We start from the raw sequence: 170178 nt of genomic DNA, 5'->3' as shown, positions 1-170178 counted from the left end.
CCCGCACTTTCCGCTTCCGCAAAGCTGATCTGCCGCTTCATCGTCGATCGTCCGTCCCGTGAATTTCTTCTACAACGCCCTCGACCACATCTGCGATGACGGTCGCACCAAATAAATCAGTGTTTCCCTAGCTCGTACATCGGCAATTGGCTCGATGAAAAGGGATGACTTTGTCACCTTTTCCTCCCTTGCCGCCGAAACTTTGGCTGATCCCAAAAATTATTCGAAGTTCAGCAGTCAGATTGAACAAATGCGGAACGACTACACACCGTTCAACCTGGAAACAATGGTGAAGTCGGTAACAGAGTAATTATATTTAAGGTATGGATAAATGAGACCTCTAACAGAAGCTGAAATTGAAATGGTGTCGGGCGCCGAGACCATTACTTATACCCTGCCCGCTGGATCTTCCGTCACCACGACCCTCCTGGGTGATTCTTCGACGTCAATCACCGTCAACATACCCGGAGTTCCCAGCTACACTTGGAACAGCGGCATTGCGGTAACGTGCTTTATTCTAGGAACGGGATTCGGGATGACAGCGGGAATTTTGTCTGGAAAGCCGACAGTTGGTGCTCTCACCGACTTTCTTGTTTCTAAAAGCTGCTCTGCTGTAATGAAAGACATACAGCAACAGACTCCCACCAACGACGGGGATGGCTAAATGCAATTATGGAGTTTAAATGAAAATAGCAATGATGCGAATTAGTTGGTATTTCGCGCTAGCCTTAATCGCGATCGGCTTTAGCAGGATTCACTTTGTGAATCTCTTCGGCGCATTCATGCCGGCGTTGGCCGCGTATGTTCCTGCGTCATTGTTTTGGCTCTTTTTTGGGGCCATCGTGACAGGCAAGCGGGGAGTACCGTCTACCACATTCGGCGTGCGCACCAAGAGTTTGGGCACGATCCTGCTTTTCGCAGGGATTGCCCTATCTGTTACTTTGGTGCTCACCAATCGAACGGTCGCAGCAAGCTTTGCCATCATGCTGGCTCTCGGCGGAGCGGAGTTGATTCTGATGTCTCGTGGCGCTGAAGCGCAAAACTCCTAGCGGACCAAGAACTTCATCACCTAACCCTGTTTCAGTTGCCACCTAGCCCTCCGTCACCGGAGGGGCTAGGTGATTTTTCATGACAAATCCATACGAACCAAGTAAAACGGGTCTTTTTCGTGAGCAGGCAATTAATGCACGTCGCGACAAATACACTGGTCAGATTTTGCTTAGCTATCCACTTCCCACCTGGATATGGTCAGCGTTTGGGATCATCGCAGCGTCGCTGATACTGTGTTACGTCGCATTCGGTAGTTATACCAAGAAAGTGCTCGTAAGCGGACAAGTAGCTTAGTCTCTAGTTCCAAGTGCAACACCTTGAATGAGGTAGGGTGTTGCGATGAAGAAGAACTACAAGCATTTGAGTGCGGAAGAACGCGCGGCGATCATGATCGAACATCGAAAGGGCGACAGCATAAGAACTATTGCGGGGCTGCTGCGGCGCAGCGCTTCGACGGTGTCGCGCGAACTGGCGCGTAATTGCAGCGTGGACGCGCCGCGCTACTGTGCGACGCAGGCGGCCTCGGCCTATCGGCTGCGTCGTCGGCGCTGCGTACGGCCGCGCAAGTTGATCGAAGGCAGCGCGCTTTATCGGCATGTGCATGATCACCTGGTCTACTGGCGCTGGTCGCCGCAGCAAATCGCTGCCAAACTGCGGGCCATGTATCCAGACGACCCAAGTCAGCACGTCAGCCACGAGACGGTCTACGCTGCCATTTACACCTATGCACGTGGCTCGCTGAAACCGGCCATGATCGCAGCCTTGCGCCAAGAAAAACCGGCGCGCGGAAATCGGCGCACGACGCTTGCTGGCGGCAGCTATGTTCCCGAGGATTTGCGCATCCAATATCGCCCCGAGCAGATCGAGCAACGGTTGTCCCGGGACGTCTTCAGCTACGTGTTCATGCATTATCGGGACTACGGCAGCATGCGTGAGACACACGGCGCGACGAGATTGCCTCCGATGCGCTGGCCCTTGCTGACGGGCTCGGATTTCACACCTTCAGCCTGATCGGTCATTCGATGGGCGGCATGGCGATCGAGCGCATCGCCACATTGGCGCCCGGCGCGTGTCAAGGTACTTGTCGCCTCAGTCATGCAGCCAAAGGCTGTTTAAGTGTGGCATGCGAAGCCATCGTGACGACTGACTCGCGCTCCGGATTGAGAGTGACGGCGCCGATCGGCGTCCAGTCTCGCGTGCAGCCTGACCAGCGTGCGGGGTTGCGTTCCCGCGCCTGGACATATACCTCGTGACGCGCCGCGAGGATCACGTGATCGTCGCCGTCATGGCGCTGCGCCGGGCTGACGTAGCGGATGCTGCTGTGGCGGTGGTCGAAGTTGTACCACTGCACGAACTCGCTCGCCCAGTCGCGTGCAGCATTGAGATCGGTGAAGCCCGTGTTGGGTTGAAGGTCTGGGCTACTTCCTGCGCCGCTGATACATGAGCTTCACGATATCGGTCGTCGGCCCGCTGGTCATGAGGCGACGGATCTCGTCCATGTGAACCCAGCGACACCTGGATATTTCGTTACTCGGGCGAGCTTTGGCCCGATTCGGGATTTCGCAGGAAAACACGTGATGGTGCTTCTGCTTGCCACGGAAGTCGAAGAGATGCTTGGCCGACTTGCCGGATAGTTGAGTTTCTTCCTTGAGTTCCCGAAGTGCGGCGTCCGTGCGATGTTCTCCACGCTTGAGGATCCCGCCCGGTAAAGCCCACTTTGCTTGACTACGTGCGACCAGAAGGATTCGCTTACCTCTGCGACAGATCACGGTGGCGCGTTTCTTCAAACCGAACTCCCACTTATGCCCCAGATGCTCTCAAGACGCGCACCACACGGCGGCGTATCGGGCGTTGCCAGACATAGTTGAGCATCCTAATACAGAACAGCAGAAGCCGGTAATGTTTCGAAGCGAGGACAGCGGACGCGCGGCAGCTTAAGGTATGTCATCAACGCGTCACAATCTCGGCGTTCGAGGGTCGCTATGGTAAGGTCTCGGCAAATGAATTTTCTATCCGACTCGAGGCTGCAATGGATATGGATGGTGACTGGTCCTTGCCACGGCCAAACACTCTCTTCAAAGTCAACCGCCGGACGGCCGGTTCATCACTTTCAAAAACGAGTTCCGTCGCCAGTACCTTCTCGTCGCTGGCGGCGCCAGTGGTGGCCGAAGCCGTGCAAAGGGCAAGAGAGCTATCCACGCAGAGCGATGCAGAAGGGTTTCATCAGCTTCGCGTCGCTTTCAGAAAGCTTCGGGCTTTGTACTGGGCGTACTCTCCATACCTCGGAGAGGAATCGACCGCGCAAGCCACCGAAGAATTCAAGCGTCTTGCGGCCTTGGCAGGCGGAACCCGTGACTGGGACATAGCAGGCGATCTGCTGAGAGCCGCCAAGGAGTCCGGCGCCTCGATCGAACTGCTGGTGGCCGCGGCGCGCGAGAAGCGCGCGCAGGCGGTGGTGCATAGCCGGACGATGATCAAAAGCGACGATGTCGAGGCGTTTCTGAACGATGTCATGCTTCGCGCGCAAACCACACTGCTGTCGCGTTGCGACAATCTACCCATTCAGGCGTTCGCCGAGAAGCGTGTCCGGCTAGCACAGCGTGCACTTCAAAAGCGAAGCAGACGCGCTGCACGCAGCGAGGACACCCACGAGGAGGATCTTCACGACGTTCGAAAGGCAGGCAAAAAACTGAGGTACCTGCTGGAGTTTTTTCAACCCGTTATCAAGGGCGGACACGGTCGCACCATCAAGGAATTGACATCCGTGCAGAACAAGCTGGGGCAGTTCAACGACATTGCCGCAAGCGAGGCGCTGATTCGCAGCGCGTCATTCAATGAGGTTCCTCCCGAGGTCGTGCAGGAATCGCTGCAATGGTTGGGAAAGCAGAAGTCCCAACGGATGCGGGAGGCATCGCGGCGGGTCCGAGGCATCTCTAACTGAGGCGGGCGCGATCTGACTGAGTGGATGCCGAAGTATCACCGGGTTGTCGCGCGGTTGGCAAACGGCTGCGCTCGGCCGCGAGCAGCCGCTCACCGGAAGCATCGCCGGGACAGTCAAACGTCAGTGACAATCTGGAAAGCGGAGATCCAATCGGGACACGACGATATGCTCAGGCGCTTTTCTCGGGTGGCGAGCCGATGGTAACTCGCATGACAGGAGGGCAATCGAAGCCTTCCAGGTTAATTCTTGACAAATCAATCTGCCTACCTACCCTTAGCAGAACTTGGCAACAACTCAATCGCGTGCGCACAACCAGTAAGGCAACGACTGTTCGGGGAGATGCTTTCCAAAGTCAACGTCGATGGGTCGGTCTCCCGAAGTCAAGCTCGCTTGACTTGGCAAACGTCCACCGGCAGGTAACGGAGGGTCGTCGTGGCGGCAAGAGCGATTCATCGCGCATCGTTAAGCACGTTGGCCGGCGGCGCGCGCGGTCGATTGACGATTCCGCTGACCACGCGGCACCAGCGACTCAACTCTTTCTGCATCCTCCATGCCATATGGCTCATGGGCCTGTCACCCGTGCCGGCATTGGCGCAGCAGACGGTGACTGAACGGCCCAATCTCTCCGGGAGCGAAACGATCGACACCCCCGCCAACAACGTCCTGTTTGTTGGCACCGATAACACGAGCACCAGCTTCTCCGGCACGATCAACAATGCTGGCGTTGCGAGCGATCCAACGTCGCAACAAGGCCAGTTTGTCAAAACGGGCGGCGGAACACTGACGATCGACGGCGCAAGGATCCGGGGGGGCTCCGCATTCGTGATTGGCGGTGGACTGGCGGCGACGAGCAGCGACGCCGCCATCGACTATCTTTCGCTGGGCCTGGGCAACGCCCCAACTCTTCCCGGATCGACGTCGTCTGGCACGTTGAACGTGAGCGGCGGCACGCTAACGTTCAACTCCGCGCTCCAGGTCGGCGACTTCGGCGGCACGGGCACGGTTACGCAGACTGCGGGCAACGTCGTCTTCGGTATGCCGGGCACGCCGGTGTCGCTGAACATCGGCAACCAGGGCGGTACGGGCACCTACAACCTGGCGGGCGGAACGGTCACATTCGGCAACAGCACCACCGACTTCATGACGCTCGGCCGCAATACGCAAGGCAACCCGAGCAGCGGCACGCTCAATCTGAGCGGCGGCACCTTCAACGTGGCTGATGGGACGCTGTTCATCGGCTCGAACGTCACGTCCACGGGTAGCCAGGGCACCGGTACGATCAACCAGACCGGCGGTACCCTTGCAATCGGCAGCGCGTCGAGACTGTTCCTCGCGGCGGCCGGCAACGGCACGTATAACCTGTCGGGCGGCACACTGCAGATTGGCGGAAGTTCGCTGTTCGGCGACTTCAACAATCTGGGTGGCACCTACGCATTCAATCTCGGTGGAGGAACGATACAGGTGGTGGGTTCGGCGCTAAGCGCAGGCGTCAACGCAACGCTGGTCGGAGGCACGACGTCGACCATCGATACCAACGGCATGGGCGCGACATGGTCCGGCGTGCTCTCCGGAAGCGGGGCACTGGCCAAGGCCGGCAACGGCGTGCTCGCGCTGACCAATGCGAATACCTATACCGGCATGACGACCATCTCCGCCGGCACGCTGGCGCTAACGGGAAGCGGCAGCATCAGTTTGACCAGCGGGATGTTAAACAACGGCACCTTCGATATTTCTGGCGTCACAACCACTCCGATTCCGGGGGTCGCGACGGGCGTCGTGCCGCTGCCGAACCTGTCGGGCAGCGGCACCGTGATCGACGGCACGAACATACTGGTGGTTGGCACCGATAACACGAGCACCAGCTTCTCCGGCACGATCATCAATGCCGGCACGGCGAGCGACGCGCTGCACGGCATCTTCGTCAAGACTGGCGCAGGGACGTTCACGATCAACGGTGCGCGGATTCAGGGCGGCTCGGCTTTCGTGGTGGGCGGTGGACTAGCGGTCTCCAGCGGCAGCACCGCGATCGACTATCTTTCGCTGGGCCTCGGCAATTCCCTCGCGACGCAGGTCCCCGGATCGACGTCGTCTGGCACGTTGAACGTGAGCGGCGGCACGCTCACGTTCAACTCCGCGCTCCAGGTCGGCGACTTCGGCGGCACGGGCACGGTTACGCAGACCGCGGGCAACGTCGTCTTCGGTATGCCAGGCACGCCGGTGTCGCTGAACATCGGCAACCAAAGCGGTACGGGCACCTACAACCTGGCGGGCGGAACGGTCACATTCGGCAACAGCACCACCGACTTCATGACGCTCGGCCGCAATACGCAAGGCAACCCGAGCAGCGGCACGCTCAATCTGAGCGGCGGCACCTTCAACGTGGCTGATGGGACGCTGTTCATCGGCTCGAACGTCACGTCCACGGGTAGCCAGGGCACCGGTACGATCAACCAGACCGGCGGTACCCTTGCAATCGGCAGCGCGTCGAGACTGTTCCTCGCGGCGGCCGGCAACGGCACGTATAACCTGTCGGGCGGCACACTGCAGATTGGCGGAAGTTCGCTGTTCGGCGACTTCAACAATCTGGGTGGCACCTACGCATTCAATCTCGGTGGAGGAACGATACAGGTGGTGGGTTCGGCGCTAAGCGCAGGCGTCAACGCAACGCTGGTCGGAGGCACGACGTCGACCATCGATACCAACGGCATGGGCGCGACATGGTCCGGCGTGCTCTCCGGAAGCGGGGCACTGGCCAAGGCCGGCAACGGCGTGCTCACGTTATCCGGCCAGAACACCTTTACTGGTCCGACCAACGTTCGCAATGGCGTGCTCAATCTGACCGGCTCGTTGCAGTCGCCGGTCAATGTGGAGGCGAACGGAACCCTGGGCGGTACAGGAACGGACTTGAACACCGTCACCAATGCCGGAACGGTTGAGCCGGGCTTCGGGCTCCCGGCAGGGCAATTCGGTGCGATGACTGTCAAAAATTTCGTGGGTGCCGGCGGCACGCTCGCGCTGCGCACGTTCCTCGGTCTGGATGGCTCGCCGTCGGACAGACTCATCATCAACGGCGGCAGCGCCGACCCTTCAGCCGTACGTATCACGAACGCAGGCGGCTCCGGTGGATTGACGACGGGGAACGGCATTCTCGTCGTCGAGACAACCAACGGTGGCACCACGGCGTCGGACGCCTTTGCGCTCGTCGGCGAGGCGCGCGGTGGCGCCGAAGACTATCGTTTGTTTCGCGGTGGCGTCAACAGCAGCAATCCCGAGGACTGGTTTCTGCGCTCGTCGTTCGTCGTGCCGCCCCCACCGGGGGGAGGCGAAGAGGAACCGGAAACTGGACCTGGCACCGAGCCCCCACCGGATCCGCTGCCGCCTGGCGTCTACCCGATCATCGGGCCGGAACTGGCCACCTATGGCGTAGTTCAACCGGTCGCCCGGCAGATGGGTGTCGAGATGCTCGGGACGCTCCATGAGCGCATCGGCGACACGCTCACGACGGAGAGCGGCGGCGCTGGCGGCTCGGGCTGGGCAAGCTCCGCCTGGGGACGCGTGTTCGGCGGCCAGATCGACAACCGCTACGAGGCTTACACCGATCCGCGCGTGAGCGGCGGAGTCGGAGGCGTGCAGACCGGTCTCGACCTATGGCGTGGAAGCGTCTGGCCCGGTCATCGCGACGCTGCAGGCGTCTACTTTGCATACGGCTACGGCAGTGCAGATGTCGATGGCCTGGTCACCAATGCAGCGGCAACCGGATACACGCTGGAGCACACCGGCTCAATGCATCTGAATGCATATACAGGCGGAGGCTACTGGACGGACTACGGCCCCAGTGGCTGGTATGTCGATGCGGTTGTGCAGGGTACGCACTACGACGGCGCCGCGACCACTCAGTTTGCGAATCTGCCGGTCCGGGGTACGGGCTTCGCGACATCACTCGAGGGGGGCTATCCGATCCCGCTGCCGCTCGGCCCGGGTTTCGAGCTGGAGCCGCAGGCGCAGATCATCTGGCAGCACGTGTCGTTTTCCGACGCGAACGATGGTCTGGGTGAAGTCTCCCTCGGCTCCACTTCGGGCGCGAGTGGCCGCGTCGGCGTGCGCGGGAAGTGGACCATCGAAGGCAGCCAGGGAGCGGTGTGGCAGCCGTATGTGCGTGCCAACCTGTGGCGGGATTTCAATGCCGAGGCCACCACGACCTTCGCCAATGACCGGGTGCCGCTGAATGTGCAGGCCACGCGACTGGAACTCGCCGGCGGTGTCACCGCCAGGCTCAAGGAGCGGCTGAACCTTTACGGACAGTTCGGCTACCAGTTCGCCGTGAGTGGAGACAGCAATGTCCGCCGTAGTGGCGTCGCGGGCGATCTCGGCGTGCGCTACCAATGGTAGGGCCTCTAAAGTGCAAGGTGTCCTGCATCCCGACCTTCCAGGTCGTGGATGCACAAATGTAGGCAGGCAAAGGAGACTTATAACTGCCTTGCCAGTCCTGATATCAAGAGTCGACTACGGTCGAGAAGTCGTCAGCGATCGCCCCGGCGACTGGCCGAAGTGCATCAAAAACAGCCTCAGGATGCGGAAGCCGTCGACCGGCAGCAGCGGATCGAGCCTGTATGAAAACGCGTTGATCGCCTGAACTGGATCAACTCATTCAGCATGGGTGACCGGATGAAGCTTTAGTGCAGCGTGTAGAGAGTCTGCGGCCCCTCGGCATAGAGGGTCATGGCGACCTTCAGGATCTCATTGCGATTCCGGTCGAAGGAGGCCAGCACCTCGGCTTCGTCAGTACCGAGGGCGGAGTCGAAATGCTTCAGTACGCGGTCTTCCACAAAGAAGGTAATCTCGCGTGCTTTGTCGTATCCCCAGAACCACACGCCATGCCTGATCCCATCATAGCTGCGGCTGGGGTTGGAAAAACTGAGTGCCATGTGTCGTCCTTCGTTCTACGCCTCAGATGGACCGGGTTGCACGCTCACTACCCGCGCGGAGCGCTCCCGCTAGTGCGGATCGCCTTTCATGCTTTCGGCTTCCATCGCGGCATGCAATTCCTCATATGCCTCGATTGGTTCCATGTCCTGATCGACGAACGCGGCTGCGCGCTCAGCGGCGCTCGATGCGTCGCCCGGGATATCGCTCTCGCTGTCGTCTTCGGTACTTGGCGGCAGCAGCATGTCCTCAAGCATCCCGCGCAGCTCGGGAGTATTCCATGGCTTGCCCAGCTTGGCCTTCCTGTTCAGGTAATGACGAATTTCCGAGTCTTGCTCGGCCGTGAGCGGAAGCCCACGAAAAGTGGGGTCCGAGTGGTGATGGATCATGATGCACCTCCCGAAGCGGTTTGCGCCTTCAATGTGGAGATATCAATTTACTGCGATGAACGTTACAAGTTGCATGTGATCGTTGTGCCGCGTGTCCGCGGCCAACCGATTTACGTCTTCTTCTTGGCGACACCTTCGTTCGCAACCCGCGAACGAACCGTGCTGAACGGCTTCGTCGGCACTGACGGCTTCGCGGGTTGCTTGGGCTTTTTCGCTTCGCGAGTGCTGCGTAATTGACTCTTGGCCATGGTGTTGCTCCTGATGCGTTGCGTGACAAGGTGGTATTCCCAGCATACGCGCTTAGTCTGGTTGCGGCGTCAAAATGAACTGATGTGGAGTGTCGCTACGCGGAAAACTGACAGGGTTGGCCCATTTTAGCGAAGTGCAGCCGACACCGCCTCGTCAATCTGCAGCGCAAAGCGCGCTTCAACATCGGGCACCGTGTAGCCAATTGACAGTTCCAGATACGCGTCGCCTAGCACCAACTGAACGAATGTCGCTGCCCGCAATACAGCAGTCGATTCGTCAAATCGCTTTCGCAGAATTTTTGCCGCGAAGGCACGCACGACCTTTGCGCCATTTTCGTAAAACACCTGGCCGAGTTCCGGAAGACGCTCGGCCTCAGCGACGATGGCCCGGTAAAGCCGCAGGTAATCCGGCACGATAAGGCTTCGTGCCACCAACCACCCCAACTCGTGCAACTCGACTTCGGGTGATCCATCGGATTGCTCGTCCTGAGCCCCGGCAAGAAGTCCACCCACCTGAGCGCACATCGAGCTCACCAGACCAACGAAGAGTGCCTCCTTCGACTTGAAGTGGCGGTAGACCGTCTGTTTGCCGACACCAGCGGCCGCGGCGACATCGTCCATTGTTGCCAGGCCGAAACCTTGGCTTAAAAAAACGGTTCTCGCGCCTTCGAGGATGGCGGATCGCTTACGGCGTTGCAGCGGGCTCAGGTCGGGGAGAGAGGGTGTGTTCATCCCAGATAAATAACAGATCGCCGAGTAGTTGACAAGACTGGTCAGTCTCGTTTAGATTTGTCAAAACGAGACCGGAAAGTCTCGTTCGTGTGACTTTATCAACTTCGCAGGCAATCATCGAGGAGAACGCTATGGAACTGTTCATGACAGGTGGTACTGGCTACATCGGGCAAGCGGTCGCGCGCAAGGCAATCAGCCGCGGCCATCGGGTGACGGCGCTGGTGCGCCAGGACAGGTCGGCTGCTGCCAGCGCGCTGGCATATCTCGGCGTGACACTGCATTCCGGCGACCTGCGTGAGCCACAGGCTTTCGCTGCGACTGCCGGTGCCGCCGAGGGCGTGGTGCACATGGCGTCGACCAATGATGCTTCCGCCGGTGCCGTTGATGAGGCTGCGGCTGTAGCGATGCTTTCGCATTTGCAGCCGGGCGCGGCGTTTGTCTATACGTCGGGCACCTGGGTCTACGGCAATACGGAGGGGGAGCCCGCGACTGAAGCTTCGGCGCTGAACCCGACACCACTCATCGCCTGGCGGCCCGCAGTGGAGCAACATGTGCGGGCGCTAGCGGCGAGCCGCGCGATTGCCGCAGTGATTCTCAGGCCGGCGATGGTGCACGGCTACGGCGGTGGCGTCTTCGGCATGCTTGCCGGGATGGTCCGTCAGACCGGCAGTGTGAGGGTCGTCGGCGATGGTCGCGATCACTGGCCTGCCGTTCACGTCGACGATCTCGCCACGGCTTACCTGAGCGCGGTGGAGCAGGCGGCGAGCGGGGACGGTCGGGTCACGGGACAGATCTTCAACGTGGTCGCGGAAGATGCCGTTGCCGTTGCCGAAATGGGTGAAGCGATTCGGGCCTCGGTCGGCGCCGATCGCGTCGAACTCTGGTCGCTCGACGATGCTCGCAAATCGCTTGGACTGTTCGCTGACGCACTGGCGCTCGACCAGACAGTAAGCGGCCAGCATGCCCGCCGAGTTCTTGCGTGGGAGCCCCATGGCCCCGGCCTGATTGCGGACCTCTCTGCACAAAAACACTTTCAGCAAATCAACGGAGCATGACGATGGTGTGGAACAGTGCGTCTTTAGAATCGATCCTCGCGACGATCGTAGCGGTTCTGTTCGCGGTTGCTGGGATGGTCAATCTCGCAAGACCCGGCGCGGTGAAGCGCGACTTCGCACGCTGGGGTTATCCGGCATGGTTTCAGTGGCTCTGTGGCACTCTCGAGTTGTTGAGTGCGGCACTTCTTCCTGGACGACAAACCAGAGTCTTAGGCCTAACGCTGGCCGGTGCGATCATGATCGGTGCGCTCTTCACGTTGCTACGAAATCGGGAACCGTTCCGGCATCTCGCCCCGGCGCTGATCTTCTCGGCTCTCATTGTGGTTACTGCGGCGGTCCGCGGTTGAGGCTTCCTTGCCACCAGGCGAGTGAGCCCGGGACGCTAACAGGCCGTGCGGGCAATCCGTGCTGCAGGTACTTGAATACGCGCACGGATAGCTGCATTGGAGCAACTCCAGTTTGATCGCGTGCGTCATGCGTCCGCTTTTTGTAGCGATGGCTGGGCGCTCCGGGTCGCCTGCCGCAGATCGCCGCTTTACGTGCCACGGGAAACGGTCCCTCATGCATGGGGCAGCGCGCGGCCACTACCGGCCATTCGTGGCGCATATCGCCGGCGTGGAAGATGGGATCGGAGAGTCGCCCGACGTGCCAGAGCTGGGAGACGATCAGACCGCCGGCTGCGTGAACCGCAGAGGTCACCTCCTTCCAGCCCGCGACCTGCTTTTCCGTCCAGATTGCCCGCGCGCGACGAGCGGGCGCTCCGGCGCCTTCAGTGCGGCGCCGGAGCGTCGAGATAGACGCCTGCCGACAACCCGGCCTTCACCTGCCGCGTGAACTCGTCGGTGGACACTTCCTCCGCCCCTGCCTCGATCGCGTCGTATGCCTGACGCACAACGTCGGCCGGCGTCGCCTTCGGCACTTCCAGCCCGCGCGTCAGATCCGTATCGATAAAACCGGCATGCAGCCCGACCACCTGCGTGTGCTGCTCGCGCAGCGAGTGACGCAGGCCGTTGGTCACCGCCCACGCGGCCGACTTCGACACGCCATAAGCCGCGAGGATCGGCCGGTTTATCCAGCTCTCAACCGACAGTACGTTCAGGATCGCGCCGCCGCCGTTGCCGGCAAGGTTGCCCGCGAACGCCTGCGACATCGACAGCATCCCGAACACGTTGGTGTCGAAGTGATCGCGTAACGCGTCGAGCGCGCCGTCGTCCGTCAGACTGCCGAGCCGCGCGATGCCCGCGTTGTTGATCAGAAGCGTGACGTCGCCCGCCGCGTCGGCGGCAGCGGCCACGGCCGCCGGATCGGTCACGTCAAGCTTCACGGGCACGACGCCCGGCAGCGTTACGCTGGCCGGATCGCGCGCGCCCGCATAGACCTTGCGCGCTCCTCTTTCGAGCGCCTGCTTCGCGAACTCAAGGCCAAGCCCGCGGTTCGCACCCGTCACGAAAACAACAGCACCTTCGATCTTCATATCTCATCCTTTCGCATGATGAATCGCATGTGCGCCGGTTCGCAGCGCGCGTGAAATCCGGAGAAAACAAACCTGCCCTTGCGTACCGAACCGTTGCGCCGCCGAACGGCGCCAACGTCGGTCGCCCGCCGCCCGCCGCCCGCCGGCATCAAAGAACCGCGATGAACCTGGACTGCCATCCGTGCCACGCCGGCGTTGCTTCGCGTTGTGCGCGAAAGTCGGCTACACTCATCTCAATGTCGATCACCATCGTCTTACGGCGCATTGTGTCGACGTAATTACGGCATGTCAATGGTGATCGACATTGTGTTTTTCAATCGACGCGATCGCTTGTATAAGGGAGAGATCGATGGGGGTGTCACGACAGCAGGCCGCCGAGAACCGCAGCGCGATCGTCGCGGCCGCCGAGCGGCTTTTCCGGGTACGCGGAGTCGATGCCGTGGGGCTGACGGAGTTGATGAAGGAAGCCGGTTTTAGCCAGGGCGGCTTCTACAACCACTTCAAGTCGAAGGATGCGCTGGTCACCGCGGTCATGGAAAAGGCGATGCAAGACTACGCGGATTCGCCAAACGGCGGCAGCCTGGGGAAGCAGGCGGCACGCTACCTGTCCGCCTCGCACCGCGACAACGTCGCAGCAGGGTGCCCGCTGTCCGGCTTCGCTGGCGACGCTCCGCGGATGACCGACGCGGCGCGTGCGTCCTACACGCGCGGCCTCGCCACGTATCTCGACCGGCTTGCAGCCATGATCGCCACGGAAGGCGCGACGACGGAACAAACCCGTCGCGATGCGATTGCAGCGTTCAGTCAGATGGTCGGGGCGCTCGTGCTGTCGCGTGCGATCGCAGGCGCCGATCCAGCCTTCGCCGACGAAATCCTCGACGCGGGGCGGCGCACGCTCGTCGACGCGCTCGACGACCCGGTCACGCCGGACAGCGGGCGCCGCAGCAGGTCGGATGGCTGATACGCCGCCTGCGGCCCCGGGGCCCTGCGTGGGAATGCGTAGGTCGGCGGGGGGCGTCCAACGTGAAGTTGCCTTCAACATTGACAATCCGGCGGACGTATCCTGGATATGCGTGTGCAAACAGCATCGCGATCGATCCGCCTATCGAGTGACCAACGACATCAACACGTCTTGCTCCGAAGCGTGCGTCAACGAACCCGCGGATATGCTCGACTTGCGCGAGTAAGGAAATCTGCTCGAACGGGACCGACCGATGCTTTCCATAGCCGCGCAAATCGGGGGAGGCGTGCTTGGGTTCGTATTGCCATACGTCCAAGGTTCCGATGAAGCCGTGAATGAAAATGACGGGCGGGTCGTTCTTCATATCGGTCGTCCTCTCTTTGGACGTGTTTCGGTTTTCTTCAGTTCGTCATCAAGTTCTTCGAGTTCAAGCAAATGAGTCCGATCGTGGTCAAGTAACTCACGCACGAGTTCTTCGAGAGTCATGCGCCGCACACCATCGCGGAGCCCGCAACGCATAAGCTACTCCGCTTGCAACCCGGATTGAATGGCACATGAACCGGATTCTGGACGGCGTCCACGCTTCGTCAGCCTATGACACGACGACTGTAAATTCGACCCCTGATTCAAAGTCCAGCGTCGTGGTCGAAAAGCGCGGATCGTCGTCGAGGTAGTGCTTGTATGGCCGAACGGCGTCCTCGGCGATGTACATGTTGTCGGCGAGAACGATAGATCCCGGGCGTAGCAGGCGCTCAATCTGCTTGAACAGATTCAGATAGGTGTCGGCCCAGACGTCGATAAACACCATGTCGAAAGTGCCGTCCAGTTCGGAAACGGTCTGGAAGACATCGCCCTCCCGCAGCTCAACATAAGCGTCTACGCCCGCCGTTCTGACGTGGGCCCGAAGTTGTGCGCACTTAACAGCATCGAGTTCAGTCGCTACAACCGTGCCACTGCCTAACGTGCGAAGGGCCTCGGCGAAATACAGCGTGGACACGCCGCAGGAACTGCCGAGCTCGAGGATTCGAGCCGGCTTGTGCGAAAGCACCATGTTGCGTAAGAACCGTCCCGTTTCCGCTGACACGGCTAACGATAGAGGAGTGCCTTGCGAGGATTCGAAATCTTCGCTCGATAGCCCGAGCGTTTCGAGAAACCTTCCACGGAGTCGAGGTACGAGCGTTTCGTATTCCTCCGCGAGACTCAGAAACTCTTCGCTCGATCCCTGAAATTGCGCCTGTGCGCGGGCTATCACTTCTGTCTGGCTCTGTTCGTGAAGCTGTCGCAGAAGATCCGTGGTTGATGAAGCCATGCGCGCTCCTTGAGGAGATCGATAATACTGACCACTGCGCCAGGCGGCCTGCGCTTTTCTTAAAACGCGTAACGCTATGCCGTTCTGACGAGCTTGATCGCGCGTTCAGGGCACGCCGTCACACAAAGACCGCACGACCGGCAGGCGTACGCGTTCGGTGTGTAGGCGACTTTCATTCCATGCACGCGTAGCTTGAGGCGGTGCATCAAATCGAGGCAGAGATAATCGACGTCATCGATGCGCCGGATCTCAAACACATTCTCAGGGCAGACCTCCAGGCAATCGCCCTTGCCTTCGCAACGTTTCAGGTCGACGACTGGCGCAATCACGCCCGGCTTCTGTTTGCAGTCGCCCGTTGATTTCTCGCGCATGGTCAATCTCCCGCGCGCCGGTCGCGGCCCGATCGCCATGCCGTCTGGAAATGCTCCCGTTCTTCGGGCGTCATCGCTTCCCATTTGCGCCAGTGACGCCGTGCGCGCCAGCCGCCGTGTCCGCGGAATCCGCCAAACAGGATGCGGCTCAAAACCAGCAAGCCCAACGCATGCGCGAAGTCGATCGCACGGGCGCCAACGAATAGCGCCGGAATCACCCAATTCCATAGCGTCATGACCACCCATCCGAGCACGGCTATGGCGACCACCACCAGCAGCGCTTTGCCCACACATCTGATTCGAAACTTCATCCCTCGACTCCTCTATATATCCAGTTCGTCATAAATGGCCTGCAGTCGGGCGCGCAGATGCAAGACCGCGTAGCGTTTGCGCGCGAGCAGCGTATTGAGCGTGACACCGCTTTCCGCCACCATGTCTTTGAAGGACCGCCCCTCCAGCTCGTGCGCGATAAATACTTCACGTTGATTCGGCGGCAACTCGTCGAGCGCATCCTGCAAGGCCTTGAGCAACACAGCGCGAGCGTAGAGGGCTTCGGGGCCAGCATCGTGCGCCGGTAACGTGAGGTCGAGGCGATACTCACCGCTGGCGTCGTCCTCGGCCTCCGACAGATCGGTCAGCGGTTGCTCCTTCTTCTTGCGAAAACGATCGATGATGCGATTGCGCGCGGCACGGAAAAGCCACGCGCTCGCCTGTTCGATCGGAGCGGGAAGCCGGTAAGCCTGCACGAATTCGTGGAACACATCCTGCAGGATGTCTTCGGCGTCGTCCGGGTCGCGTATTCGACGCCGGATAAAATTGACGAGCCTCGTGCGCTCACGCACCACGGTCGCGGTGATGTCGCTGTCTCGGTCGGTCATCGGGTGCGAGGTGGGTGGCGGTTCCATGCGCCTGAAGACGTTTCAGGAGCGCGAATATTGTGGTGAGCGCGAAAAATCTTTCCTTGAGCAACTGCCGGTTCGCTTGAGGCAGTGCGTGACAGGGTTGTGACCATGGATTGACCGGAAGACGTGGGTGCGTTTCCGTAGCGATGCCGCGCAATCCAACCAACGTCCATTGGACCGACACCCGATCCAGGCATAACCGCGTTCGTTTCAGAAAGAGCCGCCGCAACGACAACCGCGCATGTAAGTAGAATCGTCAACATTCGGCCCGGCATTTGATGGCCGTTCCCGATTGGCGAGACACAGCGATGAAGGTAACGATTGCGTACATCGAAGAACCCCCGTTCGGTTGGACGGAACCAGATAGTACCCCCACGGGCGCTGACATCGATCTGGCCGACGCGGTTCTTCGGGCGATCGGCGTAACCCGGATCGAGCATAATCCGACGTCGTTTAGTGAACTCCTGCCCGGCGTTGAAGCAGGCAGGTGGGATATGAACGTTCCGCTGTTCGTCACACGCGAACGCGCCAATATGGTCGCGTTCAGCGTCCCGGTATGGGGGATCGCAGACGGTTTTCTGGTTCGGACTGGAAACCCGAAAGCGCTCGACAGCTACGTGTCGCTTGCCAAACGCGCTGATGCGCGCCTTGGCATCATAGCCGGACAGGTACAGCACGACTCAGCGAAAGCGTCTGGCGTAAGCGAGGACCAAATAGTCGTCTTCGAGCATCAGGCCGACGCTGTCGAAGCGGTTCTCTCCGGCGCCGTCGATGCGTATGCGAGCACGGCCTTGGGGAATCGGATCATTGCGAACCGGATCGGAGGCTCAATGCTCGAGGCTATCGAGCACGAACCGGGAACGAAGGGCAAGCAGCAGAAGCCTCCGCTCGGGGCATTCTCGTTCAATAGGAGTAACAGCGATCTGATCCAGGCGGTAAACAAAGCCCTTCGTTCATATCTGGGCTCGCCAGATCATCGTGCTCGCATGGCGGAATTCGGCCTGACAAACAACGAGATCGATCCCGCTCTCGCGGGTCGAGTATAAGACGGGCGTCGGCCAGGTGCTGCACCGAACCGCAAAATGCTACGATTGCCCACCGTTATATCCCTTGAGGGTCTCGCCCACGTTCATGATCAAACCCGCCTCTCTGCTTATGTCGACCGCACTCGCCACGCCGCTTTCGGCTATGGCGCTCGGCACCGATAATCCAGACTACGATCAATGCATTCTGGGTTCGCTAGGAAATAGCCAGAGCACTTTCGCGGCACGCGTGATTAGCGATTCGTGCAACGCGCTTTACAGAAATGGCGCACTGCTTCTGCCGCGGGAAAAGTCGTATCACGTGTGTGTGCTGCAGAATGTGCAAACCGTGCGAGGGGCATTTGCGGTTCAGCAGATATTGCGGGCATGCCGGCGTCAGAATCAGATGTGAGTCAGGGCAGTCAGGACCTGACATCGCTGGTGCTCAACCACGCGTGGATGTGACGATCATCACACGCACTGCTCAGGCGCACATCGCCCCGCATAAGCAATACCGCCGCTCTCGCATCAAGAGCGGCGCTTCTCAATTGCGCGCTTAGCGCTACATTCCAATGGTCATTTCGCCGCCCGCGCTTGTGCCGGTGTTCGTGCCCGTGTTCGTACCTGAGCTCGACGTCGTATTCAGATCGATTCTTCCGTAGACGCCATCGGCTTCGTCATTCGGCCCCGCCGCGAAGAAGAGCGTGCTGGAAGGCTGATTGCTGAGATCGTTGCCGAACGCGATGCCCCACGCGCCCAGCTCGACGATCGGACTGCCGTTCGGTCCATTGATCTGTCCCATCGACTGACCGCTCGACGCGTTGAACGCATTGGTCGGCCCTACGGCGGTGCCCAGGCGGTGATGGTGCCGCCTTCGCCCGTGAAGATGAACGCAGCGACTCCAGACTTGCCGTTTTCCGTGACGCGGAAGCTTTGTGTTCCATTGAAAACGATGCCCGTGGGCGATGCGGAGCCGTTCTTGCCGTCGGGTATCGTGACGACCAGCGATTGCGGCACGCCATCGCCGTCATAGAGCGTCGCGACGTTGGTGCCGTTGTCCGCGACCCAGACGAAACCTTTGGGATTGAAGGCCACGCCCCAAGGGTTTTTCAGATTAGCGTCGGTGTGTGCAGCGGGCACCGCGCCATCGGATACGAGGGCCGTCGCTGCGAATGACGACTGGACGGATGGGCTCGCGCTGCTCGAACTCGAGCCACTGCCGCCACATGACATCAGAGTCGCGACGGCCGCGCCGCATGCAACGACGCCGAATAGAGCGAGTAGAGACTTCATGACCGCACTCCTTGTTCTGCGCAAAGGACCTAACGGTCAATGAACGAGAACGGCGCGGGATTTATTCCGGCGGAGAGCGGCTTATTTCGCGGCAGATCTCGTGCGATCCATCCAATGGCTGGAGTCGCCCCACGACCGCCACTCGGTGCGCCGCCGATCGCTTCGCTACCTACAAAAGCACGCGGCACGCTGTTTGCGACATTGCTGTAGCGCAGGCGGCAACTGTCTGCGTCTATCTTCGAGTCCAATTAAGGAGGGGCGGATCATGAGCAAGGCAACCATCACACTAGTCGCGGCCGTCGCCGCACTCTCGCTGTCGGGCGGCGCTTTTGCGCAGGCGGCCGGAGGCCAGAGCGGCAGCGGTTCGACCGGTACAGGCGGCAGCACGGCTAGTCCGTCGAACCAGATGAACGGCGCAACGACGGGCGGCTACGGCATGCCAGGCACCACCAACTCGGACAGCGGCATGGGCGCCAAGGCACCGAACTCGGGCCTGCCGAGCAGCAATAGCAGCTCGACGTCTGACACCACCGCCGCTCCGAAGAGCAACAACACGCTGGCGACCCCGAGCGTGGTGTCGCCAGCCGCTACCGGCCATTGACAGCTGGTAGAAATGACCGTCAGCCGCGAATCAGCGCAAGCACAAAGGGCTGCGATCGCAGCGACATAGGTGCAATTGCGACCGGCGCGCAGTTTCCCGGATAGCAGGCGCTAGCTAATACGACCGATCTACGCGGTTCCATGCTGTCGCTATTCGACATTTCTCCACCGGGAATTACGCGCCGGGTTTCCAGGCAACGCATGAACTCCAGGATTTACGGCTCGCATCGGAAGCCGCGGAGCCGGGTAGGCCGCGCGTTGCCGGTCACTCGATGCCGTGCAGGAGCGTATGGCCGTCACACGCGAACCCATTTTTCACAATATCGATGCCAGTTTGGGCAATCGAAGCTCGGTCAATGGGTTGCATGTGACGCGTAGTGGCTGGAGAGAGGCGCCTGGCATGAGCATGCGGCCCACCGCCTCCCTATTGAAGCCTCATGGAGAGGCTCAAAGCCACGTGCCCCCTTGCCGCGCGCTCGGCTCTTGCGCAAGCGCATCGAAATCGTGAATCCAGTCGAGGTGATGCAGCATGCTGTCGCGCGCCCCTAGCCGCGCGTTGCGTTCCTGCGCGGCGGGGCCGTCCGGCAGATGCAGCACGTCCGCGGTGCTGATCGACGCGTACTGCACCTTGCGCGTGCGGCCCCGGCGCAGACGCTCGTAGGCTTCCTGCGCTTCCCGCCACTTACCCGGGCCCGCCTTGGCGAGTTGCGCGGCCAGCACCACGGCATCCTCGATCGACTGGTTGGCGCCCTGGCCGTGATGCGGCACGAGCGCATGCGCGGCATCGCCGATCAGCGTCACGCGGCCCTTGCTCCAGCGGCCAAGCGGCGGACGGTGAAACAGGCCCCAGCGCTGACTGATCGGCACGGCCGTGATCATCTGCACGACGGCCGGATGCCAGTCCTTGAACAGGCGCAGCTGCTCGCCTTCGGTCGACGGCATGACCCAGTCGCGCGACGGCCACGGCGACGGATGACGCTCGACCAGCAGGAAGTTCTGATCGCCCTTGTCGCCGATCGGATAATGCAGCAGATGGCCGCCGGGCCCGACCCAGAACTGGATCGTCTCCGGATCGGGCAACAGGTCCATGCGCTCGGCCGGCACGATGCCACGAAAGCCCGAGCAACCGGAATACAGCAGGTCGTCGTAGCCGAGCATCCAGCGTCGCGTAATCGAGCGTGCGCCGTCGGCGCCGATCACGAGATCGGCATCGATGCGCCGACCGTTGTCGAACGCGAGACTCACGCGATCGGGATGCTGCACGAGATCGACCAGGCGATGGCTGAGCTCGATGTGGTCGAGACCAACTGCCTTCGACAGCACCGCCTGCAGATCGGCGCGATGAACGCCCCAGTACGAGCCACCGAACTGCTCGCGATAGCTGGGCATGCCGCGATGATGTCCAATGACGCTGCCGCTGCGGCCATCACGATAAATGAGCCCGGGGACTTCGGCGCACACGTTTTCGAACGCGGAGCGTAGCCCCATGCGCTCATAAAAGCGCGTCGCGTTGGCCGACAGTGCGACGGCCGCGCCCACTTCGCGCAACTCATCGGTCTGCTCGTAGAGTTGCGCATCGATGCCATGTTCGCGTAGTGCGAGCGCCAGCGTAAGGCCGCCGATGCCGGCGCCGACGATCGCGATGCTTAGATCCATCCGGTTCATGATTGTGTCTCCAATATGCGGGTTTATCGATTCGGGCCACTCTGGAACGCGCGCCCGGCGCGTCGCATGCGGATACCGTGTTGGTATTTTCAGCACTAGACGATCATTGCTCAATAAGATGAAATGAATCTACTTCATCACTGAAATGAATGACCTTAGGTCATGCCGAGACCATGGAACTGAGCGATCTCGATCTCAACCTGCTGCTGCTGTTCCAGCGGCTGATGCAGGAGCGGCGCGTGGCGAGCGTCGCCGAGCAAATGAACATGAGCCAGCCGGGCGTCAGCAATGCGCTCGCGAAGCTGCGCCGCCTGCTCGGTGATCCGCTGTTCGTGCGGGCGCCGGGCGGCGTGGTGCCTACCCCGTTCGCGCTGCGTCTCGCGGAACCGGTCTCGCAGGCGCTCGCCACCTTGCACGCCGCGCTCAATCCGGTGACGGGCTTCGATCCGCTGCGCGAGATCCGTACGATGACGATCGGTATGACCGACATCGGCGAAGTCGTGTTTTTGCCCGCATTGCTGGAACGATTGTCGCGCGTCGCGCCAGGCATCGCGATGAATACGGTGCGCAATACGAGCGTCAATCTGAGCAACGAAATGGCCGACGGCCGGGTCGACCTGGCGATCGGTCTATTGCCGCAGTTGAAGGGGGGTTTCTATCAGCGGCGTCTGTTCGATCAGCGCTACGTCTGTCTGTTCAGGCGCGCTCACCCACTCGAGGACGCGCCGCTCACGCTTTCCGCGTGGCGCGAAGCCGAGCATCTGGTGGTGGTGTCGGCCGGCACCGGCCACGGTCAAGTGGACGAGTGGCTGAAACGGCGCGGCGTGCGGCGTCAGGTGCGACTGACGGTGCCGCACTTCATGAGCGTCGGCTACATCCTGCAACGTACCGACCTGATCGCCACGGTGCCCGAGCGCCTCGCTCTGGAGTTGGCCACGCCGTTCTCGCTCAGCCTGCGCGCGCTGCCGATGACGCTGCCCGCCGCGCCGATCCATTTGTTGTGGCACGAGCGCGTCCATCAGGATGAAGGCAATCGCTGGCTGCGCGAGGTCGTGATTGACCTGTTCGCCGATACCGTGGCGCGTGGCAGGCGAGCGCGGGACGTGAGGAAGAAATAGGCCTCCGTTTGTAAGCGTCGAGCGGAAGCTTCGCGCTTACTCGAACGTTCCGGTTCGGACTTCGCCGTTGCGGGTGTAGCGCGTGATCAGCACGCCGCCGGGGGTGCTCGTCGCGTGTGCCAGCGTGAAGGCGGACGCTTGCGCATCGTTGCCGAACAGGCGTTTGCCGTGCCCGAGCATGACGGGATAAATCAGGAGTTGGAGTTCATCCACGAGGCCCGCCGCCAGCAGTTGGCGCACCATGTCGCCGCTGCCGAACGTCAATAGATCGGCACCGTCCTGAAGTTTCAGCGCGCGTATCGCGTCGGCAAGGTCGCCCTTCAGTGCATGACTGTTGTGCCAACCGAGCGTATCGGATCGATGCGTGGCCACGTGCTTGGGGACCTGATTGAACTGGTCGGCCATGTCGCGGTTGCGTGAATCGGCCGGTACATATGGCCAATAAGACGCGAATATGTCGTACGTGCAACGCCCTAGCAGCAACTCGAACGGCTGCGCGAGCAGATGATGCACACTTGCGCCGACCGCTTCGTCGGCGTAAGGGACGATCCACCCACCCAAACGAAAATCACCACTGGCATCCTCCTCGAGCGCGCCGGGGGATTGAGCGACGCCATCCAGACTGAGGAACATGGAAACGATGTGCTTGCGCATGATGTGCTCCTGGGCGATGAACCTGATCGGTTCCATCTATACGACGAACGAGTCGCGTGCGGATCGACAATCGACGTCCGCACCGGGTGAAGCCGCGCGAGCGAGCATCGCGCGGTCGGCGCACAATGACTGGACCCACGGGTGCCTGCGCCGCAGGTGTGAAGGTGCGCACCACTCGCCAGCGCATGGTCGGAAGATCGCCCGACACAGTGATGCGGACATAGCAGCCGGCGTAACGTCCGGTCGCCCGTGGCATTTCGTTCGATGGCCGATGGGTCTCAGCGGCCGTATTTGGCGTGCCCGTGCTACGCGTGGCAAGACGCGAAGCAGCCGCATCTGCCAGACATTACAAAAAAAGCACTGCTGTGGCCTGCCCACACAGTGCACAAAGACAACATCACCAGAAACATGTCCGTACCTTCAGCAACAACCGGATCGCGCGATTCCGCGCGGTTATTCACCCAACCGAAAGTGCTCGTCATTGTGGCGACCGTATGCTGCCTGCTGTGGGGCAGTTCGTACCCGGCAATTAAAATTGGCTATGCGTTGCTCGCAATCACGCAAAACGATATTCCTTCAAAGCTGATCTTCGCAGGCTACCGGTTCGTGCGGTCTCGCCTACACGACCGGCGTTCGCGGTTCGATCCTGAATTCGACAACGACCTTCTTCAGTGCGCTGCTTGCCCATTTCATCTACCAAAACGACAAGGTCTCGCCACGCAAGGCACTTGGATGCCTGCTGGGATTCGTCGGCGTGATGGTCGTCAATTTTGGCGGCGGTCTGTTTGAATTTGCGTTCACCTTTTGCTATCCGCGATATGTCTGAACGAGAACATCATGGAATTGAAGAATCTCGTCGCGCTGGTGCTCGTATGCGGGGGGATCTGGCTGGTCACGCGGCCGGCGCAACGGAGCGCTAGCTATTCGAAGGCTGGCGCGGCTTTGGGGCAAGGTCGAGGCTGAGCTTGTGGGGGTTCCGAAGCGCCGACTCCCCCTCAAACACTATCCGACGCAACCGGCAACCCCTCCGTCCTCCACCGCAGCATCCCACCGGCAAGATTCGCCACCTTGCCGAACCCCGCCTTCGTCAGCAACACGCTTGCCTGCGCCGAGCGCACGCCGGACCGGCACACCGCGACCACCGGCCGCTCGCGCTCCAGTTCATCGAGCCGCCCTGTCAATTGCGACAGCGGCACCAGCTTCGCGCCCGGCAGATGACCCAAACGATCGATGAACTCGGGCGCCTCGCGCACATCGACGATCTGAAACGCGGCGCCATGCTCGAGCAGCGCCATCGGCTCGATTTCCCACACGCCGCTAAAGCGCAGCGTCAACGGTGCCCAATCCGGCGTTTCGGTCGCAACTTCGGCGCCGCCTTCCGGCTGCCCGCAACGCATGTTTGCGGGCACCGCGACCGCCATCTGCTTCGGATGCGGCAAATTCAGGTTGTTCATGTAACCGGCGAAATCGCCGACGTCGACGTCGCCGCCCAGACGCGGATTGAAGCGCCGCTCCTCGGTCACGCTCGTCACCGTGATGCCGCGATAATCGTGCGCGGGATAGAGGAGGCAGTCGTCCGGCAGTGACAGGATCTGCTCGCGCACGGACGCGAACAACTGCTGCGGACTGCCCTGCTGGAAATCGGTGCGGCCACAGCCGCGAATCAGCAGGCTGTCGCCGGTAAAGGCCATGCTCAGATCGTCGAGCACGTAGGTCAGGCAGCCGTTCGTATGGCCAGGCGTCGCGCGCACGCTCAGATGACGCGTGCCGAAGTCGATCCGATCGCCATGCGCGAGCGCTCGCGTGACGCCTTTCGCCTCGACGACCCCGGCAAGCCCGATCTCGCTGCCGCAACGCAAACGCATGCGCCATGCGCCGGTTACGTGATCAGCGTGCACGTGGGTATCGAGCGTCGTGAGCAGCCATAGGCCCAGCTCGCGCAGCAGCGCCTGATCGCGCGGCACCTGCTCGTAGACGGGGTCGATGAGCACCGCCTCGCCGCTGTCGCCGAGTAAGTACGTGTAGGTCGACGAAGCAGGATCGAACAGCTGACGAAAAATCATCTGTATCCCTTAGGAAGGTCGGCGAGCGGCCGCAAGCGGCCGCCGTGCCACATCTGTCAGCCCGGTTGTTTGGTGGTGCGCAGATACGGTTTGATAGTCTTGAAACCAGGGAAAATCTGCTGCGCCTCGTCGTTGCTGACCGCGGACGTGATGATCACGTCTTCGCCCTGCTTCCAGTTGACCGGCGTCGCGACCTTGTGTTTGGCGGTCAGTTGGATCGAATCGAGCACGCGCAGGATTTCGTCGAAGTTGCGGCCGGTGCTCATCGGGTAGGTCAGTGTCAGCTTGATCTTCTTGTCGGGACCGATGATGAAAACCGAGCGCACGGTCGCGTTGGTCGCGGCGGTGCGGCCCTCGCTGGTATCGCCCGCGTCGGCCGGCAGCATGTTGTACAGCTTGGCGATCGCGAGGTCGGTGTCGCCGATCATCGGGTATTTGACGGCGGCGCCCTGCGTTTCCTCGATGTCCGCGGCCCATTTTTCGTGGTCTTCGACCGGATCGACCGACAACCCGATCAGCTTCGCGTTGCGCCTGGTGAACTCCGGCTCGATCTTCGCCATGTAGCCCAGTTCAGTCGTGCAAACCGGCGTGAAGTCTTTCGGATGAGAGAACAGGACCGCCCATTGGTCGCCGATCCAGTCGTGGAAATCGATGGTGCCCTGCGTGGTCCGCGCGGTGAAGTTGGGCGCGGTGTCATTGATACGAAGTGACATATTGCCGTCCTGTGAAGTCGTGGTTAAGCGGAAGACCCGAGCCAGGCCTGTCTGCAACGGTCCAACACGAGCCCGGTTAATCTCGGGGATTGAAAATCACCAACGCTCACAACGATAGACGAAGCTTTCGCGGCGCATACACGCGCGGCAAGTAGGGCGTCGCCGTGCAGAAGAAGCTCGAGATCGCCGCCTGTCGGGCGAATACGAGCATTGCCGCATCGCAGTGAGATTTCAAATATAGCGCGTTACGCACAAGCCATGCTGACACCCATCGAAGTCAGTCCGGCTGGCCACTTCGAAACGGCTTAGGGGAATGACGTTTACCGGTAAATCATGGACATTCGACTCACCGGCGTGTGTTCGATAGCGCACAGATTTACCGACCCCGATTTGATCAGACCGTTCGGTCGTCCACGCCATGCGAGCAAGCGCGAGGCGCGTCGGAGCGTGCGGTACTGAAGCGCTTGCAACAAACGCAGCCTCCGTCCGCTCGAAAAACATCTGCTGAATGCTCGCCATGATGGCCCGGTTTGGCGGCGCAGTGCGGATATTCGCGGTTGCGGCGGGTCAGTCCGCAGTGCCTGGCGAGTCAGGCGAACCCGGTTCGTCAAAGAACTGCCAGATCGCCTTAATCGATAAACGGTCGGAACATGGCTCGCGGACGCCGCGCATTTTTCGGAGACGGGATAAGCGGCTTTTAAGGTTGCAGGGCGTACCGTCATATCCACGCACTGAATACCGGGCACCCCGTCGATCGCTATCTGTTCGCGGTCCACCTCAGCGTGAAGATCGACTCGCTTTCAATGCAGTTAGCGTGGTCCATTCGATCCATCGAAATTTGCCTATTCACCAGGGAGCCAATTTATGAAAGTACTTATCGCTCATGCGATCCTTGCAACCACAATCGCCATTCCAGCGCTCTCGTCGGCGCAGCCGCTCACTCGCTCCGAGGTGGAAGCGAACGTCATACAGGCGGAACAGAACGGCACGCTCCATCAGTCGAAAGTGCACTATCCGGACGAGAGCAGCCCGCGGCAGGCACACGCGAATAACGACTACGGTTCAGGGCCGGTAGTGAATTCGCAATCCGGACATCGCCTTTCCTTCGCAACGCCCTCAGATAACGCGCTTTTCTCGCATCACTGAAGTGCTGGTGAGCGTTCGACATTCCATACGAGCGCGTTTCGGTACTTCCACACGCCTAACTTCCGGTTCTCATGCGAACGTCGCGCGTCCGATCCAACGTCGATATGAAAAAGCTAGTGCGCTCGATTGACTTCATTCTGTTGACCGCCGCGTCGGTGGGCCTCGTCATGTTTGTCGTCTGGCGAGTGGCGACGGTAAAGGGGTGGTTTTAGGCTCACGCGAAACGGTTGTCCGTTAAAGGATCGCCCTGTGGTTGGCGTTCCGAATCGACATTGCACCAATACCTCGCGGAATGAAACCTTTCGCATGCTTCGCGAATGTGGATGAGCCGCAATCAAATACTAAGGAGTTCTGCGTTCACACGTCTGCGACGCATGTGCAGCTTCCACCACCAGGTCTTCCGGGATACCTGCGAATCGCGCCACGATATCCGATACCGCGTAATCAGTCGAAACAATGCCGTCATAATTCATCCGCACAATCCGACGCCACCAACAACCACAAGAAAGTCTCGTGATGCCTCATTTTCGCGTCCCTCTCCCGCTGCGCCTCACGGTGCTCGCAAGCGTGGCGGTACTAGCCGCGTGCGGTGGTAGCAATGATTCTTCTACGCCGAGCGCCTCGAACACTTCGACGACGACGGCGACGGCCACGATCCCGGCGCCCCCTGCCGACCCCGGTTTTGTCGACAACGCCGCAATCCCCGACGTGCCCGCGTTCGTCGACACGATTGCGACTAACCAGCGCGGCGATGCGCGATATGCGACGCTCGCCACGAATGCGGGCGTGCGTGTCGTCTCGCGATTCCTCGACATCTGGCAACCGTTGACCGAGATCGTCGATGCGGGCGTCTCCGCGCCCGCCAATGGTTCCTTTCCGGCTGTCGTGCAGTCCACGTGGACAGGACTACCCAATGACGGTACGCCGGGTGGGGCTGTCGTGAACAATGCCGTCCATGCCGCAAACATTCAATTCGTGGTCACCGAGACGACCAACCGAACTCAGGCACAGGCCGACGCAGCCTACTACGACGACCGGCGCGGCAAAGGTTATAGCGTGACCGATGGCATGGGACCGCTCACCAATGCGTGGCGCGCGGCGGCGCAGCAGGTAACGACCATCACGTCGATTCCGGCGGATGCGACGACCGTTCTGTACAACGACAACGGCAACAACATCGGCGTCGGCAGCAGTGGCGGCAACACCAGTTTCGGCCAGGTTGTCGACCTGCTCAACATCATGGGCAACAACGCGTCCACCGAGCCGGCCAAGCGCTTCTACAAATACGCCCGGCCATACCGCTGGAGCACGAGTGTCGTGGTAGATCCGACTCTGGTGCCTGCCGAGAGCACCACGCCTTCGACCGATGGCGGATTTATCAGCGGTCACGAGGCGGAGGCTATGCGCGACGCGATGACGATGGCCTACGTGCTGCCGGAGCGGTTCCAGGAGATGGCGAGCCGCGGCCTCGAACTTGGCGAAAACCGCATTTTCGCCGGTATGCACTCGCCGCTCGACGTCATTGCTGGTCGAATGTTTGCACTTGCGGCGACTGCTGCGAATCTTTCCGATCCGAGCAACGCCACCTTGAAGAGCGCCGCATTTAGCCAGGCGCACGCGGCCCTGATGCAGTCGACGAATACCAGCTCGACGAGCTTCGCCGTTTTCGCCCACTCCGGCACGGCAGCGACGGACCGCTTCGCCGACTACGCGACGAACAAAGCGGACTTCACTCGCCGTATGACGTTCGGCTTTGCTCCGATCGAATCGACCAATGCGCCTCCCGTTGTGCCGAAGGGTGCGGAGGTGTTACTGGAGACGCGCTTTCCGTATCTGAGCGCTGAGCAGCGCCGCGTGGTGCTCAAAACGACCGAGCTTCCTTCCGGCTATCCGGTCATGGACGATGCGGAAGGGTGGGGCCGCCTCAACATGTTTGCAGCCGGGGACGGATATGGTGCGTTCCATGGCAGCGTCATCGTTTCGATGGATGCGTCCCAGGGCGGATTCAACGCGTCGGATTTGTGGCGCAACGACATTGCCGGCGCAGGGAAGTTGACGCTGCAGGGTAGCGGAACCTTGAAGCTCGGCGGCAACAACACCTGGTCGGGCGGCTCCCAGGTAAGCGGCGGCGTGCTCGAGGCCGATTCTCCAAATGCGTTCGGCACGGGCGACGTGTATGTGGGTGCCGGTGGCATCACCATCGCGGCGGCGTCGCCCGTGTCCATCGTCGGCAAGTACACGCAGCTCGCCGGCACGACACTCGAACTCGACATTGACGGTAAAGGCGCCGGCCAACTGCACGTTGGTAATCAGTTGACCATCGCCGGCGGCACGCTACACGTGAAGTTCGTGAGCGGCTATGCGCCCAAGGTCGGCGACACCATCGATCTGATCGATGGCAACGGGGCGACGAAGCAGTTCACGACGATCACGGTCGACGGCCACAAGGCGACGCCGGTCTACTCGTCGACCGGCGTGTCGGTGCACATCGATTCGTAATCCGGCCATATTGGCGTGGCTATGCGTCGCCCGGATAACCCGCTGTCTGTAATGCGGAGCGTCCGGCTATGCCCGTCTGTCGTTGATCGTCTAAAGCGGCGATTCCTTCGTCAAAAACCGCCTGATGGCAACGGAGACGATTTCTGGAAACTCTTCGTGAATCGCGAGCTTGCCCTTCATGACCCATTCGACCTGAACATTTGGCAATTGTCCTAACGCCTCCATTTCGACACGCGATTTCGGCGGCGTCTGATCGCCGTAGATCACGAGGATCGGAATGTTGGCTCGGCGCGCAAGATCAAGGAACGCCGCACGGTTGGCGACCCGGTCTAGCGCACCGGTCACAAAGCGTACCGAACTGTGCCGGGCTCCGGGTGCACGGGTGACGGCGAGTTTGGCCGCGAGACGATCGCCGCCAAGCCAGTCAGGATCGCTGTAAACGTGTTCTCTCGCCATCATGGTGATGACATGGCGGCTGACGTTGAGCCGGTAGAGAAGCGGACCAGCGAGGGGGTGATCAATGGCAGAGCGCACACGGGAGAACCAGGCCCGCTGGCCACCCATCATCGTCGGCAACGGGCCGCGCCACGTCGGTGCGATGAGGACCAGGCGATCAACCGTATCCGAGCGCAAGACGGCCTGGTAAAGCGCATAGGTGGCTGCATGTCCGGCCGCCACAATGGCGTGCGGTGGTGCCACGATGTCGCTTAGAAACCAGTTAAGAAACTCCGAGAGAAGCTCCGGCGACCATTCTTCCTTTGGCCGCGCCTGATCGCCGAACCCCGGCCAATCAACCGTCGTCACGTGAAACTGAGGCGCGAGCAAGTCGAGCAGCGGGCGCATCTCCAGGCGCGTAGAAATCGTACTCAGGGCCGGCAGGAGGACGACCGAAGCGCCGCTACCGGCCTCATCCACGTCCAGCGCGAACTCTCCACTGTCCCACTGGCAGCGTATCGTCTTCGTCATTGCCTTTCCAATTTGACCTTCATACGAATCACGCGGTAGATATTGACGACCAGTTTAGTTAGAGGCCGGTCTCCGGCCATGTATGGATGCGTTTTTCGTGCTGTGGAGTTGACCCGCTTTCGTGGACACCTATCCTTTGGAACAGGAGGCGTCCATCATGGGAAACTTACCGCAGTGGCAGAAACGGGTCCGGGCGCGGCCGATCGCGTCGGACGGATGTCGGCTGGTTTCGCCAATCAGATCTAGCAGGTACGTCACTGCGTCACCTGCGCTGCCCGTTCTAACACTACGGCTGCCTTGTGCCTCCGGTGATCGCGCCTGAACACCAGGGAAAGGAAGTCGAAGCGTCGGGCTGCCAGCCGCGAGGGCGCTGCTCTGTAGCTCCAGACGCCCGACGTTTGCGTCGCGGGACTGCCTGGAAATCAAATGCGCCACGCCTGTCTTTGACGTTTAGCCTTCGGAGACGCGTCGTAGCAGGTACACGACAATCACTGCGGAACCGCTGACAAAGATTGCCAGCCCAATCGCTTTACGCGCGAGCGTGCGAACGCGCGCGCGGAGCGTGTAACGCACAAACCAGGAACTGGTTCTGCGCAACATCATTCACTCCATGGGCGCCTTGACGGGCGCGTCGCGTCGGGGAGAGACAGCCCCCTATGTTGCCGGAGCGCAGGCCGTATCGCGACGTGTATTTGCCCTGATCTTTGCTTGACGGTCTTTACCACTTCGATCTCTTTGAACTGAGGATAGCGGGATAGAGCGGGTAGATGCCGGTATGCGGGCATTCTGAAACCGGCAACTGCAATTATCGCACCTCAGGTTCAAAGGCACAGAGCAGATGTTTTACGGTCTGCTGACAGGTTCTTTGCACCAGCCGGTCCAGACCAAATCCAGGCGCACATGAACCGGCCCGTTTGGGCATTGGCGCAATGCAGGGATGTTCTCAGGAGGGACTGCGGCGAGCCTTTGCCGGTTGCCGCCACTGTTCAAGGAAAAACTGCAAGCCGCCCAGTTGCTGTGCGATGTAGCCGCCCGTGGCCATCGATTCCGGTGCGCGCCGGTCGCCTGTAGGCGGGTACTCGGCGGAGAAGTCCGCTGTACCAAACATGACGTCCCAGATCGGGAAGACGGCGCCGTAGTTACAGGAATTGCGGCCGGCCGCGCGCAGGCCATGATGCAACCGGTGAAAGCGTGGTGAGACGATCAACCGGTCCCCGAGCCAGCCGAACGAAAGCTTGATATTGGCGTGGCTCAGGCTTTCGATGAAGCGCATGAACAGGAACAGCAGTGGAAACTGCAGCGGCGGAATACCGATCGCGAGGCCGACCATGCCGAACCAGATTGCGGCGACCAGGTCGTCAAGCAGATGGTTGCGGTCGTCCGACCAGAAACTCATCTGCCGCTGCGCATGATGCAACGCATGCAGTGCGTACCAGCTACGGTATGAGTGCGACAGGCGGTGACGCCAGTAATCGGCACAGTCCAGAATCAGCGCGTACGCGATGAAGGTAATGACCGGATGACCGAGAAGCGGCGGTATCAACGTCTCAAGCGTTGGCGGTATGTAGCCGTGATCGACCACGAAGCCGTTCACCCACACCTGCACCTGGTAGAACAGCAGGAAACTGACGACAGGCAACACCCCGACGCGGTTGAGGATCGTATAGAACGCGTCGGTTACGACGGCTTTGCGGTCATCCCAGCGTTCGATCGGAAAGAGTGCTTCGAGCGGCCAGCAAACCGCATACGTGACGATAACCGCGAAGAGGCCATAGACGCAGATCAGCGCCCAGTCGAAGGAAAGCTCTTCCCATTGCATCCAGCCGAAGTGATACAGCAACGGCAGAACGAGATACTGGTCGATTTCACCGGCCAGCATATTGAAGAATCTGTCGAGAAATATCAGCATGATGGACGTTAGAGCGTTTCGGCGGTAACGAGACCGGGGCGGCTCATTTCGGTGGTGAGGAAGATGCCGTGCGGCGAGCGTCCGACATTGATGGTCTCGTAGTTGCCGCTGGCTGGATCGAGTACGGCGACCTGCTCCCGGAAACGCAGCGTCACCCATAGCTTGCCGTCGGGGCCAACAGCAATATCATCTGGCCCCGCAGCGTGGAACGGATAGGTACGACGAAGCTCGAGGGTGGTTGGATCGAGCGCCACCAGCGAGCCGCCGATCCGGTTGCTCACGTAGAGCGTCGCGCCGTCGGGCGTAAGAAAGACATTGTGCGGGCCGACGCCGGTTTTCACCCGCCGCAGCACGTTACCCGTCACTGGATCGACTTCCGCCACATGGTCGCTGCCCATCACGCAGACCAGTACCTTGCCGTTGTGCCAGAGCACGCCGGCGGGGGTCGATCCGACGTTCGACTTCCAGCGGATCGTCAGGTTCGTCAGGTCGAATGAAACGAGCGTGCCGGACTGCTGCATCGAATTGAAGCTCCAGCGCGAGTCCGGCGAGAAGTCGAGGTGGCTCGGCATGCCGCCGGGCGAGAAGCGCTTGACGAGCGTCAGGTCGTCGGGGCGGTAGATGTCGACATAGTTGAGCCGCAGTGCATTGACGACGAGGTAGCGGAAATCCGGCGTGAAGCCAAGCTGGTACGGATCGGCGATCACCTTATGGCCAAGCGCCAAACCGGTGTGCGGGTCGACAATGAACAGCGCATTGCCGCTGGCGTCGGCAATATAGAGCTTGCTTCTGTCGCGCGAAAGCGCCCAGTGACTGGGTTCGCGCAACGTCGGCAATGTCCGGACGATCTTGTGCGACGCCATGTCGATGACCGAAACGCTGGCTTCGCCGGAATTCATTACGATAGCGAGATTGGGGGGCGCCGCGCTGGCGATACCTGAACGAAGGGCGAGGAAAGGCGACAGGCCGAGACTCAGGGGAATGGCCAGGCTACGGCCAAGTACTTCGCGACGTGAAAGCTTCATGGAGGGCATGCATGAGAGAATTAACCACTCATTTTGCTGGATGGATTCACCGTCACGCAAGGACGAATTGCGAATGGCGCTGATATGGAGCGATGCTCAACCGCTTCCTGTCAGTAGCCTAACAAATTTCGGGCGAAGCTGACGATGCGCATGCGATTTCGCCGTATTTGACCGAGCTTCCCGCGGCCCCGGGCGCGCTTTGCGCAGCACCCGCCCCGATCATCCGCGGAATTTGGCCGTTGTATATTGCCATCACGCGCTAAAGAACCTGGAGTAATAGCAGTGCCACGTACGTCCAGAGAAGTCGGGAAGTGTCCATGAACAGCACTGCCGGCAAAAATACGCTCACAGATCGCACGACTGTTGCGATTCGCGATGTGCTGGCCGGCAAACGAACCGGCTTGCGCTCTGCGCTGCTGTTCGCCGGACCCGCAGTGATTGCCTCGATCGCCTACATGGACCCAGGCAATTTCGCGACCAACATCCAGGCCGGTTCCCAGTTTGGGTACACGCTGCTGTGGGTGGTACTGATGGCCAACGTGATCGCCATGCTGTTCCAGGCGCTCTCTGCCAAACTCGGCATCGTGACGGGCCGTAATCTGGCGGAAATGTGTCGCGAGCAACTGCCGCGCAAGGCCGTCTTCGTCATGTGGTGTGTCAGCGAAGTGGCCGCGATGGCAACCGACCTGGCCGAATTCCTCGGTGGCGCAATCGGCCTCGCGTTGCTGTTCAAAATGCCGTTGATGGCCGGCATGGCGGTGACCGCGGTGGTGACATACGGCATCCTCGTGTTTGAAAAAGGCGGCTACCGGCCAATGGAGATCATCATCGGCGCGCTCGTTGCTGTGATCGGTCTGTGTTACCTGATCGAATTGTTCATTGCGCCCGTCGCATGGGGACAGGCCGGATTGCACTCGATCTTGCCCTCAATGCCGAACCGGGAAGCGCTGACCGTTTCGGTCGGTATCGTGGGCGCCACCGTGATGCCACATGCGATCTATCTCCATTCCGGGCTGACTCAGGGCCGGACTCCGGCGAGCGACGCGAGCGAGCATCGCGCACTGCTGCGTTTTTCGAACCGGGAAGTCATCGTTGCGCTTTTCTTCGCAGGTCTCGTCAACATGGCCATGGTAATCATGGCCAGCGCGGCATTCCATGCCGGCCACCGCGACGTCGCGGAAATCGAAACTGCTTACCATACGCTCACGCCGTTGCTCGGTGCGGGCGCGGCGGCGGTTTTCCTGATTTCGCTCATCTGCTCGGGTATCTCCAGCTCCGTTGTCGGCACCATGGCTGGCCAGATGATCATGCAGGGCTTCGTGGGTTTCCGGATTCCCGTCTGGGTGCGACGTCTGGTGACCATGGTGCCGGCGTTCGTGGTGGTCGGCCTCGGCGTGAATGCCACCCAGGCGCTGGTGATCAGTCAGGTCGTTCTTTCGTTTGCGTTGCCGATCCCGATGGTGGCGCTGGTGCTCTTCACCCGCCGCAAAGACATCATGGGCGAGTTCGTCAATAGACGGCTAACGGACATTGCAGCGATTGCCGCGACGGTCGTCATCCTCGCGCTGAATGCGGTGCTATTGCTTCAGTCGTTCGGCGTCAGCATTCCGGGCATGCCTGCAAGCTGATGCAGCCCACCCGGACTCTTTGGGGATGGGCCGCACTCCCGGTGCGATGGACGGCGAAGTTTGTTCGCTAGCCATCGACTGACCGCTGGGGGACCAGAGGTCCTGCTCCAAAAACGGCTTGTCGATTCGTTCGCTTTCGTCTGTGATGCCGGTGCATGCATAGGGACGATCGCTGCTTCCATGTTCGCCTTGAGTTGTGAAACATACGGTAAGAACGGCGTTGACCCATGGGCACCTGGCTGGCTATGCGGATGAGGACCGAGGCGGCATCTCCTGGTGCAAGCGTACGTCGGACCTGGCGGGCTTCTCCGTTGTCCGGGCTGATCGTCCCAAAGAAAGCCTCGCCGGTGCGAGGCCCGGGGGTGGCTATTTGTACGGTCAGGCAAGCGCTGGGTAATCCGTATACCCTTCTGCCCCTGGGTGATAGAACATCTCGGGCCGCGGCTCATTGAGCGATGCGTCCAATCTAAGTCGGCGCGGCAGGTCCGGCTTGGCGATGAACATCTGCCCGAAAGCAACCGCGTCGGCGTCGCCGACCGCAAGCAAACGTTCGGCGGTGTGCTTGGTCATCTTTTCGTTGGCGATATAGATGCCACCGAATGCTGCCTTCAGTGCGGGTCCGAGCCGGTCGTCTCCCTGCGCTTCACGCGCGCAGATGAAGGCAATGCGGCGTTTGCCGAGTTCGCCTGCGACATAGCCGAAGGTGGCCGCAGGGTCCGAATCGCCCATCGACTTCACGTCACCGCGCGCAGACAGATGCACGCCGACCCGGTTGGCGCCCCATATGGCGACGCACGCGTCCGTGACTTCGAGCAGCAGTCTCGCACGGTTCTCGATCGACCCACCATATGCGTCAGTGCGCTGATTGGTGGAGTCCTGCAGGAACTGGTCAAGCAGATAACCGTTGGCGCAGTGGACTTCCACGCCGTCGAACCCCGCCTTTCCGGCGTTTTCAGCGCCGTGCCGGTAGGCCGCGCAACCACGCCGGCGATCTCGTCGGTTTCCAGCGCGCGCGGGACCTCCCTATGTGTCCGGGCGATCTTTCACGATAACCGGGACCGCGCATGACCAAACCCACCAGGAAGCAGCAATCTCCCTCCCGTCCCTCTGTAGACGCTCTCCAGCATGAACGGCTCGCGCTGGCCGCCTTCCATCTTTGCGACCGGCAGGGGCAGCAACTCCGACATCTGATTACACTTGCGACCTCGATGTTCAGGAGTCCTGCTGTGACTGCCGAGGAAAGGCACGAACGCCGGAACCTGCTGGAGGTGATGATCCAGCTCGGCGAGGACTACCACGCCGCCAATCGCTGCGATCAGGAACTGTTCACGGTGCTTGCGCTCGACGCCAAGGGGCTTCTTAACCGCCAACTGACACCGCAGGACGCCGCAGCGATTCTCGCTGACGCTGCGCACGGCGCGAACGGGAAACTGGCGGCTATGGACGCTTCGTGGACAAAGCACTAACCGGCGTCGATCACTTACGGAAAAAGCGGCTCAATGCCGCTTTTTTTTGTTGGACGGTGAGATTGGAAAACTACACCTGAAAATGAGATAGACAGAGCAATTGTGAAGATCTGTCAAAGCGGTTTTATCTCGAATTAAAGTCATTGACCGTGTCGCGTTTTGGATGGTTAATTCCTCGGGTGTGTTCTGGAAAATCAGCAGAGGTCAGATGGAACAACAGAAACAGGATGAAACCGGGGGCAAGGAAGAATGCCAGCTTTGCCGTATCACCTATTCAATCTACTCAAACTTCCCGCCAATGCCGTCCGCAATGGCGCTGAACGCAGAAACCGGCGAATGGTTTCCGTTCGATAGGCTGAAGTCGTATTCAAATGGTTACGAGATGGCTGAAGCCCTCGGTTACGCATGGGCGTGCGATTGCCGGAAACGCTCCCGGAATCGTTTCGATGAACAGTTCGTACTGAGAGATCGTAAAGGCCGACCATTCGCGAACGCGCGCTATCGAGCGCGTGTTGGCCTGAACGTAGTAGCAAGTGGCGTCACGGACGCCGCAGGCCGCACACAGCGAATCAGCACCAAAGACGCGCGGCGGCTAACACTCGAAATCAGCGGGGGCGTCTGATGGGGATTCCTGTAGTGAGGGATCGAGACGCATGGGAAGACCGAACGCATCAAGACGAATGCAGTATCAAGCTTGATACTTTACATTACAGGAGAAATCCGGAATGAACGAATCTGGTGAACGCAATAAGTACGGTTTCAAGGCGAACGAAAATGAAGAATGGTTCGAGGTTCATTCAGGCGCAGTGACGAACACGAATCCGGGCTCAATGGTTTATGTGACAATTGACACTACACCAATATGCCCAAACATGACGGACGCCGAATTTCGCGCCAAGATCATGAAGTTGCGCGACGATGCGGTTGTTTTGGTTGACAAGCGAATAGCTGCATTGAAGACATGGAGTCCTTCAGAGCAAGCGCGCGTCGCCAATTGGTTTGGCACGAAGGACGATGCAACGCGCGATCTTCTGATTCAAGGATTTACCGCAGTCAATAGAGTTATGCGTGGTCTCCAACCCAAGAATTTTGTTCGGCAGTCTCCTGAGCTTGACCGTGTTCTTGGGTGTTTGCCCCATCCGGTCAGCAGTGGTTCTGCTGCGCACGTTTGCGCCCCTGATACAGCCACGCATACCATTAGTATTCACGAGGTCTTTTGCGAAACCCGTGATTTCACGTCAGGAGGGGATTCGAAGCTGTCAACGATCATTCATGAGTGCACGCACTTTACGGACACTTTTGGGAGCAAAGATTGGAAATATACGATCACAAGATTCTTGGCAACCTGGGGGCAAGAAAATCCGCAGCAAGCAATTAATAATGCAGATAGCCTGGCGGGATACGTCGTATATGAATATTAAATTGGGTGCCTTGGCATTTGGGCTGCTGTCTATCAGCGCACAAGCATGCAATACATCTCAGAACCTTCCGGGTCAAAATATCGATTTGTATTTTGAAATAAACTCGACGCAGGTATCGGCGGATCAAATTTTAAAATTGGCAAATTGGGCCATCGACATGCGCCTTAAGTATCCTATTCAAGAGGTACTGTCCATTGGTGGAGTGGCTGTGGCAAGCGAAAAAGAGCCTAAGCAATTGGCAATGCAACGTGCGGACACAGCAAAGGCAATGCTGATGCAGTTTGGTCTTACTCAAGTTCCATACGACGTTCGCGCTGGAATATACAAGCCCCTTGAGCATTTCGTCGAGCCGCCTGAAAAGGTCCGACGTGTGGAGATTGAACTGTCCCCCGGTTGTCCTAATAATTGCTGCGACGGAAAGTGAAGCGAGCACGTCCCTAAGCGCGGTTTTCCGGCATGGCTGTCGTGATGGTAGTAGACATCGGTGTATCAACGTCGGCAAACATTGCCAACATGCCCGTCGAATAAGTCCCGCTTCAATGCGACTTTTTCTGCGAAAAGGCCCGCTACTGCGCGGGCCTTTTGCCGTTACGCCTGATTCCAGCGATTGGGCCTCAGGGGCGATCCACCACGATGCCACTTGCGCCGTTCTGTTGCGATTTTCTCCAGCAACTGCAACACCTCTTCGCGGTTGCCGGCTTTATCCGCCTGTTCCATAGCGGCCCGGTATTCATCAGGCGTCGGCTCGACACCATCACAGCACCGGTTCACCACCACCGTAAGCGCATCCATCGGCGGGCCGACATACCGGGCACGCAACGATGACATCGCATCATGCGTGAGTTGGGTCAGATCGTCGGTCTGCAACACGGCGGCGCTGATTCTCAGCACGGGTTCCATCCACGCAAGCAATTCTGACGAATGCTGCTTTCGCACTTCGAGCGAACGAAGATTGTCGTAGCAGCGCTTCCTGTTGTTATGGTCGAACGTGGCGGGCGCGAAACGATACGTGAACTCGGTTCGTGTCCATCCGAAGTACTCGACGCTTTACAACGCGATGCTATCCATCCAGGGTGGCTGCGGACGTGCGCGGGCGCTGCGCACCAGTCAGCACATTTCTCCCTTCCGTTTTGCACCGGTTTGTGCAGGAACGAAGCGGTCTTATGCTTGTGCTGGCAACTCGAAAGCGACGCATTCCATGTCGAGGGTCGTTTCGTGCGATGTCGTCGGGAAAGGGTATGTCGCGGCGTGTTCTACGATTGCATCGCAACAGAAAGTACGTCGTAGTGAGACGACAGGTCCTGGCCGGACAATCCTGGTGGACAGACCGCGCCCTCGCGCTTGCCGGTCAGTAGGTCTGTTCGGTAATAACCCGGGCCACTGTTTCCAGCGACCGGCGCAGCGTGGCCAGATCGACGGACCCAATCGCGAGGCGGATGGCGTGAGGTACATGCGTCGATGTCGCGAACGGCAGGGCCGTCGACACTGAAATGCGCTCACGCATCAGCGCCATCGCAATCGCGTCGGCGCGGACTTCCTGCGTCAGGGGGATCCAGATGAAGTACGACGCTGGATGGCTCATCGTCTTAAGCTTGCCGAGCGCTTCGGCGGCAAGGATTTGGCGCGTCTTCGCATCCCGCCGCTTCTCGTCTTCGAGCCGGGCCACCGTGCCGTCGTTTATCCAGTTGCAGGCGATTGCCGTCATGGTTGCGGGAGTGTTCCACGTCGTGGCCCGGATTACCCGTTCAAGCCTGGGAATCCATTCGCGTGGTGCGCAGACGAAACCGACGCGCAGACCTGTCGCGACACTCTTCGACAAGCTCGAGACATAGATCGTCGTCTCCGGAGCAATCGATGCCAACGGCGGCGGAGCATCTTCTGCGAGGTATGCGTAGGCCCCGTCCTCGATGAGGATCAGTCCATGCTGTCGAGCGATACTGACAAGCTCGCGGCGCCGCCGCGCGCTCATTACCCAGCCAAGAGGGTTGTGCAGCGTCGGCATTGCGTAGACGGCGCGTACGCGTCGTCGCTTGCATAGGGCCGTCAACGCGTCCAGATCGGGGCCGCGCCCCGCGGCTGGGATCGGCACGAGTTCCAGTCGAGCGGCCTCGGCGGCCAGCTTGAATCCCGGGTAAGTCAGCGCGTCCACGGCAACCACGTCGCCGGGTTCGAGCAGCGCCATAGCGGCCGTCGTCAGTCCGTGTTGCGCGCCGCTCACGAGCAACGTCGTTCCGGCTGTTGCTGCCAGACCTCGGTTCGCCAGGTGGCGTGCCGCAGTAGCGCGCTCGTGCTCGCGGCCACCGTGCGGCTGGTATCGAAGCAGCGACTCGAGGTCGCCGGCCGCCGCGAGCTGGCGCAGCGCTGCCCGAAGAAGGTCTGTCTGACCCGGTGCAGAGGGATAGTTGAAGCTCAGGTCGATCGTAATGGCGCTCCAGGCGTGCAAGTCAACGCCTTGGCCGCGAGGGAGTGGTTCCTTGACGAATGTGCCACGGCCAGCTTCGCCGCTCACCAGACCCATCGTATGAAGCTCGGCATAGACACGCGTCGCGGTGACCAGCGCCAGGCCCTCGCGAGCAGCCAGCTCGCGGTGCGTGGGCAGACGCGTCCCGGGGGGAAGGCGGCCGTCGCGGATGTCAGCCGCAAAGCGGTCAACCAATTGCTTGTAACGGGCCCCAGGCATGGCTCAATGTATCCATGACAATAATTTGATTGTATTGATTATCGGCCCTACCATGAGCTTGCACAACCTCTCCATCTGCCCGAGGACGTCATGCACATCACCATTCTGACCTTTGAAGGCTTCAACGAACTCGACTCGCTAATCGCGCTGAATATCCTTAACCGGGTCAGAAAGCCGGGCTGGCAGGTATCGATTGCCAGCCCAGCGGCGAAGATCCGTTCGATGAACGGAGTGGTCCTGGAGGCGCAAGCGTCGCTGAAGGACGCTTGCGAGGCCGACGCGGTGCTGGTCGGCAGTGGAATACAGACACGTGGAGTGGCCGCCGATGCCGCGCTGATGTCGCAGTTGCGGCTCGATCCGACGCGCCAACTGCTGGGCGCGCAATGCTCGGGCACGCTGATACTCGCGAAACTGGGCCTGCTGGATGGCGTTCCGGCCTGCACGGATCTGACTACCAAACCGTGGGTCGAAGAGGCGGGCGTGCCGGTGCTCAATCAGCCGTTCGTGGCGAAGGGGAATGTCGCGACGGCAGGCGGGTGCTTGGCTTCGCAGTATCTGGCCGTGTGGGTGATCGCGCGTCTGGAGGGCGTCGAGGCTGCGCGCGCCGCGATGCAGCATGTCGCCCCGGTAGGCGAGAGGGAGATCTACGTGACGCGGGCGATGGCGAACATCGCGCCATTCATCTGACGCAAAACAGAGGCGCTTCGCACGTCCTTCAAAGCCGACATTGCTGGAGTCCGGTCTGTGGTCATCGTTCTTGTTTTCAAGCTCCTCGTTACGCCGCTGTTGCTATTGACCGCAGGCCTTGCCGGTCGTCGCTGGGGTGATGCGATCGGCGGTTTGCTGGTGGGAATGCCGCTCACGTCGGGGCCGATCTCAGTGTTTCCCGCACTGGAGCATGGACCCGCCTTTGCTGCGCAGGCGGCCGTTTGCATTGCCTATTGCAGGCTGGCGATCTTGGGATGGCCGACGGCTCTCGCGGGGGCTTCACGATATTTTCTGTCGTAGCGACCGTTCTGCAATGGAGTGCGCTGCCGCATACCGGCCTGTTTCTTTGTTGCTCATCGCAGGGCTCGTGGTCGGTGTGACGCTTTTTGCGGCTTATGTCGGGGCCAAAACGAGCGAAACCGCTCGCGCGGTAAGGGGCTCCGGCCAATACCGGCCGGTCGACGCTGGTGTATAGATCGTTTTCAATTGCAGTGCACGGTCGTCAATTGTCACGTGGAACTGTGAGCATCTGCTCTTGCGACTATGCTAACGAGCGCGGACTTGCCGTCATTTCTCTTGAAAGAATACGGTCATGAAAACGCGGAAATTCTCCGACGCAAGGCCGCGGTCAAACAGGGGCTCGCTGGCGTTCTTATGCGGTTCCCACGTAGCTATCAAATGCGGTCACGAGATGCTGGATCGCCTGTTCGAGGTCATCTGCCGGCGTTTCAAAAGACTGATTCAGTTGCATCGCTTCCCTCGACGTCAGGGCTTCCAGCAGTGTGGCGGTCATCTCATCGTAGCGATTGGCCCTTTCCCGGTCATGTGCGTCCGGTTCCCCGCTCCGAAGGACTTCGATCACCGCGGCGGCGCCGCAAACCACCCGCACCGCGACGGTCAGATTCCGCAGTTGTTCGAGCCGCGCAGATCGCCGCTGGCCCTCCAGGAGCATACGTTCTCTCGCAACTTCAAGCCGTGAGCTGGCCAGACCGGCTTCGCGTTGGAGGCGATCGAGGGTGGCGGTCGATCCTCCAGCCATCCGAAGCGCGGCGGACGCGAATGCCATGTTGGCCGAAATCGCGGCTGAGATCACGGCATTCAGCGCGTTACTCTCCCTCGGCGGCCAGAGAAGAAAGCTCGCCGCCACGCCTACGCAGGCACCGACGAATTCATTGGTAAGACGAGCGACAATCAATCCCTCCGCCGGATGGATGAAATCCGACATCAGCATGAACATCGGCGTCAGGAAGACAACGAACAGACCGTAGTTGACCAACCTCAATGCGACGGTCACCGCGGCAAGCGGCAAGATTGCCAATGTCACCGCAACCGGACCGGACAGACTCGTCAGAAGAACAGCGGCGATCGTTGCGCCGATGAGGCTGCCGCATGCACGCTCCAGCACGCGCAACCATGTATTGGCGGAAACCGGTTGGGTCACGACGATTGCAGCGATCACGCCCCAGTACGCAAACGTGACACTCAGCGATGTGCCGATCATGAAAGCGAGCACCGATGCGACAGCCACCCTCAGCGCATGGTCCCAGACCAGCCTTTCAATCTTGACCGCGCGAGCGGCGGCAGGCGTGGGCGTCTCGGGGTCCATTGCGAGCGCGTGTCGCCCGTCCGCGAGCCGGGCGATGGCCCTTGCCGCAAAGGCAACGGCGCTTGCCGTTTGGCCCGTCCGTTCAGCCGTCTGCCGCAACAATGCGTGTGCTTGCGCTATCAGCGTATCGGCAATGGGCAGTTCTTGCTGTGCCTGCGCGGCCACGCTTTGCAGCAACTGTCGCAGGCCCTGGAGCAATTGCCGCGATCCATCGTCGTCGGCAATCGCTGCGTTGCGTCGGGCATGACCGATTGCGATCAGCGTGGAAAACACCCGGCCCGCGGCATCGACGCCCGGCCCGAGATCAGGGCCGTTGCGAACATCATGCGCCGCCAATGCCCTGCCGCGCTCGATCGACATGCGCACCCCGCGACGATGAACGGTATCGAACTCGGTCCAGCCCTGCACATCCATTCCAGGCCGCGAATCCAGCGACTCCAAAAAACCGGCCATGTCCTCGAGCCTGCCGAAGATCGTCGCGAGCGTGAAGCCCGCGGACTGTGGGAACGGGACGGGCCAGAGGAAGATGCAAAACAGCATGGTCCAGGCTGACCCGAGCAGAAAATAGCCACCATGAGCGAGTGCAACGGCAAGCGGCTCGGGCGACGCAATTCCGATCACGACCGCGAGCGAGGCAACCAACCCCGCCTGCGCCGGCATAGGCCCGAGCGAGGGCTTGTAGGAGCGTGTCAGTCCACAAAGGAAGACCAGGACAAACAGGGTGACAATGCTGACGGCATAGCCCCAATGCGCGGCATAGGACGCCAGCGGCATGACGACAACACCCATGGCCGTGAAGATGGCCATCGCCTTCAGGCGCTGTGACCTGGACCCTTGCGGATCGCAGAGACAGTTCCAGAACGCCGCGACGGCTCCGAACGCGATATCCGAACGACCGAGAATCGCCGCGGCACAGAGCATCGGCGCCATCGCAAGCGCAGCGTGTATCCCTTCCGTAATCCCGATGCGCTCGGGCGTTATGGCGAAGACATGACCTTCAGCCCGCAAGGTCCGACGGCTTACCAGGGATACGAGCTTTCCTATTATTGTCATCGCACCTTTGCTGCTCACGAACGTTGATTGCTGGAGGACAAGGCCCAGGAAATGGGCGCCCCCCGGATTCACGCTGCCAGCGCGCTGAGATAGCCGCCGACTCCGCGCTGTGAACGTCTGCTTTTCGCCTATGCGAGTGGCGCCTCTGTTTCATTTGCAACACTCCCGCCGCTCATGCGACGTTCATTGTGTTGCATCGACCGGTTGAATCCGCCAATGCGGAGGAGACGTACACGCAATCAGCTTTGGGCGGCCGGGCGGCTAGCCCATTTAGAATCCACGCAGTCTTCCACTGCGGCGGGCTACGAGGATCGCCGCGCGTATGTTCATCGAATATGCGATCGCGGACCTCTCTAAAGAAGCCGGAGAAGGAAACTCGATCTCAGCATTAAGCGATGCGCGCAGCATCGAGTCCCACCTCCTCGCACAACCAGTCGCAGAAGCACTTCACCTTCTCCGTGTTGCGCTCGTTCACGCGATACGACAGAAAATGCGTCTCGCGGGAGACCGGCTCGAAGACATCCGCGCCCAGCTCAACCAGTTCGCCGCGCGACAACTCGCGCTCGGCGAGACGCGTGGTTTCGAGCGCGACGCCCATGCCATCGACAGCGGCGGAGATCGCGAGCGCCCCGCGATCGAACGAGGGCCGCGCCCGCGACGGGAACGGGAGTCCGTTGAGCGCGAACCAGTCGGACCACGTCACGCGGCTGAGCTGGGAATCGATCAGCGTCATTTCCCCGATCTGCTTCTCGATGGCAACGCCGCTTCGCACGAGCGCAGGCGAACACATCGGCACGATGCGTTCTGCGCCGAGCGCGCGTGTCACGATGCCCGCGCGCTCGTGTGCGACCGCGTATGAGATGGCGACATCGACTTCATGCACCCGGGTGAGGTCGATCGGCTCGGGACCGGACGACAGACGGATCGTCACGCCCGGATGCGCCTGCGTGAATTCAGGCAGGCGCGGACCAAGCCACTTGGCGGCGAAGCTCGGCGCGCTGTGCACCGCGAGCACTTGCGCATCGGGCGCGAGCGCGACCTCGCTGCATGCCGCCTCGATCACATCGAAAACGCGTCCGAGGCTCTCATAAAGGCGCCGTCCTTCCGATGTCGCTTCCACCCGCCGATTGCGCCGATGAAACAGCGGCCGGCCGAAATATTCTTCGAGCTCCTTGACCTGATGACTGATCGCGGACTGCGTCAGATGCAACTCCTCGGCCGCGAGCGTGAAGCTCTCCAGCCGCGCGGCCGCTTCGAAGGCGCGCAGCAGCACGAAATTGGGAATTCGTCTCATGTCTTTCACCGAAACATGAATGTGGTTCATCTTTGTATGAACAGCCATCGTTTGTCAATGACGGCAGCGACCGCGACCATAGGACCCGTCGAAGCAATCCGCTTCGACCGGTTCAAACCTCACTTCAAAAAGGAGTCGACCCATGGCAGCAGTGATGGAAACGCGGCCGCAGGCGCTGATCAAGGACGGCAAGGTTTCGATCTATCAGCCGGAGCAGGAAGGACTCATCTTTCCGGAGCTTCCGTCATTTTCGAATCCCGCCGCGCAGCGGCAGCATGTGAAGGAACGGCTGGTCGGCGCCTGTCGCGCGTTCGCCCAGCAAGGGTTCGACTACGGCTTCGCCGGACATCTGACCGTGCGCGATCCCGAGAATCCCGGCCTTTACTGGACCAATCCGATGGCCATCCACTTCTCGCAAGTGAAGGTCTCGAACCTGATCTGCGCGGACCATCAAGGGCACGTCGTCGAGGGGCGCCATGCAATCAACCGCGCTGGCTTCGTGCTGCATGCGGCCGTGCACGAGATGCACCAGGACATCGTCGCGATGTGCCATGCGCATACGGTCTACGGCACCGCGTTCGCGTCGCTCGGCAGGCAACTCGAGCCGATCACGCAGGACGCCGCAGCGTTCTACGAGGATCACGTCGTGATCGGCGACGAGGCAGGACAAGTAGCCGTCGAGGTGAAGGCGGGTCACAAGGTCGCGAACGCGTTCAGGGACGTGAAGGCCGCGATCCACCAGAATCACGGGCTTCTGACGGCAAGCCGGCACAGCATCGAATCGGCGGCGTTCTGGTTCATCGCGCTCGAACGGTGCTGCCAGCAGCAACTGCTGGTCGAGTCGACCGGCATCGCACCCAAGCTCGTCCCCCCCGAACGCGCGCGCTACAGCCGCGAGCACGTCGGCAGCGACTACATCGGCTGGCTGCACTTTCAGGCGATCTGGGACGACCTCGTCGCCACGCAGCCGGACATGTTCGACTGATTCCGTAGAAGCAGTCCGAGCACGGCGACAACGCGAGACGAGCGCTAAAAAACGCAGCGTTGTGCCGCAACCTGAACACCAGGAGACACCACAATGAGTTCCCCCAGTCCGGTTGCGTATTACCAGGGCAGAGAGTCGTCCACCTATGCGAAGGTGACATGGCGGCTCTTGCCGTTTCTGTTCCTGTGCTATCTATGCGCGTATCTCGACCGAATCAACGTGAGCTTCGCGAAGCTGCAGATGCTGCAAGCGCTCAAGTTCAGCGACGCGGTCTATGGCGCGGGCGCCGGCGTCTTCTTCGTGGGCTATCTTCTCTTCGAAGTGCCCAGTAACCTGATCCTGCTGCGCGTCGGCGCGCGCCGCTGGATCGCCCGCATCATGATCACCTGGGGCATCGTCTCGGCGGGCATGATGTTCGTCAGAACGCCGATGAGCTTCTACATCATGCGCTTCCTGCTGGGCGTCGCCGAAGCGGGCTTTATCCCCGCGATCCTGCTCTATCTCACGTACTGGTTCCCGGCCTCGCGCCGCAGCAAGGTCACCGCGCTCTTCTTGACGGGCATTCCGATGTCGGGAGTCGTCGGCGGCCCGCTGTCAGGCTGGATCATGAATCATATGAATGCATCGCACGGGCTGGCGGGCTGGCAATGGCTGTTCCTGATAGAAGGCATTCCGACCGCGATCCTCGGGCTGGTCGCGTTCTTCTATCTCGACGACAAGCTCGCCGATGCGAAGTGGCTCACAGACTCGCAGAAAGCCATGCTCGAAGCCGGCCTGAAGGACGAAGAGCCGGCTCACGCGCTGCATTCGGTGAAGGACGGCCTGATGCATCCGAAGGTGCTGCTCCTGAGTGCGATCTACTTCTTCTTCACGATGGGCCTGTACGGCGTAAGCTTCTGGCTGCCCACGCTCGTCAAGGCGAGCGGCGTGGCCGATCCGCTCAATATCGGCCTGCTTTCCGCGATCCCTTACGCGGCGGCGGCCGTCTCCATGCTGCTCGTCGGTCAGAGCTCGGACGCCCGCGGCGAGCGGCGCTGGCATCTCGCGTTGCCCGGGGTGGTCGGAGCGGCCGGACTGTGCACGAGCGTCGCGTTCGCCCATTCGACGCCAATCGCGATGATTGCCCTCACGATCGGCACGATGGGCGTGATGACGACAATTTCGCAGTTCTGGGTGTTGCCGCCCGCTATCCTGGGCGGCGCCGCCGCGGCGGCGGGGCTTGCGCTGGCGAATTCGGTCGGCAGCGTATCGGGTGTCGTGAGCCCTTACGTGATCGGGCTGATTCAGACAGGCACGGGATCGACCGGCAACGGCGTACTTGGGCTGGCGGCGAGCCTGATCATCGGCAGCGTGCTCGTCTTCACCGTGCCGGCCGCACTCGTGAACGGCCGGCGCAAGCGGGCTTGAGCGAAGTCCCGCTCCACGCAAAGATCCCGCGATCGCGGGATCATCGCATCAGCTCACTTTTTCTTCCTGCCGATCGCTCAGCACCTGCCCGAGCCGCTCGACGAGATTCTGCCGCGCCCGAGTCGTATGAAGATCGGTCAGTTCCGTCGCGCGCTGCGGATCGCCATCGGCGATGGCCGCGGCGATGGCTGCGTGCTCGTCCCAGATCGCCTGGCGCTGCCCCGACGACTGCAGCACCGCGCCCATCACCCGTCGCAGATGGACCCAGTGCATCTGCGCGGTCTCCACGATGAGCGGATTGCCCGACGCGGCATAGATCGCGGCGTGGAACGCCATGTCGGCATCGATCATCGCCTTCACGTCGTCGGCCTTCGACGCGCGGCGGCCGTTCGTGATCAATGCCTTGTCCAGCTTCGCGCCGCGACCGGCGGCAAGACGCGCGGCGAGCGAGTCGAGCGCGCCGCGGATTTCATAGAGATGGCTGATCCAGGCCGCGTCGAGCGGAGTCACGAGCAAACCCCGACCGGGCGCGTCCTGCACCAGTCCGTCCTTCTTGAGCAAGCGCAGCGCCTGCAACACCGGCGAGCGCGACACCGCAAGTTGCTCGGCGATTTCTTCCTGCGTGATGCGCGTCCCGGGCGCGAGCGTCCCAGAGCTAATGGCATCGAGCAGCACCTTGTAGACCTCGTCCACGTAGTCGGTGCGCGCCTGAAGCTTGAGCAGTTTCGTCGCCATGATCAAAGCTCGTTTATGGATACAGAATACGGCAAGGGTATAACCGCACCGCGGGAGCGTCAATGTCCGGCGCTGAAGCGAAAAGGTGAATCTCCGCGTTTACCCATAGAGACATCGCCGCATCGCGCGACTAATCTTTGGATACAGAGTACGGTGTTCTGAATATCGAGTTCGGCGTTCAAAGTGCCGGCGACTGACAACTCCACCACCTCAAAATAGGATTTGCGATGACGATCAAGGAAGACAAGCTGGAAGGTCAGAAGACGAGCGGCGGCAATGTCGTGTCGAAGAAGCTGATTCCGTACGGCGGTTACTACACAAGCAAGGTGCCTGGCCACGATCCCGAGCTCACCGAGACCGGCCCCGGCACACCGATGGGCGAGTTCATGCGCGCGTTCTGGCATCCCGTGTGCATGTCGATCGAACTGACGGACACACCGCGTTATCTCAAGATCCTCGGCGAGGAACTGGTGGCGTTTCGCGATGGCAGCGGGCGCGTGGGCGTGCTGCATGCGCATTGCGTGCACCGCGGCGCGTCGCTCGAATACGGCGCGATCCAGGAGCGCGGCATCCGGTGCTGCTATCACGGCATGGTGTTCGACGTGGACGGCACATGCCTGCATGTGCCGTTTCCGAAGGGCGAAGAGAAGGAAGCCGACAAATTCGCGTGCTCGATCCAGCAGGGTGCGTACAAGGCGGTCGAGCGCAACGGCCTCGTGTTCGCGTACATGGGACCGCCCGATGCCGAGCCGCCCTTTCCCGAATGGGAAGGCGACTTCACGGTGTTGCCGGGCGACGAGCTTGTGCCGTACAGCAACTTCCAGCATTGCAATTGGCTGCAGGTGCAGGACAACGCCGCCGACAACTATCACCCCACCGCGCTGCATGCCGGCAAGAATGTCGTGAATGGGCAGTACCAGGGCACGACATTCGACGAGGTCGGCGCGGCATCAATGGAAGTCGCGCCCGACATGCACTTCGTGCCGGTGCAGCAGGGCCGCAGCCTCGCCTGCGCGGGCGCGCGTCGAGTCGATAAGGACCGGCTCTTCGTGCGCGTGCAACATCAGGTGCTGCCGAATCTGAGCCTGCATGCGTACACGTCGGAAGACGGATCGAAGAAGAAGCTGTTCAGCCGCTTTCACATCATCCGCTGGACCGTTCCCGTCGACGACGAGAACAGCAAGATGATCGGCTGGCGCGTGATGGGCCCGGGCATCGATACGCGCGGCGTCGGCAAGAAGGAACTCGTCGGCTATGAGTCGATCGACTTTCTCGAAGGACAGGTCGCGATGCGGCGCCCCGAGCGCTTCGGCGAATACAAGCTCGAGGATCTGCCGCCCATTCCGCCGAATCATCGCGAGCGCGAGAACTACAAGGCCGCGCAATACGCGCCCGGCGACTACGAAGCGATCATCAGCCAGCGACCGATCGCCGTGCACGCGCTCGAGAACCCGACGAAGTTCGACGCCGGCCTCTTCCTGTTTCGCAAGTTGCTACGCGATGCGCTGCGCGGCACGAATCCGGCGGCATCGGCGCAGAGCTTCGCCGAGTGGTTCCGTGCGAACGCGGGCGCACCCAACAGCTATTGCTCGGGCAACGTGTTCGAGATTCCCGAAGGCGACACGGTCGAAGAAGAAGTCGCGCGGCGCCGCAAGGTCACGAAGACGATCGTCTCGATCCTCAACGAGAGCGAGCGGCTAAAGGCGGATGAACGCGCAGTGTTCGTGCGCGAGAAGTTCGAGGAACTCGAACAATCGATGAAGAACTGAAGCGCCACGACAAGCAAGGGGCGCGTTGCGCGCCTCGTGCGGCGAATCGGGATTCGGCAGTACATATGAGGGATCAGGAAAATGGCAAGCGAACAGACATCGAACTCCGGCGGCAGCACGCTCCAGTTGCTCGTGCGGCAGGTTCGTTTCGAAGGCAAAGGCATCAACTCTTACGAACTGGTCGATCCGTCCGGCGCTGAGTTGCCGGCCTTCACTGCCGGCGCTCATATCGACATCCATCTCGGCGACGGCCTCGTGCGCCAGTATTCGCTGTGCAACGCACCCAACGAGCGCCATCGCTATGTGATCGCCGTGCTGCGCGACGAGCGCGGCCGTGGCGGATCGAGAGCGCTGCACGAGCGCGTGCATGTGCAGGACATCGTGCGCGTGAGCCGTCCGCGCAACCAATTTCAGCTCGTCGACGATGCGCGCAGGGTGATCCTCATCGCGGGCGGCATCGGTGTGACGCCGCTCAAGTCGATGGCGCATTGGCTGGAAGACGCCGGCATCGAATACGAAATGCACTACTGCGCGAAAGATGCGGACTGTGCCGCGCTTTCCGGGGAACTCGAGCCGATGCGCGTGAACGGCCGCGTGCACTTTCACTTCGACGGCGGTGATCCGAAGGCGGGGCTCGACATCCGCCGCCTGCTGAGCGAGCCGTCGCACGGCGTGCACGTGTATTACTGCGGTCCAGCTGGTTTCATGCAGGCATGCGCGGATGCGAGCGCGCACTGGCCCGCCGGCACCGTCCACTTCGAGCACTTCAAGGCGCCGGGGCGAAGCGAACCCGCGAGCGCGGCGAACGATGCGGCGGACACGTTCAGCGTGAAGATCGCGAGCACGGGACAGATGATCGAAGTCGCGAACGATCAGAGCATCGCGGACGCACTCGAACAAGCGGGCGTCACAATCGAAACATCGTGTCATGCGGGGCTGTGCGGGACATGCAAGGTGCGGTATCTGTCCGGGGAAGTTGAGCACAACGACTGCATTCTCAACGACGACGAGAAGGCCGAATTCCTGACGGCCTGCGTATCGCGCGCGAGAAGCAAGGTACTGGTGCTCGATCTTTAGCCGAGATGTTCGATTAGACTCGCGATGGAGCTGTAGCGCTCTCGAGCGCAAGGGGCCGTTGTCGGATATGAAGCCGACCTTCGTATGTCTCTTCTCACGCACGGACGAAAGGCTGATGATGGCCGGACACCGCCGATGGAAGGGATCGAAGCTAATCTCGCCCACCACCTTTGACAAAGGCGAGCCGGCTCCAGGTCACACCCATCCGCTGATTTCCTCGTTGGGTGGATTCGGTCCGGACATTTAGCACAGTCCTGAAGCTATGGGCGCTTGCTAACCGAATGGTCTCTGTTGCCGAAACATCAAACATTCGGCGTCCTTCGGGGACTGGACCGTGACGTAAAGACATCACCACCATCGCACCTTCCCGCAGCAAGGAGCCGACGGTCGACATCGCCTGACAACGCTCGTCTTCGTCCAGATGCATCCAAACGGCGGAGAGCATCACCAAGTCGAATTCTCTTCGTCGCGAACGTACAGACATGAGATCCGGCAGACTGTCGTCCACCCATTCAATCCGGGAAGACGAATGCAGCCCGATTCCTGCGACGCGCAACGCGTCCACTGGTTCTACGGCCATCACTGTATGCCCCATAGCTCCTAACGCAGCTGCATCGGTTCCGATACCGGCGCCAACGTCAAGAATGTGGGCCGGGGGCATCGGCAAGAGATGCATGACGGGCCTGTGGCTGTTCTCAAATGAGATGTCCTGCCATTGATCGATGAGCGATTGAGCGTTCTCAGCGTAGCCTTCCGTCCCGCTTACGTTGATGGACACCACCGACTCCACATGTCGCGTTCTCGCAAAGTTGCCCGATTGTCGCCAATCTAGCCCGCGACGTCCAACGTCCGTTCGTGGCCGACGACTGCCTGACGGCAATTGAATGCGGTCGCCGACTGGACGAAACGTTAGGCTGCTGGCGCTATCTATTCTGTTGACGGCGCCAGTTCATCGAAGCCTGGGCGCGACAAGTGCAGCACTTCGTAGCGTTCGCCTGGGACAACTGCTTCTGGTGTGTCGGCCCAAACCGTGAAGGTGACACGCTCCCAGGAGCGCGGATCAATCGCACAGGCGCTGGCGATCACACTACTATGCCTTGCGATACGCTCGACTTCAGCGACCGCATCTCGCGCGGCCTGCGCGAGATCGGCTTCGCGAGGAACGACCACTCGCTCCCGCGTCGCCGCGCAAGGCAATACGCCGGACGCCGGTCCGCGCTGGCACAAGAGGCCCGACCATGTCAGCACGACGGGCCGTCCGAACGATTCGACGATGCCTTGGAAACCGCCTCCTTCCCACAGGAAACGGTTCATACCAACGGTGTCATTCCACAAGTAGAACGGCGAATACTGGTTGAGCGTCGCACCTGCCTTGTCGCGCTCGCGGATCAGGTAAGCCTTGAGACCAAGGCCAGCGAACGTGTCGGTCATGTGCCCGCGGTCCGCGACGCGATTTCGGATGATCTGCATATCGTAGTCGGCGGGCAAGGTGATTCATAATGCATCGCATACATGGTCGGGCTCCAGATTTTGCTACAACCAGGCGAGCGACATCCATTGCGAGGGTGCCGCCGCCCGCGATTGTCGCTGACCCTGAGCTGCCGTTCGGCCCAGTCTAGCTGCAACGGCTTCTTTGAAGCCAGAACGGCCGAAAGATCGATGAAAGCAGCAGGGCGACTTTCCGGCGAAGACGCTTTGGAGGGGGCAGACTAGGATGCGTTCCGGCAACGCCTCGCTCGGCGACACCACGCCTCGCAGACGAGGCCACAACCGGTTCTGCCCCCCGCAACCGAGGAGTTCCACGATGCCAGCTCATTCTCATTCGCTCAACTTAAACGATCGTGTCGCCTTGGTGACCGGCGGCTCGCGCGGAATCGGACGCGCCATTTCGATCGCGCTTGCCTCAGCCGGCGCAGCAGTCGCGGTCAACTATCGGCAACGCGAGAACGACGCGGCCGACGTCGTCGCGGAAATCGAACGCGCCGGAGGCCGCGCGATCGCGGTATGCGCCGACGTATCGGTCGGAGACGACGTCGAAGCGATGATCGCCGAGGTGGAAAACCGCCTCGGCCTGATCGACGTGCTCGTGAACAACGCGGGCACCGCGACGATCGTCGACATCGACGATCTCGCGGAAGCGGAGTTCGATCGAACGCTCGCCGTCAATCTGAAATCGGCGTTTCTCTGCACGCAGGCAGTGCTGCCCGGCATGCGCGCGAGGCGCTGGGGCCGCATCGTCAACGTCTCGTCGGCCGCCGCCCGCGGCCCCGGCTTGGTTGGCGTTCACTACAACGCATCGAAAGCCGGCCTCGAAGGCTTGACGCGCGGCTATGCGGCACGGCTCGCCCGCGAAGGGATCACCGTCAACGCCGTTGCACCGGGACCGATCGACACCGAAATGGCTGGACCGCTTAAGGCGTCCAATGTCGCAGAAAGGCTGCCCGTCGGGCGCTTGGGCGAAGCGAGCGAGGTCGCGGAGGTCGTGCTGATGGTCGTCGGCAACGCATTCATCACGGGCCAAACGATCCCCGTCAACGGAGGCGCAAGCTTCATATAGATCCTTGGCCGCATCGCGCGCGGGCAAGATCCGATGCGCGAGAGGCGTCCCGGTTAGGCGCGAGTAGGTCCGCTCGCACGCGCGGCACCGGAAAAACGGTAATGCATGATGGCGATTCGGCCGGTTCTGCACCCGCGTGTTGCCACTCTTGCAGGCCGGGCACGGTGGCACGGGCGTCGTCTCTCGCGAGTACAACTCGTCCCAGATTCCGGTTACGAACGTTGTCAACAACGGATCGTCCTCGTCGCTGTACGCGCGGCCCGCAGCATGCGTGACCGGTAGCGTCGCGTCGAACTCGGGGATCAACGTTTGCGTTGGACTGCACGCGGTCGAGCCGGTGGTCCTTGTGCTCCGTGTGCTTACGTTTATGCGTGCGCGTCATGTTCGCTGTTCAACGCAGCCGTTGGTGGCCGCGAAAGCTGAGGGTATCCGTATGTTGTTTCGTCTTCTCTGAGTCAGTCTAAAAGCGGGTGCCGGCGTGGCATCCGCCAAAGGCGCCGCCACTGGTTGCCGAGCCGCCGCAGCCGAACAGGGAACAGCCGCCGAGCAGCGACGACGCGGCGACAACCAGCGCGGCGACGATGAGTTTTCGTCGTTGCATGATTGCAATCAATGGTGAAGCGGGTTGGTCGCGAAAATCAGCTTGAGCGCAACATGCAGAAATCCCCACGCGAACAGGATCGCGGCCAGCGTATCATCCGCATGGCGCGTCATACCATGATCGGCACGGACCCCTTGCTCCGCCGGCGGTTACGCGCCAGACGGCGGCTTTCCCAGGCGCATTCCGGGCACCAGCTACCTCGCCAGACACTGTTGACCGAGGCGCGCCACAGGTGACCCTTGGCGCACTCCCAGTCGATCTTGCCGTGTGGTCCCGGGTAGACCGTCGACAGGCAGCGTCCGCCACGCGAATTCGCCACTTCCTGCATCTCTTCGATCGTGCGCGTTCTGGCCTTCACCGCGCAGCGGTGGCACCACTGGCCTTTCTTCACCCTGAACCACTGTGCTTTCCAGATGTGACCTTCGGCGCACTGCCACTCCAGCGGCGTTTCCTTGTCGACATATGCTGACAGGCACCGTCCACCCCGCTCGGCCGCAGCCCGTTCAAGAGCTTCCTGCGGGGGTTTGATACTCTGGTGATGGCAGCTCTGGCACCAGTCACCCGCCAGCACGCCCTCCAGGCTGGCGAGCCATGTATGACCGGCTGCACAACGCCAGCGCAGTTTTTTCCTAATGTTCTCGTATTGGGTCGACAGGCACTGGCCGTCCTTTGCCGCCGCGAGTGCACGCGCCTCCTCGAGCGAGTGAATCGTTGCGCGCTCATAGGCGCAAGCCTGGCACCAGCTACCCATGCGCAGCATGTGAATCAGCATCGGGAACCGGTGTCCCGCTGCGCACTCGAACTCGAGCGGCACCTTGTAGCCCTCATACGCGGCCGACATGCATTGCCCACCCCACGCACGCGCGAGTTTGCGGATCGCGGCGAAGGCCCGCTCACGATAGTCGGGCGCGCTGCTTCCGCCCGGTCCGGGCAGGCCGTCCCGTGCACGTTGTACGCGCTGTCTCGTGCCTGCGGGTACCCGCTCTGACCATACCGCCGTCGCGATCGGTCGGGTCCGCCGGGCTGTCGACTTCGCCGGACCTCCCGATCCGGTTTCGTGTTCACGGGCGAGCCGGATGTCAACATCCAGCTGCTCGAGTTCCTGCTGCAGTTCGCGAAGCGTCTTCATCGGGCCGCCCCGTCATGCAAACACGTTGGGCACAGACACTTCCGGACGTCGTGTCATTCCGGCTAGTCCTTCTGGCGATCACCGGATGCGACCAGTTCCTGATCCATCAGCGTGAGCTTCAGCGGGGCATCGGCAGACAGCTTCTTCTTTATGATCACGTATTTCCAGCCATCGCCATTGCCGGGATTGCGATAGAACGCGACGATCGCCACGTACTTCGTGTCTGCCTGCATGGGCTGAGACAGGCTGACCGACGCGCCAGGATTGACGACGGCTGCCATACTGGCCTGAAGGTCCTGCGCGAGTACGGTCCTGTCGTTCTTCAGCAGATCGTCGTAGGACACGCCGTCAAACAGCTTTCGATCCTTGAGCTGATAGACGCGGACCGCGAGTGACGTGGAACGGCCTGCGTCATCCGGATTCAACTCGGCACGCGCGGTCAGGTCGACGTCAAGCACCTTGACCTGCCTGAAAAACACCGAGTGATACGCGCTGGAAGTCGTATCAGATACGGACTGCCAGGCGCCGCATGCGGAAAGCAGCAGACCTGACGCGAGGGCGGCCACGGTTAAACGTAAAGGCATGATTTCTCCAGATTCAGGCGGCACGTGGAACCCGATGCGGGTTCGGTCCGGGCGTGGGAAAGACTTCGTAGACGCCGAGCGCAATGGTGATGATGCGTTCCTCATCAGACGGCAACACGACGGTCCATCCCAGCCGCGGTGCCGGGCCGGTCGCAGCCGTGCCGACCGACGGCGCGGGCGCGAGACGCGACGACACCTCCATGCGCAGGTGTACGTCGGCCTTCGTGCCCACATACAGGCGGATGAACGCCATCAGCTCGCGATGCAGCCATGCGCCGGGCAGCAGGTCGTGCGCCTGCTGTCCGTCCGAAGGGCGCAGCGTCACTCGCACGGCGCGGCTGCGATATTCGAGGCGGTTGCCGAGCACGTAGCCCCCGCCAAGTCCGCGGCGCTTGCTGTCTTCCTGAGCGCCGGCGAGCCTGCCTGACGACGTGAGGGGCTGCGGCTGTCCGGCACGCTTGACCGTCGGCCAGAACTCGTCGACACGCACCTCGACACCGGGCACCGCCAGCGCCACCACACCAGCGAGTCCCTCGGGCGTGCGCGTGCGCTGGACCAGCAGACCCAGCAGCGCGAGCACGCGTGAATCCGGCAGACCCGACCGGGCCGGCTTCTCGCCCCACCCGAAGCCGGCGAGGCACAGGAGGTTGCGCGACTGCGCATCGGTGCCGCCCGCCTGGAAACTCTCCGGGTAGCGGTACTTCTTCCAGGCGCGGTACAGCAGCGCCACGTAGCGGTGGTTGAACTGGTCGAGAAACGCTTCGACGGCTTCATGTCCTTCCTCGCGCAGGACGATCTCATCGATCATGTGCGATGGCACCGCGGCGTCGACGCCATACAGGCCCAGGAAGGTCGTGCGCACGGTCGGCGGCGCATCGGGACGCTCGTCACTAAGTTCCACCGCGGCGATCTCACCGGCCGGGAACCCCAGCCGCGGCCTCGGCCGGAACCTCACCGGCTCGTGCTCCGGCGTGTCTCGCGTGCCGAAGCCCGGTTGATCGGGTACACGCACTTCGAGCAGCCTGCATAGCTGCATGAAATTCATCTTCGGCGCGCGCGCAAGCAACGACGCCACGAGCGGTTCAAGATTCGGCAACTCGCGTGGTTTCATAGGGGAGCGCGCTGCGCCTTGCTGCGCGGCCATTCGGTACGGGTTTGCGAAGGCAGGCTCACGATGGCGAGCTTCGTGAACAGGTTGATCTCCGCATACAGCCCGAAGAAACGGTGCAGCAGTTCGCCGAACAGCATCACGTCGCCCTCGCCCGCGAACGCGTGCGAATCGAGCGTGACTTCGATCAGTACGCCCCGCTCGACCGAGCCGCCCGACACCTCCTCGAGCAGTTCCTCCGACACATGCAGGATGCCGGCGAGGCGTCGGCGGTTCAGCTCGTCGTTGGTCCAGTCGTAGAGCGCCAGTGCGCCCCGCAGCACTTCCGCGTCCATCATCGACAGGAAGTTCGGCGCGAGGTGCGACAGCACTCTCCACTGGAATCGATCGCCGGTCGGCGGATAGAGCGGCAACGTCGGCGCCACCAGGTTGCGTACACCCGCGACATTGGGCGTGCTTGCGGCCAGTTCGTCAATGCTGGCCTCGCGCAGACCCTTGCGCGGCAGCATGCCGTTCGTGCCGGTTACGCGCAGCGATACGCTCTCCTCGGGCAGATCCTCCATCGTCTCCCACGCGTGGCCGCCGAGGATCACCCACGTTTCATGCAGACCGGTCACGCCTGGCCGCACGCGGGTGTGGAAATACCGTTCGGGCGCTTCATGGCGCAGCATGCCGCCGCGATGCCGGAAGGTGGCGAACGGCACATACTCGTAACGCTCAGCCGTCACATGGTCGAATGATTCGATCGCGTCGACCGAATAGGTTTCGACATGTTCGCCCTGGTGCCCGGCCGGGACGACCCGGTATTCGGTCTCGTGGTGATCGATCACGATCGGCGCGGCATCAAGCTCGAACAGATTGATGACCGGCGTGCAGAAGAGCCGCACGTTCTCCGCGCTGAAACGCTGGTCGGACGGATACGCCCGCTTGAGCACGATCTCCAGTTCGAAGCGCGTTGTGCTCGCCGGCAGCTTCGTAACATCGAGTCCGCACAGGTCGACAAAGAGGAATTTCTCGCGGAACGTGAAATATTCGAGGAGCAGCTGGTAGCCGGAAAACGACGCCTCGGCTTTTGGCCATAACCGCTCTTCGGTTGAGAAGCCCGCCGGTTCGATCGTGACGCCAGCCAGCGGCAGCACCTCGCCATCACGCACTTCGGGGATCCGCCATGCAACCGAATCAACCTGGCGGGTCAGCGCCAGATGCATCGCGAATGCGGTCGGCAGATCGGCGTTCAGATACAGGCGCACACGGGACAGGTCCGTCGCTTCGCGTCGCGCAGACTGGTCCAGATGGAATCCGAGGCGGATCACCGAGCGGCCGTCATGTCGCACGGTAGGGCCCGCATGCGTGAGGCGCAGCGGCTGCAACGTCACCTCCTGCGTGGTCCGGTAGAGGCACTGCACAGTCCTGGGCGTGGTGCCCTCGGCGCCCGCTGCCGGCGGCACGGCGATGGATGCGGAACGCACCGGCACGCCGGCAGGCACGTTTTCCGTCTTCTGCAGTGTCTCGGCAAGCGGGATCAGCTCGACGACCGACAGCGACGGCATCATGCGCAGGTAGTGTGGCCACAGCAGGCTCACGAGACCTTCCGTCAGTTCGGGCAGTTCGTCGTCGAGCTTCTGCTGCAGGCGCCCCGTCAGGAACGCGAAGCCTTCGTGCAGGCGCTCGACATAAGGATCGCGCTCGCCCACGCGATCGAGGTTGAGCATGCGCGCCCGGTCGGGATGCGCTTTCGCGAACTCCTTGCCGGACTCGCGCAGATAGCGCATCTCGGCTTCGTAGTAGCGCAGGATCGGATCTTCGTTTTCCATGGTGTTCTCTTATTTTCGTTCTCTTATGACAGCGTCAGCGCACGGGACGGGTCGAGCACAGTCAGCTCGTCGCGCAACTGACCGATGCGGTGCGCGAGCGCCGGCTTGTCCGCGTCCTTGCGGCTGCTTGCCGCTTTCAGCGCACGCATCAACTGGTGCTTGACCTCGAAGATGAGCGCCGGCTCCCAGCGCATCAGCGGCAACGAGCGGGCAGCAGCATCGAGTTCGGTCAGCAGCGCCATCGCCGTATCGGCGCGGCCCGCATGATCGGCGAGTCGCGCCATCACGAGCCGCTGCAGGTAGCGCTGGCGTTCCGTCCGGATGCCGGGCAGTGCGTCGAGCCATGCGAAGGCTGCCTCGATACCGTCGCCGGCCACCATGTCGCGCGCCTGCGCTTCGATCTCGGGCCAGTCACCGGCGGCGCCGTCGTCGCTGTCAGCGGATACGGACAGTGGTGCAACGCTTTCGCCCGCCTCAAGGTCGCGCACGACAGCGTGCCGCGCGATCCATTCGAGCGTCGCATCGTCGGCGAATGGCGTGCCGTCGTTGAACGCGAGCCGCTCGATACCGGGCAACCTTTCGAGGAACAGCGCGAAGTCGGCGCGCAGCAGTTCCCGCCACGTGCTGTAGGGCGCACCGACGTGGTCGAGCGCGACGTGCTGGAAGTACTGCAGGTCGAACCAGAGGTGGTTCACGCCCTCCATGTACGCCCCTTCGACGCGTTCCAGCAGTTCGTGCCACTGCTTCTGCAGCACGAGCCGTTTCATCTGCTGGCGAAGCTCGCCGCGCGGCGGCACAAGGCGTGTACGTGCGCTCGCATCCGCTGGCGGCACCTCGTGGAGTGTGTCCCAGCGGATGCTGCGTACGAGCCGCACGGACGGCAGGTAGCCGTTTTCCTGATCACGCAGCCACGTTGCCATCGTGCGCGCCTGGTCAAGCAGATCGCGTGTGGAGCCGATCGCGCTGGATGTTGAAGGGGAACCTGCCACAGCGGAGGGCGCGGTCGAGTCGGGTTCCGCGCTGCGTGCCGGATCGTCGCTGCGCTCGAAACGGGACACGAGGGGGCGCAGGTTCGGACGGGCCGCTTCCGGCCACACCCCGGTGCGCGTCACAAGCAGATCGAGCGCGGCGATCGCACGTTCGAGATCGGCTGGCGCGAACTCGCCGCGGCTCTCCAGCAGATCGATCATGCGGGTGGTGGCCAGCATATCGAGCGCGCCCTTCTTCGCCTCGGCGCGTGCGGGCAGCAGCGCCTCGCCGAACCGCTCCACCAGCGCGGCCGCAAGCTCCAGACCGTCCGCGAAGCCAGCCGTCCCATCCTGGCGCAGTCGCGCGAACGCGTAATACCCCACCACCCGCAGATCCTTGCCGGTTTCCTTCGTGAGCTGCTCGCAGGAGCGCACGATCAGGCCGTCATCAATGCCGGAGAGCCTGTTCGCCTCGTCCTTCAGTTCGAAGAACGCATCCTCGTAGCCCGGATCGCGGCCCACACCGTGGTCGCCTGGTAACGGGTGCAGCCACGCGTCCCACGCATCGAGACGCGCGCGCACCAGTTGCTCCGCATCACGCGAAGGGAACAGGGTTTTGAGCAGACCGGAGAGCATTTATTCGACCTCCGGCATCGCGCCATGCGGCAGCGGCATCGCCGCGTGTTTCGCTGCTGCAATCGCTGACGGCGGCAGTGGCGGCGGATTGACGGCCGAGAGCTTCGGTCCGCCTTTCGCCGTGCTGGTCACGAAGATCCGCGGCGGCAGCGTGAAGTGGCGTAGTTCGAGCACGTCGAGCGGCCCCGCTCCAGCCTCGCTGCGAAGCTGTACACGCAGCGGAATGCCCTGGCTCTGGTCCGGCGTCCATGTCAACAGATAGCGCGCGCTGTCCTGCGGCGACACCTTCGCGTGCTCAAGCAGCCGGATCAGCCCGAACCTGCCCTGGGCGTCGAGCCCCGAGCGCAACCCGCCCTGCTCGGTCTGCCACTCGATATGCGAGAGATTCTCCAGCGAGTCGCCGGGCCAGATAAACGGCGTCCACTCTTCCTTCTGGTTGAAGTAGTGCAACTCGCGGCCCGACAGCACGAACTTCATGTCGGTCACGCCTGGTGTGGGTACCGCGCGTAGCTCATAGCGCACATGCGCGTCGCCGGATGGAAACAGCACGGTCGCCACGCGGGTGAGCCTGTTCAGGTCCGCGAGGAAGCCCGGATCGAGTGTGAGCGCGCCGTGGTTTGCTCCTTGGGCCGCCACCCATCGGTCGCCCTGACGCTCGACGATACCGGCCAGTTGCGTCGTGACGAACCCGGTGATGACGCCGCTGTCCGGACGCATGAAGCGCGCCATCTCCGGCAGCGAGGCATCGTTGTCGGAGTCGGCGAACGGATAGCGGCCGCCGAACGTCCGGTTCCAGTCCGCGACAATCGCCGTGCGCCAGATGTCGTTCAGGCTCGCCGCGGCCGGCTGTACCACGACCTGCCAGGTCTGGTCGAGCGGTGCCTGAAAGAGATTGCCGAAGCCTGCCCATTGCTCGCCGAGGCTCGCAGCCAGACGGCTCGCGTAATCCCGGCTGTCGGCGATATCAGACGTCTTGCCCTGCAGCACGGATTGTGCGGCCGCGCGGGCCATCGCGTCCGCGTCGGCACTGTCGACCATCTGCTGCGCCTTCAGCCGCATCGCGCTCACCCGTTCGAGATAACGCGCGAGGCTCAGGTCGCCCGTGGCCGCCAGCTGCGTGGCGGCCTTCGTGTTTGCGGGCGCGCCCGAAGCCAGGGAAGCCAGGTCGCTGCCCGTCAGGCGCAGGACCGGTCCGAAGGCCGCGGCCAGCGGTGCCAGTTGCGGCTGCGTCTGCTTCGACGGATCTTTCTCGTCGGCGCCGACAAGCTGCTGCGCCTTGCTGATCAGCGTATCGGACAGCGATTGCGTCGCGGTGCCCGCGCCTGCCTGATAAACCACTGCGTTCATCAGGGCAACAAGCGGCGAGCGCTGCGGATCGCTAAGCAGCGTCAGCTGGTCAACCGTGCCTGACAACGTCGGGGCGGGTTGCCAGCGCAGGCTGTTGAGAAACAGCTCCCAGCCCCGCGCGTAGTCGTCAAAATAGCGCTGACGCAGTTCGGCTTTCAGCGAGCCGGTCGACGGCGCGCTCGCGTGGACGTCTGAGAGCACCCAGTCGCCGGTCACGTTGCGCTGCTCGCTCGCGTCGTCGATGGCTTTCGAGATCCGCTCGTCCCACGCAGTGCGCGTGAACACGCCCGGTACGGTCACCGCGGTATTGAAAAGCCCCTTGCTGCTCGTATCGCCGAGCAGCGTCGCGAGCGACACAGGCGGATATTTCGGCTTCGCGTCGTCGAGGATCTGCTGGTAGATCGCGTCAGTCGAGTTCTGGATGCCGCGCACGCCGATGATGGTCTGACGCGCCGTGGCCACCAGTGCGCCATCCGGAACGATCGCGAGCGACGAGTCCCCGGCGGATCCACGGCGCCCCAGGTGACTCGCAAAGAACGCGATTGCATGCTGGCGCAGGTCTTCCCACGTGCCGGACGTGAGCTGGGAATTGGCCGGGCGCGCTGGCACGGCCGTGGCGATCAGTTGGGGCGTCAGGAATGCGGCAACCGCGCGGTCCGGCCTCGCGAGCATCAGGTAGGTCTTGAGTGTGTCGTAGGCGGCCTGGACCTGCGCGTTGCCGCCGCTGGCGATTTCCGCATCCGAGAGCGAGGCGAGCTGGTGCAGGCGCTCCTCCAGTTTCAGACGGATCGGTGCGACGAGGATGCGGCTGACGGCGTTTTCGTAGCCGGGCCAGGCGGCGGTCAACAGCACGCTGTCCCGGTTCAGGCCAAAGCGTGTGGTCCACGGTGCGCCGTCGCGCTGACGGACTTCGAGGGTGTCGATCTGCTTGTCAAGGCTGTCGAGTGCGAGTGCCCCCTGCGTGCGGTCCTGCGTCGTCGACAGTTTCGCGAGCGTGTCAGTGGCCGTCTGGATCGTCGTGCGGTTCATCATGCCCGACAGCAGCGTGCCGGCGACCCAGCATCCAATGAGCGCCGTCGTCATCCACGCGGCCGTGGTCGACAGTGAGAAGCCAACACGGCGGCCGTGAATCTTGCGGCTGTGGTCGGCGACCGTTTGCCAGATCGTCCTTTGCTGCGGCGGTAGGGAGTCACCGTCTTCAGCGTCAGGAGCTGGAACGGGTGCGGTTGCCTCCCGCTCCTTGAACAGCGGAGCAAACAGCAGCCCGTGGACCGCATTGCGCCAAAGGCGTGACGCCCTGGTCTGCATCACAAGGTCCGACAATGCTGCGCGAAGTTCCGAAATGTGTCGCGACAGCTCGGCCGGGTACCGGTCGTTCGGGTCCTGCGTGAGGCGCACGACTCCAGCGTCGGCAAGATTTTCAGAGAGTCCGCGCAGCGACGCTTCGACCTCGTCGGGACGCGTGCGCTCATTCGCCCAGGTGAAACCGATCGCCTCGTCTGGTCCGGACTGTTCGCCACCAAAGTCGGTGACGTTCAGCAGGTACGCGGGCGCAGCCCAGCGCAGCGCGCGGGCGTGACGTGCGAGCCGCTGGGCAATGCCCTCCGCGTCGAACGGCGTATTCGCTGAACCGCGGTTTCGCGTCAGGGCTACGATTGCATCGACCGGGCGTCTCCGACGCAGACGACGGATCTGGTCAAGCCATTCGATATCGAGCTTGTCGGTGGTCTGCTTCGCATAGAGCAGCACGGTATCGCCAGTAATCGCGTACCCGGCGTCGGCAAGCCCCGGCGCAAGACGCTTGACGAGCGGCGCGTCGCCAGCGACGACAACCCAGCGGTCGCGGTAACGCCAGTTCCACCCGTGGCGGCCGCGAAGCAATTCGCGCAGTGACTCGGCGCGCGAGCGTTCGGCTTCAGTCCCAGCTTCAACTGACGCCGATTTTGAACCGAACTGCCTTGCGACCCAGTAACGAATCCGCCGGGCCGCAGTCGCGGGTCGTGACGAGGCGTCGTAGCTGAGCCAGACGAACAGCACGACGAAAACGAGGCATAACACAACGATCCATTCGGCTCGCCTTTCGGCCGCGTGGATGCCGAACCAGTCGCTTCCCTTGAACCAGATCAGGAGTCCAGGCAAGACCACCAGCAAGACAATGCTCAGGATGTCGATCCGAAATTTGCGAAGCATGAACGATTAATGAAATTGAGGTGGAGTCCGATCGGAATAGACGAATGTATCGTCGCGTACCTGGTGAGCCGCACAGACATGGGCCCAACAATGCAAAGCCATTCCGCCGCTTGCATTGCCCCTATGCGTCGACATAGGACGTGTATTGGGAGGGAATCAGTCGTGGACTGGGCTCGCATTTGCAGACACACAGATCGTCACTCAGTGCTCCCTCCCTGCCATCCGGTCCCTTCATCGATCGGCGTGGACCGTCGCACACGATATGACCAACTGATTGACACTTCGGGCACCAGACGTCGTCACCTTCGTAGGCTTGCTCCTGATCGCCAATCCTGTCGAGCGGATCCCCTCCGGTAACCGTGCCATCTTCTGTTGTTTTGTCACCCTTAAAAATGTCGTAGCGTCTTACCATGATCAGATTTCCCTTTTTCGTTGTTTCCATCCGCTACGGGCGGATAGGCAGAATGGTCCTTCTTTCGGCGCCTTTGCCGCATCGCACTCATGAGATACGAACGACACAGAGTCGTGAACCATTCACTGAGCCGGTAACGGTCAGTTGCGGGGCATTTTCGACGGAAGCGGCCTTCGATGCGCAGGCTACAGCGAACCACGGTGCGGCGTCGCCCGCGAGACCAACCATGTAGTCAATATTTGTCGGCTTTACGGCAATGCCAACCTTGACCCACGCTTTGGTTGCCGTTCCAGCAGTACCCGCATCAAGCCCTGTCTGCCAGACGCGCTTGACTTCCGTCGGCGATACGCGCCCCCATCGCAGGGCATTGGTCAGGGCAACATCGATCGACGGATCGTCCGTCCGCGTCGGTCGATGCAATTGAGCGACAGGCGTGAGACGGAACTGCCTGGTCAGTGACTGTGGTGCCAGCAAGATTGCAATCGCGGCTTCCGAGCTGCCAGCGGGGGGAGCATTTTCGAGAAGCGGATATAGGCGAACAAACACGACAAGTCGTGCTTCCTGATCCTGGCGCTTGCTGATGCGATCAAGCCACGCGTCGAGCCACATCATGTCCATCGCACCGGTCACAATGGAAGTTCGTGCCGAACGCAACTTGCGGTCCGCCCACAATCTGTTCCAGCACTGAAGTGATTCATCCCCCATAGCAGTGTCGGAGAGCACAAGTTGTGTAGAAAGCTTCAGGTCATCCGGCAAGCGTCCAACAGCTTCAGCGACATCGTTCAGCAATTCACCGAACACCCAACGAAGCACATCGCGTTGCCGAATATTGTCATTTGTGTGTTTGTTTCCACGCTCGTCGCTATCCGGGTGAGTGAACCAGCGAGCGCTGACAGGCGGAGTGTCCGGAGCGGGCACAACCTGCGGTTCCAGCTTGAGCGAACCAGAAAGCAGACCGCCCAACTCATTCTCTTCGCTATCGTTTGAAAACCGGTAGGCCGATGCGAGGATGTCCACGGGAATACTGGCCCGGTCAAAAATGTCCTTTTCGTATTGCTCACACGCGTCGTTCCACGCGATGGCGTCGAGGCGGCGTCCCTCGTACATGCTGTATCGGCGCAGTACAACGAAGGTCGCAACCCCGATTGGATAGACGATCAGACAGGTCCAGAACCAGGGCGTTTGTGTAGGCTCTCCTTTGGGCCACAAGAGCAGAACAGCGAAAATTCCGGCAATCACAATGACAAAGAACACGGCCGTCCAGAGAAGCCGCGATGGCGGGTTATCTGGCACGGGCTGCTTCGGCGGCAGTTTCGAAAAGTCGACTGGCATCCGCGGCTTCCTTCAGAACCCGTTCGGGCGCGGGCGCAGCGTGCGGGACACGGTGTCCCACAAGGCGATGGCCTCACCTTCGCTCAAGGATGCAGACTTGATATCCCACGCCTTCATGAATGCATTGGGAGAACCGGTGGACATATCCAGCGTCACCAGCGGAGACTGGGCATTGCTGGTCGTCGAGTTTGCTTCCAATGTAAATATATTGCCCAATACTTTCGGAGAGGTTCTTCCCGCCATCAGCCACTCTTCAGCGGCCAGTTCGTTAAGAGGTACCGCACCTTTCCGTATGGTCCGCCCTCCGTCTAGGGATTTCAGGCTTGCGTTTATCTGGTCACCACGCTGCAACAGCGTAGTCGTTTCCCGAATACCGGAATCGCTTTCGAAGCCGATGTACACGTCTCGATTGTCGTGAAGGACAAACTGGAACCCCGCGTCCTCGTGATCACCAGCTTCTCCCGGCAGAAAGCCTCCCTGAAAACAGAGACCGGGGACCGAAGGAACTTCGTCCTCGGGGCGTCCGCGCAACTTTGCGATCATCTCGAAAACAATGCGAGTTTTTTCCGGGACATCATTCTTTACATCCAACGCTTGAATAGAAGGTCGACTGGTCCTGTCCGGATGAAGGAAGTCACTCCCCTCTATCCCGAGTTTGATGCGATATCCCTGATCCCATTTGTACCCTTCAATGAGGCGATTAGCTGGATCATCATGCACGTGGCCACGATAGACAAAGTAATGAGTGTCGGGGCCTTGCACTTGATCATCTGCGTACAGGAACGGATAGGGGTCAACGCTCTTCGTTCCTCTTAGTTCCGCCTGACGTTTTGCAACTTCCTGCAGATACGCTTCGCGCGACATCGCCACCGATTCGATTTTTACACCTTGAACCGTGGCATCTCCTGACACCAACGCGTCGGCGGGCATATCAATCAGGTATCGGCCGACGCAACGCGGTTTCAGGTTTGCTGTCAGTTCACTCACGGTCTGTTTCTCCTGTTCGGTCAAATGTGCTGGGTGACGTCCGCACGCAGTCAATATCAGCAATGGAAACAACAATAGCCATACGCGCAGACGATGTCTCATTGCTTGTATTCCAGCGATGTCCCCTTGACGTTCATGACGATCCGGGTGATTGCCCACAACGCGAAGAGTTGTTGCGGCTTTTCCTTGTATGCTCCCTCATGATCGACCTTAGGGTAAGGCACACAGGCCTTTACACCCGGCTGCTGAGATGGCGCGCGCCCCGAGCGCATTGGCACAGTGCCGTCGCCATGCTCCGATGCGTCCTGCAAAACGAACTCCTCGCGCGTGTGCCACGGGTTGACGCGGTTATCGAAAGTCTGCGTTCCGGTACCCGAATCCTGTATTGGCTGCTTGTCCATCAGACCACTTAACGGCGATTGATCCGGCGTGGCGACGAGACCACCGGGAGAGATCGTTCTCTTCCACACCACATCACCCCAAGTCTTATGCTGCTCATCATCACCATAAAACGCGTATGTCGTGCTGTGAAACTTTCCACGCATGGCCTCGTGGAACGGTTGTACTTCGTTATTGATTAAGCCCGCGAAACTCATCCAGTCAGCGTCAATGCCTTTCTTTGCCGGATCCAACGGGTTGATCAGCTTGTCGTTGACCGGCGCCCACCATTTTCCGCGCTGCAGGTATATTTCCGCGTATGGATCTGCCAATGGTTTCGAGACAAGACTGCCGCCGTCCTTAATCTTCAACCAGCCCATCCCGTATTCCACGCTCGGCAGAAGCTGGAGCGCTCCGGGCGCCTGAGCAAATACAGCGGTCATCGTCGCAGCATCCGGCCCGAGCGCCAATCCGACCGCCCCTTCGGTGCCGGCCTTAACCCGCTTATATGCGGTGGCAGATCCGGTCGTCGGCATCACGCCGTGGACGATCCCTAACACGCTATCGCGATGTCCATCCACCTCTGAGTAATAGCGCGCGACGAGTCCGCCCATCGAGTGAGTGACGAGAATGACCTTATCGCAGGTCTTCCTGAGCTTCGTGTAGTGATCCTTGAATTCCTTGATCTTGTCCGCGAGGTGTTTGGCTGAATCGGCGTTAGACTGAAGCCAGTTGTACCCCACCGCGTGAACGGGAAGTTGATATCTATACGACAGGTCCACTTCGTCGTGCAAAAGCACGCTCACGCCAGGCGCTGTGGCTACGAGTTTGTGCATCAGTTGCGCCCGAAGGCCGGTCTTGCACTCGCTGGCGTCGTTGAGCGCATTTTCCAGCATGGGCAGAAACTTGCCATAGCTCCTGTTTCCAACCGTCCCCCAGCCCCGTCGGCGCAGCTCCGTTTCACTTTGCGCAGTCCCCGACGGGATCTTTCCGTCCTCGTACACGACCGTATTCTTCGGATCGAGTTTCTTCTTGCGGATCTCCGGGCCGCGCCACATCCATGAGCCCGCAACACTGGCTGCGCTATCTACGAGCCAGACAGGATTGTCTTTGTCCGTCCCGCTGACCGCTTTCAGATTGGTGCCCATGATCCCCGGCACAAAGATTACCGGGATGATCCGGTCAGGCACCATGTAGCACACCGCCGTGCTGTCGTCTGGCGCAGAAGTAACGGATGTATAGTGCGCGGATCCATCGTCAGCGATCGTGGCGGAAATAATACGTTCATTAGTGGCCATCTAGTGAGGCTCCCAGGTAGAGTCGATTTCTGGCTTGCATCATCTCGAACCGGCTTCCATCATGCCGACGATTCTCCGTCGATCCGCAGACGGACGTTTTCGGCGAACATCGCTTGTTGCAGGCTGGTTTTACCCGCTGTGTTCGTGGCCCCGGAAATCACACTCCCGTCTTCACGGATGATCGAAAATTTGCGGTTCTTCACGGGCTCATCGCTGAATGGCCACTTCAAGGTGAACTCCTCGTCGTATGGGGCGTGTTTCCACGAGTTGACCGTCTCTGCGAGTGAGCTTGGCCCCTGCCGGCTGAATGCCGCCGACTTGATCGTTCGGTTCCCTTGGTGCCATCCTCAATTCCAGTTGACGACAGCCGGATATAGGATCCGCCGCACTTGAGGAGGAGTTTGTAAAACCGCGAAGATGCCCGCGATCACAATCACAAAGAACACGACCGTCCAGAGCCACCGCGAGGGCGGGTTATCTGGCACGGGCTGCTTCGGCGGCAGTTTCGAAAAGTCGACTGGCATCCGCGGCTTCCTTCAGAACCCGTTCGGGCGCGGGCGCAGCGTGCGGGACACGGCGTCCCACAAGGCAATGGCCTCGCCTTCCGTGAGTGAAGCCTTTTTCAGGTCGTCTGCCGTAAAGGCATTGAAGCCTCCATTCTTCATATCCAGCACCAGATACGGCGTCAGGGCACCGCTGATCGTAGTATTAGCCTCCAGCGTGAACAAATGCCCGGGAATCCTGGCCTCCGTTGTGGCAGAGGCCAGCAACTCGTCAGCCTTGATGTCGCCGATGGATACCGGGGCGGCCCGGATAATGCGACCGTTAGCGTCCTTCATGTCTATTTTTATCTGCGGCAGGCGATTTGGGAGGGTGTCTTTCTGTGGATCCCGCAAGTCAGTGTTGGATTGCAGATCAAAAGACACGTCAGGCTGGTTCTTCAGCGCGAAGAGGACACTAACCTCTTCGCCAGTCGCGGCCTTGCGCGGCAAAAAGCCATCCCGAAAGCACACACCAGGTTCGGTGGGAATCTCATGCTCCGGGCGGCCTCGAACATTCGCAGCCAGGCTGAGAACCAGACGGGTTTTCTCAGGAACGTCGTTCACCTTCCAGTCCTTCACTTCGTACGGCGTACCCTTCATTCTAACTTCGAATTCCGAATGAATTGAATCGGTGGCTTCGATACGAAGCTTGATCCGGTATCCGGCGTCCCATTTGTACGCTTCGATAGCACGGCCCAGATCAGCGGTATCTTCAAGATCACTCAACGTCACGAAGTAGCGGCTCTGCGGCGTGTTGGGCACCTGTCCATAGTCGTATAAAACGCGATAGCCGTGCGTATTCTTTGTAGCCTTCAGACTCGCCTCATAGGCGGTCAATTCCCGAGTGAACTCGTCGGCCGACATGCGCTTCGTCTCGACGGTGACCCCCTGAATGCGCGTGGTACCTATCGATAGCGCGTCGTCCGGTACATCAATCAGGTAACGCCCCACGCAGCGGGGTTTCAAATCCGAGGTTAACTCGTTCACAGTAGTTTTCTCCTGTTCGGTCAGCGGGAGGGGATGTTTGCTACAGGCGGCAGTGAGCGTCATCACCAGCACGATCAAGGTGTGATGACGAAGATTCATGCCTTCTTGTATTCCAGCGTTGTGCCCGCGACGTTCTGCAAGACTTTCACAATTCCCCACAGGGCAAATTTCTGTTGGGGGAGTTTGGTGTACGCCGCACCGTGGTCGACGTCCTTGTAGCCGACAGCCGCCTGTGCGTATGGGGCTGGAGCACTACCTGAACGGATTGGCACCGTGCCGTCGCCATTTTCTCCCGCAGCCTGCAGTTCGAAGGTCTTGTGAACGTCCACCGGACCGAGATTGCCAGCCAGAACATCGATCCTGCCCATCAGGTTATTTGCATTGACCGGTTTGTTCTGGACGTCATACGCATCACTGTTCCAGAAGGACGATGCTTGCGTGCGTTTCCACACGACGTCGCCCCACGTTTTATGTTCCTTGTCGTCCCCCCAAAACGCGTAGGTGTGCGGGTGGTATTTCCCACTGATCGCTTGATGAAATTGGCGGACATCTTTGGCGATCAAATCCTTGAAGTTCGCCCAGTTCTGGTCCGAAGTGGACTTCGTTTCAGGGTCGAGCAGGTCCTCGTCAATGAGGCCCCACCACGCTCCACGCTTTGTGTATATGTCATCGTATGGATTGCCCTTAAGCGGTAAAGAGATCAAGCGCTCGCCGTCCCTGATTTTTAGCCACCCTGGTCCGTATTCTGGACTTGGCAGCAACTGAAGCGGACCGGCAGACTGGGCAAACACGGGCATCACCTTGCTTGACATGTTGCCCAGCACGAGACTTGTCCCGTAACTTATGAGGTTCCCCCCTGGTTCAGTGCCTGCCTTCACGCGTCGATATGCCGTGGCCGATCCTGTCGCAGGCATCACCCCATGTACGATACCGAGAATCTTGTCGCGATAGCCATCCAGAACCTCAGCGCAGTATCGGGAAACCAGCCCGCCCATCGAATGCGTCACCAGTATGACTTTTTCACATTTGTATTTGCGTTTGCGGTAGCCGTCGATGATCGAGTCAATCTGATCGGCAAGCCATTGAGCTGACTCGGCATTCGACTGGAGCCAGTTGTATCCCACGGCGTGGACGGGGAGGTAATATTTGTAGGACAGGTCGACTTCTGAGCCCGAAAGCTTGGCGAGGTTCGGCGCGACGAGTTCCTGCTCCAGTTGGGCGCGCAAACCGTTGTTGCCGTAATCCGTGGCCGGATTGCAATCGTTCAGCGCGTTTTCCAGCCAGACCAGGAAATCGCCATAGAACATCTTCGAGACGGTGCCCCAGCCGCGCCCACGCAGTTCTGCCTCAGAAAGGACCGTTCCAGTCGGAATCGAACCTTGGTCTGACACCTTGGTGCGCGACGGATCCAGCGTGTTCTTCCTGTAGGTAGGAGTTTTAATTGCCCATTTTGCGAGCGTCTTCGAACTGTCAACGAGCCAGACTGGATTGTCCTTGAGATCGGCGAGATTGGTGCCCATTACCCCCGGCACGACTATGACAGGGATCGCCCGCTTCGGAACCATATAGCACACCGCAGTGCTGTCGTCGGGTGCCGACGTCACTGAGGAAAAATGAACGGATCCGTCTTCTGCGATTTTGGGTTGAATGACACGTTCAGTAGCAGCCATCTAATTCGAGACTCCGATCTAGTTTGATATGTAAGCAACAAAGCGACGCAAAACCACGCTCAGGTTGCAGGATCCGAGTCGATTCGAAGCCGAACTCCTTCAGCAAAAATGGCCCTCTGGAGACCAGTTTTCCCTGCAGCGTCAGTCATGCCTCGGATCACACTACCGTCGTCGCGAATGATAGAAAACGCCTGGCTTCGAACTGGCTCGTTGCTACGTGGCCACTTCAGGGTGAACTCCTCGTCGTATGGGGCGTGTTTCCAGGCGTTGACCGTCTCTGCGAGTGAGCTTGGCCCCTGCCGGCTGAATGCCGCCGACTTGATCGTTCGGTTCCCTTTGGTGCCATCCTCAATGCCAGTCGACGACAGCCGGATATAGGATCCGCCGCACTTGAGGAGCAGTTCTTCCTTGGCCTCGATTATTACTTGGCCGTTAGCGCTGGTGATTCGCATGTTCTTGTCGGAGAGCAGGTTCATATCGTCGCTCTGCGCCTGAATCTCGACCTTCCCCTTCGCTGCAAAGAGCTTCAATCCGAGCTTCTGGGCGAAGATAGATACCAGTTCACCGGCAGCAACCGTGAAGCGCTTCATCACACCTATATCAGCATTGCCTCCCGCCGTTGCGATCAGATTTTTTTCTGCGCTTAACTGGAGTCCATCACCGGACACCAGACCGATTCCGTCCGGTGCAGTTGCCAGAATGCCGGCCTTTTTGAGATCTCGCAGTGTATCGTCGAGCAACGCACGCTGCTGCTGGTAGTCAGCAGCGACAGCCTGCGCAGCGCTGGCTGCGTCGGCCAGGCCCTTCATCAGTTGCAAGGCCTGGTCGAGTAAGCCTTGCGCACCCTGCATGCCGAGCTGTTGTCCGTTGGCTGCGGGTTGAGCCTCTGCGGACACGAGCACGCCCTTAGCACCCCGAACAGCAACACGTCCGTCAGTGCGCAACTCTGCGCCCTGCCCCCGTTCCTTACTATCCGCGTCGACCATGTGGCCAAGGTTCAGCTCACTGGTCTGGTACGGCGTCGTCAGGTGGCTATGCTCGACACCTTCCTTGTCCTCGATTCGCCACTCCGTACCGCCTGCGGTACGAACGATGTTCCGGGTGTTGTTGAGGTTATTGACGAGGTCGGGATGCAGACTGTCGTGCATCGAACCAATGATGACGGGACGATTTGGATCCCCCGCCGTATGGATGATGGCGACCTCCGCCCCATCGATCAGCGGAAAATGGTGGCCGTAATTGTCGCCGCTGTATGGCTTCGCGAGGCGCACCGGCCGGCTGGTGCCACCCGGGCTCCACTCGTCGAGATCGAACGGCAGCTTGATCACGTACCAGCCCTGCTCGGTCAGGTACGCGTATTTGTATCCGCCCGGCGACGTAATACGCGCCGGCAGGATACCGTCGATCACCGGTCTTTTGATCGTATCGAGCGACGTGCGCCACACCCGGTCGGCCGGGATCGCCGTGAGCGTATTGGTGTAGGACTGGCTGCGGCCACCGCTGGATTCCACCGACGTGATAAAAAGCCCATGCGGCGCATCGACCGGATTCTGGTCGAGCCGTACGACCTCGCCAGCCTCGATGGCGAATGCGTTGCCCGTTGCCTTGTAGGTGATCTGTGTTGCGAGATAGGCTTCGTGCCGCAGCCGTGCAATGCGCCGCCCTTCTTCAGGCGTCTCGTAATGTTCGCCCCAGCGATAGTCAACCGCGTTGGTCGTCTTGTCGCCGCGTGCGGCGTTTTCCTCGACGAGCAACGACACGTCGGCCTGCCGGTGGTTATAGTCGTGCAGACGTACAGCTTCCGGGACACGCTGCGTATATCGCTCAAGTGTCTTGATCGCATCTACGCCGACGCTTTCGAGTCCCGAGTGTAGCCGGAACGGCACAACGCGCTGATTGCGGGCATACGCGTCCAGATCGTCGCCGAACACAATCACGGCGTGATCGCGCTTCTGCTCGAAACGAAACCAGATGCCTTCCTCCGCGCAGATCCGCTGGATGAAGGCAAACGTCGTTTCCTCGCACTGCGTGATGTACTCGGGCCGCTTGTATTTCGCACGTAACTTGAACTCGAAGTCGACGCCCGCGCGGAAGCCATAGTGGCGCAGCGTATCGGTAATGATTTCTTCGACCGACTGCTTCTGGAACAGCCGGCTCGTGACGCCGCGATTCAGATCAGCGAGCTTCGGCTCCATCACGACCTTGTAGCGCGTCTCGTCAGCCGAAGTCCCGAGTTCATCGAACTTCGTGATAATGCCGTGGACTGTGTGTGCAGGCGGCATCTTGCTGAACTGCCCAGCGTTCTCGCCGAACATCTTGCGCAGATAGTCCATGTTCGGGTCGATCGGGTCGATGATGAACTTCGCGGGGCGCCCCAGCACCTGATCCATCGGAATTCCGGCCATCGGGCTCGTGAATTCGATCTCGTACCGGTAAAGCTCGCCGACCGCGTCGCGCCCGCTGAACTTCAGGATCGAGAACGGCGCCGGGTGCGGCGCCAGTTTCAGCTCATAGGCCTGGGAAGGCAAAACCATCGACATTTTCTAAAGACCCCTTGAACACACGTCATATCGCAAAGGACAACGCCGGGACGCATGTTTCAGCGCCCCGGCGGGGGTTACATCAGGTAATGCGGATCAGCTCTTGGCTTTCGGCATCTGCGATACCAGCGACAGGCCGATGTCCATGCCTTCCACCTGGAAGTGCGGAATGATGAAGAGCTTGATGCGGAAGAAGCCCGGGTTGTCCTCGATGTCCTCGACCGTGACCTTCGCCTCACGCAGCGGGTGCGACGACTGCAACTCGTCACCCGGATCCTTCATCTCGGTCACGAGGCCCTTGATCCAGCTGTTCAGTTCAAGTTCGAGCAGACGCCGGTCCTTGGTCGTGCCGATGTTCTCGCGCTGGATCAGCTTCAGGTAGTGCGCGATGCGCGAGAGCAGGAAGATGTAAGGCAGGCGCGCATTGATGCGGCTGTTCGCGGTCGCCTCCCTGGTCTCATACAGCGCCGGTTTCTGCGCCGAGCTGGCCGAGAAGAAGCACGCGAAGTCGTGGTTCTTGTAGAACGAGAGCGGAATGAAGCCGAGGTTGGCGAACTCGAATTCGCGGGTTTCGGGAATCAGCACTTCGGTCGGAATTTTCGGCTGCGCACCGGTGCCCAGGTCGTACAGATGAACCGGCAGGTCCTCGACCTTGCCGCCCGCCTGCGGGCCGCGGATCTGCACGCACCAGCCGTTGTTGACAAAGCTGCGCGTCATGTTGGCCGCGAAGGCGAACGACGCGTTGACCCACAGATATTTGTCGTGGTCCGGACCCTTGACCGCTTCCTCATAGTTGAACGAACGCACCGGCGTCGTATCCTTGCCGTACGGCAGGCGACCGAGCACACGCGGCATTGTCAGGCCCACGTAGCGGGCGTCATCGGTGTCACGGAAGCTCTTCCACTTGATGTACTCGGCGCGATCAAAGTAGTTGCCGATATCCTGGATCGCGGCCACTTCTTCCATCGATTGCTTGCCGAAGAACGCGGCGCCGACTGAGCCGACGAACGGCATGTGCGCGGCTGCGGCCACCTTGGAGACGTTACGCAGCAGCGCCACGTCCTGCGGCGAGTTGGTGAACTCGTAGTCGCTGATCATCGCGCTGATCGGCTGACCACCCGGCGTGTCGTACTCCTCGATGTAGGTGAGGCGGTACAGGCCGCTCTGGATGATCTCGGGCGTATCCTCGAAATCGCGGTGCAGTGCCTCCTTCGACACGTCAAGCACTTCGACGCGCGCGTTGCGACGGAAGTCTGTCCGGCTCACGAGCATCTTGAGACCACGCCAGCGACCTTCGAGCGCCTGAAATTCCGGCGTATGCATCACTGCGTCGAGCTGCCGGCTGATCTGGCGGTCAATCTGGCCGATGTGGAAATCGAGCAGCGACTTGTCGAGCCGGTCGACCGGCTTGCTCGCCTTGCTCACGAGATCCAGGAATGCGCCCATGCCGCGCGCGATACGCTCGTCGGCCGACGCTTCAGAGAGCATGTCGTTGTCGCGGAAGGCCAGGAGCGGTCGCGCTTCGGCGACGGGCTTCAGGTTGATCTTGCTGCACAGGGACGCGTAGACGCTGTCGCTGCTGCTGTCATGATTGCCTTGCGGGGCGTCCAGCACGACGGTTTCGGTCGTGCCGCCTTGCTGCGATTCAGTGGGATTCATTTCGTGTCCTGTCTGCGATACTATCGCTACCTGCATATCTGTCCGGTTATGGAACGCGGTGAAGGCCGTCTTGGGCCGACGCCGTTCAGGCATGGCCTTCAGGCTGGGTGGCCGCCGTCGCGATCTGTGCGAGTTCGCCGCGCAGCTTGTCAGAGAGCGGCTTATCCTTCAGAATCTTCTCGAACTCACGGCGGAACGTGCCGTTATCGAGCAGATTCGATTTCAGGTCACGCAGCAGATTGCGCACCGCCAGCAGCGCCTGCATCTCCGGGATCTGACGTGCCACCTGTTCCGGCTCGAAGTCTTTCAGCGAGCGAAACGAGAGGTTCACCGGCAGTTCCGAGCCGTCGCCAGCCAGGGTGTTTTCCGCAGCGACCTTGAGGTCCGGCGCGTAGTCAGCGAGAACAGAATCAAAATTATTCTTGTTGATGTCCGTTTTCTTGCGCTCGGCGAGCGGCGCCTGTTCCTTGCCTGCGCTGAAGTCACCGGCGACGAGCAGCTTCAACGGCAGCTCGACCTTCTTCTGGGCACCGCCCGTATGCAAATCTAACGTGATCGAAACCCGACTTTTCGGAATTTCGCGCTGGAAGCTGTCCATTTGTATTCCTTATTGAACGACGTTCAGGATCCCCGCAGAACTCGCCCGGTGCGATGCGGTGACCTCTTTCGATCGGGCGCACACGCATACGCGTGTTTCGCTCGCGAAGGACTCCTTGTGGTACCCCATAGCGCGGCCTCCATTCATGCGATCATTATTGCCACGCGCTATTAAACAGGTTTACCCGCGCCGAGTCAAAGTATGTCGGCGTTGTGAAATTGATACGGATTGTAAAGACATCGCGAATCATTGTTAATTATCATCAATTCAATGAGTATTCAGACTCGCCACATATGAATAATTTGATAAATGCGGTATGCGAATGGGTGGCAGTTTTCACAAAACCCTTGCTGGCATTGGCTCACAAGGGTATGACAATCTCTGACAATCTTTCACTCATGGAGGCGGTAGGATGGCAACATGTCCCTATCCATGCATCGGGAATACTGCCTGCGCTGGAATGGACAATATCTCAAAAATAGTCATCCTCTATTTCATGTAGTTCGCACGCTTAACTACTCGCGACTGTATACGGATCACGAGTCACGCGTATAGAATCGCCATTCACCATAATCCAAGATAACGGCACAACCACACCCATGCGGATCGATAAACCGCTCTTTCACGAAGGGCTGATCCTGACGCAACAGCACTTCCAGCAGCTGGGCCGAAACGTCGACTTCACGTTGAACCAGATCGCTGCCGCCTGCGTCGCCGAGCCGTGGGGCACGCAGGGCATCGATATCGACGAGGAAGTGCTTGCAGCTGGGCGTCTGAAGCTCACCCGACTGAAGCTGCGTTTTCCGGACGGCACACTGATCGACTCCACGGTGACCGATGCGTTGCCGCCTGCACGTGATCTGACGCAGGGACTGCCGGCCGATGTGCAGAGCGTGGTCGTGCTGGCCGCCCTGCCGCTGTTCAATGTCACGGGCAGCAACTGCCGGTTCGACGAAGCGACGCTGGCGCGGCCGCGGCGCTCATACCGGGAGTTCGTCAAGGTCATCGACCTCAACGGTACCGGCGAGGCCGAGATTGCCGCCGAACGCCATGCGGTGCGACTGCTGTTCGACTTCGAGTCGCATGCCGACGACACGGTGTGTGCGATTGCCCGGTTGACGCGTACCACGAGCGGGCAATTTCAGGTCGACCACCGATACGTGCCACCGTGCCTGACGCTTGGCAGTCATGCGCTGCACGTCGAACGGATCAATCGTCTTGCCGACATCCTGCAGGCGAAGAGCACGGCACTGGGTTCGCGCAGAAGCGAACGCATCGAGCAGGTTGCCGAATACGGCGTGGCCGACGTGCAGCTGTTCTGGTTGCTCCACTGCATCCATACGGTCTGGCCGCAACTGCGGTTCTTCTCGACGCATCCGGGCCAGCCTCCGGAGCGGCTGTACTCGACGCTTGCCCAGCTCGCGAGCGTCCTCATGACGTTCTCGACCGGCTCGCAGCTCGGCGACATTCCGGCGTATGACCACGTACGTGCCGATGAAGTATTCGCCAGGCTCGAGACGCAGATCCGGGACCTGCTCGACGCGATCATTCCGTCGCGTGTGGTGTCGATCGGGCTCACGCACAGGAATCCGACGACGTGGGCGGGCCAGTTCCTCGACGAGCGCATCGTAGCGAGTTCCGCAGACTGGTACCTGTCGGTCCACGCCGCGTCGCCTGCATTCGAACTCGTCGAGCAGTTCCCGAAGCTCTGCAAGATCGGTGCGCCGGACGACATCGAGCACATCGTCAATTCGGCGCTCCCAGGCATTCCGCTGAAGGCCGCGCAGCGTGTGCCGGCCGCCATCCCGGTGCGGCTGGACAACCAGTACTTCGCGCTCGACGCGAGCGATCCCGCGCACGCGCGGATGCTGGCCGCCCGCGCCTGCCAGATCTACCTGCCGACGTCGGTTCCCGACGCGTCGCTTGAACTTTACGCGGTGTTGCGCTCATGAGCACGTTGACTCCTGCCCGCGGCGAGACCGCCCTGATGGGTAGATTCGCCTCAGCGAACCGTACTTCCGCCAGTGGTATCCGGGACCTGCTGCGCGACACCGCCCTGCTCGTGACGCGATTGTCCGAGGGTGGCCACGCGGAAGACCCTGCTACCCTGCGTCAACGTTGCAAGCAGCTGATGGCGGGTTTCTCAACCGCGCTCGATCAGCGCGGTTTTGCGGCGGACGTCCGCGAAGACGCAGAGGTTGCCCAATGCGGGCTGCTCGACGAGGCCGTACTGCGCAACCTGAGTGCGGAGAACAAGCCGGTCTGGGATGCGCAGCCGTTGCAGGTCGAGCGGTTTGGCAAGCATGACGCGGGCGAACGCGTGTTCGAACGGCTCGAGCAGCGGATGCGTGAAGCGTCGCCGCACATTGCGCTGCTCGAATGCTACGCGGCGGTCCTCGGGATGGGGTTCATGGGCCGCTACGCCCGTGAAGGCGAAGCGAAGCGTTCCGTGCTGATCGCCTCACTCAATACGCAACTCGAAAAACTGCGCCCCGAAGGAAGTCCCCTTGGGGGGCGCCCCGAAGGAAGTCCCCTTGGGGGGCGCCCCGAAGGAAGTCCCCTTGGGGGGCGCCCGGTCGCTGCCCGCCCTTTCTTTGCCGATCGTACCGGCAGGCGCTTCTCGGACTGGTTCTACCGCCTCTCGCCCTGGGCGATTGCCGGCCTCGCGTGCGTGGCGGCCGCGGTGATCTGGCTGATATGGGCACAGGTGCTCGATGCGCAGATTGCGCACCTCGTACCAGCTGTACCGACGGCGCCGCGGCCGTGAAGTCCGATCTGCACGAACCGTCCGGGCCGGCGCTCGGGGACACGAGCCGCACACTGAACCCCGGGTCGGGTCAGATGCGGGGCCAGGCGCAGAGCCGCACGCTGGAGGGCCTGGGTTACCCGTTCCGCGCCATCGTGACACTGATGGCCGCGCTCGCGCTCGCCGTTATCTGGCTGGTGTTGCCTGTCCCCCAGGGCGGCTTCCTTCGACCGACGGAAGTCCCTGTGGGACCGGGCGCCGGACAGGGTCTCGCATGGACGCTCACTGTCCCCATCGTCCTGTCCTGGCTGGTACTGATCTGGCTGCGCACCCGTCAGCTCTCACGCGTGCGCGAACAGAACGTACACGTACTGACTGCACTCGGCGCCGCTACGTCGAATATCCCGGTCAACCTGCGCACCCGCATGCCGCTCGTGCTCGTGACCGGCGACGCCCTGGGGAACCTGTTCGACCGGATTGCCGGAGAGCGGCGTCTCGCACACGTTGGCGACGGCGCAATATGGCTACGGGCCGACCGGCTGCAGGATCTGCCCCGCCTTGCGGTGGCCGTGAAGCAGTGGCGCGATGGGCGCGCACCCGATGGTGTCGTGCTGTCGGTTGCGCCGGCATTGCACGCGGGTGACGACGTCCTGACGCAGAATCTGCGCGTCGTGCGGCAGTCCGTCGCTGACGCCTCGCGCATGCTCGGCGTGCGCCTGCCAGGCTTTGTTGCCGTCTACCAGCGGCTCACCAATGCGCCGGCCACACTCGCGATGCCACAGTGGTATGGCGTGTCATCGGCTACGCGCCTGGCTGACGCAAGCCGTTTTGAAGCCGTGGTCCAGGCGGCCGAAACTGAAGTTGAGCGGGCCGGAGGCGACCGTGCCGTGGCGGCACGCGCGGCAAGCCTGGCTTCGATCGTCGGCTGGACCCAGCGCGTCGTGATCGGCGTGCTAAGCGACCGCCGGCAGCCGGCCACGCCGTGGGCACTGTTCGGCGCGGGCTGGATCGATTGCGGGCCGGCGAGCGGTCCGGGCAGGCCCTGGGAGCGCGACGTCGAAATGCAGACCCGGGTCGTGCCGCCTGCACTGCCGGCGTCCCCGCTGCCGTGGCCGCTGCCCCAGCCGTTGATCGAGGCCATGCCGCGGCGGTTGTGGATGTCGCCGCGCCTGGCGGCTCTCGCCCACGCCGTTGCTCTGGTTGCCTGCGCGATCGCGGTGGCGTTTTGGGGCGCCGCCAGGAACAATCAGGCGCTGATCACCCGTATCGGCGCGGATCTCGGAAGATATTCGATGATTCCTGCTGCACACGACGCCGCGAAGCGCGATGCGCTGCAGGCTCTCGTGGCCAATCGCGACCAGCTCGACCGCTATTCACGCACAGGGGTGCCGCTCGGACTTTCCTTCGGCATGTACCGCGGTGCGCAGTTGATGCCGGCGCTCAACCAGGCGATCGCAACCTACCAGCCGCCGCCGCCTCCACCTGCGGTGGTCACGCTTGACAGCATGTCGCTGTTCGACAGCGGCCGCGCGCAACTGAAGCCCGGCTCGACGCGCGCGATGGTCGGCGCGCTTGAAATGATCAGGTCGCATCCGGACAAACGGATTCTCGTGGCCGGTTATACCGACAACGTTGGCAGTCCGGACAGCAACCTGACGCTGTCGGTCGCACGCGCGGGCGCGGTGCGCGACTGGCTCATCGAGGTGTCGGGCATTGCCGCCACGCAGTTCGCGATCCAGGGCTACGGCGATACGCGGCCGATCGCGAGCAACGATACGCAGGAGGGGCGAGCCAGGAACCGGCGCGTCGAAATCACGCTGGTGCCGGACGCCCCAAAAGAAATCCCGTTGGAGGATTCGACCAGATAGCAGGACCTTTTTTAGCCTTCGAAGCGAACGCTTCGGGTTTCAGAGGCTCGGGGCTGGCTCCGGGCGATTGTCGTAGTACCAGAAAAGGGAGTGAAAGATGGCAATTCCGGCTTACATGTGGGTCAAGGACGACGGTGGTGCGGACATCAAGGGTTCAGTGACAGTCCAGGGTCGCGAAGGCAGCGTCGAGCTCGTCGCGTTCGACCATGGCGTGAACATCCCGACCGACGGCAACACGGGCAAGCTGACCGGTACGCGCGTGCACAAGCCGATCAAGCTGACCAAGGAAACCGATGCGTCGACGCCGTACCTGTACAAGGCGGTGACGAGCGGTCAGACGCTGAAGTCGGTCGAGATCAAGTGGTACAAGATCGACGACGCGGGCAAGGAGAAAGAGTACTTCAACACCAGGCTCGACAATGTGAAGATCGTGGCCGTCAACCCGAAGATGCTCGATATCAAGAATCCGGACTACGAGAAGCACAACCACATCGAAGAGGTCGAGTTGCGCTACGAGACGATCACGTGGTCGTACAAGGACGGCAACATCATCCACAAGGATACCTGGAACGAGCGTTCCTGATCCTGGCCACAAGCCATGTTGTGCCGGAACCGGTACTGCACCCCGCAGCCGGTTCCTTTTTTGCCAGCCCCGGTACGTGGGCTGGCACTTTTTTGATACGGGTAGAGCGGCGTTTCTGCCCCGTTCCGTGATACGGCATTGATATGACACTGCGCGACTCTACCCACCTGCTTCGCCGGCTCAACCCGCACTGCGCGAGAGCGCTCGAGGCGGCTGCGAGCCTCTGCCAGACGCGCCTCGCGGACGAGATCACCGTCGAGCACTGGCTGCTCAAGCTCATCGAGGCAGACGACGGCGACATTCCTGCGATCCTGTGCCACTACGGAATCGACATCAATGCCGTCTGGGACGCGCTGATCGCGGCGATCGATCATCTGCCCCGCAACCTGCGCGGCAAACCCGCCCTTTCCCTGCAGCTGGGGACCGTGCTGCAGGATGCCTGGAGCTGGGCATCATCGCAGGAGGCTGACCAGCCCATCCGTTCCGGTCATCTGTTGCAGGCGATTGTTGACGCGCCGCACGTGCTGCGTGCGCAAAACGCGTGGCCGCTGCTGTCGGTCAGTAGCGCGCAGATCCAGCGCCTGATCCCGCGACTCGGCCACCAGTCCTGCGAAAACCAGCCCGACGAAGCAGAACGGGCGGCGCCAACGACAGCGTCAGCATCCGGAGTCGACGCAAGCCAACCGCCGTCGGCCACGAGTGCGCCCACGAAACATGCGCCGCCGCGCTCGACCGACGGCGAGGCACTTGCCCGGTTCGCCATCGACCTGACCGACAAGGCCCGTCGCGGCGAGATTGACCCCGTGTTCGGGCGCGAACGCGAAATCCAGCAGATGGTCGACGTGCTCGCGCGGCGACGCAAGAACAATCCGATCCTCGTCGGCGAGCCGGGTGTTGGCAAGACCGCGCTGGTCGAAGGCCTCGCGCTACGCGTCGCTGAAGGCAGCGTGCCCAATGTGATCCGCGACGTACGTATTCTGACGCTCGACCTGGGCCTGCTGCAGGCAGGCGCCGGTGTGAAGGGCGAATTCGAGCGGCGCCTGAAGAACGTGATCGATGAGGTGCAGGCTTCGCCCGTGCCAATCCTGCTCTTCATCGACGAAGCCCACACGCTGATCGGCGCGGGCAACGCGGCCGGCGGCGCCGACGCGGCGAACCTGCTGAAACCCGCGCTCGCGCGTGGTGAACTGCGCACGATCGCGGCCACCACCTGGTCGGAATACAAGGAATATTTTGAGCGCGACGCGGCACTCGAGCGGCGCTTCCAGATCATCAAGGTCGACGAGCCCGATGACGAAGCAGCGTGTCTGATGCTGCGGGGGCTCGCGAGCCGCTACGCGAAACACCATAACGTGCATATCCGCGACGAAGCGCTCGTCGCGGCCGTGAAACTCTCGCGCCGCTATATCCCGGCCCGGCAGTTGCCCGACAAGGCGGTCGACCTGATCGACACGGCCGCGGCGCGCGTGCGCATGGGGCTGGAATCGCCGCCGTCCGAGCTGCAGCGTGCCCGCGCAGCAGTCGCCGCGATCGAAATTGAACGCTCGACGCTCGACGCGGACGAACGGGCCGGCGCTAGCAATGTCACTGCGGACGTCACGCCGCGACGTGATGCGCTCATTGCTGCTCTTGCTGATGCGAACAGTGAACTGATGGCTTTGCAGGCGCGCTACGAGCATGAGTTGGGGCTTGTCCAGGCGTTGCATGTACAGCGGGACACGAAAGATTCAAAACCGGATGCCGGAGCGCTTGCGAGCGCGAAGCGGACACTGGCCGATGCACAGGGCAGGACAGCGCTGGTTTTTGCGGACGTTGATGCGCAGGCGATCGCACGCGTAGTCGCTGAGTGGACCGGCGTGCCGGTCGGCGAACTTGTCGAGGACGAACTCAGGAGCCTGCTGACGATCGAGGACAGTCTCGCGAAGCGGGTCGTCGCACAGGACGATGCGCTGGCCGCGCTCGCGGAGAGCCTGCGCACCGCCAAGGCGGGGCTGAAGAGCGAGCGCACGCCGCTCGGCGTGTTCCTGCTGGCTGGTCCCTCGGGTGTCGGCAAGACCGAGACTGCGCTTGCGCTTGCCGATGTGCTATTCGGCGGTGAGGCGGCGCTCACGACCATCAACATGTCGGAGTACCAGGAAGCACACACGGTGTCGCAACTGAAAGGCTCGCCACCTGGCTACGTCGGCTATGGCCGCGGCGGCATCCTGACCGAAGCGGTGCGGCAACGCCCGTACAGCGTCGTGCTGCTCGATGAGATCGAGAAGGCTCATCGCGATGTGCTCGACATCTTTTATCAGGTGTTCGATCGCGGCATGATGCGCGACGGCGAAGGCCGCGAAATCGACTTCCGCAACTGCGTGATCCTGATGACCTCCAACCTCGGCAGCGCGCAGATCGACGAGGCGACAGCGGAGAACCCGGCCATCTCGCAGGCCGAACTGCTCGAGGCGATCCATCCCCAGCTCGTTGCGCACTTCCAGCCCGCGCTGCTCGCGCGCTTCCAGACGCTGGCGTATCGCCCTCTGGACGCAGGTGCGCTCGCTTCGATCGTGCGGCTCAAGCTCGCGAAAATCGCCGACCGTCTGCGCAGGCAGCACGACGTCGCATTGACCGCCGATGACGCCCTGACCGATTCACTCGCGCAGCGTTGCCTCGCGCGTGAATCGGGTGCGCGCAACGTCGATGCGCTCCTCAACCAGCGGATCCTGCCCGCCTTGTCGCGCGAACTGCTCACGCGGATGGCGAACGGCGCGGCGCCGGCGGAAATCCGGCTGTCGAGTTCGCCTGAAGGGAGTCTCACGATCGACTTTGTTGAGCACGATGATGTGCCGGCAGCCGGGGCGAACGCACCAGCAGTGGAGCAAACGGGCGAACGTGTGCCGGCCGACGCCGGCATCTAGGAGAGCGCACGATGCCAGCAGGCCCGTCCCTTTACGACATGCTGCTCGGCCAGATCGGCGGGGAGCCGCTCGATGCCTACGACGACAGAACGCTCGAAATCATGAGCGTGCAGCAGAATGTGCGGCGCATCCTCAACACGCGCGCGGGCGCGCTCAAGCACCTGCCCGATTATGGCCTGCCGGACCTCACGAACATCTACAAGGCACTGCCCGCTTCGTCCCACCTGCTCAGGCAGCAGATGGAGGCAACGCTTTTGAAGTACGAACCCCGGATTCGCGCAATCGACGTCGAGATCATCGACAATCAGGACCCCGGCGTGCTCGTGAGCTTCGAGATGACGTGCCACATGAAGAAGGCCGGCCTGGTGCGGTTCGGCACGTACTTCGAGCCACCGGGCCGGATGCGACTTGAGCGGAAGACTGAAGCAAAGTAGCCCTTCGATGAGTGAAGAACCCGATAGCCAGAAACCTTTGCGTTGCGCAAAAAAAGTTCGTCGCGGATTTTTGCTGCAAGTCGAATGCGCTTTTCTCCGGGCGTAGCCCAAGCCCTCCTAGTTCTCGCCTGCTTCGATGCAGGCTTTGTTGCGCGTCCCCGAAGGGGCTCCCGCCCCTGCTTTCGCATACTGAAACGTCAGTCCGATATTCCGCATTGTGAGAGACGCATAACACTCTCTATTTTTCACTGACGCTTTTTATTTCCAGGATCAAGAACACGACTCGATACCCGTCCCCGAAATTTACTTGACATCTAAACTATCAAAACCTAAATTAATCTCACCGCAGAGTTCATTTTGGGGAACCAGCATGCGCATAGTCTGTATCGGCGGCGGTCCGGCCGGTTTGTACTTCGGTCTGTTGATGAAACAACGCAACCCCGGCCATGAAGTCATGGTAATCGAGCGCAACCGCCCCTACGACACCTTCGGCTGGGGCGTCGTGTTCTCCGACCAGACGCTCGGCAATCTGCGCGCCGCCGACGCCCCGAGCGCCGAGGCGATTCTCGACGCGTTCAATCACTGGGACGACATCGAGATTCACTTTCGCGGCCGCAGCGTGCGCTCATCGGGCCACGGTTTTTGCGGCATCGGTCGCAAACGTCTGCTGAATATCCTGCAAGCGCGCTGCGAAGAACTCGGCGTGAAGCTCGTATTCGAAACCCAGGTCGTGGACGACAGCGCGTACGACGCGGACCTGATCATCGCAAGCGACGGCCTGAACAGCCTCGTGCGCCAGAAATACGCGGACACCTACCAGCCGGACATCGACGTGCGCGACTGCCGCTTCGTGTGGCTCGGTACGAAGAAGCTGTTCGAGGCGTTCACGTTCGCGTTCGAGCAAACCGAATTCGGCTGGTTCCAGGCGCACGCCTACCGCTTCGACGATCAAACCTCGACGTTCATCGTGGAAACACCGGAACGCGTTTGGCGCGCCGCCGGTCTCGACGAAATGAGCAAGGAAGACAGCATCGCGTTCTGCGAGAAGCTGTTCGCGAAGTACCTCGACGGCAACGCGCTGATGTCGAACGCGGCGCATCTGCGCGGCTCGTCGCAATGGATCCGTTTTCCGCGCGTCGTCAACAAGGAATGGGTGCATTGGCGCAGCAACGCGAACGGCACACGAACGCCGATCGTGCTGATGGGCGACGCCGCGCACACCGCGCACTTCTCGATCGGCTCGGGCACCAAGCTCGCGCTCGAAGACGCGATCGAACTCGCGAACAGCATCAGCGCGCACCCGGGTTCGCACCTGGACGATCTGGCCGCCGCATTGAAGCACTACACCGAAGTACGCAGCGTCGACGTGCTGCGCATCCAGAACGCCGCGCGCAATTCGACCGAATGGTTCGAGCACGTCGATCGTTATACGTCGTTCGAGCCGGAACAGTTCGCGTATTCGTTGCTCACGCGCTCGCAGCGCATCTCGCACGAGAACCTGCGCGAGCGCGATGCGCAGTATCTGTCCGGTTTCGAGGACTGGCTCGCGAAGCGCGCGGGTGTGGAGCGCGCCGCTGACAGGCATTCGATTCCGCCGATGTTCACCCCCTTGAAGGTGCGCGGCGTCACGCTGAAAAATCGCGTGATGGTGTCGCCGATGGCGCAGTACTCGGCGGTAAACGGCGTGGCCGGCGACTATCACCTGATGCATCTCGGCGCGCGCGCGATGGGCGGCGCCGCGCTCGTGATGACCGAGATGACCTGCGTGTCGCCCGAAGCGCGCATCACGCCCGGATGCCCGGGCATGTACGCGCCCGAGCATCTGGTCGCGTGGAAACGCATCGTCGATCTGGTCCATCTGCAATCGGATGCGAAGATCGGCATCCAGCTCGGCCACTCGGGCGCGAAAGGTTCGACGCGCGTCGCGTGGGAAGGCATCGATCAGCCGCTCGACGAAGGCAACTGGCCACTCGTTTCGGCGTCGCCGCAGCAGTATCTGCGCGGTATCAGCCAGCACTCGCGCGAAGCCACACACGAGGAGCTGCGCGCCATCGAGCAGCAGTTCGTCGAGGCGACGCGCATGTCGATCGAAGCGGGTTTCGACTGGCTCGAACTGCACTGCGCGCATGGCTATTTCCTGTCGAGCTTCCTGTCGCCGCTCACGAATCACCGTACCGACACATACGGCGGTCCGCTCGACAACCGTCTGCGTTATCCGCTGCAGGTATTCAGCGCGATCCGCGCGGTGTGGCCGCAAGACAAGCCGATCTCGGTGCGGATTTCGGCGCACGACTGGGTCGATGGCGGCAACACGCCCGACGACGCCGTGAAGATCGCGCAAGCGTTCAAGGCGGCCGGCGCGGACATGATCGACGTGTCGTCGGGCCAGGTCAGCAAGGAAGAAAAGCCCGTGTTTGGCCGCATGTTCCAGACGCCGTTCGCCGATCGCGTGCGCAACGAAGCCGGCATCGCGACGATCGCGGTCGGCGCGATTTCGGAAGCCGACCACGTGAACAGCATCATCGCGGCGGGTCGCGCCGATCTGTGCGCGATCGCGCGTCCGCATCTCGCGAATCCGTCGTGGACGTTGAACGAAGCGGCAAAGATCGGCTATCTCGACGTCGCGTGGCCGAAACCCTATACCGCCGCGAAAATGCAGCTCGAACGCAACCTCGAACGCGAGCGTGCGCAGGCCATCGCCAATGCCGGCCTCACGGCGCAACAACGCGCGCAACGCGCCGAAGGAACCGTGTGAACACCTCAGACACTCCTCTCGCCGGACAACACGCGGTCGTCACCGGCGGCGGCAGCGGCATCGGCGCGGCCATCGCGCAGGCGCTGCTGCGCGCCGGCGCGCGCGTCACGCTGATGGGCCGCAACGCGCAACGCCTCGACACGCAGCGCGAGCAATGCGCGGCGCTCGGCGACGTCGCGTGTATCAGCGTGGACGTCACGCAAGAAGATTCGGTGGCGCGCGCATTCGAGCAGGCGGGCGCCGTCGATATCCTCGTGAACAACGCGGGCCAGGCGCAGGCCGCGCCGTTCACGCACACCGATATCGCGCTGTGGCAACGCATGCTCGACGTGAATCTGACTGGCGTGTTTCTCGGCACGCGCGCCGTCCTGCCCGGCATGCTCGAGCGTGGCTATGGCCGCATCGTCAACGTCGCGAGCACCGCGGGGCAGATCGGTTATGCGTACGTCGCCGCGTATTGCGCCGCGAAGCACGGCGTGATCGGTCTCACGCGCTCGCTCGCGCTCGAAACCGCGACGCGCGGCATCACGGTCAATGCGGTGTGCCCCGGCTACACCGAAACCGAGCTGCTGCATGCCTCGCTCGAACAGATCACGAGCAAGACCTCGCGCACCGAAGCACAGGCGCGCGAAACGCTGCTGCGCTCGAATCCGCAGCGCCGCTTCGTGAATCCGGAGCAGGTCGCGAACGCGGTGTTGTGGCTGTGCCGCCCCGGCTCGGATGCGATCACGGGGCAATCCATTTCCATTTCGGGTGGAGAAGTGATGTGAGCAAATCAACGCATGCAAAAAAGTCGGCGGCGGCATCGGATGCGAAGCTGTCGCGCAAAGGCGTGGCTCAACCCGCGGAGAACGTCGTGGACCTCGAAATGAGCACCGGTGCGGACAGCCACATGGGCCTGCGTTTGTGGCTGCGCATGCTGACCACCACCAACCTCGTCCAGGCCGAATTGCGCAAACGTCTGCGCACCGAATTCGACACCACGCTGCCGCGATTCGATCTGATGGCGCAGCTCGAACGACATCCCGATGGCCTGAAGATGACCGAGCTATCGCGCCGTTTGATGGTGACGGGCGGCAACGTCACTGGCATCACCGATCAGCTCGAAAAAGAAGGGCTCGTCACGCGCGGCACCGATCCAAACGACCGCCGCTCGATCAGCGTGTGCCTGACGCCCGCTGGCCGCAAGGCGTTCGACAAAATGGCCGTCGCGCACGAGCAATGGGTCGTCGAACTGTTCGGCGGCCTGAGCCTCGACGAAAAGATGAAGACGCATCAGGACCTCGGCAAGCTCAAGCAGCATCTGCTCGACAGCCTGAGAGGCTGACTTCGCACTGGAGGAATACATGACACGATCCAACGCCGATGCACTGTTGTCCGGCAACCGCCTGACCCTGGCGGGCTACGAGGCGAAGCATGTCGGCTGGTCGGTGAGCGACAAGGTCGCGACGATCACGCTGAACCGTCCCGAGCGCAAGAACCCGCTGACCTTCGAATCGTATGCGGAGCTGCGCAACCTGTTCCGCGATCTCGCGTACGCGACCGACGTGAAAGCCGTCGTGCTGCACGGCGCGGGCGAAAACTTCTGCTCGGGCGGCGACGTGCACGACATCATCGCGCCGCTGATCGATCTGCCGATGCCCGAGTTGTTGCTGTTCACGCGCATGACCGGCGACCTCGTCAAGGCAATGCGCCATTGCCCGCAGCCGATCATCGCAGCCGTCGACGGCGTCTGCGCGGGTGCCGGCGCGATCCTCGCGATGGCTTCCGATCTGCGCCTCGGCACCGCGCGCAGCAAGCTCGCGTTCCTGTTTACGCGCGTCGGCCTCGCCGGCTGCGACATGGGCGCGTGCGCGATGCTGCCGCGCATCATCGGCCAGGGACGCGCCGCCGAACTGCTGTTCACCGGCCGCTCGGCAAGCGGCGACGAAGCTCACGCCTGGGGCTTCTACAACCGCCTGTGCGACCCGGCCGCGCTCATCGAAGAAACACAGAAGCTCGCCGCCGATCTCGCGGCCGGCCCGAGCTTCGCGCACGGCATGACGAAGAAGATGCTGCACCAGGAATGGAGTATGAGCATCGACGAAGCGATCGAATCCGAAGCGCAGGCGCAGGCGATCTGCATGGGCACGCGCGATTTCGAGCGCGCATACAACGCGTTCGCGGCGAAGACGCGTCCGGTGTTCGAAGGAGACTGAGTTGAGCGCCGATCATCAGAACACCCCGATCGATTTGCACAGCCCGCTCGCGTGGCCGTTTTTCGAGCCGCGTCATCGTGAACTCGCGGCAGGCATCGACGCATGGTGCCACGCGCATCTCACGCATGACGAGCATGGCGACACCGATGCGACCTGCCGTGTGCTGGTGCGCGAACTCGGCCATGCCGGCTGGCTGAAATACGGCGTCGGCGGCGTCGCCTATGGCGGCCACGGCGACACGATCGATACGCGCGCCGTATGCCTGCTGCGCGAAACGCTCGCGCGCTATTCGGGCCTCGCCGATTTCGCACTGGCGATGCAAGGCCTCGGCTCGGGCGCGATCTCGCTCGCGGGCACGCATGAGCAGAAATCGCGTTATCTGCCGCGCGTCGCGAGCGGCACGGCGATCGCCGCGTTCGCGCTGTCGGAGCCGCAAGCGGGCTCGGACGTCGCCGCGATGGCGCTCGCGGCTCGCGAAGAGGGTGAGCACTACGTGCTCGACGGCGAAAAGACGTGGATTTCGAACGGCGGCATCGCGGACTTTTACGTGGTGTTCGCGCGCACCGGCGAAGCGCCGGGCGCGCGCGGCATCAGCGCGTTCATCGTGGATGCGCAGACACCGGGCCTCGACATCGCCGAGCGCATCGACGTAATCGCGCCGCATCCGCTCGCGCGCCTGCGCTTCACGAACGCGCGCGTGCCGAAGAGCCAGATGCTAGGTGCGCCAGGCGAAGGTTTCAAGATCGCCATGCGCACGCTCGATATTTTCCGCACGTCGGTGGCGGCCGCATCGCTTGGCTTTGCCCGTCATGCGATGGCCGAGGGCCTAGCGCGCGCGGCGTCGCGCAAGATGTTCGGCCAGACGCTCGGCGACTTCCAGTTGACCCAGGCGAAGCTCGCGCAGATGGCGTTGACGATCGACAGCAGCGCGCTGCTTGTCTATCGCGCCGCGTGGCTGCGCGACCAGGGCGAAAGCATCACGCGCGAAGCCGCGATGGCGAAGTGGCACGCGAGCGAAGGCGCGCAGCAGGTGATCGACGCGGCAGTGCAGCTTTACGGCGGCATGGGTGTGCAAAGCGGCAGCGCGGTCGAGATGCTGTACCGCGAGATCCGCGCGCTGCGCATCTACGAAGGCGCGACCGAGGTGCAGCAGCTGATCGTCGGCCGCGATCTGTTGAAGGCGCATGCCGCCGCGAACGGGAATGCGCGATGAGCACTTCGTTCGAGCGGCCCATACGCATCCGCTTTTCGCACTGCGATCCCGCGGGCATCGTGTTCTTTCCGCAGTACCTCGTGATGACCAACGTGCTCGTCGAAGACTGGTTCAACGAGGGCTTGCGCATCGACTACGCGCACATGATCGCGCGGCGCCGCATCGGCCTGCCGATCGTCAAGCTCGACTGCGAGTTCTCGCGGCCGAGCCAGATGGGCGAAACGATCCTGCTCACGCTCAAGGTCCGAACCATCGGCCGCAGTTCGATCGGCATCGAGATTCACGGCCATTGCAACGGCGAGACGCGTTTCCGCTCTAAACAGGTGCTCGTGTTCATATCGTTCGACAGCGGCGAATCCATCGATATTCCCGGCGACGTCGCGAGCGCGCTCGCGACGTACGCTCCATCGGCCCCCTCCATCGAGGCGCATCGCTCATGAAACAGGCTCTCCTTCCCGCCGGCTGGGTCAAGCCGCGCGGTTATGCAAACGGCGTCGCTGCGAGCGGCACGCAGGTGTTCATCGCCGGCCAGATCGGCTGGGACGAACAGGCGCAATTCCAGTCCGATGACTTCGCGCAGCAGTCCGAGCAGGCGCTGAAGAATCTGCTCGCCGTGCTGCGCGAAGCGGGCGGCAAGCCCGAACACCTCGTGCGCCTCACGTGGTACGTGACCGACAAGCGCGAGTATCTCGCATCGCTGAAAGACATCGGCCGGGCGTTTCGCGAGCTGATCGGCGACTACGACATCGCGATGAGCGCGGTGCAGGTCGTCGCACTGATGGAAGACCGCGCGAAGGTCGAGATCGAAGCCACCGCGGTGATTCCGCATTGAACGTCGTACAGGTACCGAACGCACAGGCAAGCCCTTCACACCGAACGAAGCGCATTTTCCGGCTCAACGCCTCGGGAGACCATGATGGAACCGTCAGTACACGTCGATACTTTCGCGCGCGACAATCTTCCGCCGCAGGATCAATGGCCCGTCTTGCTGCTCGACAATCCGGACGTCGCCTATCCGCCGAGGCTGAACTGCGCGACCGAACTGCTGGAGCGGACCATCGAGGCGGGGCATCGCGACCGGCCGGCGATCTGGTCCGACGTGGACGGCAAGCCGCAAGCCACCACGTACGGCGAACTGCTCGCGCTGGTCAACCGCAGCGCGCATGTGCTCGTCGATGAAATGGGCTTGCGCCCCGGCAACCGCGTGCTGCTGCGCGGACCGAACACATTGCAGATGGCCGTCGCCACACTCGCGGCGCTGAAGGCCGGGCTCGTCGTCGTGCCGACCATGCCGCTGCTGCGCGCGAAGGAGCTCAAGCAGATCATCGAGAAGGCGCAGGTCAGCGCCGCGCTTTGCGACGCGCGCCTGAGCGCGGAACTCGAGCGCTGCACGAATCCGCGGGACGAGTTCTACTGCGCGGTGCTGAAACAGACCCGCCGCTTTCACGACGACTCCGCCGATTCGCTCGACACGCTCGCCGTCAACAAGCCCGAATACTTCACCGCCACCGACACCGCCGCGGACGACATCTGCCTGATCGCGTTCACGAGCGGCACGACAGGTGCGCCGAAAGGCTGCATGCATTTCCATCGCGACATGATCGCGATGTGCGACCTGTTCCCGCGTCATGTGCTGAAGCCTTGCGCGAACGACATCTTCTGCGGCACACCGCCGCTCGCGTTCACGTTCGGGCTCGGCGGGCTGCTGTGCTTTCCGCTGCGCGTCGGTGCCTCGACGGTGTTGGTCGAAAAGCTCACGCCGCAGACCTTGCTCGAGGTGGTCGAACGATTTCATGCGACCGTGATGTTCACCGCGCCGACGTTCTATCGGCAGATGGCGCCGCTCGTCGCGCAACATGACCTTTCGTCGCTGCAGAAGACCGTGTCGGCCGGCGAGGCGCTGCCCGATTCGACGCGGCGCCTGTGGCGCGAGGCGACCGGCATCGACATGATCGACGGTATCGGCGGCACCGAGCTGATCCACATCTTCGTTTCGTCCCAAGGCGCGGAGATCCGGCCGAACGCGATCGGCCGCGCGGTGCCGGGCTACGTCGTGCAAGCCGTCGACGACGACATGCAACCCGTGCCGCCCGGCACGATCGGCAAACTCGCGGTGCGCGGCCCCACCGGCTGCCGCTATCTGGCCGACGAACGGCAGTCGCGCTTCGTGCGCGACGGCTGGAACCTGCCGGGCGATTCGGTCTATCTCGACGCGGACGGCTACGTGTTCTACCAGGCGCGCGCCGACGACATGATCGTGTCGGCCGGCTACAACATCTCCGGTCCTGAGGTGGAAAGCGTGCTGATGCAGCACGAGGCGGTGGCCGAATGCGGCGTGATCGGCGTGCCCGACGAAACGCGTGGGCAAATCGTGCGAGCCTTCGTCGTGGTGAACCCGGGCTACACCGCCGACGATAAACTGGTCGCGCAGCTGCAGGATTTCGTTAAGAATAACGTCGCGCCGTATAAATATCCCCGCGTCATCACGTTCGTCGGCGCGCTGCCGCGCACCGAAACCGGCAAGCTCAAACGTTTCGAGTTGCGCATGATGACGTAACCCCTATCTTTCGTGAGACTGGAGGCAGACTGCATGGCCGGCTCTTTCATCGAAGTCGTCGCCCACGATGGCGGCCGTTTCAACGCATACGTCGCGCGGCCCGCGCAGGGCTCGGGCCCAGGGCTCGTGCTGCTGCAGGAAATCTTCGGCGTCAACGACACGATGAAAGCGAGCGCCGATCGCTACGCCGAAGAAGGCTACGTCGTGCTCGTGCCCGATCTGTTCTGGCGCATCAAGCCGAGCATTGCGCTTGGCTACGGCGACGCCGACATGAAAGAGGCGCTCGGCTATCTGGGGCAGTTCGACGCCGATGTCGCGGTCAAGGACATCGCCGCCACCGTCGCCGCGTTACGCGAACTGCCCGAGCAGGCCGGCAAGGTGGGCGTGGTCGGCTACTGCCTCGGCGGCAAGCTCGCGTTTCTGAGCGCGGCGCGCACCGACGTCGATTGCGCGGTCAGCTATTACGGCGTGGGCCTCGAAGCGCATCTCGACGAAGTATCGGCAATCAACTGCCCGATGGTGTTCCACTTCCCTGAAAACGACGCGCACTGCCCACCCGAAACGCGCGAGCGCATCAGCGCCGCGCTGCGCACGCGAGCGCAAATCGAGCAATACGTGTACCCCGGCTGCGATCACGCGTTCGCCGCGCCGCAGCGCAAACAGTACGACAAGCCCGCCGCGATGATGGCGTACTCGCGCACGCTCGCGCTGCTGCGCAAGGTGCTCGGTCCGGTCTACGATCTGAACGCGCTGTGGGAAGCGCACTGCTATCACGAGTTCGCGACACGCGACGTCGACGCGGTGATGCCGACGATGGTCGCCGAGCCCTACGTCAATCACGTGCCGACGATGACGGGCGGCGTCGGGCATGACAACCTGAAGCGCTTTTACACGCATCACTTCGTCAACTCGAATCCGCCCGACACGAAGCTGATTCCGATTTCGCGCACGATCGGCTCGGATCGCGTCGTCGATGAATTCATTTTCAGCTGCACGCATAGCTGCGAAATCGACTGGTTGCTGCCGGGCGTCGCGCCGACCGGCAAGTACTTCGAGGTGCCGATGCTCGCCGTGGTGTGCTTCCGCGGTGACAAGCTTTATAACGAGCATATCTATTGGGATCAGGCTTCGGTGCTCGTGCAGGTGGGGCTGCTCGATCCGGAGGGCTTGCCGGTGGCGGGGATTGAAAGTGCGAGGAAGTTGCTCGATGAGACGTTGCCGTCGAATGGGTTGATGGGGGGTAAGTCGAAGGTTTAAGGAAGTGGTGCTGCCGTCGCTGTGCATCATCCGAATGACTCGCGCCGGCAGCGCGTATTAATGGCGGCGTGCAAGACCGAAAAACTCATCATCCAATCGACGAAAATCTGGCGATCATGCGGTCATAGAATGACGGCGGCAGCTTTATAAACGACGCGTCGTCGCCGCCGCGGGAAAATGAAACGCCTTCGTCGTCCACCCAAATCAATTCAGGAACCGGTGTGCTGAAGGTTCTGCGCACTAGCAGTTTGCCTGACGCGGCGTCGTAGACCTGACCGAGATAAGCCGGGTCGTTGCCGCCTCTCCATTGGAGCAGGCACCGCTCTGCAGTGTAGCGGCCGTTTTTTGACGTGCTTTTGATGCATTCGCTCGCATTCCTGTGATCGGTGTGGGTCGCGACGAGAAGCACGGCAAACGCGACTGTGAGCACTACAGCGCCCCATCCGATCGATCGCCCCGGTTTCATAAATACACCTTGATCGGTGGGTCGATTCGAACAAGCTTTCGATCCGAATAGATCACGAAGTCACCTCCTCGCTGATGTCTTATTGCCCACTCTCTAAAGTCCTTATTGTGAACCGGGTAGTACACGTTGCCCCTGACCTTCGGGTTCCCCAGTGCAACGGGATAGGAAAAATACAATCGCGGTTCGTTCAGATATGACATCGCGCCGTTGTACGCCAGAACGATCACCCCGTTTTTGCTCCAATGGCCAAGATATTGCGACGCCTCGCCAGGCTTGTCGGTGAAGTCGTAGCTATCCTTAATATAAACGTAGATACCTGAGATTTCTGCAACCCTGGTATTGCCTTCCCTGTAAAATTCGGCGTACCCCACGGCAGCGTATATGCCGAATGATCCCAACGCGCCGGTCAGATCGTCCGGGACGCCGTTGTTGTGGAAATCTGCGTAGAGGAGCTCTCCGATCTTCTGAGATAGCGAGCTTCCGACCTTTACATACTGAAACTGAAATTGCCGGTGAAGCTTCGAGAGATTCTCTCCGCACTCGGTCCTCGCATCAAGACATGGTCTTGCGGCATATGGCAGGAGAATCTCCTTAAGAGCTTGTCTTGCGCGTGACGTGCGGATCTGCGTCGTTATCAACTCGTCGTATTGATCTTTGGCTCGTCGATATTTCAATACCCAGTCGAGCTTGATCGTTGTGGTGTCGTACATATCTGGAGGATAGTGCTCCCCCTTCTGATTGATTTCGGCGGCAACGTCTTTGTCGGTAGGACCGTAGTTGAGTTCGCCGGCAAACCACCGCTCCATTAGCTTTGCCGACACTGGCATAAATTCCTTGCGCATAGCGCCGGGAATCTCCTGAATGTCGAACGGCGGGACTATCTGCTCTATCTTCTGTTTGGGACGCGGTACCAGTTGGAGTTCCTTCGGCGGCTCGCGCGTGTTCAGCCAAGACTTGAATCGCGAAAAGCCGCCGGACATCTTCTCGATGTCGTCGAGAAATTTGACCAACGGTTCTGGTGGGCGTGGCTTAGGGGTAGACCTGCTCGGTGTCAGTTTCGGTTCCGGTGGCTTTGGCAGGCATGGCGGCCCTTTATCCATCGAGAGCCGCGCTTCGCGGACAACGGTGCAACCTTCGGCACCTTCGTATCGCGTCCACCTCCATAGAAGCTTGTTCACCTTGAGATAGGGAATTTTGTCACCGTCGCTCATAACCTGATCGTCTTATTCAATTTCTTCGGGCCCGGATGCGCGGCACCCCGGGACGGAGTTATCTCTTGTTCCTTTGGATTTTTGACGGTCAAGTCAGTTGATCGCAATCAGAAAATGCCGAAAACGGCTCGGAACAGACCACCGAGCCGTCAAAGATATTTCATTCAGATAACCGTTGCCGATCAAGACGTCGAAGTCGACGTCTTCTTCACCACGAAAACAATCCCAGCGGGTTGACGGCGGCAAATACGAAATCCTCGGCGGTAATTGAAGCGGAACCGCGCGCGGCTTCGCGCAATGCCGCCGCCCAGGATTTCGTAGTTGGACGCTAAATGTGCGGGTGCTAGACTCGAAAACCCATCGTCGGTGATCGACCGAATCCGCGTAAAGGGGCGTCCGCATGACCCATTCCCTCCACGGCAAGCAACGCTGGCTCGCGCTAATCGTGCTCTGCCTCGGCGTACTGATGATCGTGCTCGACACGACCATCGTGAACGTCGCGCTGCCGTCCATCGCAGCCGATCTCGGCTTTAGCGAAACTTCGCTCGTGTGGGTCGTCAACGCCTACATGCTGACGTTCGGCGGCTGCCTGCTGCTCGGCGGACGGCTTGGCGATCTGTACGGACACCGCAAGCTGTTTCTCAGCGGCATTACGCTCTTCACGCTCGCTTCGCTCGCCTGCGGCCTCGCGAATTCGCAGGTGCTGCTGGTCGCCGCGCGCGCCGTGCAGGGCCTGGGCGGTGCGATCGTCTCGGCGGTATCGTTGTCGCTGATCATGAATCTGTTCACCGAAGCCGGCGAACGCGCGAAGGCGATGGGCGTGTATGGCTTTGTCTGCGCGGGCGGCGGCAGCATCGGCGTGCTGCTCGGCGGACTGCTCACCAACCTGCTGAGCTGGCACTGGATCTTCCTGGTCAATCTGCCGATCGGCATTGCGGTGTACGCGCTGTGCCTCGCGCTATTGCCCGCTGCGCGCGGCCACGCGCATGGCGAACGGCTCGACGTGGCCGGGGCGCTCAGCGTGACCGCATCGCTGATGCTGGCGGTCTATGCGATCGTCAACGGCAACGAAGCGGGCTGGACTTCGGCGCAAACGCTCGGCCTGCTGTTCGTCGGGCTCGCGCTGCTTGCCGTGTTCCTCGCAATCGAGGCGAGAATCGAACACCCGTTGATGCCGCTCGCTCTGCTGCGTTTGCGCAATGTCGCGACCGCGAACCTGGTCGGCGTGTTGTGGGCGGCGGCGATGTTCGCGTGGTTCTTTATTTCGGCGCTGTATCTGCAGCGCGTGCTCGGCTATCGGCCATTGCAGGTGGGGCTCTCGTTTCTGCCCGCGAACCTGATCATGGGATTCTTTTCGCTGGGACTGTCGGCGCGCGTGGTGATGCGCTTCGGGCTGCGTCGTCCGCTCGCGGCCGGCCTGCTGATCGCGGCATGCGGGCTTGCGCTGTTCGCCCGTGCGCCCGTCGACGGCAGCTTCGTACCCGACGTGTTGCCCGGCATGTTGCTGCTCGGCTTTGGCGCGGGCATCGCGTTCAATCCGCTGCTGCTCGCCGCGATGAGCGACGTCGATCCCGCCGATTCGGGCCTCGCGTCGGGCATCGTCAATACATCGTTCATGATGGGCGGGGCGCTCGGGCTTGCGGTGCTCGCGAGTCTTGCCGCCGCGCGTAGCGAGGCGATGCAGGCGTCGTCGAGTGCGGCGGCTGCGCTGAACAGCGGGTATCACGTCGCGTTTCTGTTTGGGGCGGTTTTTGCGGCGGCGGCCGGCGTGCTGGGTGGGCTGTTGCTGAGGCCGGGGCAGGCGGGTGGCGCCGCGGGCGTGCATGGTGACGCGGCGGAATCGTCTCGGCCCTCCGCCGCGACTGCAAAACCGCAAGCGCGATCAAATGCGTGAGTTCGCCGCTGACTATGCTGGCTTCATGCTGACATGAGAGCCGAGATGAACCCGGTTGGAAAAGCGCTCTGGTATATCGAAAGCCACTTCGCCGGCGAGTTGACGCTCGACGACATCGCCCGCTGTGGCTGCGTATCGCGCTTTCACCTCGCGCGCGCGTTCGAAGCGGCCACCGGGATGCCGGTGATGCGCTACGTTCGCGCACGGCGTTTGAGCGAGGCCGCACGACGTCTGGCCGATGGTGCGCCCGACATCCTCGCGGTCGCTCTCGACGCCGGCTACGGCTCTCACGAAGCATTCACGCGCGCGTTTCGCGAACAGTTCGGGCTCACGCCCGACGCGCTGCGCGCGCGGGGTCATCTCGACAACCTGACCATCGTGGAGCCGATCAAAATGGACGAAACCCTTCTCACCCATCTGGACCCGCCGCGCTTCGAAGACGCGCGAGCGTTTCTCGTCGCTGGACTGAGCGAGCGCTATACGTGCGACAGCAGCAAGGCGATCCCATCCCAATGGCAGCGCTTTGGCGCCTGGTACGGCAGGGTGCCGGGACAGGTCGGCAAGGTGGCTTATGGCGTTGGCTATAACGCCGATGAACTGGGTAACTTCGACTACATGTGCGGCGTCGAAGTCAGCGATTTTTCCGCATTGCCGCCAGAGTTGAATCGTGTGCGCATCGCCGCGCAACGGTATGCGGTGTTCGCTCATCGCGAGCACATCTCAGGCATTCGTCGCACGATGAATACGATCTGGAATCAGTGGTTGCCCGCGTCAGGGCACGTGCCTGCCGATGCACCGCATTTCGAACGGTATGGCGAGCAGTTCGAGCCGGTGACGGGGATGGGTGGAGTCGAAGTCTGGTTGCCGCTGAAAAGTTGATGGTCGATTCGGCGGATGGCCGTTGCGGATGGCCGTTGTGACCGGCCATCCGCCTGATCGTTCACGGAGTGGCATGTCTGCTGTCATGCAATGCATGCGCGTCGTCGTATTCCCGCGAAATGTCCTTATTCGTGTAATCGCCCAATCGCATGGCGGCGGCCACGCTAATCACCGCGCATGCGAAGACATACCACGCCACCGCAAATCCCGAATGGAAGTAAGCATAAAGCGCCGTCGCAATCAACGGTGCCGGACCGCCAGCGATGACGGAAGCCAACTGATAGCCCATCGACGCACCGCTGTAGCGCAAGCGCCCCGTGAACGATTCGGCGATCAACGCGGCTTGGGGACCATACATCATCGCATGCGGCACCAGCGAAAGAACGATGGCCGCGAAGATCCATATCGGGTTATGGGTTCCAACCATGAAAAAGTACAGGAAGCCGAATAGCCCGACAGCAGCGGCACCGATCACATACATGCGTCGACGTCCGATCAGATCAGACACGTGACCAAACAGCGGAATCGTGAAGAACTCCAGCACCGAAGCGGCCAGTACTGCCGTGAGCAACAGATCGCGTGTGACGCCCAGACTCATCACACCATAGGTGAATATAAAGGCCGTGAAAATATAGAACGGCGCCTGTTCCGCCATACGCGCAAGAGCCGACAGAAGAATGTCTTTCGGCTGCCGGCGCAATACTTCACGCATCGGCGCCTTTTCGATCCTGCGCTCAGCGAGCAGCTTCGCGAAGATAGGCGTCTCCAGGATGCTCAAGCGAATATAAAGGCCGATCGCGACCAGCACGATACTGAGGAAAAACGGCACCCGCCAGCCCCAGGTGAGAAATGCGCTGCCGGAAACCTGACTGATGGCAAGCACCACCAGATTCGCGACGAACAATCCCGCCGGTACGCCGAACTGCGGCCAGGACGCGATGAAACCGCGATGCTTGTTGGTACGTGCCCACTCCATCGACATCAGCACCGAACCGCCCCACTCGCCTCCAACGCCCACACCTTGAATGAAGCGCAGCGCCGTGAGCAGGATTGCCCCCCAGATACCGATCGTCGCATAGGTTGGAACAAAGCCCACGGCAAACGTCGCGAGGCCCATCAGCAATAGCGTCACGATTAACGTGGCTTTACGTCCGATGCGATCGCCATAGTGGCCGAAAATCGCCGCGCCCACCGGCCGCGCGATAAAGCCGACAGCGTAAATCAGAAAAGCTTGCAGTGTGCCGACGAGCGGGTCCGATTCAGGAAAGAACAGTTTCGCGAATACCAGACCCGTGACAATGCTGTACAGGAAGAAGTCATACCATTCGATTGTGGTACCAATCGTGCTGGCGATGACAGCACGGCGCAACTGGCGCCGAGCCTCCTCATCCGAGAGGGGCACCGCCCCTGATTGCGTGGCAGCCATTTGATATCTCCCCAAAATGGACGGGTGACGTCTTTTTTTGACATTTGAGGTATTGCGTGGTTCCAGTGAGGACGCGAGGTACGTGCAGCGAAAACAGAGACATTTCGAAATTGCATTTTTTGCCGAATTAGCAATCCGGCAACCCTCGCTCAATGCAATTGATACCGATGCCGCAATCGAATTGGAATTCGAACGAACCGTGGCTTCGGACATGAGCATTCGCGAAGAATTGGGAGCGACTTGCTTCGCACTAGCAGGCATCTCACATGCTCATCACACCCATCCAGACTAACGGAATGTAGATATCCGTCTGCCGCTGATCCAGCGGCGTCTCAGGATAGACACTCAGGTGGTGGAAAAACAGCGGATGGTTCCGCAACTCTTCCCCACTCGAAGGCAACCAGTCGCGATAGACCGGGTAGATCGTCTCGCCGATGTGGTCGGTCGATCCCGTGTGCCGAACCACCGCGCACCGTCCACCCTGCATCACGAGCTCGCGCACGCCATACAGATTCGGCGCGACCGGCTCGTCGATCTCTCCGCAGATATCGAAACGGAATTCATCCGCTGGCACCGTGTCTGGATTGCCGTGCGGGACGCCGAAGGTCCGGCTCGACGCCACCGGTGATTGTCCGCTTTGAATACGCCAATCGATGAACTTGCGCGCACTCTCGTTGACGAGTCCGGGCGAACCACAATGTTCGAGCGCGGCATCGAGAGCCGGGCGCGACGCAAGCGCATCAACTGCACGTAGCGTGCGACGGGCACGTAGGCAGCGGCGGCGTCTGTGTGAGCTAACATGGTCTGGATCGTGCGAGTTTCGATATGGTCGCCGAGGTTGGACACATCTTACCTAGCCGGACTTGCTCGATCTTCAATTGGCTCGCTGCCGAGCCTGGAGAATTTACGTAAACTTATCTTCGTTCACCCGCGCTTCCTGAGATTGTCCGCCGATGCCCTCTTCGATCAGCAATTCGCTCCTTTGGATCTTCGACGCGTTCGAACGCGATCCGACGTATATCCGTCGGCGGATGTTTGGTAGCGACGCTGCGTATATCGATGGGCTGTTGTGCCTGGTTGCCGCGGATCGCGATAAGCCGTGGAATGGGCTGCTCGTCTGTACGTCGCGGGAACGCCATGCTGCTCTGATTACCGATATGCCTGCGTTGCAGCCTCACCCGGTGCTTGGGAAATGGCTTTACGTGCCGCAGGAGGATCCTGCGTTTGAAGACACTGTCGGGCAGTTGACGGCACTCGTGCTGGAGCGGGACCCGCGGGTGGGTGTCGAGTCTAAGCCGAAAAAGCGGCGCGGTAAGTCGGTGTTGCCGGAGGGTTGAAGCGCGGCAGTGCCGTTTCGGTCTTTCTTCCTGTCCGAACGCGCGCTCATGCCGGGCAGATCATCCAATCAGCCGCGAATCGCACCACCCCGTCATACTCTCGCCGACGAACCAGGCAGGGATGTAGAAGGGCATTCGATTGAAGTGGAGTTGCCGCGCTTTCATTGGTGACTACGCGAATTGCGGTCGGGCTTGAAGACCGGAAATAAGATTCGGCTTTGGCACACGCAAGTCGATTCAACCACCTATTCAATGGTCACGCAGTCTGCCGTCATCGCGAACGGTACGGCTTTCGTAGGAACCACATCGAACGAAGAACCGATGGCCGCCTATGTCCCTCCGCCTGCCTGGCAGTGGAGTTTCCGCGGCAGCGTCGTCGCACTCGATGTCGCGACCGGCGCAGTGACGTGGACCAGGCCGGACCCGCTCGGAAGCCGCGCGGAGGCAGCCGTCAGTGTCGCCAATGGCGTGGTCTTCGGATGCAATCTCGACTACACGAATGGCACGATGTACGCGCTCGATTCTTCCAACGGAAAAGTCCTGTGGTCATTCAATAGCGGGGGTGCATGCAATGCCGGGCCGGCCATTGCGGACGGCGTGGTGTTCTGGGACTCTGGCTCGACGAGCGGACCGGGGCCGCTGAAATTGTTCGCCTTCGGTCTGTAGGAAACGCCCGAGGCCCCGTCCGTTCGAGGCGGGGCCTTTGGCTCTTTGCTACGATGTGAGTCTGTTTCGAAGCCGGCGCATTTGGCGCGTAGCGCCCGCCGGCCGGCAGTCATCACCGAACTCACCGAGCACTAGACCTTGACGATCCACATCCGCCCCGCCACCGCTTCCGACGCCCCCCTGATCCTGCGCTTCATCACCGAACTCGCGATCTACGAAAAAGCCGAGCACGAAGTCGTCGCCTGCGTCGAAGACATCGAGAAGAGCCTGTTTTCCGAGGGCGCGGCCGCGAAAGCACTGATCTGCGAAATGAACGGCGAGCCAGTCGGTTTTTGCGTGTACTTCTTTTCGTATTCGACGTGGCTCGGCAAACAGGGGCTTTATCTGGAAGACCTGTACGTATCGCCCGCATCGCGTGGCAGCGGCGCGGGCAAACAGATGCTGCGCCATCTCGCGCAAATCGCCTGCGAAACGGGCTGCGGTCGATTCGAATGGAGCGTGCTCGACTGGAACGAGCCGGCCATCGGCTTCTACAAGTCGATCGGCGCGAATCCGCAAAGCGAATGGGTACGTTATCGTCTCGCCGGCGACGCGCTCAAAGCATTCGCCGAAGGCGAAACCGAACGGAGCACCTAAGCCCGGTCACTGCGCGGACGCCGCGACGGGCGCCACCTCGAATGCATCGCCCGTCGCGAAGAAGGTACCGCCGGCCACGTAATGGCATGTGCGCAGGTCGGGATCGTCGTTGTCGAGTTCGACGCCCGCGTGCGTGCCGACCGCGAGCGTTTGCCCGGCGAAACCGCGGCTCGGCAACTGCAGCCCGAACACGCCGCTCGCTTCGATCAGGCGACGCGTCAGCGTGCGGCTATCGACGACCACCACCACCTTCGGCGGATTGAAGTCGAGCGGCATCGCCCATGACGCGGCCATCACGTTCGATCGACCATCGTGTGCGCTCGTGATCAGCGTAACGGGTCCGTGATTGAGCAGTTGAGTCGCGCGCGACAATTCCACGGTTTCTCGGGTGGCGTTCATAGCATCGTGATGGCGTCGAAAGGATGACGCTGATTGTAGCGGGGCGGGACATATGCGGTGCGGCGTAGGGCCGAGCGATACGAGAGCGATTCGAACCACGCGCGGATGGCGGCCGAATCGAGTTGCCGGGCGGCGGCCCACAAGCCGCCACCCGACCAAACTTCAAACGAATTTCAAGGGACCCTCAATGCGGCGCCTTGCCGTTCGGCACCGCATTGAGCGGCTTGTGCTGCTCGTCGCCGAGTCCCGGGAAGAACGCGTTCCAGGCGGCGCGCACGCCTTGCGCCGCGGTGGCTTCGGCGCCGACCGACTCGGCCGCGCCGTCCGCGGCTTTCGAGGGATCGGCGGACAGGCCGCGCCAGTGCGTGAATACGAGCAACGGCTTTTCGGTCCACACGCCGTCGCCAAATTTCGCAAACGCCGTGTCCCCGCTCGCCAACTGCACTTCGTACCAGCCTTCGCGTACGGGCGTATGGATGGTAAGGTCAAACCACGGGGTCGGTTCGATTTCCTTCATGTCTTCTCCGGTCGGATAGATCGTCATCGATAACCACACTGAACGCATTGTTCGTGCCCATCGCCGGCGCCACACCCGCCGCGCGACGGGACGGGCAACCGCGGCACATGCGGGCAAACCAGCACATCGGACCTGCGAAGTCGCCGCGCATACGACACGATAGCGCGACATGGGCCAGGCGGACAGACGTAAAACTTACATGCCCGGACTGGCGGGCGTACGGCGTGGCGGGGTGGGTTTTTTGCGGGACCGGACGACGGTTTTTCCGCCCCGTTTTGCCGCGCGCTTCGCAGCCGGTCGCGCCTCGCCCTCCAATTGCCGCACCACCTCCGCCAGCGCTTTCACCGCGGGCCCCAAGCGCTCCGCCTCCGTATTGCCATACCCGATCACGAGCCCGTTCGTCTGCTCCGACGCCCCGATCGAAAACCCCGACAGCGCGCGCGGACTCAACCCCAACGCCTGCGCCCGCGCAGTGAGCGCGCGATCGTCGAGCGACGCCGGCAGCCGCAGCGTCAGATGCATGCCGCAATCGCCGCCAAGAATCGTCGCCGCCGGAAAATGCTCGGCCAGCGCGTCGCGCAGCGCCTGCTGCCGCTCGCGGTACAGCCGCCGCATCCGCCCGAGATGCCGCCCGAATTCGCCGCTTTCGATGAAATGCGCGAGCGCCAGCTGCTCCAGCCGATGCCCGCCGCGCAGCATCTCTTGCAGCGCAATAGCGCCGTGCGCGGCGATCGCGCGAGGCAGCACGACGAAGCCGATGCGCAGCGCCGGAAACATCGTCTTGCTGAACGAGCCGACGTACAGCACGGGCGCCGCGTCGACGAGGCCCTGCATGCTCGCGATCGGCTCGCCGGTGTGACGCACCTCGCCGTCGTAATCGTCCTCGATCAGCCATGCGCCGCAGCGCCGCGCCTCGGCAATCAGCGCAAGCCGCCGCGCCACCGACAGCACCGCGCCGGTCGGATACTGATGCGCGGGAGACGTGTAGATCAGTTTCGGCGGATGCGTGTGCCACGCGTCGGCCGGCACGGCCATGCCTTCGGCGTCGACTGGAATCGGCAGCGTGCGCAAGTCGCCCGCGTTGAAAGCGGCCTTCGCGCCGCGATAGCCGGGGTCCTCGATCCATGCGATATCGCCGGGATTGGTCAGCAGTCGCACGCACAGGTTCAGCGCCTCCTGCGCGCCCTCGGTGATCACGACCTGCGAGCCATCGCAGCGCACGCCGCGCGCCATCCGCAGATGCGCGGCGATCGCGTCGCGCAGCGCGGGCTCGCCGGCCGGCGTGCCGTAGCCGAGCGCGCGTGGTAATGCGCGCTCCATCGCACGTTCGAGCGCGCGCCGCCACTCGGCAAGCGGGAAACGGTCCAGCGCGGGCGTGCCGGGGGTCAGCGCGTACCCGTTGTCGGCGTGATTGTGCGACGCCGCGAACTGCTCGACGCGCGCCGCGTATACGACCTCCGGCGCGGCCGACGCCGCCGCCCGCTCGCCGCGCGCGGCGGGGCTCGACAGCGGGCTCACGCGCGTGCCCTGGCGATCGGCGATGACGTAGCCGACCGCGGCGAGATGCTCGTAAGCGATCACGACCGTGTTGCGCGACACGCCCATTTCGGCGGCGAGCAGCCGCGACGACGGCAGCAGCGACCCGGCCGGCAGACGACCGGCGAGAATCGCCTGCTGCAGACGTTCGATCAACTGCTTTTGCAGCGGCGCGGTCCGCTTGGCCCCGCTGGCGCCGCTCGCGGCGAACGCGTCGTCCGCATGGACGAGCGGTCCGATGATTTCGATCATGGTGGCTGGACCTATCGAATAAGCATGTCGTGGATCTTTTGAACATACCACGTTTACCGTATCGTTCCTGCATCGACACGCATCGGCATCCTCCGGCATCGCCCATTCATCGACGGGAGAACAGACATGGAACCCACACGTAACGCCTACGGCCAGCCAATCGGCGCGCCCCTGCCCGGCTGGCCCGGCGCGCAGCCGCCGGGCCGCGAGCCGCTCGGCGGCCGCTATTGCCGGCTCGAAGCGGTCGACGTCGAGCGCCACGCGGCCGACCTCTTCGACGCGTACGGCTCGGCCACCGACGGCCGCGACTGGACCTATCTGGCGGTCGGCCCGTTCGACAGTCTCGCGGCCTATCGTGAGCGTCTGACGCAGATGGCGGCCTCGAAAGATCCGCTGCACTACGCGGTCATCGACCTGGCGACGGGCAAGCCGGTCGGCACGCTCTCGCTGATGCGGATCGATCCGGCCAACGGCGTGATCGAAGTCGGCCACGTCACGTATTCGCCGCGGCTCAAGCGCACGCGCATCGCGACCGATGCGATGTACCTGCTGCTAGGCGAAGTGTTCGACAAGCTCGGTTATCGGCGCTTCGAATGGAAATGCGATTCGCTCAACGAGCCGTCGCGCAAGGCCGCGTTGCGCTATGGATTTACGTTCGAGGGGATCTTCCGGCAGGCGATCGTCTATCGCGAGCGCAATCGCGACACGGCGTGGTTTTCGATCATCGACAGCGAGTGGCCGGCATTGCGCTCTTGCTATGAGCGGTGGCTCGACGCGGGCAATTTCGATGCGCAAGGGCAGCAGGTCGAGCGGCTCGCCGATCTGATCGCGCAGCGCCGAGCGGCGGACGAGGCCCGGTAAAACCAGACGATCGATAACCAGACAACAGCTCGACCAGTTCGCCAAGCGCGATGCCGAGCCAACCGCGTGCCCGAATCCGTGAAATTGTCGTGAATACCGCGCCGGGCGTGGCAGACAGCGGTGGCACCGCCTGCCATCACCGCCCTCCTACGTGATCTCGTATCCACCTTCGTCCGCCAGCGAACGCGAGGCCAAGCGCGGTTCGCGCCGTGCATGGTAAATTCCAGCGTCGGCAAGACAACTCCAAGAACGTTCGGGTGCCCTGAACATCTTCGTCCGGTCCACCCGCCATTGGCGATACAAGGTAGATCGATGATCGACGTGAGTCAGCGTATTGTCTGGCGGCGCCTCTACGTTGCGCTGTGCAGCTGCGTCGCGTTGGCCGGCTGCATGGTCGGCCCCGACTACCACGCGCCGCCAGCGCCGGCCACCGACACCTTCACCACCACGCCGCTGCCCGACCAGACCGCCTCCGCGCCCGGCCCCGCAGGCTTGCCGCAGCGTTTCGCGCCGGCCCAGGACATTCCCGCCGCGTGGTGGACGCTGTTTCATTGCGAGCCGCTCGACGCGCTGATCCGCGAGGCGATCGCCAACAGTCCGAACATGGCCGCCGCGCAGGCGGCGTTGCGACAGGCTCGCGAGAATTACACGGCGCAAGCCGGCGGCACCTTGCTGCCGAGCGTCGACGCGCAACTGAGCGCCACGCGCGAAAAGATCAACGGCATCGCGTTCGGCGAGCCCGGCCTCGTCGAGGAATTCAATCTCTACAACGCGTCGGTCAACGTCTCGTACAAGCTGGACGTGTTCGGCGGCGCGCGGCGCGAACTCGAAGCGCTGCATGCGCAGATCGACTATCAGCGCTTCCAGCTGCAGGCCGCCTATCTCACGATATCGGCCAACATCGTGACCGCGGCGGTCAAGGAAGCGTCGGTGCGCGCGCAGATCGACGCGACCGAGCGGATCGCTACCGAGGAAGAGCAGCAGCTGAACGTGCTCGACCAGCAATTCTCACTCGGCGGCGTGAGCCGCACGGCCGTGCTCGCGCAGGAAACGCTGCTCGCGCAGACCCGCGCGACGCTGCCGCCGCTGCAACAGCAGCTCGATCAGGCCCGCCATCAGCTTGCGGTACTCGCCGGCAAGCTGCCGAGCGATACCTCGGTGCCCGACTTCACGCTCGACATGTTCTCGCTGCCCGACACGCTGCCCGTGAGCCTGCCGTCGTCGCTGGTGCACCAGCGCCCCGACATCCTTGCCGCCGACGCCACGCTGCATCAGGCGAGCGCGCAGGTCGGCGTCGCGACCGCGGCGATGTATCCGCAGATCACGCTGTCCGCGAGCTACGGCGCCGAAGCGTTGACGCCCGCGCAGGTGCTCAGGGCCGGCAGCACGATCTGGAGCATCGGCGCGGGCTTGCTGCAACCGGTCTTTCACGGCGGCCAGCTGAGCGCGCAGAAGCGCGCGGCCGAGGCCGCCTACGAGCAGGCCGGCGCGCAATACCGCGAGACGGTGCTGCTCGCGTTCCAGAACGTTGCGGACACGCTGCGCGCGCTCGAACACGACGCAACCGGCCTCAAGGCGCAGACCGACGCGTCGCGCGCCGCGAGCGATTCGCTCGAACTGACGCGCGGACAGTATCACGTCGGCGGTGTCAGCTACCTCGCGCTGCTCGACGCGCAACGCCAGTATCAGCAAACGGTCGTGAGTCTCGCGCAGGCGCAGGCCGCGCGTTACGCCGATACGGCGGCGCTGTTCCAGGCGCTCGGCGGCGGCTGGTGGAATGCCGCCGCGCCCGAGTCCGCGGCCGCGCCGGCCGCCGCGTCGGCGAGCGCGTCGAACACGTCGTCGCCATCAGCAACGACGGCAACCGCCGCAACGCCACATTGACCGTGCCCTGACGCAACCCCAGCCCTCGCCCCAAGCCGAGCAAGGACATCACGATGGCCGAAAGAAAACCGATGACAAAGCGGATGGTGATCATGTTGATCAGCGTCGGCCTGCTGCTCGCCGCGCTGGTCGGCTTCAACCTGTTCCGCGCGCACATGTTCGCGAAGTTCATGACGGCCAACACCGCGCCGCCCGCCACGGTCTCGGCGGTGGTGGTCCACTATCAGTCGTGGCAGCCGCAGCTCGCGGCGGTCGGCAGCCTGCGCGCGGTGCGCGGCGTAGACGTGACGACCGAAGTCGCCGGCCTCGTGCGCGAGGTCGCGTTCGTGTCGGGGCAGGAAGCGAAAGCCGGACAGATCCTCGTGCGACTCAACGCCGACAGCGACGTCGCACTGCTGCAATCGCTGCAGGCCGCGGCCCAACTCGCACAGACGGTCTACGAGCGCGACCGCGCGCAGTACGACATCAAGGCGATCGCGAAGGCGCAGCTCGACGCCGATGCGGCCGACCTCAAGGGCAAGAAGGCGCAGGTCGCGCAACAGCAGGCGCTCGTCGACAAGAAGACGATTCGCGCGCCGTTCGCGGGGCGCCTCGGCATCACGACGATCAATCCGGGGCAATACCTGAATCCCGGCGACGCGATCGTCACGCTGCAAGCCATCGATCCGATCTACGCCGACTTCTCGGTACCGCAACAACAGCTCGGCCAGCTCGCGATCGGCGCAACCGTCAGCGTCGACACCAACGCGTACAGCGGAAAAACCTTCACCGGCAAGATCCAGTCGGTGAGCCCGAAAGTCGACAGCGCGACGCGCAACGTACAGATCGAAGCGAGCGTCGACAATCGCGAGCGCAAGCTGCTGCCCGGCATGTACGCGAACGTGAAGATCGACTCGGGCGCCGAACAGCGCTACCTGACCCTGCCGCAAACGGCGATCACCTACAACCCGTACGGCGCGACCGTGTTCATCGTGAAGCCCGGCACGCAGCCCAACGCGCAGGGCAAGACGCTGCCCGTCGCGCAGCAGGTGTTCGTAACGCCGGGGCCGACGCGCGGCGACCAGGTGGCGATTCTGAAGGGCATCGACGACGGCACGCAGGTCGTGACGAGCGGCCAGATCAAGCTCAAGAACGGCACGCCGCTGATCATCGACAACCGCGTGCAGCCGTCGGACAGTCCGAATCCGACGCCGCAGGAACAATAAGCGAGGCCGCCCGATCATGTTCACGGACATCTTCATTCGCCGGCCGGTACTCGCTTCGGTCGTGAGCCTGCTGATCCTCGTGCTCGGGTTGCGCGCGCTCGCGGTGCTGAAGGTCAGCCAGTATCCGCAGACCGAGAACGCGGTCGTCACGATCACGACGGCCTACTATGGCGCGAACTCGGACACCATCGCCGGCTTCATCACGCAGCCGCTCGAAGCGGCGATCGCGCAGGCACAGGGCATCGACTACATGTCGTCGACGAGCATCACGGGCGTGTCGACGATCATCGCGACGCTGCGTCTGAACTACGATGCGAACCGCGCGCTGACCGAGATCAACACGCAGATCGGCTCGGTGCGCAACCAGTTGCCGCCGCAGGCGCAACAGCCGGTGCTGACGGTGCAGACCGGGCAGACCACCGACGCGATGTACATGGGCTTCTACAGCAGCGTGCTGCCAAGCAACAACGTCACCGATTACCTGCTGCGCGTGGTCAAGCCCAAGCTCGATTCGATCCAGGGCGTGCAGACCGCCGAAGTGCTCGGCGGGCGGCAGTTCGCGATGCGCGCGTGGCTCGACTCGGCGCGGCTCGCCGCGCACGGCGTGAGCGCGAGCGACGTGTACACCGCGCTCGGCAACAACAACTATCTCGCCACGCTCGGCACGACGAAGGGGCAAATGGTCAGCGTCGACCTGGAAGCGGGCACGGACCTGCATACCGTCGACGACTTCAAGCAGCTCGTCGTCAAGCAGAAGAACGGCTCGATCGTGCGTCTCGAGGATGTCGCGAACGTCGTGCTCGGCGCCGACAGCTACGACTTCAACGTCGCGTTCAGCGGCAAGCGGTCGGTGTTCATCGGCATCAAGGTCGCGCCGGACGCGAACATTCTCGACGTGGCCAAGCGCGTGAAAACCGTGTTTCCCGATCTGCAGAAGCAGTTTCCGACCGGCATGACGGGCGACATCGTTTATGACGCGACCGACTTCGTCAACACCGCGATCAGGGAAGTGATCAAAACGCTCGTCGAAGCGCTCGTGATCGTGACCGTCGTGATCTTCCTGTTTCTCGGCAGCTTCCGCGCGGTGATCGTGCCGTTGATCGCGATGCCGCTGTCGCTGATCGGCACGTTCTTCGTGATGCAGGTGCTCGGCTATTCGATCAATCTGCTCACGCTGCTCGCACTCGTGCTCGCGATCGGGCTCGTCGTGGACGACGCGATCATCGTCGTCGAGAACGTCGATCGGCACATGAAGCACGAAGGCAGAACACCGTTCGACGCCGCGCTGATCGCCGCGCGCGAACTGGGCGGCCCGATCGTCGCGATGACCGTCGTGCTGATCGCCGTGTACGCGCCGATCGGCTTCCAGGGCGGGCTGACGGGCGCGCTCTTCACCGAATTCGCGTTCACGCTCGCGGGCGCGGTGACGGTGTCGGGCGTGATCGCACTCACGTTGTCGCCGATGATGTGCTCGCGCTTCTTCCGCGCCGCGCAGGAGTCGGGCCGCTTCGCGCGTTTCGTCGACCGCCAGTTCGAGCGCGTGCATCGCGGCTACGGCCGCCTGTTGCATGCGACGCTCGACACCTGGCCCGTGTTCGTGATCATGGGCGCGCTGCTGCTGTGCGGCACCGTGTATCTGTTCATGACCTCGAAGTCGGAACTCGCGCCGCAGGAAGACCAGGGCATCGTGCTCTCGCAGATCATCGGGCCGCCCAACGCGACGATCCAGCAGATGCAGACCTACGCCGACCAGGTGTTCGATGCTTCGAAGACACTGCCCGAATATTCGCAGATGTTCCAGCTGACGGGCTCGCCGACCATCAACCGGGGCATCGGCGGCGTGCTGTTCAAGACCTGGGATCAGCGCGGCAAGAACGCGACCGTGCTGCAGCAGGAGTTGCAGCAGAAGTGGAATCAGATCGCGGGCGCGCGCGTCGCGGCGTTCCAGTTTCCGCCGCTGCCGGGCGCGCAGGGCTTGCCGGTGCAGTTCGTGATCAGCACGACCGAGCCGTTCGAAAACCTCAACGAGGTGTCGCAAGCAGTGCTGGAAAAAGCGCGCGCGAGCGGCATGTTCTTCTTCGTCGATAGCGACCTGAAAATCGACAAGCCGGAAGTGACGCTCGTCGTCGATCGCGACAAGGTGGCCTCGCTCGGGCTGTCGCAAAGCGACGTCGGACAGGCGCTCGGGTCGGCGCTGGGCGGCGGCTACGTCAACTACTTCTCGATTGCGGGACGCTCGTACAAGGTGATTCCGCAGGTGTTGCAGATCGACCGGCTCAATCCGTCGCAAGTGCTCGACTACTATCTGCGCACGCCGGACGGCAACGTGATTCCGGCGTCGACGATCGCGCATCTGCGGCACAGCGTCGTGCCCGAATCGATCAACCACTTCCAGCAGTTGAACTCGGCGACGATCTCCGGCGTGATCGTGCCGGGCGTGTCGCAAGGCCAGGTGCTCGATTTTCTGCGCAAGGCGACCGCGCAGGTCGCGCCGGCCGGCTATTCAGCCGATTACTCGGGAGAGTCGCGCCAGTTCGTGCAGGAGTCGGGCGGCTTCGTCATCACGCTGTTGCTCGCGACGATCATCGTGTTCCTCGCGCTCGCGGCGCAATTCGAGAGTTTCCGTGATCCGATCGTGATCCTGATCTCGGTGCCGATGGCGCTGTTCGGCGCGCTGATCTTCATCAACATCGGCCTGACGACGCTGAACATCTACACGCAGGTCGGCCTCGTCACGCTGATGGGGCTCGTCAGCAAGCATGGCATTCTGATCGTGCAGTTCGCCAACGAACTGCAGCGCGCGGGCCGCGCGAAGCGCGAAGCGGTCGAGGAAGCGGCGGGCGTGCGGCTGCGCCCGATCCTGATGACGACCGCGGCGATGGTGCTCGGTGTGGTGCCGCTCGTGATCGCGTCGGGTGCGGGCGCGGCGGGCCGCAACGCAATGGGGCTCGTGATCTTCACCGGGATGTCGATCGGCACGCTGTTCACGTTGTTCGTCGTGCCGGCGATGTACATGTTTCTGGCCGCCGAACACCAGCGGCATGCTCAGGCGCCGAAGGCCGACGAGGCGGGTCAGGCGGGTTAGAGCCTGGGTGATCGCGTACCCGGCGCGCGGGTTGTTGTCCGAAATCTGAAAGCCGTCGTCCTGATGCCCTTACTCGCATCACTTAGACTACGGTGCATTCGCTGCGCAACGCGGCGCAAGACCAACCGGAGCCACGCACGATGAAAGCGATTCAGTTCAAATCTTTTGGCAACCCCGAAGTGCTCGAATACGTCGATCTGCCGACGCCGCAGGCCGACGCGGAGCATGCGGTCGTGCGGGTCATGGCGGCCTCGGTCAATCCGAGCGACGTGAAGAACGTGTCCGGCCATTTCGAACATACGGTGCTGCCGCGCACGCCGGGGCGCGACTTCAGCGGCGTGGTGGTGGACGGCCCGGCCGCGTGGCTCGACGCCGAGGTGTGGGGAACCGGCGGCGACATCGGCTTCACGCGCGACGGCACGCACGCCGAGTACCTCGGCATTCCGGTCGCGGCGCTGTCGCGCAAGCCCGTGGCGTTGAGCCACGTCGAGGCGGCGACCATCGGCGTGAACTTCGTGGTCGCGTGGCTCGGCAGCGTCGAATACGCGAAGTTGCAGGCCGGCGAGACCATTGCCGTGCTTGGCGCGGCCGGCGGTGTCGGTGGCGCGGTCGTGCAGATCGCGAAAGCGCGAGGCGCGCGCGTGATCGCCGTCGACCGCCGGCCGCTCGATCCCGCCACGCCCGCGGGCCGCCTGATCGACGCCTACGTAGCGTTCGACGAACACGCGGCCGCACGCGTGCGCGAACTGACCGGCGGCGCGGGCGCGGAAGTCGTGTACGACACGGTAGGCGGTGTCGCGTTCGAGACCGCGCTGAGTCTCGCGAAGCGGCGCGGCCGCGTGCTCGAAATCAGCGGGACCGGCAAGCGCCGCGTCGAGTTCGATCTGATCGACTTCTATCACAACGAGACGCAATTGCTCGGCGTCGACAGCGCGAAGCTCGGCGTCGCGGAATCGGCGCCGCTGATGACGGCGCTCGTCGAGGGCTTCGACGACGGCAAGCTGAGCGGCCCGGCGATCGCGCACGAATTCCCGCTCGCCCGCGCGCGCGAAGCCTACGAGGCGGTCGCCGCCGGCACGCGCGGGCGCGTCGTGATTCGCATGCAATAACCGTCCCTCTGACACAGTGCATTGAAGCTGCGGCCTCCGGGCGTCGGCGACACGCTAAGATTGAGGCCGCCGGGCGCCCGCCCCGTCCGGCGAGAACGACAAAAGCATTGCCTCGGAGAATCTGATGTCTGAAGAATATGAAGTGCACGGTCCGCACGACCATGCCGTCGAACACGCCGGCCACGCCGCGCATCACGACGCCGATCCGTTCGCGAGCCGCATGGCCGTGATGACCGCGATCCTCGCGACGATCGGCGCGCTGTGCGCGTACCAGAGCGGCAACGCCGAAAATCTCGCGCTGTTCTACAAGAACGAAGCCGCGATCAAGAAGACCGAAGCGTCGAACCAGTGGAGCTACTACCAGGCGAAGGGCGAAAAGGAAAACCTCGCGGAACTCGGCGCGGCGCTGTCGGCGCCCAATAGCGACGCGCACGCGAAGTTCGTCGCCGACGTCGAGAAATACAAGCAGCAGAAGGAGCCGATCCGCGCGAACGCAGAAGCGATCGAAAAACAGGTCGTCGCCGCCGATACGCGCAGCGAAACGCTGTTGCACGGCCATCACCGCTGGGCTCAGGCGACGCTGCTGATTCAGGTCGCGATTGCGCTGTGCGCGATCACGCTGCTCACGCGCAAGAACTGGCTGCGCAATCTGTCGTACCTCGTCGCGGGAGTGGGCGTCTTGACCGCGGGCGCGGCGTTTTTCGGGCTATGAGCGGGATGGTCGCGTTACTTTTCACCCAGAGCTTCGGCGGCGCCAGCGCATGTGAGCACCGGCACGTTCGCCGCGATGCTCGGCATGGTGTTCGTCGTCGCGAGCAGCTGGTATGGGTTCGTCGCGCTGGCGCTGTCGCATCAGCGCATCGCGTCGGCTTATCGGCGCGGCAAGAGGTGGGTGGATCGTGTGTGCGGCGGCTTGATTGTTGCGTTGGGGGTGCGGCAGCTGATTCGTTGAGGCGGCACTGACGTGTGCGTGAGCACCAATGTGCCAGCACCAATGTGCCAGCCTCAATCCGCGAGCCCGCGCGCACGCTCCAGCAACAACTCGCGCTCGCGCGTATTGCGCGTCATCGCCGCGGCGCGCTCGAACTCCGCGCGGGCTTCGTCGACGCGTCCAAGCTTGACCAGCAGATCGCCGCGCACGCTCGGCAACCAGTGATAATTCGCGAGCGCCGAACCGGCAGCGAGCGCATCGACGATCTCGAGTCCGACCGCCGGCCCGAACGCCATCCCCACCGCGACCGCGCGATTCAACTCCACTACCGGCGACGGCGCGACCTGCGCCAACGCATCGTAGAGCGCGACGATCTGCGCCCAGTCGGTGTCCTCGGCGCGGCGCGCTCGCGCATGGCACGCGGCGAGCGCCGCCTGCAATGCATACGGCCCGCTCTCGCCGCCGAGCGCATGCGCGTTGTCCAGCGCCGCGAGGCCACGGCGAATCAGCAGCGGGTCCCAGCGGCTGCGGTCCTGATCGAGCAGCAGTACTGGACGCCCCTGGGCGTCGGTGCGCGCGTGCGTACGCGACGCCTGAATCTCCATCAGCGCAACGAGACCGTGGACTTCGCTCTCGTCGGCTACGAGTCCGCTCAACACGCGCCCGAGCCGCAACGCCTCCTCGCATAGCGTCGGGCGCATCCAGTCGTCGCCGGCCGTGGCCGAATAACCTTCGTTGAAAATCAGGTAGATCACCTGCAGCACCGACGCGAGCCGCGCCGCGCGCGCGTCCGCCTGCGGCACCTCGAACGGCACGCGCGCCGCCGACAGCGTGCGTTTCGCGCGCACGATCCGCTGCGCGATGGTCGCCTCCGGCACGAGAAACGCGCGCGCGATTTCGTCGGTGGTGAGGCCGCCGAGCAGGCGCAGCGTCAGCGCGACGCGCGCATCGGTCGACAGCACCGGATGGCACGCGGTGAAGATGAGCCGCAGCAGATCGTCGCCGATGTCGTCGGCGCGCGCGGCGTCGAGCGCATCGACGAAATCGGGCACCACGTGCGCTTCGATCGCGTCGAGATCGTGGCCGAGCTCCTCGCGCTTGCGCGCATGCAGCGCTTCCTGGCGCAGGCGATCGAGCGCGCGGTTCTTCGCGGCGGTCATCAGCCACGCTCCGGGGTTGTCGGGCACGCCCGCGTCCGGCCAATGCTCGAGCGCGGCCACCAGCGCGTCCTGCGCGAGTTCCTCGGCGAGTCCCACGTCGCGCACGATCCGCGCGACGTGAGCGATGACCTTCGCGGATTCGATCCGCCAGACAGCGTCGATCGCACGATGGGTGGCCTGTATCGTCACGGCGTCAGCCTTCACCTGCTGCCGGCGGTTGCGCGTTCAGGAACATGTACGCGGGCTCCCAGACGTAGTCCATCAAATCAGCGGCGATCGTCTTCGAGCTTGTGAAAGCGCTCGACTTCCGGCCCCGGCTCGAAGTCGTCGAGTTCGAACAGTTGCCGCACCTCGATTTCGCCATCGGCGTGCTCACCGAACGGCGCCGGAAAACGTCGCGCCCATTCCATCGCCTCGTCGCGCGAGCGCACCTGGATCAACGTGTAGCCCGCGATCAGCTCCTTGGTCTCGACGAACGGCCCGTCCACGATGCTCCGTTTGCCGCCGCTATAGCGCACGCGCCAGCCTTTCGAGCTCGGCTGCAGGCCCGTCGCGTCGAGCAGCACGCCGGCCTTCGCGAGTTCTTCGTGGTAGGCGCCCATGGCGGCGATCAGCGACGGTTCGGGCATCTCGCCGGCTTCGCTCGCGGCCGTGGCTTTGACGATGATCATGAATCGCATGTCGTTGCTCCTTGTTGTTAGTGGTTGGTCGTGAGTGGATTCTTGTGAATCGCCTGGCGGGGCCACGCCGGCTCGCCCCTTACTCACACGACGCGCGATGCACGGTCCGATCGACACGCGCGGCGGTCCCCACATCCCAGGGAAAATACCGAAGCGAGTGAAGTGGGAGTCACACGTTCCTAGATGAAGCACGGTCCGAGCTTGCGCACCTCGACCGTGCACCACGACGCCGCCGGGCAGGTTTGCGCGATCGCCACGGCCTCTTCACGGCTGTCGCAGTTCAACAGAAAGAAGCCGCCGATCATCTCCTTCGCCTCGGCGAACGGCCCGTCGACGAGCTTCGATTGGCCATGGCGGACCTGCACGCGCACGGCGTCCTTCTGCGAAGTCAGTGACTCGACCGCGAGCAGCTTGCCGCGCGCTTTCAGGTTCTCGGAGAAACGCACCATCTGGTCGTAGAGGTCGCGGCCCGCGGCTTCGGCGCGCTCCTCGCGTTGGTCCGTGGGTTCGACGATCAGCAGCATGTAGGACATGATGTCTCCGATAGGGCTCGGTTGTATGCGCGGGTCGGCATCGCAACGACGCCAGCGACGCCTCGCCTCGGCGGTATGCGGGAGGTACGTGAGCAGGTAGGCGGGAAGCAGGCGCAGCCAGTCTAGCAAGCGGGAATCGCAGCGGCAAACGCGCCCGGCGGGACTTCTACGGACACTCGTAACAAGCCGCGCCACGCGCATCGGCCGGCCTCGCGCGACGCGTCGATGCCGCTTTCAATGTGTCCGGAATCCATTTATGTCCGCGCTGAAACGGTCGTATCAGCCGTTCGACGAAACGCAGCGCAACGGGCAGCCACTCGCCCGGGCTCGCCGATAGCGCATTGAGCGCAGCGCCGGTGACCCGCGACGCTTCCGAAATGCGCGCCTGATGCGTGCCGCTCAAACCGCCGCTTCCGCCAGCGCCCGCAGTCGCGCGGAACGCATCAAACCTTCGATCATTTTCGCTTCCGCGCTCGCCAGCTCGCTCAGCGACGCCGCCGACAACTGTCCGTCGAAAATCGCTAGCGCCGCGCACAGACTTGCGTAGTCGTCGTCTTCGAGCGACCAGCGGCCAGTCTGGCGCTCGCGCACATCGAGCCGCACCATCGCCGCATGCGCGCTTTCGATGTCGGCGCGCGCGTCGGCGCCCCGTCCGGTATGCACAAGTTCCTGCGACACCAGCAAATGCCGGCTCAGCGTCGTGTGCAGAATGCGCGCGCCGTGGCCGCGGCGGAATGCATCGAGCGCGGCGTAGGCCTGCAACAGCATGGTCTGCGTGACCGGCGCGTGCGCGGTGCGGCTCTGGGTCAGAGAACGCAACAAGGGGGACATGGCCGTGCGGCCGGGCTTGTGAACTCGCGACTTGTTGGACATCGATTCAACCTCCTTCTTTCGGCAGCGCGCCCGGACTTCGGCACGCGACGGCGGCAAACGCCGCGCTCAAACGTCCGACGTATTTCGCGCCCGACAGTTCACCCCATGCGGACGCCATGCGACGCGCCCGTTCTTCGAACGTATCGAAGAACGCAATGTCCGCATATCGGTTCGACGCCGCCAGAAACAAGAATCCCGCTTCGTTGCGACGAAAAAAAGCCCTGTTCCGCGAGGAACAGGGCTGACAGGATGGAACGGCCGAGCAGGCGCGTGGATGCCTGCCAACCTATAACCACCTAACCTGCAAAGCTATTGCTTACGTGTACTGCACCGGCAATTTCTACCGCTCGACAGCAAGCTTCAACTGCCGATTCAAACTACCACTTCAATTGCGACTGCATGTGGGCCGGTCCTCGCTATCTGCTACTTCTGGCCGCTACCCCTGTTGCTTCGCGCTCATGCTCGATGCATTGCGCGCTTGTATTGCGTCAACTGCGGACTGCAAACCTGCCAGATACGCACTGCGAACTGCGAACTGCAGACTTCATCAACGGTACGGTTCAAATCCGACACGAGGGGAAGATCGCATCGATGGAGGTCGGTGATTCCTCGCTCCATGGAAAAGAGTGTATGCGCGCACGCGCGAAAGCAATTCAGCGAAGCGAAGCGCTTTGGTGGGTTAATTTGGCGAATCGATGTAACAGCGTGCCTATGTAGCGCTCGATGTGAAATCATCAGCGATTGCACCGAAACGGTGCTGCGAAAGCCTGAGAGAAAAACGCGAAGTGCGAAGCCGGCCGCATTCAGGCCGAGCGGAGCCAGTGCCGTCGCGCCGGCGTCATCGCGTGTGCAGCTTCGAGCGATGACGCACGTCAACCGCGTGTGGAGAAATCGTCGATCGTCAGCAAGACCTTCTCACCGGGACGCGCGAGCATTTTTCGTTCGGCGATCGCCGTAATACGTTTGCGCCCATCCGCGAACGTCTTCAGAACGCGCGCCTCACCCGCGCCGCGTTGCAGCCAGAAGTGCTGCTCGAGCGCCTCGCGCGTGACCGCGCATTCAAGGTCTCGTCCCTGCGACGAAAGCTGGAAAATCACCGCGCGTCCATCTGCCGAGACGCTGGGTACCACCTCGATCATCGTCATAGCCCACCTCGCAACGTTGATTACGACGTTCGCCGCATAACGCGAACCTCCCCGGATAACCATCTGGACGCTCGCCGCATCGGATGACGCGGCAAGCGGACGTTCGCGCGCCAATGGTCGGAGGCCTCGTCTTGTCTGTTCGTACGTTGGTGCGGATAGCGCGGCCGCGATGGGTCGACGACCGTGCCCGCGAAAAGCGAATCAACCTTTAGCAATGCGCATGCCACACAGCGCAGCAAGCGGCGCCTCGCCGCATCGAGCGTTCGCCATGCATCGCAAAGTGAGAAGACTGCAACATAGCCGCGTGGTAAAAAAGCGCAGCCGGCGCGACAATCGACGACAATTCTTACTCGCGCTTCGCACGATCATCGCGCGCCACCACCTTGCCGACATGTCCGCCCAACTGCCCGACCAACGATCCGGGTTGACCTTGCGCCCCGCACAACCCGACGACGAAGCCTTCCTGCTCGAACTGCGCAAGACGACGATGACCGAACACCTGGCGCGCGCCGGCGAGCCGACCGACGACGACGTCCATCGCGCGCGCCTGTTGCATCGCTACGACGCGGCGCAGGTGGTCTGCATCGACGGCGCGCCCGCGGGCTTGTTGAAGGCGCATCGCAACGACGTCGAATGGTTCGTCGTGCAGTTGCAGATCGCGCCGGCGCTACAGGGTCGCGGCATCGGCGAGCAAGCGCTGCGCACGATCCTGCGCGCCGCCGCGGCCGAAGCGTTGCCGGTCAGCTTGCAGGTGCTCAAGGGCAATCCCGCCAAACGGCTGTACGATCGTCTTGGCTTCGAGATCGTCGGCGAGGATCAGACACAGTTTCACATGCGACTTGCAGCGCGCGCGCCGGCGGAAAGCGAAGCAGAACGAATGTCGGATAAAGACTGATACGGAACGAGCCTCGCAATGAACTCTGATAAGACTTTTCGCGCTGCTTCAGCGATACAAAGCTGGCACGCGCACATCTACTTCGACCCGGCGAGCCGCGATGCCGCCTGGGCGTTTCGCGAGCAGATCGACGCGCATTGGGGCGACAAACTGCAAATCGGGCGCTTCCACGAACGGCCGGTCGGGCCGCATCCGATGTGGTCGTATCAGCTCGCCTTCGCGCACACGCAGTTCGCCGACGTGGTCGGCTGGCTCACGCTCAATCACGGCGCGCTCGATGTCTTTCTGCATCCGAACACCGGCGACGCGCTGCGCGATCATCGCGACGCCGCCGTGTGGATCGGGCACTCGCACGAGCTCGTGCTGAAGGCGCTGCTATAGCACCGCTGCGAACGCTACGGCGGCGTGCTCACATGTTCGTGTACGCGCTGCACCAGCCGCGCGACGCGACCTGTTTAGTGCCGAACAGCGTGCAGCCGCCGTATGCGTCCGATGCCTTGCCCTGGAACAGCGAGCAGTTCGCGCACGATTGCCCGGCCGCGAAGTTCGGAAATCTGGCCTTGTCGACCTTCGACGCATCTTCGGTATAGCCGACCGCCTGCGCCTGCGGATCGCTCTCGCTGAGCGCATTGGGAACGGTCGCGGCGAACGCGACCCGAGACAGCGCGAGCGACGAGCCGACGCCCGCGCTGACCAACAGAAAATGGCGCCGCGATGTTTTCATTTTCGTTTGCCTCTGGGTGGGGACTGAGGGATGCGTTCAATCGAGAAAGCGCGCGAAGCGCTCGACCGGTTCGCGCTCGGGGCGCAGCGTATTGACCGGCGCGTTGGGGTCGCCGAAACCGAGCGACATGCCGCACACAAATTGCTCGTTTTCGGGCAAGCCGAGATGTCCGGCAATCAGTCGATGAAACTGCATGAACGCGGCCTGTGGACAGGTGTCGAGACCGCGCCCGCGCGCGGCCGTCATGATCGCCTGCAGGAACATGCCGTAGTCGAGCCAGCTGCCGCGCTCGAGGCTGCGATCGATCGTGAACAGCAGGCCGACGGGTGCGTCGAAGAAACGGAAGTTGCGCGAGTGCTGTTCGTGCATGCGCGCCTTGTCGCCCTTCTCGATGCCGAGCAGGCTATACATGTCCCAGCCGATCTTGCGACGCCGGTCGATGAACGGCGACTGCCACTGGCGCGGATAGTACGCGTACTCCTCCTGGTACAGCTCGTCGCGCTGCGGATCGTCGTAGGCCGCGAGCAGATCGCGCGACAGACGCGCGAGCGATTCGCCCGTCAGCACGTACACCTTCCACGGCTGCGTGTTGGTGCCCGACGGTGCGTGGCTGGCGGCTTCGAGAATCGCTTCGATGTCGGCGCGCTGCACCGGTGTCGGCAGAAAGGCGCGCACCGAGCGCCGCGTGGTCAGCGCGGTGTCGACGGGGTTCGCGGAAGAGGTCATCGGCGGATGGCGGCAGAGCCTGCGGAGTAGGTCTGCGACGATTCTAGCGCGTACCGCTCAAAGCCTGCCCGCCAGCGCGCAGGCATCGCCCGAAGCGTTGCGCTGCGCCCTTACATCGTCCCCAACACCACCGCCGCCGCAATCGATCCGACCACGAGCGCGAGCCCCACCGTCTTGCGCTTGTTCAACTCGGTCCACAACAGCACGCCCGTCAACGACAGCAGGATCAGGCTGCCCGCGAGCGTATCGATCAGCAGCACCCAACCGACGCTCAAGCCAACACCCTTGTGCATGTTCGTCAGCATCGCGAGAAAGGTGTTCGCGCTGCGCTTGACCGTCACGGTGTGGTTGCCGACCCAGTATTCGGCCGACGTGTTTTCCTTCGGCGACCCGAAACTCAGTTGCCAGTGCTCGGGCTGCACGACGCTGCGATCGCCCCACGCCACCGGATGCTCGGCTTCCTTCTGCACGCGCCCCGGATTGCCGGCGATTTTCAGCTCCTGCTTGAGCCACTTCGCGAGCTCGCGCGGCGTTTGCGGCGCCGGTTGCGGCAGCGGCACCTGCATCACCGATACCTGCGGCTCGCCGGTCGAGACGCGCAGCGGGCCGCCACGATGATTCAGAAAGAAGCCCGTCGTGCCGAACAGCAGACCGAGCGCCGCGCCCCACAGTCCAACCCACCCATGCACCTTGCGCAGCCACTTGATGAAGGTCGCGCGACGCGAGCGCTGCTGGCGCGATTTCAGTTTATGGTCATCGAGCCGACGCGGCTCCTGCGCGCCATGTTCGCGGGCCGCGGGCGGTTGAATGTCGAGGGTGTCCGATACGCTCACGTTTCACTCCAGGTGCGCAGCAGATTGTGATAACAACCGACGAGGCTGCGTCGCGCAGCTTCGTCGGCATGGGTGGCATTGAGCCGTTGAATCGCGGTGTCCATGTCGAACAGCAGCGCGCGATGCGTGTCGCTGCGCACGAGGCTCTGCACCCAGAAGAAGCTCGCCACCCGCGCGCCGCGCGTGACTGGCGTCACCTGGTGCAGACTCGTCGCCGGATAGACGATCATGTCGCCGGCCGGCAGTTTCACCTGCTGCACGCCGTAGGTGTCCTCGATCACGAGTTCGCCGCCGTCGTATTCGTCGGGCGCGCTGAGAAACAGCGTCACCGACACGTCGGTGCGCAGCTTCACGCCGTTCGGCAGCACGCGCACCGCGCCGTCGACGTGGCTGCCGAACTGCATGCCGCCCTCGTAGCGGTTGAAGAGCGGCGGATAGACCTGGTTGGGCAGCACCGCGCTGATGAACAGCGGATTGCGTTCGATCGCCGCGAGAATCACATCGCCGAGTTCGCGCGCGAGCGTCGAGTGCTCGGCGATCTGCTGATTGCGCTTGACCGGCGCGCCCTGATAGCCCGCGGTCGCGCGGCCATCGACCCACGCGTCGCCGGCTCGATCGAGCCGCTCGCGCATGAAGCGCAACTGCCCGGCGTCCAGTACCTTCGGAATGTGCAGCAACATAGTGTGTCCTTCGCGTCGGCTTGCCGTTTGCAGAAGCGGCAAGCCGTACGCATGCGCTCAGTGCGTATCAAAAGCGCGTATCAAAAGCGGTAGTTGAACGTCGCGAGCAGCGTGCGGCCGATGCCCGGCACCGAACGTCCGCCGTCCGACGGAATCAACGCGTCGGAGTAGTACTTGTTGGTGAGGTTCAGCAGGTTCAGGCGCACGTCGTACTTCTTCGCGTGATAGGCCGCGGTCGCGTCCCAACGCGTGTAGCCCGGCACCTTCACGTAGTTCGTATTCGACGCATAACGTGGCGACATGTAGATCGGACCGCCGCCGATTTCCCAGTGCGGCGTGATCGCGTATGTGGTCCAGAACGTCAGCGTGTTGCGCGGCGTGTTGGCCGGCGTGTGGCCCTGCGTGCCGTCGGCCGCTTTCAGGATCGTCGCGTCCATGTACGTGTAGCCGCCGAAAATCTGCCACTTGTCGGTGATGTGCCCCGTCACGCCCGCCTGGAAGCCGTCGACGCGAATGTTGCCGGCCAGCTCGTACTCGGTCGGTGACACCTGCGTGCGCGCGTTGTCCTTTTCCTCGCGGAAGATCGCCGAGGTCACCGATATGTTGCCGCCGAACAGATCCCACTTGCCGCCGATTTCATACGACTTCGTCGATTCCGGCGCGAGGTTCTGAGTGCGGTTCGTGACCGTCAGGTTTTCGAGCGACGGGTTGAACGACGTGCCGTACGACACGTAGTACGACTGCCAGTCGGTCGGCTGATAGATGACGCCGGCGCGCACGCTCGTGAAGTAGTTGGTCTGGCTCGCATAAGCCGGCGCGCTAATCGTATTGCGGATTCCCGCCGAGAAACGATCCCAGCGCACACCGCCGATCAGCTTCCAGTGCGGCGTCAGCGTAATCGTGTCGTTCAGGTAAGCGGCAATTTCGTTCGCGCTCGAATCGGCGTAGTTGCCGACCGTCGTCGTCACGTTCGACAGCGTGCCCATGATCGGCGGATTGAGCATCGGCACGATCGGCAGGTTGTTGCGCGTGTACGCCTGGTTCGTATAGCTGTCGTGGCCCACTTCGACACCGGCGATCAGGTCGTGCCTGATCGGTCCGGTGTCGAATTTGTATTCGAGCATCGTGTCGTTGTAGATCGCATGATTCTGGATCACGCGGTCATGACTCTGCAGCTTGATGAACAGCTGCGACGGCGACAGCGTCGTGAAGTTGCCGTTGGTCAACGCTGTGCTGGACGACAGCGGTCCGGTCAGCACCGCTTGCGGCGCGGTTTCGCGCGCGTCGGTCATGGAGTGCGAGATCTGCGTCTGGTTCGTCAGCGTCAGGGCGTCGGAGAACTTGTGCTTGATCGCCGCGGTAAAGATCTGCACGTCCTGGATCGTGCGGTCGCTGGTCAAACCGTAGAACGTGTTCTTCGGTACCGGCGACGGGCGGCCGTTCAGCGCCTGGATGCCGTAGTCGGGCATGTCGTGGTTGCGCTGGATCAGCGCCGACAGCGTGATCTCGGTCGGCGTGCCGATGCCGAAGCGCAGTTCCGGCGCGACGCCGAAGTCCTTGTTCTTCATCACGTCGCGCGTCGAGCCGAGGCTCTGGCCGAATGCATTGAGGCGGATCGCCGAGGTGTCGGTGAGCTTGTGGTTCACGTCGACGGTGGAGCGGTAGCGGTCGTCGGTGCCGATCATGCCGGAGACTTCCGCCGAGTCCGTCAGGTTCGCCTTCTTGCTGACCTGGTTGATCACGCCGCCGGTCGAGCCGCGGCCGAACAGCATCGACGACGGACCGTACAGCACCTCGAGCGATTCAAGATTGAACGTGTCGCGGTAGTACTGGTTGCGGTCCCGAAAGCCGTCCAGATAGATGTCGTTCTGCGCGGTGAAACCGCGCAGGTTGATGTTGTTGCCGATCTGGCCGCCTTCGGCCGCGCCGATCGTCACGCCGGGCGCGTTGCGCAGCGCGTCCGCAAACGACGTCGCGCCCTGCGAGGCGAGCAGGTCGCGATTGATCACGGTGACGGTCTGCGGAATGTCACGCAGCGCGGTCGGCGTCTTGGCGCCGACGGTCGCCCGGTCGGCCTGGAAGTCCTGCTGAACGGCCTGAGCCTGCACGCCAATGGTCGGCAGCGTCGGCGCGGCGGCGGGTGTGTCGTTCCGTGCGCTGGTTTGTGCGTTCTGCGGCGCGCTTTGCGCGAGCGCCGGGGTCGCCAAAGGAATGGCAAAAGCGAGCGCTAGCGCTGTCGCGAGCGGCGTGTGATTGAGCATGGAAATCCCGTCAGAAATGCGTTTGTCGGATTCGCATCACTGACGTCGAATTCATGACAAAGCCGCAAATGGCTGGCTGCCGCTCTCCGTAGTGTGAGATGGAGATGACGGGATGGCTGGCTAGGTTTAAATGAGAATCGATATCATTTCACATCTACTGGGAGTCAGCAATCCCGGCGTGCGTCAGGCACATCGAATCGCGACTCGGTTTATCCTTTTTACAACAATGTAGTTTCATCGCTTCGGCAGCGCTTTCCTTCCCTCTGGAGTCGACGTTATGCAATATCGCCAATTCGGCCGCACCGGCCTGACCGTTTCTCGCCTGTGTCTCGGCACCATGACCTTCGGGCTGCAAACCGAAGAAGCCGCATCGCACCGCATCCTCGACACGGCCGCGGACGCCGGTGTCAATTTCATCGATACCGCGAACGTCTATCCGCTCGGCGGCAGCGAAAATCTGGCCGGACGCACCGAGGAAATCGTCGGACGCTGGCTGAAGGGCAAACGCGAGCGCTTCATCGTCGCGACCAAGGCGGTCGGCAAGATGGGGCCCGCCGCGTGGGACCAGGGCGCGTCGCGCAAGCACCTGCTCGATGCGATCGACGCGTCCTTGCAGCGCCTCGGCACCGACTACGTCGACCTGTACCAGCTCCATTCCGACGACGCGAAGACCCCGCTCGACGAGACGCTCGAAGCGCTCGATGCGATCGTGCGCTCGGGCAAGGCGCGCTATATCGGCGTGTCGAACTTTCTCGCCTACCGGCTCGCGCGCGCACTGGGGCGCGCGGACGTGCTCCGCGTCGCGCGCTTCGTGTCGGTCCAGCCGCGCTACAACCTGCTGTTTCGCCAGATCGAGCGCGAGCTGCTGCCGCTGGCCGCCGAGGAGCAACTGGCCGTGATGCCGTATAACCCGCTCGCGGGCGGACTGCTGAGCGGCAAGCACCGGCTCGACGCGACGCCCGCCGAAGGGCGCTTCACCGAAAGCGTCGGCAAGGCTGGCGCGATGTATCAGGAGCGCTACTGGCATGAGCGCGAGTTCGACACGATCGAAAGGCTGAAGGCGATCGTCGCGCCGACCGGCGAATCGCTGACGAAGGTGTCGCTTGCGTGGGTGCTCGCGAATCCGCTGATTACGTCGGCGATCATTGGTGCGAGCCGCGCGGAGCAGTTGAGCGATACGCTCGCGGCGGCCGGGCTCACGCTCGACGCCGCGATCAAGACCCAGCTCGATGAAGCGAGCGTGCAGTATCGCTGGGGGGACGCGGCGCGCTAGGCGCCCGCCGGCAGATCAAGCGCGGCCCGGCGTTCGGCCGCGCGTCTTCATCGTCCGTAGCGCAGCACGGTGCTCGTCGCGGCGAGCACGTGATCCTTGATCGCGGCGTGGAACGCATCGCGCGTCAAGCCGGCCGGCAATGCGTCGGGCGGCAGATCGAGCGCATAGACCTGCGCCACGTAGTGATGCGGTACCTCGCCGACGGGCGGACACGGGCCGTAATAGCCGGGGCCGCCGGTGCGATTCGTGCCGGCGACGCTGCCCGCCGGCGCGGCTTCGCCTTCGGCGAGTCCGGTCGTGGTAGGGGCGATGCCATAGACGATCCAGTGCACGATGCCCAGGCCTTTCGCGCCGTCGGGATCGAAGATCGTCACCGCGAAACTTTTCGTGCCGGCCGGCGCGTTATGCCATTGCAGCGCCGGCGACACGTTGCCGCCGCCGCAATTGTTCGCGCTCGCCGCGTGGCTCGCGTTGAGCGTGCCGCCATCGGCCAGTCCCGGCGACGACACCGCGAAGGCCTGTGCCGCATACGCATGCGCGCTCGCGTAAGCGAGCAGCGCGCACGCGCCGACGGAGAGGAGGCGCCGCGCGAGGGTCAGGTGGATGCGAGTCATTGGGAGTCTCCAGGGGTTGGACGTGCCGTTGAGAGTTTTGCAGCTCAGAGAGCAACTATAACGAGAATGTTGTTTTGAGATGGAAGAGGCGGCATATTGCGCATGGGGCTACGCGAATCAAACAGATAGCGATCCTACGTGATCGATTGATTAATTCGTTCTCGCCCCTTTGTCGTTCAAAGAAAGAAATGGAGTTGCCTGAATGTCTACAAAACACGCCCACTCGCATCGCCCGACGAAGACTGCGCCGCCGCAATGGAAAGAGAAGCCGGCAAGCATTGTGCCGCTCACGGTTCAGAATGCGCTGAAAGACGCCATGCGCACCGAGCGCATTCCAGACACGGATTTCAGCGATCTGCTATGGATCATGGCTCAGGAATCCGCCGGTGTCGTCGATGCGCGCAACGGGACTTCAACAGCACGTGGCCTGTTTCAACTGCTGCGCGCGCAATACAGCTTGAACCCGCGCGGAGAGGCATCATTCGGTAATGCGAAGGAGGAGTGCCAAGGCGGCATCCGTTACATTTATGGCCGCTACCATTCCGCAAATATGGCCAGGGGATTCTGGCAACAACACCACTGGTATTAAAACGATGCGTCTTTCGTCCTGGCTTATTGCCACATTGATGTTCGGCGCAGTATCCGGTTTGGCCCTTGCGGAATCGGTTCTCAGGTTTGAGGATTGTCCCGCCACTGTCGAGTCCAGGCACGCTGCGATGCCACGCATGATATTCACGGACGCGACGGCACGTCATTACCGCAGCATTCTTCGTGAAGCCGCAAAGGAGCCGATTAACTTCGCGGGCCACTACGTTCTCGCTACGTGGGGATGCGGTGCTGGCTGCGTGATGGCGGCGGCAATCGATACGAACTCGGGCCGCGTCACTTCGCTGCCGTTCACAGTTTCCGATTGGCCGCTGGACATCACGGATCCGCTTGCCTATCGCGCAGACAGTTGCCTGCTGATCGCTCACGGTAGCCGCAATGAAAACGCCGAGCACGGAACCTACTACTACGCGTTCGACGGCAAAACATTTACCTTGCGCGCGAGTACGACAAACGTTGGGCGTTAGACAAACCGCGGAAGCAGTGAACGAGACCGTCACCCCGTGATGGACAACTGGATTGCGCGAAAACTACTGTTACGACCACTGCTATTTCAACGAACCTGAGGCGAAGTATCGCACTGACCGCGCGAACTTCTGGAGTTTACCGTGAAGAAGGTCGGGGTTGGCATCCTAACTGGTTTTGCCCTCATCTTCGGCATGTCTGCTTGCTATGCAAAAGGCGATCAACGTGCGACTCCACAAGCTGGAGCACGTACTTACGCACAGAATTACAAAGACATGGTTCTGGCTACTTGTATAGCGAACGCCTACAGGAACGACAAAGATGCTGCCATGGATGCGGGAAGCAGCGTCAGTGCATTGCGAGACTGGACTTACTACGACTTGGAGAAGGCTCCAGACGCGATCAAAACCTTGGTTGACAATTATTTGGCGCAAAATTATCAAAACCCGCTGGTTGAATCGGAAACTGAAGGTGTCTGTTTCGATTTCCTGAAGTGTCTGGACCTGTATCACAGTAAGGAATTGGACGCACAGGTCAAGCGTTTGGTCATTAACCCCAGGCGCACTTACCGGCAAGATAATCCGTTGCCAGCAAAGCCGAAGTAGTTATGAGCACGTCCAGCGTCGAAGCGCTGACCAGTGCTCGGGCACGGATCGCCTTGGCAATCGTTGAGGGGTTGATATGAACCGTTGGACGTGGAGCCGCGGCACTGGATACGTGATGGCGGCGGCAATCCACCGCCTCACTTCGGCTTGAACCGCCCCGTCTTCTGCGTCGCCTCCGGATACTGTCGCGTCTCGCGCACCGACAGCGGATGCCACAATTTCGCGCCGCCCTCGATCCCCGCGTCGTTCGATACGGTCGCCACGTTCGCCGGCAGCGAAAACTTGATGCGCGCCGCGTTGCCGCCGCCGATCCACAGCTTGTCGTAATTGACCAGTGACTCGAGAATGCCGATCACCTTCTCGACACGCCGGCTCCAACGCTTGTTGCCGATCTGCTCGCGCGCGGCCTCGCCGATGTATTCGTCGTACGCCACGCCCTTCTTGCTGACCGGATGATGCGCGAGCTCCAGATGCGGCATCAGCTCGCCATCGCGAAACATCGCGGTGCCGGCGCCGGTGCCGAGCGTCAGCACGAATTCGAGGCCGTGGCCTTCGATCGCCGCGAAGCCTTGCATTTCGGCGTCGTTGATCATCCGCACCGGCAGTCCGCCCAGGCGCTGCGCGAGCGAATCCGCGAGCGCAATGTCGTGCCATCCTTCGATGCCGAAGTGCGGCGCGGTCAGAATGCGGTTGTTGCGCACGACACCCGGAAATCCGATCGAGATACGGACGGGCCGCACCTGCTCGATGAGAGGAGCCACGAGTTGCGCGAGCGCGTCCACCAGTTGATCCGGCGTGCACGGATGCGGCGTCGCAACGCGCACGCGCTCGGTTTTCATCTGCCCGTCGGCGTCGATGATCGCGGCCTTCAGGCCGGTGCCGCCGACGTCGATCGCGAGGATGTGCTCGCTGCCGCTTGTCGGCGCATTCCGTTTCACTGCGTTCTTGTTGCGTGTTGCCACGATGTCTCCCGATTGTGTTGAGGCGGTTGTGATGCGGGTCTGCGGGTTGGTTCAAAGGTGCCGCTACGACTTGCCACCGGGCGCTTTCTGCTGCAACGGGCGCCACGCGTGGCCATCGCGCGCGAGCAGCGCGTCGGCCTCGGCCGGCCCGTCGCTGCCGGCCGCATAGCCGCGCACGGCAACCGCGCCGCCACTCCTCGGATGCAGCACGTCGTCGACCGCGCACCAGCTCGTCTCGATGCTGTCGGCGCGCTGAAACAACGTCGCGTCGCCAAACATGCAGTCGTACAGCAGCGTCTCGTAGCCGACGTTCGCGCTTTCCGCAAAGAAGTCGCCATAGTTGAACGACGACTGTACCGGACCGACCTGCATCACCGGCCCCGGCACCTTCACGTTGAAATCGAAGCTCGAGCCGTGCTCGGGATCGATGCGAATGGTCAGCACGTTCGGCGTCAATGCGTTGACCGGCGTATCGCGGAACAGGCGGAACGGCACCGGCTTCAGCTGCACCGAAACCTCGGTGCGGCGCACCGCGAGCCGCTTGCCGGTACGCAGATAGAACGGCACGCCGGCCCAGCGCCAGTTCTCGACGAACACGCGCGCCGCCGCGTAGGTTTCCGTCGTGCTGCCGGGCGCGACGTCGGGCTCCTCGCGATAGCCCACGCCGGCGGGCCCTTTTTCATACTGGCCGAAGACGACGTCGGCGGACGTCAGCGGCTGGATTGCGTCGAACAGCTCGGCCTTCTTGTTTCGCACGGCTTCGGCCTCGAACGAATTCGGCGGCTCCATCGCGACGATGCCGAGCAGCTGGAACAGGTGGTTCGGCACCATGTCGCGAAACGCGCCGGTCTGCTCGTAGAACCTGCCGCGCCCCTCGACGCCGATCGTTTCCGCCGCCGTGATCTGCACGCAATCGATGTACTCGCGCCGCCAGATCGGCTCGAACATCGCATTCGCGAAGCGCACCGCGAGGATGCTCTGCACGGTGTCCTTGCCGAGAAAATGATCGATGCGGTACACCTGCGACTCCCGCGCATACGACAGGATGTGCGCGTTCAGATCGCGCGCCGATGCGAGATCGGTGCCGAACGGTTTCTCGATCACGAGACGCCGAAAGCCGCCGTTCGCGCCGTCGCCTTCCTTCAGCAGGCCCGCTTTGCCGAGCCGGTCGGTGATCGGTTTGAAAAAACGCGCGCCGACCGCGAGGTAGAAGATCGCGTTACCGCCTTTCGACTGATCGAGCTTCTGCTTCAGCTTCGCGAACGTATCGTCGGATTCGAACTCGCCCGCCATGTATTCGAGGCGCTGCGCGACCCAGTTCCACGCGTTGTCGTCGAGCTTGCCGGCGTGAAAGGTGCTGGCCTTGTCGGCGGCGAACTTCTGCAGCGAGGTATGCAGTTCGTCGCACCATTCGCGCGTTTCGCGCTCGCCGTGATTGACGCCGATGATCTTCATGCTGTCGTCGAGCAGGCCATCGACCGCGAGGTTGTAGAGCGCCGGCATCAACAGACGTTTGGTCAGATCGCCGCCCGCGCCGAAGATCACGAGCGTGCACGGTGGCGCGGGCTTCTTGCCGGCCGGCGACGACAGGGCGTCGTACCGGTCCGCGCTGAGCTTGCAGCTCAGGGCGGGCGTTGTGTTGGGTTGATCGGGAGAAGCGGAAGGGTTCGGTGTGGTCGACATGGGATTCACTTGGACCTCGGTAAGCCGGTAGAACGAACGCGGCGATACATGAAAGACCACGGGCGCTGCCGCACAGTTCAATCGCGTTCGCGCGTGAACGCGCGGCGTGCTTATTTCGTCGTCGTGGTCGCGAGCGACGGTACCGGTTCTTTCGCCACCGCCGGCGTTACCGCAGATGCAGAAGCCGCCGGCACCGGAATCGGCGCGGGCGCGGGCGCCAGCGCCGGTTCCCCCGCCAGCGGCACGTTGCCCGATGCCGCCATCGCGCGCGGCTGCAACAGCAACGCGACGAGCCCGGTCCAGCCGGTCTGATGCGAAGCCCCGACGCCACGACCGTTATCGCCATGAAAATACTCATGGAACAGGATCAGATCCTGCGAACGCGGGTCCGCCTGCAGCAGCGGATACGCACCCATCACCGGCCGCTCGCCGTTTTTGTCCTTCAGGAACAGCGTGGTCGCGCGGCGCGCGAGTTCGTCGGCGATTTCGCTCAACGAGAACTTCTGGCCCGACCCGGTCGGATACTCGACGCGGAAATCATCGCCGTAATAGCGATGAAACTCGTACAGCGATTCGATCAGCAGATAGTTGACCGGCATCCACACCGGCCCGCGCCAGTTCGAATTGCCGCCGAACACACGGGTATCGGATTCGGCCGGCAGATACTTCACGCAGAAGCTGTTGCCGTTGTGCTGGTACACGAACGGATGATCGCGATGGCAACGCGACAACGCCCGCACGCCGTGATCGGAAAGAAATTCACTTTCATCGAGCGCGCGCCGTAACAACGCCTTCATCCGATGCCCGCGCAGCAGCGACAGCAAAAGCGCGTTGCCCTTGCCGGGCTCGTTCCAGCGCGACACCAGCTTCGCGAGATCGGGCCGATGCTCGAGAAACCACACGAGGCGCTCGCGCAAGCTCGGCAAGCCGCCGTGCAGACGCTCCTCGAGCACGTGCACGGCGAACAGCGGTATCAGTCCGACGATCGAGCGAACGCGCATCGGCATGCTGCTGCCGTCGGGCAGGCGCAGCTTGTCGTAGAAGAATTCGTCCTCGCTGTCCCACAGGCCCGTGTCGCAGCCGTCGTCGCAACTGACCGCTTCCGCGATGTACAGGAAGTGCTCGAAGAACTTCACACCGATATCGACGAACACATGATTCGCGTAGGCGAGTTCGAGCGCGATACGCATCAGGTCGAGCGCGTACGCGGCCATCCACGCGGTGCCGTCGGCCTGGTCGATGTGGCCGCCGGTGGGCAGCGGCGACGAGCGGTCGAAGATGCCGACGTTGTCGAGCCCGAGAAAACCGCCCTGAAAAATATTGTGGCCGTCGGCGTCCTTGCGATTCACCCACCACGAGAAATTCAGCAGCAGCTTGTGAAACATGAGCTCCAGAAAATCGCGGTCCGCCTTGCCGGTCAGCGCGCGGTCGATCTCGTACACGCGCCACGCGGCCCATGCATGGACCGGCGGGTTCGCGTCGCTCAACGCCCATTCGTAAGCGGGCAACTGGCCGTTCGGGTGCTGATAGCGGTCCTTCACGAGCAGCAGCAACTGCTTCTTGGCAAACGCCGGATCGATCAGCGCGAACGCGGCCGCATGAAACGCGAGGTCCCACGACGCGTACCACGGGTACTCCCACTTGTCCGGCATCGACACGATGTCCGCGTTGCACAGATGCCGCCAGTCGGTGTTGCGGCCGTGCTTGCGCGCGGCGGGCGGGCTCGGTTGCAGCGGATCGCCGTCGAGCCAGCGCTGCACGTCGTACTGGTAGTACTGCTTCGACCACAGCATGCCGGCGAGCGCCTGACGTTGCACGAGACGCGCATCGGGGTCGGTGATCTCGTGTTGCAACGCGCCATAGAATTCGTCGGCTTCGGCGCGGCGGCGCGCGATCAACGCGTCGGCATCGAATGGCGCTTCATCGGTCGCCGATTGCGGGTGCCAGCGCAGATACACGACCGCGCGTCCGTGCGGCCCGAACTCGAGCGCCGCATGCGCGGCGGCCCGGGTGCCCGCGTCGTGACGGATCGCGTTCGCGTCGCCGTGCACGAGGTAGTCGTTGAAGCCGTCCTTGAACGGGCCCGCGCCGTCCATGCCGAACAGCCGCTTCACGTTGGTGTCGTTCTCGCAGAACAGCCACGCGAGTTGCGGCGCGTCCTTCGACCACGCGGTCACGACGATCGGTTCGTGCACATGGTGATGGCCCAGCAGACGCACCGAGCCGTCATGACCGGTACCGGCGACGAGCTTCGGCTTGTCCTTGTTCTCTTTCCACGACCACGAGTTGCGCGCCCAGATCTGCGGCAGCACATCGAGCGACGCCGCTTCGTCCGCGCGATTTTCGATCGTCACGCGCATCACGATGTCGTCGGGCGTGTGCTTCGCGTATTCGATCTGGACGTCGAAATAGCGCTGATCGTCGAACACGCCGGTATCGAGTACTTCGTACTCTGGCATATCGCCGCCGCGGCGCGCGTTTTCGTCGATCAGGTCCTGGTAGGGATAGGCGGCATGCGGGTACTTGTACAGCATGCGCATGTAGGAATGCGTGGGCGTGCCGTCGAGATAGAAGTACAGCTCCTTGACGTCCTCGCCGTGATTGCCCTGCGAGTTGGTCAGGCCGAACAGGCGCTCCTTGATGATCGGGTCCTTGCGGTTCCACAGCGCGAGCGACACGCACCAGCTGAGCCGGTCGTCGCCGAAACCGGCGATGCCGTCTTCGCCCCAGCGGTAGGCGCGGCTGCGCGCATGGTCGTGCGGAAACGAGTCCCAGGCGGTGCCGTTCGCGCTGTAGTCCTCGCGCACCGTGCCCCACTGGCGCTCGCTCAGATACGGCCCCCAGCGCTGCCAGTGGCCGCATTCGGGCGAATGCAGCCGGGAACCTTCGATCGTGGCGAGCAGATTGGCAGCGCGCAGCGGTGGCATGAAACGTCCTTGCAACAGGCTTGGCGGTGGGACCCACATCGTAGCGCGGTTTACGCGCCGTTGTGCTCGAACCGGGCAAGCAGACTTTCGACGCGCAGCAATTCGCCTAGCGACCAGGCCTGGAACGGCGTGCCGGCGGGCGCGTGCGGCGCGTCGCCGGCGGCGATCTCGGACAGGTGATCGAGGCCCGCGTGATCGAGATGCGCGTACAGCGGGGCGAGAAAACGCGCCCTCGCCTGCGCGAGATTATCGGCACTCGCGCCATTCACTCGCAGCCACGCTTCGACGAACGGGCCGATCAGCCACAACCACGCGGTGCCCTGATGATAGGCGCCGTCGCGTTCGCGCGGCGCGCCGCCGTAGCGGCCGCGATAGGCGGGATCGGACGGCGCGAGCGTGCGCAGGCCGAGCGGCGTCAGCAATTGCGCTTCGACCTGACCCACCACCGCGCGCGCCGCCGCGCCTTCGAGCAGCGGAAACGGCAGGCCACCGATCGCGAAGATCTGATTCGGCCGGATCGAGCGGTCGACCGTGCCCTGCACATGATCGACGTCGACGTTATCGAACAGCGCCTGGGTGGCCGGATCGACGAAGCGCCGGCGAAACGCGAGCGTCGCGCGCTCGGCAGCTTGCCGCCACTGCGGGTTCCATGCTGACGCGATCCGCAGCGCGTTGATCCACAGCGCCTGCACTTCGACCGGCTTGCCGATGCGCGGTGTGACGACCCAGTCGCCGACTTTCGCATCCATCCACGTCAGTTGCACGCCGGGGATGCCGGCGCGCAGCAGGCCGTCGTCCGCGCACACGCCGATGTTGAAGCGCGTGCCGTTCGTGTAGCCGGTCAGGATCGTTTCGGCGGCCTGCTGCAGATGCGCGCGCGTTTGCGCGCCCGCATGCGGCGTCGCCAGATAGTCGTGAACCGCGACGATGAACCATAGCGACGCGTCGACCGAGTTGTATTCGGGCGCGTCGCCGTAGTCGGGGAAGCGGTTCGGCAGCATGCCTTCGGACAGCGTGCCCGACCATTCGAGCAGGATCGCTTCGGCATCGTCGAGACGGTTCGACTCGATCAGCAGGCCGCGCATCGCGATGAACGTGTCGCGGCCCCAGTCGGTGAACCACGGAAAGCCCGCGAGGATCGTGCGGCCTTCGTTGCGCGTGACGACGTAGGCGTCGGCCGAACGTTGCAGGCGCGAGCCGAGTGCGGCGCGGCGTTGTTGTTCGGTGTGGGCGAGTTGGGCGGCGTGGGCGGTGGTTTGGGCTTTGTCGTTCGCGCATTCGGTGGCGGACGTGCTCGACGCGCTCAGAATCATCACCGCGTCGCCCTCCGCGAGATCGAAGCTGAACACGCCGGGCGTCGCGAGATCTTCGCTGCAATCGAGACCGCGCTCCTGCTCGCGCACGTAGCAGAAGTTGCGATACCAGTCGGGCGCATGCGTATAGGCACCGTTCGTCGCCGCTCGCACGACCGGCAGTCCGCCATACGGTTGCCAGCTCGCGCACGATTGATCGGCGCTGACTTGCGCGCCGAAGTTGAAGGCCGGATTCTCGTGATGCAGCGCATGATAGTCACGGCCCGACAGCAACGGTCTGATCTTCAGCACGGGCGCATCGAGTTCGCCGCCTTCGAGCCGCCAGCGCAATACCGTTTCGCACGTCGCTTTGCTGACGAACACGTCGGCGATCATCGCCGCGTGCGCACCGAGTTGAATGCGCCACGTCGGCCACGGCGCGGTGTCGAAGCCGGCAAGGCGGCCGCGCAGATCCGGATAGATCACGTCAGGCCCATAGCGTTGCATGGTCAACGCGAAGCGCTCGCCGCCCGCCTCGACCCACGCCTCGATGCCGTTGACGAGCACCATGCGCCCGCCCGGCGCGCGCGTCGCGGCAAGCAGCAGCGCATGGTAGCGGCGCGTGCGCAACATGCCGAGCGTGCCCGAAGCAAAGCCGCCGAAGCCGTCGGCTTCGAGCCATTCGTCTTCGAGTTGCGAGATGTCGATGGGTGAATCGATGCGAGTCATTGAATCGTGCCCATGCGCGAACGATAAAGCAGCAAACATAGCGCAGATGGCAGCGCCATGAACATTGACCTTCCCGATACTTTCCATTTTCTTTCGATCAACCGACGATTTATCGAAAGTTATGCCGGGCGCAAACGTTTCACAATTATTTCTTGAAAGGAATGGAGACTGCACCCGCTTTCATCGAACCGGATGCAGACATGAGAACAATCAGTTGCATCACGAGCACCGCATTGCTGGTGCTTGCCACGATAGCGTTGAACGGTTGCGGCGCGGACGACTCCTCTTCCACGAGCATCGCGACGACCACGAGCCTTGCGCCGAACGACGCGGCGCAACGACCCGCAATGGCGGCAGCGGCAGCGGCAGTGGCGACTCCCAACGCCTCAGCGCCATTCGCGGACAACACGGCGAACAACACGGCGAGCAACGCGGCAAGTGGCGCAACCGCCACCGACGCGATCACGCAAAACATGCAGGCCAGTCTCGCGGCCGACAGCCAGCAGGTCGCGCCGGTCATGCGCTACGCGCCCGGCGACAGCGCGAACAACTAGTTCGCAACTGATCAGCAAGAGCAACGCGTAACCGACCACGAAACACCCCAAGGCACGCTCACGCGCGCTATTCTTCCCCTACGCAGAAGGTGATATTCGATGACATCAACTAGCCGTCGCCGTTTCCTGCAAACCGTGGCTTCATCCGCGGGCGCCGCCGCCGCGATGACCGCATTGCCCGAGTCGATCCGCAACGCGCTCGCCGTGCCTGCGTTTTCGCGCACGGGCACGATTCGCGATGTCGAGCACATCGTCGTGTTCATGCAGGAGAACCGCTCGTTCGACCACTACTTCGGCCACCTGCGCGGCGTGCGCGGCTACAACGACCGCTTCCCGATTCCGCTGCCGAGCGGCCTGCCGGTGTGGAATCAACCGTCGAAGGAAGATCCGACCAAGCCGGTGCTGCCGTTCCATCTGGACACCGCGACGACGAGCGCGCAGTGCGTCGGCGATCTCGATCACTCGTGGTACAAGACCCAGTACGCGATCGACGGCGGCCGCTACGACCAGTGGCCCGCCAATAAGACCGACATGACGATGGGCTACCACCTGCGTAGCGACATCCCGTTCCACTACGCGCTCGCCGACGCCTTCACGATCTGCGATGCGTACTTCTGCTCGTTGCCGGGACCGACGCACCCGAACCGCGCGTATCTGATGACCGGCATGGTCGACCCGACCGGCACGATGGGCGGCCCGCTGCTCGACAACAACGACTGGGTCGACGGCGATGGTCCGCCGAACTATCAGTTGCTGTCGTGGACCACGTATCCGGAGCGTCTGCAGGCCGCGGGCATTTCGTGGCAGATCTATCAGCAGGGCACGTCGGGCGTCGATCCGCTGAACGGCAATTACGGCACCAACATCCTGCAGAACTTCACGAACTTCATCAACGCGCAGCCGGGTTCGCCGCTCTACGAGCGCGCGCAAACCGTGCGCACGATCGACGACCTGAAAGCCGACGTGCTCGCGAACCAGCTGCCGCAGGTGTCGTGGCTGTGCCCGCCGGCCGCCTACTCGGAGCATCCGAGCTACACGCCCGCGTACGGCGCCGAATACACGTCGCAGATTCTCGACGCGCTGACGTCGAACCCCGAGGTGTGGAGCAAGACCGTGCTGTTCATCATGTACGACGAGAACGATGGCTTCTTCGATCACCTCGTGCCGCCGCAGCCGCCGACGACCTCCACCCAGGGCAAGTCGACGGTGACGACCGACGGCGAGATCCACAATGTCGTCAATCCGCTGCGCGGCGGCAGCTACACCGCCGACGGCTATCCGTACGGCCTCGGCCCGCGCGTGCCGATGACGATCGTCTCGCCGTGGACCAAGGGTGGCTTCGTGTGCTCGCAGGTGTTCGATCACACGTCGGTGATCCGCTTCATCGAAACGCGCTTCGGCGTGCATGAGCCGAACATCACGGCATGGCGTCGCGCGGTGTGCGGCGACCTGACCACCGCATTCGACTTCCGCACGCCGGATGCGAAGATGCCGTCGCTGCCGGACACCAGCAACTACATGAGCATGGCCGACAACCAGTGCAAGACGCAACCGAAGCCGACCGTGCCGACGACGCCGACTCCGGTCGATGCGCAGGAAGCGGGCATCCGTTTCGCGCGCGCGTTGCCGTACGAACTGCATGTGAACGGCGCGGCGAACGCGGGCAACGACACGTTCGAAATCACGATCGGCAACACCGGCGACCAGGGCGCGCACTTCTACGTGTACGCGACGAATCGCACCGACGGTCCGTGGCGCTACACGGTCGAAGCGGGCAAGTCGCTCAGCGACACGTTCGACCTGAGCACGACGAACGGCGTGTATGCATTCGACGTGTTCGGCCCGAACGGCTTCGTGCGCAAGTTCGCGGGCAACACCCAGGCGAGCACGCAAAGCACGCAGAATGGCCATGGCAACGGTCATGGCGACAACCAGCCGGCGCGGCCTGAAGTGAGCGCGCAATACGACGTCGCGAATGGCAACGTGTTCCTGAAGTTCACCAATAGCGGCGGCATCGCGCATCTGACGGTGAACGACAACGCGTACGGCGCGCGCCCGCGCACCGTGGTCGTGCCGGCCAATGCGCGTATCGAAGAAGGCTGGGTGCTTGCGTCGAGCCATCACTGGTACGACCTGACGGTGACGAGCAGTGACGACGCGAGCTTCTCGCGCCGCTTTGCCGGTCACGTCGAGAACGGCCGGCCGAGTATCAGCGATCCGGCTGCGGTTGCACCGGTGCTGAGCGCGAGTTGAGGCAACCACCGCCAGCCCTGCTTACTTGCGGCCTGATTCGGCATCCCGTCCCGCCTACGTGGCGGACAGGGTGCCGAGTTTTTTAAGGCTCGTATTGAAACGCGGTGCTTAGAGACCGACGTCCGGCAGCGCCGGACGCGTGGCGAGCGCCTTGGCGACGATGTCTTTGACTTCGGCGAGCGCGTCGCCTTGCAGCGCGAGGCGCGGCGGACGCGTGACCGCGCTGCCGCGGCCGAGCAGTTCCTCGCACAGCTTGATGCATTGCACGAGGTCGGGGCGCGCGTCGAGGTGCAACAGCGGCATGAACCAGCGGTACAGCGACAGCGCTTCATCGAAACGCTTCTGCGTGGCGAGGCGGAACAGCGTCTCGCCCTCCTTCGGGAACGCGTTCGACATGCCCGACACCCACCCTTGCGCACCGACCGCGATGCTTTCGACGACGACGTCGTCGAGGCCGGCGAACAGCACGAAGCGGTCGCCCACCGCGTTGCGCAGATCGATGAAGCGTCGCGTATCGCCCGACGAATCCTTGAAGCAGACGATGTTCTCGCAGTCCTGCAGTGCGATCAGCACGTCCGGCGTGACGTCGTTCTTGTAGATCGGCGGGTTGTTGTAGATCATCACCGGCAGATCGGTGCTGGTCGCGACCGAGCGGAAATGCGCGGCGGTTTCGTGCGGCTTCGCGGAATAGACGAGCGCCGGCATGACCATCACGCCGTCGACGCCGACACGCGCGGCTTCACGCACCGTCTGCCGCGCGAACTCGGTCGTGAACTCGGCGACACCCGCGACGACCGGCACCTTGCCGCCAGCCGCGTCGCGCGCGGCCTCGATCACCTGCAGTTTTTCCGACGTGCTCAGCGAGGTGTTTTCGCCAACCGTGCCGCAGACCACCAGACCCGACACCCCGTCCTTGACGAGATTGCTGACCACTCGGTGCGTCGCGTCGATGTCGAGCGAAAAATCCGGCTTGAACTGGGTGCTAACGGCGGGAAACACCCCGCTCCATTGGATAGCCTTGCTCACTTTGTCCGTCTCCTTCAAAAAGCCGGCCGCGCCGACACACGTTGAGTATGACGACGAGTATCGGCCTTTATCCGGAGGCGGGCTTGGGCTTTTTCGTGGCTGAAAGAGATTAAATCCGCACAACAGGCGAGGCGCCGGATCGCCGGCCGGGCGGCGCCGGCTACTTCGCAGCAAGGCGGCCGAGGCGCACGTCAGCACCGTCGCGTGAGGCGCCGAGACGGCCCCTGGATGCCGAGTCCGGCATAGCCGCTACGCGCTCAGGCGCCCAGCAACACGCCCGTTCGGATCGGCCGCGTGCCGGTCACGCGACCGAGCGGCGCACCGGCCGTCGCGAAACGGATCGCGCGCCGCATGTACAGCACCCCTTCGGTCTGGCTCGCGATCGTGGTCGTCTCGTCGGTCAGCGGATCGACGATATCGAACAGCGGCTGGCCGACGCGGATCTTGTCGCCGATCTTTGCGCGGTGCACGAGAATGCCGCTCACCGGCGCATAGAACTGCTCGCTGCCCGCGAGCGGCGTCGCCGGCGACAGCAGCGGCGGCAACGGTTTGGCCTCGCCCCGAATCGCGCCGCGCCACACCAGATAGTCGACGAGCGCGTCGGCATCCTGCTGCGCGACTTCATACGACACGTCGCGCTGGCCGCGGCATTCGACCGTCACCGCGATCGAGCCGGTCGGCACCGGCTTGCTCGCCGGCATCTGCTGCTGCAACGCCCACCACAGCAGGCTGTGGGTTTCGTCGAACGCGCCGCCGCCCGAATCGGTCGCGAGCAACGACGCCTCTGCACCGAGATAGCGCGACAGCGGCTCGAACTCGGCCCAAGCGGATTCGCTCGTGTACACATGCATCGCCGCTTCGAGCGAGCAATGCAGATCGATCACGACGTCCGCGTCGCACGACAACTGCAAGAGCGCCAGTTGCAGCGACTCGAATTCGGTCAGCGGCTTCTGTTGCGCGAGTTCGGCCGCGAGCAGCTCGCGCACGATGCGGCGGTTCTCGTTCGGGTCGGCGCCGAGCGCCTCTTTCGCATTCGCGACGAGCTTTGCGAACTGCACGAAATGCCGGTTGAAGTTCTTGCCACTGCCGAGATCGAAGCGGCCGACGAACTGCCCGAGCACGTATTGACTCAGCCCGACCGGATTCGACACCGGCACGAGCACGATTTGAGCGCTCAGCGCGCCGGCTTCCTCGAGCTCCCGCAGACGCCGCTTCAGCAGCACCGTGGTCAGCATCGCGGGCGTTTCGTCGGCATGCAGCGACGCCTGGATGTAGATCTTCTGCCCGCTATTGGCCGGGCCGAAATGAAACGACACCAGTTCGCGGTGCGTGCCGATGGCTGGCGACACAAGCGGAATCGATTGCCTGTTCATGAATGGAAAGCCGTGAAGATAATGTTGGAAATCTGCATCAATTGCCGTACGGATCGAAGTCGAAGTACTTCTTCGCGATCCGCGCATAGGTGCCGTCTTTGCGCATCGACGCGATCGCCTCGTTGATCGATGCCTGCACCGCGGTTTCGTCCTTGCGCAAGCCGATGCCGACGCCGCGATCTCCCATCGAAAGCGGCTCGCCGACAAACGCGAAGCCCTTGCCCGCGGGCGTGCGCAGGAAGCCGTAATCGGCCTCGACGGTGCCGAGCAACGCGCCGTCGAGCCGGCCGTTCTGCAGATCGGCGAACACCTCGTCCTGGCTCTTGTAGGCGACCACGTTCGCGCCGAGCGGCGTCCAGTTCTTCAGCGCGTAGCTCTCGAACTGGGTGCCCGACTGCACGCCGATCTGCTTGCCGGCAAGTCCGCTCGCCGTAGGCGCGAGCGACGAGCCTTGCCGCGCGATCAGCCGCGACTTGAACTGGAACAGCTTCGACGAAAACAGAATCTGCTGCTCGCGCTTCTCGGTGATCGCCATCGACGACAGCACCGCGTCGATCTTGCGCGCCTGCAGCGCCGGAATCATGCCCGAAAACTCGAGTTCGACCCACTGACAATGCGCGTGGATGCGCCGGCAAATCTCGTTGCCGAGATCGACGTCGAAGCCCTTCAGGCTGCCATCGGGCGCCTTCGAGTCCATCGGCGGATAGGTCGGATCGATGCCGAGGCGCAACGTGTTGGCGTCAGCGGCGAACGCGCCGCTGCTGAAAGCCAGCGCGGCGCAGAGAGTCATCAGTGGAGTTTTCATGGAAGGCGACGATGAGCGGATCAGGACAGCGTGATCGTAAGCCGCTGTGGCGCCTCAAAGAAGTCCCGTTCGGACTATCATGATCACTTTTACCGATCAGCAAACCCTGACGCCATGGCATTGACGATTTCCCAGCTGCGCGCGTTCACGGCGGTCGCCGAGCATGGCAGCATCCGCGCGGCGTCGCGCGCGCTCGGCATCGCGCAAAGCGGCATCACGCAGCAGTTGCAGAACCTCGAATCGATGCTCGGCGCGACGCTGTTCACGCGCACGAATCGCGGCATTGCGCTGACCGCGCTGGGCCAGCGGCTGCTGCAGCGGGCCGGCGCGATCCTCGGTGAATGCGAGCGTGCCGAGGAGGACGTGCGGCAACTGCGCGGCGACTACGTGGGCGAGGTCACGTTCGGCATGACGACAGAGCCGCTCGTCGACGCGTTCGCGCCCGTGTTGATGGAATTTCGTGCGCGCTTCGAGCGCGTCGCCGTGCATCTGCGCACGGGCACGTCGCGCATGATGATTTCGTGGATCCGCGAAGGCACGCTGGATTTCGCTGTCGCGCTCGTATCGAAGCAGACCGACACCGCCGATCTGTCGGTCACGCCGCTCTATCCGTCCGACCCGGTGATCGTGTGCCGGCGCGGTCATCCGAAGGCGCGCGCGAAGTCGCTCGCCGAACTCGTCGATTGCACGTGGGTGACGACGCGCTCGCCGAATCTGACCGAGGAGCCGCACGTGAACCGGTTGAGCCATCTGTTCGACAGCTACGGCTTGCCGCCGCCGAAGATCGTCGCGACCGTCGAGGGCTTGTACGAGACGCTGCACCTGGTAGCCGCGACCGATTGCCTGTCGCTCGAATCATCGGTCATCGCGAAGCGCGGGCCGTTCGCGGACGTGCTGACGACGATCCCCGTGCGCGAGCGCGCGTTGCAGCAGAACGTCTGTCTGCTGCAACGCGCCGCGATTCCGCTGACCCCAGCCGCGCAGGAGTTCGCGACGATGATCGCGTCGTACACGCGCGCGGTGCGGGCGCATTGAGCGTTGAGCATTGAGCGTTGAGTGTTGAGTGTTGAGTGTTGAGCTCCAATGCGCCGCTCAAGCCGCCGTTGCTTCGAGCGCTATCAATTCTTCGATGCGCTGCCTGCGCCGGATCAGCCGCGCGTTGCCGCGCTCGATCAGCACCTCGGGCGCGAGCGGCCGGCTGTTGTAGTTCGATGACATCGACGCGCCGTACGCGCCTGTGTCATGGAACACGAGCAGGTCGCCCACTCGAGGCGCGGGCATCGACCGGCTCGTGACGACACCGCCTTGCGCCTGCGTGAACACGTCGCCGGCTTCGCACAGTGGCCCCGCCACGCTGAACGAGCCGGCCGGCGCATCGCTCGGCGTGCCGTTGCGCCGAAGCACGCTGATCTCGTGATAACTGCCGTAGTACGACGGCCGCACCAGGTCGTTGAAGCCCGCATCGAGCAACGCGAATTGCCGCGACGGCCGCCGGTTCAGCGCGTGCACTTCGGCGACGAGTACACCTGCCTGCGCGACCAGAAAGCGCCCCGGTTCGATTTCGAGTCGCACGCGATGCCCGACGCGTGCTTCGATGCGGCGCCGCGCGTCGTCCCACAGCCGGAAATAATGCGCGGTATCGACACTCAGCTCACCATCGCGATACGGCACCGACAAACCACCACCCGCGGAAATCGCCTCGATATCCTGATCGAGTTGCGACACCGCATCGACCATCGCATCGCACACTTTCGCGAGATGCGCGTAATCGACACCCGAGCCGATATGCATGTGCAGCCCGACGAGCTTCAGCCGATAGCGCCGCACCAGTTCGAGCGCGCGTGGCAGGTCATCGCGCCAGATGCCGTGCTTGCTGTGCTCGCCGCCTGTGTTGGTCTTGCTGCTGTGGCCGTGACCGAAGCCGGGATTGATCCGCAGCCACACGCGATGGCCTTCGCTCGCGTGTCTCCCGAGCCGTTCGAGCATGTCGGGCGAGCCGGCGTTGACCGTGATTCGCTCGTCGAGCACGGTGGCCAGCGTCGCGTGGTCGAGCACGTCGGCGGTGAAGACGACGCCTTCGGGCCCACCGTTCGATGCGGGTTGAGCCGCATAGCCCGCGGCAAAACTGCGCGCGAGTTCACCCAAAGAGACCGCATCGACCATCACGCCTTCGTCGCGCATCAGCTTCAGGATGTGCACGTTCGAACAGGCCTTCTGCGCGTAGCGGATCGTGTCGAAACTGCGCAACTGCGCGATGCGCTGGCGGATCGTGTCGGCGTCATAGACCCATAGCGGCGTGCCGTGCTGGCGCGCGAGGTCGGCGAGTTGACGGGAGTCGAATGGCGTCATGGTCGGTTGCATGTCGAAGCTTTGCGAAAGCGATAGCCGACATGATGATCCGCGGCGATCATTCAGTAAAATACCAATCTATTGCTCGCCTATTCACTTTTGATATAGCACGGACCCACCATGGCGCTTACGCACCGGCACATCGAAATCTTCCGCGCGCTGATGACGGCCGGCAGCGTGACCAAGGCAGCCGAGATGCTGTTCACGTCGCAGCCCACGGTAAGCCGCGAACTTGCGCGCATGGAACAGAGCATCGGCTTCGCGTTGTTCGAGCGAGTGCAGGGCCGGCTGCGTCCCACGCAATCCGCGCTGACGCTGTTCGACGAGATCAAGCGCGCGTATGTCGGGCTCGAACGCGTCGCGTCGACGGCGGCCGCGCTGCGCGAATTCAAGGGTGGCCAGCTGTCCGTGATCGCGCTGCCGTTGTTTTCGCATTCGATCCTGCCGGGCGCCGTCAAACGCTTTCACGATGTGCAGCCGGGCGTCAGCGTATCGATCGCGACGCAGGAGTCGCCGTTTCTCGAAGAATGGCTGAGCGCGCAGCGCTACGACCTCGGCCTCACCGAGCACGACGCGCCGCCGCCCGGCACGCGGCTCACGCCACTCATCGCCGTCGATGAAGTGTGTGTGCTGCCCGACGCTCACCCGCTGCTCGCGAAACGCGTGATCGCATTGAAAGATTTCGCCGATCAGGCGTTCATCAGCCTGTCCGCGAACGATCCATACCGGCTGCAAATCGACGAAGCGTTCGCGCGAGCCGACATCGCGCGCCGCCTGCTGATCGAAACGCCGACCGCGGTGTCCGTGTGCAGCTTCGTGCGGCAAGGGCTCGGCATTGCGATCGTCAATCCGCTGACCGCGCTCGATTTCGCGGGCCACAATCTGCATATCCGGGCGCTCGCGTTGTCGCTGCCGTTTCGCGTCAGCGTGATCCGTCCCGAGCACCGGCCCGCGCATCCGCTCGCGGACGCGTTCGTCGGCGCACTGCAAAGCGAAGCCGCCGCGCTGCGGCTACAATTGAAGCGCCACACCAGCCCCAAGCGGTCATCGCATTCATAGCAGTCACGGCGGCGTCCCCGCTTCATCGCCGGGCGAATCCGCGCAGCGCCACGCGCGTTCGCGCGGGGCCACCGCCCGAACCGTCCGCCGCGCGAACCGGGCACGCTTCGAGCTGACATCACCCGCATACCGATTACCGACGCGCCGCGCGTCTGCGCCGCATCGGGGCGCCGTTTTTAGCGCCGTTTTCCAGTCTTCACGTCATAGACCCTCAACAGGAGTGTTCCAAATGATGAATCGAGACAATCCCGTCTGGCTGATCACAGGCTGTTCCACCGGCTTCGGCCGCGAGCTCGCGAAGCTCGTGCTCGAACGCGGCTGGCGCGCGGTCGTCACCGCGCGCGATGCATCGAAAGTGAAGGACATCGCAGAGGGGCACGGCGAGCGCGCGCTGGTGCTGCCGCTCGACGTGACCAATCGCGCGCAGATAGAAACCGTAGTCGCGCAGGCGAAGCGCCATTTCGGCCGCATCGACGCGCTCGTCAACAACGCGGGCTACGGTTATCTGGCCGCGATCGAGGAAGGCGAGGACAGCGAAGTCCGCGCGATGTTCGAGACCAACGTGTTCGGCCTCGTCGACATCACGAAGGCCGTGCTGCCGATCATGCGTGAGCAGCGCAGCGGTTTGATCGTCAACGTGTCGTCGATTGGCGGGATTGCGAGTTTCGCGGCGACCGGCTACTACCATGCGACGAAGCTAGCGATAATGAATATATACCAAGGTTTACGCTCAAAAATAGCGGGGACAGTCCAGAGAAGGCCGCCCGGTGGAGGCTCGGTTGGGGGCTACGGCGCCGCCGTGAGAATGGGGCCGGCGTTCAGCCTTTGATCTCGAAGCGCTCCCGCGTCTTCCCCCTGATCCACGCCGGCGGCCTGCCGCGGCCCGACCAGGCGGCACCGGTCTGCGGATCGCGGTATTTCGGCGGCCGAGGTTGATGTTTTCGCGGCCGGCCGCGGTGAGCGGGGAAGATGTCCTTCTCCGTGATGCCGTACTCAGCCACCATCGCCCGGATTTCATTCACGACACTCAGGAATTCCGTCGCGCGCACGGCGTTGGCCTGGTCTGTGAGTGCAGCAATCTGCTTCTTGAGTTCGCGATATGTTGTCATGATGTGCCCTCATCTAGCGTAATACGAGTCGCGGCCGCGCCGGGAGATCCCGTAGATGAACACGGCTATCAGGATCGACTCGACACTCCAATTCAGCCAGCCGCTGGCGATGAACGTATTCTCGTATGGCATCAACGGCCAGTCTTCTCCCTCGTGGCCGCCTGCGGCGATGCTGTCCAGCACCGGCCACACAACGCGCCAGCCGACCACCAGATAGAACGCCGCACCGATGAAGAAATAGTCCTTCAGCCACCACAGGGCACCGCCGACCACGACAGCCAGCCCGATCAGCCCAAAGGCGGACTTCATCACCGAGGCCAGACTGGCACCGGAAATCTGCGCGATCCAGAAGCAGAAACCAAGAAACGCGGCGGCACCTGCCAGTATCGGGACTTCAATTCCGTTCGACGGCGAACGGTGAGACGACATATTTTGGTTTCCTCCTCTGGTTGGCATCCGGTTCTGCATCGGTGCTGGTCAGCAACGCGGTCTCAGGCGTCCGCCTCATCCGGACGGACCGGAGCCTTCTGCATCGGCCCGATCACAGACCGGATGGTCTGACCCGCCGGGCGCGGCGGCCGCGTCGCCATGCAGAGATCCTGAAACCGGCGCATCGTCGCCTCGTATCCTTGGAGGGTCGCCTGCGGCGACGCATACCGCTTCGCGTCCGGCTGTTCGTTCTGGATTTCCTCTTCCGTGGGAATCCAGTAGACGGCGCGCTTGCCGGACATCGCTTTCCTGAGTACTCCTCGCGCGACGCAATCTGCCAGTGCTGCCTGGACATTGGGAATACTGCCGTCGACGCGCTTCGTGATCTGGTGCAGCGCGTAGCGCGTGCCGGGCACCATGCTCCCGATTACGGCGGCCCGGCTCACTGCGGTTGGGCGACGTGCGTTTGTCATTTCATCTACCGTCTGGGCTGGCGATTCACGGCAAAAGCCGCAATCGGGTCGGACGAGGCTGATCGTGGCTGATGATTCGACCGCCCTGCCGCACTGACGGCGGTCGATCTGGACCGGCCCTGCACACCATGATTGGGCACCCGCGCGGCAGACCGCGCGTGGACTGCCGCCGCGTCGGTCTGAGCCAGTTGGCGTGCGTTGAGCCATTCTTCCCGGTAGACGGCGAGCGCAGCGGTGCCCGGGTCCAGCAGGACAATTGCGCCACAGATTGCCGGCAGGGTTCGTCGTATCAGCATGTTGTTCCAACGTTTCCTGAACGTTGATCGCGCTGCAGCGACGTGGAGGGAATTGTTCCCTCCCGACGCTGCATGACGCTTCTGGCGCTTACCGGACTTCACTGCTGGATCGTCGCGTTCTTCATCAGGCTACCGGTGAACTGCGCAGCGGCCTTTTCCAGCGCCAGCGCCTGCAGTTGCTGCCGGATCGTCTCTTTCGCCTGATCGAACGCGGGCACCTGGGTGGGCCGCTTCGCCTCAAGCTTCACGATCACACGCGCATTGCCTGCCGGGATCGCTGCCGGTGTGACGCCGCCCGCAGGCAACTGCGTGATCGCCTGCGCGACCGGCAGCGGCAGCCCCTGCGTGTTGCCCTCGGTCAGGGGTGTCTTGAAGCTGACCCACGGCAGCTCGCCGCCTGCCGCCTTGCTCGGTGCCACGCTGTACTGGCGCGCCAATGCGTCGAACGCTGTGCCGGACTTCAGCGCCGCCAGCACGGTTTTCGCGGTCGCGTCGTCCGCCACCGCGATGAGGCGCGGCTTGTATTCTTCCTTGCCGAGCGACGCGACGATCGCGTCATAGCGCGCTTTCACCTGCGCATCCGTGACGGGCTCGGGGTGAATGTTGTCCCTCAGATAAAGCTGCGTTTCCGCGTTGATCTTCGCGGCACTCATCGCCTGCAGAACTTCGGGCTTCGTATCGTAGCGCCCCTTCTCGGCACCCTGGCGGAACAGTTCACGCGTAATCAGTTGCGCCTTGAGCGCCTGCCGCAGTTGCGGCGTATCAGGCTGGCCTGATGTCTGCACGGCGACGCGCACTGCCTCGTCGAGCTGCGCCTGCGGGATCGCCACGCCGTTGACGATGGCCACCGTGCCGGCAGGCAGTGCACTGCTGGCCGACGGCGCAGCCGCACCGGCAGCGTGCACCAGTGTCGGCATGGCCGTGCCCAGCGCGACGGAGGCGAAAGCGGTTACGCACAGCGCGCGGATCGAGGTGGTCGTGAAAGACATAGGATTTCCTTTTTCCATTTTCAGAAGTTGAGGTTGGCTGTGGCCAGCACAAGGGTCGCGCGCGGCCCCAGGCTGGCAGGCTGTGTCAAAGCGCGGCCGACGGTCACCTCGCCCGACACCATCCGCGCATGCCATTGCCACTGCGCGCGCAGACCGGCGCCGACACCGGCCAGCGTCGGGAAGCCCGGCACCGCGATGAGGCTCGCCTTGCCCGCGTCGAGAAACACGTACGGCTCGATCCGTCCGTCGTGCCAGGCCGGTGTGTTGACCCACGCGATCTCGTTGCGCGAGTAAAAGCCCCGGTCGCCGACGATCTCGCCGGAACGGAACCCGCGAATGGTGTCCATGCCGCCCAGATAGAGCTGCTCGGAGCCGAACAGCGCCATATTCGTGTACTGGCCACCCAGCACGCCACGATAGGCGAACGCCGCACTGCCCATCTTCGGCAGCGGCACCGTGAAAGTCGCGGTCGCATCGAATTTGGTGAACTGGCTGTGCGCGTCGTCGCGCGTAATGTCATGTGCGTCGTGGTTCGCTTCGAGCCACGGCAGGCCCTGCGAAATACCGGCATCGAGCGTGACGTTGCCCGGTGCGTCGTTCAGCACGAACTTGCGCAGCCAGTTGCCGCCCACCCGCAATACCGCCACACGCTGCGGATCGAGGTCGATGTTGTTCACCTGGCGATCGGTGCGGCGCCACGACAGCGTCGCGTCGATATTCGTGGCGCCCGCCTGGCTCAGATCGAGTGCGTAGTTCCAGCCGAAAATATGGCTCAGCGTACGGCCGTACTCCAGCGCCGTCGTGCCGATCACCTGCTGGTATTCAGAATCAGCCAGCGTGTAGCTGAAGGAGTGACGGCCGAACGGCACCGCGAACGAGCCCACGAGCGCGTTGCTCTCCAGACTGTCGATGAAATTCAGGCTGAGCGACTCCTGCAACCCGAGCACGTTGTCGGCTTCGACCCCGGCCCGGTAGCGGGTAACGCCGGTCGCGGAACTGCCGTAGTTGTCGACGCCCAGCGTGTACGACAGACGGTCGCCGGGCTGATTCGCGATCGCAACCACTGACTCGCCCGGACTCTGGCCCGGCAGGATCTGCACCTGCGCCTGGTTGCGGCGCAGGCGGTTGATCTGCGCCACGCCCTGGTCGAGATCCGCGAGCCGGAGCGGATCGCCCGGAGACGCTGGAAAAGCGTTCTGGTAGCCGGCGTCGGTCAGCCAGCCTCCACCAGCCGACGTCTGGTCCTTCGAAAGGCGCCGGATGGGCTGGCCGTTCACTGTGAACGCCTCGATGCGGCCCACCTGCACGGTCACCGTGAGCGTGCCCGTACCAAGGTTCTGCGGCCCCAGCAGGGCACGCGTGGTTACATAGCCCGCCGACACCAACGCATCGGTCAGTCGCTTGAGCAGCACATTGATCCGGTGCGAGCCCAGCGCATGCCCCGTGAACGGCGCGATGATTGCATCGAGCGTCGCCTGCGGCACCCGGGTCGGGTTCGCGAGCGGGCTGCCGTTCGGTCCGGCCAGCACGATCCGGTTGACCTGGAAAGTCGGCCCCGTTTCGGCGATCTGGTCGACGGGCGTATCCGGCGGAATGTCCAGCGTGGTCTCCGCCTCTGACGCCGGCAATGTAATGGATGCGGGCGGCTGGTTCAGCTGCTGCTGCCGTGCGCGCTCGCGTTGCTGGTCGATGAGCTGTTGCGCCGGATCCTGGACCGGGCGGGGTGCACTCTGGGCGAGGGCCGGCGGCCCTGCCAGGAACAGGGTTGCAAGACCTGTCAGCGCCAGCACGGGAATCCACTGCGGCCGGTTGAACGTCTCCCGCATCAGTACCACCACCATGTCGTCAGGCCCAGATGCTGGCCGATCTGCACCGGCGTGCTGGACGGCGCACGCACGGTGGTGATGCCGCCGGTGGCGGTGGCTCCCTTGCCGCCCGAAATGTAGCCGCCATCAACGATCGCGTCGCCCGTCAGCGTGACCACGCCATCGGCCGTGAAACCGCCACCCACATCGGTCGCAAGGATCTGTGCCCAGGTGCTACCGAAAAATGCCTTGAAGCCGCGATCCTGGTTGATCGCCGAATAGCCGGTGACGCCCTGCGCGTAAGTAACGGGCGCGGTGACGCTGAGGTCGCCGCCGGCAAGCACGGTGCCACCAATGTTGCTCGCGCTCGTTCCTGCCGTAATCGCGATCCTGCCGCCGGTCTGGATTGTGCCGCCATTTGCGGTGACGTTACTCGACGCGTTCGCGTGGCAGAAGATCCAGCAGCTCTGCGCATAGCTCGCCTGGCCAGCAAACACGGCTGCGTTGGTGAAGGCCTGTTGCGCGTTGATCGAAATAGCGCCGTCGTTCGACTGGATCAGGCCGCCGCTGTTGGACACGTTGCGGCCGGAGATCGTGACCGGGCCGCCGTCCGACGCGATGAGCGCCAGCTGGCCGGGCTGGTCGACGCTGCCGTAGTCGACATCGAAGCCGCTCGTGGTATGCGTGAAGAACAGGAAGCTGCCGCCCGTATGCGAATACGCGACCGGCTGGCCGTTATCCGTGCCGTCCGTGTGGTCGATGATGTTGGAGACGTCGCCCTGCGCGGCGAGGTTCACCCCCTGGTTGCCGAGTATCCGGGCGTTGTCGTTGGTGATGTCACCCGCGGCGTTCAGCGACAGCACACCGCCGGCCGCGAAGATGATCCCGAGGTTCTCTGGCGTCGAGCGGTTGATGATGCTGCCCGTCGCGTTCAATGTCAGACCGTCGCCGCTCAGGGTGCCATTCTCTGCCACGGTGCCGGCCTGGATCTGGCTGCCCGTGTTCGCAATGTCGCCCGCGCTGGTGAGGTTCATCGCATTGCCTGCACTCAGGATCGACGGGCCGGATGTGTCGTCGACCAGCGTGATGCCGTTCGCGGTGGCCGTGACGTTGTTCGCCGCGCTGACCTGTGTACCCTGTACAGACAGCGCGCCCGGCGTCGTGATCTGGATATCGTGCGCGGCCGCGATCAAACCGTCGGTGACGCTGACGTCGCCGCCGCCCGCGTTCAGCGTGACGTCGCCGCCACTGGTCGAGCCATCAGCGTTGACGATACCCGACGCCTGGATCACGCTGCCGGTGCTGGCGATGCCGCCCGCGCTGGTCAGACTGACGGCGTTGCCTCCCGTGACCTTCGTGACGCCGCTCGCGTCGCTGGCCAGCGTCATCCCGTTCGCGTTGACCGTGACACTGCCCAGGGCGTCAACCAGGGCGCCCTGCAGCGAAACCGCGCCCGGTGTAGCGATGCTGACGTTGCCTTCGTCGGCCTTGATCGAACCATCGATGACACCAACATCGCCATTGGCCAACACCACGACGTCGCCCGCCGTCGCATAAAGCGTCCCCAGACTACGCACGCCTGCGCCCCTGTCGGTGACGATCAGCTCGACCCGCCCGGCCGTCATCCCGCCCTGCGCAGTAATGTCCACGGCGATACCTGAACTGCTCGTGCCGGGTGAGGTCGAACTGGTCAGCCAGTCGTGACCGTTGTCGGATGGAGAAAAGCCCGTGTCCCAAGTGGTTGTACTGTCGCCCACGATCGCACGAACGCCGCCGGTCGAGCTGGTGTAGCCGTTGGTCACCGGTCCGTTCACGGCGAGCTGTTTCGAGACCAGGTCGAGATTGACCACCGTGCCGGACAGGCCGCCTGCACCGATCGTGATCGGGCCGCCGACCGTCGTCAGCACGACGTTGCGCTGGGTCACGCCTGGGGCCAGCGTCACGTCATTGAAACTCACCTGCCCCGTCGACAGCACGACGTGCCCAGCGTTCACGAAGCTGCCGCCATCGACCGTGATGCCGTTCGCGTTCGCCAGAATCACATTCGCGCGCGGTCCCAGCACGCTCACCGCCCCCTGGATCAGCGACGGATTCGTGCTCGTGACCTGGTTGACGATCGTGCCCGCGTTGATACCCACGTTGTTCAGGTCCGCGCCCGCTGCCGAAACGTTGAACGAGCGGTACGTGTTGTTCGACACGCCACCTACCGCCGGCGCGATGGCAACCGTCTGGTGGCCGTTTGCTGCTGTCGAGACACCCGTTGCACTGCCGCCGTCCGCAACGATACCAGTCGCGTAAGCACCCGGAACTGCGAGCACAAGCGCGCTTGCCAGGCAGAGTGGCCGCAACGCGCCTTGCCATTCCCCTGCGCGCCTGTTGCGCGCACGTGATGTTGTTTTCTGCATCTTCGTTTTTCTTCAGAACCGCATACCTGCACTGCCCCCGCCCTAAACTGCGCCCGTTGGTCGCAAATTCACCGCAACCGGCCCGTAGAACACTAACTAGGTAGGGGATAGAAGCGTGATCTCATTGCGACTACGGCCCCAACGCCCTATCAAGGTAGCTGTGCAGCGATAGTAGTCGGGCCTTCAAGTCAGCTGGAACAGCCACATCTCCAATCATGTTCGCCAAGCGCCAACGCAAAATCATGTGGATTTCCGTCCCGGTTGCACCCTCAAGAAACGCGCTCCGTAGTTGCTTGGCATAGTCATGCAGACCTTCCGCGTCGAGTAGATCGGCTAAATCCCTACCTTCTTGATATGGATCGCTCATTGCCAGATATCAATGTGAATTCTGCGTACCAACCGACTGCATCTGAACACCTTTGCTATACACGCCAACCCGAATTTCTCTTCTGCCGGGTTCGCGCAACTTATTGCCACGTCAGTACAATCTCCGACTGTCCTCCGCGGGGATCAAATGCCGAAACGATCGTTCCCCAAGGGAATACATACATCGTCTTCCGAGAGTCTTGGACTTGTGGCGCACCAAATTCAGTTAGAAGCAGCGTGTCGTGAAGGTGTCTAATTTGGTCAGGCGTGGTAGCACCGCTATCACTCATTGCAAAGTGGACACGCTTCAGCTCGTCGTTGAAAAATGCCAGCGCAAGATTGGCACTCTTCCCAAGAAGTGTGTACGGACCGCTAGTTAAAAATCGCCAGCCCGTCTGCATCTCAAAGACCTGATTTATCGACAAGCCCATTGCTCGCAGCTGCTGGACACGAGCATCGCGAGAGAGTAGTGGTCCACCGTTCAATCGTACCGATCCATCATGAATGTCTATTTCGTGTGCCATTACGTTACTTCTTAAACGGGATTGAAAAGATCGGCGTCAACGAATTCTGGAAGTCCGGTATATAGAGCTGCGGCGCGCCTCCCGCTCCGAACTGCGGGTTTGCCGTAGTTGCGGAACTGTACGCTGCAGAAGTACTTCCATTGACCTGATAGATCGTCACGCCGCTTCTATACGGCGGATACGCTGGATTTGTCAAATTCGGTTGAATTTGCAAGGCGTTATAGTAGTCCGAAGCGGTGCCATTGGTGCCGTTGAATCCACTAATAGTTGTATAAAAAGCCGATTGTCCAGGAGCGGCGCCGACAACATAAGTTCCTTTCGAAAGTGTCACATCAGTATAACTATCGATTCCAGGATAAGCTCCACTTCCCTGCCAAGCTTGGGCTTGCTGTGATGGACTCCCGGTTTGGGCGCTCCCCTTGTTTGTGGCTACTCGATGTCAAGCTTGTGGCCGCCTTTAGCGAAGTCGGCTTTTATATCGTCCAATATGAGTTGCTTCTCTGTCGGCGAAATCCGAATGGCCTCATCTGGCGGATCCCAGAAACTGATGGTATCCGAGTAGACGACAAAGCCGAGCTTGTCGTTCCCGGGGAAGAACATCTCCCCCCCCACCGTTGCAATCCGGTCCATGACTTTCACCTTGATGTGCCCTCGTGATACGTCAAGAATCATTACTTGCCTCGGGTAAAGATGACCTTGCTTGAACCTGTTGCAGAATCGATAGTTGTGATTTGGGTGACCTTGGGATTATTCATCAACGCCGGCAATTCTGCCGTTTCCCAAACGTTGCCAGGTCTGAGATTCGAGCCGATGACTGCGCGCACGGATCCCGATGCTCCTGCCGCATACTGCGCGGAAATGTCTTGCCAAGCTTGCACCACCGCAGGATTCGACGCGTCCCATGCTGGCATCTGGATTCCGTTTTGCGCGATCAACGTTTCGAGCGTCGTGCCGCTGTTCAGTTGGGCGATTTGGGCTGCAATGTCTTGCCCCCCCCCACTCCGTTAGTTCGCCCTGACCAGAAGAATGCCGTGTTAGGCTCCGTCGCAACTGGGTTGCTGTTTGTGGCGGCCCCAGCAGCAGCACCAACGGCCGTTCCCTGACCGACGGTTACCGGCTCCGCATCCGCACCGCCCCCACCTTGCTGAGCCTGCTCTTCATCAACCGGCGCACCCTGCGGCGTCGCCTGGAGCACAAACTTCTCGCCCTCGTTCTGCTGCCCCGTCTTTTCCCAGTGCTCAGCCGTATTGTTCAGCGCCTCGTTCTGCGCCGCCGTCATCGCACCCTGCACGTTCACACCGGCCAGCGCTGCAAGATCACCACCGGCCAGCGTCGCAAACGCGGCCAACGCGGCGAGTTGTCCGGAATCGAGTGGCGCGTGCGTCGGATCGATACCATCCAGCGCCAGCGGTGAGAGTGCCGCGCTCGTGGCCCCGCCAATCGCACCATCCGAGGAATGCCGCCCCATGCCCAACGTCAGCTTAGCGAATTGAAACGAGAAAGCGGGAAATCACACCAACTATGAAGCCCAGCGTAGCCAGACCTAAAGGCACCCAATACCCCAGCGCGACCTTAACCGTGCCTCTTGACGCGCATTTCCGCATCCAAATGAATCCAAACACTAGCAAACCAACCAACCAGACGCATGCCCGAACAAATCGCTCGTGTAAACCGTCTTGGTCAGGAATGATCCACCACCACAAGCCAGAGACAAAGATCGTTGCGTAGAACAACACCATTCTTGCCGCGTCAACAACCCGATCAATAAGTTTATACATTTCGCTTTACCCAGGACACCATCACTTCTTCGGGGCTGAGGAACCACTCGTCCCAGCAACCCCCGGGACTTGCATCAAGAAATCGTAGCCCGAACTCAAATATTGAGTATTCGTTGTGAAGTTGAACAGGTTCGTAATTGTCGAATTAGGTGGCGATGGGTCAGGAATGAGCACGCTCCTGTATTGGCCAGTCGGCGCCGCCGCTTGTGAGTTTAGCCATGTATTCAAATCTTGCTCTTGCGTTAAGGCTGCACCCGTTCCATACGGCGCAAACGTGGAACTGCTGACCGAGACCTTGCCGCTAGCGAACGCCAGACCCAAGTCCGCTATTTCCGCCACGTTCTGTGCAGACTGATTGTTAGGGAAGAAGTAGTTAGCCGTCGCCTGGAAGCCGCTTCCCGGCAGCGCTGCTTGGGTCGATCCATTCCAAGCGTTGTACAGATTGACCGCGTTGGAATAGGTGCCGTAACCGTTAGTGTAAAGGTTCGCGATACCCAAACCAGTAACCAACGGATCAAGCGTCACGGCACCCAAACCGGTCATCAGCGCACCACCCGCAACCCCCGCAACTGATCCGGCGAGGCCGACTGCTGGTTGAATCAGTGGGCCAACGCTTTGAGCCGCCGCGCTCAACATCTGGGTGCAAGTTTGGGGGTGACCGAGACAGTTGTTGATCGCTTCGTTCTGCGCCGCGAACGCGCCCCCCGCCACGTTCTGTCCCGCCAGTCCCGCGAGAGTGCCGCCTGTGAACGTAGCGAACGCGGCAATCGCGGCAGCTTGTTCCGACGTCACATCTGGATCGCCGCCTGTAACGGCACTGGCCACATACGGCGTCAGTGCCGCACTGGCCGCCCCGCCAATGGCCCCGCCCGCGCATCCGCTGCCCAGCGCCGCGCTAGCGCCACATCCAAGGACAGCATGAAGTGCAATGCTCTCCAGCGAGCCCGGCTCAATGTTGGGATCAGCACCGATCGCCCCTGCCCCTGCCGCAGCAATATCGGCCACCGCATTGTCCTTCAGCGCCGTCAGGAAGCTCCCACCTTCGATCGCCGTCGAAATCCCGGCGTCGACCACGCTCTGTTCGCCAATCTGGACTGCGAGATTGCCCAGATTGGCAAGCGTCACCGGCGCGTTGGACGACACCACATTGGTGCCGACAGCACTGAAGTCATTCAGCCCGAGATACTGGTTCACGTCCTGCGTGAGATACGTGATGGCCCCGGTCTCTATCACGTTGGCAACGCTGAACGCCTGGCCGCTGTTGAGCTGGGTCATCGCGCTGTCGAGCATGGCACCGGCGACCGGACTGCCGAACATCGATGTTGCGATGCTGATCGTCGCAATGACCACCATCATGAACGCGTTGTCGAACGCGGACGGCTGGTCCATCACCGTCGTCGTCAGGTTATCGCTGACCGTGCTTTGCGTGAAGTTGCCGCCCAGCTGGTTCTGCAGGCTGGCGAGCAGCGCCTGGGTGCCCGCCACATCGACGCTGCCGTCCGCATTGACCTGCTGCAGTGCGCCCCCAATCTGGTTGATCGCCTGCGCATTCAGGTCATAGTTCGCGGCCGACATGAAGCCGCCCTGCTGCACGACCGTACCGGTCGTCTGGGTGATGTTGCCGTCGAGCTCCGCCTGATACTGGTAGATCGTGCCGACGTTCACGGAACGTTCTTCGTTCGTCAGCGTGCCGGTGTTAACCGTCAGGTTCTGCGCGTTGACCGTCCCGGTATTGAGGATGCTGCTGGCGTAGTCCAGCGTGACGTCCGTCCCGCTGATCTCCCCATCCGCGTTCACGGCCGCATAGTTCTGCGGCAGCAGCACTTCCGGCATCAACGCCTGCACGGTCGGGCACGCGCCGCTACCGGTGGCCGTGCAGCCCGGCTCGGGCACGGTCTGCTCGACATACCAGAGCATCGGCGCATTCACGAGCGCGAGCTGTGCCGCGCTCAGCTGGGTGCCGAGCGCCACATTGTTCTGTTCGGCGTACTGCAGCGCGGCACCATAGAGCGCCTGCGTATCCTGGTTGCTGATCGACGCCTGGCTCGTGCTGTCGGTCGCGCTGGTGGTGCTATAGAAGCTCGCCTTGCCGGTCGCCTGCAGCGCCGCCTGCTCCACCTGCTGCGCCTGCGTGTACGGGTCGTAGTAGAACTGCGTCGTACCCGGCTGGAGGCTCGCCGGCAAGGCGGCCAGCAGGGCCGCGGGCGACAGGTCACCCGATACCAGCGAGGCTGGACTGTTGACGAGATACGAAGGCGTTGATGCCGCGCCCCCGGTCACCGTCTGCACTGGCGGGACAACCGGTTTGCCAACGGTCTGCACACCGACCGGCACACCTGCGGGAACCCCCGCCGAACCGGTCACCGATACCGGCTGGCCGTTCGCACTCGTCACCTGCCCTGCGGCATTGACAGTCGTCGTCGCGCTGCCTGGCACCGCCGGCGGCCCGAGCGTGATCACCTGCCCCGTCACGACGGGCGGCGGCGTATAGACGTTGGGATCCGTCAGCCCGTTCACGAGTTGCGAGCCGGACAGTGCAACTGTCTGGCCAATCACGTTACCGGTATTCGTCAGCGTCGGCGAATTCACCGACAGCGTATTGCCGGCCTGGATCGTCGCTGGCACGAAGTCGGGCAGGCCGACTGCTGACGGCAGCCCCGCCGGGTCCTGGATGTCGGCCGACGAATACGCGCTGCCATACAGCGTCGAACATAGCGACGCGTCCCCCGCACAACCCCACGTGTTGCTGACCAGGTTGTCATGCCAGTAGGCATTCAGGTACTGGTTGTCACTTGACGCGCTGCTGGCCGCATTGATGGTCACGTTGTTCAGCGCGGTAACGAGACTGCCGGTGTTGCTGAACACCCCCGCCTGCAGGTTGACGTCGTGGTTGGCGGTGATCGTCGCGGGGTTGGCCGACTGCACATCGAGGTACGCCTCGCAGTCCTGGCCGCAACCACCGAACGGAGTCGCGCTGCCGTAGTTCTGATGAACCTGTACGGGTGCGGCAATGGTGTTCGTAAGTGTCGCGGCATTGATATCGACGTCATTGCCCGCCGCAATCGCCCCAGACGTGTTGGTGACGCTCGCGGCCTGGGTCGGCGATGTCGACGTGGTGCCCGCGCCGCCGATCACCACGTTGTTGGCCGCCACCAGATTGCCGTATGTGTTACTGACGGTATTCGCCGCGATCACGATGTCGTGGCCCGCCGTCACGTTGGCGTTGATCTGCTGGTACGCGTAGGTCTGCGAATTGGGATTCGTCGTGCTCGCCGGCGAGCACCCCGAGAACCCGGCCGCACAGCCAGCCGTCGTCGTCATCGTGCCGGTGTTCGTCCCCTGGTTCGTGAAACTGTTCGCGGTGATACTGACGTCATTGCCGGCAGCCAGCGTGCCGGCGTTCACCAGATCGCCACCCGACAGGTTCAGGTTGTGGCCCGCGACGATCTGCCCGGCAGCACCCTGAACGGTCATGGTGGACGACGTGGACAGGGGCGTGACCGTTCCCGGCGCGGCAAGCTTGATGCCCGACGGATCGATACAGTCACCCGCCGTGCCGAACGGACAGCCGTTCAGACCGTTCGGACCGTTGAACGTGTTCCACAGCGATATCGTTGATGGGGCCTGCGACAGGAAACTGTTGATCGAAGCCACATCGATCGAGTCGGTGACCGTCGAGGTATAGACCGAACTGCCATTGTTCAGCGACTGGACGTTGACACTGGCATCGTTGCCCGCGCTGACCGTGCCGCCCTGATTGTTCAGGCTGCTGGCGTTGATATTGACATTGTGGCCCGCAGCGATCACCGAGGTGCCGCCTGCGGTGCCGCCGGTGGTCGTGGTCGTCTCGGTCGCGGTGGGCAATGCGACCGTGATTGTCGCGATGGCCTGGGCGGCATTGTCCGGCGTCTCGACGAACCACAGGTTCTCAATGATAGGGTTGCCGAGGTTGCTGGTACCCGTGACCGTCGGCACTTCCACGAACGTGACCGTGTTGCCGTTCGTGACCGGCGGGCTGACATTGCTCGACGACCACCCGGACCTCGGCCCCAGAATCGCGTCAATCGACGTCGGATCGGCGACGCCGTCGACCGACAGCGCGTCGGCCAGCGTGACCTGATTGGTTCCAAGACTGGAGACATTGCAGCAGAAGCGGTTGCCATTGCTCCCCCAGGAGACAGCTTCGTCAATCGTGTCGGAGCCGACAATAAGCCCCATGGCAAGCCCGGGGTTGTCCACCGTCGTGGTGGTCGTGGTCGTCGCGCCGGTTCCAGCCGCCGAGTTGATGACGTTGGCCGCCGTAATCGCAAGGTCGTTGGTCGCCGTCAGCGTACCGCCCGCATTGGTCAGATCCCCCGACAGGTTGACGTTGACATTGCCGCTGCCCGCCGGGCTGCTGCTGTTGCCCGCCTGCGTCGTGCCGTTCGAGTTGTCGTAGCTCGACCCGCTGACGTTCAGCGTGTTGACCGCCTCGATGGTGCCGGCGTTGGTGCCCGAACCGTTCAGTGTGAACGCGTCGTTTGCCTGCACGGTCGCGCCAGTCTGGTTCGCGAGCGAGCCGTTGATCGTCACATCATTCGCCGTGACAGTGCCGGAATTTGACACCGCACCATTGAGCGCCAGCGTGCCTGCGCCCTGACTGATCGTCCCGCTGTTCGTGATCCCCTGCGTGGCCGTCACGGTCACTGCCGTGCCCGGCAGCGTCCATGCGCCGGTGTTACTGATCGCCTGCGCCGACAGGTTGAACGCGCTGCCGCCGTTCAGTGTACCCATCGAGGCGGCCGAGGGATCGATCGCCTGGTTCGGCAGGTTCACACTCAGGCTGTTCTCTCCGAGTATCTGGCCATTCGTGTTGCTGAACGTGCCGTTGCCGCCATTGACGTTGACCGTCACGTCGCCCACCGCCGACGTCGGATTGTTCACATCGCCAGCGAAGATCAGCCCGTTGCTGTTATCGAGTCCATTCGTGGTCAGCGTCAGCGCATTCGTTGCGAGCAGCGCGCCGGTATTGGTGGTGCTGTTCATCACGCCCAGATTCGTGGTCGGGCCGTAGATCGAGCCGCTGTTCGCGAGGTCCGTCGCGTTGACCGTCATTGTCTGCAGCGACGACAGCGAACCCTGATTGTTCACCGTTGAACCCGACACCGTGAGGTTGCCCGCCGCCATCTGCTGGCCGACGTTCGTCACCGTCCCACCGGCGAGCGTCGCATCGCCCTGATAGGCAGCGGTGCCGCCGGTCGTCAGGCTGGTCGAGCCGGCGACGCTGTAGGTGCCACCAATCGCCGCATTGGCAGTGGTGACATTCGCGCCGGAAAGCGTCGCGTTGCCGTTAACCGTGAGCGCGGGCGCGTTTGCGTCAAAGGCCGCACCCAGCTGACCCGCCGACGTATCCAGGCTGTTCTGCGCGGTCGCCGTCAGGTTGCCGCCGACCGCCAGCCCCTGGGTCGTGATGTCCGTGCCGGTGAGCGTCGTGTCGCCCGAAACGGTGGCCTGGCCGCCCAGTGCGAGGGTCTGCCCGGCGTTCAGCGTCGCATTGCCTGCGGCCGACACCGGTGCCGTTGCGGTGAGGTTGCCACCCTGCGCATTGACACTCAGGTTGCCCAGCGTCTGCACACTGCCCTGCGCCGTCACGTCCGTGCCGGCCGTCACGGTCATGTCGCCACCCGACAGCGCATTGCCGCCGAGCGTCGCGCTGCCACCGGCCGCCGTGAGCGTTTCGGTGCCGACCGCGGTGGTCGCACCGACCGAGAGGTTCTGCGCCGCTGTCGCGCCCAGGTTGTTGCCGGTCTGGATCGCGCCCGTCATCGACAGGTTGCGGCCTGCCGTGAGCGCCGTGTTGTTCGCCACGCTGATCGCGCCGCTGCCGGCCAGGTCGCGCCCGGCATTCACCGACGCGTTGCCCGTGCCGTCGACTTCCATCCCGCCGTCGAGCGTCACATCGCGCGCCGCCGTAATCGTGCTGCTCTGGCCACTGTGAACCTGGCCCGCCACCGACGCATCCTGTCCGGCCGCGATGGCAATCTGGCCTGGGGTCGACAGCGAGCCGCCGACGTCAACGTTACCGGCGCTGGACGTAATGGTCGCATTGCCCTGCGACGACACCGTGCCGCCGAGGCTCACACCCTGCTGACCGGCCACCGCCAATTGCCCGTTGGTCGTGACTGCCCCGGTGGTAGTCGCCGTGCCCGTCTGCGCAGCCAGCGAAACGTCGCCCACGCCTGCGACGGAACCGTTGACGGTCGCGTTCTGGCCGCCAGTCAGGGCGACGGTGCTGCCACCCAGCACGGCACCGTTGACCGTCAGGTTCTGGCCCGCGACCGCCCTGATCGTGCCGGGCGCCGTAACGGCCGAGTTGAGTGTCAGGTTGCCGTTCGTTGCCTCGATATCGAGTGCATTTGCCGACACGGAGCCCAGCGACATCGACTGGCCCGCGATCAGGTTCGCACTTGCGCCAGCCGCGACCGATGCCGCGTTCAGGTCACCGCCCGCGTTCAGGGTAACGTTCTGGCCGGCCGAGACGGAACCCGTCGCGTTGATGTCGCCGTTCGCCGCGACCATATAGTTCTGGTTCGCGAGGCCCGTGCCGGAAACCGTTGTATTGCCGACGCTTGCCAGGTTGACGTTCTGGTTCGCGAAGGTTGAACCCACCGTGATGTCACCGTTCGAGTTCACATTGACGTTACCGGCAGTGGCCGCGAGCGCGCCCTGCTGGTTCACGCCCATCCCCGCTGCGGTGGCGACGATAAAGATCTGCCCACTCGTGACGGAGCCATACTGGCTCGCGTCGATCGCGATGCCGTTTCCGCCGATGGCAGCCGAGGTGTTGGCGGTTCCGTTCGACGCCGTGCCGTAGGTCGTACCGCTTGCGTTCAACGCGCCCGGGCTGACGAGCTGGTTACCCGTAATCAGGTTGACACGCTGGTCGGCGCGCAACGGCGCATTGAGGTTGATCGTCTGCGCGATCACGTCGATATTACCCACCGTGCCATCGATGCCCGCACCCGGCCCATTCACCCCGGCCGGCCCATTGATCGTCACGTTGCCCGAAGAAACGCTGTACGCCACCGCGCCCGCGTTCGCAAAACTGGTGGGGCTGCCGTTAGGGCCGGTGATGAACTGCGGCACTCCCGTGGTCAGCACCAGGCCCGGCGCATTCGTCAGCGAAAGTCCGTTGACCGACAGTCCATCCGGATTGCTTATGATGATTGAGGCGGGAGATCCGAACACCTCAAGTGGTCCCGCCAGGGTCGACGGCGAAGTCGAGTTAACTTGGTTCAGGATCGTGGTGGCCGCGCGCCCGTTCAAGTTCGGATTCGCGCCGAGCGTGCCGCCGAGCAGCGGCGTGCCCGGGACCAGGCTGTTATTGAGCACCAGACCTGAACTGTCAACGTTGAACGAACTGTACTGGTTCGAGCTGAGGCCATTTGCATTCGGCGCGGTAATATTAACCGCAGGGATCGCCGTGCTGGTCTGCGTAATCGTAGGCTGGAACTGGACGGGCGCACGCGGATCGACAATGGGCGCGCCGTGAGCGGTTTGGTCAGCGAGCAGCACGGCGGGCGCGAAATACATCACCACCGTCATGACGGTGGCGGTGATGCGCATCCACAGCGGACGGACAACGGCCTGCCGCTCCCCGGACGGGCGGATGAAGCGGCGGCATGCAAACGCCGCGTCATGTGCAGCGAGTTGTTGTGAGAAGCGCGAGATTCTTGCCATTGTTTTTATGTAGCTGCAACGGTTCATCCGGCGCGCAATCTATCACTACGGGCGATCCATTTCTTTAAAGAATTGTCAAATTTGGACTGCGATTTTTTGAGATGGACTGCGAAATGATGCGATTTGAACCAGCCCGCAACGATCAACGCATGCGCGAGTGGCGCAAAAGCGGCACGACCGGATCGCGCGAAGGAAATGGCCAGTCCCGGCGATCCTGATAACGCGGTGCGCGGGAGCGCACGGCAACGGGGTGAGTGAAATGGGCGCCCCATTGATTGCAAGGGCGCGTTCCTGCACCCTGTCAGCACAGCGCGTCGGGACAGTTCGCGATGAATGCCCGGTCGTGCGCGACGAGCGAGGGGGCGGATTATCCGGAAGGGACGGCGTAGAGCGGGTTTATCAGCCGAGCCTCGGCCCGCCGCTTAAAACTCCACCAGCGCAAAATCTTCCTTGCCCACATCGCACAGCGGGCAGCGCCAGTCGGCCGGCACATCGGCCCAGCGCGTGCCCGGCGCGATGCCCTCTTCCGGCACGCCGGCGGCTTCGTCGTAGACCCAGCCGCAGATCACGCAGACCCATTGCTTGAAGTCGTCGGCTGTCGCGACGTTCGCGGCCGACCGCGCATCGGGCATACCGGTCGCAGCGGCATCCGCCGCGCACGTGCGCGCCGTCGCATCGAGGCTCACGACGAGCGGCGCGACCGTGCCGCTACCGGTTCCCGCGAGCCGCGCCTTCAGGCTGTCGAGCAGGCGCTGCGCCTCGTCGCGGGTCAGATCGATCCAGTACGGATCGCCGGCGCCGTCGTTGAGCCGCTCGGGGGAAAACTGGATTTCTACGGCTACGCCCTTCTTGTACATGGCAATCAAAAATCTCGAGAAAGCCGGCGACGCGGGCGCTGCTTCAGTGCGCGTGGACCAGCAGATTCAGCGCGATCGAGGCGATCAGGCCAGCGGCGCCGATCAGGCCAAGCAACTGCAGCAGAGTGAGGGATTTACGCGAGTTGGTGGGGGTTTGTTGCGTGGTCACGAGCGAGTCTTGAAGTTCGGAAAAAGCGCAATGGTACACGGGTGCGGACGCGACGAATGTCGATTGGCGCAAACTCGCGCGCAATAAAAGTACCGGGCGATATTATCGCCGCTCGCGCGCCGCGCATTGTCTACCGTGGGGAGATGGATTAATTCCAGGCGAGGGGGAAAGCCGTGGCGGGACGGGGTGCGCGGCGCCGGTGAACACACCCGCGCCGCGCCGCGCTCAGGTCTTGGCGAGCGGATCGCCGTGACGCGAATCCCAGAAACGGATCACCGCCGTATCGCCGGTGCCCGCGCCGACCACCTGGTCCGGCGCGCCGCACTCGCGCAGCAGCGCGCGCAAGTCGTTGATGACCGGGAACACCTCGTGATTCCAGTCCGCTCCCTGCGAATCGTGGGCACGCTGCTCCGCCTCGACGATCTCGCGATCCTCCTTGAAAATGCGTTCGGTGAACCACACCAGCAGCGGCCATGCGAGATTCATCACACCCGGAATGCCGGGCTTGCGGATCGACAGCAGCCCGAACGTTCGGTTGGTGCGCTGCTCGCGGTCGAGCGGCACATAGACGATCCACAGGTCCATCACCAGCGTCTGCTCGTCGTTGCGGATTTGCAGCGTCTGGAACGGGTATTCGGTGCGGATCGTCATGACGTCTTTGTCGCCGGAGCCACCGGTCTTGCGCCTCTCGCCGAACACCATCGCTTCGCCTAGCGGCTGCTGCCCCTCCATGCGCGCAAATGTGTAGTCGACCTCGACCCAGCCCTCACCGCGCCGCCGCCCGAGCGAACGCGCGCGCATGCGCCCCATCTGGCGGCGATGCAGGAACTGATGATTCATGTCCATCAGGTTCTCGTGCATGAACGAATAATGACACTTGACCGGACGGCCGAAACGGCGCGTCTTGTACTTCGGGTCGGACACCGAGCGAAAGCCCGGCAACGGCCGCTCCTCCGCGAGCGCGGCGTCGCCGGGAAACACGAAGATCAGCCCCTCCACTTCCTGACACGGATACGAGCGCACACCGTTCGGTAGACGCTCGCGGCCGAGGTACGGCACGTCGATGCACTTGCCCGAGCAGTCGTAGGTCCAGCCGTGATAGCCGCAGCGAATCGATTCGCCGTCGACCACGCCCTGATGCAGCGGCACCTGCCGATGCGCGCAGCGATCTTCCAGCGCGAACACTTTGCCGCTCTCGGTGCGCGCGAGCACGATCGGATCGCCGGCGAAGGTCACGCCGAGCGTCTTGCCGCGCTTCACTTCATGCGACCACGCGAGTGGGTACCAGTAATCCGGATGAATGGCGACGCGGCGCAGATCGCGCACCGGCGCCTCGTGAGTGGCTTGAGCAGGCGCGGCAGCGAGCGTTGCGCCTGCGGATTCCTGTTCCTGTTCGAGCGGGGGAACTGCATGCATAGGTCAAGCCTCCGTGCACCAGCGGATGGAAGGTTGCCGCGCTGCAGGGCAGTGCGGCATCTTCATCAGTCTACTTGATGCAGCCGCCGCATGGCACTTTCGCCGGCATGCGCGATGCATCGCAGCACACATTGCGCGGCAGCGCGCATCAGGGTGACGAGCTTCCTTTACCACACCCGCCCTACGGAAACATTGACCTGCACTTCGAGCTGCTCAATCCTCGTCGACCGCGACGAGCCCGGAGCGCCGTTGCACGCCCCACGCGCGGCCGCCGCGCAGAAAATGCAGCCAGCCGAGCGCGGCGCCCAGATGACGCGCGAGCTGGAACGAGAACGGCTCCGCAACGGCCGCGAGCATCGCCATGCCGAGACTGTTGCCACTGCGCTCGCCGGTCCAGCGCCGGTAGAGATGGATGCTCCACAGGTAAAACGCCAGATCGATCGCCGTTTTCAGGCCGATCACGCTAAAGATCGACACGACGATCGCCCCGTGTCCGCCGAACAGAAAACCGAGTAGCAATGCGAATGCCGTGAGGCCGTAGATCGGCTGCATCGTGTCGACCGCCTTGACCGGCAGCATCAGCATGCCGAGCGTACCGTAGCGCGGATTGCCGGTCATGTCGCGGTTCCAGTACTGCGTCTGCAGGAAGCCCGCGAACCAGCGGCGGCGCTGGCGCAGAAAGCTTGCGAGGGTGTCGGGCGCATCGGTGCGCGCATGCGCTTCGCCGACCACGCGCACGTCCCAGCCGAGCTCGTGATCCACCGAATAGCGGCGCAGCCGGTGAATCAGTTCGTAATCCTCGACCAGACACTGCGGATCGAAGCCGCCGACCGCGACGAGCGCATCGCGCCGGAACGACGCGAATGCGCCCGAGATCAGCAGCAGGCTGTCCGCGCGCATCCACGCGAAACGCGCGATGAAGTTGCGCATGTACTCGTAGGTCTGGAACCACTGGAACACGCGGCCCGACAGCGACTTGCCGCAGACCGGCACGAGAATGCCCGCTGCCGCGACGAGCGACGGCTCGCTCGCGAACGCGGCGCGCATCGCGTAGGTGGCGTCGTCGTCGAGCAGCGTGTCGGCGTCGACGGTCATCACGGTGTCGGTCGTCATCACGGTGATCGCGGCGTTCAGCGCGCGGGCCTTGCCGCCGTGCGGCACGCGCAGCCAGAACAGGTTCGGATGCAGCGAGCTCGGCGCGCTCAGCACGCCATCGGCGGCGGGCGTGAGGCCGAAGCGTTGCGTGAGCAGCTCGGCGGTGGCGTCGGTGGAGCCGTCGTCGGCGATCACGATCTGCGCGGGGCCGTGCGTTTGCCGCAGCAGCGCGGCGAGCGTGACCGGCAACACGGCCGCCTCGTTACGCGACGCGACGATGACACCCATGCCCGGCAACTCGCGCCGTTCGTGGTCGGCTTCGAGCGGCGCCGCGCGGCGCGTGAGCGGCAACGACTTCCACGTGACGAACGCGAGCAGCAACGTGTCGTATGCGACATACGCAATACCGGTCGACCACGCGAGCGCGCCACGCAGAAAGAATGCTCGCGCGAACAGCAGTGCCCACAGCACGACGACGCTGGAATGGATCAGCGTGCTCGATAGCGTCGCGCGACGCGGCAGAATGCGCGGCGACGCGACAGCGAGTGCCTGTTCTAGGGTCTTCTTCAAGGTGAGTGTTTCAGGTTCAGCTGGGTTGCGGTTAGTTGGCGAAGCTGTGTTCGCGCCATCAAAAACATGCGGCGGCTTCACGGCGTCATGCGCTTCAATACCGATTTGCGATCGAGCCACTCATGCTTGAGCGCGCCGCCGATATGCATCGCCAGCAACGCATAGAGCGCATAACCGAGCCACGCATGCAGCGCGCCGAAGCGATCGTGCAACGTCTCTTTCAGTGTCGGGTCGAGATGCATCACATAGCCGAAGCGCGGCCATTGGAACAGGCCGAACCACTGCATCGGATGCGTGGCCGCGTCTTTCCACGCGGAATCGTGCAGCCAGCCGGACAGCGGCAACGCAATCATCAGCAAATACAGCGCGAAGTGCGCGAGGTGCGCGGCAATCTTTTCCCACGACGGAAACTCGCGCGGCAACGGCGGCGGCTTGTGCGACACGCGCCACAGGATGCGCAGCAGCGCGAGCCCGAGCACCGTGATGCCGATCGATTTGTGTGTGTCGATCACCGGACGCACCCAGTCGTCGGGCAGCGAATCGGCGGACAGAGCGAGCACGACATTGACGCACATCAGCAACGCGATCAGCCAGTGCAGCGTCATCGCGGTGCGCGTATAGCGCGGCGGGCGAGAGGCATCGGTCGAATCGGTCAGGGAATTCGCTTGGGTGTTCATGGGTGTTCCGTTCGCGAGGGCGATGAATGCCGTGAAAGCTGTTTGAAAATCGACGCTACTGGTATCAGGCAAACGCCCAAGTGTGCCGTTTTATTCCGCAAAGCGCTTAACCTGCGTGTTTCAGTTTGTTTCGGGCTTTGGATGCACGACCCGCGCGCAAATCGCACTCGCATGGCTGCTTTTTAGCTGGTGTTTTGGCCCATGTTCTGGCTGGCGTCCCGCGGATCAGCGCGGGACGCCCGGCGGCATCGAGTTCACCTTGCGCTTGCGCGCGTTCGAGCCGTCGCTCGAACGCGGTGTCGAACGTGACGAGGCCAGGCGCGATGTAGCGATCAAGCGTGTCCGATTTCTATCCGATCAATTCGCCAGCACCCTTTTGAGCGCCTTCTGGTCACGTTCGAGCTGCATTCTCATGTGCCGCATGAACTGCCTCGCGGTTTCCGTGAGTGGGGTACCAGGGCGAAACACCAGCACTCCTGTGAACATTACCTCGATGTCGATCGGCTTCACGACGAGTCCCCGCTCGGCGAAGTCCAACGTCACGAGCGGATGAGCGATTCCTATACCGACTCCCGCGAGCGCCAGTTCGCAGATCGTGTGCGAATACGGCGTCTCGACGACCGGTTTGAGACGGATTTCGCGTGCCGTGAGTTGCGTTTCCAGGCGTAGCCTGGTGCTGTCTTCGGGATTCAGCGCGATGAAAGGAAATTCAGGCAGGTCCGCAACAGCGATGACAGGACGCGTGGCCAAAGGATGATGCGAGTTCATCACTGCGACAGCCCGCATACGCGCGAACACCGAGTGTTCGAGGCCGGCCATCGACATCTCGTCGGACATCAGGCCGAAATCCACCTGTCCAGCCGAGACCTTCTCATGCACTTCGCGCGAACTCATCACCTGTAGCGAAATTTGCACGTTTCTGGACGGGGCATCGAACGCCGCAATGACACGTGGCAGAAAGCCTGTGCCCAGTGCCGGCAGAGAGGCGATCGCCATCCGGCCCAATCCGTAGGAGCGCAAACTACGGATTCGATGCTCGATGACCTCAAATCCGCGAAAGTACAGGTCAACCTCACGCATCAGGGCGACGGCTTCCTGGGTGGGAACGAGCCGGCTGCGTATCCGCTCGAACAGGCCGAAGTCCGCCATGGTTTCCAGACGCCTGATGGCCTGACTGACAGCCGGTTGCGAAATGCCGAGCAGGGCCGCCGCCTTGCTCGTGCTTCCTGCGTTCATGACCGCCCTGAACACTTCGATATCCCTGATCCGCATAACCTATACTTATTGAGCTAATTATTTCCGATGTTGATGCAATCCCGGGTAAAAGTAAACTTCGATCATCAATCCACCACGAGGCATCGCCGGGAGCAACATGACAAGCAATCCCCAGAAAGCGCCGCAGCCGTTCCGCAGCCTG

The 170178-nt window shown here is 62.5% G+C and carries 150 protein-coding genes and 10 pseudogenes; 68 read left to right on the top strand and 92 right to left on the bottom strand.

Annotation, left to right across the window (positions count from 1 at the left end):
* Positions 1 to 331: 331 nt before the first annotated feature.
* The 4 genes and pseudogenes from F6X37_RS13485 to F6X37_RS36815 form a co-directional block, all read left to right on the top strand.
* Complete coding sequence (locus tag F6X37_RS13485) at positions 332 to 664, top strand: hypothetical protein (protein WP_187611647.1); 333 nt, start codon at positions 332 to 334, stop codon at positions 662 to 664.
* A gap of 19 nt (positions 665 to 683) precedes the next feature.
* A complete protein-coding gene (locus tag F6X37_RS13480) occupies positions 684 to 1049 on the top strand; it encodes a hypothetical protein (RefSeq protein ID WP_143037224.1) in 366 nt (121 codons plus the stop codon).
* Between the two features lie 340 nt (positions 1050 to 1389).
* Positions 1390 to 1866: pseudogene (locus F6X37_RS13475) on the top strand (transposase); the annotation flags it as partial.
* Between the two features lie 18 nt (positions 1867 to 1884).
* Positions 1885 to 2114: pseudogene (locus F6X37_RS36815) on the top strand (alpha/beta fold hydrolase); the annotation flags it as partial.
* 29 nt (positions 2115 to 2143) lie between these two features.
* Here the strand turns inward: F6X37_RS36815 and F6X37_RS13470 are convergent.
* Together F6X37_RS13470 and F6X37_RS13465 are read right to left on the bottom strand one after the other, a co-directional pair.
* Positions 2144 to 2455, bottom strand: a pseudogene (locus tag F6X37_RS13470) (IS3 family transposase); the annotation flags it as partial.
* A gap of 13 nt (positions 2456 to 2468) precedes the next feature.
* Positions 2469 to 2837, bottom strand: coding sequence for an NUDIX hydrolase (locus F6X37_RS13465; RefSeq protein WP_090807757.1), 369 nt, complete (start codon positions 2835 to 2837; stop codon positions 2469 to 2471).
* 242 nt (positions 2838 to 3079) lie between these two features.
* Here F6X37_RS13465 and F6X37_RS13460 point away from each other — a divergent pair, with 242 nt between their 5' ends.
* Both F6X37_RS13460 and F6X37_RS13455 read left to right on the top strand, forming a co-directional pair.
* Positions 3080 to 3991, top strand: coding sequence for a CHAD domain-containing protein (locus F6X37_RS13460; protein ID WP_187611646.1), 912 nt, complete (start codon positions 3080 to 3082; stop codon positions 3989 to 3991).
* Positions 3992 to 4555: 564 nt separating this feature from the next.
* Positions 4556 to 8380: an autotransporter outer membrane beta-barrel domain-containing protein gene (locus F6X37_RS13455; protein WP_187611645.1), complete on the top strand. Its 3825-nt coding sequence runs from the start codon at positions 4556 to 4558 to the stop codon at positions 8378 to 8380.
* A 284-nt stretch (positions 8381 to 8664) separates the two neighbouring features.
* Here F6X37_RS13455 and F6X37_RS13450 read toward each other — a convergent pair whose 3' ends face one another.
* The gene (locus F6X37_RS13450; RefSeq protein WP_018425166.1) at positions 8665 to 8916 is read right to left on the bottom strand and encodes a DUF1488 domain-containing protein; all 252 of its coding nucleotides are present in this window, start codon (positions 8914 to 8916) and stop codon (positions 8665 to 8667) included.
* A gap of 69 nt (positions 8917 to 8985) precedes the next feature.
* A complete protein-coding gene (locus F6X37_RS13445) occupies positions 8986 to 9303 on the bottom strand; it encodes a hypothetical protein (protein ID WP_090807765.1) in 318 nt (105 codons plus the stop codon).
* Between F6X37_RS13445 and F6X37_RS13440 the strand changes: the two genes are divergently transcribed.
* Positions 9295 to 9540 (top strand): hypothetical protein, encoded by a 246-nt coding sequence (locus tag F6X37_RS13440; RefSeq protein WP_187611644.1) that lies wholly within the window; start codon positions 9295 to 9297, stop codon positions 9538 to 9540. The genes F6X37_RS13445 and F6X37_RS13440 overlap by 9 nt on opposite strands.
* A 137-nt stretch (positions 9541 to 9677) precedes the next feature.
* Here the strand turns inward: F6X37_RS13440 and F6X37_RS13435 are convergent, their stop codons facing one another.
* Entirely contained in the window at positions 9678 to 10283 is a 606-nt protein-coding gene (locus F6X37_RS13435) for a TetR/AcrR family transcriptional regulator (protein WP_187611643.1), read from the bottom strand.
* 131 nt (positions 10284 to 10414) lie between these two features.
* On the opposite strand from F6X37_RS13435, the gene F6X37_RS13430 reads away from it, so the two are divergent.
* Together F6X37_RS13430 and F6X37_RS13425 are read left to right on the top strand one after the other, a co-directional pair.
* Complete coding sequence (locus F6X37_RS13430) at positions 10415 to 11338, top strand: NAD-dependent epimerase/dehydratase family protein (RefSeq protein ID WP_187611657.1); 924 nt, start codon at positions 10415 to 10417, stop codon at positions 11336 to 11338.
* 2 nt (positions 11339 to 11340) lie between these two features.
* A complete protein-coding gene (locus tag F6X37_RS13425) occupies positions 11341 to 11685 on the top strand; it encodes a DoxX family protein (protein WP_187611642.1) in 345 nt (114 codons plus the stop codon).
* 256 nt (positions 11686 to 11941) lie between these two features.
* Here F6X37_RS13425 and F6X37_RS13420 read toward each other — a convergent pair.
* Together F6X37_RS13420 and F6X37_RS13415 are read right to left on the bottom strand one after the other, a co-directional pair.
* Positions 11942 to 12076: pseudogene (locus F6X37_RS13420) on the bottom strand (alkene reductase); the annotation flags it as partial.
* A gap of 31 nt (positions 12077 to 12107) precedes the next feature.
* Complete coding sequence (locus F6X37_RS13415) at positions 12108 to 12812, bottom strand: SDR family oxidoreductase (protein ID WP_187611641.1); 705 nt, start codon at positions 12810 to 12812, stop codon at positions 12108 to 12110.
* 349 nt (positions 12813 to 13161) lie between these two features.
* Between F6X37_RS13415 and F6X37_RS13410 the strand changes: the two genes are divergently transcribed.
* The gene (locus F6X37_RS13410) at positions 13162 to 13773 is read left to right on the top strand and encodes a TetR/AcrR family transcriptional regulator (protein ID WP_187611640.1); all 612 of its coding nucleotides are present in this window, start codon (positions 13162 to 13164) and stop codon (positions 13771 to 13773) included.
* On the opposite strand, the gene F6X37_RS13405 is transcribed toward F6X37_RS13410, so the two are convergent.
* From F6X37_RS13405 to F6X37_RS13385, 6 genes and pseudogenes are all read right to left on the bottom strand, one after another.
* A complete protein-coding gene (locus F6X37_RS13405) occupies positions 13733 to 14137 on the bottom strand; it encodes an alpha/beta fold hydrolase (protein WP_187611639.1) in 405 nt (134 codons plus the stop codon). The genes F6X37_RS13410 and F6X37_RS13405 overlap by 41 nt on opposite strands.
* Positions 14134 to 14295, bottom strand: a pseudogene (locus F6X37_RS36810) (DinB family protein); the annotation flags it as partial. The gene F6X37_RS13405 and the pseudogene F6X37_RS36810, both read right to left, overlap by 4 nt.
* 70 nt (positions 14296 to 14365) lie before the next feature.
* A complete protein-coding gene (locus F6X37_RS13400; protein ID WP_187611638.1) occupies positions 14366 to 15082 on the bottom strand; it encodes an O-methyltransferase in 717 nt (238 codons plus the stop codon).
* A 74-nt stretch (positions 15083 to 15156) separates the two neighbouring features.
* On the bottom strand, positions 15157 to 15453 hold the full coding sequence (locus tag F6X37_RS13395) for a 4Fe-4S binding protein (protein WP_187611637.1): 297 nt from the start codon (positions 15451 to 15453) through the stop codon (positions 15157 to 15159).
* Positions 15454 to 15455: 2 nt separating this feature from the next.
* Positions 15456 to 15764, bottom strand: a complete 309-nt coding sequence (locus tag F6X37_RS13390; protein WP_187611636.1) for a hypothetical protein — start codon at positions 15762 to 15764, stop codon at positions 15456 to 15458.
* Between the two features lie 12 nt (positions 15765 to 15776).
* Entirely contained in the window at positions 15777 to 16358 is a 582-nt protein-coding gene (locus tag F6X37_RS13385; protein WP_187611635.1) for an RNA polymerase sigma factor, read from the bottom strand.
* A 305-nt stretch (positions 16359 to 16663) separates the two neighbouring features.
* Between F6X37_RS13385 and F6X37_RS13380 the strand changes: the two genes are divergently transcribed.
* Both F6X37_RS13380 and F6X37_RS13375 read left to right on the top strand, forming a co-directional pair.
* The gene (locus tag F6X37_RS13380; protein ID WP_187611634.1) at positions 16664 to 17401 is read left to right on the top strand and encodes a transporter substrate-binding domain-containing protein; all 738 of its coding nucleotides are present in this window, start codon (positions 16664 to 16666) and stop codon (positions 17399 to 17401) included.
* Positions 17402 to 17486: 85 nt separating this feature from the next.
* Positions 17487 to 17789, top strand: coding sequence for a VF_A0006 family four-cysteine protein (locus F6X37_RS13375; RefSeq protein ID WP_187611633.1), 303 nt, complete (start codon positions 17487 to 17489; stop codon positions 17787 to 17789).
* A 150-nt stretch (positions 17790 to 17939) separates the two neighbouring features.
* On the opposite strand, the pseudogene F6X37_RS13370 reads toward F6X37_RS13375, so the two are convergent.
* Positions 17940 to 18670, bottom strand: a pseudogene (locus F6X37_RS13370) (TIGR03118 family protein).
* A gap of 265 nt (positions 18671 to 18935) precedes the next feature.
* Here F6X37_RS13370 and F6X37_RS13365 point away from each other — a divergent pair.
* Positions 18936 to 19271 (top strand): hypothetical protein, encoded by a 336-nt coding sequence (locus F6X37_RS13365; protein WP_090807789.1) that lies wholly within the window; start codon positions 18936 to 18938, stop codon positions 19269 to 19271.
* A gap of 446 nt (positions 19272 to 19717) precedes the next feature.
* Here F6X37_RS13365 and F6X37_RS13360 read toward each other — a convergent pair whose 3' ends face one another.
* Entirely contained in the window at positions 19718 to 20935 is a 1218-nt protein-coding gene (locus F6X37_RS13360) for an FAD-dependent monooxygenase (protein ID WP_187611632.1), read from the bottom strand.
* 173 nt (positions 20936 to 21108) lie between these two features.
* On the opposite strand from F6X37_RS13360, the gene F6X37_RS13355 reads away from it, so the two are divergent.
* Positions 21109 to 22053 (top strand): LysR family transcriptional regulator, encoded by a 945-nt coding sequence (locus tag F6X37_RS13355; protein WP_184030178.1) that lies wholly within the window; start codon positions 21109 to 21111, stop codon positions 22051 to 22053.
* A gap of 36 nt (positions 22054 to 22089) precedes the next feature.
* On the opposite strand, the gene F6X37_RS13350 is transcribed toward F6X37_RS13355, so the two are convergent.
* The gene (locus F6X37_RS13350; protein ID WP_187611631.1) at positions 22090 to 22707 is read right to left on the bottom strand and encodes a dihydrofolate reductase family protein; all 618 of its coding nucleotides are present in this window, start codon (positions 22705 to 22707) and stop codon (positions 22090 to 22092) included.
* A gap of 643 nt (positions 22708 to 23350) precedes the next feature.
* On the opposite strand from F6X37_RS13350, the gene F6X37_RS36805 reads away from it, so the two are divergent.
* Together F6X37_RS36805 and F6X37_RS36800 are read left to right on the top strand one after the other, a co-directional pair.
* Positions 23351 to 23533 (top strand): hypothetical protein, encoded by a 183-nt coding sequence (locus F6X37_RS36805; protein ID WP_316251959.1) that lies wholly within the window; start codon positions 23351 to 23353, stop codon positions 23531 to 23533.
* 11 nt (positions 23534 to 23544) lie between these two features.
* A complete protein-coding gene (locus tag F6X37_RS36800; RefSeq protein ID WP_262419890.1) occupies positions 23545 to 23670 on the top strand; it encodes a hypothetical protein in 126 nt (41 codons plus the stop codon).
* A gap of 32 nt (positions 23671 to 23702) precedes the next feature.
* On the opposite strand, the gene F6X37_RS13340 is transcribed toward F6X37_RS36800, so the two are convergent.
* Positions 23703 to 24770 (bottom strand): rhodanese-like domain-containing protein, encoded by a 1068-nt coding sequence (locus F6X37_RS13340; protein ID WP_184058002.1) that lies wholly within the window; start codon positions 24768 to 24770, stop codon positions 23703 to 23705.
* A 56-nt stretch (positions 24771 to 24826) separates the two neighbouring features.
* Entirely contained in the window at positions 24827 to 25483 is a 657-nt protein-coding gene (locus tag F6X37_RS13335) for a peroxiredoxin (protein ID WP_184058000.1), read from the bottom strand.
* Between the two features lie 864 nt (positions 25484 to 26347).
* Here F6X37_RS13335 and F6X37_RS13330 point away from each other — a divergent pair.
* Together F6X37_RS13330 and F6X37_RS13325 are read left to right on the top strand one after the other, a co-directional pair.
* Entirely contained in the window at positions 26348 to 26629 is a 282-nt protein-coding gene (locus tag F6X37_RS13330) for a DUF4148 domain-containing protein (RefSeq protein WP_187611630.1), read from the top strand.
* A gap of 516 nt (positions 26630 to 27145) precedes the next feature.
* The gene (locus F6X37_RS13325) at positions 27146 to 29128 is read left to right on the top strand and encodes an acid phosphatase (protein ID WP_187611629.1); all 1983 of its coding nucleotides are present in this window, start codon (positions 27146 to 27148) and stop codon (positions 29126 to 29128) included.
* A gap of 90 nt (positions 29129 to 29218) precedes the next feature.
* Here F6X37_RS13325 and F6X37_RS13320 read toward each other — a convergent pair whose 3' ends face one another.
* The 3 genes from F6X37_RS13320 to F6X37_RS13310 form a co-directional block, all read right to left on the bottom strand.
* Positions 29219 to 30094 carry an alpha/beta fold hydrolase gene (locus F6X37_RS13320; protein ID WP_187611628.1) on the bottom strand — a complete coding sequence of 292 codons (876 nt, stop codon included), beginning with the start codon at positions 30092 to 30094 and terminating at the stop codon, positions 29219 to 29221.
* 943 nt (positions 30095 to 31037) lie between these two features.
* Entirely contained in the window at positions 31038 to 31973 is a 936-nt protein-coding gene (locus tag F6X37_RS13315) for a sterol desaturase family protein (protein ID WP_262419889.1), read from the bottom strand.
* 38 nt (positions 31974 to 32011) lie between these two features.
* Positions 32012 to 33028 (bottom strand): YncE family protein, encoded by a 1017-nt coding sequence (locus tag F6X37_RS13310; protein WP_262419888.1) that lies wholly within the window; start codon positions 33026 to 33028, stop codon positions 32012 to 32014.
* Between the two features lie 317 nt (positions 33029 to 33345).
* Between F6X37_RS13310 and F6X37_RS13305 the strand changes: the two genes are divergently transcribed.
* Entirely contained in the window at positions 33346 to 34656 is a 1311-nt protein-coding gene (locus F6X37_RS13305; RefSeq protein ID WP_187611627.1) for an Nramp family divalent metal transporter, read from the top strand.
* Between the two features lie 378 nt (positions 34657 to 35034).
* Here F6X37_RS13305 and F6X37_RS13300 read toward each other — a convergent pair.
* Positions 35035 to 35672: pseudogene (locus F6X37_RS13300) on the bottom strand (alkene reductase); the annotation flags it as partial.
* Between the two features lie 48 nt (positions 35673 to 35720).
* Between F6X37_RS13300 and F6X37_RS36795 the strand changes: the two are divergent.
* The 4 genes from F6X37_RS36795 (at position 35721) to F6X37_RS13280 (ending at position 37967) form a co-directional block, all read left to right on the top strand.
* Positions 35721 to 36122, top strand: coding sequence for a hypothetical protein (locus tag F6X37_RS36795; RefSeq protein ID WP_262419887.1), 402 nt, complete (start codon positions 35721 to 35723; stop codon positions 36120 to 36122).
* Positions 36123 to 36330: 208 nt separating this feature from the next.
* Complete coding sequence (locus F6X37_RS13290) at positions 36331 to 36744, top strand: hypothetical protein (RefSeq protein WP_187611626.1); 414 nt, start codon at positions 36331 to 36333, stop codon at positions 36742 to 36744.
* Between the two features lie 103 nt (positions 36745 to 36847).
* Positions 36848 to 37543, top strand: a complete 696-nt coding sequence (locus F6X37_RS13285) for a M35 family metallo-endopeptidase (protein WP_187611625.1) — start codon at positions 36848 to 36850, stop codon at positions 37541 to 37543.
* Complete coding sequence (locus F6X37_RS13280) at positions 37533 to 37967, top strand: hypothetical protein (protein ID WP_187611624.1); 435 nt, start codon at positions 37533 to 37535, stop codon at positions 37965 to 37967. Before F6X37_RS13285 ends, F6X37_RS13280 begins: the two co-directional genes overlap by 11 nt.
* A gap of 164 nt (positions 37968 to 38131) precedes the next feature.
* Here F6X37_RS13280 and F6X37_RS13275 read toward each other — a convergent pair whose 3' ends face one another.
* Entirely contained in the window at positions 38132 to 38443 is a 312-nt protein-coding gene (locus F6X37_RS13275) for a hypothetical protein (RefSeq protein ID WP_187611623.1), read from the bottom strand.
* Positions 38444 to 38891: 448 nt separating this feature from the next.
* Positions 38892 to 40223, bottom strand: a complete 1332-nt coding sequence (locus tag F6X37_RS13270) for a PLP-dependent aminotransferase family protein (protein WP_187611622.1) — start codon at positions 40221 to 40223, stop codon at positions 38892 to 38894.
* A gap of 90 nt (positions 40224 to 40313) precedes the next feature.
* On the opposite strand from F6X37_RS13270, the gene F6X37_RS13265 reads away from it, so the two are divergent.
* Together F6X37_RS13265 and F6X37_RS13260 are read left to right on the top strand one after the other, a co-directional pair.
* Entirely contained in the window at positions 40314 to 40910 is a 597-nt protein-coding gene (locus F6X37_RS13265) for a DJ-1/PfpI family protein (protein WP_090807823.1), read from the top strand.
* Between the two features lie 57 nt (positions 40911 to 40967).
* Entirely contained in the window at positions 40968 to 41231 is a 264-nt protein-coding gene (locus F6X37_RS13260) for a hypothetical protein (protein ID WP_262419886.1), read from the top strand.
* A 352-nt stretch (positions 41232 to 41583) separates the two neighbouring features.
* Here the strand turns inward: F6X37_RS13260 and F6X37_RS37610 are convergent, their stop codons facing one another.
* Positions 41584 to 43608, bottom strand: a complete 2025-nt coding sequence (locus F6X37_RS37610; protein ID WP_187611621.1) for an FUSC family protein — start codon at positions 43606 to 43608, stop codon at positions 41584 to 41586.
* 370 nt (positions 43609 to 43978) lie between these two features.
* Positions 43979 to 44884, bottom strand: coding sequence for a LysR substrate-binding domain-containing protein (locus F6X37_RS13250; protein ID WP_262419885.1), 906 nt, complete (start codon positions 44882 to 44884; stop codon positions 43979 to 43981).
* A 142-nt stretch (positions 44885 to 45026) separates the two neighbouring features.
* Between F6X37_RS13250 and F6X37_RS13245 the strand changes: the two genes are divergently transcribed.
* Together F6X37_RS13245 and F6X37_RS13240 are read left to right on the top strand one after the other, a co-directional pair.
* Positions 45027 to 45869, top strand: a complete 843-nt coding sequence (locus tag F6X37_RS13245; RefSeq protein ID WP_184052951.1) for a class II aldolase/adducin family protein — start codon at positions 45027 to 45029, stop codon at positions 45867 to 45869.
* Between the two features lie 93 nt (positions 45870 to 45962).
* Positions 45963 to 47276 carry an MFS transporter gene (locus F6X37_RS13240; RefSeq protein WP_184057975.1) on the top strand — a complete coding sequence of 438 codons (1314 nt, stop codon included), beginning with the start codon at positions 45963 to 45965 and terminating at the stop codon, positions 47274 to 47276.
* Between the two features lie 48 nt (positions 47277 to 47324).
* Here F6X37_RS13240 and F6X37_RS13235 read toward each other — a convergent pair whose 3' ends face one another.
* Positions 47325 to 48011: a GntR family transcriptional regulator gene (locus tag F6X37_RS13235; protein WP_090807832.1), complete on the bottom strand. Its 687-nt coding sequence runs from the start codon at positions 48009 to 48011 to the stop codon at positions 47325 to 47327.
* A 227-nt stretch (positions 48012 to 48238) separates the two neighbouring features.
* Here F6X37_RS13235 and F6X37_RS13230 point away from each other — a divergent pair, with 227 nt between their 5' ends.
* Together F6X37_RS13230 and F6X37_RS13225 are read left to right on the top strand one after the other, a co-directional pair.
* On the top strand, positions 48239 to 49780 hold the full coding sequence (locus tag F6X37_RS13230) for a Rieske 2Fe-2S domain-containing protein (RefSeq protein ID WP_187611620.1): 1542 nt from the start codon (positions 48239 to 48241) through the stop codon (positions 49778 to 49780).
* Positions 49781 to 49861: 81 nt separating this feature from the next.
* On the top strand, positions 49862 to 50857 hold the full coding sequence (locus F6X37_RS13225; RefSeq protein ID WP_187611619.1) for a PDR/VanB family oxidoreductase: 996 nt from the start codon (positions 49862 to 49864) through the stop codon (positions 50855 to 50857).
* A 151-nt stretch (positions 50858 to 51008) separates the two neighbouring features.
* Here the strand turns inward: F6X37_RS13225 and F6X37_RS13220 are convergent, their stop codons facing one another.
* Both F6X37_RS13220 and F6X37_RS13215 read right to left on the bottom strand, forming a co-directional pair.
* Positions 51009 to 51635, bottom strand: coding sequence for a class I SAM-dependent methyltransferase (locus tag F6X37_RS13220; RefSeq protein WP_187611618.1), 627 nt, complete (start codon positions 51633 to 51635; stop codon positions 51009 to 51011).
* 149 nt (positions 51636 to 51784) lie between these two features.
* The gene (locus F6X37_RS13215) at positions 51785 to 52345 is read right to left on the bottom strand and encodes a DUF4865 family protein (protein ID WP_222944832.1); all 561 of its coding nucleotides are present in this window, start codon (positions 52343 to 52345) and stop codon (positions 51785 to 51787) included.
* A gap of 316 nt (positions 52346 to 52661) precedes the next feature.
* On the opposite strand from F6X37_RS13215, the gene F6X37_RS13210 reads away from it, so the two are divergent.
* The gene (locus F6X37_RS13210; RefSeq protein WP_187611617.1) at positions 52662 to 53414 is read left to right on the top strand and encodes an SDR family NAD(P)-dependent oxidoreductase; all 753 of its coding nucleotides are present in this window, start codon (positions 52662 to 52664) and stop codon (positions 53412 to 53414) included.
* 460 nt (positions 53415 to 53874) lie between these two features.
* On the opposite strand, the gene F6X37_RS13205 is transcribed toward F6X37_RS13210, so the two are convergent.
* From F6X37_RS13205 to tssB, 18 genes are all read right to left on the bottom strand, one after another.
* Positions 53875 to 54015, bottom strand: a complete 141-nt coding sequence (locus F6X37_RS13205) for a hypothetical protein (RefSeq protein WP_187611616.1) — start codon at positions 54013 to 54015, stop codon at positions 53875 to 53877.
* A gap of 109 nt (positions 54016 to 54124) precedes the next feature.
* The gene (locus tag F6X37_RS13200; RefSeq protein WP_187611615.1) at positions 54125 to 55144 is read right to left on the bottom strand and encodes a zinc-ribbon domain-containing protein; all 1020 of its coding nucleotides are present in this window, start codon (positions 55142 to 55144) and stop codon (positions 54125 to 54127) included.
* Between the two features lie 62 nt (positions 55145 to 55206).
* The gene (gene tssJ / locus F6X37_RS13195) at positions 55207 to 55728 is read right to left on the bottom strand and encodes a type VI secretion system lipoprotein TssJ (RefSeq protein ID WP_184057963.1); all 522 of its coding nucleotides are present in this window, start codon (positions 55726 to 55728) and stop codon (positions 55207 to 55209) included.
* Positions 55729 to 55741: 13 nt separating this feature from the next.
* Positions 55742 to 56839 carry a type VI secretion system baseplate subunit TssG gene (gene tssG, locus F6X37_RS13190; RefSeq protein ID WP_262419884.1) on the bottom strand — a complete coding sequence of 366 codons (1098 nt, stop codon included), beginning with the start codon at positions 56837 to 56839 and terminating at the stop codon, positions 55742 to 55744.
* Positions 56836 to 58650 carry a type VI secretion system baseplate subunit TssF gene (gene tssF / locus F6X37_RS13185; RefSeq protein ID WP_187611613.1) on the bottom strand — a complete coding sequence of 605 codons (1815 nt, stop codon included), beginning with the start codon at positions 58648 to 58650 and terminating at the stop codon, positions 56836 to 56838. The genes tssG and tssF overlap by 4 nt, the downstream gene beginning before the upstream one ends.
* Before the next feature lie 23 nt (positions 58651 to 58673).
* Positions 58674 to 60254, bottom strand: a complete 1581-nt coding sequence (gene tssA, locus F6X37_RS13180; RefSeq protein ID WP_187611612.1) for a type VI secretion system protein TssA — start codon at positions 60252 to 60254, stop codon at positions 58674 to 58676.
* Positions 60255 to 63791: an ImcF-related family protein gene (locus tag F6X37_RS13175; RefSeq protein WP_187611611.1), complete on the bottom strand. Its 3537-nt coding sequence runs from the start codon at positions 63789 to 63791 to the stop codon at positions 60255 to 60257.
* A 121-nt stretch (positions 63792 to 63912) separates the two neighbouring features.
* Positions 63913 to 64203: a PAAR domain-containing protein gene (locus tag F6X37_RS13170; protein ID WP_090810291.1), complete on the bottom strand. Its 291-nt coding sequence runs from the start codon at positions 64201 to 64203 to the stop codon at positions 63913 to 63915.
* A gap of 87 nt (positions 64204 to 64290) precedes the next feature.
* A complete protein-coding gene (locus F6X37_RS13165) occupies positions 64291 to 65535 on the bottom strand; it encodes a hypothetical protein (RefSeq protein WP_143037228.1) in 1245 nt (414 codons plus the stop codon).
* A gap of 12 nt (positions 65536 to 65547) precedes the next feature.
* Positions 65548 to 66522, bottom strand: a complete 975-nt coding sequence (locus F6X37_RS13160) for a T6SS immunity protein Tli4 family protein (protein ID WP_187611610.1) — start codon at positions 66520 to 66522, stop codon at positions 65548 to 65550.
* A 98-nt stretch (positions 66523 to 66620) separates the two neighbouring features.
* On the bottom strand, positions 66621 to 68198 hold the full coding sequence (locus F6X37_RS13155; RefSeq protein ID WP_187611609.1) for an esterase/lipase family protein: 1578 nt from the start codon (positions 68196 to 68198) through the stop codon (positions 66621 to 66623).
* A gap of 59 nt (positions 68199 to 68257) precedes the next feature.
* A complete protein-coding gene (locus F6X37_RS36785; RefSeq protein ID WP_262419883.1) occupies positions 68258 to 68428 on the bottom strand; it encodes a hypothetical protein in 171 nt (56 codons plus the stop codon).
* Between the two features lie 117 nt (positions 68429 to 68545).
* Positions 68546 to 68722, bottom strand: a complete 177-nt coding sequence (locus F6X37_RS13145) for a hypothetical protein (protein WP_167368730.1) — start codon at positions 68720 to 68722, stop codon at positions 68546 to 68548.
* A 12-nt stretch (positions 68723 to 68734) separates the two neighbouring features.
* A complete protein-coding gene (locus F6X37_RS13140; protein ID WP_187611608.1) occupies positions 68735 to 69826 on the bottom strand; it encodes a T6SS immunity protein Tli4 family protein in 1092 nt (363 codons plus the stop codon).
* Entirely contained in the window at positions 69823 to 71397 is a 1575-nt protein-coding gene (locus tag F6X37_RS13135; protein WP_090807863.1) for a lipase family alpha/beta hydrolase, read from the bottom strand. Before F6X37_RS13135 ends, F6X37_RS13140 begins: the two co-directional genes overlap by 4 nt.
* Positions 71398 to 71456: 59 nt before the next feature.
* On the bottom strand, positions 71457 to 73937 hold the full coding sequence (locus tag F6X37_RS13130) for a type VI secretion system Vgr family protein (protein ID WP_090807865.1): 2481 nt from the start codon (positions 73935 to 73937) through the stop codon (positions 71457 to 71459).
* A 96-nt stretch (positions 73938 to 74033) separates the two neighbouring features.
* On the bottom strand, positions 74034 to 75596 hold the full coding sequence (tssC, locus tag F6X37_RS13125) for a type VI secretion system contractile sheath large subunit (RefSeq protein ID WP_090807867.1): 1563 nt from the start codon (positions 75594 to 75596) through the stop codon (positions 74034 to 74036).
* Between the two features lie 85 nt (positions 75597 to 75681).
* Positions 75682 to 76194: a type VI secretion system contractile sheath small subunit gene (gene tssB, locus F6X37_RS13120; protein WP_090807869.1), complete on the bottom strand. Its 513-nt coding sequence runs from the start codon at positions 76192 to 76194 to the stop codon at positions 75682 to 75684.
* 599 nt (positions 76195 to 76793) lie between these two features.
* On the opposite strand from tssB, the gene tssK reads away from it, so the two are divergent.
* The 15 genes from tssK (at position 76794) to F6X37_RS13045 (ending at position 94705) form a co-directional block, all read left to right on the top strand.
* Entirely contained in the window at positions 76794 to 78146 is a 1353-nt protein-coding gene (gene tssK, locus F6X37_RS13115; RefSeq protein WP_187611607.1) for a type VI secretion system baseplate subunit TssK, read from the top strand.
* Entirely contained in the window at positions 78143 to 78961 is an 819-nt protein-coding gene (locus tag F6X37_RS13110; protein WP_187611606.1) for a DotU family type IV/VI secretion system protein, read from the top strand. The genes tssK and F6X37_RS13110 overlap by 4 nt, the downstream gene beginning before the upstream one ends.
* Before the next feature lie 143 nt (positions 78962 to 79104).
* The gene (locus tag F6X37_RS13105) at positions 79105 to 80808 is read left to right on the top strand and encodes an OmpA family protein (protein WP_410451307.1); all 1704 of its coding nucleotides are present in this window, start codon (positions 79105 to 79107) and stop codon (positions 80806 to 80808) included.
* 97 nt (positions 80809 to 80905) lie between these two features.
* Positions 80906 to 81391 (top strand): Hcp family type VI secretion system effector, encoded by a 486-nt coding sequence (locus F6X37_RS13100; RefSeq protein WP_090807873.1) that lies wholly within the window; start codon positions 80906 to 80908, stop codon positions 81389 to 81391.
* A gap of 143 nt (positions 81392 to 81534) precedes the next feature.
* A complete protein-coding gene (gene tssH / locus F6X37_RS13095) occupies positions 81535 to 84291 on the top strand; it encodes a type VI secretion system ATPase TssH (RefSeq protein WP_187611605.1) in 2757 nt (918 codons plus the stop codon).
* 11 nt (positions 84292 to 84302) lie between these two features.
* Positions 84303 to 84725: a type VI secretion system baseplate subunit TssE gene (gene tssE / locus F6X37_RS13090; protein WP_184057939.1), complete on the top strand. Its 423-nt coding sequence runs from the start codon at positions 84303 to 84305 to the stop codon at positions 84723 to 84725.
* A 370-nt stretch (positions 84726 to 85095) separates the two neighbouring features.
* Positions 85096 to 87480 (top strand): bifunctional salicylyl-CoA 5-hydroxylase/oxidoreductase, encoded by a 2385-nt coding sequence (locus tag F6X37_RS13085; protein WP_187611604.1) that lies wholly within the window; start codon positions 85096 to 85098, stop codon positions 87478 to 87480.
* On the top strand, positions 87477 to 88250 hold the full coding sequence (locus tag F6X37_RS13080; RefSeq protein WP_090807882.1) for an SDR family NAD(P)-dependent oxidoreductase: 774 nt from the start codon (positions 87477 to 87479) through the stop codon (positions 88248 to 88250). The genes F6X37_RS13085 and F6X37_RS13080 overlap by 4 nt, the downstream gene beginning before the upstream one ends.
* On the top strand, positions 88247 to 88807 hold the full coding sequence (locus F6X37_RS13075; RefSeq protein ID WP_187611603.1) for a MarR family winged helix-turn-helix transcriptional regulator: 561 nt from the start codon (positions 88247 to 88249) through the stop codon (positions 88805 to 88807). The genes F6X37_RS13080 and F6X37_RS13075 overlap by 4 nt, the downstream gene beginning before the upstream one ends.
* 19 nt (positions 88808 to 88826) lie before the next feature.
* Positions 88827 to 89678 carry an enoyl-CoA hydratase family protein gene (locus tag F6X37_RS13070; RefSeq protein ID WP_187611602.1) on the top strand — a complete coding sequence of 284 codons (852 nt, stop codon included), beginning with the start codon at positions 88827 to 88829 and terminating at the stop codon, positions 89676 to 89678.
* Position 89679: 1 nt separating this feature from the next.
* Positions 89680 to 90891 (top strand): acyl-CoA dehydrogenase family protein, encoded by a 1212-nt coding sequence (locus F6X37_RS13065; RefSeq protein ID WP_187611601.1) that lies wholly within the window; start codon positions 89680 to 89682, stop codon positions 90889 to 90891.
* The gene (locus tag F6X37_RS13060; protein WP_187611600.1) at positions 90888 to 91331 is read left to right on the top strand and encodes an acyl-CoA thioesterase; all 444 of its coding nucleotides are present in this window, start codon (positions 90888 to 90890) and stop codon (positions 91329 to 91331) included. Before F6X37_RS13065 ends, F6X37_RS13060 begins: the two co-directional genes overlap by 4 nt.
* Entirely contained in the window at positions 91328 to 91723 is a 396-nt protein-coding gene (locus tag F6X37_RS13055) for a RidA family protein (protein WP_018423881.1), read from the top strand. The genes F6X37_RS13060 and F6X37_RS13055 overlap by 4 nt, the downstream gene beginning before the upstream one ends.
* An 84-nt stretch (positions 91724 to 91807) precedes the next feature.
* Positions 91808 to 93448 carry an AMP-binding protein gene (locus F6X37_RS13050; protein ID WP_187611599.1) on the top strand — a complete coding sequence of 547 codons (1641 nt, stop codon included), beginning with the start codon at positions 91808 to 91810 and terminating at the stop codon, positions 93446 to 93448.
* Positions 93449 to 93481: 33 nt separating this feature from the next.
* The gene (locus tag F6X37_RS13045; RefSeq protein WP_187611598.1) at positions 93482 to 94705 is read left to right on the top strand and encodes a dienelactone hydrolase family protein; all 1224 of its coding nucleotides are present in this window, start codon (positions 93482 to 93484) and stop codon (positions 94703 to 94705) included.
* Between the two features lie 88 nt (positions 94706 to 94793).
* Here the strand turns inward: F6X37_RS13045 and F6X37_RS13040 are convergent, their stop codons facing one another.
* Positions 94794 to 95171, bottom strand: a complete 378-nt coding sequence (locus F6X37_RS13040; protein WP_184057926.1) for a hypothetical protein — start codon at positions 95169 to 95171, stop codon at positions 94794 to 94796.
* Positions 95168 to 96382, bottom strand: coding sequence for a DUF6402 family protein (locus F6X37_RS13035; protein ID WP_187611597.1), 1215 nt, complete (start codon positions 96380 to 96382; stop codon positions 95168 to 95170). The genes F6X37_RS13040 and F6X37_RS13035 overlap by 4 nt, the downstream gene beginning before the upstream one ends.
* Before the next feature lie 400 nt (positions 96383 to 96782).
* Here F6X37_RS13035 and F6X37_RS13030 point away from each other — a divergent pair, with 400 nt between their 5' ends.
* Complete coding sequence (locus F6X37_RS13030; protein ID WP_187611596.1) at positions 96783 to 98276, top strand: DHA2 family efflux MFS transporter permease subunit; 1494 nt, start codon at positions 96783 to 96785, stop codon at positions 98274 to 98276.
* A 45-nt stretch (positions 98277 to 98321) separates the two neighbouring features.
* Positions 98322 to 99155 (top strand): AraC family transcriptional regulator, encoded by an 834-nt coding sequence (locus F6X37_RS13025; protein WP_187611595.1) that lies wholly within the window; start codon positions 98322 to 98324, stop codon positions 99153 to 99155.
* Between the two features lie 61 nt (positions 99156 to 99216).
* On the opposite strand, the gene F6X37_RS13020 is transcribed toward F6X37_RS13025, so the two are convergent.
* Together F6X37_RS13020 and F6X37_RS13015 are read right to left on the bottom strand one after the other, a co-directional pair.
* Positions 99217 to 100581, bottom strand: coding sequence for an MFS transporter (locus F6X37_RS13020; RefSeq protein ID WP_187611594.1), 1365 nt, complete (start codon positions 100579 to 100581; stop codon positions 99217 to 99219).
* 262 nt (positions 100582 to 100843) lie between these two features.
* Positions 100844 to 101293, bottom strand: a pseudogene (locus F6X37_RS13015) (GyrI-like domain-containing protein); the annotation flags it as partial.
* 241 nt (positions 101294 to 101534) lie between these two features.
* Here F6X37_RS13015 and F6X37_RS13010 point away from each other — a divergent pair.
* The 3 genes from F6X37_RS13010 to F6X37_RS13000 all read left to right on the top strand — a co-directional run bounded on the left by F6X37_RS13010 (position 101535) and on the right by F6X37_RS13000 (position 103220).
* On the top strand, positions 101535 to 101918 hold the full coding sequence (locus F6X37_RS13010; protein ID WP_187611593.1) for a hypothetical protein: 384 nt from the start codon (positions 101535 to 101537) through the stop codon (positions 101916 to 101918).
* A gap of 321 nt (positions 101919 to 102239) precedes the next feature.
* Positions 102240 to 102584 carry a PQQ-binding-like beta-propeller repeat protein gene (locus tag F6X37_RS13005; RefSeq protein WP_187611592.1) on the top strand — a complete coding sequence of 115 codons (345 nt, stop codon included), beginning with the start codon at positions 102240 to 102242 and terminating at the stop codon, positions 102582 to 102584.
* 138 nt (positions 102585 to 102722) lie between these two features.
* Entirely contained in the window at positions 102723 to 103220 is a 498-nt protein-coding gene (locus F6X37_RS13000) for a GNAT family N-acetyltransferase (protein ID WP_187611591.1), read from the top strand.
* A 6-nt stretch (positions 103221 to 103226) separates the two neighbouring features.
* On the opposite strand, the gene F6X37_RS12995 is transcribed toward F6X37_RS13000, so the two are convergent.
* The 3 genes from F6X37_RS12995 to F6X37_RS12985 all read right to left on the bottom strand — a co-directional run bounded on the left by F6X37_RS12995 (position 103227) and on the right by F6X37_RS12985 (position 105924).
* Positions 103227 to 103619 carry a flavin reductase family protein gene (locus tag F6X37_RS12995; protein WP_187611590.1) on the bottom strand — a complete coding sequence of 131 codons (393 nt, stop codon included), beginning with the start codon at positions 103617 to 103619 and terminating at the stop codon, positions 103227 to 103229.
* Between the two features lie 184 nt (positions 103620 to 103803).
* Positions 103804 to 104136 carry a hypothetical protein gene (locus tag F6X37_RS12990; protein WP_187611589.1) on the bottom strand — a complete coding sequence of 111 codons (333 nt, stop codon included), beginning with the start codon at positions 104134 to 104136 and terminating at the stop codon, positions 103804 to 103806.
* A gap of 195 nt (positions 104137 to 104331) precedes the next feature.
* Entirely contained in the window at positions 104332 to 105924 is a 1593-nt protein-coding gene (locus F6X37_RS12985) for a PLP-dependent aminotransferase family protein (protein ID WP_187611588.1), read from the bottom strand.
* 126 nt (positions 105925 to 106050) lie between these two features.
* Here F6X37_RS12985 and F6X37_RS12980 point away from each other — a divergent pair, with 126 nt between their 5' ends.
* From F6X37_RS12980 to F6X37_RS12950, 7 genes and pseudogenes are all read left to right on the top strand, one after another.
* Complete coding sequence (locus tag F6X37_RS12980; protein WP_187611587.1) at positions 106051 to 106785, top strand: GNAT family N-acetyltransferase; 735 nt, start codon at positions 106051 to 106053, stop codon at positions 106783 to 106785.
* A gap of 312 nt (positions 106786 to 107097) precedes the next feature.
* On the top strand, positions 107098 to 108669 hold the full coding sequence (locus tag F6X37_RS12975) for an efflux transporter outer membrane subunit (protein WP_187611586.1): 1572 nt from the start codon (positions 107098 to 107100) through the stop codon (positions 108667 to 108669).
* 53 nt (positions 108670 to 108722) lie between these two features.
* Entirely contained in the window at positions 108723 to 109874 is a 1152-nt protein-coding gene (locus F6X37_RS12970) for an efflux RND transporter periplasmic adaptor subunit (RefSeq protein ID WP_187611585.1), read from the top strand.
* A gap of 16 nt (positions 109875 to 109890) precedes the next feature.
* A complete protein-coding gene (locus F6X37_RS12965; RefSeq protein WP_222944831.1) occupies positions 109891 to 112959 on the top strand; it encodes an efflux RND transporter permease subunit in 3069 nt (1022 codons plus the stop codon).
* Between the two features lie 140 nt (positions 112960 to 113099).
* Positions 113100 to 114068, top strand: coding sequence for a zinc-binding alcohol dehydrogenase family protein (locus F6X37_RS12960; RefSeq protein WP_187611584.1), 969 nt, complete (start codon positions 113100 to 113102; stop codon positions 114066 to 114068).
* A gap of 124 nt (positions 114069 to 114192) precedes the next feature.
* Positions 114193 to 114780 (top strand): DUF4337 domain-containing protein, encoded by a 588-nt coding sequence (locus F6X37_RS12955; RefSeq protein WP_184052885.1) that lies wholly within the window; start codon positions 114193 to 114195, stop codon positions 114778 to 114780.
* 30 nt (positions 114781 to 114810) lie between these two features.
* Positions 114811 to 115020: pseudogene (locus tag F6X37_RS12950) on the top strand (LysE family translocator); the annotation flags it as partial.
* 53 nt (positions 115021 to 115073) lie between these two features.
* On the opposite strand, the gene F6X37_RS12945 reads toward F6X37_RS12950, so the two are convergent.
* From F6X37_RS12945 to F6X37_RS12920, 6 genes are all read right to left on the bottom strand, one after another.
* Positions 115074 to 116348, bottom strand: a complete 1275-nt coding sequence (locus F6X37_RS12945; protein ID WP_187611583.1) for an RNA polymerase sigma factor — start codon at positions 116346 to 116348, stop codon at positions 115074 to 115076.
* 77 nt (positions 116349 to 116425) lie between these two features.
* On the bottom strand, positions 116426 to 116839 hold the full coding sequence (locus F6X37_RS12940; protein ID WP_187611582.1) for a YciI family protein: 414 nt from the start codon (positions 116837 to 116839) through the stop codon (positions 116426 to 116428).
* A gap of 179 nt (positions 116840 to 117018) precedes the next feature.
* On the bottom strand, positions 117019 to 117372 hold the full coding sequence (locus tag F6X37_RS12935) for a YciI family protein (protein WP_090807928.1): 354 nt from the start codon (positions 117370 to 117372) through the stop codon (positions 117019 to 117021).
* A gap of 166 nt (positions 117373 to 117538) precedes the next feature.
* The gene (locus F6X37_RS12930) at positions 117539 to 117775 is read right to left on the bottom strand and encodes a hypothetical protein (RefSeq protein WP_187611581.1); all 237 of its coding nucleotides are present in this window, start codon (positions 117773 to 117775) and stop codon (positions 117539 to 117541) included.
* On the bottom strand, positions 117772 to 118245 hold the full coding sequence (locus F6X37_RS12925) for a hypothetical protein (RefSeq protein ID WP_187611580.1): 474 nt from the start codon (positions 118243 to 118245) through the stop codon (positions 117772 to 117774). Before F6X37_RS12925 ends, F6X37_RS12930 begins: the two co-directional genes overlap by 4 nt.
* A gap of 872 nt (positions 118246 to 119117) precedes the next feature.
* Positions 119118 to 119390, bottom strand: a complete 273-nt coding sequence (locus F6X37_RS12920; RefSeq protein WP_090807933.1) for a DUF1488 domain-containing protein — start codon at positions 119388 to 119390, stop codon at positions 119118 to 119120.
* A gap of 391 nt (positions 119391 to 119781) precedes the next feature.
* On the opposite strand from F6X37_RS12920, the gene F6X37_RS12915 reads away from it, so the two are divergent.
* Together F6X37_RS12915 and F6X37_RS12910 are read left to right on the top strand one after the other, a co-directional pair.
* A complete protein-coding gene (locus tag F6X37_RS12915; RefSeq protein WP_090810308.1) occupies positions 119782 to 120285 on the top strand; it encodes a GNAT family N-acetyltransferase in 504 nt (167 codons plus the stop codon).
* Between the two features lie 18 nt (positions 120286 to 120303).
* A complete protein-coding gene (locus tag F6X37_RS12910; RefSeq protein ID WP_187611579.1) occupies positions 120304 to 120666 on the top strand; it encodes a DOPA 4,5-dioxygenase family protein in 363 nt (120 codons plus the stop codon).
* A 28-nt stretch (positions 120667 to 120694) separates the two neighbouring features.
* Here the strand turns inward: F6X37_RS12910 and F6X37_RS12905 are convergent, their stop codons facing one another.
* From F6X37_RS12905 to F6X37_RS12885, 5 genes are all read right to left on the bottom strand, one after another.
* Positions 120695 to 121009, bottom strand: coding sequence for a high-potential iron-sulfur protein (locus F6X37_RS12905; RefSeq protein WP_090807936.1), 315 nt, complete (start codon positions 121007 to 121009; stop codon positions 120695 to 120697).
* A 36-nt stretch (positions 121010 to 121045) separates the two neighbouring features.
* Complete coding sequence (locus F6X37_RS12900; RefSeq protein ID WP_187611578.1) at positions 121046 to 121735, bottom strand: nitroreductase; 690 nt, start codon at positions 121733 to 121735, stop codon at positions 121046 to 121048.
* A gap of 110 nt (positions 121736 to 121845) precedes the next feature.
* Entirely contained in the window at positions 121846 to 122568 is a 723-nt protein-coding gene (locus F6X37_RS12895; protein WP_187611577.1) for a PepSY-associated TM helix domain-containing protein, read from the bottom strand.
* On the bottom strand, positions 122565 to 123248 hold the full coding sequence (locus F6X37_RS12890; RefSeq protein WP_184030542.1) for a Fe2+-dependent dioxygenase: 684 nt from the start codon (positions 123246 to 123248) through the stop codon (positions 122565 to 122567). The genes F6X37_RS12895 and F6X37_RS12890 overlap by 4 nt, the downstream gene beginning before the upstream one ends.
* A gap of 80 nt (positions 123249 to 123328) precedes the next feature.
* Positions 123329 to 125509: a TonB-dependent receptor gene (locus F6X37_RS12885; protein WP_187611576.1), complete on the bottom strand. Its 2181-nt coding sequence runs from the start codon at positions 125507 to 125509 to the stop codon at positions 123329 to 123331.
* Between the two features lie 277 nt (positions 125510 to 125786).
* Here F6X37_RS12885 and F6X37_RS12880 point away from each other — a divergent pair, with 277 nt between their 5' ends.
* Positions 125787 to 126782, top strand: a complete 996-nt coding sequence (locus F6X37_RS12880) for an aldo/keto reductase (protein WP_187611575.1) — start codon at positions 125787 to 125789, stop codon at positions 126780 to 126782.
* Between the two features lie 47 nt (positions 126783 to 126829).
* Here the strand turns inward: F6X37_RS12880 and F6X37_RS12875 are convergent, their stop codons facing one another.
* Entirely contained in the window at positions 126830 to 127396 is a 567-nt protein-coding gene (locus F6X37_RS12875; protein ID WP_187611574.1) for a YbhB/YbcL family Raf kinase inhibitor-like protein, read from the bottom strand.
* Positions 127397 to 127598: 202 nt separating this feature from the next.
* Between F6X37_RS12875 and F6X37_RS12870 the strand changes: the two genes are divergently transcribed.
* The 3 genes from F6X37_RS12870 (at position 127599) to F6X37_RS12860 (ending at position 129072) form a co-directional block, all read left to right on the top strand.
* Positions 127599 to 127985, top strand: coding sequence for a hypothetical protein (locus tag F6X37_RS12870; protein ID WP_184057874.1), 387 nt, complete (start codon positions 127599 to 127601; stop codon positions 127983 to 127985).
* Positions 127986 to 127989: 4 nt separating this feature from the next.
* Positions 127990 to 128469, top strand: a complete 480-nt coding sequence (locus F6X37_RS12865; RefSeq protein ID WP_143037232.1) for a hypothetical protein — start codon at positions 127990 to 127992, stop codon at positions 128467 to 128469.
* A 192-nt stretch (positions 128470 to 128661) separates the two neighbouring features.
* A complete protein-coding gene (locus F6X37_RS12860; RefSeq protein WP_187611649.1) occupies positions 128662 to 129072 on the top strand; it encodes a type VI secretion system amidase immunity protein Tai4 in 411 nt (136 codons plus the stop codon).
* A gap of 137 nt (positions 129073 to 129209) precedes the next feature.
* Here F6X37_RS12860 and F6X37_RS12855 read toward each other — a convergent pair whose 3' ends face one another.
* The 4 genes from F6X37_RS12855 to F6X37_RS12840 all read right to left on the bottom strand — a co-directional run bounded on the left by F6X37_RS12855 (position 129210) and on the right by F6X37_RS12840 (position 136665).
* Positions 129210 to 130034: an ROK family protein gene (locus F6X37_RS12855; RefSeq protein ID WP_184057872.1), complete on the bottom strand. Its 825-nt coding sequence runs from the start codon at positions 130032 to 130034 to the stop codon at positions 129210 to 129212.
* Positions 130035 to 130097: 63 nt separating this feature from the next.
* Positions 130098 to 131717: a glucose-6-phosphate dehydrogenase gene (gene zwf, locus F6X37_RS12850; RefSeq protein ID WP_187611573.1), complete on the bottom strand. Its 1620-nt coding sequence runs from the start codon at positions 131715 to 131717 to the stop codon at positions 130098 to 130100.
* A 110-nt stretch (positions 131718 to 131827) separates the two neighbouring features.
* On the bottom strand, positions 131828 to 134644 hold the full coding sequence (locus F6X37_RS12845; protein WP_187611572.1) for an MGH1-like glycoside hydrolase domain-containing protein: 2817 nt from the start codon (positions 134642 to 134644) through the stop codon (positions 131828 to 131830).
* Between the two features lie 50 nt (positions 134645 to 134694).
* The gene (locus F6X37_RS12840; protein ID WP_187611571.1) at positions 134695 to 136665 is read right to left on the bottom strand and encodes an amylo-alpha-1,6-glucosidase; all 1971 of its coding nucleotides are present in this window, start codon (positions 136663 to 136665) and stop codon (positions 134695 to 134697) included.
* A 200-nt stretch (positions 136666 to 136865) separates the two neighbouring features.
* Between F6X37_RS12840 and F6X37_RS12835 the strand changes: the two genes are divergently transcribed.
* Entirely contained in the window at positions 136866 to 137219 is a 354-nt protein-coding gene (locus tag F6X37_RS12835; RefSeq protein WP_187611570.1) for a hypothetical protein, read from the top strand.
* Between the two features lie 99 nt (positions 137220 to 137318).
* The gene (locus tag F6X37_RS12830) at positions 137319 to 139472 is read left to right on the top strand and encodes a phosphocholine-specific phospholipase C (protein ID WP_187611569.1); all 2154 of its coding nucleotides are present in this window, start codon (positions 137319 to 137321) and stop codon (positions 139470 to 139472) included.
* A gap of 108 nt (positions 139473 to 139580) precedes the next feature.
* On the opposite strand, the gene F6X37_RS12825 is transcribed toward F6X37_RS12830, so the two are convergent.
* The 3 genes from F6X37_RS12825 to F6X37_RS12815 all read right to left on the bottom strand — a co-directional run bounded on the left by F6X37_RS12825 (position 139581) and on the right by F6X37_RS12815 (position 142676).
* A complete protein-coding gene (locus tag F6X37_RS12825) occupies positions 139581 to 140498 on the bottom strand; it encodes a dihydrodipicolinate synthase family protein (protein ID WP_090807963.1) in 918 nt (305 codons plus the stop codon).
* A gap of 257 nt (positions 140499 to 140755) precedes the next feature.
* Positions 140756 to 141871 (bottom strand): succinylglutamate desuccinylase/aspartoacylase family protein, encoded by a 1116-nt coding sequence (locus tag F6X37_RS12820; RefSeq protein WP_187611568.1) that lies wholly within the window; start codon positions 141869 to 141871, stop codon positions 140756 to 140758.
* 37 nt (positions 141872 to 141908) lie between these two features.
* Complete coding sequence (locus F6X37_RS12815) at positions 141909 to 142676, bottom strand: transporter substrate-binding domain-containing protein (RefSeq protein WP_187611567.1); 768 nt, start codon at positions 142674 to 142676, stop codon at positions 141909 to 141911.
* 114 nt (positions 142677 to 142790) lie between these two features.
* On the opposite strand from F6X37_RS12815, the gene F6X37_RS12810 reads away from it, so the two are divergent.
* Positions 142791 to 143711 carry a LysR substrate-binding domain-containing protein gene (locus F6X37_RS12810; protein ID WP_184057856.1) on the top strand — a complete coding sequence of 307 codons (921 nt, stop codon included), beginning with the start codon at positions 142791 to 142793 and terminating at the stop codon, positions 143709 to 143711.
* Between the two features lie 57 nt (positions 143712 to 143768).
* Here the strand turns inward: F6X37_RS12810 and lysA are convergent, their stop codons facing one another.
* Complete coding sequence (gene lysA / locus F6X37_RS12805; RefSeq protein WP_262419881.1) at positions 143769 to 145025, bottom strand: diaminopimelate decarboxylase; 1257 nt, start codon at positions 145023 to 145025, stop codon at positions 143769 to 143771.
* 120 nt (positions 145026 to 145145) lie between these two features.
* On the opposite strand from lysA, the gene F6X37_RS12800 reads away from it, so the two are divergent.
* On the top strand, positions 145146 to 146084 hold the full coding sequence (locus F6X37_RS12800; RefSeq protein WP_187611565.1) for a LysR family transcriptional regulator: 939 nt from the start codon (positions 145146 to 145148) through the stop codon (positions 146082 to 146084).
* A gap of 229 nt (positions 146085 to 146313) precedes the next feature.
* Positions 146314 to 146823: pseudogene (locus F6X37_RS12795) on the top strand (SDR family NAD(P)-dependent oxidoreductase); the annotation flags it as partial.
* 79 nt (positions 146824 to 146902) lie between these two features.
* Here F6X37_RS12795 and F6X37_RS12790 read toward each other — a convergent pair.
* From F6X37_RS12790 to F6X37_RS12705, 18 genes are all read right to left on the bottom strand, one after another.
* On the bottom strand, positions 146903 to 147193 hold the full coding sequence (locus F6X37_RS12790) for an H-NS family nucleoid-associated regulatory protein (RefSeq protein ID WP_187611564.1): 291 nt from the start codon (positions 147191 to 147193) through the stop codon (positions 146903 to 146905).
* Between the two features lie 9 nt (positions 147194 to 147202).
* The gene (locus F6X37_RS12785) at positions 147203 to 147622 is read right to left on the bottom strand and encodes a hypothetical protein (protein WP_187611563.1); all 420 of its coding nucleotides are present in this window, start codon (positions 147620 to 147622) and stop codon (positions 147203 to 147205) included.
* A gap of 62 nt (positions 147623 to 147684) precedes the next feature.
* Positions 147685 to 148041: a hypothetical protein gene (locus F6X37_RS12780; RefSeq protein ID WP_187611562.1), complete on the bottom strand. Its 357-nt coding sequence runs from the start codon at positions 148039 to 148041 to the stop codon at positions 147685 to 147687.
* Between the two features lie 448 nt (positions 148042 to 148489).
* Complete coding sequence (locus F6X37_RS12775; RefSeq protein ID WP_187611561.1) at positions 148490 to 149380, bottom strand: peptidyl-prolyl cis-trans isomerase; 891 nt, start codon at positions 149378 to 149380, stop codon at positions 148490 to 148492.
* Positions 149381 to 149400: 20 nt separating this feature from the next.
* Positions 149401 to 151206: a ShlB/FhaC/HecB family hemolysin secretion/activation protein gene (locus F6X37_RS12770; protein WP_187611560.1), complete on the bottom strand. Its 1806-nt coding sequence runs from the start codon at positions 151204 to 151206 to the stop codon at positions 149401 to 149403.
* Positions 151206 to 153503 (bottom strand): filamentous hemagglutinin N-terminal domain-containing protein, encoded by a 2298-nt coding sequence (locus tag F6X37_RS12765; RefSeq protein WP_187611559.1) that lies wholly within the window; start codon positions 153501 to 153503, stop codon positions 151206 to 151208. Before F6X37_RS12765 ends, F6X37_RS12770 begins: the two co-directional genes overlap by 1 nt.
* A gap of 554 nt (positions 153504 to 154057) precedes the next feature.
* Positions 154058 to 154480: a hypothetical protein gene (locus F6X37_RS12760; protein ID WP_187611558.1), complete on the bottom strand. Its 423-nt coding sequence runs from the start codon at positions 154478 to 154480 to the stop codon at positions 154058 to 154060.
* Positions 154481 to 154484: 4 nt separating this feature from the next.
* A complete protein-coding gene (locus F6X37_RS12755; RefSeq protein ID WP_187611557.1) occupies positions 154485 to 154811 on the bottom strand; it encodes a hypothetical protein in 327 nt (108 codons plus the stop codon).
* A 98-nt stretch (positions 154812 to 154909) separates the two neighbouring features.
* Positions 154910 to 155152, bottom strand: coding sequence for an Imm74 family immunity protein (locus F6X37_RS12750; protein ID WP_187611556.1), 243 nt, complete (start codon positions 155150 to 155152; stop codon positions 154910 to 154912).
* A complete protein-coding gene (locus tag F6X37_RS12745; protein ID WP_187611555.1) occupies positions 155152 to 155391 on the bottom strand; it encodes a hypothetical protein in 240 nt (79 codons plus the stop codon). Before F6X37_RS12745 ends, F6X37_RS12750 begins: the two co-directional genes overlap by 1 nt.
* A 47-nt stretch (positions 155392 to 155438) precedes the next feature.
* Positions 155439 to 155948: a hypothetical protein gene (locus F6X37_RS36780; protein ID WP_262419878.1), complete on the bottom strand. Its 510-nt coding sequence runs from the start codon at positions 155946 to 155948 to the stop codon at positions 155439 to 155441.
* 331 nt (positions 155949 to 156279) lie between these two features.
* Entirely contained in the window at positions 156280 to 163977 is a 7698-nt protein-coding gene (locus tag F6X37_RS12735) for a beta strand repeat-containing protein (RefSeq protein WP_262419877.1), read from the bottom strand.
* 422 nt (positions 163978 to 164399) lie between these two features.
* Positions 164400 to 164834, bottom strand: a complete 435-nt coding sequence (locus tag F6X37_RS37605; protein ID WP_316251958.1) for a rubredoxin — start codon at positions 164832 to 164834, stop codon at positions 164400 to 164402.
* 43 nt (positions 164835 to 164877) lie between these two features.
* A complete protein-coding gene (locus tag F6X37_RS36775; RefSeq protein WP_260327592.1) occupies positions 164878 to 165003 on the bottom strand; it encodes a hypothetical protein in 126 nt (41 codons plus the stop codon).
* 225 nt (positions 165004 to 165228) lie between these two features.
* Positions 165229 to 166419 (bottom strand): aromatic ring-hydroxylating oxygenase subunit alpha, encoded by a 1191-nt coding sequence (locus F6X37_RS12720; protein WP_184052838.1) that lies wholly within the window; start codon positions 166417 to 166419, stop codon positions 165229 to 165231.
* A 213-nt stretch (positions 166420 to 166632) separates the two neighbouring features.
* Positions 166633 to 168084: a glycosyltransferase family 2 protein gene (locus F6X37_RS12715; protein WP_184057828.1), complete on the bottom strand. Its 1452-nt coding sequence runs from the start codon at positions 168082 to 168084 to the stop codon at positions 166633 to 166635.
* Positions 168085 to 168161: 77 nt separating this feature from the next.
* A complete protein-coding gene (locus F6X37_RS12710) occupies positions 168162 to 168761 on the bottom strand; it encodes a cytochrome b (protein ID WP_090807993.1) in 600 nt (199 codons plus the stop codon).
* A 357-nt stretch (positions 168762 to 169118) separates the two neighbouring features.
* On the bottom strand, positions 169119 to 170033 hold the full coding sequence (locus F6X37_RS12705; RefSeq protein WP_090807995.1) for a LysR substrate-binding domain-containing protein: 915 nt from the start codon (positions 170031 to 170033) through the stop codon (positions 169119 to 169121).
* Positions 170034 to 170178: the final 145 nt, after the last annotated feature.

Origin of the sequence: Paraburkholderia sp. 31.1, from assembly GCF_014397645.1 — a bacterium.
GTDB lineage: Bacteria > Pseudomonadota > Gammaproteobacteria > Burkholderiales > Burkholderiaceae > Paraburkholderia > Paraburkholderia tuberum.
Note: the sequence above shows the minus strand (reverse complement) of the source record. Positions and strands in the feature narration are given on the sequence as shown.

Coding starts and splice junctions, on each gene's coding strand:
- tssF (WP_187611613.1), bottom strand. CDS start 58,650: ATGGAAAACGAAGATCCGATCCTGCGCTACTACGAAGCCGAGATGCGC.
- F6X37_RS13405 (WP_187611639.1), bottom strand. CDS start 14,137: ATGAAGAACGACCCGCCCGTCATTTTCATTCACGGCTTCATCGGAACC.
- F6X37_RS12840 (WP_187611571.1), bottom strand. CDS start 136,665: ATGACTCGCATCGATTCACCCATCGACATCTCGCAACTCGAAGACGAA.
- F6X37_RS12775 (WP_187611561.1), bottom strand. CDS start 149,380: ATGTCTTTCACGACCACCTCGATCCGCGCGCTGTGCGTAACCGCTTTC.
- F6X37_RS12820 (WP_187611568.1), bottom strand. CDS start 141,871: ATGAACAGGCAATCGATTCCGCTTGTGTCGCCAGCCATCGGCACGCAC.
- F6X37_RS13290 (WP_187611626.1), top strand. CDS start 36,331: ATGGAACAACAGAAACAGGATGAAACCGGGGGCAAGGAAGAATGCCAG.
- F6X37_RS36800 (WP_262419890.1), top strand. CDS start 23,545: ATGGAATTGAAGAATCTCGTCGCGCTGGTGCTCGTATGCGGGGGGATC.
- F6X37_RS12745 (WP_187611555.1), bottom strand. CDS start 155,391: ATGCCAGCATGGGACGCGTCGAATCCTGCGGTGGTGCAAGCTTGGCAA.
- F6X37_RS13145 (WP_167368730.1), bottom strand. CDS start 68,722: ATGCCAGTCGACTTTTCGAAACTGCCGCCGAAGCAGCCCGTGCCAGAT.
- F6X37_RS12955 (WP_184052885.1), top strand. CDS start 114,193: ATGTCTGAAGAATATGAAGTGCACGGTCCGCACGACCATGCCGTCGAA.
- F6X37_RS13030 (WP_187611596.1), top strand. CDS start 96,783: ATGACCCATTCCCTCCACGGCAAGCAACGCTGGCTCGCGCTAATCGTG.
- F6X37_RS13310 (WP_262419888.1), bottom strand. CDS start 33,028: ATGAAGCTTTCACGTCGCGAAGTACTTGGCCGTAGCCTGGCCATTCCC.
- F6X37_RS13200 (WP_187611615.1), bottom strand. CDS start 55,144: ATGAAGACGCTTCGCGAACTGCAGCAGGAACTCGAGCAGCTGGATGTT.
- F6X37_RS13040 (WP_184057926.1), bottom strand. CDS start 95,171: ATGAAACCGGGGCGATCGATCGGATGGGGCGCTGTAGTGCTCACAGTC.
- F6X37_RS12990 (WP_187611589.1), bottom strand. CDS start 104,136: ATGAAGGAAATCGAACCGACCCCGTGGTTTGACCTTACCATCCATACG.
- F6X37_RS12800 (WP_187611565.1), top strand. CDS start 145,146: ATGGCGCTTACGCACCGGCACATCGAAATCTTCCGCGCGCTGATGACG.
- F6X37_RS13425 (WP_187611642.1), top strand. CDS start 11,341: ATGGTGTGGAACAGTGCGTCTTTAGAATCGATCCTCGCGACGATCGTA.
- F6X37_RS13105 (WP_410451307.1), top strand. CDS start 79,105: ATGGCCGCGCTCGCGCTCGCCGTTATCTGGCTGGTGTTGCCTGTCCCC.
- F6X37_RS13060 (WP_187611600.1), top strand. CDS start 90,888: ATGAGCACTTCGTTCGAGCGGCCCATACGCATCCGCTTTTCGCACTGC.
- F6X37_RS13280 (WP_187611624.1), top strand. CDS start 37,533: ATGAATATTAAATTGGGTGCCTTGGCATTTGGGCTGCTGTCTATCAGC.
- F6X37_RS12980 (WP_187611587.1), top strand. CDS start 106,051: ATGGAACCCACACGTAACGCCTACGGCCAGCCAATCGGCGCGCCCCTG.
- F6X37_RS12960 (WP_187611584.1), top strand. CDS start 113,100: ATGAAAGCGATTCAGTTCAAATCTTTTGGCAACCCCGAAGTGCTCGAA.
- F6X37_RS12750 (WP_187611556.1), bottom strand. CDS start 155,152: ATGATTCTTGACGTATCACGAGGGCACATCAAGGTGAAAGTCATGGAC.
- F6X37_RS13055 (WP_018423881.1), top strand. CDS start 91,328: ATGAAACAGGCTCTCCTTCCCGCCGGCTGGGTCAAGCCGCGCGGTTAT.
- lysA (WP_262419881.1), bottom strand. CDS start 145,025: ATGACGCCATTCGACTCCCGTCAACTCGCCGACCTCGCGCGCCAGCAC.
- F6X37_RS13455 (WP_187611645.1), top strand. CDS start 4,556: ATGGGCCTGTCACCCGTGCCGGCATTGGCGCAGCAGACGGTGACTGAA.
- F6X37_RS12890 (WP_184030542.1), bottom strand. CDS start 123,248: ATGTTGCTGCACATTCCGAAGGTACTGGACGCCGGGCAGTTGCGCTTC.
- F6X37_RS12935 (WP_090807928.1), bottom strand. CDS start 117,372: ATGTCCTACATGCTGCTGATCGTCGAACCCACGGACCAACGCGAGGAG.
- F6X37_RS12910 (WP_187611579.1), top strand. CDS start 120,304: ATGAACTCTGATAAGACTTTTCGCGCTGCTTCAGCGATACAAAGCTGG.
- tssH (WP_187611605.1), top strand. CDS start 81,535: ATGACACTGCGCGACTCTACCCACCTGCTTCGCCGGCTCAACCCGCAC.
- F6X37_RS12865 (WP_143037232.1), top strand. CDS start 127,990: ATGCGTCTTTCGTCCTGGCTTATTGCCACATTGATGTTCGGCGCAGTA.
- F6X37_RS13270 (WP_187611622.1), bottom strand. CDS start 40,223: ATGCCTGGGGCCCGTTACAAGCAATTGGTTGACCGCTTTGCGGCTGAC.
- tssC (WP_090807867.1), bottom strand. CDS start 75,596: ATGAATCCCACTGAATCGCAGCAAGGCGGCACGACCGAAACCGTCGTG.
- F6X37_RS13035 (WP_187611597.1), bottom strand. CDS start 96,382: ATGAGCGACGGTGACAAAATTCCCTATCTCAAGGTGAACAAGCTTCTA.
- tssE (WP_184057939.1), top strand. CDS start 84,303: ATGCCAGCAGGCCCGTCCCTTTACGACATGCTGCTCGGCCAGATCGGC.
- F6X37_RS12770 (WP_187611560.1), bottom strand. CDS start 151,206: ATGCGGGAGACGTTCAACCGGCCGCAGTGGATTCCCGTGCTGGCGCTG.
- F6X37_RS13430 (WP_187611657.1), top strand. CDS start 10,415: ATGGAACTGTTCATGACAGGTGGTACTGGCTACATCGGGCAAGCGGTC.
- F6X37_RS12920 (WP_090807933.1), bottom strand. CDS start 119,390: ATGACGATGATCGAGGTGGTACCCAGCGTCTCGGCAGATGGACGCGCG.
- F6X37_RS12900 (WP_187611578.1), bottom strand. CDS start 121,735: ATGACCTCTTCCGCGAACCCCGTCGACACCGCGCTGACCACGCGGCGC.
- F6X37_RS12975 (WP_187611586.1), top strand. CDS start 107,098: ATGATCGACGTGAGTCAGCGTATTGTCTGGCGGCGCCTCTACGTTGCG.
- F6X37_RS13335 (WP_184058000.1), bottom strand. CDS start 25,483: ATGTCACTTCGTATCAATGACACCGCGCCCAACTTCACCGCGCGGACC.
- F6X37_RS13400 (WP_187611638.1), bottom strand. CDS start 15,082: ATGGCTTCATCAACCACGGATCTTCTGCGACAGCTTCACGAACAGAGC.
- F6X37_RS13245 (WP_184052951.1), top strand. CDS start 45,027: ATGGCAGCAGTGATGGAAACGCGGCCGCAGGCGCTGATCAAGGACGGC.
- F6X37_RS13170 (WP_090810291.1), bottom strand. CDS start 64,203: ATGGTAAGACGCTACGACATTTTTAAGGGTGACAAAACAACAGAAGAT.
- F6X37_RS12830 (WP_187611569.1), top strand. CDS start 137,319: ATGACATCAACTAGCCGTCGCCGTTTCCTGCAAACCGTGGCTTCATCC.
- F6X37_RS12965 (WP_222944831.1), top strand. CDS start 109,891: ATGTTCACGGACATCTTCATTCGCCGGCCGGTACTCGCTTCGGTCGTG.
- F6X37_RS12735 (WP_262419877.1), bottom strand. CDS start 163,977: ATGGCAAGAATCTCGCGCTTCTCACAACAACTCGCTGCACATGACGCG.
- F6X37_RS13275 (WP_187611623.1), bottom strand. CDS start 38,443: ATGGAACCCGTGCTGAGAATCAGCGCCGCCGTGTTGCAGACCGACGAT.
- F6X37_RS13165 (WP_143037228.1), bottom strand. CDS start 65,535: ATGCCAGTCGACTTTTCGAAACTGCCGCCGAAGCAGCCCGTGCCAGAT.
- F6X37_RS13330 (WP_187611630.1), top strand. CDS start 26,348: ATGAAAGTACTTATCGCTCATGCGATCCTTGCAACCACAATCGCCATT.
- F6X37_RS13155 (WP_187611609.1), bottom strand. CDS start 68,198: ATGGCCACTAATGAACGTATTATTTCCGCCACGATCGCTGACGATGGA.
- F6X37_RS12780 (WP_187611562.1), bottom strand. CDS start 148,041: ATGGTGCCCGGCACGCGCTACGCGCTGCACCAGATCACGAAGCGCGTC.
- F6X37_RS13485 (WP_187611647.1), top strand. CDS start 332: ATGAGACCTCTAACAGAAGCTGAAATTGAAATGGTGTCGGGCGCCGAG.
- F6X37_RS13450 (WP_018425166.1), bottom strand. CDS start 8,916: ATGGCACTCAGTTTTTCCAACCCCAGCCGCAGCTATGATGGGATCAGG.
- F6X37_RS13360 (WP_187611632.1), bottom strand. CDS start 20,935: ATGAACCGGATGGATCTAAGCATCGCGATCGTCGGCGCCGGCATCGGC.
- F6X37_RS13380 (WP_187611634.1), top strand. CDS start 16,664: ATGAAGGTAACGATTGCGTACATCGAAGAACCCCCGTTCGGTTGGACG.
- F6X37_RS12885 (WP_187611576.1), bottom strand. CDS start 125,509: ATGCTCAATCACACGCCGCTCGCGACAGCGCTAGCGCTCGCTTTTGCC.
- F6X37_RS12940 (WP_187611582.1), bottom strand. CDS start 116,839: ATGCGATTCATGATCATCGTCAAAGCCACGGCCGCGAGCGAAGCCGGC.
- F6X37_RS13250 (WP_262419885.1), bottom strand. CDS start 44,884: ATGAGACGAATTCCCAATTTCGTGCTGCTGCGCGCCTTCGAAGCGGCC.
- F6X37_RS13205 (WP_187611616.1), bottom strand. CDS start 54,015: ATGCAACGACGAAAACTCATCGTCGCCGCGCTGGTTGTCGCCGCGTCG.
- F6X37_RS13375 (WP_187611633.1), top strand. CDS start 17,487: ATGATCAAACCCGCCTCTCTGCTTATGTCGACCGCACTCGCCACGCCG.
- F6X37_RS12925 (WP_187611580.1), bottom strand. CDS start 118,245: ATGTCCAACAAGTCGCGAGTTCACAAGCCCGGCCGCACGGCCATGTCC.
- F6X37_RS13445 (WP_090807765.1), bottom strand. CDS start 9,303: ATGATCCATCACCACTCGGACCCCACTTTTCGTGGGCTTCCGCTCACG.
- F6X37_RS13435 (WP_187611643.1), bottom strand. CDS start 10,283: ATGAACACACCCTCTCTCCCCGACCTGAGCCCGCTGCAACGCCGTAAG.
- F6X37_RS12785 (WP_187611563.1), bottom strand. CDS start 147,622: ATGTCGTCTCACCGTTCGCCGTCGAACGGAATTGAAGTCCCGATACTG.
- tssB (WP_090807869.1), bottom strand. CDS start 76,194: ATGGACAGCTTCCAGCGCGAAATTCCGAAAAGTCGGGTTTCGATCACG.
- tssA (WP_187611612.1), bottom strand. CDS start 60,254: ATGCTCTCCGGTCTGCTCAAAACCCTGTTCCCTTCGCGTGATGCGGAG.
- tssJ (WP_184057963.1), bottom strand. CDS start 55,728: ATGCCTTTACGTTTAACCGTGGCCGCCCTCGCGTCAGGTCTGCTGCTT.
- F6X37_RS13340 (WP_184058002.1), bottom strand. CDS start 24,770: ATGATTTTTCGTCAGCTGTTCGATCCTGCTTCGTCGACCTACACGTAC.
- F6X37_RS13175 (WP_187611611.1), bottom strand. CDS start 63,791: ATGCTTCGCAAATTTCGGATCGACATCCTGAGCATTGTCTTGCTGGTG.
- tssK (WP_187611607.1), top strand. CDS start 76,794: ATGCGGATCGATAAACCGCTCTTTCACGAAGGGCTGATCCTGACGCAA.
- F6X37_RS13085 (WP_187611604.1), top strand. CDS start 85,096: ATGCGCATAGTCTGTATCGGCGGCGGTCCGGCCGGTTTGTACTTCGGT.
- F6X37_RS12790 (WP_187611564.1), bottom strand. CDS start 147,193: ATGACAACATATCGCGAACTCAAGAAGCAGATTGCTGCACTCACAGAC.
- F6X37_RS12870 (WP_184057874.1), top strand. CDS start 127,599: ATGTCTACAAAACACGCCCACTCGCATCGCCCGACGAAGACTGCGCCG.
- F6X37_RS13440 (WP_187611644.1), top strand. CDS start 9,295: ATGGATCATGATGCACCTCCCGAAGCGGTTTGCGCCTTCAATGTGGAG.
- F6X37_RS13480 (WP_143037224.1), top strand. CDS start 684: ATGAAAATAGCAATGATGCGAATTAGTTGGTATTTCGCGCTAGCCTTA.
- F6X37_RS13390 (WP_187611636.1), bottom strand. CDS start 15,764: ATGAAGTTTCGAATCAGATGTGTGGGCAAAGCGCTGCTGGTGGTGGTC.
- F6X37_RS13005 (WP_187611592.1), top strand. CDS start 102,240: ATGGCCGCCTATGTCCCTCCGCCTGCCTGGCAGTGGAGTTTCCGCGGC.
- F6X37_RS13385 (WP_187611635.1), bottom strand. CDS start 16,358: ATGGAACCGCCACCCACCTCGCACCCGATGACCGACCGAGACAGCGAC.
- F6X37_RS13325 (WP_187611629.1), top strand. CDS start 27,146: ATGCCTCATTTTCGCGTCCCTCTCCCGCTGCGCCTCACGGTGCTCGCA.
- F6X37_RS13225 (WP_187611619.1), top strand. CDS start 49,862: ATGGCAAGCGAACAGACATCGAACTCCGGCGGCAGCACGCTCCAGTTG.
- F6X37_RS13050 (WP_187611599.1), top strand. CDS start 91,808: ATGGAACCGTCAGTACACGTCGATACTTTCGCGCGCGACAATCTTCCG.
- F6X37_RS12995 (WP_187611590.1), bottom strand. CDS start 103,619: ATGAACGCCACCCGAGAAACCGTGGAATTGTCGCGCGCGACTCAACTG.
- F6X37_RS37605 (WP_316251958.1), bottom strand. CDS start 164,834: ATGTACAAGAAGGGCGTAGCCGTAGAAATCCAGTTTTCCCCCGAGCGG.
- F6X37_RS13210 (WP_187611617.1), top strand. CDS start 52,662: ATGCCAGCTCATTCTCATTCGCTCAACTTAAACGATCGTGTCGCCTTG.
- F6X37_RS13135 (WP_090807863.1), bottom strand. CDS start 71,397: ATGGCTGCTACTGAACGTGTCATTCAACCCAAAATCGCAGAAGACGGA.
- F6X37_RS13350 (WP_187611631.1), bottom strand. CDS start 22,707: ATGCGCAAGCACATCGTTTCCATGTTCCTCAGTCTGGATGGCGTCGCT.
- F6X37_RS13240 (WP_184057975.1), top strand. CDS start 45,963: ATGAGTTCCCCCAGTCCGGTTGCGTATTACCAGGGCAGAGAGTCGTCC.
- F6X37_RS13410 (WP_187611640.1), top strand. CDS start 13,162: ATGGGGGTGTCACGACAGCAGGCCGCCGAGAACCGCAGCGCGATCGTC.
- F6X37_RS12970 (WP_187611585.1), top strand. CDS start 108,723: ATGGCCGAAAGAAAACCGATGACAAAGCGGATGGTGATCATGTTGATC.
- F6X37_RS13315 (WP_262419889.1), bottom strand. CDS start 31,973: ATGCTGGCCGGTGAAATCGACCAGTATCTCGTTCTGCCGTTGCTGTAT.
- F6X37_RS12760 (WP_187611558.1), bottom strand. CDS start 154,480: ATGGCACACGAAATAGACATTCATGATGGATCGGTACGATTGAACGGT.
- F6X37_RS12720 (WP_184052838.1), bottom strand. CDS start 166,419: ATGCATGCAGTTCCCCCGCTCGAACAGGAACAGGAATCCGCAGGCGCA.
- F6X37_RS13305 (WP_187611627.1), top strand. CDS start 33,346: ATGAACAGCACTGCCGGCAAAAATACGCTCACAGATCGCACGACTGTT.
- F6X37_RS12985 (WP_187611588.1), bottom strand. CDS start 105,924: ATGATCGAAATCATCGGACCGCTCGTCCATGCGGACGACGCGTTCGCC.
- F6X37_RS13415 (WP_187611641.1), bottom strand. CDS start 12,812: ATGAAGATCGAAGGTGCTGTTGTTTTCGTGACGGGTGCGAACCGCGGG.
- F6X37_RS12815 (WP_187611567.1), bottom strand. CDS start 142,676: ATGAAAACTCCACTGATGACTCTCTGCGCCGCGCTGGCTTTCAGCAGC.
- F6X37_RS12835 (WP_187611570.1), top strand. CDS start 136,866: ATGAGAACAATCAGTTGCATCACGAGCACCGCATTGCTGGTGCTTGCC.
- F6X37_RS13285 (WP_187611625.1), top strand. CDS start 36,848: ATGAACGAATCTGGTGAACGCAATAAGTACGGTTTCAAGGCGAACGAA.
- F6X37_RS12860 (WP_187611649.1), top strand. CDS start 128,662: ATGTCTGCTTGCTATGCAAAAGGCGATCAACGTGCGACTCCACAAGCT.
- F6X37_RS13265 (WP_090807823.1), top strand. CDS start 40,314: ATGCACATCACCATTCTGACCTTTGAAGGCTTCAACGAACTCGACTCG.
- zwf (WP_187611573.1), bottom strand. CDS start 131,717: ATGTCGACCACACCGAACCCTTCCGCTTCTCCCGATCAACCCAACACA.
- F6X37_RS12710 (WP_090807993.1), bottom strand. CDS start 168,761: ATGAACACCCAAGCGAATTCCCTGACCGATTCGACCGATGCCTCTCGC.
- F6X37_RS36795 (WP_262419887.1), top strand. CDS start 35,721: ATGACCAAACCCACCAGGAAGCAGCAATCTCCCTCCCGTCCCTCTGTA.
- F6X37_RS13460 (WP_187611646.1), top strand. CDS start 3,080: ATGGATATGGATGGTGACTGGTCCTTGCCACGGCCAAACACTCTCTTC.
- F6X37_RS13140 (WP_187611608.1), bottom strand. CDS start 69,826: ATGAATCTTCGTCATCACACCTTGATCGTGCTGGTGATGACGCTCACT.
- F6X37_RS12875 (WP_187611574.1), bottom strand. CDS start 127,396: ATGACTCGCATCCACCTGACCCTCGCGCGGCGCCTCCTCTCCGTCGGC.
- tssG (WP_262419884.1), bottom strand. CDS start 56,839: ATGAAACCACGCGAGTTGCCGAATCTTGAACCGCTCGTGGCGTCGTTG.
- F6X37_RS12845 (WP_187611572.1), bottom strand. CDS start 134,644: ATGCCACCGCTGCGCGCTGCCAATCTGCTCGCCACGATCGAAGGTTCC.
- F6X37_RS13355 (WP_184030178.1), top strand. CDS start 21,109: ATGGAACTGAGCGATCTCGATCTCAACCTGCTGCTGCTGTTCCAGCGG.
- F6X37_RS13025 (WP_187611595.1), top strand. CDS start 98,322: ATGAACCCGGTTGGAAAAGCGCTCTGGTATATCGAAAGCCACTTCGCC.
- F6X37_RS13130 (WP_090807865.1), bottom strand. CDS start 73,937: ATGTCGATGGTTTTGCCTTCCCAGGCCTATGAGCTGAAACTGGCGCCG.
- F6X37_RS12905 (WP_090807936.1), bottom strand. CDS start 121,009: ATGAAAACATCGCGGCGCCATTTTCTGTTGGTCAGCGCGGGCGTCGGC.
- F6X37_RS13320 (WP_187611628.1), bottom strand. CDS start 30,094: ATGACGAAGACGATACGCTGCCAGTGGGACAGTGGAGAGTTCGCGCTG.
- F6X37_RS13070 (WP_187611602.1), top strand. CDS start 88,827: ATGACACGATCCAACGCCGATGCACTGTTGTCCGGCAACCGCCTGACC.
- F6X37_RS12705 (WP_090807995.1), bottom strand. CDS start 170,033: ATGCGGATCAGGGATATCGAAGTGTTCAGGGCGGTCATGAACGCAGGA.
- F6X37_RS13100 (WP_090807873.1), top strand. CDS start 80,906: ATGGCAATTCCGGCTTACATGTGGGTCAAGGACGACGGTGGTGCGGAC.
- F6X37_RS13020 (WP_187611594.1), bottom strand. CDS start 100,581: ATGGCTGCCACGCAATCAGGGGCGGTGCCCCTCTCGGATGAGGAGGCT.
- F6X37_RS13365 (WP_090807789.1), top strand. CDS start 18,936: ATGAGCAAGGCAACCATCACACTAGTCGCGGCCGTCGCCGCACTCTCG.
- F6X37_RS13110 (WP_187611606.1), top strand. CDS start 78,143: ATGAGCACGTTGACTCCTGCCCGCGGCGAGACCGCCCTGATGGGTAGA.
- F6X37_RS36780 (WP_262419878.1), bottom strand. CDS start 155,948: ATGGGGCGGCATTCCTCGGATGGTGCGATTGGCGGGGCCACGAGCGCG.
- F6X37_RS13010 (WP_187611593.1), top strand. CDS start 101,535: ATGCCCTCTTCGATCAGCAATTCGCTCCTTTGGATCTTCGACGCGTTC.
- F6X37_RS12880 (WP_187611575.1), top strand. CDS start 125,787: ATGCAATATCGCCAATTCGGCCGCACCGGCCTGACCGTTTCTCGCCTG.
- F6X37_RS13045 (WP_187611598.1), top strand. CDS start 93,482: ATGGCCGGCTCTTTCATCGAAGTCGTCGCCCACGATGGCGGCCGTTTC.
- F6X37_RS12810 (WP_184057856.1), top strand. CDS start 142,791: ATGGCATTGACGATTTCCCAGCTGCGCGCGTTCACGGCGGTCGCCGAG.
- F6X37_RS13395 (WP_187611637.1), bottom strand. CDS start 15,453: ATGCGCGAGAAATCAACGGGCGACTGCAAACAGAAGCCGGGCGTGATT.
- F6X37_RS12915 (WP_090810308.1), top strand. CDS start 119,782: ATGTCCGCCCAACTGCCCGACCAACGATCCGGGTTGACCTTGCGCCCC.
- F6X37_RS13230 (WP_187611620.1), top strand. CDS start 48,239: ATGACGATCAAGGAAGACAAGCTGGAAGGTCAGAAGACGAGCGGCGGC.
- F6X37_RS13235 (WP_090807832.1), bottom strand. CDS start 48,011: ATGGCGACGAAACTGCTCAAGCTTCAGGCGCGCACCGACTACGTGGAC.